The organism is Exiguobacterium acetylicum (assembly GCF_019890935.1).
Taxonomy (GTDB): domain Bacteria; phylum Bacillota; class Bacilli; order Exiguobacteriales; family Exiguobacteriaceae; genus Exiguobacterium_A; species Exiguobacterium_A abrahamii.
On sequence record NZ_CP082333.1, the window covers coordinates 2,676,304 to 2,906,989 of the forward strand.

General features: G+C 46.8%; 215 protein-coding genes and 5 riboswitches (2 of these 220 running past the window's edge). Of the genes, 54 read left to right on the forward strand and 161 right to left on the reverse strand.

The genetic code is table 11. The features are described from left to right. The 4 genes from K7G97_RS13880 to K7G97_RS13895 all read left to right on the forward strand — a co-directional run. Positions 1-695 carry the 3' portion of an aminotransferase class I/II-fold pyridoxal phosphate-dependent enzyme gene (locus K7G97_RS13880; protein ID WP_195864456.1) on the forward strand. 493 nt of this gene lie to the left of the window's left edge, so only the last 695 of its 1,188 coding nucleotides appear in the window; its start codon lies beyond the left edge, outside the window; its stop codon occupies positions 693-695. A gap of 62 nt (positions 696-757) precedes the next feature. After that, positions 758-863: riboswitch (SAM riboswitch) on the forward strand. Positions 864-946: 83 nt separating this feature from the next. Next, positions 947-1,960 carry a methionine ABC transporter ATP-binding protein gene (locus K7G97_RS13885; protein WP_058712982.1) on the forward strand — a complete coding sequence of 338 codons (1,014 nt, stop codon included), beginning with the start codon at positions 947-949 and terminating at the stop codon, positions 1,958-1,960. After that, positions 1,950-2,615: a methionine ABC transporter permease gene (locus K7G97_RS13890; RefSeq protein ID WP_223040821.1), complete on the forward strand. Its 666-nt coding sequence runs from the start codon at positions 1,950-1,952 to the stop codon at positions 2,613-2,615. Before K7G97_RS13885 ends, K7G97_RS13890 begins: the two co-directional genes overlap by 11 nt. Positions 2,616-2,642: 27 nt before the next feature. Beyond that, positions 2,643-3,458 (forward strand): MetQ/NlpA family ABC transporter substrate-binding protein, encoded by an 816-nt coding sequence (locus tag K7G97_RS13895; protein WP_223040822.1) that lies wholly within the window; start codon positions 2,643-2,645, stop codon positions 3,456-3,458. 60 nt (positions 3,459-3,518) lie between these two features. Here the strand turns inward: K7G97_RS13895 and K7G97_RS13900 are convergent, their stop codons facing one another. Beyond that, on the reverse strand, positions 3,519-4,016 hold the full coding sequence (locus K7G97_RS13900) for a GNAT family N-acetyltransferase (protein WP_223040823.1): 498 nt from the start codon (positions 4,014-4,016) through the stop codon (positions 3,519-3,521). An 87-nt stretch (positions 4,017-4,103) separates the two neighbouring features. Beyond that, positions 4,104-4,982, reverse strand: coding sequence for a CAP domain-containing protein (locus K7G97_RS13905; protein ID WP_223040824.1), 879 nt, complete (start codon positions 4,980-4,982; stop codon positions 4,104-4,106). 348 nt (positions 4,983-5,330) lie between these two features. On the opposite strand from K7G97_RS13905, the gene K7G97_RS13910 reads away from it, so the two are divergent. Continuing rightward, complete coding sequence (locus tag K7G97_RS13910) at positions 5,331-5,687, forward strand: hypothetical protein (protein ID WP_223040825.1); 357 nt, start codon at positions 5,331-5,333, stop codon at positions 5,685-5,687. Positions 5,688-6,088: 401 nt separating this feature from the next. Here K7G97_RS13910 and K7G97_RS13915 read toward each other — a convergent pair whose 3' ends face one another. Further along, positions 6,089-8,836 (reverse strand): chitobiase/beta-hexosaminidase C-terminal domain-containing protein, encoded by a 2,748-nt coding sequence (locus tag K7G97_RS13915; RefSeq protein WP_223040826.1) that lies wholly within the window; start codon positions 8,834-8,836, stop codon positions 6,089-6,091. Between the two features lie 129 nt (positions 8,837-8,965). Then, positions 8,966-9,145, reverse strand: coding sequence for a DUF2188 domain-containing protein (locus tag K7G97_RS13920; RefSeq protein ID WP_035396111.1), 180 nt, complete (start codon positions 9,143-9,145; stop codon positions 8,966-8,968). A gap of 601 nt (positions 9,146-9,746) precedes the next feature. Here K7G97_RS13920 and K7G97_RS13925 point away from each other — a divergent pair. Both K7G97_RS13925 and K7G97_RS13930 read left to right on the forward strand, forming a co-directional pair. After that, entirely contained in the window at positions 9,747-11,777 is a 2,031-nt protein-coding gene (locus tag K7G97_RS13925) for a thioredoxin domain-containing protein (RefSeq protein ID WP_262415756.1), read from the forward strand. A gap of 201 nt (positions 11,778-11,978) precedes the next feature. Then, positions 11,979-15,563, forward strand: coding sequence for an SH3 domain-containing protein (locus K7G97_RS13930; protein ID WP_223040827.1), 3,585 nt, complete (start codon positions 11,979-11,981; stop codon positions 15,561-15,563). Positions 15,564-15,788: 225 nt separating this feature from the next. On the opposite strand, the gene K7G97_RS13935 is transcribed toward K7G97_RS13930, so the two are convergent. From K7G97_RS13935 to K7G97_RS13960, 5 genes are all read right to left on the reverse strand, one after another. Continuing rightward, positions 15,789-16,877 carry a universal stress protein gene (locus tag K7G97_RS13935; protein ID WP_050678132.1) on the reverse strand — a complete coding sequence of 363 codons (1,089 nt, stop codon included), beginning with the start codon at positions 16,875-16,877 and terminating at the stop codon, positions 15,789-15,791. Then, positions 16,874-17,395, reverse strand: coding sequence for a K(+)-transporting ATPase subunit C (gene kdpC, locus K7G97_RS13940; protein WP_223040828.1), 522 nt, complete (start codon positions 17,393-17,395; stop codon positions 16,874-16,876). The genes K7G97_RS13935 and kdpC overlap by 4 nt, the downstream gene beginning before the upstream one ends. A 14-nt stretch (positions 17,396-17,409) precedes the next feature. After that, the gene (kdpB, locus tag K7G97_RS13945; RefSeq protein ID WP_396133878.1) at positions 17,410-19,476 is read right to left on the reverse strand and encodes a potassium-transporting ATPase subunit KdpB; all 2,067 of its coding nucleotides are present in this window, start codon (positions 19,474-19,476) and stop codon (positions 17,410-17,412) included. A 20-nt stretch (positions 19,477-19,496) separates the two neighbouring features. Further along, positions 19,497-21,137 carry a potassium-transporting ATPase subunit KdpA gene (gene kdpA, locus K7G97_RS13950; RefSeq protein WP_223040830.1) on the reverse strand — a complete coding sequence of 547 codons (1,641 nt, stop codon included), beginning with the start codon at positions 21,135-21,137 and terminating at the stop codon, positions 19,497-19,499. Between the two features lie 325 nt (positions 21,138-21,462). Beyond that, positions 21,463-21,616, reverse strand: a riboswitch (cyclic di-AMP (ydaO/yuaA leader). Between the two features lie 241 nt (positions 21,617-21,857). After that, positions 21,858-22,052: a hypothetical protein gene (locus K7G97_RS13960; RefSeq protein WP_023469379.1), complete on the reverse strand. Its 195-nt coding sequence runs from the start codon at positions 22,050-22,052 to the stop codon at positions 21,858-21,860. A 170-nt stretch (positions 22,053-22,222) separates the two neighbouring features. On the opposite strand from K7G97_RS13960, the gene K7G97_RS13965 reads away from it, so the two are divergent. Continuing rightward, positions 22,223-22,702, forward strand: coding sequence for a glutathione peroxidase (locus tag K7G97_RS13965; protein WP_214729259.1), 480 nt, complete (start codon positions 22,223-22,225; stop codon positions 22,700-22,702). Positions 22,703-22,749: 47 nt separating this feature from the next. Here the strand turns inward: K7G97_RS13965 and K7G97_RS13970 are convergent, their stop codons facing one another. Beyond that, positions 22,750-23,319 (reverse strand): hypothetical protein, encoded by a 570-nt coding sequence (locus tag K7G97_RS13970; protein ID WP_223040831.1) that lies wholly within the window; start codon positions 23,317-23,319, stop codon positions 22,750-22,752. Between the two features lie 63 nt (positions 23,320-23,382). Continuing rightward, positions 23,383-24,456 (reverse strand): glycerate kinase, encoded by a 1,074-nt coding sequence (locus K7G97_RS13975; RefSeq protein WP_223040832.1) that lies wholly within the window; start codon positions 24,454-24,456, stop codon positions 23,383-23,385. 131 nt (positions 24,457-24,587) lie between these two features. Between K7G97_RS13975 and K7G97_RS13980 the strand changes: the two genes are divergently transcribed. Beyond that, positions 24,588-25,277, forward strand: a complete 690-nt coding sequence (locus K7G97_RS13980; protein ID WP_223040833.1) for a hypothetical protein — start codon at positions 24,588-24,590, stop codon at positions 25,275-25,277. Beyond that, a complete protein-coding gene (locus K7G97_RS13985) occupies positions 25,274-25,894 on the forward strand; it encodes a hypothetical protein (RefSeq protein ID WP_133207755.1) in 621 nt (206 codons plus the stop codon). The genes K7G97_RS13980 and K7G97_RS13985 overlap by 4 nt, the downstream gene beginning before the upstream one ends. A gap of 65 nt (positions 25,895-25,959) precedes the next feature. Here the strand turns inward: K7G97_RS13985 and K7G97_RS13990 are convergent, their stop codons facing one another. Continuing rightward, positions 25,960-26,871: a Gfo/Idh/MocA family protein gene (locus K7G97_RS13990; protein WP_223040834.1), complete on the reverse strand. Its 912-nt coding sequence runs from the start codon at positions 26,869-26,871 to the stop codon at positions 25,960-25,962. Between the two features lie 172 nt (positions 26,872-27,043). Here K7G97_RS13990 and K7G97_RS13995 point away from each other — a divergent pair, with 172 nt between their 5' ends. Then, positions 27,044-28,297 (forward strand): SH3 domain-containing protein, encoded by a 1,254-nt coding sequence (locus K7G97_RS13995; protein ID WP_214724020.1) that lies wholly within the window; start codon positions 27,044-27,046, stop codon positions 28,295-28,297. Positions 28,298-28,443: 146 nt separating this feature from the next. Beyond that, entirely contained in the window at positions 28,444-29,049 is a 606-nt protein-coding gene (locus K7G97_RS14000; protein ID WP_214729270.1) for an AmiS/UreI family transporter, read from the forward strand. 233 nt (positions 29,050-29,282) lie between these two features. On the opposite strand, the gene K7G97_RS17515 is transcribed toward K7G97_RS14000, so the two are convergent. The 14 genes from K7G97_RS17515 to K7G97_RS14065 are packed head-to-tail and all read right to left on the reverse strand — an operon-like array spanning position 29,283 to position 43,727. After that, positions 29,283-29,669 (reverse strand): LCP family glycopolymer transferase, encoded by a 387-nt coding sequence (locus K7G97_RS17515; protein WP_262415757.1) that lies wholly within the window; start codon positions 29,667-29,669, stop codon positions 29,283-29,285. A gap of 25 nt (positions 29,670-29,694) precedes the next feature. After that, positions 29,695-30,180: an LCP family glycopolymer transferase gene (locus tag K7G97_RS17520; RefSeq protein ID WP_262415758.1), complete on the reverse strand. Its 486-nt coding sequence runs from the start codon at positions 30,178-30,180 to the stop codon at positions 29,695-29,697. 29 nt (positions 30,181-30,209) lie between these two features. Continuing rightward, positions 30,210-30,980, reverse strand: coding sequence for a hypothetical protein (locus K7G97_RS14010; protein ID WP_230088498.1), 771 nt, complete (start codon positions 30,978-30,980; stop codon positions 30,210-30,212). Then, entirely contained in the window at positions 30,977-32,128 is a 1,152-nt protein-coding gene (locus K7G97_RS14015; RefSeq protein ID WP_316499550.1) for an aminotransferase class I/II-fold pyridoxal phosphate-dependent enzyme, read from the reverse strand. The genes K7G97_RS14010 and K7G97_RS14015 overlap by 4 nt, the downstream gene beginning before the upstream one ends. Further along, positions 32,125-33,198, reverse strand: a complete 1,074-nt coding sequence (locus K7G97_RS14020; RefSeq protein ID WP_223040835.1) for a lipid II:glycine glycyltransferase FemX — start codon at positions 33,196-33,198, stop codon at positions 32,125-32,127. Before K7G97_RS14020 ends, K7G97_RS14015 begins: the two co-directional genes overlap by 4 nt. Next, entirely contained in the window at positions 33,179-33,799 is a 621-nt protein-coding gene (locus K7G97_RS14025) for a sugar transferase (RefSeq protein WP_223040836.1), read from the reverse strand. The genes K7G97_RS14020 and K7G97_RS14025 overlap by 20 nt, the downstream gene beginning before the upstream one ends. A gap of 15 nt (positions 33,800-33,814) precedes the next feature. Further along, on the reverse strand, positions 33,815-34,924 hold the full coding sequence (locus K7G97_RS14030) for a glycosyltransferase family 4 protein (protein ID WP_223040837.1): 1,110 nt from the start codon (positions 34,922-34,924) through the stop codon (positions 33,815-33,817). After that, positions 34,912-36,255 (reverse strand): nucleotide sugar dehydrogenase, encoded by a 1,344-nt coding sequence (locus K7G97_RS14035; protein ID WP_262415759.1) that lies wholly within the window; start codon positions 36,253-36,255, stop codon positions 34,912-34,914. The genes K7G97_RS14030 and K7G97_RS14035 overlap by 13 nt, the downstream gene beginning before the upstream one ends. 12 nt (positions 36,256-36,267) lie before the next feature. Then, the gene (locus K7G97_RS14040) at positions 36,268-37,617 is read right to left on the reverse strand and encodes a phenylacetate--CoA ligase family protein (protein ID WP_215147140.1); all 1,350 of its coding nucleotides are present in this window, start codon (positions 37,615-37,617) and stop codon (positions 36,268-36,270) included. After that, the gene (locus K7G97_RS14045; RefSeq protein WP_215147138.1) at positions 37,607-38,641 is read right to left on the reverse strand and encodes an NAD-dependent epimerase; all 1,035 of its coding nucleotides are present in this window, start codon (positions 38,639-38,641) and stop codon (positions 37,607-37,609) included. The genes K7G97_RS14040 and K7G97_RS14045 overlap by 11 nt, the downstream gene beginning before the upstream one ends. Next, positions 38,631-39,917 (reverse strand): phospholipid carrier-dependent glycosyltransferase, encoded by a 1,287-nt coding sequence (locus tag K7G97_RS14050; RefSeq protein WP_223040838.1) that lies wholly within the window; start codon positions 39,915-39,917, stop codon positions 38,631-38,633. Before K7G97_RS14050 ends, K7G97_RS14045 begins: the two co-directional genes overlap by 11 nt. A 12-nt stretch (positions 39,918-39,929) precedes the next feature. Continuing rightward, on the reverse strand, positions 39,930-41,189 hold the full coding sequence (locus tag K7G97_RS14055) for an oligosaccharide flippase family protein (protein WP_223040839.1): 1,260 nt from the start codon (positions 41,187-41,189) through the stop codon (positions 39,930-39,932). Between the two features lie 15 nt (positions 41,190-41,204). Further along, positions 41,205-43,070: a polysaccharide biosynthesis protein gene (locus K7G97_RS14060; RefSeq protein WP_223040840.1), complete on the reverse strand. Its 1,866-nt coding sequence runs from the start codon at positions 43,068-43,070 to the stop codon at positions 41,205-41,207. Between the two features lie 21 nt (positions 43,071-43,091). After that, complete coding sequence (locus K7G97_RS14065) at positions 43,092-43,727, reverse strand: YveK family protein (RefSeq protein ID WP_262415760.1); 636 nt, start codon at positions 43,725-43,727, stop codon at positions 43,092-43,094. Between the two features lie 338 nt (positions 43,728-44,065). On the opposite strand from K7G97_RS14065, the gene K7G97_RS14070 reads away from it, so the two are divergent. After that, entirely contained in the window at positions 44,066-45,331 is a 1,266-nt protein-coding gene (locus tag K7G97_RS14070) for an O-antigen ligase family protein (RefSeq protein WP_223040842.1), read from the forward strand. Positions 45,332-45,359: 28 nt separating this feature from the next. Next, the gene (locus K7G97_RS14075; RefSeq protein WP_087681443.1) at positions 45,360-46,118 is read left to right on the forward strand and encodes a homing endonuclease associated repeat-containing protein; all 759 of its coding nucleotides are present in this window, start codon (positions 45,360-45,362) and stop codon (positions 46,116-46,118) included. A 64-nt stretch (positions 46,119-46,182) separates the two neighbouring features. Here the strand turns inward: K7G97_RS14075 and K7G97_RS14080 are convergent, their stop codons facing one another. Both K7G97_RS14080 and K7G97_RS14085 read right to left on the reverse strand, forming a co-directional pair. Continuing rightward, on the reverse strand, positions 46,183-47,178 hold the full coding sequence (locus K7G97_RS14080; RefSeq protein WP_223040843.1) for an ATP-grasp domain-containing protein: 996 nt from the start codon (positions 47,176-47,178) through the stop codon (positions 46,183-46,185). 16 nt (positions 47,179-47,194) lie between these two features. After that, positions 47,195-47,719: a VanZ family protein gene (locus K7G97_RS14085; protein WP_223040844.1), complete on the reverse strand. Its 525-nt coding sequence runs from the start codon at positions 47,717-47,719 to the stop codon at positions 47,195-47,197. A 208-nt stretch (positions 47,720-47,927) separates the two neighbouring features. Here K7G97_RS14085 and K7G97_RS14090 point away from each other — a divergent pair, with 208 nt between their 5' ends. Next, the gene (locus K7G97_RS14090) at positions 47,928-48,347 is read left to right on the forward strand and encodes a helix-turn-helix domain-containing protein (protein WP_223040845.1); all 420 of its coding nucleotides are present in this window, start codon (positions 47,928-47,930) and stop codon (positions 48,345-48,347) included. Between the two features lie 39 nt (positions 48,348-48,386). On the opposite strand, the gene K7G97_RS14095 is transcribed toward K7G97_RS14090, so the two are convergent. From K7G97_RS14095 to K7G97_RS14105, 3 genes are all read right to left on the reverse strand, one after another. Then, on the reverse strand, positions 48,387-48,698 hold the full coding sequence (locus tag K7G97_RS14095; RefSeq protein WP_064299316.1) for a hypothetical protein: 312 nt from the start codon (positions 48,696-48,698) through the stop codon (positions 48,387-48,389). A 141-nt stretch (positions 48,699-48,839) separates the two neighbouring features. Further along, positions 48,840-49,577 (reverse strand): class I SAM-dependent methyltransferase, encoded by a 738-nt coding sequence (locus K7G97_RS14100; protein WP_262415761.1) that lies wholly within the window; start codon positions 49,575-49,577, stop codon positions 48,840-48,842. Next, positions 49,570-50,775: a hypothetical protein gene (locus K7G97_RS14105; protein WP_223040846.1), complete on the reverse strand. Its 1,206-nt coding sequence runs from the start codon at positions 50,773-50,775 to the stop codon at positions 49,570-49,572. Before K7G97_RS14105 ends, K7G97_RS14100 begins: the two co-directional genes overlap by 8 nt. A gap of 370 nt (positions 50,776-51,145) precedes the next feature. Between K7G97_RS14105 and K7G97_RS14110 the strand changes: the two genes are divergently transcribed. After that, the gene (locus tag K7G97_RS14110) at positions 51,146-52,033 is read left to right on the forward strand and encodes a helix-turn-helix domain-containing protein (RefSeq protein ID WP_223040847.1); all 888 of its coding nucleotides are present in this window, start codon (positions 51,146-51,148) and stop codon (positions 52,031-52,033) included. A 15-nt stretch (positions 52,034-52,048) separates the two neighbouring features. On the opposite strand, the gene K7G97_RS14115 is transcribed toward K7G97_RS14110, so the two are convergent. Continuing rightward, the gene (locus K7G97_RS14115; protein ID WP_223040848.1) at positions 52,049-52,387 is read right to left on the reverse strand and encodes a hypothetical protein; all 339 of its coding nucleotides are present in this window, start codon (positions 52,385-52,387) and stop codon (positions 52,049-52,051) included. Positions 52,388-52,679: 292 nt separating this feature from the next. Next, entirely contained in the window at positions 52,680-52,853 is a 174-nt protein-coding gene (locus tag K7G97_RS14120) for a hypothetical protein (protein ID WP_023469413.1), read from the reverse strand. Positions 52,854-52,932: 79 nt separating this feature from the next. Here K7G97_RS14120 and K7G97_RS14125 point away from each other — a divergent pair, with 79 nt between their 5' ends. Further along, positions 52,933-53,514 (forward strand): LOG family protein, encoded by a 582-nt coding sequence (locus K7G97_RS14125; RefSeq protein ID WP_223040849.1) that lies wholly within the window; start codon positions 52,933-52,935, stop codon positions 53,512-53,514. A gap of 148 nt (positions 53,515-53,662) precedes the next feature. Here the strand turns inward: K7G97_RS14125 and K7G97_RS14130 are convergent, their stop codons facing one another. From K7G97_RS14130 to K7G97_RS17525, 3 genes are all read right to left on the reverse strand, one after another. Continuing rightward, positions 53,663-54,616: an ABC transporter ATP-binding protein gene (locus tag K7G97_RS14130; RefSeq protein ID WP_058705433.1), complete on the reverse strand. Its 954-nt coding sequence runs from the start codon at positions 54,614-54,616 to the stop codon at positions 53,663-53,665. Positions 54,617-54,631: 15 nt separating this feature from the next. Beyond that, positions 54,632-55,429, reverse strand: coding sequence for an ABC transporter permease (locus K7G97_RS14135; RefSeq protein WP_230088492.1), 798 nt, complete (start codon positions 55,427-55,429; stop codon positions 54,632-54,634). A 337-nt stretch (positions 55,430-55,766) separates the two neighbouring features. Further along, positions 55,767-55,889, reverse strand: a complete 123-nt coding sequence (locus tag K7G97_RS17525) for a hypothetical protein (protein ID WP_262415762.1) — start codon at positions 55,887-55,889, stop codon at positions 55,767-55,769. Positions 55,890-56,260: 371 nt separating this feature from the next. Here K7G97_RS17525 and K7G97_RS14140 point away from each other — a divergent pair, with 371 nt between their 5' ends. Further along, on the forward strand, positions 56,261-58,357 hold the full coding sequence (locus K7G97_RS14140; protein WP_223040850.1) for a 5'-nucleotidase C-terminal domain-containing protein: 2,097 nt from the start codon (positions 56,261-56,263) through the stop codon (positions 58,355-58,357). A gap of 61 nt (positions 58,358-58,418) precedes the next feature. On the opposite strand, the gene K7G97_RS14145 is transcribed toward K7G97_RS14140, so the two are convergent. Continuing rightward, entirely contained in the window at positions 58,419-59,867 is a 1,449-nt protein-coding gene (locus K7G97_RS14145; protein WP_223040851.1) for an ankyrin repeat domain-containing protein, read from the reverse strand. A 384-nt stretch (positions 59,868-60,251) separates the two neighbouring features. Here K7G97_RS14145 and K7G97_RS14150 point away from each other — a divergent pair, with 384 nt between their 5' ends. Continuing rightward, positions 60,252-60,446: a hypothetical protein gene (locus K7G97_RS14150; protein WP_223040852.1), complete on the forward strand. Its 195-nt coding sequence runs from the start codon at positions 60,252-60,254 to the stop codon at positions 60,444-60,446. A 52-nt stretch (positions 60,447-60,498) separates the two neighbouring features. On the opposite strand, the gene K7G97_RS14155 is transcribed toward K7G97_RS14150, so the two are convergent. From K7G97_RS14155 to K7G97_RS14165, 3 genes are all read right to left on the reverse strand, one after another. Further along, positions 60,499-61,011, reverse strand: coding sequence for a VanZ family protein (locus K7G97_RS14155; RefSeq protein WP_223040853.1), 513 nt, complete (start codon positions 61,009-61,011; stop codon positions 60,499-60,501). Positions 61,012-61,168: 157 nt separating this feature from the next. Continuing rightward, on the reverse strand, positions 61,169-62,188 hold the full coding sequence (locus K7G97_RS14160; RefSeq protein WP_149427860.1) for a Delta(5) desaturase DesA: 1,020 nt from the start codon (positions 62,186-62,188) through the stop codon (positions 61,169-61,171). Positions 62,189-62,424: 236 nt separating this feature from the next. Further along, positions 62,425-63,951, reverse strand: coding sequence for an FAD-dependent oxidoreductase (locus K7G97_RS14165; protein WP_223040854.1), 1,527 nt, complete (start codon positions 63,949-63,951; stop codon positions 62,425-62,427). A gap of 203 nt (positions 63,952-64,154) precedes the next feature. Here K7G97_RS14165 and K7G97_RS14170 point away from each other — a divergent pair, with 203 nt between their 5' ends. Beyond that, positions 64,155-64,601, forward strand: coding sequence for a hypothetical protein (locus K7G97_RS14170; protein ID WP_223040855.1), 447 nt, complete (start codon positions 64,155-64,157; stop codon positions 64,599-64,601). Positions 64,602-64,645: 44 nt separating this feature from the next. Here K7G97_RS14170 and K7G97_RS14175 read toward each other — a convergent pair whose 3' ends face one another. From K7G97_RS14175 to K7G97_RS14255, 17 genes are all read right to left on the reverse strand, one after another. Next, positions 64,646-65,545, reverse strand: coding sequence for a hypothetical protein (locus K7G97_RS14175; protein WP_223040856.1), 900 nt, complete (start codon positions 65,543-65,545; stop codon positions 64,646-64,648). A 62-nt stretch (positions 65,546-65,607) separates the two neighbouring features. Beyond that, positions 65,608-66,003: a DUF5011 domain-containing protein gene (locus tag K7G97_RS14180; RefSeq protein ID WP_262415836.1), complete on the reverse strand. Its 396-nt coding sequence runs from the start codon at positions 66,001-66,003 to the stop codon at positions 65,608-65,610. A 21-nt stretch (positions 66,004-66,024) separates the two neighbouring features. Beyond that, the gene (locus tag K7G97_RS14185; protein ID WP_223040858.1) at positions 66,025-67,425 is read right to left on the reverse strand and encodes an Ig-like domain-containing protein; all 1,401 of its coding nucleotides are present in this window, start codon (positions 67,423-67,425) and stop codon (positions 66,025-66,027) included. A 268-nt stretch (positions 67,426-67,693) separates the two neighbouring features. Continuing rightward, complete coding sequence (gene uhpT / locus K7G97_RS14190; protein ID WP_223040859.1) at positions 67,694-69,103, reverse strand: hexose-6-phosphate:phosphate antiporter UhpT; 1,410 nt, start codon at positions 69,101-69,103, stop codon at positions 67,694-67,696. A 35-nt stretch (positions 69,104-69,138) separates the two neighbouring features. Next, on the reverse strand, positions 69,139-70,128 hold the full coding sequence (locus K7G97_RS14195) for an ABC transporter substrate-binding protein (RefSeq protein WP_223040860.1): 990 nt from the start codon (positions 70,126-70,128) through the stop codon (positions 69,139-69,141). Then, the gene (locus tag K7G97_RS14200) at positions 70,125-70,901 is read right to left on the reverse strand and encodes a DUF3919 family protein (protein WP_223040861.1); all 777 of its coding nucleotides are present in this window, start codon (positions 70,899-70,901) and stop codon (positions 70,125-70,127) included. Before K7G97_RS14200 ends, K7G97_RS14195 begins: the two co-directional genes overlap by 4 nt. A gap of 95 nt (positions 70,902-70,996) precedes the next feature. Next, positions 70,997-72,382, reverse strand: a complete 1,386-nt coding sequence (locus tag K7G97_RS14205; protein WP_223040862.1) for a sensor histidine kinase — start codon at positions 72,380-72,382, stop codon at positions 70,997-70,999. Next, entirely contained in the window at positions 72,379-73,050 is a 672-nt protein-coding gene (locus tag K7G97_RS14210) for a response regulator transcription factor (RefSeq protein WP_223040863.1), read from the reverse strand. The genes K7G97_RS14205 and K7G97_RS14210 overlap by 4 nt, the downstream gene beginning before the upstream one ends. Before the next feature lie 232 nt (positions 73,051-73,282). Then, positions 73,283-73,972: a hypothetical protein gene (locus K7G97_RS14215; RefSeq protein WP_223040864.1), complete on the reverse strand. Its 690-nt coding sequence runs from the start codon at positions 73,970-73,972 to the stop codon at positions 73,283-73,285. Between the two features lie 261 nt (positions 73,973-74,233). After that, the gene (locus tag K7G97_RS14220; protein WP_223040865.1) at positions 74,234-75,724 is read right to left on the reverse strand and encodes a class 1 isoprenoid biosynthesis enzyme; all 1,491 of its coding nucleotides are present in this window, start codon (positions 75,722-75,724) and stop codon (positions 74,234-74,236) included. 87 nt (positions 75,725-75,811) lie between these two features. Continuing rightward, complete coding sequence (locus K7G97_RS14225) at positions 75,812-77,383, reverse strand: phospholipase D-like domain-containing protein (RefSeq protein ID WP_223040866.1); 1,572 nt, start codon at positions 77,381-77,383, stop codon at positions 75,812-75,814. Then, on the reverse strand, positions 77,374-79,443 hold the full coding sequence (locus K7G97_RS14230) for an AAA domain-containing protein (RefSeq protein WP_223040867.1): 2,070 nt from the start codon (positions 79,441-79,443) through the stop codon (positions 77,374-77,376). The genes K7G97_RS14225 and K7G97_RS14230 overlap by 10 nt, the downstream gene beginning before the upstream one ends. Continuing rightward, the gene (locus K7G97_RS14235; protein WP_223040868.1) at positions 79,440-80,855 is read right to left on the reverse strand and encodes an AAA domain-containing protein; all 1,416 of its coding nucleotides are present in this window, start codon (positions 80,853-80,855) and stop codon (positions 79,440-79,442) included. Before K7G97_RS14235 ends, K7G97_RS14230 begins: the two co-directional genes overlap by 4 nt. Positions 80,856-80,877: 22 nt before the next feature. After that, the gene (locus tag K7G97_RS14240; protein ID WP_223040869.1) at positions 80,878-82,557 is read right to left on the reverse strand and encodes an Hsp70 family protein; all 1,680 of its coding nucleotides are present in this window, start codon (positions 82,555-82,557) and stop codon (positions 80,878-80,880) included. Continuing rightward, positions 82,550-83,386 carry a hypothetical protein gene (locus K7G97_RS14245; RefSeq protein ID WP_223040870.1) on the reverse strand — a complete coding sequence of 279 codons (837 nt, stop codon included), beginning with the start codon at positions 83,384-83,386 and terminating at the stop codon, positions 82,550-82,552. The genes K7G97_RS14240 and K7G97_RS14245 overlap by 8 nt, the downstream gene beginning before the upstream one ends. 88 nt (positions 83,387-83,474) lie before the next feature. After that, positions 83,475-83,978, reverse strand: coding sequence for a hypothetical protein (locus K7G97_RS14250; RefSeq protein ID WP_223040871.1), 504 nt, complete (start codon positions 83,976-83,978; stop codon positions 83,475-83,477). Between the two features lie 10 nt (positions 83,979-83,988). Then, a complete protein-coding gene (locus tag K7G97_RS14255; RefSeq protein ID WP_223040872.1) occupies positions 83,989-84,396 on the reverse strand; it encodes a CFI-box-CTERM domain-containing protein in 408 nt (135 codons plus the stop codon). A 536-nt stretch (positions 84,397-84,932) separates the two neighbouring features. Between K7G97_RS14255 and K7G97_RS14260 the strand changes: the two genes are divergently transcribed. Continuing rightward, the gene (locus K7G97_RS14260) at positions 84,933-85,793 is read left to right on the forward strand and encodes a hypothetical protein (protein WP_223040873.1); all 861 of its coding nucleotides are present in this window, start codon (positions 84,933-84,935) and stop codon (positions 85,791-85,793) included. A gap of 316 nt (positions 85,794-86,109) precedes the next feature. On the opposite strand, the gene K7G97_RS14265 is transcribed toward K7G97_RS14260, so the two are convergent. The 5 genes from K7G97_RS14265 to K7G97_RS14285 form a co-directional block, all read right to left on the reverse strand. Then, on the reverse strand, positions 86,110-87,015 hold the full coding sequence (locus K7G97_RS14265; protein ID WP_223040874.1) for a hypothetical protein: 906 nt from the start codon (positions 87,013-87,015) through the stop codon (positions 86,110-86,112). 18 nt (positions 87,016-87,033) lie between these two features. Then, a complete protein-coding gene (locus tag K7G97_RS14270; protein ID WP_223040875.1) occupies positions 87,034-87,549 on the reverse strand; it encodes a hypothetical protein in 516 nt (171 codons plus the stop codon). A gap of 188 nt (positions 87,550-87,737) precedes the next feature. Then, on the reverse strand, positions 87,738-88,298 hold the full coding sequence (locus K7G97_RS14275; RefSeq protein ID WP_064299294.1) for a hypothetical protein: 561 nt from the start codon (positions 88,296-88,298) through the stop codon (positions 87,738-87,740). Between the two features lie 224 nt (positions 88,299-88,522). Then, positions 88,523-89,134, reverse strand: coding sequence for an ATP-binding cassette domain-containing protein (locus tag K7G97_RS14280; RefSeq protein WP_223040876.1), 612 nt, complete (start codon positions 89,132-89,134; stop codon positions 88,523-88,525). Continuing rightward, the gene (locus K7G97_RS14285) at positions 89,131-91,083 is read right to left on the reverse strand and encodes a DUF1430 domain-containing protein (RefSeq protein WP_223040877.1); all 1,953 of its coding nucleotides are present in this window, start codon (positions 91,081-91,083) and stop codon (positions 89,131-89,133) included. Before K7G97_RS14285 ends, K7G97_RS14280 begins: the two co-directional genes overlap by 4 nt. Positions 91,084-91,587: 504 nt before the next feature. On the opposite strand from K7G97_RS14285, the gene K7G97_RS14290 reads away from it, so the two are divergent. Both K7G97_RS14290 and K7G97_RS14295 read left to right on the forward strand, forming a co-directional pair. Further along, the gene (locus K7G97_RS14290; RefSeq protein WP_029342674.1) at positions 91,588-92,022 is read left to right on the forward strand and encodes a sigma factor; all 435 of its coding nucleotides are present in this window, start codon (positions 91,588-91,590) and stop codon (positions 92,020-92,022) included. Beyond that, positions 92,019-92,852, forward strand: coding sequence for a tyrosine-type recombinase/integrase (locus K7G97_RS14295; protein WP_223040878.1), 834 nt, complete (start codon positions 92,019-92,021; stop codon positions 92,850-92,852). Before K7G97_RS14290 ends, K7G97_RS14295 begins: the two co-directional genes overlap by 4 nt. On the opposite strand, the gene K7G97_RS14300 is transcribed toward K7G97_RS14295, so the two are convergent. Further along, a complete protein-coding gene (locus K7G97_RS14300) occupies positions 92,833-93,651 on the reverse strand; it encodes a tyrosine-type recombinase/integrase (RefSeq protein WP_223040879.1) in 819 nt (272 codons plus the stop codon). The genes K7G97_RS14295 and K7G97_RS14300 overlap by 20 nt on opposite strands. A 236-nt stretch (positions 93,652-93,887) precedes the next feature. Between K7G97_RS14300 and K7G97_RS14305 the strand changes: the two genes are divergently transcribed. Both K7G97_RS14305 and K7G97_RS14310 read left to right on the forward strand, forming a co-directional pair. Further along, positions 93,888-94,331: a hypothetical protein gene (locus K7G97_RS14305; protein ID WP_223040880.1), complete on the forward strand. Its 444-nt coding sequence runs from the start codon at positions 93,888-93,890 to the stop codon at positions 94,329-94,331. Between the two features lie 136 nt (positions 94,332-94,467). Beyond that, positions 94,468-96,798, forward strand: coding sequence for a bifunctional diguanylate cyclase/phosphodiesterase (locus K7G97_RS14310; RefSeq protein ID WP_262415763.1), 2,331 nt, complete (start codon positions 94,468-94,470; stop codon positions 96,796-96,798). Positions 96,799-96,922: 124 nt separating this feature from the next. On the opposite strand, the gene K7G97_RS14315 is transcribed toward K7G97_RS14310, so the two are convergent. From K7G97_RS14315 to K7G97_RS14375, 13 genes are all read right to left on the reverse strand, one after another. Continuing rightward, positions 96,923-97,462 carry a hypothetical protein gene (locus K7G97_RS14315; RefSeq protein WP_223040881.1) on the reverse strand — a complete coding sequence of 180 codons (540 nt, stop codon included), beginning with the start codon at positions 97,460-97,462 and terminating at the stop codon, positions 96,923-96,925. Between the two features lie 353 nt (positions 97,463-97,815). Next, positions 97,816-98,982, reverse strand: a complete 1,167-nt coding sequence (locus K7G97_RS14320; RefSeq protein WP_223040882.1) for a nucleotide sugar dehydrogenase — start codon at positions 98,980-98,982, stop codon at positions 97,816-97,818. Next, positions 98,979-100,391 carry an oligosaccharide flippase family protein gene (locus tag K7G97_RS14325; protein WP_223040883.1) on the reverse strand — a complete coding sequence of 471 codons (1,413 nt, stop codon included), beginning with the start codon at positions 100,389-100,391 and terminating at the stop codon, positions 98,979-98,981. Before K7G97_RS14325 ends, K7G97_RS14320 begins: the two co-directional genes overlap by 4 nt. Continuing rightward, on the reverse strand, positions 100,388-101,557 hold the full coding sequence (locus K7G97_RS14330) for a hypothetical protein (protein WP_223040884.1): 1,170 nt from the start codon (positions 101,555-101,557) through the stop codon (positions 100,388-100,390). The genes K7G97_RS14325 and K7G97_RS14330 overlap by 4 nt, the downstream gene beginning before the upstream one ends. After that, positions 101,547-102,455, reverse strand: a complete 909-nt coding sequence (locus K7G97_RS14335) for a glycosyltransferase family 2 protein (protein ID WP_223040885.1) — start codon at positions 102,453-102,455, stop codon at positions 101,547-101,549. The genes K7G97_RS14330 and K7G97_RS14335 overlap by 11 nt, the downstream gene beginning before the upstream one ends. 22 nt (positions 102,456-102,477) lie before the next feature. Further along, complete coding sequence (locus K7G97_RS14340; RefSeq protein WP_223040886.1) at positions 102,478-103,413, reverse strand: glycosyltransferase family 2 protein; 936 nt, start codon at positions 103,411-103,413, stop codon at positions 102,478-102,480. A 9-nt stretch (positions 103,414-103,422) separates the two neighbouring features. Further along, positions 103,423-104,277 carry an NAD-dependent epimerase/dehydratase family protein gene (locus K7G97_RS14345; protein ID WP_223040887.1) on the reverse strand — a complete coding sequence of 285 codons (855 nt, stop codon included), beginning with the start codon at positions 104,275-104,277 and terminating at the stop codon, positions 103,423-103,425. 5 nt (positions 104,278-104,282) lie between these two features. Continuing rightward, positions 104,283-104,900, reverse strand: coding sequence for a sugar transferase (locus tag K7G97_RS14350; RefSeq protein ID WP_223040888.1), 618 nt, complete (start codon positions 104,898-104,900; stop codon positions 104,283-104,285). Positions 104,901-104,919: 19 nt separating this feature from the next. Further along, positions 104,920-106,770, reverse strand: a complete 1,851-nt coding sequence (locus K7G97_RS14355; RefSeq protein ID WP_223040889.1) for a polysaccharide biosynthesis protein — start codon at positions 106,768-106,770, stop codon at positions 104,920-104,922. Positions 106,771-106,810: 40 nt separating this feature from the next. Beyond that, positions 106,811-107,698, reverse strand: a complete 888-nt coding sequence (gene galU / locus K7G97_RS14360) for a UTP--glucose-1-phosphate uridylyltransferase GalU (RefSeq protein ID WP_223040890.1) — start codon at positions 107,696-107,698, stop codon at positions 106,811-106,813. A 191-nt stretch (positions 107,699-107,889) separates the two neighbouring features. Further along, the gene (locus K7G97_RS14365) at positions 107,890-108,654 is read right to left on the reverse strand and encodes a tyrosine-protein phosphatase (RefSeq protein WP_223040891.1); all 765 of its coding nucleotides are present in this window, start codon (positions 108,652-108,654) and stop codon (positions 107,890-107,892) included. A gap of 11 nt (positions 108,655-108,665) precedes the next feature. Continuing rightward, positions 108,666-109,361 carry a CpsD/CapB family tyrosine-protein kinase gene (locus K7G97_RS14370; RefSeq protein WP_195864389.1) on the reverse strand — a complete coding sequence of 232 codons (696 nt, stop codon included), beginning with the start codon at positions 109,359-109,361 and terminating at the stop codon, positions 108,666-108,668. Continuing rightward, the gene (locus tag K7G97_RS14375; protein WP_223040892.1) at positions 109,354-110,085 is read right to left on the reverse strand and encodes a YveK family protein; all 732 of its coding nucleotides are present in this window, start codon (positions 110,083-110,085) and stop codon (positions 109,354-109,356) included. The genes K7G97_RS14370 and K7G97_RS14375 overlap by 8 nt, the downstream gene beginning before the upstream one ends. Positions 110,086-110,283: 198 nt before the next feature. Between K7G97_RS14375 and K7G97_RS14380 the strand changes: the two genes are divergently transcribed. After that, positions 110,284-111,435: a hypothetical protein gene (locus K7G97_RS14380; RefSeq protein WP_223040893.1), complete on the forward strand. Its 1,152-nt coding sequence runs from the start codon at positions 110,284-110,286 to the stop codon at positions 111,433-111,435. A 37-nt stretch (positions 111,436-111,472) separates the two neighbouring features. Here K7G97_RS14380 and K7G97_RS14385 read toward each other — a convergent pair whose 3' ends face one another. From K7G97_RS14385 to K7G97_RS14440, 12 genes are all read right to left on the reverse strand, one after another. Further along, a complete protein-coding gene (locus K7G97_RS14385; RefSeq protein ID WP_262415764.1) occupies positions 111,473-112,372 on the reverse strand; it encodes an LCP family glycopolymer transferase in 900 nt (299 codons plus the stop codon). A 181-nt stretch (positions 112,373-112,553) separates the two neighbouring features. Further along, entirely contained in the window at positions 112,554-113,240 is a 687-nt protein-coding gene (locus K7G97_RS14390; protein ID WP_223040895.1) for a hypothetical protein, read from the reverse strand. 16 nt (positions 113,241-113,256) lie between these two features. Next, positions 113,257-113,946: a hypothetical protein gene (locus K7G97_RS14395; protein WP_223040896.1), complete on the reverse strand. Its 690-nt coding sequence runs from the start codon at positions 113,944-113,946 to the stop codon at positions 113,257-113,259. Between the two features lie 15 nt (positions 113,947-113,961). Further along, positions 113,962-114,648 (reverse strand): hypothetical protein, encoded by a 687-nt coding sequence (locus K7G97_RS14400; protein ID WP_223040897.1) that lies wholly within the window; start codon positions 114,646-114,648, stop codon positions 113,962-113,964. Between the two features lie 44 nt (positions 114,649-114,692). Then, complete coding sequence (locus tag K7G97_RS14405) at positions 114,693-115,340, reverse strand: hypothetical protein (protein ID WP_223040898.1); 648 nt, start codon at positions 115,338-115,340, stop codon at positions 114,693-114,695. A gap of 99 nt (positions 115,341-115,439) precedes the next feature. Beyond that, positions 115,440-116,141, reverse strand: coding sequence for a hypothetical protein (locus tag K7G97_RS14410; protein WP_223040899.1), 702 nt, complete (start codon positions 116,139-116,141; stop codon positions 115,440-115,442). 17 nt (positions 116,142-116,158) lie between these two features. After that, positions 116,159-117,718 carry a S8 family peptidase gene (locus tag K7G97_RS14415; protein WP_223040900.1) on the reverse strand — a complete coding sequence of 520 codons (1,560 nt, stop codon included), beginning with the start codon at positions 117,716-117,718 and terminating at the stop codon, positions 116,159-116,161. A 135-nt stretch (positions 117,719-117,853) separates the two neighbouring features. Next, positions 117,854-119,428 (reverse strand): S8 family peptidase, encoded by a 1,575-nt coding sequence (locus tag K7G97_RS14420; RefSeq protein WP_223040901.1) that lies wholly within the window; start codon positions 119,426-119,428, stop codon positions 117,854-117,856. A 124-nt stretch (positions 119,429-119,552) separates the two neighbouring features. After that, positions 119,553-122,231: a glycoside hydrolase family 70 protein gene (locus tag K7G97_RS14425; protein ID WP_223040902.1), complete on the reverse strand. Its 2,679-nt coding sequence runs from the start codon at positions 122,229-122,231 to the stop codon at positions 119,553-119,555. Positions 122,232-122,438: 207 nt separating this feature from the next. Next, positions 122,439-125,780, reverse strand: a complete 3,342-nt coding sequence (locus K7G97_RS14430) for an alpha-amylase family protein (RefSeq protein WP_223040903.1) — start codon at positions 125,778-125,780, stop codon at positions 122,439-122,441. Between the two features lie 500 nt (positions 125,781-126,280). Next, entirely contained in the window at positions 126,281-126,691 is a 411-nt protein-coding gene (locus K7G97_RS14435) for a hypothetical protein (protein ID WP_223040904.1), read from the reverse strand. 61 nt (positions 126,692-126,752) lie between these two features. After that, the gene (locus tag K7G97_RS14440; protein ID WP_223040905.1) at positions 126,753-127,994 is read right to left on the reverse strand and encodes a UDP-glucose dehydrogenase family protein; all 1,242 of its coding nucleotides are present in this window, start codon (positions 127,992-127,994) and stop codon (positions 126,753-126,755) included. A 111-nt stretch (positions 127,995-128,105) separates the two neighbouring features. Between K7G97_RS14440 and K7G97_RS14445 the strand changes: the two genes are divergently transcribed. After that, on the forward strand, positions 128,106-128,357 hold the full coding sequence (locus tag K7G97_RS14445) for a hypothetical protein (protein WP_230088487.1): 252 nt from the start codon (positions 128,106-128,108) through the stop codon (positions 128,355-128,357). 68 nt (positions 128,358-128,425) lie between these two features. Here the strand turns inward: K7G97_RS14445 and K7G97_RS14450 are convergent, their stop codons facing one another. The 6 genes from K7G97_RS14450 to K7G97_RS14475 form a co-directional block, all read right to left on the reverse strand. Further along, a complete protein-coding gene (locus K7G97_RS14450; RefSeq protein WP_029342712.1) occupies positions 128,426-128,851 on the reverse strand; it encodes a helix-turn-helix domain-containing protein in 426 nt (141 codons plus the stop codon). A 111-nt stretch (positions 128,852-128,962) separates the two neighbouring features. After that, positions 128,963-130,510: an SdrD B-like domain-containing protein gene (locus K7G97_RS14455; RefSeq protein WP_223040906.1), complete on the reverse strand. Its 1,548-nt coding sequence runs from the start codon at positions 130,508-130,510 to the stop codon at positions 128,963-128,965. A 135-nt stretch (positions 130,511-130,645) separates the two neighbouring features. Further along, the gene (locus K7G97_RS14460; RefSeq protein WP_223040907.1) at positions 130,646-130,960 is read right to left on the reverse strand and encodes a four-helix bundle copper-binding protein; all 315 of its coding nucleotides are present in this window, start codon (positions 130,958-130,960) and stop codon (positions 130,646-130,648) included. Between the two features lie 96 nt (positions 130,961-131,056). After that, positions 131,057-131,479, reverse strand: coding sequence for a hypothetical protein (locus K7G97_RS14465; RefSeq protein WP_223040908.1), 423 nt, complete (start codon positions 131,477-131,479; stop codon positions 131,057-131,059). Between the two features lie 7 nt (positions 131,480-131,486). Continuing rightward, on the reverse strand, positions 131,487-131,909 hold the full coding sequence (gene fabZ / locus K7G97_RS14470) for a 3-hydroxyacyl-ACP dehydratase FabZ (protein WP_029342716.1): 423 nt from the start codon (positions 131,907-131,909) through the stop codon (positions 131,487-131,489). Between the two features lie 28 nt (positions 131,910-131,937). Beyond that, positions 131,938-132,234 carry a DNA-directed RNA polymerase subunit beta gene (locus tag K7G97_RS14475; RefSeq protein ID WP_029342717.1) on the reverse strand — a complete coding sequence of 99 codons (297 nt, stop codon included), beginning with the start codon at positions 132,232-132,234 and terminating at the stop codon, positions 131,938-131,940. A 404-nt stretch (positions 132,235-132,638) separates the two neighbouring features. On the opposite strand from K7G97_RS14475, the gene K7G97_RS14480 reads away from it, so the two are divergent. Then, positions 132,639-134,006: a hypothetical protein gene (locus K7G97_RS14480; protein ID WP_064299258.1), complete on the forward strand. Its 1,368-nt coding sequence runs from the start codon at positions 132,639-132,641 to the stop codon at positions 134,004-134,006. 96 nt (positions 134,007-134,102) lie between these two features. Next, positions 134,103-135,038, forward strand: coding sequence for a class F sortase (locus tag K7G97_RS14485; protein WP_223040909.1), 936 nt, complete (start codon positions 134,103-134,105; stop codon positions 135,036-135,038). A 38-nt stretch (positions 135,039-135,076) separates the two neighbouring features. Here K7G97_RS14485 and K7G97_RS14490 read toward each other — a convergent pair whose 3' ends face one another. The 7 genes from K7G97_RS14490 to K7G97_RS14520 form a co-directional block, all read right to left on the reverse strand. After that, entirely contained in the window at positions 135,077-135,670 is a 594-nt protein-coding gene (locus K7G97_RS14490; RefSeq protein WP_223040910.1) for a hypothetical protein, read from the reverse strand. A gap of 14 nt (positions 135,671-135,684) precedes the next feature. Next, complete coding sequence (locus K7G97_RS14495; RefSeq protein ID WP_223040911.1) at positions 135,685-136,746, reverse strand: YheC/YheD family protein; 1,062 nt, start codon at positions 136,744-136,746, stop codon at positions 135,685-135,687. Continuing rightward, positions 136,743-137,360 carry a class D sortase gene (locus K7G97_RS14500; protein WP_223040912.1) on the reverse strand — a complete coding sequence of 206 codons (618 nt, stop codon included), beginning with the start codon at positions 137,358-137,360 and terminating at the stop codon, positions 136,743-136,745. Before K7G97_RS14500 ends, K7G97_RS14495 begins: the two co-directional genes overlap by 4 nt. Further along, entirely contained in the window at positions 137,357-138,985 is a 1,629-nt protein-coding gene (locus tag K7G97_RS14505; RefSeq protein ID WP_223040913.1) for a hypothetical protein, read from the reverse strand. Before K7G97_RS14505 ends, K7G97_RS14500 begins: the two co-directional genes overlap by 4 nt. 79 nt (positions 138,986-139,064) lie before the next feature. After that, a complete protein-coding gene (locus tag K7G97_RS14510) occupies positions 139,065-142,142 on the reverse strand; it encodes an adhesive domain-containing protein (RefSeq protein WP_262415765.1) in 3,078 nt (1,025 codons plus the stop codon). 318 nt (positions 142,143-142,460) lie between these two features. Next, a complete protein-coding gene (locus K7G97_RS14515; protein WP_223040914.1) occupies positions 142,461-142,784 on the reverse strand; it encodes a winged helix-turn-helix transcriptional regulator in 324 nt (107 codons plus the stop codon). Positions 142,785-142,852: 68 nt separating this feature from the next. Next, positions 142,853-144,010, reverse strand: a complete 1,158-nt coding sequence (locus K7G97_RS14520) for an AI-2E family transporter (protein WP_223040915.1) — start codon at positions 144,008-144,010, stop codon at positions 142,853-142,855. A gap of 249 nt (positions 144,011-144,259) precedes the next feature. Between K7G97_RS14520 and K7G97_RS14525 the strand changes: the two genes are divergently transcribed. Together K7G97_RS14525 and K7G97_RS14530 are read left to right on the forward strand one after the other, a co-directional pair. Continuing rightward, the gene (locus K7G97_RS14525; RefSeq protein ID WP_223040916.1) at positions 144,260-146,800 is read left to right on the forward strand and encodes a HAMP domain-containing sensor histidine kinase; all 2,541 of its coding nucleotides are present in this window, start codon (positions 144,260-144,262) and stop codon (positions 146,798-146,800) included. Positions 146,801-146,900: 100 nt separating this feature from the next. After that, on the forward strand, positions 146,901-147,749 hold the full coding sequence (locus tag K7G97_RS14530) for an NAD(P)-dependent oxidoreductase (RefSeq protein WP_223040917.1): 849 nt from the start codon (positions 146,901-146,903) through the stop codon (positions 147,747-147,749). A 52-nt stretch (positions 147,750-147,801) separates the two neighbouring features. On the opposite strand, the gene K7G97_RS14535 is transcribed toward K7G97_RS14530, so the two are convergent. Both K7G97_RS14535 and K7G97_RS14540 read right to left on the reverse strand, forming a co-directional pair. Then, the gene (locus K7G97_RS14535; RefSeq protein ID WP_058704123.1) at positions 147,802-148,584 is read right to left on the reverse strand and encodes a flagellar hook-basal body protein; all 783 of its coding nucleotides are present in this window, start codon (positions 148,582-148,584) and stop codon (positions 147,802-147,804) included. A gap of 12 nt (positions 148,585-148,596) precedes the next feature. After that, a complete protein-coding gene (locus K7G97_RS14540; RefSeq protein WP_223040918.1) occupies positions 148,597-149,385 on the reverse strand; it encodes a flagellar hook-basal body protein in 789 nt (262 codons plus the stop codon). Positions 149,386-149,611: 226 nt separating this feature from the next. On the opposite strand from K7G97_RS14540, the gene K7G97_RS14545 reads away from it, so the two are divergent. Then, positions 149,612-152,470 carry a sensor domain-containing protein gene (locus tag K7G97_RS14545; RefSeq protein WP_223040919.1) on the forward strand — a complete coding sequence of 953 codons (2,859 nt, stop codon included), beginning with the start codon at positions 149,612-149,614 and terminating at the stop codon, positions 152,468-152,470. Positions 152,471-152,514: 44 nt separating this feature from the next. On the opposite strand, the gene K7G97_RS14550 is transcribed toward K7G97_RS14545, so the two are convergent. Continuing rightward, the gene (locus K7G97_RS14550) at positions 152,515-153,714 is read right to left on the reverse strand and encodes a multidrug efflux MFS transporter (protein WP_195864362.1); all 1,200 of its coding nucleotides are present in this window, start codon (positions 153,712-153,714) and stop codon (positions 152,515-152,517) included. A 180-nt stretch (positions 153,715-153,894) separates the two neighbouring features. On the opposite strand from K7G97_RS14550, the gene K7G97_RS14555 reads away from it, so the two are divergent. Continuing rightward, a complete protein-coding gene (locus K7G97_RS14555) occupies positions 153,895-154,764 on the forward strand; it encodes a hypothetical protein (RefSeq protein ID WP_223040920.1) in 870 nt (289 codons plus the stop codon). Positions 154,765-155,036: 272 nt separating this feature from the next. Here the strand turns inward: K7G97_RS14555 and mreB are convergent, their stop codons facing one another. From mreB to prfA, 27 genes are all read right to left on the reverse strand, one after another. After that, a complete protein-coding gene (gene mreB, locus K7G97_RS14560; protein ID WP_029342734.1) occupies positions 155,037-156,017 on the reverse strand; it encodes a rod shape-determining protein MreB in 981 nt (326 codons plus the stop codon). A 218-nt stretch (positions 156,018-156,235) separates the two neighbouring features. Beyond that, a complete protein-coding gene (murA, locus tag K7G97_RS14565; protein ID WP_195864360.1) occupies positions 156,236-157,540 on the reverse strand; it encodes a UDP-N-acetylglucosamine 1-carboxyvinyltransferase in 1,305 nt (434 codons plus the stop codon). Positions 157,541-157,791: 251 nt separating this feature from the next. Continuing rightward, positions 157,792-158,010, reverse strand: a complete 219-nt coding sequence (locus tag K7G97_RS14570) for a DUF1146 domain-containing protein (protein WP_231925663.1) — start codon at positions 158,008-158,010, stop codon at positions 157,792-157,794. A 331-nt stretch (positions 158,011-158,341) separates the two neighbouring features. Further along, entirely contained in the window at positions 158,342-158,755 is a 414-nt protein-coding gene (locus K7G97_RS14575; RefSeq protein ID WP_029342737.1) for a F0F1 ATP synthase subunit epsilon, read from the reverse strand. A 26-nt stretch (positions 158,756-158,781) separates the two neighbouring features. Beyond that, positions 158,782-160,200 carry a F0F1 ATP synthase subunit beta gene (atpD, locus tag K7G97_RS14580; RefSeq protein WP_023469494.1) on the reverse strand — a complete coding sequence of 473 codons (1,419 nt, stop codon included), beginning with the start codon at positions 160,198-160,200 and terminating at the stop codon, positions 158,782-158,784. Between the two features lie 36 nt (positions 160,201-160,236). Beyond that, on the reverse strand, positions 160,237-161,088 hold the full coding sequence (gene atpG, locus K7G97_RS14585) for an ATP synthase F1 subunit gamma (protein ID WP_058704130.1): 852 nt from the start codon (positions 161,086-161,088) through the stop codon (positions 160,237-160,239). Positions 161,089-161,130: 42 nt separating this feature from the next. Continuing rightward, positions 161,131-162,639: a F0F1 ATP synthase subunit alpha gene (gene atpA, locus K7G97_RS14590; RefSeq protein ID WP_035395863.1), complete on the reverse strand. Its 1,509-nt coding sequence runs from the start codon at positions 162,637-162,639 to the stop codon at positions 161,131-161,133. 19 nt (positions 162,640-162,658) lie between these two features. Next, on the reverse strand, positions 162,659-163,192 hold the full coding sequence (locus K7G97_RS14595) for a F0F1 ATP synthase subunit delta (protein WP_023469497.1): 534 nt from the start codon (positions 163,190-163,192) through the stop codon (positions 162,659-162,661). After that, entirely contained in the window at positions 163,192-163,725 is a 534-nt protein-coding gene (atpF, locus tag K7G97_RS14600; RefSeq protein ID WP_223040921.1) for a F0F1 ATP synthase subunit B, read from the reverse strand. Before atpF ends, K7G97_RS14595 begins: the two co-directional genes overlap by 1 nt. A gap of 127 nt (positions 163,726-163,852) precedes the next feature. Beyond that, positions 163,853-164,065, reverse strand: a complete 213-nt coding sequence (gene atpE, locus K7G97_RS14605) for a F0F1 ATP synthase subunit C (RefSeq protein WP_023469499.1) — start codon at positions 164,063-164,065, stop codon at positions 163,853-163,855. A gap of 75 nt (positions 164,066-164,140) precedes the next feature. Next, positions 164,141-164,884 (reverse strand): F0F1 ATP synthase subunit A, encoded by a 744-nt coding sequence (gene atpB / locus K7G97_RS14610; RefSeq protein ID WP_023469500.1) that lies wholly within the window; start codon positions 164,882-164,884, stop codon positions 164,141-164,143. 8 nt (positions 164,885-164,892) lie between these two features. After that, a complete protein-coding gene (locus K7G97_RS14615) occupies positions 164,893-165,279 on the reverse strand; it encodes an ATP synthase subunit I (protein ID WP_023469501.1) in 387 nt (128 codons plus the stop codon). Further along, on the reverse strand, positions 165,276-165,494 hold the full coding sequence (locus tag K7G97_RS14620) for an AtpZ/AtpI family protein (RefSeq protein WP_023469502.1): 219 nt from the start codon (positions 165,492-165,494) through the stop codon (positions 165,276-165,278). Before K7G97_RS14620 ends, K7G97_RS14615 begins: the two co-directional genes overlap by 4 nt. Positions 165,495-166,271: 777 nt before the next feature. Further along, the gene (gene wecB / locus K7G97_RS14625; RefSeq protein WP_223040922.1) at positions 166,272-167,405 is read right to left on the reverse strand and encodes a non-hydrolyzing UDP-N-acetylglucosamine 2-epimerase; all 1,134 of its coding nucleotides are present in this window, start codon (positions 167,403-167,405) and stop codon (positions 166,272-166,274) included. A 125-nt stretch (positions 167,406-167,530) separates the two neighbouring features. Then, positions 167,531-168,160 carry a uracil phosphoribosyltransferase gene (gene upp, locus K7G97_RS14630; protein ID WP_058704132.1) on the reverse strand — a complete coding sequence of 210 codons (630 nt, stop codon included), beginning with the start codon at positions 168,158-168,160 and terminating at the stop codon, positions 167,531-167,533. Positions 168,161-168,229: 69 nt separating this feature from the next. Then, positions 168,230-169,174 (reverse strand): hypothetical protein, encoded by a 945-nt coding sequence (locus K7G97_RS14635; protein WP_223040923.1) that lies wholly within the window; start codon positions 169,172-169,174, stop codon positions 168,230-168,232. Between the two features lie 120 nt (positions 169,175-169,294). Beyond that, a complete protein-coding gene (locus K7G97_RS14640) occupies positions 169,295-169,960 on the reverse strand; it encodes an ABC transporter ATP-binding protein (protein WP_223040924.1) in 666 nt (221 codons plus the stop codon). Next, the gene (locus K7G97_RS14645; protein ID WP_223040925.1) at positions 169,957-170,985 is read right to left on the reverse strand and encodes an ABC transporter permease; all 1,029 of its coding nucleotides are present in this window, start codon (positions 170,983-170,985) and stop codon (positions 169,957-169,959) included. Before K7G97_RS14645 ends, K7G97_RS14640 begins: the two co-directional genes overlap by 4 nt. A gap of 75 nt (positions 170,986-171,060) precedes the next feature. Then, positions 171,061-172,416 (reverse strand): sensor histidine kinase, encoded by a 1,356-nt coding sequence (locus tag K7G97_RS14650; RefSeq protein ID WP_223040926.1) that lies wholly within the window; start codon positions 172,414-172,416, stop codon positions 171,061-171,063. Further along, positions 172,413-173,081, reverse strand: a complete 669-nt coding sequence (locus K7G97_RS14655) for a response regulator transcription factor (RefSeq protein WP_223040927.1) — start codon at positions 173,079-173,081, stop codon at positions 172,413-172,415. Before K7G97_RS14655 ends, K7G97_RS14650 begins: the two co-directional genes overlap by 4 nt. Before the next feature lie 74 nt (positions 173,082-173,155). Continuing rightward, positions 173,156-174,415, reverse strand: coding sequence for a serine hydroxymethyltransferase (glyA, locus tag K7G97_RS14660; RefSeq protein ID WP_029342751.1), 1,260 nt, complete (start codon positions 174,413-174,415; stop codon positions 173,156-173,158). Positions 174,416-174,526: 111 nt separating this feature from the next. Beyond that, positions 174,527-175,066: a TIGR01440 family protein gene (locus tag K7G97_RS14665; RefSeq protein WP_023469511.1), complete on the reverse strand. Its 540-nt coding sequence runs from the start codon at positions 175,064-175,066 to the stop codon at positions 174,527-174,529. After that, entirely contained in the window at positions 175,066-175,506 is a 441-nt protein-coding gene (gene rpiB, locus K7G97_RS14670; RefSeq protein WP_023469512.1) for a ribose 5-phosphate isomerase B, read from the reverse strand. The genes K7G97_RS14665 and rpiB overlap by 1 nt, the downstream gene beginning before the upstream one ends. Positions 175,507-175,511: 5 nt before the next feature. Beyond that, positions 175,512-176,027 carry a low molecular weight protein arginine phosphatase gene (locus tag K7G97_RS14675; RefSeq protein ID WP_023469513.1) on the reverse strand — a complete coding sequence of 172 codons (516 nt, stop codon included), beginning with the start codon at positions 176,025-176,027 and terminating at the stop codon, positions 175,512-175,514. Between the two features lie 17 nt (positions 176,028-176,044). Further along, positions 176,045-177,043 (reverse strand): L-threonylcarbamoyladenylate synthase, encoded by a 999-nt coding sequence (locus K7G97_RS14680; protein ID WP_223040928.1) that lies wholly within the window; start codon positions 177,041-177,043, stop codon positions 176,045-176,047. Further along, positions 177,040-177,888, reverse strand: coding sequence for a peptide chain release factor N(5)-glutamine methyltransferase (gene prmC / locus K7G97_RS14685; protein WP_223040929.1), 849 nt, complete (start codon positions 177,886-177,888; stop codon positions 177,040-177,042). The genes K7G97_RS14680 and prmC overlap by 4 nt, the downstream gene beginning before the upstream one ends. Further along, positions 177,888-178,946, reverse strand: a complete 1,059-nt coding sequence (gene prfA, locus K7G97_RS14690) for a peptide chain release factor 1 (RefSeq protein WP_047394495.1) — start codon at positions 178,944-178,946, stop codon at positions 177,888-177,890. The genes prmC and prfA overlap by 1 nt, the downstream gene beginning before the upstream one ends. 156 nt (positions 178,947-179,102) lie before the next feature. On the opposite strand from prfA, the gene K7G97_RS14695 reads away from it, so the two are divergent. From K7G97_RS14695 to treC, 7 genes are all read left to right on the forward strand, one after another. After that, positions 179,103-179,471, forward strand: coding sequence for a GntR family transcriptional regulator (locus K7G97_RS14695; protein WP_029342757.1), 369 nt, complete (start codon positions 179,103-179,105; stop codon positions 179,469-179,471). Beyond that, the gene (locus tag K7G97_RS14700) at positions 179,465-180,331 is read left to right on the forward strand and encodes an ATP-binding cassette domain-containing protein (RefSeq protein WP_029342758.1); all 867 of its coding nucleotides are present in this window, start codon (positions 179,465-179,467) and stop codon (positions 180,329-180,331) included. The genes K7G97_RS14695 and K7G97_RS14700 overlap by 7 nt, the downstream gene beginning before the upstream one ends. After that, complete coding sequence (locus K7G97_RS14705) at positions 180,324-181,298, forward strand: hypothetical protein (protein ID WP_223040930.1); 975 nt, start codon at positions 180,324-180,326, stop codon at positions 181,296-181,298. Before K7G97_RS14700 ends, K7G97_RS14705 begins: the two co-directional genes overlap by 8 nt. A 169-nt stretch (positions 181,299-181,467) precedes the next feature. Continuing rightward, positions 181,468-184,281, forward strand: coding sequence for a sensor domain-containing protein (locus tag K7G97_RS14710; protein ID WP_262415766.1), 2,814 nt, complete (start codon positions 181,468-181,470; stop codon positions 184,279-184,281). A gap of 202 nt (positions 184,282-184,483) precedes the next feature. Next, the gene (gene treR / locus K7G97_RS14715) at positions 184,484-185,191 is read left to right on the forward strand and encodes a trehalose operon repressor (protein ID WP_223040931.1); all 708 of its coding nucleotides are present in this window, start codon (positions 184,484-184,486) and stop codon (positions 185,189-185,191) included. Between the two features lie 183 nt (positions 185,192-185,374). Then, the gene (gene treP, locus K7G97_RS14720; RefSeq protein ID WP_223040932.1) at positions 185,375-186,814 is read left to right on the forward strand and encodes a PTS system trehalose-specific EIIBC component; all 1,440 of its coding nucleotides are present in this window, start codon (positions 185,375-185,377) and stop codon (positions 186,812-186,814) included. 21 nt (positions 186,815-186,835) lie between these two features. Beyond that, positions 186,836-188,476 carry an alpha,alpha-phosphotrehalase gene (gene treC / locus K7G97_RS14725; protein ID WP_223040933.1) on the forward strand — a complete coding sequence of 547 codons (1,641 nt, stop codon included), beginning with the start codon at positions 186,836-186,838 and terminating at the stop codon, positions 188,474-188,476. Positions 188,477-188,600: 124 nt separating this feature from the next. Here treC and K7G97_RS14730 read toward each other — a convergent pair whose 3' ends face one another. After that, positions 188,601-189,959 (reverse strand): alanine/glycine:cation symporter family protein, encoded by a 1,359-nt coding sequence (locus K7G97_RS14730; RefSeq protein ID WP_223040934.1) that lies wholly within the window; start codon positions 189,957-189,959, stop codon positions 188,601-188,603. A 189-nt stretch (positions 189,960-190,148) separates the two neighbouring features. On the opposite strand from K7G97_RS14730, the gene K7G97_RS14735 reads away from it, so the two are divergent. Beyond that, positions 190,149-191,852 carry a methyl-accepting chemotaxis protein gene (locus K7G97_RS14735; protein ID WP_223040935.1) on the forward strand — a complete coding sequence of 568 codons (1,704 nt, stop codon included), beginning with the start codon at positions 190,149-190,151 and terminating at the stop codon, positions 191,850-191,852. Positions 191,853-191,904: 52 nt separating this feature from the next. Here K7G97_RS14735 and K7G97_RS14740 read toward each other — a convergent pair whose 3' ends face one another. The 10 genes from K7G97_RS14740 to K7G97_RS14785 form a co-directional block, all read right to left on the reverse strand. Beyond that, entirely contained in the window at positions 191,905-192,726 is an 822-nt protein-coding gene (locus K7G97_RS14740) for a DUF6612 family protein (RefSeq protein WP_223040936.1), read from the reverse strand. A 139-nt stretch (positions 192,727-192,865) separates the two neighbouring features. Then, positions 192,866-195,502 (reverse strand): putative bifunctional diguanylate cyclase/phosphodiesterase, encoded by a 2,637-nt coding sequence (locus K7G97_RS14745; protein ID WP_223040937.1) that lies wholly within the window; start codon positions 195,500-195,502, stop codon positions 192,866-192,868. Positions 195,503-195,767: 265 nt separating this feature from the next. After that, positions 195,768-196,226, reverse strand: coding sequence for a 6,7-dimethyl-8-ribityllumazine synthase (ribH, locus tag K7G97_RS14750; RefSeq protein WP_035395821.1), 459 nt, complete (start codon positions 196,224-196,226; stop codon positions 195,768-195,770). Then, complete coding sequence (gene ribA, locus K7G97_RS14755) at positions 196,223-197,413, reverse strand: GTP cyclohydrolase II (protein ID WP_223040938.1); 1,191 nt, start codon at positions 197,411-197,413, stop codon at positions 196,223-196,225. Before ribA ends, ribH begins: the two co-directional genes overlap by 4 nt. Then, positions 197,413-198,039, reverse strand: coding sequence for a riboflavin synthase (gene ribE, locus K7G97_RS14760; RefSeq protein WP_223040939.1), 627 nt, complete (start codon positions 198,037-198,039; stop codon positions 197,413-197,415). The genes ribA and ribE overlap by 1 nt, the downstream gene beginning before the upstream one ends. Further along, on the reverse strand, positions 198,024-199,064 hold the full coding sequence (gene ribD, locus K7G97_RS14765) for a bifunctional diaminohydroxyphosphoribosylaminopyrimidine deaminase/5-amino-6-(5-phosphoribosylamino)uracil reductase RibD (RefSeq protein ID WP_223040940.1): 1,041 nt from the start codon (positions 199,062-199,064) through the stop codon (positions 198,024-198,026). The genes ribE and ribD overlap by 16 nt, the downstream gene beginning before the upstream one ends. A gap of 159 nt (positions 199,065-199,223) precedes the next feature. Continuing rightward, positions 199,224-199,368: riboswitch (FMN riboswitch) on the reverse strand. Between the two features lie 183 nt (positions 199,369-199,551). Further along, positions 199,552-200,757 (reverse strand): M20 family metallopeptidase, encoded by a 1,206-nt coding sequence (locus tag K7G97_RS14770; protein ID WP_223040941.1) that lies wholly within the window; start codon positions 200,755-200,757, stop codon positions 199,552-199,554. Between the two features lie 22 nt (positions 200,758-200,779). After that, a complete protein-coding gene (locus K7G97_RS14775) occupies positions 200,780-201,598 on the reverse strand; it encodes a MetQ/NlpA family ABC transporter substrate-binding protein (RefSeq protein ID WP_029342773.1) in 819 nt (272 codons plus the stop codon). Positions 201,599-201,617: 19 nt separating this feature from the next. Next, positions 201,618-202,268 carry a methionine ABC transporter permease gene (locus K7G97_RS14780; RefSeq protein ID WP_223040942.1) on the reverse strand — a complete coding sequence of 217 codons (651 nt, stop codon included), beginning with the start codon at positions 202,266-202,268 and terminating at the stop codon, positions 201,618-201,620. Next, entirely contained in the window at positions 202,258-203,286 is a 1,029-nt protein-coding gene (locus K7G97_RS14785) for a methionine ABC transporter ATP-binding protein (RefSeq protein ID WP_223040943.1), read from the reverse strand. The genes K7G97_RS14780 and K7G97_RS14785 overlap by 11 nt, the downstream gene beginning before the upstream one ends. Before the next feature lie 86 nt (positions 203,287-203,372). After that, a riboswitch (SAM riboswitch) is annotated at positions 203,373-203,476 on the reverse strand. A 249-nt stretch (positions 203,477-203,725) separates the two neighbouring features. Next, positions 203,726-203,827, forward strand: a riboswitch (SAM riboswitch). 67 nt (positions 203,828-203,894) lie between these two features. On the opposite strand from K7G97_RS14785, the gene K7G97_RS14790 reads away from it, so the two are divergent. Then, positions 203,895-204,653 (forward strand): alpha/beta hydrolase, encoded by a 759-nt coding sequence (locus K7G97_RS14790; protein ID WP_262415767.1) that lies wholly within the window; start codon positions 203,895-203,897, stop codon positions 204,651-204,653. A gap of 74 nt (positions 204,654-204,727) precedes the next feature. On the opposite strand, the gene K7G97_RS14795 is transcribed toward K7G97_RS14790, so the two are convergent. Next, a complete protein-coding gene (locus K7G97_RS14795) occupies positions 204,728-205,342 on the reverse strand; it encodes a thymidine kinase (protein ID WP_029342777.1) in 615 nt (204 codons plus the stop codon). A gap of 183 nt (positions 205,343-205,525) precedes the next feature. Here K7G97_RS14795 and K7G97_RS14800 point away from each other — a divergent pair, with 183 nt between their 5' ends. Further along, positions 205,526-206,176, forward strand: a complete 651-nt coding sequence (locus K7G97_RS14800; RefSeq protein WP_195864340.1) for a DedA family protein — start codon at positions 205,526-205,528, stop codon at positions 206,174-206,176. Positions 206,177-206,212: 36 nt separating this feature from the next. Here K7G97_RS14800 and K7G97_RS14805 read toward each other — a convergent pair whose 3' ends face one another. Continuing rightward, positions 206,213-206,458 (reverse strand): type B 50S ribosomal protein L31, encoded by a 246-nt coding sequence (locus K7G97_RS14805; RefSeq protein ID WP_023469546.1) that lies wholly within the window; start codon positions 206,456-206,458, stop codon positions 206,213-206,215. 91 nt (positions 206,459-206,549) lie between these two features. After that, entirely contained in the window at positions 206,550-207,923 is a 1,374-nt protein-coding gene (gene rho / locus K7G97_RS14810; protein WP_214771749.1) for a transcription termination factor Rho, read from the reverse strand. A 355-nt stretch (positions 207,924-208,278) separates the two neighbouring features. On the opposite strand from rho, the gene K7G97_RS14815 reads away from it, so the two are divergent. Together K7G97_RS14815 and K7G97_RS14820 are read left to right on the forward strand one after the other, a co-directional pair. Further along, positions 208,279-208,956, forward strand: coding sequence for a C40 family peptidase (locus K7G97_RS14815; protein WP_058704154.1), 678 nt, complete (start codon positions 208,279-208,281; stop codon positions 208,954-208,956). A 70-nt stretch (positions 208,957-209,026) separates the two neighbouring features. Next, entirely contained in the window at positions 209,027-209,794 is a 768-nt protein-coding gene (locus K7G97_RS14820) for an SDR family NAD(P)-dependent oxidoreductase (protein WP_223040944.1), read from the forward strand. A gap of 276 nt (positions 209,795-210,070) precedes the next feature. On the opposite strand, the gene glpX is transcribed toward K7G97_RS14820, so the two are convergent. The 5 genes from glpX to K7G97_RS14845 form a co-directional block, all read right to left on the reverse strand. After that, the gene (gene glpX, locus K7G97_RS14825; protein WP_064299220.1) at positions 210,071-211,036 is read right to left on the reverse strand and encodes a class II fructose-bisphosphatase; all 966 of its coding nucleotides are present in this window, start codon (positions 211,034-211,036) and stop codon (positions 210,071-210,073) included. A gap of 32 nt (positions 211,037-211,068) precedes the next feature. Further along, entirely contained in the window at positions 211,069-212,316 is a 1,248-nt protein-coding gene (gene murA, locus K7G97_RS14830; protein ID WP_047394432.1) for a UDP-N-acetylglucosamine 1-carboxyvinyltransferase, read from the reverse strand. 28 nt (positions 212,317-212,344) lie between these two features. Beyond that, on the reverse strand, positions 212,345-212,992 hold the full coding sequence (gene fsa, locus K7G97_RS14835) for a fructose-6-phosphate aldolase (protein WP_023469552.1): 648 nt from the start codon (positions 212,990-212,992) through the stop codon (positions 212,345-212,347). Positions 212,993-213,146: 154 nt separating this feature from the next. Continuing rightward, positions 213,147-214,001 carry a class II fructose-1,6-bisphosphate aldolase gene (fba, locus tag K7G97_RS14840; protein WP_058704156.1) on the reverse strand — a complete coding sequence of 285 codons (855 nt, stop codon included), beginning with the start codon at positions 213,999-214,001 and terminating at the stop codon, positions 213,147-213,149. Positions 214,002-214,133: 132 nt separating this feature from the next. Next, positions 214,134-214,508, reverse strand: coding sequence for a response regulator (locus K7G97_RS14845; RefSeq protein ID WP_223040945.1), 375 nt, complete (start codon positions 214,506-214,508; stop codon positions 214,134-214,136). A 94-nt stretch (positions 214,509-214,602) separates the two neighbouring features. On the opposite strand from K7G97_RS14845, the gene K7G97_RS14850 reads away from it, so the two are divergent. Next, positions 214,603-215,112 (forward strand): DUF2529 family protein, encoded by a 510-nt coding sequence (locus tag K7G97_RS14850; RefSeq protein ID WP_035395788.1) that lies wholly within the window; start codon positions 214,603-214,605, stop codon positions 215,110-215,112. A gap of 137 nt (positions 215,113-215,249) precedes the next feature. Here the strand turns inward: K7G97_RS14850 and K7G97_RS14855 are convergent, their stop codons facing one another. The 7 genes from K7G97_RS14855 to rpoE form a co-directional block, all read right to left on the reverse strand. Next, a complete protein-coding gene (locus K7G97_RS14855; RefSeq protein ID WP_023469556.1) occupies positions 215,250-216,572 on the reverse strand; it encodes a PTS sugar transporter subunit IIC in 1,323 nt (440 codons plus the stop codon). A 12-nt stretch (positions 216,573-216,584) separates the two neighbouring features. Then, entirely contained in the window at positions 216,585-217,991 is a 1,407-nt protein-coding gene (locus K7G97_RS14860; protein WP_223040946.1) for a GH1 family beta-glucosidase, read from the reverse strand. A 12-nt stretch (positions 217,992-218,003) separates the two neighbouring features. Then, positions 218,004-218,312 (reverse strand): PTS sugar transporter subunit IIB, encoded by a 309-nt coding sequence (locus K7G97_RS14865; protein WP_055969344.1) that lies wholly within the window; start codon positions 218,310-218,312, stop codon positions 218,004-218,006. After that, on the reverse strand, positions 218,312-218,656 hold the full coding sequence (locus K7G97_RS14870) for a PTS lactose/cellobiose transporter subunit IIA (RefSeq protein WP_223040947.1): 345 nt from the start codon (positions 218,654-218,656) through the stop codon (positions 218,312-218,314). The genes K7G97_RS14865 and K7G97_RS14870 overlap by 1 nt, the downstream gene beginning before the upstream one ends. Before the next feature lie 151 nt (positions 218,657-218,807). Beyond that, positions 218,808-219,515, reverse strand: a complete 708-nt coding sequence (locus K7G97_RS14875) for a GntR family transcriptional regulator (protein WP_023469560.1) — start codon at positions 219,513-219,515, stop codon at positions 218,808-218,810. 132 nt (positions 219,516-219,647) lie between these two features. Next, positions 219,648-221,243: a CTP synthase gene (locus K7G97_RS14880; protein ID WP_023469561.1), complete on the reverse strand. Its 1,596-nt coding sequence runs from the start codon at positions 221,241-221,243 to the stop codon at positions 219,648-219,650. A gap of 270 nt (positions 221,244-221,513) precedes the next feature. Beyond that, on the reverse strand, positions 221,514-222,050 hold the full coding sequence (rpoE, locus tag K7G97_RS14885) for a DNA-directed RNA polymerase subunit delta (RefSeq protein WP_235609843.1): 537 nt from the start codon (positions 222,048-222,050) through the stop codon (positions 221,514-221,516). 158 nt (positions 222,051-222,208) lie between these two features. Between rpoE and K7G97_RS14890 the strand changes: the two genes are divergently transcribed. From K7G97_RS14890 to K7G97_RS14905, 4 genes are all read left to right on the forward strand, one after another. Beyond that, complete coding sequence (locus K7G97_RS14890; RefSeq protein WP_223040948.1) at positions 222,209-222,652, forward strand: GNAT family N-acetyltransferase; 444 nt, start codon at positions 222,209-222,211, stop codon at positions 222,650-222,652. Positions 222,653-222,697: 45 nt separating this feature from the next. Further along, complete coding sequence (locus K7G97_RS14895; RefSeq protein ID WP_023469564.1) at positions 222,698-223,015, forward strand: ArsR/SmtB family transcription factor; 318 nt, start codon at positions 222,698-222,700, stop codon at positions 223,013-223,015. Between the two features lie 65 nt (positions 223,016-223,080). Then, positions 223,081-223,509, forward strand: coding sequence for a DMT family transporter (locus K7G97_RS14900; protein WP_023469565.1), 429 nt, complete (start codon positions 223,081-223,083; stop codon positions 223,507-223,509). A 12-nt stretch (positions 223,510-223,521) separates the two neighbouring features. After that, positions 223,522-224,001, forward strand: a complete 480-nt coding sequence (locus K7G97_RS14905; protein ID WP_023469566.1) for a DMT family transporter — start codon at positions 223,522-223,524, stop codon at positions 223,999-224,001. Positions 224,002-224,396: 395 nt separating this feature from the next. Here K7G97_RS14905 and K7G97_RS14910 read toward each other — a convergent pair whose 3' ends face one another. The 3 genes from K7G97_RS14910 to K7G97_RS14920 are packed head-to-tail and all read right to left on the reverse strand — an operon-like array spanning position 224,397 to position 226,656. After that, positions 224,397-224,867, reverse strand: coding sequence for a heme-degrading domain-containing protein (locus K7G97_RS14910; RefSeq protein WP_023469567.1), 471 nt, complete (start codon positions 224,865-224,867; stop codon positions 224,397-224,399). Continuing rightward, positions 224,855-225,904, reverse strand: a complete 1,050-nt coding sequence (locus K7G97_RS14915; RefSeq protein ID WP_223040949.1) for a Gfo/Idh/MocA family oxidoreductase — start codon at positions 225,902-225,904, stop codon at positions 224,855-224,857. The genes K7G97_RS14910 and K7G97_RS14915 overlap by 13 nt, the downstream gene beginning before the upstream one ends. Further along, positions 225,901-226,656, reverse strand: a complete 756-nt coding sequence (locus K7G97_RS14920; RefSeq protein WP_223040950.1) for a DeoR/GlpR family DNA-binding transcription regulator — start codon at positions 226,654-226,656, stop codon at positions 225,901-225,903. Before K7G97_RS14920 ends, K7G97_RS14915 begins: the two co-directional genes overlap by 4 nt. 126 nt (positions 226,657-226,782) lie before the next feature. On the opposite strand from K7G97_RS14920, the gene K7G97_RS14925 reads away from it, so the two are divergent. The 4 genes from K7G97_RS14925 (at position 226,783) to K7G97_RS14940 (ending at position 230,282) form a co-directional block, all read left to right on the forward strand. Further along, a complete protein-coding gene (locus K7G97_RS14925) occupies positions 226,783-227,616 on the forward strand; it encodes an SDR family oxidoreductase (protein ID WP_223040951.1) in 834 nt (277 codons plus the stop codon). 94 nt (positions 227,617-227,710) lie between these two features. Beyond that, a complete protein-coding gene (locus K7G97_RS14930; RefSeq protein ID WP_223040952.1) occupies positions 227,711-229,276 on the forward strand; it encodes a sensor domain-containing diguanylate cyclase in 1,566 nt (521 codons plus the stop codon). Positions 229,277-229,288: 12 nt separating this feature from the next. Then, positions 229,289-229,618, forward strand: a complete 330-nt coding sequence (locus tag K7G97_RS14935; protein ID WP_047394390.1) for a potassium channel family protein — start codon at positions 229,289-229,291, stop codon at positions 229,616-229,618. Positions 229,619-229,631: 13 nt separating this feature from the next. Next, on the forward strand, positions 229,632-230,282 hold the full coding sequence (locus K7G97_RS14940; protein WP_223040953.1) for a hypothetical protein: 651 nt from the start codon (positions 229,632-229,634) through the stop codon (positions 230,280-230,282). A 53-nt stretch (positions 230,283-230,335) separates the two neighbouring features. Here K7G97_RS14940 and mgtE read toward each other — a convergent pair whose 3' ends face one another. After that, positions 230,336-230,686 carry the final stretch of a magnesium transporter gene (mgtE, locus tag K7G97_RS14945; RefSeq protein ID WP_223040954.1) on the reverse strand. It continues 1,002 nt past the right edge of the window, so 351 of the gene's 1,353 nt are visible here — the last part of the coding sequence; its start codon lies off the right edge, out of view — the gene reads right to left on this strand; its stop codon occupies positions 230,336-230,338.

Here is a 230,686-nt window from a genome sequence, read left to right on the forward strand (position 1 = left end):
ACGTCGAGCGTGCCCGGATGTTGTTCCTCAACTACCCGAGTAATCCGACGGGGGCGACCGCGACGGCAGAAGCCTTCGAACAGACAGTCGCTTTCGCCGATGCCCATGATATCTGTGTCGTCCATGACTTAGCATACGGCGGCATCAGTTTCGATGGTCCGACACGGAGCTTCCTGCAGACGGAAGGGGCAAAAGACGTCGGGATCGAGCTATTCTCACTCTCAAAACGCTTTAACATGTCCGGCTTCCGGATCGCCTTTGCGATTGGTAATCCGTCCGTCATCTCAAGCATCGAAACATACCAAGAACATCTCTACGTCAGTGCCTTCACACCGATTCAGCATGCGGCGACCGTCGCTCTGACGAGTGATCAGACGTGCGTCCGCGAGTTAAGTAGCTTGTATGAAACACGACGCGATGCGTTGTTCGCAAAACTCGATGCGATTGGTTGGAGTGGTCCACGCCCAGGCGGTTCCTTCTTCGTCTGGCTTCCTGTTCCGGAAGGTTACACGTCCCAAAGCTTCACCGATCATCTACTTGACGAAGCACACGTCGCCGTGACCCCGGGATCATTCTTCGGCGAATACGGTGAAGGCTACGTCCGCATTAGTTTGATTGCTGACGTCGAACGTCTAGAAGAAGCCGTCGATCGAATCGGAACGCTCAACCTGTTCCGGACACCTGTTGCGGAATAATTCTGAAAAAACATTTGACAGATGGGAATCATTTCCGTTAAAGTAAATCCCAACAGCATAACTACTTATCGAGAGCGACCGAGGGATTAGGCCCAACGACGTCCGGCAACCACCTGTAAGGAACGGTGCCACATCCTACAGAATGATTTTCATTCTGAGAGATAAGTTACGAAATCTTACACTTTCGTCGCTTTTTTCTGGTTGCTCTGCTACTAGGAAAAAGCGACTTTTTTGTATGAGGAGATGAGCGGATGATTGAATTCAAACACATTACAAAACGGTTCGTCCGAGACCGGACCCCGATTTTTGCATTACGGGATGTCGATTTGACGATCCAAAAAGGAGAAATCTTCGGAATCATCGGTGAGTCCGGTGCCGGTAAAAGTACGTTGCTTCGCCTGATCAACGGGCTCGAGCATCCGACACAAGGAACCGTCAAGGTCGACGGTGTCTCGCTCGGCGGGATGTCAAAAGCAGATTTGCGTCAACTTCGCTTGCGGACAGGAATGATCTTTCAACATTTCCAATTGATTCAGTCGCGCAACGTCGCGGATAACATCGCTTTTGCACTCAAGGCCGCTGGCGTCAAACGTGCAGATTTCCCGGAGCGAATTCGCGAACTCGTCTCGCTCGTCGGACTTGAAGGATTTGAGACGAACTTCCCGAGTCAATTAAGCGGTGGGCAGAAACAGCGCGTCGGGATTGCCCGGGCACTCGCAAACAATCCGACCGTCTTGTTATGTGATGAAGCGACATCCGCTCTTGACCCCGTTACGACACTACAGATTCTTGAACTGCTGAAGGATTTGAATGAACGACTCGGCTTGACGATCGTCCTCATCACGCATGAGATTGATGTCGTCAAACAGATTTGCCATCGTGTCGCCGTCATGTCGCAAGGTGAAGTCGTTGAAGTCGCCTCAACCTATGACTTGTTCAGTCAAGCCAAGCATCCGGTGACGCAACATTACGTCGATACGGCACTACAAATCGAATTGCCGGAACGCATCTTGCAGGCAACTCCGGGTAAGATCATCCGCTTGCAGTTCACGGGCGAGAAGACCGGTGAGAGTACGTTATCAGAAGCGATCCGCCGTTACGATATCTCAGTTAGCATCTTGCACGGTAAGGTCGACTACATTCAAGACGTCGCCTTCGGTGTCCTGATTGTCAGCTTGACGGGATCATCCGATCAAATCGCTCCTGCCCTCGACTGGCTCGCGACGGAACTTCACGCACTCGAGGTGATTCAGGATGTGGCTTGATCGTATTCAAACGATGTTACCCGAGCTCTTGAAGGCACTCGGCGAGACGGCTTGGATGGTCGGAATTTCACTTACTTTCGCATTGGTCGTCGGGATTCCGCTCGGGATTCTCTTGTTCGTCACCGACCGCGGATTATTTTTTCAAAACCTTGCCGTCCGCCGTGTTCTTGACTTCGTCGTCAACATCGTCCGGTCCTTACCGTTCATCATCTTGCTCGTCGCCCTTATTCCATTGACGAAGTTCTTACTCGATAATACGATCGGTCCGACGGCAGCATCCGTCAGCCTTAGTGTCGCAGCGATTCCGTTTCTCGCGCGCCTTGTCGAAACATCACTCCGCGAGATTCCGCCTGGTCTGATCGAAGCAACAGAAGCATGTGGGGCGAAACCATTACGGATCATCGTCAGTGTCCTCTTACCGGAAGCACTCCCTGGCATCATTCAGGGCATCACATTAACGACGATCAGCTTAATCGGCTTCTCAGCGATGGCTGGGATCGTCGGCGGCGGTGGTGTTGGTGACCTCGCGATCCGTTTCGGTTACTATCGCTACGATAACCTCATCATGATCGTGACGATCGTCGTGCTCATCGTCATCGTTCAAAGTATTCAAGCACTTGGCAATCAACTGGCGCGAAAAACAGATAAACGCTAATCATACATACAAAGGGAGAGTGGAATCATGAAAAAACGATATGCCTTTTTAGCAACAGCCTTACTCGGCGCAGGAGTCCTCGCAGGATGTGGAGACAGCAGTGCTGATGAAAAAGACAAGACGATCAAGATTGGTGCGACGAGCGGTCCGTATAGCGACATGGTTAAACAAGCGATTCAGCCACAACTCGAGAAGAAAGGCTATAAAGTCGAAATCGTCGAGTTCAGCGATTACATCCAACCGAACATCGCCCTCGGTAGCGGGAACATCGACGCCAACTTGTTCCAACACTCGATCTACCTGAAGACGTTCTCTAAAGAAAAGAATCTCGATTTAAAAGGACTCATCACGGTTCCGACAGCACCGATGGGACTATACAGCAAGACAGCGAAGACACTTGACGACGTCAAGACAGGTGCTGAAGTCGCGACGCCGAATGATCCGACGAACCAAGCACGGGCACTGAACCTCTTGGCAGAACAAGGCTGGATTGAACTGAAGAAGGACGCTGATCCACTGACCGTTTCAGAAAAAGATATCGTCAAGAATCCGAAGAAACTCGTCATCAAACCACTTGAAGCGGCTCAACTGCCACGCGCCGTTGAAAGTGTTGATATCTCAGCCGTTCCAGGGAACTTCGCACTTGCTGCGAAATTCGACTTACTCGATGCGTTAGCGCTTGAGACGATGGACGAACAATACCGTAACCTCGTCGCTGTCCAAACGAAAGATGCGGACAAGCAAGTCGCAAAAGACTTAAAAGCAGCCGTCGAATCGGACGCTTTCAATACAGTCATCGAAAAATCATTCAAAGGTTTCAGCAAGCCTGAATGGGCAAACTGATGTAAAAAATGACCGGATTCCAAGGAGAGATCATCTCTTTGAATTCCGGTCGTTTTTGTGTTAGAACCGATACCACATCAGTTCTTCATCATGATAGGTATCATCGATTTTCAGCGCCCGCGGTTCAATCGCGTATGATTTAAAACCAAGTGATCGATACAACGCTTTAGCAGCTTCATTCGTCCGGACGACCGAGAGATGGACTTGTTCAATCACAGGATGCTGCTTTAATGTACGTAATGCCTCTTCTACGAGTTGTCGTCCGACTTGTTGTTTTCGGGCGCGTGGCGTGACGTACATCGCAAACAAATTTGCTCGATGTCGCATTTTGACCGGCTCGGAGCAGACGATAGTGACGACACCGACGAGTTCATTTTCATGAAACGCACCAAACATCATCGACTGTTCGCTTTCAAGACGAGTTGCGTACCGTTCGACGGGTCGATCTTTTTCTGCTTCATAATCAGAACCGAATGCCTCCGGATGGTTTCGTAAGGCTTCTAACCGCAGTGCTTTGTAACGAGTTGCATCTTCTGCCGTCAATTGACGTATTTTCAACTGCTCCACCCCCTGCCTGTAGTATAGTACAAACCGCCCTACGAAAAAGAGGACGACATCGAGCGATATCGTCCTCTATTCTTCTATTTAAGGTGTCCGGAAATTAATCGTGAAGTACGGTGCGTTGTCTCGGAATGCTACACCGACATCCGCCTGCTTAAAGTCTTTTTGAAGGATATTATCGCGGTGTCCTTTTGAGTTCATTAAGCCCCAATGCGCCGCAAAGACGTTCGGATAGCCCATCGAGAGATTCTCACCGGCTCCCATGAACTTGATACCGCCTTGTTCCATTCGATCGAACGGGTCACGCCCTTGTGGATCCGTATGCGAGAAGAAATTATTCTTCGCCATGTTTTCGCTGTGACCACGTGTGACCGGCTTCAGTGCCGTGTACGGTGCTAACGGATTCAACTTATAGTCGGCCCGTTCCCAGTTCATCAACCGAAGCATCAGTTTCTCATCTGTCGTTCGCAACGCATTCGACGCAGTACCGTAGAAGCCCTTTTTCTTCGCTTCGACGTCTTTTGGAATCGCAAGCGTTGCTTTGACTTTATTGCCGTCATGTTGATCGAAGAAGTACGTCACGTAATTGCCTTTCTTCTCGTAGACGGCGGCATGATCCAGATTCAACATGTAGTTCGTGTTGCCTTTACGGTAGGACTTCACTGCGGTCCATCCTTTTTTCTTCAAGGAAGATTCCGTATCCTTATTCAAGACCGCGCCTTGCGTCGTCACGCCGTTCTTGAAACGATACTTCCCGTAATCCTTGCCGTCCTTCGTCAAGGCGACAAATTCCTCCGTTGATGTCCGTCTGACTTCCCAGTCATATCCCGGATACTCACTGCTATATCGATCAATCAGCTTGCCGCCACTTTTCGGATAATCGGCTTCTGCTTGTTCCATTGGAATGTTTTCGTAGCCGAAAAAGGCTACTGCTGCTACTCCGATGATTAGCCATTTTTTCATGTCCTCGTTTCGCCTCCTTCTACTTCATTACCTTTATTTTAAAAGAAAATCATTCCATCGAACAGTCATCGGCTCTCATTTGTCTAAATCACATCTTTCGTCCATAAATCCGACACATTTCGTGAGAACGCTCCCATTTCAAAAAAGCTTTTGTTTAAACGATTCTTAAAAGTATTTAATATACATTCTAAATGATTTTCCCCTTTTATTAAAATGTGTGAACATTCTTTTATTTCATTCTAAACGATTTTTGATTGCTCTCCGATTCTCGACTCGGTATCATTAGAATTCGTAAGCCAAACTTTCAATGCTTTTCCAAATAACATAATGATATGAAGGAGTTGACCTATGGTTTTACTGTATTTCATTTATGAATCCATTGCTTTTTTACCGATTCAACAATACTTATTTTCCGGCTGGATGATTCTTGTCGCGTTGACCGTATCGTTTAGCTTGGCTAATGCACATGAAGATGTTCGGCTGAATCAACGGCTCGGTTTTGAGTTGCTCGTACCTGGATCAGGTATGCTGCTCTCTAAGAAATTCATCCCTGGTCTTGCTATCATCCTGTTCTTAATCATCATCCACTTCACGTATATGTTCCGTGCCATCCCTCTACCGATTGCTTTAATTGCGACGCTTTCCATCAGCACACTCTCACTTCTTTCACTTTTTATCCCAGCACGCAAAAAAGCGGACCGCTAAGTCCGCTTCAGATTGTAAACGAATGGGCTGACTCAAAAAAAGAATGACGCGTCTTTTCACACCCTTTCCTCAGGCGAGACACAAGCCAGTTTTCCCGCTCCATTCGAGCAGGAAAACGGGTCTTATTTGTCTCTGACAGCGCAAAATCGCGCTTTTTCCTGTAGGAGTGGCGTGTGACACGTCATTCTTTTTATACCGAAGGATTTGAGGAGCGTTTTGTTCACTCGACATCGCTTCCTAGGGAAAAACAAGCAAGAGCGACCCTGCAGCGAAGCGAAGCGGCGCGATGCTTGTCCCAGGAAAACGATGCGAGAAGAACAAAAAAGCGCAATCCTTCTCGTTAGAGAAAAATTGCACTTTGTCTTCAGTCTCAAGCGGACCGCTAAGTCCGCTTTTTAATTTCATTGATATTTTGTTGTTTCTTTCAACTTATACTTGTTCGATAATTCAAGCCAGATTGTTTTGTCTTTTTTGACTTTCACTTGAATGTACGGACGTCCTTGCGAAACACGGAGGGCAAGTAATTCGCCTTGTTGATCCTTATGCGTTTCACTTGCTTTTAACCAGTGACGACCTAATTTACGCTCAATGAAGATATGCTTCCCTTTTTGAACAGCACGCCAGATGCCGACTTCTGCTTTTCCTTTGACCGGTACGGCCGTCTCTGCACCTTGAATCGAGATAATCGCTGGATCGTGATCACTCGCGCTACCATCTGCTTCCATATACTCTGAGTTGATGTTGACGATATCTGAAGACGTGTAACGTTTTAAGTTGTTCGAGATTAAGATATGGTCGAGTACTTGGGCATTTCCGTTATAGACGTACGAGTAGCGCTCAGACTCAGGAAGATCATCGACCGTGTTCCAGAGATTTTTCCCTTTCAGGATATCAAGTGTTTCTGAGAACTGGAAGTCGTTCAAGTCACCGAGAACGACGACGTTCGAGTCTTTGACTTCCGTTTTCAATTCAGAGACGAAATCTTGGACGATGTTCGCAATCGCATGACGCTGGACTTCACTCTTACGTACAACCGGTTGGTTCTTACCGAAGTCAGCTCCGTCGCCACCTTTTGAGTTGAAGTGGTTGACGATGACATGGTACGAATCACCATTGAAGAGGAATTCCGCGACGAGCGGTTTCCGTGAACTCGCGAAGTTCGGATCCGTCGGCTGAATGCGACCTGGGTTTTTCGTCAGCTTGCCGTTCTCAACTGCCACGGCTTCTGTTGCACCACCTTTTTCACCTGGTGCGAGTGATACACGTGCTGGATTGTAGAGGAATCCGACACGGATATTTCCGCCCGGCTGTCCGCCGTCCTTCTTGTCTTCTGGTGCGATGTCCGTATAGGCATAGCGGACACCCGTTTTCGCTTCGATCGCCGCGATCAATGTCTCGAATGATTTCGAAGCATCGACTGTACCGCTATCCGTTGCGCCATCGTTATCCTGCATCTCTGTCAAACCGACGATGTCCGGTGTCTTCAAGAACGTTGCAATTCCTTCTGAGACGCGATCGACTTTTCCTTCGTCTGCTGTTGAAGCAAAGTTCTCGACGTTGTACGAAGCAACAGTCAAACGTGATTTACCTGTTTCGATGTTTGTTGGTTGACGATCTGCTTCACGCGCGATGAGTGGTGGAAGATCCGCTGCTTTTGAAAGGACTTTATACGCCGAATAGTTATAGCTCATGACACCTTCAATCGTACCGTCGAATGTATCACCAGCTTTTGCACGGTACGACGAGCTTCCCATCTCGACGAAGAGACGCTCCGGATTGACATTATCCTTCGTCAGGATCGGTGTTCCACGTTTCGTGTAGACCTTATCCGCTGTCTGCGTCCGAACTGGAATCGTCCGGTTCGCTTGTGGTCCTGTGACGATCGCGTTCGGTAAAGCGACACGCATACCTTCTAAGCTTTCGTATAAGTCGATTGCATCTTCTTCTGGATCAAACTGAGCAAACGAATCGTTGTCGACGACTTGTGTTGGAATCAAGACGCCTTCATCGCCAAGAACGATGCTTGCTGGTAATCCTTCGTTGAGTGCACCCTTCACGAGATTGACCGTACTGATTTCCGTGACCGCTAAGTCTGTATCGAACTTATCGCTGTAGCCGCCAAGCAACCACTCTTTGACATATCCTGTCGTCGCGACTTTTTGTCCAACGGCAGCACCGTGGTTTTTCGCATAGACGAGAATCCCTTCCGATGTCCGGCTGTCGTTATCCGGATTCGGATCCTGCATGTAGAAGTTGTTCGCATCGACGACGTACGTGACGACACCTGTCGTCCGGACAAGTTGATCTGCGTAAGGCGACGTATGCGCAACGCCTTGGATGTTGCTAATTTTCGTGATCGGTGGTGCGATATAGTACTTGAATGTCGAAACAGCTGACGTTTTACCGTCCTTGACGGCAACTGCTTGAATCGTCACTTCATCGTTGATCGTGATCGGTGACGTATACACCGGACTGTCGACAGTCGGTGTCGTGCCGTCGACTGTATAATGGATCGTTCCTTCACCTGATAATGTCACTTGATCTCCACGTTCGACTTCACCGACCGGAGAAGCTGTAGGTGCTGCAAGAACGTCGCCCGCTTCTGTCTGATGACTGCCGAGATTCGTCAGTGTATCGACCGGGAAGCTCGTCCACTGTGATGGTTCGTACGTTTTAGCACCAGACGTGACGCCCGCATTTCGCACGAGTGTCGTATCTTTTGCGAAATCCGTTGATGAACCGAGTGGTCCGATGATATCAAGAACGACATCGCCCTTTTTCAGTGCGATGGGATCATTCCCGTTGAAGTTCAATGATCCCGTCGTCAATTGTGCTTTTGCTTTGATGTCCGCATTCGCACTCGAGTTCGCGATGACGAACGTCTTCCCTGGATCCACTTTCCCCGATAGTGTGATTTTCGCTTCTGACGGTCCACCGTTCGTATATTGAACGAGGGTATAGTCCGCTAAATCAATGATTTGCCCCGACCCATTGTACAGCTCGATTGCCTTGTTGTTACTTGTTCCTTCTATGTATTCAGACAAGATGACGCCTTCGCCTTCTGCCCCGACAAGACCCGCTTGTGGAAGGATTCCTGCTGTTAACACTCCGGCCAATGCCCACTTTCCAAACGTACTGCCGTATTTCATGATGAGACCCCCTATTGAATTTTCTGACACTTCTTCATAATATCAGATTATATTCTTAATAGTGTATATTTTTCGTAAAAAAAGATACCATCCTTCGTAAATGAAAGAAATGGTATCGCTTACAACATTTTATTGTTCGTCTTTGTGACTTTCGTACCATTTTTCAGCTTGCGATGTCGCGATCGGAATGGCGCGTCCCTCTTCATATCCGTCTTTTAATAACGCGTTCGCGATCTCAATCGCTTTCTTTCGAAGTGGCGGATCAAAGTTCTTGAATGACTCCGGGTAGTCGTTCTCATTCCATGGCATGTCGTCACCCCCCTTCTTTCAGCATTACCCGAAAAAAGGCACAAAAAAAACGCCTCATCAGCGTGTCGTTGTTTTTGGTTGTCATGAGAATCGAGGATTACAGGTGATCAAAACACCTGAAACGACGAAAGCCCTACCTCTCTTTCGTTGTTACGGCTCCTTGGCCGCGCCAGCTGAATCAAGCATTTTAGCAAGAATCGTGATGCGTCTGCAACGGACGCATGATACTGGGATTTTTAGAAATAGCTCGGGAATGAGCGGAAAAGTATCGATTGGAAGGTTTATCTTGCTGGGTCAACTTCTCCTCGTAGTATGAAGAAGGACAAAATAAAAGCGATGACTTATGTCTGACTCATTTGTCAGTAGCGGTCTAAAAATCCTGACCTGTCGATTTAATTGTATGATATGGATTGAAGATTCTCACATGAGTGATCATCCCCGATTCATGACTTATATTAATTTATCACACTTTCCTTTACAAAGTCAATCTTTCTTTTTTAAAATCGTTTTTTCCTGTCTTAGAATTGGAGTTGCACCTGCCGTAAAAGCCGAGTATCGTGAAGAGGACTCATTACTATAGAAGAAACGAGGGAAATCCATCATGTCGAATCGACTAATCCATGAAACGAGTCCCTACCTATTGCAACACGCTCATCAGCCTGTCGATTGGTACCCGTGGGGCGAAGACGCCTTCACTGCCGCTCGGGAAAGCGGAAAGCCGATCTTTTTATCAATTGGTTATTCGACGTGCCATTGGTGCCATGTGCTGTCTCACGAAAGCTTCGAGGATGAAGAAACGGCACGCCTCTTGAACGAACGCTACATCGCAATCAAGGTCGACCGGGAAGAACGTCCTGACATTGACCACTTATATATGACGGCGGCTCAAGTCATGAACGGACAAGGCGGCTGGCCACTGAGTGTCTTCATGACAGCGGACCAGCAACCGTTTTATATCGGTACGTATTTTCCGAAGACGCCTCAGTTCAACCGCCCGAGTTTTCGTCAGGTGACACTTCAGCTCAGCGAGCAATTCCGCCGTTCACCAGAGAAAATCGCACAAGTCGGTCAGAACATGTCGCAGACGCTTCGCGACGTATTGCAGCCTGCGAATTCTACCCATACTTGGGATGAATCAATCATTCACGAGACCTTCGATCAGGCGATGCGACAATTTGACCGTCAACACGGTGGATTCGGCGAGGCACCGAAGTTTCCGTCGCCTGCCCTACTTCGTTTCTTGCTTGATTATTATCAATTCGCGGAAGACGAGACGGCGCTCCATATGGTCATGCGTTCATTGATCGCGATGCGTGACGGTGGGATGACCGATCAAGTCGGCTACGGTCTGTTCCGCTATACGGTCGATGCCAAGTGGGAAATTCCTCATTTCGAGAAGATGCTGTACGACAATGCTTGGTTCGCGACCTTATGCATCGAGACATATCAAGTGACCGGACAAATCCGCTTCCGACGTTACGCGGAAGAAGTCCTATCGTTCACAGAACATGAGCTGACCGCACCGGACGGAACCTTCTACGCCGCACTGGATGCAGATAGCGAAGGAGGCGAAGGACACTATTATACGTTTACGGCAGCTGAACTGACGGAATTACTCGGACCAGACGCACTGTTCCCGCGCTTCTACCATGCTTCACCATCAGGAAATTTTGAAGGACGAAACATCTTTTACCGGACGGGACGAACACTTGAGGCATTCGCACGTTCTGTTCCCTTGTCTCCTGCTGAGACAGCGGCGCAACTCGAACGCGAGCGCCTGCTTCTTCTTCGTGCGCGAAATGAACGTCCGCGTCCGTTTCGTGACGATAAGCGCTTGACATCGTGGAACGCGATGATGATCTCGACGTTCGCTAAAGCCGGTCGTGTCTTTGATGAACCGCATTATACACGCGTTGCAACGCGTGCGATGACATCGCTCGAGCGCTTCGTCCGAACGGAGAATCAACTTGCCGTTCATTACCGCGATGGACAAGCAACCGGACATGGATTCCTCGATGACTATGCTTATTTGATTGATGCACATCTTGAACTGTTCCAATCAACACGACGGGCGCTTCATCTAAAGGAAGCTTTAGCACTTGCAGATGTGCTACAAGGTCAGTTCCAGACAGTAGACGGCTATTTTTATCTGACATCTTCACGCTCCGATGAGCTACTCGTTCGTCCACTTGATCTGTATGATGGGGTCACACCTGCCGGAAACAGTGTTGCCTTACACGCCTTCTTCACGCTCAGTCGCCTCACCGGGCGTCTCGTCTATCAGGAAAGTGCCGAACGGGCTCTTGCGGCATTAGTCGAAGAAGTCGAGCAACAACCAACAGGCTTTGCCTCACTTGTCAGTACGTTCACCTATCGGCAGATGGAACCGAAGGAATTGATCATCTTGATTCCCGAAGAGTCGGAAATCCCAATCGAAATCAATCAACTGCACCAGATGCGCTTACCAGAAGTCGCCTTGTTGATTGGGACGAAGCGTGACCTTCTACCGCTTGTACCACTGATTGCAGATTATCCTGAACCAAACGTACCTACCGCTTATCTCTGTCATGATTTTTCATGTGAACGACCAACGACGAACCTGACAGAACTCCTCGCTCGTCTCAACATCTGATCATATCCCCTCTTGTTTAAACAAACAGGAGGGTTTTTCAAAAAACCAGACCCCTTTTTTCAAAATAATTCAATATCTTATTCATAAAAATCCGATATTGTCGATAGTAAGGATAGGCAATAGATTCCACAACTTAGACTTAGACATCCTAGAAGCCGATTCCGTCCATCCGGACGAATATCTACTAGGAGGAAAGATACTTTGAACACGACATCATTCTCGAAGACCTTGAAGGTGTTCACGAGCTTTCTCATCGTTTTCAGCATCGTTTTAACATCTTTACCCGTAGCTGAAGCAGCGACGACGAAAGCGACGACCTACCGTCTGTCTACCGATAGTTATCTGTATGACAAGACGGCATCTTCTCGGAAACGCTTGTTGACGATCAAGACCGGAACTGTCGTTTCATCCACGTATGCTTCTGGCGCATTCAGAAGAGTGACATACGCTGGAAAAACGGGATATGTCGCGTCGAAATACCTCACGCTGTACGAAAAGAAACAAACCGTTTCTGGGCAGCGCTACCTCGTCCTCAAAAAAACACCGATCAAAAAGACGGCAGTGGATACTGCAGAGACGATCGGTACGTTGAACGAAGAGGATGTGTACTACACGTCACAACGTGTGACGAATCCGTATGGCGAAACATGGTACCGCGTCACATATGACGGGAAGACAGGCTATGTCGCTGCTGGTGCAAAAGCAGTTGCCTATAAAAAGGTGACGAACACGACGTCAAGAACGGTCGACGCTTATATCTTGCGCCAATACGCTGGAACCGGTTATCCAAAAGTTCAGACCATTCCATCTGGAAAAGACGTTAAAATCGTCGGTCGGATCGAGGACTGGGTCAGCGTCGAGTACGATGGAAAAAAAGGCTACATGCACCAAGATGCGTTCGACTCTTCTGAAAAGCAAAGTGTGACCATGATCCCAAAAACACGGTATCAAACGAAAAGTGTGACACCCCTTTACAGTCAAGCGGAAGCGAAGAATAGCTTAGCCAGTCTTCCGAAAGGCACGATTGTCACATCAAGCGCTAAGACGGCAACGTATCATCAAGTCACATACGCTGGAAAGACGGGTTATGTCTTATCCGCTACATTGGCAGAGTACACAGAAAAGACGAAGCTTCCGTCTTCACGCTTCTTGTTGACAGCATCACTTGCCATCAAGATGACACCTGCAACCAATGGAAAAACACTTGCGACACTAAGTGCCGGAAACGTCTACTACACGAAGACACGTGTGACGAATCCACTCGGTGAAACATGGTATCAAGTATCGAAGGAAGGTAAAACCGGCTTCGTATTAGCAAATCAGGCAACACCTATCGCTTACGAGTCACAATCAAACCTTTCATTGAAAACGACAGCCGCAACAACGGTTCGCTCGTACGCAGGTCCATCGTATGCAACAGTGCAAACGATCCCGATCAATACGGTCATCAAGATTTCTGGACGGATCGGCAATTGGTACCGGGTCAATTATAACGGTAAAACGGGATATGCTGCTTCCAGCACCTTTACGACGCTTGCAACGAAGCAGAAAATTGCAGGTGCACGCTTTGAGCTTGAAAAAGCGGTTTCGATCAAATCTTCACCAGATACAAAAGCATCCACGCTGACAACACTACAGAGCGGTGACATCTACTACACGACACAACTCGTGACGTCAAACGGTCAGCAATGGCATCGTGTGAGCAAGGATGGAAAGACCGGCTACATTCCTGTCGGTCAAGGGAAGAGCGTTCGTTATCAATCGGACCGGATCGTCATGCAGACGACGACTTCGACGCCTCTCCGTTCATATGCTGGAAACACTTACGCGACCGTCAAAACGATTCCTTCTAGTACAAGCATCACGGTCACTGGAATGATCGATGATTGGTATCGTGTGACGTACAACGGGAAAACAGGTTATATCGCTTCACGTTACGCTAAGGAAAAAGTCATGACGCAATCGATTCCATCTTCTTCTTATCGCCTTGGACGTACCGTCGAAGTAAAAACGTCACACCAAGCGACAGCTGACACTCTCGTTCGTCTCTCTTCTGGAGACGTCTACACGACGAATCAAGTCGTCACGACTGGTCGTTTAGAGCAATGGCATCGCCTGACGGTTGACGGGAAAACCGGTTACATCCAAATCAATCAAGGTTCACCTGTCACATACGAAAGCGTCAATAACCATCGCTATCAAGCAACGACGGATACGACACTCCAGTCGGATGCCGGTTCAGCTTATGCGACGGTGACGAAGCTGCCAAAAGCAGCCGTCGTTCAAGTAACAGGTAGTCTCGATCAGTGGTTAAAAATCAGCTACGCTGGTAAAAACGGCTATGTCTTAAAATCAACACTGACACCGTACACGGAAACGAAAAAGATTACGGGTGCACGCTTCTTGGCGAATCAATCACTTGTCGTCAAACAAGCACCGGACGATCAAGCAGCAACTGTAACGACACTCTCGTTCGGAAATGTCTATTACACATCTTCTTTGATCACGTCGTACACGAACAGTTCGTGGCACAAAGTGACGATTGATGGCAAAACAGGTTATATCCGCACCGGACAAAATACCTCATCAATCAAATACGAAGCAAAACAAAAATTGTACGTACGGGCTACATCAAACGTTGCTTTACGCTCTTACGTCGGTAGCTCATACAATGTCATCAAGACGATTCCTCAAAATCTCGTCGTCACCGTCTCTGGTCAAATCGGTGATTGGTATAAGATTTCCTACGATGGCAAAAGTGGATATGCGTATAAGGGGGCGTTCGTGACGACTTCTTCTAAATTAAACGTCTATAACTCCGTCGCGACACCATATACGTTCGATAACTTCATCAGCGCACAGATGAAACTGAATCCACCACCGCAAACGGATATCTATAAAAACAAATTGATGTACGTCAGTACGGGTTACGTCCGTCTCGGTGGTGCACTCGATCCAGTCAATGGAACGATCGCGACTGTCACAGCGACGACACCGCTCAACATTCGTTCAGGCGCTTCGACAGCAAGTCACGTCTACGGTCAATTCCAGCCTGGTCGGATGATTCGTGTCTATCAATCCGTCAGTGGCTTCTATACGACGTACCCACGTGTCTATTCGAACGCAACGAATTACTCGACGATCCAGTGGTTAAATGCACTCGAAACAGACGTCCGTAACGCTGCTGACCCACTTAAGGTCGACCGAAATTCTTCAGACTTCTATCAGTTCCTTGATCTATCGAAAACAACAGGTGCGACACCTGCGACACTCGATAAGATGTTAGCGAACGTGACGAAAGGCGAAGGAATCTTTAACAAGTGTAGCAATGGTAGTTGTGGTCAAGCGTTCATCGATGCTGGTCAAAAGTACAGCGTCAACGAAGCTTACTTGATCTCCCACGCTTTGCTTGAGACAGGTAACGGAAAATCGACACTTGCGATGGGTGTGACATGGAATGGACGCAAAGTCTACAACATGTACGGCATTGGTGCGTATGATTACGATGCAATCAACACCGGCGCTGCTTATGCGTACAGCCAAGGTTGGTTCACTCCGGAAGCCGCGATTGTCGGTGGTGCTGAATTCATCAGCACGAAGTACATCCACAATGTCTATGGACAAAATACGCTTTACAAAATGCGTTGGAGTCCGATGCGCCCTGGTAGCCATCAGTACGCAACAGACATGGGTTGGGCCGTCAAACAGACGTCACGGATCTATTCACTCTATCAACAGATGGATAGCTATACGGCAACCTTCGATATTCCGGTCTTCGCTCGTTAAGGAGACGATGAAGCTGAGTATTTGAATCAACGAAATGATTCCAACAAAAAAGGAAAGACCGTTCTAGTGACTTCACTGGAACGGTTTTTCCTTTTTGATTGATGTAGAACGAAAAAGGTCATTCTCCACTCCTACAGGATGAGGAAAGGGAGAATGACCGACTCGTTCGTCTTGTGAAAAGACAAACTTCGAAGAGAACCCCTGCATTTACGCGGAAGGGCTCCCCTAGCGTTCCATGTCATCGGCAACGATTTGAATATCGATCCCGCGGACATGACGCATGATTTCATTGATGATCGATCCACGCCGGACTTCCTGCCAACGGGTCCGCGCAGATTGACCGAGGACGATTTGGGTGATGCGATGATGCTTAGCAGCTGCCGTGATCGCTTGGGCGATCGAGCGCTCCCCTTGGATTCGGATCAGCACCTCTGCTCCGAACAAGGAACCACTCTCGCGCACCATCGCAAGCACTTCTTTTTGTTTCGCATTCAATTGATTCTCTGCCGTCGGTAAAATCGTCAGCACATAAAGATCCGCTTTCAGACGACTCGCCATGCGAAAGCCGCGATAGATCAACTTCCGTGCGTTGTCGTTGAGCTGGATGCAGACGAGAATCCGTTCTTGTAGCGACGCCGGATCCTTTTCAATCAACAAGCGTGATTGATAGACTTGATCGTCGACTTCGTCTGCGACCTGACGCAGTGATAGCTCACGTAAGCTCGCAAGATTCTGAAGCGAAAAGAACGAATTCAAGCTCTGTTCAATCTTTTCCTTCTTATAGATCTTTCCTTGCTCGAGTCGTTCCCGTAACGTTTGTGGCGTGACATCGACGAGTAGAATCTCATCGGCTTCCCCGAGAAACGGATCCGGGATGCGTTCCCGCACTTCGACACCCGTCACTTCCTTGACTTTAAAGAGTAAGCTTTCGAAATGCTGGATATTGACGGCAGAGTAGACATTAATTCCTGCTTCAAGCAATGCAGCAACATCTTGATAGCGTTTCTTTCGTACCGATCCCGGCGCATTCGTATGCGCCAGTTCATCGATCAGTACGATATCGGGGCGACGGGCAATGATCGCGTCCACGTTCACCTCGGGGAATGTCTTGTCCTTATAGACGACTTCAAGTAGCGGGACTTGTTCGAGTTGCCCGACCATCTCCGCCGTCTCTTTTCGACCGTGTGTCTCAATCAGACCGATGACGACATCCTTGCCTTCAAGCGTCAATGTTCGTGCATCGGCAAGCATCTTATACGTCTTTCCGACACCAGGAGCTGAGCCGATGTACAGCTTCAGCTTTCCTCGTGTCATGATTTACTCCGATCAAGTGCTAAGTTCAAGCGCAGGACATTAACGTAATCATGGGTTCCTGCTTCCTTCGTGATTAACTTTCGTACTTCTTCACGCGACAGGTCGCGCGCGGTTGCGATACGCTTCGCCTGAACCAAAGCATAATCGACTGAGATGTGCGGATCGAAGCCAGAACCGGATGTCACGAGGGCATCGTCCGGAAGCGAAGCGCCGTCCACTTGGTTCTGTTTCTGTAATTCCGCCATCTTCGTGCCAAGCTCCGGGTTCGATGCTGCTAGGTTATCCCCAGCAGACGCTCCCGCTAATTGATCGACCGCTGATGGACGTCCATGAAAATACTGTTTCGACGTGAACGGCTGGGCAATCAATTCCGATCCGATGAATTTTCCGTTTTCTTGTACTAAAGAACCTTCAGCTTTATCCGGTACGAGTAGTTGACCGAACAGGGTCAATAAAGCGGGAAAGACGATCCCGCATAACGCCGTGACGAAGATCGTCACACGAATGGCTTGTTTCATGATTCGTTTTCTCCTTAGAGGATGCTTGCAAGCAAGACATCGATGATTTTAATCCCAATGAATGGAACGACGACACCGCCAAGACCGTAGATCAGCAAGTTACGACCGAGTAATTGATCCGCCGTCATCGGTTTGTAGGTAACCCCCCGCATCGCGAGTGGAATCAACATCGGAATGATGATCGCATTGAAGATCAAGGCAGACAAGATCGCACTCGTAGGTGAATCAAGACGCATGATATTGAGCACTTCCATCTGCGGGATCGCCACCATGAACATTGCCGGGATGATCGCGAAATATTTCGCGACATCGTTTGCGATTGAGAACGTCGTCAACGCTCCTCGTGTCATCAAGAGCTGTTTCCCGATTTCGACGACTTCGATGATCTTCGTCGGGTTCGAATCAAGATCGATCATGTTCGCTGCTTCTTTCGCGGCTTGCGTCCCACTGTTCATCGCGAGACCGACATCGGCTTGAGCGAGTGCCGGTGCGTCATTCGTACCGTCTCCTGTCATCGCGACGAGGTGCCCGGCTGCTTGTTCCTGCTGGATGACACGAATTTTATCTTCCGGTTTACATTCCGCGACGAAATCATCGACGCCTGCTTCACGGGCAATCGTTGCTGCCGTCAACGGGTTGTCACCCGTACACATGACCGTCTTGATCCCCATCTCACGCAACCGATCGAATCGTTCGCGCATGCCCGGTTTCACCGTATCTTTCAAATAGATGACGCCAAGGATCATTGCGTCGATTGCTACGACAAGTGGTGTGCCACCAAGACGAGAGACTGCATCTACTTTCTCCTGCAAATCATTTGGAATGGCGCCGCCTTGTTCCTTGACCCATTCTTGAATCGCTTGCCCCGCCCCTTTCCGTACACGGCGACCGTCTCTTAAATCAAGTCCGGACATCCGTGTCTCTGCGCGGAACGGTACGATCTCTGCTCCATCTAACCAGTGTTGTTCCACCGGCATCGCGCGAAGTTCAGCGAGTTCAAGAACGGAACGTCCTTCCGGTGTCTCATCAGCGAGTGAGGCGAGGATTGCCCCCTCAAACGCCTGCTCAGCAGTGCGTCCACCGACCGGCGTGATCTCCGATGCCATCCGGTTACCGAACGTGATCGTTCCTGTTTTGTCCAGGATGATTGTCTGGATATCGCCTGCTGCTTCGACCGCTTTCCCGCTCATCGCGATGACGTTGAAACGCGTAACACGGTCCATTCCGGCGATTCCGATTGCTGACAGTAAGCCACCGATCGTCGTCGGGATCAAACAGACGAGTAAGGCGATCAAGATTGGACCTGACAGATCAAATCCAAGGTAGTTCGTAAAGACCGGTAATGTCATGACGACAAGTAAGAAAATCAATGTCAAGCTCGTCAAGAGCGTTGATAACGCGAGTTCGTTTGGTGTCTTCTGACGACTTGCGCCTTCGACGAGGGCAATCATCTGATCGAGGAATGACTCACCTGGATTGCTCGTGATTCGAACTTCGATCTCGTCACTGACGACGAGTGTGCCACCGATGACCGAGGAGAAATCACCGCCCGCTTCCTTGATGACCGGTGCGGATTCACCCGTGATCGCTGATTCATCAATCGAAGCAAGTCCTTTGATGATTTCACCGTCACCCGGTACATACTCCCCTGCTCGGACGAAGACGATATCGCCCTTACGAAGAGTCGCCGACGAGACGCTTTGAATCAGTTGTCCGACACGTTTACGTGCCATGACATCTGCTTTTGACGCTTTCAATGAGTCCGCCTGGGCTTTCCCGCGTCCTTCCGCGATTGATTCCGCGAAGTTTGCGAACAAGACCGTCAAGAAGAGGATGATACTGACCGTTAAGTTAAAGCCACGCATCTCATCAATGAAGATCGTATAGCCGATTGCAAGCAAGCAGCCGATCCAGACGACGAACATGATCGGTTGTTTGACCATATTTACGGGATTTAATTTTTTAAAGGCATCAATCGTCGCTTGACGCGCGATCGAGCCACTGATTGCTGATTTGGATTGGTGTTCCGGCTCCCCGTTCGGTTGGTGTTCCTCGGGCGTCGGATGCATGATTCGTTCCATCATATGCTTTTATCTCCTGTTCACATCGTCAGCCAATCCGCGACCGGTCCAAGTACGAGCACTGGCAAGAATGTCAATGCACCGACGAGTACGACCGTACCGAGGAAGACTGTTCCGAAGAGTGGTGTGTCTGTCTTAAACGAAAATTCATCTTGCGGAACCGATTGCTTCGCTTTAAGCGAACCTACGATTGCAAGCATCAAGATCAATGGGATGTAGCGTCCGAAGAACAATGCGAATGACGTCGAGACGTTCCAGTAGACGTTTGCGTCGCCGAGTCCTTCAAAACCGGATCCGTTGTTCGCCGTCGCGGACGTGAACTCATACAAGACTTGCGACAATCCGTGATAACCTGGGTTCGAGATGCCGGCGACGCCTGGTGCAGCGTACATCGAGATTGCCGTTCCGACGAGAATCAGGAATGGCGGCACGAGTAGCGCAATCGCGATCATCTTCACTTCGAACGTCTCGATTTTCTTCCCGAGGAACGTCGGTGTCCGACCAATCAAGAGACCTGTCAGGAAGACTGCGACGAAGGCATAAAGTAAGACGTTCAGGAATCCTGCACCTGCTCCACCGTAAACGACGTTGAGCATCATATTGCCGAGTTGGATCAATCCAGCAAGTGGATGCAGTGAGTCGTGCATCGCGTTGACCGCACCAGTTTCAGCTGCCGTCGTAATCGAACTGTAGAGCGCCGTTCCGATTTGACCAAATCGTAGTTCCTGACCATGTGCCGTTGGATTCGCAAGTAAGCTCCCTGCCATCCCGACTGTCATCATGATGAAGAGAAGCGTCATGACACCAAGGAATAGTCGTCCTTGTTTCGCTGAACCGATGATTTTTCCGTAAGCGATCGGAAGTGACATCGGAATCAGCAGCATCAAGAACATCTGGATGAAGTTGACGAACTGGTTCGGGTTCTCAAATGGATGCGCTCCGTTGGCACCAAAGAAACCACCACCGTTGTTTCCGAGCTGTTTGATGACTTCAAAAGCAGCGATCGGTCCGCGGTAGATCAACTGCTTCGCTCCTTCGAGCGTCGTGACGCTGACTGCACCACCAAATGTCTGCGGTACACCGAGTAGGATCATCGCTAAACCGAAGACGAACGAAATCGGTAAGAGAATTCGGAAGATGAAGCGGAAGAAGTCGGCATAGAAGTTACCGAGTGGTTTGTTCGCAAGACCACGAATGACAGCGATACAGACCGTGAATGCCATCGTCGGAGCGACGAATAACATCGTTCCGAGGACGAACGTTTGCGAGAGATACGAGAGTGCCTCACCCGAATAGTGTTGTTGATCGGTATTCGTCATGAAGCTGATCGTCGTATGAAGCGCCGTCGACCAATCGAGATTCACAGCATCGTTCGGATTTAAAGGTAGACTGCCTTGGAAGCGAAGTAACAAATATCCACCGATGAAAAATAACAGGTTGACGAGCAAGAGGCTCTTCGAATAGCCGACCCACGATTGATCGTGTTTCTTTTCATCGACACCGAGTAACAACAACAGTCGTCGTTCGACCTTACCGATTTTATCGACCCGACGCTCTGCGACAGGTGCGAAGTATACTCCGATGTAGCGACCAAGTAAGACCGCTGCACAAAGTGCGATGACGAGTAGGATCCAAAATTGGATCATGAATTGAGTCCACATGTTTTTCTTTTCTCCCTATGCGATTAGAATTTTTCTGGATACATCAGACAATAACCGAGATACAAGAAGACGAGGCAGCCCGTCGCCAGTAAAAACCATGTCATTTGCGGTCACCTGCTCTCCACTGGACGCGTTCGATCAGATGAATCATCCCGAACGTCGTACCGAAGAAGAAGGCAAGTAGTAAAATACTCCACAGCTCTCCCATTATGAAATTACCTCCATATTATTCAATATTTTTACAATTAAACACGACAAAAAGACGATGTGAGGCGAAAAACGGCCCCAGCATCGCCTTTATACCTTGGCATACTGAAAAAGAGTCGTTCCCTCCTAAAAACGCCTGCGAGGTTAGCTGTCGGATTCGGGCATACCTAGGAATTCGCCCTACCTTTCCCGTTCGGAAAGGATTCACCCCGTGTCACGTGTCGTGACGATTGGGTCCCCCGCTTCAATCATGAATTCGGCGTACTTTGAGATCGAAGCATTAACATGTTAGTGTTCGTTGATGAGATGGATATTACTCCGATTTTTTAGAGTTGTAAATAGAAAAGTTGAAAAAAAAATAGTCTGATTTTTTAATGACTTACTTTCGAAAAATAGTGTTTTTCAACCCTATGCTATAGAAGAAAAAAAACCGCAGAAATCGATTCCTTCATCTAAAATGGAGGAACTCCATTTTAGCGAGAATCGTTCCGCAGTTTCATGAACGAACAATGATTATGATTGCTGATTCATTTTGGCATGGACCGTCAAAGGAGCTAGCATCGTCACCCATAGGGCAACCACTCCAGAAACAAGAATCACAATATCGCGTTCGAACCCAAGCGTCAGTAACGTGATACAACTACCGACCAGGACGAGACAAAGCGTCGCGATCATGACGAACCGCGATTGTTTCAACATTTTTCTCATGTGGCATCTCTCCTTTCCTTCCATATTCCTTTTCATCGTAACAAAGATTCATCGAAAAATCGTCGCTGACACCCGATTGTGATGTTTCTGTCATCTCGCAAGTAACGATAGAAGACGACGAGAAAACGGATTTGTTACACTGGAGAAGTACTTAAAAAGGGGGAATCGATATGTTACAAGATCATTCATTTCAACGCGTCGACGGAACGTCGGCATCCTTAAGTGACTACCCAGCTCAAGCATGGCTGATCGTCAATACAGCCAGCAAATGTGGCTTAACGCCACAGTTCGAAGGACTCGAGCAATTGCATCAAGACTATCGTTCGCAAGGATTAACCGTACTTGGTTTCCCATGTAATCAGTTCGCGAATCAAGATCCGGGAACGGACGAGGAGATTCAGTCGTTCTGCCAAGTCAACTACGGCGTGACATTCCCCGTCTTCTCAAAAATCGATGTCAACGGTGAGCAAGCCCATCCGTTATTTGAGGAACTGAAAGCACAAGCACCAACGACGGACGGTACAACAGACGTCGAGTGGAATTTCACGAAATTCCTCGTGACCCGTGATGGAGAAGTAACGCGGTTCTCACCAAAAACGAATCCAACTGATTTGACGGCAGCAATTGAACGATTGCTCGTTCAAGTCTAAAAAAATAAGCTTCCTTCCTTCTCTCTTGAAGGAACGGAAGCTTATTTTTATGTTGTTCCCGGCTCAAGATGACGGCTGATCATCTCTTCCGCCAATCGTTTGACGTCATCGATGTCACGCATTTCCGTGAACGGATGCCCCCAGACGACCAGCTCTTCGATTTCTTCAATCGGTTGCGTCGTATAGCGTGTACCATCGGCAACGAACTCTTGCGCAATCGTAGATTCAAAAGCTGCATATTTCAGGAGCCACGGCTTTTCACTTAAGATTTTTTGCGCATGTTTTGCTTGCTTGAACGCAACATCACCGACGAGGACGACCGGATCGAATCGTTCATGGAGCGGATGCGTATATTGAACAGAGATCAGCAATCCATGTTGGTTCGTTTTTTCTTGTTGCCTGACATACGTCCGTGTTAAAAAATGCGGCACGAGTGACTCCGCACTCTCCTTCGTCTGATGGATGCTCAGACCATGTTCCGTTTGGACGACTTCCGGGAGAACCGGTTCGTATCCACGGTTTGCTAATTGTTGATCGAGCTCTTTGAATAATAGCAGGGTATGTTCGACCAGTGCTCGGACTTGGCGAAACGATAATTGAATCGATTGATTGATCATACGATGACCTACCTTCTCTAAAAGTATGGCAATATACAGTTATTTACCCAAACTTTTCCGACTTCATCCCTGTTTCAGTGAAAGTTCCTCGAGCCACTTACGTGCTTGTTCGCTCATACGAGCCATCGTCTGTTCTCGCTCGAGCGTGATTGCTTGTCCGGCATGGATCGAGCGACAATCGAGTGCATGCGGCATGTTTTCTTCGACGATTCCAGCAAGGATCAGACAAGAAACATCAGCGGCTTTTGCCATCCGCGTGACTTCACCTGGTAACTTACCGATTTGACTTTGACGGTCGACGCGTCCTTCTCCTGTCCAAACATAATCGGCTTGTTTCATCCGCTCTGCTACGCGAAGATGTTGCAAGATCGTCTTGGCTCCCGGAACGATCGTGCCGCCCAGCGCATAGATCGCTCCCCCGAGTCCACCGGCTGCTCCAGTTCCTTTAACATTTTCTAGTCCAAGTAACCGCCCGATCCGTTCAAGTTGCTGATCGAGCTTTACGATGTCTTCTCGAAGCAGTCCTTTTTGCGGACCGAACAGATACGCTGGACCATCTGGACCATGATAAAGAGCTGTCACATCGACGAGCGCTTCCAGTTGAACAGGATACGCTGGGCATTGAATAGTATGCGTCTCAAGTAACGGATTCGTTTGAAACGAAATCAAATCACCAGACGCATCTTCAAGTCGACAACCGACTTCTGCGAGTAAACCGAGTCCGCCGTCCGTCGTACCAGTCCCGCCTAAGGACAGTCGGATCTGCGTGATTCCCTGATCGCGTAACTGAGCAATCAAACGACCGACACCACGCGTATTCATTCGAACGGGATCATCCTCGTTTCGCCGCATCGGCAGTCCACAAATACGCGCGACTTCGATGACGGCGTCTGTACCCTTGACAGCGTACTCTACTTCACACGGACGACCTGCCAAATCCATCGTCATCGCCGTCTTCACGTCATATCCGAGTGCGAGATAGACATCGAGCGTTCCCTCCCCGCCGTCCGCAACAGGCGAAGAATCGATGATCGCTGTCGGATCATACGCTCGGATCCCGGAGGCGACAGCTTCTGCCGCCTCTTTCGAAGAAATACTCCCTTTGAATGCATCCATCAAAATCAGGTGACGTCCCATCTGTACATTCCCCCTAAAAAACTCATATCAAGTTTTGATTGCGTTTCCAATTAATGTTACGATGATACTAATTTCAAATTACCATTACCTTATCTGACATTTCATTTTACATACACAGGAGGTCTTATTTCATGGAACGCTGTTCGTTATGTGGTACACCACTTCGTCAACACGATACGACTTGTTCTCATTGCCAACATCCTGTCATCAAGAAAGAACGACCAGCTGAACCACCCGCTCCGTCCTCTTCACGGACTTGGCTCATCAGCACCTGTCTTTTGCTCTTTCTCGTCGGAGGAGCCGGTTTCCTGTGGTATTCGCTAAAAGATCCCGTTTCGCCGGAAGCCGGTCAGACGCCTAGCGTCGAAGCACTCGCTCTTTCTGAATGGTCCGATGAACAAACGGCTTACAATCAAACGTATTCGAAAGATCGGCCTCCGACATCCTATGATGTCCTTCGTTTCGTCCGCCAATACACACGAACGATTCCAGAGCTTGCGACGTATTCCAAGAAATACGATTCCATCGAGACGTTTTCCGCCATCCAGTTTACGACCTTAAAGGTGTTCGAATCCGAGTTCGACCATCTCGAGCAGTTGACAAATGCCGTTGATGCCCCTGTCGCTCCAAGTGTTCTTGCCGTGACATTCCAAAAATTTACGTCAAAAGGCACTACGTATCACTTGCGTACGCAGGAAACGTATCAAATCGCGACAGCAACGGGTTCAAAGCCTGTGACCTACCGCGTCCATTATCGTTTGAAAGTGCATACGGATCATCTGCAAATCATTGATGTCAATCGAACGGAGGTGACCTCATGAAACGAGTGCTCCTCTGTCTGCCCCTTTGTCTCCTGATGGCGTGTTCGCCCGAAACATCCAAGATTCAAGAACAGCTCGAACAGCAAACTTATACCCGCGCCGTCGAACAATCGAAACAAGACATCGATGAACCGGCTGCTCGGCTGATGGTTCAGCTTGAGCGACAGCTTGCCGGTTATCAACTGCGTGATGTCTTAAAAACGGCGGAGGCGATCGAACGTCTTCAACTCGCAACGGATCACCCTGTCCGAAAGCGAGCAGAAGCCATCGCTCTCAGTGCAAGAGAGACGTTGCAACAAGTCAAACAGTTCGAAGGTACGTATGAAGTCGAACGAAGTACGCTCGAAGACGAGCCGTTCGATGGAACCGGGCGCATCCATGTCTCTTTTGACGAGCAAGATACGTTCATCGCGACGCTTCGCTTTGATCAGTTCGGTCTCCCGGACGCACTCCGAAACGACGAAGAAATCATTCGTTTTGAACCGGACCTCTCCGCTCGTGTCAGTTTATCTGGAGGACAAGTCAGCTATCGCTTCGTCCGTTCGACACTCCGCGTGACGTTCGAAGGACCGGGCGGTAAGCGAATCTATCAACTCAAACAACTGTCAGATAAATAACCAGTAAAACGCCGCTTTACTTGAGACGATCCTCGAGTGAAGCGGCGTTTTTTTATGATTTAAATTTAACGTGTTGCTTGAACTTGCTCATACACCTGTTGACATAATTCATGTGTCGCGAGGCTGTCAGAAGCTACGACCGACTCGGACGGTTCCCCTTTGACCGTCCGAAGGAACGCATCCAGCATATCGACGAATCCACGGCGCTTTAGCGTCGCTTCCCAGTTATCGAGCGGATACCGAAGCGTGCCTTGTTTCGTCAATTGATCGAGTGTCGTCACGTCCGTTGCGATTCGTTTTTCTTCCGGTCCCATCACTTCGACGCGTTCTTCCGTGATGCCGTTATTGCGGTTCATGACACCGATTGCCGTGATACCGTTTGAGACGAATTGAATCGTTACGTGATGCAGACCGCTTGCGTCTTGCTTACTCTTGACGTGTAGGTCTTCAATCTCACCGCGTCCTGTCAAGAAACGCAGCGTATCCGCGACATGAATGAAATCGTCGAACAGAAACGGCTTAGCGTCCTCGATGAACGACGTCCGATTCTTTTGCATGAGGACGAGATTCGGAGCGTTGACCTCAAGCAAGCGCTGATGCGCTGAAGCGAAGCGTCGATTGAATCCCGTGATGAACGGTAACTGTTTCTCCTCTGACAGACGTGTCAGTTCACGAATCTCTTCGATTTCCATCGAGACCGGCTTATCAACGTAGACGGCGATTCCTGATTCAAGCGCTTGCCGTGCCTGCTCCGCATGGACGACAGTCGCTGAATGAATCATGACTGCATCGATCCCCTTCTGTACGGCGTCAGTAAACGTCGCATATGTTCCTGCAAAGCGATAGGCCGCTTGCAATCGTTTTGCTTTCTCTTCATCTCGCGAGATCAGATACACCTCGATATCGGATCGTTCGGCATAAACGGGTAAGTAGGCTTTTTGTGCGATGTCCCCTAGACCAATGACTGCTAATTTCATGTGAACTCCTCCTTTTCCTCTGTTGCTTACATTCCCTATGATACGTCAATTGACACGAAAAGATGGAAATCAGCTCGTCACAGGATTCGAATTCCTTTTTTTGAAAAGAAGTGAATTTCCTTTTTTTGTTTTATGATAAAACCATATTTGAACAAGGAGGGAATGAGTTTTTATGAAGCGCTTGCTCCGTACTAGTCTTACGCTCTTATTATTGTTCGCTTTATGTCTTCCTGCCATACCTGCAAAGGCAGCCAGTTACCAAGTCGTCGTCACTTCGACGATTGGGGCGAACATCCGCTCAAAGCCGAGTACAGCCTCGTCTGCGACGATCGTCCGACGTGCCGCGTACAAGGCAAAATTCACAGCCGTCTCGTATACGAATGGCTGGTATAAGATCAAGGACGGAGGTACATATCGTTATCTATCGAACCAAGTCGCTAAAAAAGTGTCGAGTAGTTCCGTAAAGACGTACAAAATCGTCGTCTACTCGAAAGCTGGAGCGAACGTCCGGACATCACCAAGCACGGCCTCATCAAAGAACATCAAACGACTCGCATCCTACAACTCGAAGTTCAATGCAGTCTCGTACTCGAACGGTTGGTATAAGGTCAAAGGGAAAGTGAATTATTATTACGTCTCTAGCCAAGTTGCCCGAAAAGTGACGACGAGCAGCCCTAAACCATCGAGTGGCAGTTATCCGGTTGCCTCGATGCGGTATTTCAAGCTTGGATCGTCAAGTTATCAATTGACGAAAGAAAGCTTCGTCCGCCGTTATCCAGCGAGTACGACGAAACTGTTGACGGGAATCGTCGCGTACGACGAAGCGGCACGTAAAGGCACGCTTGATCAAACGTTCACCCTGACGTCTTCGATGTTATCCGTTCCTGCAGGTAGCAGTGTCGCTGGCTTCCGTGCTGGCGATAAAGTCACGATGCGTCAACTCTTGAACGGGATGCTGATCCGCTCTGGTAATGATGCAGCAAAAGCGATTGCTGTCCGGACAGCAGGTTCTGAATCGAAGTTCGTCTCGTACATGAACAGTCGCGCCCGTTCGATCGGGATGAGTGCGAGCCATTTCATGAACCCACACGGCTTCTATCATCCAAGTCATTACACGACGGCTGCTGATATGCAAAAACTCGCGAATACATATGCGAAGTACAGCGCACTCATGACGATCAGTGGACGAAAATCATACCAGACGACTGTCAAAGGACCGTATGCACGGACGTTGACGTGGTATCACACGAATACTTCACTTCCAGGTGATACACGTGTTTATGCGAGCAAGACCGGTTACACTCCGGAATCTGGCTACACACGTGTCTTCTTCATCAAAAAAGGCTCGACGCGATATGGTCTTGTCACACTGAAAGGATCGTTGTCTCAAACCGAGACGACACTCCGCTCCGTCTTGAACCAATGAGCTTTTAATCAACAACCTGATTCCCTTTCCGGGAGTCAGGTTGTTTTTCATTTTGTCTCTAAAATTATGCTTGCGCTGAAAACGAATTCATCTTAGAGTTAAGTTTAGAATCAGACGTCTGACGTCTTAATGAAGGAGAGTTTTACGTGGGAAATGTCAGTTTGTTATTTGGGGGCGTCGCGCTCTTTTTAAATAGTTTGACCTTGTTCGGAAAAGTCGATCTCCGTAGCGCGGGTGTCTTCAGTCTCATCACCGGTTTATTGCAGACGTTCATCGCAACCTATCTCGTCATCGGTGCCGCTGGTGATCCAGCGTTGACGTTCGGATACGCGAGCATCTATCTGTTTGCCTTTACGTACGTTTACGTCGGGATCACGTTCTTGTTCAATCTCGACGGGAGCGGGGTCGGTTGGTTTTCCTTGTTCGTTGCGATTGCCGCATTGTTTTATGCATTCGTCAGCTTCACGACAAATGACATCATCGGTGGTGTGACCTGGTTGTTCTGGGCATTGCTCTGGAGCCTGTTCTTCCTCGGCATGGGGATGAATCGCCCGATTGATGCAATCACTGCCCGTGTTGCTCTCGTCTTGAGCTGGTTGACGTTGATCGTACCGGCACTGATTGGGCTTCGATTCGGCTACTTCAGTTCGGCATACCAGTGGTTATGGAGCGGTGCTGCTGTTCTGACTGTTGTCTATTTCCTCTATACGATGATGAAATTCTCGATGCTTCGGACGATTCGCTCGTCGTAACGTGTTAATCGATCCATCAAAAAAAGATGTCCATTTTCGGTTATGAATCGGAGATGGACATCTTTTTTGTTCTATTTGTAGTACACGACAAACAAAAAGCAAAGTAATTTGTTCGCTCGACATCGCTTCCTAGGGAAATACAAGCAAGAGTGACCCTGCAGCGAAGCGGCACGATGCTTGTCCCAGGAAAACGATGCGAGACGAATAAAGCGTACGTTCGTTCTTCCCTCATGTCATTTCAATGCTTCCTGCAGTTGAGCTTGAACTTCTTTCAATGACTTATCCGTCGGATGCCAATAGTAGATGCCATCCGATTCGATCCCACCTTCTCCGTCGAGTGATAAGGTCTCGACGTTGCGTAAGGCATCCCGGTAATCCGTCGCGACGGTCCGGGCAACGGAAAACGGCACGTTTGTCTTAACGTTTTTCCCGAGTGCTTCCAGGACGGCATTGAAGCGACGAATCGAAAAGTCCTCCGTCATCTTATCAGCGACTGCCTGAACGACTTGCCGTTGGCGGATTTGTCGTCCGAAGTCCCCTCGTGGATCGTCATGCCGCATCCGCGCATAAGCGAGTGCTTCTTTTCCGTTCAGTGATAGTTCTCCTTTTGGAAACTGCATCTCATAGTACGAAAAATTGATATCGTTATTGACCCTGACCCCCATCGACGGCATTAACGAGATCCGTAAACCCGTCTAGATTGATTTCTGCGAAATAATCGAGTCGGATATCAAGCAAATGACTGACCGTATCGAGTGCCATCTGTGGACCACCGAAGGCATAGGCATGATTGATCTTATCGTTCGATCCGTTACCAATGATTTCGGTCTTCAAATCACGCGGGATACTGATCATTTGGCTCTTATTCGTCTTCGGATCAATCGTCACAACGATGATCGTATCACTGCGTCCCGTCTCGTTTTTTCGTTGATCCACCCCGAGTAAGAGGAAGGAAAGTCCTTTTTTCTGTTCGACGGCTTTCTCTGTCTCGACGCTCGCTTTGACGGGGACCTGTACTTGGACTTCTTGCATCGTCCGACTCGCTTTTTGATAAACGTATCCGCCTGAACCGAAGAGAAGGAGCAGGCATATCCCCGTCAGTGTCAACACGATCCATTTCCACTTCTTCATCATCCATTCTCCTTTTCTTCGATCTGCACTCAGGACGGTCGTTGTGCTTCAAGTACGAGCAAAGCATTGCGCCAGCTACCGAATAAGGCGGTGATGACACCAATACTTGGTGCATCACGCCCGATGCTGAACCGTTGGTAACTTGCGATCGTCAGATGTTCCGTCTCTTTTGCGGCTGCAGCGAGCACGTCGAGTACTTCCTCTTCTCGCCAGCGTTTCCGCGGAAATTCGATGCCGATGATTTCAAGGGCGTTTGACCAAGAGCCGTACCGGCGGGCAATCGTTGCGACGGTCGGACGATTTTGACCAGCCGCCCACTTCGTGTAGGTCTGGCTCGTCAAGACCGGCAAGGCACCTTGCGCTTCAAGTAATGACTCGATGATCCGTTGTTCCATTTCCTGGACGCGTTCCTTCAAGATATCCGCTTCTGACAATGCTTGCTGCCACGAGTTGAATTGATGGACGATATCCGTCAGGCTAGGTGCTTGCTTTTGTTGCGCCCATTCGCGGTACGTCGCGCTCGTGAAAGGATCGAGTTCCTCCCGTGCCTGACGCAAGGCGTCAATGATTTCCGACTTCGTGAACGTCAAGCGGGCATGTCCGATGCCAGCTCGTTCCAAGGCGATTTGCCACGACCCAAACAGCATCAGGATTTCCGCGACGCTTGGATGAGTGGTGTTCAATTGCCAGCGGAAATAGGTATTGGCCGTCAATTCATTTTTCCCGTTCGCAGCGAGACGGAGTGCGTGGATCGCTTCCTCCATATCGCGCATGACGATGTCCCCTTCCCATATATTCATGACTGGACGTTCCGGCGTACGGTCGTCTGCAAGGCATGACGAACGTTTCGGATGACGACGGCTTGTTCGGTGAACGTCATTTGTGATGCAGATGGGAGGCAGATTCCGTCTTCAAACAGGCGACGGCTGATATCATCTCCTTCTGCTGTGACGAATGGTACGTCGCGATAGACGGGCTGTAAGTGCATTGGCTTCCAGACCGGACGGGATTCGGCGTTCGCTTGTTGGAGCGTCTGGATCATCGCATCGCGTTGCACTTGACCGCCTGGTAAAAGAAAAGCACTGAGCCAACGGTTGGCGAACGTTCCGGTCTGCTCGACTTGCGATGTGACGCCGTCCGGCGCAAAGGCACGTTCGTAACGATCAAAGATTTTTCGCCGTGCGTCGACGCGTTGATCAATCACTTCGAGTTGTCCGCGTCCGATCCCAGCAGCGACATTGCTCATCCGGTAGTTGTAGCCGACTTCCGTATGCTCGTAATGGAGGACCGGTTGTCGTGCCTGTGTCCCGAGATAGAAGGCGCGTTCGATCAAGGCTGGATCATTTGCGACGAGCATTCCGCCGCCTGACGTCGTGATGATCTTGTTGCCGTTGAAGGAGTAGATCCCGAACGTCCCGAACGTTCCTGTCATCCGTCCGTTGACGCGTGTTCCGAGTGATTCTGCCGCGTCTTCGATCAACGGGACATCGTACTCTTCACAGAGCGCGGCGATCTCCTCGATTTGCGCTGCAACGCCGTACAGATGAACGACGATGACGGCTTTCGGAAGTTTTCCTCGCGTTGCCGCCTGGATTAACGCACGTCGGAGTGCGACGGGTGACATGTTCCACGTCTCCTCTTCCGAATCGATCAGGACGGGACGGGCACCGACGTAGCGAATCGGATTCGTCGAAGCGATGAACGTCAAGGATTGACAGAAGACGTCATCCCCCGTCGTGACACCAAGCGTCGCGAGTGCCAAGTGAATGGCTGCCGTACCACTGCTCGTCGCAAGCGCTGCGCGAGCTCCCGTGTAGGCGCGCATATCTCGTTCGAAGGCGTCGACGTTCGGTCCAAGCGGTGCGACCCAGTTCGTCTCAAGTGCTTCCGTGACGTAACGTGCTTCTTGACCACTTAAGTGCGGGATGGAGAGCGGGATGTGTTTCATGATGTTTCCTCCCTTCGAGGTGACAGCTGACGGAGCGGCGTCCGGTAGATCGGGAACCACTGTCCTGTCTCGACTTCCGGATGTTGTCGTTTCATTTGTCGTACGAGCCGGTCATAAATCGTTGAATCAAGAATCGATGTACCGAGTCCGAAAAACGTTCGATTCGCTTCACCAAAGGATCGTTTGTAGGCGAGTAAGCTATCTGCATCGGATCGTGTCGTTCCGCCACCGAGATGCAACGCTTGCAGACCAGCTTGTTTTGCCCAGCGAATCATCTCCGCGAATAATAGGTGATTCGGGCGAAGCGACAAGTAAGCAGGATCTGAAGCACCGAGATGATAATGTGCGAACTGGCGACCCGTCAGGACGATGCATCCAGCGATGATCCGTCCCTCTTGTTCGGCAAGCAACAGGACATTTTTGATCCGTCCTTCGGCGAAGTGATCGAAGTAGGTCTGATCAAAGTAATACCGCGCATCGGCTTGATGTTTATCCATCGTCATCTGGTAGAGACGGGCGAAGTCCGAGTACTCTTCCGGACGTCCGAGGCGAATCGTGACCCCTTCGCGACGTGCCTTCCGGATGTTGCGCCGTGTCATTTGCGAGAATCCATTTTCGATTGTCTCGAATGGGTCTGTCAGTTCGAGTGTCACGGTCGGTTGCAAAATATTCGTTTGACGGCACCAGTATTGACCGAGTTCCTGATTGTGAAGCAAAGGGTGGAAACGAACTGTCTCGGTGACGATTCCGGTTTCACTACAGTATTGTTCGAATCGCGCGCGGGCTTCGCGAATCTGATCGAGTGACCAGATGCCTGTGAAGTAAGGACCCCCATAGCCGTAAGGTGTCGTGATGTCCTCAAAGCGTGTGCCTGGAATCGGTCGCCGCAAGTACGGATAGATCAACGTTCCGAACTCCGTCGGATAATAAAATAATTCAGGAATCTCATCGTGCTCCTTCGCAAGTTCGAAGTAAGCATGTTCGTAATAACAATCGAGTTGATAGGTTGCGACGAGCGCGTCCCATTCGCGTGGATCCCGAATCAATCGTTCATCGCTTAGCGACATCATGGGGAACACCTCCGTCGAGACCCTTGAACTCACCCATACCGGTCTGGTGAGCCGTCGAGTTCCCTTCTGACGAGATGACCATCTTGAACGTCTTAAACAGGATATAGAGATCAAGTCGGAACGTATGATTGGCTGCATACCATTGATCTTGCTCGAGGCGTTGCTGCCACGTCGTTGCATTGCGGCCGTGAATCTGTGCCCAGCCTGTCAGACCAGGCAGGACATCATGCCGTGTCATCTGCTCCTTCGTATAGTGATTAAGATAACTGACGAGCAACGGACGCGGTCCGACGAAACTCATCTGTCCACGGAGGATATTAAAGAACTGCGGGATCTCATCAAGGCTTAAGCGACGGATCCACTCGAGCGATGCTGGGATCCGGTCCGCGTCCGGAAGAAGTTTTCCATCGGCATCCGTTTCGTTCGTCATCGTGCGAAATTTATAGATTTTGAACAGCTCGCCCTTGTAGCCGGGGCGGACTTGATTGAAGAAGATCGGTCGTCCGAGTTTCGTGTAGATGACTAAGGCGACGACGGCATAAACAGGAAGTAGAATGAGGATGGCGATAAGACTAACCGTGAAGTCGAATAGGCGTTTCATGATGACGTCCTCCTTTTACATAGCTGAAAAGAGATCAAGTTGTCGTTTGATGACGTCGGCTTCGTTGAAATGTTTCATGGCACGGTCAAATCCATTCCGTCCCATCTCGTTGGCACGGTCCGGGTGTTCGACAAGTGTGTTCATTCGTCTGACAAGTTTTGCGATGTCGCGGACTTCAACGAGATACCCCGTTTTCCCCTCGACGACCTCTTCGCGGCAGCCGCGGATATTTGTTGCGATGACCGGTTTTGCGCTCGCCATCGCTTCGATGATCGATCGTGGGACGCCTTCGCGATGCGACGGTAAGACGAAGGCATCGACTTGTTGGAACAAGCTCGGTACATCTTCGACGAATCCGAGGTAATCGACATTCGGAATCTCACGGATCCGTCGTAAGAAGAGATGTTTCGTCGTCTGATCGCGCTCGCTTGCCATCATCTCACCGGCAATGACGAGACGGGCTTCCGGATGACGATAGACGACATCCTCGAACGCATCGAGCAGTTCGAGAATCCCCTTTTCTTCGACAATCCGACCGATGAAGAGGAAGGTAAACGGTGCGCCTGCTTCACGCGGGCGTGGATAGAAGCGCGTTAAGTCGATCCCATTTCCAAGGTGCATCAGACGCGTATTCGCTTTGAAACGTTTGCGCTGGGCGAGTTGATAATCTTCCTCGCTTTGAAGGAGCAAATAATCGGTTGCGAGACGTGCTAGCCACTTTTCAACGGAATACGTCAGCTGGTACGTCACCCGCCCCATCTTCTCGTGGAAGTAAAAGCCGTGTGCCGTGTAGACGATATGCTTTGTTCCGGCCCGCTTCGCGGCGACGCGTCCGAGGGCGGCGGCGACTGGTGTGTGGACATGGACGGCATCGTAGCCGTCCTCCTTCAAGATTCGCGTGATTTCACGGATCGTCCGCCAGTTACTCGTCCAGTCAATCCGGCGCTCAATTGGAATGTCGTGCATCCGAAAGCCTTTCGCTGCCAGTTTTGCCGAGGCACCGGTGTCGGCACAAGCGATACCGACGTCGTGCCCGGCGTTTTGTAAAGCGAGTAAGAGCGGCTGCAACATCGTCTCTGCCGTCGTATCGAGAGCACAGACTTGAAGGATTTTTAGAGGCGCCATACGTGGACCCCCTCTGGTTGTTCTGACCGTGGCAACATCCCTTTGATGTCGACGACGATGCCGCGTCCGACTTTGAGCAGATGTTGTGCTAGATTCCAACCGCCTTCGACGTATTCTTCGTGTGAGACAGCGAAGATGACGACGTCGGCTGGTTTGAGTTCGCTCATCTCGAGCAAGTCGATGCCGTACTCGCGTTTCGCTTCACTCTTTTCGACGAGTCGATCCGTCACCTGGACGTCGATGCCGAACTCTTCGATTTCGCGGACGAGGTTCGCGACTTTCGAGTTCCGGATATCGCTGACGTTCTCCTTGAACGATAAGCCAAGGATTGTGACGCGAGCGCCGAGGACCGGCATGTTCTGTTTAATCAAGTTCTTGACGAGCGCTGTTGCGATGAAGCGTCCCATCGTATCGTTGATCCGGCGTCCAGCGAGAATGACTTCCGGATGATAGCCGAGTGACTCAGCTTTCATCGTCAGATAGAATGGATCGACGCCGATACAGTGACCACCGACGAGACCTGGACGGAACGGAAGGAAGTTCCATTTCGTACCGGCTGCTTCAAGGACCTCGAGCGTATCGATCTCCATCCGGTCGAAGATGATTGCCAGTTCGTTCATCAAGGCGATGTTGAGATCGCGTTGTGTGTTTTCGATGATTTTTGCGGCTTCTGCGACCTTGATCGATGAAGCACGGTGGACACCGGCTTCGACGACCGCTTCGTAGACTTCTGCGACGATGTCGAGTGTCTGTTCATCCTGGGCAGAGACAATTTTTTTGATCGTCTTGAACGTGTGCTCGTGGTCGCCCGGATTGATCCGCTCTGGTGAGTAGCCGACGAAGAAGTCGACGCCAGCGCGTAAGCCGGATGCTTCTTCAAGAACCGGGATACAATCTTCCTCCGTCGCCCCTGGGTAGACCGTCGACTCGTAGACGACGATGTCGCCTTTATTGAGCTGGCGACCAACGAGATGTGAGGCCCGTAAGAGTGGCGTTAAGTCCGGTTGATTCTGCGCATTGATTGGTGTTGGAACAGCGATGATGATGAAGTCGCTTGCTTGGAGAGCAGAAGGATCCGAGACGTAATCGACGGTTGCGTTCTTCAACGTGAACGGACTCAGTTCGAGTGTTGCATCGATACCTTCTTGCAGTTCTTGGATTCGTTGTTCCTTGATGTCAAAGCCGACGACGTCTGTCTTTTCACCGAACGCGACGGCGACGGGAAGTCCGACGTATCCGAGTCCGACGACGGCAATCGAACGGTTGGCAATGGGAAGTGAACCAGTTTGGGCTGCTGTCGTATCTACGATGTGTTTGACTGCCTTGTTCATGGTGGGTTCCTCCTATTTCATCGACTGTTTGACGATCAACGTTTTTCCGTTTGGCTCTTGTTTGACTTGTTCGACTGGCTCGAGGACGATCTTCATCTCGGAGCCGAGTAGCTTGCGCATCTCGTTTAAAAGAATCTGTTCGTGTTTCGGATGGAAACGTTTCGTATCTGGAATATAGCGAAGTGTCACGTGATTCAGCGCGTGCTGCTCGACTTGGAGTCGTAGAACCGAATTCGGTAGTTCCCGGGCAATCGTCGTGATATCCCCTTCGAACACCTTGCCCCGCTTCTCGCTGACGATATAACTCGTTCCCCGTCCATCGATCGAAGCGATGACCGGTCCGTTTAAGCCGCAGCTACAGGTCTCGTCACTGAGCGTCATCCGATCACCGATCCGGTAACGAATCAGCGGTGTCCCGCGTGTCGTAAAACACGTGACGACGACCTCGCCATCCTCTCCATACGGTTCGATGATGCCCGTCTCGTGATGGAGATGTAGTTTTCGATGACTGCACTCTGAGATGATCGGTGCGCCTTCTGAGGAACCGTATTGATCGAAAACTGGAACACCGAACGCTTCCTCAAGGATTGAGCGCATCTCCTCCGTCACCGTTTCCGATGTTGGGAAGATGGCAATCAGCGGACTCTCCAGTCGAATGTGATGCTTCAGCATATAGCGGGCGATTTCGACCATCGCCGTCGGTGTGCCATCGAGCGCTCGTGGCTGGAAGCGATTCAGCTCCTCGATATAAGCGGGAAAGTTCTCTTCCTTCATGTGAAAGATTGAAAGCAATAACTGATTGAGTGGTCGGTTCATCCGCCAGAAAATCGGTTTCTTTTGATCGACGGCTGTCAGTGTCCGACCGGTGAAGCTCGCCCGCCGCATCCCGGCATGAAAACCGTGACGTTCCTTGAAGTAGTCGAGATGCGCCATCCGTTCTTGGACGTCCTCGCGCATGAACGCGACTTGGAGCGACTTTCCGCTCGTTCCGCCCGTTCGCCCTCGGACCGGCGCATCGACGCGGGACATGAATGCATCGTTATTTTGGCGAAGCGTCTCTTTTTCAAGGATCGGGATTGTCTTCAGCTGCTCGAGTGATGTCAACGGTAACTGGATGTCATGTTCGTGAAAGAGTTGCGTGTAGTACGGTGTATGCGTCACGACGAAAGCGAGAAAGGCATTCAGGCGATCGAGTTGTTCCGCTTTATAATCCTGCGTCCGATCCTTCATCCGGAGCTCCTTCATCTTCTGTTCATAGAAGGGACCGTATCGTTCTTGCATTAACTTGCGACCATATAACGATGTCAGCCAATTTTGGATGAAAATCGGGGAGCGGTAGTAGAATTCCTCCTTAAGCGCCATCTTGGATTTCCTCCTTCAGCAAGTAGTGACTCTCATACCAGTCGATGAATGCGTTGACACCGGCTTCGACCGTCGTCTGTGGACGGTAGCCGATCGTTTCGAACAGTGAGGAGACGTCAGCAAAGCTTTCTGGAACGTCGCCTGGTTGAAGTGGCATGCCATTTTTAATTGCCGTCTTGCCGAGTCGCCGTTCGATCAAGGCAACAAATTCGTTCAGTCGAATCGGGCTGTGACTGCCGATGTTGTAGACGCGGTACGGAACGTTGCTGCGGTCCGGTAACGGATTCGAGGCATCGAACGCTTCATCGACTTCCGGTTCAGTCTGGAACAGGCGATAGATGCTTTCGATGATATCGTCGACGTAAGTGAAGTCCCGCCCCATCTCGCCGTAGTTGTAAAGATCAATCGGTTCGCCCTTCGCAATCGCCTCTGTGAACTTGAACAGTGCCATATCCGGGCGTCCCCAAGGACCGTAGACACTGAAGAAGCGAAGGCCTGTCGTCTTGATCCCGTAGAGACTGCTGTAAGTGTGAGCCATCAGTTCGTTCGCTTTTTTTGAAGCGGCGTAAAGGCTTAGCGGATGATCGACGGCATCCGTCGTCGCGAACGGCATCTTCGTATTCGATCCGTAGACGGAACTGGAGGAAGCGTAAATCAATTGTTCGACTGGGTAATGCCGACACGCCTCTAGAATCGAGAGAAAGCCGACGATGTTTGACGTCATGTAGACGTCCGGTCGATCGATGCTGTAGCGTACCCCTGCTTGTGCTGCCAGGTGGAGAACGAGATCAATCGATTCCTGTTCGAAAACCTGCGCGACGGCTGCCGTCTCTTCGAGTGAGACCCGGTAAAACGTGTAGTTCGTTCCGAGTTCAGCGAGCCGGGCTTCTTTTAACGTCGGGTCGTAATAGTCGTTTACTTCATCGAGTCCGATGACCCGGTAACCCTCCCGGATGAAACGACGTGCGGCGTGAAATCCAATGAAGCCTGCGATACCTGTAATTAAGATCGTTTTATTCGGCACGGTGTTCGACCTCCTCGAAGTAGTGGCGCGCTTGCCAGCGCATGTAGTGAACGGATGTGTAGACGATGAGTAACATCGGGAACAACTTATACCGGTGTCGGATGGCCGTTCCGACATTGCCGGTTCCTAGACCGAAGATGACCGCGTTAAGCGCAAAGAGAAGGAAAAAGAAGAAGAGAACGCTGCCCAATGGATGCTGACGGATCAGTTTAAAGGACCGGATGATCGCAAAACAGGCAATGAAGTAGAAGATGGCGTCAAGGAAGAAAATCAGAATGTTCATGACGCTCGACCATTGCCACGGGAACGGTGAGAACAGGAAGTAAATCGTCCGGATCGGTGAGTAGAGAATCATGTCACCTGGACCCGTCACCGTCAATCCGTTCAGATAAGCGGAGCCGCCACGGTCGTAACTCATTCCGCTGAACAACTGTCCGTTTTCTGAAACGTGGGTGAACTTCGCGAACAAGACGTCCTGGAAGCTGTAGACGATGAAGCCGACGATCAGTACTTGAAAGATCAGTCGTTGCACCTTCGTTGGTTCAAAGTCCATTCGTCGTGTCTCATGACTGTAAAACGAGAAGTAGACGAGTAAGACGATGATGCCGACAGCAAGACCGGAGTGGAACATCGTACTGACGAAGTAGCCGAGATACGCGAGCGTCATATACCATCCGGACTTCTCTTCCGTCCAGCGCACCATGTAGTAGAGTGTGTAGACGATGCCTAGGGCGACGATCTGGTCACGTAAGAGAATCGGTGAGAGTAACAATCCTTGTGGGAAGAAGGCGAAGATCAGTGTTGCTGCGAACACATAACGTTCCGGTAAGCGTAACCGTTGCAGCGTTTTCGCTAGAATGACGACGGCGACGACGCCGAGGATGACGTTGAAGAACTGAGCGAGAATTCGTTCCGGACCGAACATCAGGTAGAAGATTCCGAGAAACTTGGAATAGGTGCCGCGAACGACATCATTGAAGGTCGACGGATCAGTAAAGATTTGGACACCTTCGAGATGAAAGGCTTCCGTATCGTCCCCGCTGTGGGGCGGTAAACGAAACAACTCGAGATCGATGAACATCAGGACCAGTCGGACGAAGAAAGCGGTGATGAAGACGAGAAAGAGTGGCGTCGTCTCTGCCTGACGGAGCAGATAATAAAGAAACAACACCGAGTTGATGAGCAGCAAGGCGGTCACGTAGGTGTCCGGGAAGAGCGACCGGGCGAATTGACAAACGAGCGTTTCGATGACGATGAGTAGTAGGATTGGTCGCATCTTCTTCCCTCCTCAGCTGCTTTGTTCGACGACGAGCGTGACGTTCCGTGGATATAAGGACCGATACAGTGCCGGTAACAATAGGACGATTTGAGTGACAGCGCAGAGGGTGTAAGCAATCGTCGCACCGTATAAACCATACAGCGGAATCAATAGGCTACAAGCGATCAGGTTGACGACGACACTGCCGAAGATCGAGATCGTCTGGATCCGGAACTGCTGGAAGCCGGTCAAGAGTGCCTGAATGACGGTCGAGTTGTAGAAAAAGAGTGAGGCGACCATCATCAAGACGAAAATCAGATGGTATTGAACGAACGATGCGTTGTAGAAAATCGTCAAGCCCCACTTGCCGAAGAAGATCGCTCCGACAATCAACAGGATGCCGACGATGTTCGTCATCAGTAACATCGAGCGGGTCAGCTTGCGCAGTTCCGGTAAACTTTGGCGTTCGCCCGTCTCAGACGAGAAGTTCGGCAACAAGACGGCAATCAAGGAATGAATGAACAGGCTGCCCAGTACGAGTAGATAGGCGATGCTGGCGTAATATCCAAGCTCTTCCGTTCCGATTGCATGACCGACGAACAATCGTGGGATGTTTGCATTCAAGGCGATCAGGAGAGCAACGAATCCAAGCGGCATTGCTTTAAGGAACAGCTCTTTGCCTGACCGGTATCGTAAGTCGAGTGCTTGATTGTCAAAGCCGCGACCGACGCGGCGAATCGTCGGTAAGTCGTATGCGAGTAGCATGATCAAGTTTCCGGCGATCAAGGCGAGCACGAATCCGTGAATCGAATGGGTCGTAAAGAGGACGAGTGCTGCACCCGACACGTTCAAGAGACTCCGGAAGATTTTCGAGATAGCGACTTCCTTGAAGGCAGTGTGTCCTTGCAGGAAACCATAAGCGAGATCGGCGAACGATTCCATGTACTTGTTGAGATAAACGAGTAGTGTCAGGAGTAAGATGTCCGCTTCACCGAAGAAATAATAGACTCCAAGGAGGACGAACACACCTGCCGAGAGGAGTGAAAAACGAGTCTTGATGAAGAGCCAGAAGTTCGTTAGTCCAGCCCGTTCTGCCGTCAGGATCGTACTGGCGTTCAGCCAACAGAACATGACGATCGGTGCAGTGATGGCAAGGGCGTAGTTGAAATAACCGATGTTGAGCGGTGTGCTCCATTTGATCAGGAGCGTCAAAATCATCCATTGATGGAGCGAATACGCCGTATCGGCAATGAAGATGAGATTGAAGCGGGACAGCCGGGCCGTTTTCATCGTTTCCCCTCCTCTCTATTTGCGTGCGATCCGCATCGTCGGTGCGACCGGGTCGGCATCGGTTTCATTCGTGACGTCTAACAAATACTGGCGGAGTACCTCGTCCTGACCGAGCGCTTGAGCGATTTCCCGCAAGTACGGGTCGACAGATCCAAAAGGTCGGGTCTTCCCGACAAGGATCTTGTCAAAGACGAGTTCGTCATGCACTTCATCGCGAGCGAGCAGTTCCTCGTAGAGTTTCTCGCCTTTTCGAATGCCGCTGTAGACGATCGGAATCTGCTCTTCCGTGAAGCCACTCAAGTGAATCAAGTTCTTCGCCAGTGTCGTGATGTGGACTGGTTCCCCCATATCGAGGACGAACACTTCGCCACCTTTCGCGAGGACACTCGCTTGAATGACGAGCCGACTCGCTTCCGGGATCGTCATGAAGTAGCGTGTCATCCGGGGATCGGTGATCGTGATCGGTCCGCCTTTGGCGATTTGTTCCTTGAACAGTGGAATGACGGAACCACGGCTCCCGAGGACGTTTCCGAACCGGACGACGGCGAACGTCGTCTCGCTGTTACGCGCCATCTGCTGGATGACCATCTCGGCGATTCGTTTCGTCGCCCCCATCACACTCGTCGGGTTGACGGCCTTATCGGTCGAAATCATGACGAAGCGTTTGACACCAGCTGCTTCCGCCGCTCGAGCGACGTTGCGTGTGCCGTAGATGTTGTTCTTGACGGCTTCGCTCGGGTTATCCTCCATCAGTGGCACGTGCTTGTGAGCTGCCGCATGATAGACGAGATCCGGTTCGAAGCGTCGCATGACTTCAAGCATCCGGTCACTGTCCTGCACATCGGCGATGACGGATTCGAACTGGATGTCCCGGCTGAGACATTCGAGCTCCCGGCGGATCAGGTAGATGCTGTTTTCGCCGTGTCCGAGAAGGATGAGCCGTTCAGGACGGAAGCGAATCAGTTGCCGGCAAATTTCGGAACCGATCGAACCACCGGCACCGGTGACGAGGACGGTCGCGCCATGAACGCTTCGTTCGATTTCCGTAATATCGAGTTCGACCGGTTCCCGACCGAGTAAGTCAGCGATCGAGACTTCACGGATCTGTTTAATTGAGACCTTTCCGGATGCCAGTTCGACGAGCATCGGTAACGTATGCGCTTCGACTTGTGTTTGTTTGATCCGGTTCAGCAATTCAACTCGCTGTGGATACGGTAACGATGGGATTGCGAGGACGACTGCTTCAATTTTTTGTTCTTCGATGATGCATTCGAGTTGGTCGATTGCTCCGATGACGGGAACACCGTGAATCCGCATCCCGCGTAGTTCGAGCGAATCATCAAGTAATCCGACGACGTTTAAGATATGCGATTTCTTTTGCTTCAGTTCTTTTGTGATCATCTGACCGGAGGCACCGGCACCGATGATCAGCGTTCGTTTGCCGAGCGTCTTATTGTCAGGAACGAGTCTTAAGCTACGTCCACGAATCAACAATCGAACGAATAAGATACCGTTCAAGACGAGTCCGGTCTGTAAGAAGATCGCTCGTTCGACCGCGAAGTCGAATAACGCGTATTCAAGACCAAGTAAGACGAAGCTGCTGGCGAGGACGACGACGAGGAGAACGGCGAGATCACGAAGACTCGCGTAACGCCAGATGATTTGATAGAAGCGCATCCAGTGTGCAACGAACGTGAGGGCGATCCACTGAATGAGAGCGATCTCGAGTGCGTCCTGCAACTCGAAGTTGACGGTGAGATGGAGCGGATTAAAGAAGTAGAACGTAACGACAGTCGCGAGTGCGATGATTCCGGCGTCGATCAGGCGAAGGAGTCCGATTTTCAACTGCCGACGGTACGGGGTGAGCGGGGAATGCTGCATGACGGTGTCTCCTCTCCTCTCTTATGAATGACTGCGGGGAATCGCTTTCGGATAATTATCAGTGGATTCACGTGTCGCTTCCTTTTTGTTTAGCGAGCGAGAATAGACGATCAGGAGTCCGAGCATCAGACCAAGGACACCACCGATTCCTGTATTCATCAGAATGTTCGGTGATACGGGATTCGTTGGAATCCGTGCACTCGAGAACACTTCAGTCTTACTCGTGTTGATCAGTTGTGGAAGATAATCCTGGAAGACTTCCGTCATCGTATTCGCCTGGATGGCTGCCTGCTCCGCCGAACGATCCGTGACGGATAAGGCGATGACTTGCGAATCCAGATTGCTCGAGACCGTCAGACGATCCGTCAAATCGAATAATCGCTTGTCGGTGACGTCCATTTTTTGGGCGACCTGATCGACGACCTCTGGGCTTCGTAGGATATCTTGATAGGTACTGACGAGTGTCGGCGTCGATGTCGTCTCTGCGTTCGCTTGAGGAACGACGAGGATGTAGGCCGTCGCCTCGTATGTCTTCGGGATGACATACGTGCTAAGCGCATATCCGGCTCCCGCAAAGAGAATCATGAAGAGTGCGAGTAACCACCAGCCGCGTCGGAGTGTCGTCAAATGATCTCCGAAGGTTTTTCTTTGATGCATCGAGCTCACTGTTGTTCACCTCTTTCTGGCTTGACCGAATGGATGGACATTGGTTATGTCTACACCTTATTTCCAATCGACTCCCAAAACAATTAGAGCTTGGTGGAAATGATTATATTTTTTTCGGTAGCTATCTCGCTTGCGTGACACTAGTTCACAGCATGAATTCATATCACGAAAAAAACGCGATTCACGAAAAAATGATCACGTTTTCCTTAATATTTTTTCATTTATCTACATGATGTTTTGAAAGATAAGGGTAAATACCAATTTGATGATTAAAAAGTGCTCAAATCGGTAATAAGTCCTATATGAAGGGTGGATAGTCTTTAGAAATCATGTTAAAATCAGCCAATATACCCACATCGTTTGCCTTATCCATCCTAGTCGTTTGGATTATGCTCGATGCTTGGATTCGTCCCTTATCCTTCACGGACGAAGTGTTGCCGAAACAGTGGTCTCTTTGGTTGCTTCCGGTCTACATCGTTCTGTTCAGTGTCTGTTGGCTCATCTTACGACCGTTCTATCGCGCCAACCGAGCGACTGGGCATCAAATTGCACTCATTTTTCTGATTTATCTGACATTTCATATCGTTTTTTTCTTCTTTAACACGAATACAGATCATATTCTTGCTTCGCTTTACCTCATCTCGACTTGGCTGTTCGTTGGCATCGTCTCTTCGCTCTCGTGTACATCGATCGAACAATGGCAACGACTGTTGTGTCACTTTCTTTATGGACAAGCCGTCTTTCTCGCTTCCTATGCCCTCATCGTCTCCTTTGGTTCAGAGTATGTCCCGGTCGAAAACCTGCAATGGCTTCGAATCGGTCCTTTGTCGTTTCCTCAACTGTACGTCGGGGAACAAGGCTCGTTCCTTCGCCTCGCTGGTCTGATGAATAATCCGAATACGTTTGCAGCGTGGCTTGTTCCAGGCGGACTGTTTGCTTGGTTCTATCTGCTCAGACAGTTCCCGCGTCGGCAAAGCTTTCTGCACGCCGTACTCCTCCTTCTCATCATCATCGCGTTACTCAGAAGCGGTTCGCAGACAGGTATCTATTCTTTTCTCCTCCTTGCTCTGCTGACGAGTATTCGAATGGTTCCGGGAACGAGACGGTTGCAGGTGACAGCATGTTACGTCATGGGTAGCTTGATCCTCCTAGCCGTCTTTGCATTTCAAGGACTGCTTCCCCGTTTGCTCAGTCTCAACGGACGATCTACGCTTTGGCAGGCAGGATGGCGTGCTTCCGCTGATTCACTTTGGTTCGGGCACGGAATCGGAAGTGCTCCACGCGGACTGCAGGAGCAACTGAATGAACAAGTTCTTTATACGTTCCACAGCACACCGATTACCTATCTCTATGAATTCGGACTGATCGGTTGTTTGCTGTACGGTGTAGTCTTTCTGTATCTGTTCTATCGACTGTTTCGGATTCAGACGACGGATCTCGCGTTTCTCACCCTGTTGCTTGCTAGCTGGCTCGGACTACTTCAATTCACGGAAAGCATTCTCGTCAGACCGAGTGGATTTTATTTCATTTGGCTTAGCCTTCTCGCTTATACGTCGCTTCGTCGACTTCCACCTCACGACAGTACCCACACCTAGAGCACCTACATGAAAGGGGTATGACATCATGAAGAAATGGACAGAACAACAAGTCATCGATAGCCTAATCGAAGCTAGTATCGAATATCCCGCTCTCGACGCAAAGACGTATGCGCGCTGGTCGGTCGGAAAAGACATTCCATCGATCACGACGATCATCAATGTATTTGGCTCTTGGCGTGAAGCACTCCAAGCGGCTGGTCTCTCATCAATCCGTCCGTACTTTTCAGATGAAGAGATTCTTGCTTTCATCAAGGAAGCATCGACACGCTTACACCCGTTCCATAGCAACAGCTACCGGGAATGGGCAAAAGCGAAACATGGACCATCCTTGACATTGATCAACTTACGCTTCGGTTCTTGGTCACGCGCACTGGAAGAAGCACAAATCGAGATGACACGTTCCATCTCGATGACCGAAGAACGGATCATCACAGCCTTACTCGAAGCTTCTGATGTCCTCCCCCGTCTGACGACACAGACGTATGCGATTTGGGCACAGGAAAATGGTCATCCGACAGTCGCGACGATTGCCCGTAAATACGGTTCATGGGCAGATGCCCTCGCTTGCCTCGACATCGCACCGCCTCGCCGGAAATGGGTCGAAGAAGATGTCCTTGAAGCACTGCGGCAGGCACAAGAAGAATTACCTTCCCTCAGTATCATTCATTACCGGAAATGGGCAGAAGGTCGTTCGGTTCCGAGTACCTCGACGATCAACGCTCTCTTCGGTAGCTGGACCTCCGCCGTGCAATGCCTCAAGCGTGCACGCGTCTCTCTTTCTTGATTCTGCTCTTCTACCTAAAAGGAGTGACCCGGTATCACTACCGAGTCACTCCTTTTTCGTGCGTTTATGGTTTTTTGATTTGCTCAAGCAGAGATGCAGGCAACAGCGTCACCGTGTCGTGCTTCAATAAATAGATGTCTTCCGCATATGCCCCGATGCGTCGGGGATTACGTCGTCTCTGCAAATTGTTTCGGATCGCTTTCGGAAAATTGACGCCGCATTCATAAGCATGTGGATATCCCCCACCGAATCGCGGATTGATTTCCGATAGGTAGAGCGTTCCGTCAACATCGAACAGGTCGAAATCAAGCGGTCCGACGAGACCGGTTCCATGTAAGACCTGCTCGACCATTTCAAAGACATCGTCGCGTTTAACGGAGCGACTCTTATCCGTTTCCCCTGCACGCATGACGAGTTTCTCCTTGATGAAGATATCGGTCACTTCATGCGTCAACCAGTCGACATAGACATCGACACCGAGCTCTTGTCCTCTTAAGTATTCTTGAATCAATAAATCGGGATAGGTAGCGAATAATCCTTCGACGACCTCAAGTGAAGAAACTGCCTGGACATGGAGACTGGCACTCCCATTGCGTGGTTTGACGAAGACCGGAAACTGGACCTCTCCTTGCGCAAGTGCATTTCGGAAAGCCTCAAGCGTCACGTATGTCCGCGCATGCGCGATTCCTTCCGCGACACAATACGTATACATCGCGTACTTGTCGAAACAGAGACGACAAGCATCCATCGGTGAGACAAGGACTGTGACACCGATGGCTTCAAACCGTTCCGTCGCCGCTGCCAGCAATTCCAGTTCAGGATCAATCAATGACAAGAGCGCCGTCACCTGTTCGCGCTGACACAATTCCAGTAAGTGATCGATATAATCCGGTGCATCGATGCGGGGGACGAGATGGTGACGTTCTGTCATATAGAGACCCGGTGCGAGTGGACTACAGTCCGCGGTACTGACGTGACCGTCCGGCATCTCACGGACGAAATACTCGACCAGCTTTGTCCGGCGACCAACGCTCGTCATCAACAAATGGGAAGTCTTCATAGGGCAGTCTCCTTCGTTAAAAGTGATGCCTGTTCTTTTCGTGCTCGAAGGAAAGACTTCCTGCTTGGCGTCGGACTTTTTTCCTATAGATGAGTACATAACATCCAATTCCAATCAAGGCACCCGTTCCATCGAGTAAGACATCTTGGATGAGTCCAGTCCGGTCCCCTGTCAAAATCTGATGGAATTCATCAAAAACAGCGACCGTGATCGCTAACGAATAGGCGAACAAGACGGCAAGTCCTGGTGTCAGACGACGACGTGTTAAATCGATCAATCCGATCCCTAATACGAGAAATGTCGAGACATGGGCTGCTTTTCGGATGAAAAATTCAATGAAGCCACTTCGTCCAAGGGCGGCGACACTGACTTCTCCATGATAGGAAAAGGAGATGAAACGCAGATGATCGACGAATCCTAACGGAATGAATCGGGATAATCCTGGTTTGATGGATTGCGCTTGATACGGCATCGAACTTGAGATGAAGAGGATCAATAGAACGGCAAGGACGACGTAGCCGGACCACGTGATTTTTTTCATGAAGACACTCCTTTTTTAATATCACTTTAGAATAGCATGGACCTCAAAAAATTGGCGGATTCTTTCTAAAATTCAATTTCTAGTTTAACCCAAATTAATTTTTTAGTTTCCTTGAAAAACGATATTTTACATTTCGAAGGTTTCTTTTATAATGAAAGTGGTTAATTAGTACTATACACGATGACCTGAAGAATAGGAGTGGAGTGCCATGAATCGTGCACTAGGTAAAAAAATCATGCAACTGCGCAAACAACACAAGTATACTCAAAAGTTTTTAGCTGAACGATGTGGTGAATCAGCAACGGACATCTCCGCTTACGAACGTGGTCAGCGCATGCCCTCTCCTCAAGTCCTGGAACGATTGGCTCTTGCTTTAGACACGACGGTCATTGATCTCATCGATCCGAAGTATGTACAGCATCCTTCGTTGAATGAATTCATGCAACAAGCGCTTGAACCCTCGCAACCGCTTGATCTGAAGCTCATTCTCGAGGACTTACTCGTTCACCTCAGTCTATCAAAGGAAATCTATTTCGATGGTCGCCTCGTCTCAGCGGACGTCCGAGATGAGATGGCGACGTCCATTGATCAGGCACTAAAACGAGGGCTTTCCTCCATCGAGGCGTAAAAAAAAGGAATCAAAATCAGCTGATTTTGATTCCTTTTTTTATTCCGTTTGAACAATATGGTCAATGTACAATTGTCCGTCTTCATATGTCGCTTCTAGTAACTGACGAAAAAACGTATTCTCACTTGTTTTCTCGGATACGAATACGCGTGCGTAGCGCTGATGCGCCTGCGCGAGTACGCTGAATTTCAGGGTACGGACCGGTGAAGAGAAGAACAATTGTCGACCGGGATGCCCAAAGGCGTCCGTTGCTTTCGATTCTTCTAAGAAGTAAAAAGATTCATCTGGAAACAAGGTCTCAATGAACGATAAACAGCTTTGCTGAAAGGTACTTCCGCTCTGATTTTCCATGATGTGTCCGGCTCCTCTTTCTCATGATGTACTTCGAATCGTGAAAAGGAAACTACTCTATCACATTACCCAGTCTTTAGACCTATCCAAACCAGTATATTACATATGTTTTTAATTATATCGTTACATTATATTATTCGACTACTGTTTTTCGAATTCCAGTACCAGCATCGTTTTTCCTTCATAAAGAAATTGTCCTTGATAGCGTGATAACGTCGCAAATTCAAACAGTGTGTTCGGCTCATACAAATATTCAATCGCATAACTGACCTTTTCCTCTTTGCCCGATTTGAGGTAGGCGTTGAACAATAAACGTTCGCCGTCAACTTGATAGCCATAAAACAGCAACGTCTTTTGAAAACGTCGCGTCGCAATCGGATGCGCCATCGATTTTAGATGATCGACATGATATAAGGACACAAGCAGTCGTCCACTTGGTCGTAGCAATTGACGGATGTTTCGAAAGAACAACAGCAACTCCCCACGCGTATAACGTAAAATCGTCGTTCCCGGTAAGATGATCCGGTCAAAGTACTCAGGACCGACAACGTCCGTCACATCATGACTCCAGCCGTAAATCTTATGCTGATACTTCTCCGCAATCTGTTTCGTCCGCGCAGCTTCCGGTTCGATTAGATAAAGATCGTATCCTTCATCCGATAAGAGATTAAAGAGTGATGGATCAAACGTTCCATGAAACAGGATCCGCTCCCCTTTTCGTAAATAACGCCGATACAGCATCAGCTCATCGACCTCAGTTAACTGTTGCGCTTCCTGATACAATTGACCGAATCGTTCATCCGCCTGAACATGATTCAGCACTTCGACGCGCGAGTAGCTCCCTTTACGCAAGAATGGACCAAATAAGACATCACCCATGATACATCAACTCCTTGTAATGCTGAATCGCTTCTGCATAATCTGCGCCGAGTCGCTCCGGTAATACGTCGAACTGTTCTTTTTGATCCGCTTCGAGAATCCAGAGAAATGCTTCGTTCGTCTCAAATAGACGCAACGTCGTCCGGTCGAACGCAAAACAACCTTCCTCGTTTTGAATGCCGATCAACGTCAACGGTCCGATTCGCCCGGACGTCCGAGGCAATTCGAGATCAGAGTACGGTGTGATGAAACGGCTCGTTCCTTGAAACGTTCCAGCTAGTTGATACAGCAACGGAAACAGCTCTAATTCAGTTTGTGATGCCAGCGCGTCAGGTTGAGGTTGCTGTTCTCGGAAAGACTCGATATCAACGGATAGGTCTGCACTTAACTGAATCGTCTTCTGTCGATCGGCGTAAATCCCGTCCGCAAAGAAGAACAGTCGATGCGAGACGCGTAATCCACTTAACGTCGCATAATCAAGGATCCCTATCGATTGATCGTTTTGAATCCGCCCCGTTTGTTGCCAGTCCACTAATCGCTCTGCTAGCGCGTCACGCGATAAGACCGTTAGTTGCGAATTAAGCGAGGGAGAAAGACGATCGGAAAACGTCAACAGAATCGGTGTCCGGCTCATCAGTTCGATGATCGGTAAATCGTGACGCATCGGATGATCGAAATAGATGACACTATTGATCGTCATCGCCTGGAAATTGCTTGCCGGAATCTTCTCCAGTAATGAGCTGTCTTCGATGTAGACATGACGCAACGGTTGCGGATGATGTGGCACCGACGCTGGGTACACACCTGTCATCAATGAGAGGAGCGCATGATGGACAGCTGGAACGGATGCAGAAGCAGGCATGTCTTCCTGCGGTAAGAAGAGACCATTCAGGAAATCCGGTTGTCCAAACAGGACTTCTCCATTTGGACGAATCAAGTGGAACTGAACATGCAACATCTCGTGTTGCAAATACGCGACGAGTCGTAACGTCCGTTCGCCTTCCCCTTGGAGGACGAAGACGTAATGCTCATACTCCTGAAAATCCATATAATCGAGTAAATCATGGAACGTATGTGTGTCGTAATCAAACGCGTCGAGCGAAATACGGTGCGTCTCACAAAACGTTTGCAGATCAAGCGATGGTAGAGAACGTTGCAGCCAGCCGTCTTGTTCCGATAAAAGCGATAATCCGATCATGTCCTCTCTCCTTTCTCATCAAATGATTGAAAAAAGGGCTTCATTCTAATAGCCGAATGAAGTCCTTTTGTGTGGATTAAGCCGATTTAACGTTTGCCTTAGGTTTCGTAGCAGTCCGGTCCATTTCCCGATGAGCGAGGGGGGCGACGGAGACGGTAGCAGGATTGAGACACCAAGCGCATGAAGTCATGTTACGTCGCGTTTCTTTTAAGATGAGTGTCATGGGTGTACCCCTTTCTGAATCAAGTGAGATGGTCGTTGAAACATTGATACGAAATCGAGTAAATCAGTAGTATCTAGTTTAGTTCGCTTCTATAATAGAAGTTGGTACCCTATACCAGTTCAATCTCCACGAAAGGACGAGGAGCCGATGGATCAATTCATGTCACCGCAAATCGGCTTAGCATTACGCCGACTGCGGAAGAAACATAATCTGACACAAAAGGATTTAGCGAACGGAATTTGCAGTCAAGCAGAGATCAGTAAGATCGAGAGTGGCACACATTCACCGACAGTCGAACTATTGTATGCTTTATCAAAGCGATTACAAGTACCCATAACAATGTTTCTTAATGAGAAAAGTTCATTAGAATCATTACGAATCGTTGATGACAAACTTTTAACAAAATTTCAAAACAGCGAATACTCTGAAATTCAGGCTGTATCTAAAAAACAATTAAATTCCTTAGATCCTAACAGTGAACTAGCGACACTTTACTCTTATTACATGCATCTAAGTTCATTTAGAATAGGTAATATCGATTACCGTACCTGTATTATCGAACTACAACGTTTGGCAGAGAAATGTGTCCAGTACTTTTATTCACCTAAAATGATTTTCCGCATAAAATCCGCTATTGCTACGATTTATTATGAAAAAAATCATTTTAACTATGGTTTAAAGGTCTATGAAGAGTTACTCACATTTAGTTACGATACAGACGAGATATTAGTAGAAAAAATTCGTTTATTATACAATTTATCGAAAGTACTAGTAGAACTTAAACAAAATGAGAGGGCTCTAAAACATATCGATGATGGTATCTATCTCAGTATACGCTTCAAGGATATGTCATTACTCGGACAGCTTTATTATCAGAAAGCATATTTAATGGAATATGTTTCTCCTGAATCACAAGAAGTTACAGATTCATTCGTCAAGGCATATACTATATTCGATATTTTGGGAATGACTGAGTATAAAAATTTAGTAATTAAATTCCATAAAACGCATCTTTCTCATTCTAGTTTAGTTTAGTTAGATCAAACTGAGTTAAGCTTTGTCGAATACCAAGTATTCTGGCGGAAGATGTCCTGCTACATTCTTAACTGAGTACTCTGGCGGAAGATGCCCTGCTACATTCTTAACTGAATACTCTGGTGGAAGATGTCCTGCTACATCCTTAACCGAGTATTCTGGTGGAAGATGTCCTGCTACATTCTTAACTGAGTATTCTGGTGGAAGATGTCCTGCTGCTACATTCTTAACTGAGTACTCTGGTGGAAGATGTCCTGCGGTAATTTGTGAGGCATTGTTTGATACTGACACACCAAGTCCTAATACTAATAAAGCACTTGTGCTAGCTACGACTAATTTATTTTTCAAGTTCATTTAAATAACCTCCTATTATTTTTCGTATGGCTTCGTAACAACATCATATAACCTTAGACCCCCTCTGAATATTCGAATACGAATAATTATGGTATTTTACACATTATTTTCACTTTATATGACTTTTGACTCGGGTCATATGTCCTTAATACTGTGTGTTTTTTACAAATCATCCATCAATGTGTCGAAATTGTGTATGAAAATAGATTTTTTTGAATATTCCATCATGATAAAATTCTATAACAGACAAAAAGAGAGCCCGTCCAACTCCTACGAATCGAACGAGCTCTCTTTATTTTGAGGATTGTCGTAACGCGATGACGTAAAAGATACCGAGGACGACAATCACACCTAGTAGTATTGAACTAATCGTCGTTCGCGTCGACGTATCCGGCATCCATATCCCAAGTCCTAAATTGATTGCTGCGATAATTAGGACGAGCCAAACAATCGTACGTGGTCGCATATCGATCTCCTTTCTGGTCTACTCTGCCGTCTGATCACCGAATATGCTATGGTGAAGATAACGAAGGAGGTTCTGTTTCATGAATAGACTTGCTGTATTTTGTGGTTCCAAAGATGGTGCTAGCCCAGTCTTTCGCGAGGAAGCGGGTACGCTTGGTCAAGCGCTCGCCGCGCGCGGCATCGGACTCGTATACGGCGGTTCCCGTGTTGGAACGATGGGGGCTGTCGCGGACGCAACGCTTGCTGCTCAAGGTCAGGCAATCGGTGTCTTGCCTCATTTTCTACAAGAAAAGGAACTTGCCCACCCTGGACTGACTGAACTGCATCTCGTTCACTCGATGCATGAACGAAAAGCGAAGATGTCAGAACTCGCTGACGGCTTCATCATTCTTCCAGGTGGTCCCGGTACGATGGAGGAATTTTTTGAAGTCTTCACGTGGGCGCAACTCGGTCTACACGAAAAGCCGTGTGGTGTACTCAATATCGACGGATACTATGATCCCTTGATCGCCCTATTTGACACGATGGAACGTCAAGGATTCCTGATTCCGGAACATCGTGCGATGCTGATCGTCGAGTCAGATTCTGATCGTCTTCTTGAACGTTTCGCGACGTATGAAGCGCCACACGTCAAAACCTATATGGATCGCTCACAAACTTGATGCAAACGGAGTCCTCGACTCCGTTTTTTGTATGGATTCCAAGCTCTTCCGATTCTACTTCTCTCTCGTTACTCATTTTCTCTACGCTCACGTAAGAATCCTACTTTACCGCACAAAAAAACCAGATGCGCATGCATCTGGCTTAACATTAAAAGAACTTCAAGATCGCGTCGCTGAGGTTCGTCAAAGACGGTGTCTCGTCAATGACCATCAAACTGCCTGCTGCGAGGACGATGAGACCAAGACCCGACAAAATCCAACCTGGATGCTTGACCGTGTCCGCTGAATCCGCGTTCTCTTTACCCGACCGCGCATTTGCTGCTTGTTCTTTCAAGCGATCGCGACGGTATTGATGTTGTTCCTCTTTCGACCACTTCTTATATTCAGCGAGGAACTTCTTATACTCCGGCAAGACATCCTTCGTCGTTCCGTCGAGGCGGACTTGACCGTACTCGAGCCAGACGACCCGCTCACAGAAGCTCTTGATTTGCGAGAGCGAGTGACTGACGAAGATGATTGTCTTGCCTTCTTCCTTGAATTCGTTCATCTTATCGATACAGCGGTTATAGAAGGTTTGGTCCCCGACCGATAACGCTTCATCGACGATCAGGATGTCAGCGTCGACATTGACCGCGATCGCGAAGCCGAGACGCGACTTCATCCCACTCGAGTACTTCTTGATCGGCTGATCAATAAAGTCACCGATATCAGCGAAATCGATGATGCCGGGCATCCGACGTTCGATTTCCGCATCGTCCATCCCGAGCATGAGACACTTCAAGCGAATGTTCTCACGACCTGTCAGGACGTTCTTTAATCCTTGTGAGACGGCGATGATCGCAACTTCACCATTGATCGCGACGTCTCCTTCATTTGCATAGATGATGCCTGAGATCAAGTTCGATAACGTCGATTTACCCGATCCATTGATACCGACGAGTCCGACGACTTCTCCCGATCCAATCTCGAGCGAGACATCGCGTAGTGCAGTAAATGTTTTAACGCTCTTGCTTTGATTCTTGAACAAGAGCTTGAATTTTTCTTTCGTAGTCGTGACCATGTCGAAGCGTTTCGTGACATGGTCGAGTTTAATCATAGACATGGCGATTTCCTTCCCTTAGACGAGCTCAGTGAATGATTTACGGAACTTGATGTGCAAGAATGTTCCCGCTGTGAACAACAGGAGTGTCACACTCCAGAAATACAGACCGGTCGGCCACTCCTGCCAGACCCAATGCCCTCCGAGCAAGCTTGCTCTATATCCCTCGACGAGATAAAAGACCGGGTTCAAACGAAGGACGCCGTGTAAGAAGTCCGGGAACCGTTCAATGTTCCAGAGGATCGGTGTCATATAAAAGAGCATCCGCATCATCGATTGCAAGAAGAGCTGGATGTCCTTGACGAGTGTGATGAGTGTTGAAAAACAAAGTGAGAACGCATAGACGAAAATGTACGTCGCGATCATATAATACGGCAACTGGAGTAACTTCCATGTGATTGGGATACCGTTTGCGATAATGACGATGAAGACGATCAAGAGCATCGCAAAATGTTGATACATCCGCGATAGGATGACATACGATGGAATCGCACTCATCGGGAAACGCATCTTCGTCACCATTGCGAGACGACTGTTGATTGAGTTCGAGCCGCGAAGTAATGCGTCATTGATGAAGAACCAGACGACAATCCCGCAAAGGAGCCAAACGATGAATGGAATGTCGCCATCCACGTTCTTATTTCCTTTAAGACCGACCCCAAAGACGAACCAATAGATGAAGATTTGGAGACCCGGATTGAGGAGCTCCCATAAAAGGCCAAGGCGTTGCTCTGCATGCGCTGATTTGATTTCATATCGCGCCAACCGGCGAATCAAGGGGAAATTTTCCACCTGTTCCCGGATGATACTTCTCATTTCTTTCAGCATAAGTGTAAGTTCCTTCCGATTCATGATACATGTATTTTATTTTCATATTCGTTGATTCCACTCAAAAAAAGACAGATGCCGTCCGCGATTGCTCAAACGAACGCTCTCTCCGTGTGAACGGGACCTTGCCCGGTCGATTCCGACTCGCCTCCTTTGTCCACTCATTCGTGCATGGCAGAAGCAATACTTCCTATATACACTTAATCAATTCTAGCTATCGTGAAAAAGCGTGTCAATGTATTGGACGAACCGACACCAAACTGTAGTTTTTCAGGCACGACAAAAACCGGCGGGTCCACCACCGGTCATCTCCTAGTTTGTTTCCTTACGCATGATTAAAATGTGGAAACTCAATCGTCGTCGGCGGTGATGCGAGCCCCCATACGAGGAGGAGCGTGATCACACAAATAATGCCGACGAGGACACCGCCTCGAATCGTATCATTCATCCATCGTTGCCTCTTTTCATCCGAACTGTCTATATACTGATATCATACAATATTTAGCAATTCATAACCACTAAAAAATCGACATTTAATGGGAATGTTTAACGATTGGTAATATTCTTTCGTTTCATTTTTAATTAAGACAAGATATAATGAAAGCGTTATCATTTTATTGTGAAGGCGAACGTTCGGATTCTAAGGCTTGCGAGCAAACGACTTCCGTGGGTTGTCTTGTCGTCGGACCTAAGAATTTACGTTATTTACAAAAGGTTCATCCCACGAAGCTTTCCGAACCCTTTATAGTAGAAGAAGAGGTCAACGATCGCATCGCGACCTTGCATTCATACCCCACTCTTGAAGGAGGATTTTTACGTATGTACAAATCAAAACCGCTTTACGCGGCAGCTGTTGCTGTCGCCCTGACGACATCGGCAATCGTGCCCGTTGCTCAAACGACAGTTTCGGCTGCAACACATGTCAAAGTCAAAACGGTCAAACTCAAGTCACTCGTCTTCACGAAAGGTGCTCCGGTCAAACTCCCTGCTACATATAAAGGTGAGAAGATCACGTGGAAATCTTACGATCGCCATGCGTTCAACCGTTATCAAACGGTCAAAGGCACATACGGCAAGAAAAAGAATCCAATCGAAATCAAGATCTACATTCAGAACTACGCAGTGAAGTTCGTCGAGAAGGTCGCGGATCAGACGATCTATGTCGATCAAAAACCAGAATTGCCGAAAACACTAGCTGTTCTCTATGCGACAGGTCGCATCTATGACAAGCCAGTCCGCTGGTCGAAGGTGGATACGAGCGAAGCGGGTGTGAAATATGCGGTCGCAAGTTATACGCGTCTTGGTAAGACGATTACATTAAAAGCAAAAATCACGGTGCTCGACGTCAACACGGATGACTTCTCGATTGGTTTGATGCATACGAACGATACGCATGCAAACCTCGATAAAGCACCGAAGCGGGCAACTGTCATTAAAGAACTTCGCTCTGCTTACCGCGCAGAAGGTAAACCATCGCTTCTTTTAGATGCTGGTGACGTCTTCTCTGGATCACTCTATTTCAACAAGTTCCTTGGACAAGCGGATCTTGAACTGATGAACTACATGAAGTACGACATGATGACATTCGGTAACCACGAGTTCGATCTCGGCGATACAGACAACAACATCGCTTTGAAAAACTTTGTCACGAAAGCAAAATTCCCGTTCATCACGGCGAACGTCGATTTCAGTAAAAATGAACTCTTCAACGGTCTACAAAAGAAAACGATCACAGCCGGACCAGAGCGTGGCAAAATCTATCAAGGGATCATCAAGGAATACAAAGGACAAAAAATCGGCTTCTTCGGTTTGACGACAGAAGAAACGGCTGATATCGCAAGCCCAGGTACGGTGGCGTTCGCGAACTACATCACGAGTGCGAAAGCGGCCGTGAAGAAACTCGAAGATCGTGGCGTCAATAAAATCTTCGCCTTGACACATATCGGATTCGATGACAACGAAGCAATCGATAACGATCAACTGCTCGCACGTAACGTCGACGGGATCGACGTCATCGTCGGTGGTCACTCGCATACGAAACTTGAAAAACCAGTCGTCGTCGACGAAACGGTCGTACCAGGCAAATCAGAACCAACGATCATCGCGCAAGCATACCAATACGGTGATTTCCTCGGAAATCTTGATTTGACGTTCGACTACAAAGGGAAGTTGACGGAGTACAACGGATCACTGATCGACGTCTCAAAAGCAGCTGAAGACGTCCGTGCAGCTGAAATCCTCAAACCATATGCCGATCAAATCGCTGAATTGAAAAACGAAGAAGTCGGTGCGAATATCGTCAACGCTCTTCCAAACCCACGTGGTGAAGTCAGTGTCCGTAACAGCGAAACAGCTCTCGGAAACTTGATCACGGACGGGATGCTCAAAAAAGCAAAAGAATACAATAAAGATACAGTCATCGCGATGCAAAACGGTGGTGGTATCCGTGCTGCTATCGATGCCGGACCACTGACAGTCGGTGAAGTCTTAACGACGCTTCCATTCGGTAACACACTTGCGACAGCGAAAATGACAGGAGAAGAAATCAAGGCTCTCCTCGAAATCAGTGTCGGGATTGCACCAAAAGAAAATGGTGGTTTCCTCCACGTCTCTGGTATGAAATTCGAATACGATAGCACAAAAGCGGCCGGTGAACGCGTCACGAAGATGGAAGTCAATAACAACGGCACATTCGAAGTCATCGATCCAGCGAAGACATATGTCATCGCAACGAATGCCTTCACAGCTAAAGGTGGCGATGGTCTCACACCATTCGAGACAGCTTACAAAGCTGGTCGCGTCACGGACCTCGGTCTCTCGGACTGGGAAAACCTACGTGATTTCACGAAATCACTTGGTCAAGTCGACTACAAGATTGAAGGTCGCATCGTCGATACATCAAAACTTCCAAACTAATACGAACAAAAAACAACCGCAGGTCTTCTCGATTCACTCGAGAACGCCTGCGGTTGTTGTGTTATAGTGTCTGCGCTGAGTTTTGCTTCAACAGCTCAATGATTTCATCGAGTTCATACTCTTGTGCCAACATAAGTGGCGTAAAGCCATCCGCGTTTTTGATCGACGGATCCGCACCATGCTCGAGTAAGAGCTTGACGGTCTCGTTCCCTTCCCCTTCAACAGCGTGATGAAGAGGCGTGAACTTGTCGGCATCTTGTTGATTGACCTTTTCGCCTCGCTTCAAGTACAGATCAACGAGCTCATCGTTGTTACTGAAGACTGCCGTAATGAACGGTCGTTCGCCAAACTCATTGACAGCATCGACATCACTGCCCGCTGCGAGCAACTCCTTAAAGACCGATTCGAGTCCTGTGCTCGATTTCCGGTACCCGAGATAATGCAATGCCGTATCGCCATCGGCATCGACTGCCTTCATATCACTTTCCGGAATTAATCGATGAATGTCTTCGAGTTTCCCTTTTTGAATCGCTGCCATCAACTCCGTCTCGTTGAGATCCTGACCGCTCGTCTTCGCCGTGACATTCTCTTCACTCGCTTCTTTCGCTTCTTTTTTAGCCTCAATCGCCCCTCCGTCTAACAGCATACCTGCCGTCGTGCTAACGAGGAATATTGCGAGTAGAATACTACCTGCGACGACGAAGCCTTGACTATATCGAAAGAGTGGTCGTGGACGTTCGATTGGCTCACCCGTTAAGTGCAACCGTTCGAGTAAAGAAAGTTCGGTTTGTAACGCTTCATACAATAAGATAGAAAACGTCCGTCGCTGCCGTTTCTCCTCGACATAGATAACTGTATCTGTCGTTGCTAGAAGTGTTGGTCCGAGCACATCCTCAAACATGGCTTGTCGCGCGTATACGGGCGAAACAAGTGGTAGGACCATCTGATGACGGGTCCGAGCACATGCCCGCATGTAAGCCGGACGTAAAAACGGAATCCAGCTGCCAATCCATAGTAAGATTTGCTTTTCCTGATGGTTCCGTTTGATTCGTGCCAGTTCAAGTAACAATCGGAAACGACGAATCTCTGTCAATTCTAGATACGACGTCGGTAGGACAATCAAATATTTTTGGAATAGACCAATGACGTGCGGTCGTTTCACGTCATCTTGGAAATAGATTTCTGGCATCCGCCATAGTTGCAACTGTTCTGTATGTATACGGATTTGCTCGAACAACTCTGGAAACTGCTCGGCACTCAAGCGAACTCCTTCACTTCGAATCCGGGAGACCCGTTGCCATTGTCGTAGCCAGAGTATTAACAATAGGATCACAAGACCCACCATCACATAAATACCGGGCTGCCCTGTTTCAAAGACTAATCCAATGATCGCACCGACCGTCACGATGGCGATGCCTAACAACAAACTAAAGTAGGTGGTCTCCTTGCGGGTCACCGCTCTTCTGATCCGGTGCGCGGGATCAATCCGTTCGTTCGTCTCCTGCTCCATGCGTCATCTCCCTCATCTATCACGTAATTCACCGTTTTCTCTTCCTTCTTATCTTAACGGTTATTCCCTCGAAGTTCCAAGGGAATCCTTTCCTAACATACCAAAAGAATATTCAGATAACTTATATTTTCACCTATCCTTTGATAACGTAACTTTTTTTCCTGATTATTCATTATATATGGAATAAAATTTCATACATTCTATTTTAGAGCGGTTTTTATTGATTTTTCAGCATTCATACGCAATTCTCATAATAAAGCAACCTGTCGTTCGGACCACTATCTTTTTATTTATAGGTAGGACAAAAGTCACTTTTTTTGATTGCAGAAATATTTGGGATACCATATAATAACTAACAGGAAGAAGATTATGGGAGTGAAATTCTTGGGATTATTTAATTTTACGAAAAAGGACTATACTGTCCAATATCAAGTTTTACGCGGTGATGAGGTCATCGATACAGATCGATTAAACGTACGCGCAGGCGATCACACGACAGCACGAAAAAAAGCCGACAACATGTTAAGAAAAGAATTTGGACGCACTCAGTATAAAATTGAATGGGTACAACGATTCTAATCGCTAAAATAACCCATCGCCTCAGTCATGTGATTGAGACGATGGGTTATTTTCATGCACGCCGCTGTTCTTGCTCTCGCACAATCTGATCAGCTTTCAAATAAAGACGGATTGCTGTGTACAATACGATACCAATCAATGATCCACTGCCATCAATCAACACATCACCGACAAGTGGCGTTCGTCCACCCGTCAATTGTTGATGGAATTCATCCATGACACCAATCGTCATCGCTGTCGTGAAGGAAAAAAAGGCAGCTGGTAATGCCGCGTAGCCTCGTCCACGTAAGAAATGAACGATACTGATCCCAAGGATGAAGAACAATCCAGCGTGCATTCCCTTCCGAATGAAAAACTCAAGGAACGCTGCAGGTCCCAGTGACGCGACACTGATCGGAACTTCATAATGGAACGACACGAAGGAAAATGCATACACCCAATCGAGTGGGATATGTTGCGTCAAAAACGGAATCAAGGATTGTTGCTGGTACGTCATCGAACTGAAGACGAATAAGGAAAGTAAGATGGCTCCTCCTATATAAACGGAAATGGGTATCCGGCGCATCCTGCACTCTCCTTTCTATTAGTACATCCTACCATGGATGCTCATCATGAACATACGCCAAAAGGCGGACTTATCTTACTCTAGTTACCTGTTGATTCCCTCTTTTGCTTCCAACACAACAAAAAACACCCCATCCAAGTGGACGAGGTGCAGTTCCTTACAACGATGACGTCTTTGGTTCGCGTAAGAGGTGTTTGATGTCGTGGAACGTCACGAACGTTCTGTTCTTCGCATCGTATAGTTTATAGCGAAGCGATTTCAGGCTCGAGAATAAACCGATCTTCGTCGCCTTCTGAAGTGGTGGTGTCGAGACATGCGCTTTTTCGAGATGATAGTTCGGGACGCGCGGGCTGAGATGGTGAACATGATGGAAGCCAATGTTTCCTGTCACCCATTGCAAGACCTTCGGCAACTCGTAATACGAACTACCTTCGATTGCCGCCTTGACATAATCCCATTCACTCTCATCCTCGAAGTACGAGTCTTCGAACGTATGTTGAACGTAGAATAACCAGATTCCAAGGACGCCTGCTGTGAACATTGTCGTGCCTTGGATGATCAAGAAGGCTTGCCAGCCAATGAAGTAAATCAGGATACCGTACAGGACGATCAGCGACGCATTGATGACATGTGTGTTGATGCGTTCTTTTTTGCGAGCATCCTTCCGATTGAAGCGGCTCGAGACGAGAATCAACAAGAGCGGTCCAAGACCGAACATGACGAGTGGATTCCGGTACAGACGATACTTGAGGCGTGTGAAGCGTGACGCTTCGATGTATTCCTCAATCGTCATGACCCAGATGTCACCGACACCGCGCTTATCGAGATTTCCACTTGATGCATGGTGGATCGAATGCTCTCGCTTCCATTTCTCATACGGGAATAACGTCAAAATACCAGTGATCGTACCGACGATCGCATTCGCTTTCTTATTCTTGAAGAATGAACCGTGCGTACAATCATGGAAGATGATGAACATCCGGACGACGAATCCAGCGGCGAGGATCGCCAAAGGAATTGCGAGGAACACAGATAGCTTCAGGGCCTGATATGCCAGAAACCATAGGACGAGAAATGGCAGAATCGTGTTGATCATCTGCCGGACGCTGGCTTTGATGTCTGCCTTTTCAAACGGCGACACATGTTTGCGCAGCTGGGCAATCTTTTCTTTACTCATAGTGGTGCTTCCTCCTCGGGTTGTTTCAGCGTTCACGACGCTAAGTAAAATAGTGAAACTAAAATATGAAACCAGTGAGCGGTGGTCGTGACGGTGCCTCTACAACACGATTCAAAAGCGGCACTCTAATTGTTTATCGCTAAAATATTTTTAATACCAGGTAATTATAGCACATATCATAAATCGTCTACGAAATATTTTTTTAAAATTTAAAAAGCAGAGACAAGTGCCTCTGCTTACTCGATCGATTTAAGTGGATTGACAGCTGGCCCCTCTAGCACCTCTCCTGTCGGACCGAATCGTGAACCATGACACGGACAATCCCATGACCGTTCTGCTTCATTCCATTTCGTATCGCACCCCATATGGGTACAGGTCGTCGAGACGAGATGAAGGTTCCCTTCCGAATCGCGGTATCCACCGACCGTCTTCCCGTGATGGGTGACGAGTCCACCTTCGTCCAGCTGTAATTCATCGGCTCGACGACGTGCTTTCGTCAGCTTCCCTTTGACAAGCTCGATGGCGACGTCCGCGTTGTTCTTGACGAACTGTGTTGCGTCCTTCGCCTTTAGCTTCGATCGGGTCGGGTCAAATAAATGGCGAAAACGATTGGGGGTTCCCGTCAACAAATCGCTCAGCAACAATCCGGCTGCGATACCGTTCGTCATCCCCCACTTCGCAAAGCCGGTCGCAACGAACACGTTCGGGTCATCCGCTGTCATCTGTCCGATATAGGGGATCTTGTCGAGCGTAATCAAGTCTTGCGCTGACCAAAACTGATTGAACGACTCGACATGAAATTCACTACGTGCAAAGTCAGCAAGATGTTCATAGCGTTGCATCGTCTCCGTCTCGTGACCGGACAAATGATTCTCACCGCCAAACAGACCAAGGAGACGCCCGTCTTCTGTTCGCGTGTGACGCAGAGAACGACTCGGTTGATCGGCACTCATGAACATCCCGTCTGGAAACGTCTCATCGACCTGACCCGACACGATAGACGAGCGATGGACTTCGAGTTTTGAGAAGTATAAGCCCTTGAAGTCATGAAATGGAAAATGGGTCGCGACGACGACCTTCTTCGCCTCGATTCGGTGACCGTTCTCCAGGATGACAGTTGGCGTCCGATTCGATTCGAGCGATACGGCTCGTGTCTGTTCATACACTTTCCCACCCTGTTGGACAATTTGTTGCGCAAGTCCTTGAAGATATTTGACGGGATGGAACTGCGCTTGATCGCGCAAGACGACAGCTCGTTTAACATCGTACGGCAACTTACTTCGGACTTCTTCCGTCGCCTCGCCACCGTTTAACCTTAACCGTTCATAGGCACGGACTTCCCGTTCCATCGCTTGCTCTTTTGATGTTGCCGCGTAGAGATAAGCGTCTTGCGTTTCAAGTTCGCAGGCAATGTCGAGTCGTTCCACTTGATGACGTAAAAACGTGATTGCTTCTTCATTCGCTTCATAATACAGTCGCGCTGACTCCTCGCCAACGGTTTGGATCAGCGTGTCGTAAATCAAACCGTGTTGTGAGGAAACTTTAGCCGTCGTATAACCTGTCGTACCGGCAGCAACGTCACCTGCTTCGATCACAGCGACATCATATCCCCGTTCCGTCAATTGCATGGCCGTGACGAGTCCAGCAATCCCAGCCCCAATGACGACGACATCATGCTTAGTATCTTGATTGAGAGCGGGATAGGAAGTGGCAGGTGCGCTTTGTTTCCAATAAGACGAGGGAAATCCAGATAAGTAAGGCATCAAAAAACTCCTTTCGAAAAAATACGACAGATGACATGCTTAATCGTTCCCTGAACGACGCAAAAACATGCGTAAATCATATTGTTTTAAAAAGAAGCTCTAATTCAAAGGAATTAATTTACTTTAATGAAAAATAATATGGAATAATTAGGTTTATTATTGTTTATACTACAGTTAATAAGCATAAGAGAGGAGTTTACTTCATGAAACTGGGGCGCCATATAATTGAGACCTTTCGTCGTTTTACGCTTGCAGCAAGTATTGATGAATTCGACCTTGCCAGTGTGCTGACAAAAGAAATTCCAGAACTGACAGATATCTGCGTCACGATTCGTCCGACGCATCTTCACCTTCAAGCCGCTGTACCGTTGACACGTTATGGTCTAGAGCGTGACTTACCGGTCGAATTGACGCTCCAATTGCGGGCAGTCGATAAACGCACCATCACGTTCGAAGTCTTTGATGTCTGTCCTCATGATACCGAATCCTTTAATGAAACCTATCTCATTCGTCCACCTTATCTGCGTTATGCAAATCGACTTCTGACCGTCGATCTTTCCTTCTATTTTCCTTTCCGTCATGCTCGTTACCGCTCGATTCGTCACGTTAAACTGGAAGAAGGTTTTCTGCTTGCTTATTTGTCTCACTAAACAAAAAGATCCTCTTCCGAATCAATTGGGAAGAGGATTTTTGATTAACGAATTTTAAAGTAAAGCTTCGTTTGTAAGCCGTAGTTATACTCTTGAAAATCCCATATTTCGTTTCCGGCTTTTAATGCGATATGATGATAACCGTTCCAATCAATTTTACTCGGTCCACTTCTAAGCGTCCGATAAAGATACTGGGATTCGTCCTTTGGATCTTCCCGAACGATTGCAAAAGTATCTCCTTTTTTCAAACTAACGTGACGAGATGTGCTGAAATACCCCTGTTTCCCTGTGCGGTTCAGCTTCAGTAATTTCGTCACCTTACCTGCCAGATCACGATCATCCTGACCGTTCCCTATCCGATGCTTCCATCGTTTATCTTCAAAACGGTACGTGTCATAGACGATTGAGGCTGTTCCAGCGTATAGGGTGTTATTTTTAATGACGACTTGTCCAAAAGCATAACTTTTATTGGGTGCCAGTAATCGTTTGACGTGTTTTCCATCGATTGAACCAACGACTTCAGGAATAATGATTCCTCCACTGCCAAAGAAAGGACCAACGACTAAATGTTCCAGTTCATTATCCAGTAGTTTTCCTTTATCCAAAACAAAAGATAGACCTTGCTGATCATACGAAAATCGTTTATAAATCGTCTTCCATTGTTTCGCCTTCTTTTGATAAGTTTGTGCTCTGTACACGACATCCTTCAACCCGACTCCACGCTCGTAAATCGTAAATGTCTCTGGCATCTCGTTTCCTAACAAACGAACGGTCACGACTTCGCTGGCTTTATATCCACCCGCTAACTTGCTTTTCTTCAACAGTTTCACCTGACGGGTTAATTCCGCTTGATTACTTGTGCTTGCCTGAACAGGTAGTGATTCAATCAGGAGAAAAGTGAAACACAGAAATATCGCTACGACTAGATTTAATGGCTTTCCCATTATTTCATCTCCTTTTTACAAGTGGGACTGTTCCATATTTAGAACAGTCCCAGTTTCGTCAATTACGGTTTCGTTCGAACGACATGCACCTTCCGGATGACAGTTGTCTGATTGCCTGAGGCATCTTTTACCGAATAGAGAATCGGATAAATACCTTTTTTAGAAGTATTGACGGTTCCTGAAATCTGAATCTTTTTCGTCAAATCTCCGTCTACTTCATCAAATGCGGTCACGCCACGCTTCGGTCGGAACGTTTCATTCATCTTAATCGTCACATCATCTGCTCCTGAAATAGTAGGACGTGCTTGATCTTTGACGATGATCATTCGCTTGACTTGACTGTAGTTCCCCGCAAAATCACTAGCCCGATACGTCAACCAGTAACGACCTGGACGATTCACATCCACTTCTCCTTCAAGCTCTAAGCGGTCTGTAATATCACCGTTCGTCTCATCGATTACACGTACATCCCGGAACGGTTAGAATCGACGTCCTGCAGGAATCGTCTTTTCTAACGCACCTTGAATGCGTGGAGCGATGACATCATCAACCGGGATCATGATGTCATAGACTACTTCTCCTTTTTTATCTTTCACTTCAAAGAAGACAGTTGTTCCACCAACTAACACGACATCTTTCATCGTGAATTTACCCTGTGTATTTGCTTGAACCGTTCTTTGTTCTTGTCCGATTTGAGCAGTCACCGTAAAACCGGATTTTGTCTTTCCAGAAATAAGGTTCGATCGATTATTCAAACCATGTACTTGAAACGGAACAGCTGGTTTATTCGGTTCAACGATGACTTCATACCCACGACTACGATTACCTGCCACATCTTTAACGTAGACCATTAAATGCGTACCGATGCTTTGACGTGGCAAATCGATGTAATACATGTCGGCATAGCGACTCGGACCAGTATGACGCATCGCGATCCGTTCCTGACCGCGATACACTTCGATGATCGTGTCTTCTCCTTCCGTCGCGACAGGTAACATCGTTTGCGTTTCTGGTAATTTCCCGACATGTAGGACTTCAGGTGCCGTCACATCGTTTAACCAGACGACTTTCGTTTCGCTGATACGGTTTTCTACTTGTGCTTCGATTTTGATATGCTTTCCGCTATCCGGATATCCAAAATCAACTGCAAATTTTCCAAACTCGTCAGCTGTCGCTCCAAAGGTTTCTTTCCTGAATGTTTCGCTCGTGACCGTGACGTCTGCAAAAGGTTCAGTCGTTCCTGTGATTCGAAGCTGATCATCATTGATGGACGTTGGGACATCGAGATAAACGCTCTGTTGTTCCTGCACCTCAAGCGTACTACTCGTCTCTTGGTCATTATAAATGGCGTTCACAGTCAAGACAGTTCCTGTAGTTTGCTGCGGAATGTCAGATTCGAATTGACCGTTTCCATCCACTGTTGCCTCGGCAAGTAGCTGAAGACCACTGCGAAATTGGAGCTTCATCCCCGGTACTCCAACTCCTTTGACTTTTGTTTCCGATTGCGCGAGCGGATTCACATGATAAAACGAATAGTTGTGATACCTCACTTCTGAGCGATTTCCTTCTCGATCAATCGTCACATACTTGAGCTGCGTCGTCTGATTCAAGAAAATCGGATTTCCCGAGTAATATTTATGGCTATCCTCGGTCGGTTCAGATCCATCTCGGGTATAATAGACACTTTGATTCGGTTCTACAGAAAACGTCACGAATTGAGGACTACTATAGATACCTCCTTCTAGATTGATTTCTGCTTCTTGAAGATGCAGTTGTTCGATTTGCGCGTGTGCGACTTCGACTTCTAAAAACGGTACGGGTAAGATTAATGAAGTGACGAGTGTCGGTACGATGAATGCTTTCCACGAGAAATTCGACATGTGTTTGCTCCTCTTTGATTTTTTATGAACAGAATTAAAATGAATATATATTCCATTTAATTCTATATTATTCACAATAAAGAATTGTTCCGTATTTCATTACTTCTATCAATCGAATCCTCAGGATTTCAGTAGTACCTAGACGATTTTTTCAATGTATTACGAATGATTTTGAATAGTCCTCTTTTTCAAAGCAGTTCATTTCCATCACTACGAAAAAGCGATCTTCACCTTCTCCGAAGGGACGACCGCTTTTTCTAACATTCCATTAAGAACTCAACTTATCCGCTTGACGCTCTAACAGTCCGAGGCGACGAATCTTTTTCTCCTCGACGACGGCGACGATCGCGAGGGCGATCAAACCGAACAGTAACGCCGCATTGAAGATGATAAATGTATCACTCCAGCCGTGTAATGTAACCGAACCAATCGTTAGACCGTTCGTCTCCGGGTCAGCGATTTTCGCTAGACCGACTTTTGCGATTGAATCACCGAACAAGTAACCGAACGTACCGACCATCCCGTTCGTGACCGTCGTCGCTTGTTTTGGTGCGAAGCTGATGACCGAGACACCGATCAAGAGCTGTGGTCCGTAGATGAGCGCACCGAGTGCAAATAGTGACGCGTAAATCATAAGTTCACTCGTACCGTAACGATAACCGAGGACCGCGACAGCCGTCAGTAAGAGACAAATCGCTGCGACGAGCGCCCGGCGTCCCTTGAGTAAATCGGACACATAACCCCAAATCATACTGCCGCATAAGGCGCCGATCTCAAAGAAGAAGATCGTATTGACGGCACTCTCCGTACTGAAGTGCAAGTGTTCCGTGACATAGAGCGGCGCCCAGTTATCAATCCCGATTCGGACGATGTAAACGAAAACGTTCGCGATACAGAGCGTCCAGATCCAGGGGTTCGAGATGACGTACGTTTTGAAGATTTGCCATTTCGTCATACTTTCAGCAGCAATGTTTTCCGGTTCAATCGGTTCCTCGAAGATTTCTTCACTCCGGTTCCACCCGAGTTCCTCCGGATCATCCTTCCCAATGAACAGACCGACAATTCCGATGACGAGTGCGATCGCAGCTGGGAAGATGAACATCCCGACGACACTTCCGTTAAAGAAGACATTCGCTCCCCACAGTGCGAGACCACCGGCAATCGCTCCACCGATGTTGTGCGAGACGTTCCAGAAACCGAGGTAACGCCCACGTTTTTCAAACGGTGTCCAGCGAGCAATCGTCGAATACGACGATGGTCCCCCGACCGATTGGAAGAACCCACTGAGTCCCCAAAGAACCATCAAGAGACCGACCGGACTTCCACCAGCACTCATCAAGAGTCCCATCGCCGTGACGATCAAGGACGAGAGAATCAATAAGAATGAGATGACACGTTTCGTATTTTTTCCGTCCACGAAATAACCGAGCAATGTTTTCCCGATTCCGTATGTAATCGAGAAAGCGAAACCGATATAACCAAGTTCCGTCGTCGTAAAGCCCAGTTCCTCTTTCAAGAGTGGTTGCGCTGCCTTGAAGTTGTTTCGGATGAGATACATCGCCATGTATGAGAAGAAGACGACTAAGAATGCCTTTAAGAATTGTTGTAACCATTGTTTCCGTTGTACTTCGATTGGTATGCCGGCATTCGGCAATTTTTTGATGCTGAAGAAGCCCATCTTCCATTTCCCCTATCTGAATCAGAGTCTTCGCATCATTTGTCTTGGAGCTGATTGAATCGACGGAGATAGTCCCGGTAATCGGCGACGATATCCTGTCCGACATTTTGCTGGATCGGTTGTGTCTTCGCGATCGCATAGGTCGGCGTACCGAACGAGACCTTCCGCAGAATCGCCTGACCGTCAGCCGAGAGCACGAAACGCATGAAGGCGTTCGCCTGCTTTTGTTGCGTCCGTCCTTTCAGCTTTGAGATCGCGTTGATCGAGTACGTATCGAGTGGGATGCTTTTGACCGGATAATACTTTTCACGCAGCGATTGTTGATCCCCGATGAAATTAACCCCAAGCATCGCTTCCCCACTGGCGACGTACGACGTCGGTGCAAAGCCGTTCGCCGTGAATAGTCGCGTTCGCTCGATTAGCTCGCGTAAGACATCTTCCGCCTTCGTTCCGTATCCGTCAAAGACCGCTTGCAGAATCGTCGCACCGGTACCGGAGTGGTTCGGATCCGGCAAAATCAACGCGTCCTGATACTGCTTCGCCGTCAAGTCAGCGAGTGTCTTCGGATATGGTGCCGCCCCGAATCGGTTGTTCCAGACGTCCGTATTGATGACGATCGCGAGGCGTTCGACTTCGTAGCCGATCCAGTAGCGATCCGGATCCTGTAGTTCTGCTTGATCCATGTCGCTTGGGAACGGTGTCGACAATCCGCGTTGCTTAAGCGTCTGGTGGGCATCCCACGTTCCGCCGATGATGACGTCGGCGCGCGGATGATCCGCTTCCTTCGTCACACGCCGGACGAGTTCTTCTGTCGAGAGACGCACGAACTCATACGTACACCCCGCCTGCTCACAATACGATGACAGCAAGGCGCGACCGATATCCTCTTTCGCAGAGACATACGCCGTCAAATGCGGAACGGTTTCCCGAGCAGCTGTTCCCTGCTTCGTCTGTTCATTGTTGCGGACAATCCAAATGCTCATGAGACAAATGATACTCAGCAAGAAGAGCATTCCTTTTCTCATCGATCTGCCTCCTTCCCGGTCGGCAGGAGTTGTCCTTTTAAATAGAAGGTGTTTCCATTGTCATCATCCATGTACTGGACGCTGAACAATGTCTCATACACAGTAATATTCATTAAGTTGGCACGCGTATTCTGCTCATTCTTGAACCGCTGGAGCTTGAGAATGCGCGGCTGTCCCTGACTGGCATCGAGTGCTTGACCGACTTCTTCATAGTCCGTCATCGGCTCTGCCTGCGCCAGGCGACGCTTGACGTCTTCTCGCTCACGCGCAGTCAAAGAACGAGATCGTCCTGCTGCATACACGGTCACGACTTCCGCCTCAGCGAACTGACGCGCGAGCTGTTCTGGTTCGTGATAGGCGTTCAAGAAGCGTGCTTTTAATGTCGTCGTCTGAGTGCTAGGACGTTGCGCGACACATTTTCCATTTAGCGTCATACTTTCTCCGAGCGAGAACGTCCATGTCGTTCCGTTCAAGAAACGGAGCGTTCCGGTAAACGTCGCCGTATCCGCCGGACAAGTCCCGTTTGTCACCGTCTTCATTTGCTTCAATAGTGTCGTGATGCGCTGGACTTCCGTTCCGTCTTCTACCGTCTGCTCCCCCCATGCCCGGTGACGTAACGTCAACTCGGTCGGGAGCGAGTCATCGGAAGCATTCAGTCGTTTCGGTCCATCGAGGACGTGTAAGCTTCCGAAGACCGTCTGCTGAAGCAAAAGAAGACCGAGGGCAAACAAGATGCCCATTAGGAAGAGATAAGCGATGGTCGATGCTTTCATGATTCCTCTCCTTGCTTGATTCTTAGATTACGGGGCAATTGTTTCGTAAATCCGGTCGAATTGTTTCGTAAATGTATCATTTGTAAGCGATTACATTAAGTCTGATTCGCTAATCGGAAAGTTAATGTGATACGTGTGCCGCTTACATCACTTTCCAGTGCAAAATCGCCACCTTGTTCCTGCATCAGACGTCGGCATAGCGGTAGACCGAGTCCATTCCCACTCGCCGTCGTCAGACTATGCTGCTCGTCCTCCCATTCGGCAAGCACTGCTGGATCAACACCAATTCCGTCATCTGTCATGAGGAGTTGTAGGGTCGTATCCGTACTGACGGTCGAAAACGTCACCGTCATCGCGTCACTGTATTTGACGGCATTCTCGAGAAGATTCAACAAGACTTGTTTCGTCTGATCGGGTTGCCCAAGCACGTAGATCGGTGGAACATCTTGTTTAACTTGAATCCCTTGTCCTTCAAGACGCAATTGCATGATGAATAAGGCGTCGGCAAGCAAGGCGTCGAGCGCGAACATCGTCGACGTCATGTGACGTTCGTTGCGCTGTTGTTTCGCCTGTTCGAGATTATGCGAGACGAGTCGTAACAAGCGCTGGCTCTCGACTTCGATGTAGTGATAACAATGCGCCGCTTCATCTGGGGGTAGCTTGGGGATCAACTCGACATAGCCCATGATGGCCGTCATCGGTGTCCGAAGTTCATGAGTGATGTGATCGATGAACGTCTGTTGGTCGCTTCGTTGTTGTTCGAGCTGTCCGATGTTGTGCTGAATCGCGTCAGCAAGCGTCGAGAAGTCCGCTGCCAGTCGGTTCAATTCCTCATATGGATACGCCGGTAGCGCATGCGCGTAGTGTCCTTTCGTCAAGGCGTGCGAGACACTCCGTAAATCATCGATCGGTCCAATCAACGTCTTTGCCATCCGCCGTGCTGTCCAAACGGCAATTACGATCAAGATCAGAAAGACGCCCGTGAAAACATAGGTGAATTGCCGCAGCAGTTCGGCTTCCGTCCGCAGATCAACAAGAAAACGGACCGAGCCGATGACGTCTGTTTTGCCATACAGCGGACTCGAAAAGAACAGCACCGGAACATCGGTTTCTTTCAGAAAGAGATAACTCGACTTCCCTTTTAACGCTTGATCGGTGTCTCCCGCGAGAAGCGGCAATTGATCGCGTTCCGAATCAGCAAGAAGTTCCGCATTTGGTCCGAATAATTGGACGCGTGCATCGAAGCGGTCCGCGAGATAGGAAGCGATCGGGACTGCCGTATCGGCGAGCGAGTCCGTCTCTTCACTTGCGAGGTAGTTCATCGTGTAGAGCTCCGCTTCCCGACTTAGTTTTTGGACGGACTCGACGGCGTTCTCGTATAGGTTCGATTGGATGAAGGCATAGAGAATCAAGAAGAGGACGAGCAATGCCGGAACGAGGAGCAAGACGAAGTTTTCCGTGATGACCTGGCGTAGCTTCATGCGTCGACCCACTTGTAGCCAACACCGTAAATCGTCTTGATCCGTTCGCCTTGTGCTCCGAGTTTTTTCCGTAAGCGCTGGACCATGATATCGACGGCGCGGGTCTGACCGGAGAAGTCAAAGCCCCAGACTTGCTCGAGCAGTTCATCTCGCTCGAAGACCCGTTTCGGATGCGTCAGGAAGAGCGCGAGCAGCGCATACTCCCGGTACGTCAGCGGCAATGGTTGACCGTCGAGCCGAATAACTCGTTCTTCGGGATCAACAGATAAGAATGGATCAGTCGCGACAGGTACGGGTGGCGCGACCGTCTTCGTGCGTTTCAACAGGTTTTTGACACGCAAGACGAGCTCCGTTCCGTTAAACGGTTTCGTCATATAGTCATCCGCTCCGAGCTGCAGCCCGATGATTTTATCGTTCATCTGATCACGTGCGGTCAGCATCAAGATCGGTAAGTCAGGCGTCGTCAGTCGCAGTTTTGGAATCAAATCGAAACCGGTCGTATCCGGAAGCATCAAATCGAGGACGATCAAATCAAAGGTCTGCGTCTCCTGCAAGGCGAGTGCTGCTGCTCCATCGGCTGCCGTCTCGACCGTCTGACCATCAAGCTCGAGTTGCAATTTGACGAGATGCCGGATGCTCGCCTCATCATCAACGACAAGAATATGCATTGGGATTCCTTCTTTCTGGACAAGTTTTCTGTCCCCTAGCGTATCATGAAATCGTTTGCAATCACACCAGCAGGACAAATGAAAAAGCCAGCTCCCGAAGTAATCTGGGACTGGCTCGAACTTATTTCATCATAACAGGCTAGATTAAAAATCCGCCCCAAACATTTATCTTTTAACGCTCGATAACTTAGCAAAATACCAGATGTTGCTTTTTATATTTATAGAAAAAAGGTTAATCCTTTTCTTTTGTGACATCTACAGTATAATCACTCTCATAATTAATCGGAACAATTTGTCCATCTATCGTTAAACGAAATCCTCTTTGTTCGAGCTCAAGCTCCATTTTCATATCAGCAGGAGTATGTCCTTTTAAATCTTCAAGCCACACATCAGGTTTTGGATAAAAATTAGCTGGACGATTTTCGAGAATGGACAAAGCTTTCTCAAGACCATCATAGTATCCATTCATATATGAATTGTAGTCTGCTGACACGTCTTCTAATGAACTCGATATAAAATCACGGATGATTAATGATTGTGGAAATAGTACTCCGGCTTCCAGATGGGGCGTCATTTTTTCCTTAAGCATTTCGTATAACTTTTCTTCTGACTCTTTTTCTTTATGTAATAAGTAGTATTCTACAACTTCAAGTATTTCATCAACAGTTGCACCATAATCTGCATCAAAGCTTTTTGAACCGAAACTAAGCATTAATTCTGGATTTTCATCTGAAATAATACTTGCTGATATTGAGACAGGTTCTATCCAAAACGCAAAGCGAATCATTCCAAAAGAATTCTCTCTCATAATTTCAGTCAGTGGTTTCCCCTCGTTTAGTTTAAATAGAATTTTTTCCGATGCTTCTTCTATCATATCATCCGCGGTATAAATTAATATCTTTTCTTCTTCTGAACAATACATGAACCATTCCTCCTATACGTATCAACTCTTTTTATGCTTACTAAAAAACGAGTATAAGCTTACTTACAACCAGCGAAGCATACTTAAAAATAACCACTCTTTAATTATATGTTAATTTTTGATATTTTATAACTTATTTTGTTTTCTTCACGCAATTTAATTATACAGATTTCTTTTTTTCACATTGATGATCAAAGATTACTTACGACTTACTTAAAATTAAAAAAGTCTCCTCGTTCGAGAAGACTTTTATCAAAAATATTATATACTAAATTCTCTTTTGGATTTTATATATAAGAGTGCATTTTTAAATTCTGCGAAAGTTGCCATTGAGTCAATTTCAATTTTGTATTTCTTTGATATTTTTTCAAAGTCTACTCCTGTATGCGAACTAATACTATTCAAAAAATCATCTTTGAAATAAGTTTGATTGATCAGATAGAATTTTAATAGATCTAAACGAACTGCGAAGAGTTCCATTCTTCTAAAAAATACTGGTCTTTGTAACGAAGGAATCAATGTTGTAATTTCTTCGAATTTTTTTTGTAAGCCAACAATCCCATACAATGCATCTTCAACATTCTTATCCTCCATTATTCGTTTTGACCAAATTGTACTTATCCCCTCTTCTAAATCAATCTCGATATCGTGTAAATCATCCATTAGTTGAAAGATTGCACCCATCCCAAAAAAGTGCCGGAATGCCATTTTGTCGAGTTTACCTAGCGCAATATAACCATAAAACGCAAATGCATAACCACCCTTTTTTAAAGAAATTTCTATGATATCTTTCTCATCTAGTGTTTCATTTTTTTGACGCAATGAATGAACTTGCCATTTATGCAATTCTACTAATATTTCAACTAATTCAGGGTTTGACTCCACTGGGTATTCATCATAAATAATATCGATAAGACGAAACACAGCATTTAATTCTTCGTATTCACTAATGATTTCTTGCCCTTCGATTTTCTTCTGCATTTGTTGAAGCATCTCATCAGTGACATCATTTCGATCGATAAAATCATCTTCAGCCGGATGAATTGCTGAAGCTGCAAACATGATTCTTCTCATTTTTTCAGGTAATAACAATTCTCCGGTAGTCATGACACCGTGTATGTATAAATTGAAATAATTAAAGAGACATCGTTGTTCTCCATCTTCAACATATGAAATTTCATATTTATTACTAAATCGCATTAAATCTTCTAGGCACTCATAAATGATATACCAAATAGCAACTGCATAATGTTCCACTTTAGGTTTCCAAAAAGAACGGTGACTATTATCAATATACTGATTCAGCTGACGAAACATGTCTTCTAACTTTAGTTCTTTCGACTGCTGTATATCAGCAAAATGATTATCTAGTACCTTAATCATTTTTTCATTTTTATCTATTTCAGGAATAGCAAAATAGTCAAATAGACTTACTTCTTTTTCTTTAATTGACTTAAAATACTCTTCAGAGAACGAGTCTACAATGAAATTTACCTCTTCTTCAATAGTTTCATGAGTACTTGGAACGTCTTCGTTGTCGTTGTACATGGATATAGCAAATTCCGCCAAACTATCAATTGAACTTTTGCTAAACTTTAGAACTTCAGTTTCCTGCTGCTGATATACACGAATTTCTTGATGAAGATGCTTCCGTAACTTAAACTGTTCAAGTTTATGAATTTTTTTATTGAAATCGTATTGAACCCATTTCATATAAATTTTTTTAAATAAATATTTTTTTACCATTTGCATTGTCAACTCCTAACAATTCTAAATTTCATTACATAAAAACAGAAGCATCTAAAAATACGAATAGATGATTCCAGCGTAAGATATCGTCTAAAAATTAAATCGTAATCTAATTGTTTCATTAATCAGTGTTTTATTATGACAATATGTACTTCCTTCATTTCGGAAATACTTATTATCACCATCTCCACCTGAATAGGATAAGAAATTAAAACTACCATTTATATAATGAATATCATCACAAATCAATAATTTTTCATGCGTCTGTCCAAATTTCAATTTAAATAGATCATGATACGGTTCAGCAATACGAACTAATTCTTTAGCAATTTTTTGTGTATTCAAGTCTCTAAAATCTTGTTTCTCATCTAAATGATCAGTAATGCCACAAATTATTCGAACCTTTACACCACGTTTTAATAAATTTATTAGATCTCTTTTAAATTCATCGTTAATTATATAATTGTTCATCCACGGACTAATGATATAAAGTGATTTCTCTGCATTTTTCAAATAACTTAAAAATTGCTCTCGAATATTATAGTTCATAATATATTGAATCGAGACATCTTCAGTTTTTAAACTTTTAAGATTTGTTAATGACTGTTCATATTCATTTACTTTAATTTTCATTTCTTCGTTATCTAGAATATCGTCTTCATGACGCTCATTTATCGAAACTTTAGGCTCTTGAATATCAATTACTTCGACAGTTTTATCTTCGGTCGAACTTTGCATTAACTCATTTTCTATTATAGACACTGGTTTTACTAAATTAATCATCTCGTTAGCATAGTTTTTCAATGCATTCAAAATAGAATCAATAGATACTTGCTCTGCATCATCAACAATTAAACTATCAAAATAATTATCATCTGCCAAATTCATGATCGACTCCGTGACTTGTGGGTCAATATAATTTTTTCCACAAGGATCATGAGCTAACAATTTAAACTCTCCCTCAGAGTTTTTAAACACTAAAATACGATACTCATGATAGTACACTTCTCGATCTGTCAATAATTCAAAGTTTTCAATATTAACAATTTTCTGCGATTCGATATTTTCATTTTTTACTTTTTCGACTTCATCGATTTTATCAAGAGCTTGCCGAGAAAGCTCTTTAAAATGTAAGTCAGATTCATACTTTGGAAAGACTGTAGGCGTAATGACAATTTGATTAGTTGCCTTTTCAATATCTTTAAACTTTTTAAATTGATGCTTCTCAGACGATCCAAAGAAATCTAGTTTATATTGATCACTAAGACCGTCATAATACCAATCAGTAAACATATTTTTAGGTTCATATCGCGTTCTCTTTTTAATTAATTTTGTGCCCATAGTTGTAAATTGATATGTTACTTGACCATTTATATTTTTTGTAGCCAAGTAATTACTATCCAACAATGGTTTTACTGCTGCTTCAAAAACTTCTTCATCCAACGCAAGTACGAACATAATTTTTTCTCTTACCGAAATACCACGCTCTATGCACCTACATATAAAATCTTCTACCATTTTCAAATCAGATTCATATAAATAATCCATCTGTAAAGTAACTTTGAAAAATGGAATCCACACTCCATAAGAACCGCTTAAATGAAACTCATCCATGTAGGCCTCATACCTCTCATGGATTCGTTCAATTGTATTTAATTCCATACGGCTTCACCATCCTTTACAAAGTTCTTTAAAGGTAGAACTGAATTTTTATTTTTTAAATCCTTTATCATTCGATCAATCTTTCTTACTTTTGATTGATTACTATCGATGAAATTGATATTGCCAATAAAAATAGATAATTCTTGTGCTCTAGATAAAGCAACATTCATTCGAGATTCTTCTCGAATATGTCCAATTTGTCCATTGTGGTTATTTCGTACTAGACTATTGATTACGATATTTTTTTCTCTTCCTTGGAATGCATCAACTGTATTAATTTCAATATCAAGCATTGTATACTGCTTCGTATCAATAAATTCTAGCAACTTATGCATCTGCGCTTTATACGGACTGATGATCCCTACCGTTTTAGGAACTTCCAAATGATCATTTAACCAATTAAGGATAGATTCAATAGCAAAAACTTCTCCTTCATTCGAGAAAGAAGTATTTTCTTTTTTCTCAAGGAATCGATCCGTATTCGGAGTATCTACCCAATAAAATGCATTAGAAAGAATATTTTCTAATGAATGTTTTTTATCCTTTACGTTATCACCATCTAGTAACTTATTGTCATAATAATATCTAGATACTGCATCCGAAATTCCTGGACTCATCCGGAATTGTTTATTTAAAAAAGTCTTTAACATTGGATGTGCGTCTTCATACATTAATCCAAATAATGACTTTTTATATACATTATTAATTTCTTCAGAATCAACAATGTTATCTTTTTCTAACTTCACTAAAATATCTCGTTCTAATGTCGGACTAATTTGTTTATGGTCACCAACTAATACAATCTTCTTTCCTCTGATTAAAGGAATGAGTAACTCCATACTAGAGGCGCGGGCTGCTTCATCTAAAATCACATAATCAAATTCAGTATTTAAGAAGTGATTGTTATTTGTTGAGGCAATTCCTAAGCACGTTGCGCAAATAAGATTCGAAGAGTTAATATAAATGTCTTCAAAATTTTCTTGATAATATTGCAATTTTTTATTCCATTCATTTTGAATATCTTGAGACATCTCGTACAATTCTAATTCTTCTTTGTTGAATTTATACGATGAAATAAAATTAGATGTACGTTCTAACTCTTGAGAAACAGAAAGACTTTCAAAAGTTATTCCATAGTATGACAAGTACGTTTGAATATGATGATTTTGCTGATAAGTCAATAACGCTTCTTCAAATTTCTTAATTATCGCCTTCTTTTTGGCTCTTTCTACATCAAGTTCCGAAATACGCACTTCTTGTTTCTCCATGGCATTTTGAATCGAAATTATTTCTTCATGTTCTGTTAGCTGATTTAATAAATGGACATACGATATAACCGACGAAAATTCTTTTTTAAACTGATCGATATCACTCCACAATGTTATGAATTTTTCTTTAGAAATTGAAGAAGTACCGAAATGTTTTTCCCAAATAGAAGAGTTATTAGAAATTGCTTTTTCAATCATCTCTTTTATTTCTAAAGCTAAATTTCTTAAACCAAGTGCCTTTTTATTCATGCCAGACATCTTTTCATCAATTTTTGACAACTTATATTTATACTCGTGTAAATCCATTTCAAGATCATTCATAGCGGCATTTAGATTTTGGATATCTTTCATCAAATAAGTTTTCATTTGTTCTGATAAACCATTATATTGATTTTCTAAATCACTGATTGCACTATTTATTTGTTGCATTTCTTCAACGATTTGCTCCATTTCAGAAATACTTAGTACTCTTTCTTCTTTCAATGATTTAATTTCAGCAACTATCGCTTGGATTTCTTCAATCAAACCCTTATAAATACTCAAGTTGTTAATATTTTCTTCCGATAGTCGAATTTTATTCATTAAATCAGCACTCAATTTATTTTTTTGTAAACTATTTAAACTATTTGCTTGAATTTCCTTAATATGATTTAAATAACTTAAGTTTTCTCCAAGCAGTTTATTTTTTGTTTGAAATTCTATATTTAATACGCGTAATTTATCTTTTAAAGAAGTAAGCTTATGCTCAAGTTGAGAAAATGCTTCATTATTTACAGTATAGTTTTGCTTCATATTAATAATTTTTTTATTTCATTGTTCATATATTCATGAGCTTGAAATAGTGATTTAGTTTTTTCTAATTCTGTTCTCACTTTCTTAAAATGGTTAGGACGATTTGATAATGTAGTAGTAATTTCTTTTTGCAAATTCTCGACGCGCTGCTCTAACGCATACTGGATACTGTCTAATTCAAATTTTTCTTCAGAGCCAATACGAATAGCACGCACATTATCCTTATGACCAATTCTTTGTAAAACATTATCTACAGCCAGATTCGTTTGTGACGATAATAATATTTTTTGATTGTCATTTACTAAATATTGAATGATTTCACTTATAACTGTCGTTTTGCCTGTTCCAGGAGGACCTTGAATCAAGTAGATATCGTTTGTATTGAGAGCACCGAGTACGGCTTCTTTTTGTTTGTCTTTAAATTGATGGAATTGATCTGATAGTAATTCTGTCTTGACATGACTATGAACTACAGGATTTTTAATCATTCCAATTTCAGGCATGAAGGATTTTAGTTGAGCATTGGCACTCTCACCCTTGAATAACCTTTTTAACGCTTCACTTTCCCGATTGAGTTTTGACTTCGCACCGATATCATCAATCCAAAAAAAGCCAGCCTTTAAATCATCTTTTTGAATCAATCTTTCAATAATAGACGGCTTAGATTGTATAACAATAAGACGTTCACCTTTTCTATATTTTTTAATGCGCCCCAATCCAAATCCTCTCAGTGTTTTTAAGTGTATATTTCCTAATTGTTTTTGCTTGTTCCAAACTTCTTTTGAAGTAATCACAACATTTTCATCGACTGAATATTTGAGATTTACTCCAGATATATGCATCTTGATTAAATGGTTATCAAAATCAATAGTAAAATGTGAAAATTCAGAGACAGAATCCACTTTTTTCTCAAACAACGCTTCTTCTTGATATTTCTTTAAAATATCGTGATTTTCCCAGTATGCTACGTATTTTTCGAAGTCTAAACCATCTTCAATTGAAAAAGAATCTTTATTGTTTTTCCGTAAATCTTCTTCAATAAAATCTAATGAATGTTCACCGAGATTCTTATTATTTTTTTCTAAACGATAGGCTTCATTCGATAAAATAAATGACCAGTTTCCCGCTAATATTTTTCCGCGCTCTAATATGAAATGATATTGAAAGTCCTTCACTCTTTTTACTGCAACAACTTTTAAACTATTTTTTTCTGAAGCCTGAGTACATATGAGTGCAATTTTTTTAGACCAAATTTTTATTTGCTTTCCTTCTTCACGATAAAGCAATCCTCGGTTGTTAGGCGAGAATTCTCTTTGCAGTACATTTGCTATATCTGTAAATTTTTCATCATTTTCTAGAAACAACATTTTTAATTCATCAATAATTCTCGGTAATAGAATGATGTTCTTCATTTAGAGCCTCCACTTCATTCAATTAATCTAATAAATCGGCCATAATATCTTCTAACTCGACTTTGTCCTCATATTTTATTGCTTCAATAATTCGCTTTCCTTGCTTTACTTCATCGTGTTTCTTTAATGAATTCATTAATACAATTGCTTCTTCAACTTGTGCATTCTCTATGAAGTGCGATTCAACTCTAGCTTTTTCTTTTCTAGAACCTTCAACGCTGTATCCATATTTGTGTGTATGTGTCACTTCGATACCTGTACTTAATATTTTTGCTTTAATCATCAAAATCCCATCAGTATTGTATTTAAAGGTAACTCGAATTTTTTCATCTCCTGCTAACCTTTCTGGAATATTTCGAACAACAAAGGTACATACTTCTTCATTATTTGTTGCTCGATTAGATTCACCTTGATAAATTTCAAGTTCCATCGTGTTCTGGTAATTTAACGCAGTTGAATATTCTTCACTAAATTCTTCGCCGTACGGAAAGTTTTTAGTGATCAATGGATCGAATAGATCATTTTCGACTCCATCTCCGTACTTTAATCCTAGAGTAAACGGACAAACATCCCTTGTGACTTTAATTTTTTTCTTCAACAGTGATACGCCAGCTAAGTTTGCAGCCTCTATTCCTGCTCCAACAGCTACACATTCATCAGGATTTATGTTTCCCATAGTTGTCTTTATATTTAAATCTTTTTCAATCATTTTCTTTACTAAAGGAATCCGACTACTTCCCCCAACAAGTAATACTTTATTAATGTATCTCAAGGAGATGTTACTATCGGATGCCACACCTTTAACAATTTCAATTGTTTTTTTTATTTCATGAGCAATTAATGCTTCAAATTCACTTCTTTTGATTTTTTTAAAGTATCCAACCGTACCCCCGTTAGGTTTTTTGAGAGCTGGTATACTGATTGAAGCCTCATATTTTTCTGTTAAATCAATTTTTAACAACTCGACCGCTTCAAAAATTTGAAGTGCACCGAATTCTAATTTCATACTTGAACCATTAAATCGAAATCCTTTTGTTTTCATTAAATCTTGATTGATAGCATTAAACATCAAACGATCGATATCACTACCACCTAATTCACGATTACCACCAGTAGCTAAAATCTTTACACTTTGTCCACCGTAGCTACTTGTAATTTCCGCAATCGATACATCGAACGTACCGCCACCATAGTCGTAACAAAGTACAGTTTCTTTTTGGATATTATTTTCTGCAGCATACGCTAATAAGGCTGCTGTTGGCTCATTAATAATTTTACGAACATTAAATCCTGCTATTTCACCAGCCTGAATAATTTCTTTTCTTTGTGCATCTGAAAATTGTGCTGGAACTGTGATTACAACATCTTTAACCTCTTCGTTAAAGTATAGTTGTAAGTTTCGCTTGATTTTCCTTAAAATGATTGCCGCTACTTCATAGGGTTGTAACATTTGATTATCAAATTTTATTGTTTTTTTCTTGCCGATGTATTTCTTTATTTCCTTGATTCCGTCTCCTTTAGAGAAAGCACCTAGATTCTCTTTTGCTTCTTTTCCGACGATTAATTTTCCATCAAACTTACACACGACAGAAGGTAAAGTATGCTCAATATCCTTACTTTGAATGGTCCGAACTTTTCCATTTTGTACAAACGTGACTAGTGAGTTGGTCGTTCCAAAGTCTATTCCAACGATTTTATTCATGTATACTTTCCTCCCAACGATAGACAATAACTGAAGCTTTTCTCTTTAGCTCCCCTTTAACTGTAATTCCTTTTTTAATAACTTCTTTAATTAAAAATTCTTTTGAAATATCTTCTGTCTCACAAATATCGATAGTTATACATTTATCTAATTCAAGACGATCACCAGCATCAATCTCTAAATAAGAGATGTGAAGTGCGTGTAAGATTTGATTGAACTGTGCATCAACTTCTCCAACGAATAATTGATCAGCAGAATAACTGTATGATTCAATAAAATCTAAAATTAGAATGGCTTTTTCAACAACTTTTGCGTACATTTCTTCAAATTCAAGACTTTTAGCGTGTAACGTTTCAATCATTCTTGAATCGATGATTTCATTTTTCACTTCGTCATTATTCACATGATTAGGATCTTTGATCATTTCAATTTGTTCATTCAAAGGTTGGTTTTTCATCTTCTCAACTAAATGTGCTCCTAAATAAATCCATTCATCTACATTTTCAAGAGCTTGCGTTGTTCGTTGCGCTGTAAAATAGAAAGCTTCACGTGTGTCTATCGATAATTCTAATTTTTCTTTTATAGATTCAATCAATAAATCAAGATAATTATTGAGTAAACGGTATTGTATCCAGTCGTTCATTAAAATTAAGTCATTTGAATTCACAGGAGTTCTTTTGACGTCTTGCTTCTCAAAAGTCGTTGGTTTTGAATTAGAAGAATAGGCTTGATGAACGGTCTCCATTGATGGTTTTGAAAACTGATTAGTTTTTCGATCAAATTGAAAACGTTTGTCTTTAAATACTCCATCACAAATAATATCTGACATTTTTCTTAGCCTCCTTATTTTTTTCAGCAAGTTTTTTATACACGAAAAAAGCATCATTTTTCTCTCCTTGTGTTTGTTTCATTTATCGTTAAAAACTTATATAGTGTGTTAGAAAAATAGCTTTCCTTTTTAAAAAATCTAAAAATATAGATTTCTCTTTTTTACATAAAACATTAATCAAATCGTTTGAATCATTCATAAAAGATTGAAGATAATTAGATAAAAAGAGCAGTTTCTCTTCTGAAACTGCTCTTTTGGGGACGTATTCTGCTAAAAGGTTTGCATAACAGGCATCACTTTCTTTTAAGTTACATATGAATAAAAAAGTTTCTTTTGGATAACCTGTAGGAACAAACTTGTCAGCTAGCTTAGTTGAAGTAAGTTGTGTTAATACACTATGTTTCATTATCTTTTTGATAACTATTAGTACTTCTTCTTGCCAAAGCTTTGCTTTAATTGGCCATGCTGATTGATTTTTTATATATACCACTTCTAGACTATCTACCACTTCTTTTATGCACAGTAGTTGTAAATAATCTAGCTCTAGTTGTAAAAGATCACTTTTCTGAGATTTAGCTGTATTTACATTCATATCTTAGACCTTACTTCATGAAACGAATAATAGATTTTACTATTGTTCGAACAGGTGCTTTAAAAATTGGATACTTTTTGATGAAGTCAGCCAATGAAGGACCCACTTTGTAGTAAAATGCAATGAATTGACGACCAATACTATTATATCTAAGCGTATTGTCGCGCCAATTTCTTAAAACTTGAATCTCATATTGCAAAGGTGTTCCATATGCTGCTGTCGCTACAAAGCAATCTGAGTTATTAGAACTACCAGAGTTTCCAGAAGAACTTGAACCTGAGCTGTTTCCTGTTCCACCTGAAATTACTTTAGATCGGTTATTACCGGCATTTCCTGAAATTACTTTAGGACGCCCACTACCTGTATTTCCACCTATCTCTTTTGACAAAATTAACATCTCCCATAAAAAATAATTCAATGTAGTAAAATTTTAATCAATTCCGTCTTTTCAATTGATTCATAATAATTAGATGATCTTTCATGACAAAAAAACATTATAAGAACACTTTTAAATGAAAATCCATAAAATAAATAAATCACCTAAAATGTATTTTAATGTATTTTAAATCAAATATTTATCCTTTTTTAAAATTAAAGTAAATATTTGTTTTTTTAAATTCTGATTGTCTAAAAAAATACAAAAAACCGATTACTATATATAAAAAATGTGAACTGATTCCTTCAAAATGTGGGCTAACCTAAAATTTTGAGACAATATAAAAAATCTTCGGAGTAATACACTTTTAATAAGTATTAACATCGAAGGTGTTTTTGCATGAGCAAAAATGTATATTCAAGCAAAATAAAAAGATAATTCATCGCATATAAAATCAATGCCCTACTTCTTTAGAAATCTAAAAAACCATTTACTTGAATCCTTTTTCGAAAAAAATTCTTGTTAACACTTGATTATAATTTAAATGTAGTACCATTTATTTGAAGGAGGATTATCACATGAAAAGAATCGGTCTCACATTACTTGCTTTGACACTCTCGACCATTCCAGTCGATGCTTCTTCAACTGACAAGAAAATCGAACAACTAAAAAAGGAATCGATTAAGGGGCATACATATTTAATGCATCGTACACTACAGATGAATCAGTCCTCCTCCAAGGAAATTGTCTCCATCTTTAAAAAGAAAAGAGATTCATTTTTTAATGACTATATCATCCGGGTTCACGAATTAAAAAACGGAAAATGGAAAGATTCTTATAAAAAAGTCATCAAAGAACAACATGATGTAAAGTTCATTACGGCTGGTCTTATCGGAAAATATGAACATACTGTTGTTGGCTACAAATCAGGGAGTAGAAATTTCTTGAACTCCTATCTCATTGGATCACCAGACGGAGAAACACTAAAAACGATTCAAACGAAGGAAGGACTTTTGATGGGAAATGCGAAGATCGCCAAAGGAAACCTTTACTATCTCAATCGTTCCATCACCCTCAGCAAATACAGCTATAAAAAAAATAAACTGGTATCGACTGGTCAACCAACGGGTCAAGATGATCGGATTGTAGCAGAGCAACCGGAAGTTTGGTTAGGACTGGAGCAGCTATCAGGAAGAGCGAAATATATCGGTAAACATACTTATACGGTTCATGTTGGAGATCGAATCGGAATAGGACGTAATCAATTGACCGATGCGAGAAACTACGAATATAGTCTTCATTCAAAAGGTCATTACACGATGGACTGGGACTATTCAAAAGTAAGTCTACTAACGAAAAAACCAGGTACAACGTATCTCATTCTTTCACCTGGACCTGGAGAAAAAGAAGTAGACATAGAAATCATCGTTAAAAAATGATCCAAAATCATATACCTCATGTCTGCTATACAAAACGTAGATAGGCAATATTTTAACGGCTTGAGCCCTTTAGGATTCAAGCCGTTTAATTGTTCTTGTTATCCTTCTTCGTACTTCATTAGTGACGTTTCACTTTTCACTGGAAGAGTACTTACTTTTGAACACAGAAAAAGCTTCCATCAAACCAGATAAAAGTGCTTGTCTATTGTAAACATCATTTATACGAAAGAATCTCGACTGAGCCGATTTGATAAAAATTCATCCTAATGGCTACTCTAAAAGCCAGTTCCTAAAATAATCAGGAACTGGCTTTTACTTATTTCACCGTAAATTTCACTGTGACAGAATTACCGTATGCTTCTGGTTCGAAATGCCATTTCTCGACACCCATTTTGATTGCTTTGAAGCCATAGCCATCAAGTTTCAGTTTACTTTCTCCTGATGAGAGTGCCCGGTAGACATATGGATTCGTATCCTTCGTCGACTTACGGACGATTCCGAAACGTTGTCCTTTTTTGAGCGTCATCGACTTATTACTCGTAAGATGCGTAGTTCCGCCATATTCATCAAGCGTCATGTATTTCGAGACTTTTCCAACAGCATCTCGATCATCCGCCCCCGTACCGATGCGATGTTTTAATGTCTTTCCTTTATAGGAATAGACATCATGAACGATCGTCATCGAACCAAGATAGAGTTTTTTATCTTTAATTAACGCGCGACCGAATGGGTACGCTTCTTTTGCTTCAAACACCTTCTTGATTGCCTTACCATCCGTTGATCCAATTAAAATTGGTGTTAGAAAGCTACCACTTCCCTCGACTGGTCCGATGACGAGTTGTTCTTTTTTCGCATCGACCAATTTTCCTTTAGCCCACACATCATAATAAGCTGTATCTCGATCCGTATACGTATAGATCGTCGTCCATTTTTTCTTCTTCGCATCATACTTCTGCGCTTTACCGATAACATCGTTCATGTACGTCTTCGTATTGAATCGTTCATACAGCGTAAACGTTTCAGGATACTTGCCACCAAGTAGATAGACGGACCGGACATCGATTGGTTTATAACCACCAGATAGTTTACTTTTCTTTAACGCAGCGATTTGGCGATCAACGATTGATTTCTCTGTTTTACTGAGTGCTGCTACCGAGTCACTCGCTACTGGTAATGTGCTGATGATGAAACCGAGTGCTGTTGCTACAACTACTTTTTTCATTTGAATTCCTCCTTATGATTAATACATCGTCGTATCGTTATGACTAAAGCTTTTCAGTTGTTCCGAATCAACGATATACCATCGTTCATCATCTAAGTTGTACTTCAGATAATACTTGAAGGGAACGTCATCTCCAGGATCACGCTCATCGAGTGAACCGTCATCTTCTTTGTAATAGTCACCTTCGTAGTAGCAAATGGCTTCTACGGTCGCCGTCAAATCAGTTGCTATTTCACTGACATTAATAGATGAAGGTGAATATTCGACATCATCCAAGTATTCTTCCCAATAAACACCTTTCTTGTCCATGCTTGCATAATAACTTTGTTGCTTACTTAAATAAGCAGAAGATGTGAACAACGTGAAAGCAGATGTATCCTTATCGATATATGCTTGTTCCCATTCTTTTGCATGTTGATATACGGTATTAACGATATCTTCTTTAACCGATTCTCGGACTTCCATGCCTCTTCCTGTCGCTGAATCTGAGAGCGACTTCCGTTGATCAACGAGCCAATCTTGTCCCGATTTCACAAGATTTAGTTCCCAGACAATCGTGCTGCCGTCCGGACGTTCGTGTAGATACGGCTGATAAGACCGTGAGGAGTAGTCGACCTTTACTCTGACCGTCGCCTTATCTCCTTTAATCGTAATATCGTTTTATAGACTGTAAATATAAAATAAAAACCTTCACTCCTGAGGGAGCAAAGGTTAAAAATGAATCATCGATCCGTCGCAGAAACACCAATCGCGCGGACATATCCTTTTGTATCGTAGTCGAACCAAAGCAGTGCTTTTTTGCTGACGTTATAATAGTAGGTACCTTCTTGCTTGAAGTTGAGATACTTCTCTTTTTTAATCAGGAAAATCATCTTCGTCGGAACTTCGCCTTTTTTCAGCTTCTCATGCTCATCCGGTTTACCGAGTGCTTTCTTGACCTCACTTAACTTGATCTTCCGATCGTCAAGCTTCGGTAACGTCATCAAGACACCGACATGCTCCGGATACTTCGCGCTGAAACGGAAATCCGAGTACAAATTCTTTCCTTTCAACTTGCCGAACACACAGCAGTCTGTTTCGTCGACCCCATAACTGGCGTCTTTTCCTTTGATGGTGAAGCGATCATACAGTTTTGCTTTCGCATCCAGCAATGTTCCTTTTTCCGCTGCTGCGAATTGTTTCTTTAAGTACTTGGCGTTTGACATGGTTTTGGCATCAATCGAAGTTGGGACGAGCAACACCAACATCATGACAAGCACGACGAGCCCTTTCATCCATTTCATTTGACGATTCCTCCTTTGTCACGGATTACGACTACTGTAACATTTATCCATTTTTATTTCATCATTCTATTTCAAAAAACATCAATCTATTTTTGAAATTTATTTTCTATTTCTGATGATCAAAAAACCTCTCACTAACATTAGGAGAGGTTTCACTCTATCAATTATCTAAGCGAGAAACGCTAAAGTGGTGTCCACCGATCAATGACGAATCGTTCATTTCGTCACCCAATCTCCACCAGCCTTTTCCCTTGTTGTTTGATTGTTTCATCATGCGTGACAAGGATGATCGTCTTTCCTTGATCGTTCAATTCTTGTAAGAGCGCCATCACCCGCTCAGCATTCGCTTGATCGAGCGAGCCTGTCGGTTCATCCGCTAAGATAATGTCACACTGCTTCAGCATCAATCGAGCTAATGCGACCCGTTGCTGTTCCCCACCTGACAACATGAAAACTTTTTGATTGATTTTGTCATTTAACCCAACAGAAGTCAGCACTTCTTCGATCGTCTTACCCGAGCGATAGCGTTTTTGAACGATCTCGAGATTCTGTCGAACCGTTTTCTGGTCGACGAGTGCGAAGTTCTGAAACAAGAAGCCAAGCTGCGTCCGGAAGTATGCCAGTTGATTGCGCTTATTCGTGATGTCCTTTCCGTCAACGACAATTGTTCCCGTATCGATCGGCTCTAGCGCTCCAATCATATTGAGTAGCGTTGTTTTCCCGCATCCACTCGGACCGGAAAAGATGACGAAGTCACCCTGAGAAATCGTTAACGATAGGTTTTCGAATAAGGTTTTTCCTTGAAATGATTTAGTCAGTTGTCGGATTTCAATCATAGATTTCCCCCCTTTAAAATGCGTTGGACATTTGCCCGTTCAATCTTTCGAATCAGCCAAATTAGCAAGACGCCTTCTGCCACTAGTAAGAGTCCTCCGCCAGCTAATAGTAGCCCGGGTGAAGAAAACTCAAGGATATAGGCAGTAAGCGCTACAGCCAGTGTACTGACAAGCGTAATTCCCATTGTTGACACGATCAGGCGTCTATTTTTCTTCCAGATGCTGTATCCCATCACCTTCTGAACCGATAACTCGATCGCATTCACTTGATACTCGAGTCGCAGCACCGTCCAGATGACAAGTAACTCCAGACTAAGAATCAGAATGACAAAGATCAGGTTCATATTCATCAATCGTTTTGCCGCTTCCCAGATGCCAAGATACTTTTCCCACGCATTCGTCTGTAAGACGAGTTCGTTCGTCATCTGTTTCTCCGCCACATAGTCTTGAAAGGCTTCTTGGTCCAGGTCATACATGACGTCAGCCAGTAAGACATTGGACAGTTGTTTTGGTGCTTTCGGTTGCTTTGCTTCATTGACGACGATGAGTAACGGATCATCGATGAGTGTACTGCCGCTAGTAAGATTTTGATCGATCGCGACGGTCTCGAAATCTTCCTGATAGCGGACGACCGTATAGGTGTCTGCGAGATACGCCCCGAGTCCGAGTTCACGAAGTCCACTATCAATGGTCGACTTCGCTGGAATTGAAATCCCCTCTGGCGCGAAGAATGTGAGTTCATGCGCAAAGACGGAGGCACTATTCGCAAATCGCCCGGCAACTTCATTAAATGCTGTCCGGTTCATCAAGACGGTCGGTTGATCTACCGTGAAGCTATTAACCGGGGTACTCAATGTCACTTTAAAGTCATCGTAAAAGCGTGTGTACAGTTCCGTCTGGATTCGTTCCGAGATGTCGGAACTTTTTTCATCCGAAAAGCGTGGAGAGGTTACTTTATGACCGATGTAAGTGTACGAATAATTTTTCTTCGCTTCAAAGAACGGGCGTTGTTTATAGATCGTCACCGCTTCGGCGATGACCGTGATACTGCTCGAGAGCATCAAAATCGTCAAGAACGCTGTTACGAATTTCATGCCATATGTAAAGACAAGTAACTTATTCGACCGCTGACCGTTTGAGAACGCTTCTTTGATCGTCAAGCGTCGTAAGCGGAGATAGACCAGTCCGTTTACGACAATCAATCCAACCATCAAGCCACTGAACAGCATCAAGTACGGATCAATTGGTGTGAACAAACGGAGTATCAAAAAGCTGACGATGAACGAAAGCAATAAAATGCCGGAGTCTATCAGAATCGAACGCGTTATCCAACGGGCTAACGATTCGCCCATCGATAGACGAACGAGCAATTCCTTTCTGACGACAGCCAGCTCATAGAAGGTCAGTAACACGGTGATGATCGCAACAAGTGTGAATACGCCTAAGATACGGTACCGTTCTGCCGACTCGTTATAACCAGGTTGCGGATAATTCCCCGCGTATGTATCAATCAATTCCATCTTAAACGCCTTTACGGCAGAAGCTGAACCAATCCCGTAGAAGTTCGGCGTATAGGAAACGGCAGGATGTTCGGATAACGACTTGAACTGGAACGTGATATCACCGAGAAAGACACTTTGATAGATCTGTTCTTCAATCGAGCGGGAGGCAAATGCCGCTTTTACACCAGCCGTCCCGTAAATCGTCTTCGTACTCGAGAGCGTCCGATTAGGCGTCTCTTCATAGGTGAAGACATCGACCTGATGTTTCGTCGAGGCTCGCTCGATATCTGCTAGCATCTGTTGTTCCGAAACCTTCGGATTCGGATAGATCGTCGTCGACACGAATGGTTCTGCGAATCCTTCAAGTGTCAGCATCCGACTTTCTCCAATGATGAACAGACTCGTAAACACCATCACGGTTAGAATCATTAACTTCAAGCGTTTCATCCGGTTTCCTCCCATCTTTTAGTAATACGTTCAGATTACCTTGAAACATGAATAACCAAAAGATGTAATTTTATCAAGCAATCCTACAGAATGCGTCTTTTAAAAACAATAGCCATCTATTCCTTAAAATCAGCAGACTCGCTTCTCTTTTACAACTAGGAATCTAAGGACTATAAGCGAATTAGGAAGATTTCCTCTTTAATTATCTTTTTTCCATGACTTACTCCGTATCTTTCGATTGGTAGAACGATACTGATTTCTTTTTTTCCGAACACCCCAGCGGATAAGTAGAGTTATCCTGAAAGCAATCGCGCTAGAATGCGGGTTTATCTGAAGCGAATGGACGGAAGGATGGAAAATCACACGGCTTACGCTCATCGAAAGTTAAAGAAACCGTTGGCATGATTGAAGAAATGGAGCGTTGCGCCCGGCGGATAACTCTACTTATACTAAAACTACCGCGGAATACATAACAGATATGCATATCTGAAGAAACGGATACCCATGAACGACTTACTACGTAACTGGATTCCCCTCGTCAACTCCCTCCTGTCCCGCCTCTCGATCCACCCGAATGAACATGATGAATGCCGGCAAGCTGCCCTCCTCCGACTTTGGAAATCAATCGAAGAAGGAAAGGTCATGACCGTCACCTTCGCCCGGATCCGGGCAAAAGGGGCGATGCTAGACTACTTAGCGACCCGTAATCGAACGCTTGCGACCGAAGTCGCGGTCGAGACGATGCCGGAGCTTCCTCGGACACCGAACGTCTCCTTTCATTATCTCCTCAGCGAACTTAAACGGGATCTGTCGAATAAAGAGTACACGTTTCTCGAAGCCTTGATGCACGGCACGGAAGAGACGCTCGGTTACTCACCGGCGCGACTCCGTTCATTGAAGTCGGAACTCCGGCAGAAAGTCCAGTTCCTTCTCGGATGATGACCTACTATCAAGAACGCTTACTCGCGATCATCGAACAGGCGGACTATCGTCCCTTGACGAAAAAAGCCTATCGCTCCGACGTACGGCATCTCTGTCACCATGTCGAGCGGATCGACGTCCCGTCGCTCCAACGCTATGGTAAGTTCCTACGCGACACGTACGCCCCAGCAACTGCCGCTCGACGACTACATGCGCTCTCCATCCTGTTTGATCAATTGGTCGCGGAACGTTCACTACAGGCGAATCCGTTGGCTCGTGTCAAAAAACCGGTTCCCGCACCCTACCGACGACTTGCCTTCACGTATGACGACGTCCACCGTGTCCTTGAGACGATTCGTGATGAGACCGTCTATGCCTTTAGCTTTCTTCTCCTGCACACGGGACTAAGGTTTTCGGAAGCCCGTGACTTACAGCTCGCAGATATCGACTTTGCGCGCGATCAGTTACTCGTCCGAAGTGGTAAAGGCGATCAATCCCGTCAGGTTCCGCTGCATCATGCATTACGTGATGTCCTGACGCGTTACATCGAGACGATTCGCCCTGATGTCCTGCCGTTGTTTTGTGAAGATAGTGGACGACCGGTCAATCCGGCAAAGTTTCGTCGTGTCCTAAAAGAAGCAAGTGAACGATGTCTCGGACGGATCCTACGACCGCATGACATCCGGGTCACGTTCGCAACGACACTTTATCACGTGCATCAGACGGATATTCTGACCATCATGCGCTTACTCGGTCACAGCGATGTCCGGACGACTCAGCACTACGTCCTACCGTCGCACGACATTGCCCATACGTCAGTCAATCGACTCAAGCGGACAGACGATTAAGAACGTCCCGGACGTGATTCGTCTGGCTACGGATGTATCCTTCCGTCGTCGAGATGCTGGCGTGACCAAGCAGACGCTTTATATCGAGCAACTTCAACCCTGCCTGCTGATAAAGATAGGTCGCATAGGCGATCCGGAGCATATGCGGACGGACGTGACGCTTCAAGGACGTAAATCCAACCTCGCGAAGTGCCTTCCTTGCCGCATGTTCATTGATCATCCGTCCCGTGACGGACTGAAACAAGTAGCCGGTCGTGCGACCTGTAAGAAACAGACTAATCTTGTCGCAAAGGGTCACTCCGATTGGAACGGTCCGTGTCCGCCCACCTTTCCCGTGACGAACATACAGTTCATTCTTCGCTAAATCAAAATCCTGCACCGTCAACAAACGGGCCTCCATGAAGCGGAGGCCCGTTTGGCTGAGCACCTCGAAGAAGAGGCGATAGGTTGGATCTTGAATCTGTCGAATCACGGGGATCAACTGTTCACTATCATAATAGGTCTCATCTTGGAGACGTTGATGGACGATCGGACGGATCTCGACCATCGGATTCTTTTTGATCCGTCGTCGCTCAACGAGGACATTTCCGAGCCGGTGTAAGGCATGATACCGTCGCAGGATCGTCGACGGCTTATAATGTGCTTTCATCCAGTGAAAGTAGCGTCGTAAGGACGTGACTGACCAATCGATTTGATGCAAACGCATTTGCCGAAGATCACTCCGGTATGCCTTGATCGTATGGGCTGCCCGCGAGAAATCGTTCAATAAATACTGATCGAGATAGTCATAGTGGGTCATAGCTGGTTCCTCCTTCTTATAGGGACTGACGTGACAGCCGATGGAGTACATGATTGATTTTCGATGAAATATCAAGAATCGCTTTCCCTAAACAATCAATGCACGAAAAACAAAAATAAGGAAAAAAGTTACAATCATATTGAATCTATGTTCTGTAGAGCAGAAAAAGCATACCTTTCTTTACCCTGAACGACAGCGCATTGATTCCCTCCACTAATCGATAAAGGAGCTTACATATGAATACGGATAACGACTACCTTGGCAATCCATCAGATATTCTCGTCACGACGTATGTGACGGAAGAAGACTTGCGCGACATCATCGCAACCGAATTTAAAGATTTTTGGCACCCGAAACTACGCATCACGCCACATGAGCTCGTGATTAGCGGATCGACCGTCTCAACAGAACATCGATTTGCCCATCATAAATCGTTCACCCTCACGATTGCCCCGTTTCGCATCCGTCATAACATCATCTCGTTTCATATCTATGACATCAGCCCAGCCTCCCAAGAACAGACGATTTTGAATCTGCTAAAGGCAAACCCAAACTTGTCTTACAGCTATCACATGATTCATGTCCATCTTCAACCATGCGACTTCGGAAATCCGTTTTTCCATACGCTCCAGTATACGAAATTAATGGATCATAAAATCCTCGTCGGTCTCCACCTATAATCAATACGCTTTGATGTTTCCTCACCTGCGGATGTTATTTGAAAAAAATGTATATGATTGAATGAAAAAGGGTATCTAGATTACACCTTTACCATTCGATTAAACATTCCACTCTGCCGAGGTGACTCCATCCATCATGCCAAACCATACGATGCATGCTCATACTGACTTTTTACTTGTTACGTTATCTTATCTGATTGCCGCAACATCCGCTTACATCGCAATTGAACTCGCGGGACGCGTCAAAACAGCGACCGATCGCTCGAAACATCTTTGGTTGATTGCCGGTGGCTCGATTTTAGGTCTCGGCATTTGGTCGATGCATTTCGTCGCGATGCTTGGTCACGGTACCTTGAAGGATGCGACCTACTCGTTCCCGCTCGTCTTTCTATCGGTTCTCATCGCGATGACGGGATGTATCCTTGGCTTTTATCTCGTCGCCCGTCGCATGTCCCGTGAATCGTTCGTTCTTGGTGGTTTTTTGATGGGAAGTGCGATTGCTGGCATGCATTATGTCGGGATCACCGCTTTACAGGGAATGACCCTGCAGTATCATACAGGATATGTGTTGCTCTCGATCTTGATTGCGATTGCTGCTTCTTGGACCGCACTCTGGATCGGTTTCTTTTCGCGTTACGCAAAGCAACAGATGTTGGTACAAACGAAAGTCTTCTTTGCTCTCATCATGGGCATCGCGATCTCCGGAATGCATCATGTTGGGATGCTCGGCTTAGAGTTTCAGATGATTCCATCGTTCACGAGCAATCAAGTCATCGAACCAGCGATGCTGTTGACACTTGTCTCAATCGTCACGCTCTTTTTGTTCATCGTTTTCTTCGCTTCCGTCTTGTTTGACCTCCAGTTACGTAAACGTGACTTCATCCAAGCGACGATTCTTGAATCAACCGAAGATGGTGTCGTGACGACGAATCCTGACGGTCTGATCCAATATGCAAACTCGCTGTTCCATGATTTTTTCCCGGAACGTCACTCATACTTAACGGAACATGACGTAGCCTTACGTCTTGATGTGCCCGATCTTACGAAACAGATGCTACACGTCGACGAACGTATCCTTGAAGTCGTCAATCACCCGCTAAAAGGCGAGAACTTGAATCAGACACTGTGGTTCTTCCGCAACGTCACCGATCAAGTCTCGTCCCAGCAACAACTCGAACACCTTGCCTTTCATGACCGGTTGACGGATTTACCGAATCGAGACAAGATTACACTCTTTATCGAGGAACAGATCAGACAAGCGATTCCGATTTCGTGTCTCGCGCTCAGTATGGATCGTTGGCGTTCTCTCAGTGATATGCTCGGACATAAAGGCGTCGAGAGTCTGTTGCTGCAAATTGCAGAGCGTCTGCAAGCGACGATTCACGCCCGTGATGTCCTAGCACGCCTTGATTCATCCGAATTCCTCGTTCTCCTCAGTGACGAGCGGAGTCAGCTGGCGACACAAAAAGCCGAGAAGTGTTACGCTGCCCTATCGCAACCATTTGATATCGATGGAACGGTCATTACGCTGACGATGCGCGCCGGGATCAGTCATTACCCGGAAGACGCCACAACAGCAGAAGAACTGATTGAGTATGCGAAACTGGCACTACATGCTTCGTTTACTGAAGCGCAAAACACGATCAAGGAATTTAAGGTCGAGAATCGAAACGATATCTTACGGACCGTCCAGATTGAAAAATTCATGACGGAGGCACTCGAAGCAGAAGCCTTTGAGCTCGTCTATCAACCAAAGATTGCAGTAGTTACGGAACGAATGACCGGTGTTGAAGTGTTGGCACGCTGGACGCATGATGAGCTTGGCTTCGTCTCACCAGCCGAGTTCATTCCCGTCGCTGAAAATACGGGAGCAATTCATGCCTTAGGTGACTGGGTGTTACGTACTGCTTGCCTACGCTGGGTCGCGTGGCAAGACCAAGTACTGGAACCATTCTCGATTGCCGTTAACGTTTCCCCACTTCAGTTCGCGAGTCAAAAATTCTTACGTCGCGTCGAAACGATTCTCGCAGAGACAGGAATGAATCCCGCATACCTGGAGCTCGAAATCACGGAGTCCGCCGCCTTATCGTATGAGACGGCTATCTATGAAAAATTAGCACGACTACAGGAACTCGGTATTCAGGTTTCCCTCGACGACTTCGGTACTGGTTACTCGTCCTTTAAACAACTTCGTTCATTACCGATTCAGTTATTGAAGATTGACCGTTCATTTATCAGTTCGTTATTTGACGGTAAGAATCAACAAGCAATCGTCCAATCGATGATTCAACTTGGACATAATCTCGAGATGGAGGTGTTAATTGAAGGAGTAGAAACGTCGGAGCAGGCAGATTGGCTCGCGCAAGAAGGCTGTGATTATTTCCAGGGCTATTATTTTAGTCGACCGTTAAAAGAAGAAGATCTGTTTGAATATTTAAATCTATTACGATCGAGCGGAAGCGCCTAATTTTTTGTCATAGCCTCGTAGCGGAGTAATTTTGATAATCACTAAATCGCTCATCTCTCTGGGAATAAAGAAAGCACCTGAATCCATAGATTCAAGTGCTTTCTTTTTTCGGTAAAAAAATAAACTAACCAAGTATTAGAAACGATTTTATGTCTTGGTTCATTCCTACGTATAAATTATTAATTGCTTGTTGAATATCTTTTTTACTCGAAAAAGAATCTTCAATGATTTGATTGGTATTATATGAATTCGCTTCAAGATGATTTTTTAATTCAATGAGATAGAATCGCTGCTTGTCATTAAAATACTCTGGTTGATATCTTACACTATGTCCGATGTTTTTTACTAAGTTATTCATCTCACTCAATAATTTTCGTAAGTCCGATTTTTTTATATCTTCTTTTTTCAATGTTGAAGAAGCGAGAACGTTCTCAATCTGTGCGCTTATTTTTTCGTTGTATGATTGATTTTCTGACAGAGTTGAAACATTTGCAGACAGTTTTTTTAGATTGTTCATATAACGAGTTGTTGTTTTATTTTGATCTACTTCGATTTTCTTATTCACACTTAAAGCGCTATACGGATACATATAATTAATTACTAGTGCAGTAACAATAACTATGATCATAACGATTCCTATGTATTTTTTTGTATTACTTTTCAATTTCCCCACCATCCTTTTCAGAACAACTACTATGTTATGAAAAATATAACACGTATTAATTTGATTACAAAGCTAACCTTATTAATAAAATTATTCTTTTTTATTAATAATCTACAACCATAGAGATAAAAAAATATAGATACTAAATTGGAGTGATTCTTGGTCAACGTGAAACACTTGATATTTTGATGAATATCGCACAGTTTAATTAGTCTAGTTAACAAATGGTATCCGTATTACGTACTCAAAAACAATGGAGTATAAACTTTTCAAACTTCCTTGGAAATCCATACAAAAAGAGTGCACTTGGGTGAACAGTTCGTTTCATCCAAGTGCACTCTTTCGATTGTTCTTTAATCTCTACTATACAAATCCCGTGTATAAACTTTCTCTTCCACATCACTCAACTCTGGATGCATGCGGTTCGAAAGAATTATATCCGATTCTTGCTTGAACGCTTCAATGTCACGAATGACACGTGAGTTGTAGAACGTATCTTCCGTCAAGACCGGTTCGAAGACAGTCACTTCAATTCCTTTTGCCTTGATCCGTTTCATGATACCTTGGATTGATGACGCACGGAAGTTGTCCGAATCCGTTTTCATCGTCAGGCGATATACACCTACGACTTTCGGATTTTGTTTGATGATTGTATCCGCGATATAGTCTTTCCGTGTCCGATTCGCTTCAACGATTGCACCGATAATGTTGTTCGGAACATCCTCATAGTTCGCAAGTAGCTGCTTTGTATCTTTCGGTAAGCAGTATCCACCGTATCCAAACGACGGATTATTGTAATGGCTACCAATACGGCTATCAAGACCAACACCTTCAATGATCTGTTTAGAATCCAGGCTTCTGACTTCTGCATATGTATCGAGTTCATTGAAGAAAGCGACACGCATCGCAAGATAGGTATTCGAGAAGAGCTTGATCGCTTCAGCTTCCGTAGAGTCCGTCAATAAGACAGGAACATCTTTCTTTACTGCTCCTTGTAGTAACAAGTCTGCAAATTGCTGCGCACGTTCTGATCGTTCCCCAACGACGATACGCGAAGGATAGAGATTGTCATGCAATGCTTGCCCTTCACGCAAAAACTCTGGTGAGAAGACGATATTCGGCGTATCGAACTTTTCTTTCAACTCTTGTGTATAACCGACTGGTACCGTCGACTTGATGATCATCGTCGCATCTGGATTAATCGCAAGTACTGTTGCGACGACACTCTCAACCGTACGCGTATTGAAGTAGTTCCGTGTTGGATCGTAATCTGTCGGCGTTGCGATGACGACGAATTCTGCTTCTTTGTAGGCTTCGAAGTTATCTGTCGTCGCGTGTAAGTTCAATTCCTTATGTTGAAGGAATTTTTCAATTTCTGCGTCAACGATTGGTGATTTACGGTTGTTGACCATTTCGACCCGTTCTTTAATAATATCGATTGATGTGACTTCATTATGTTGTGCGAGTAATACGGCCATTGATAGACCAACGTATCCTGTTCCTGCTACTGTGATTTTCATTTATTTACCACCTTACGTTTTTTTAAAGTACACAAAATATCAATTTTATTGTCCAACAACACATATACCAGTACATAGAGTAAAGATGCAACAATTACGACGATGAGTACTTCCATGTAATTTGAATACATATACGGGATAGTTAGCTTTAAAAATACCCACAAAATTAAACTACTAGGAATTACAATTAATGAGTCTTTAAAGTAGTTCTTTATCTCTATGATTTCTTTGACAAAGTATGTTTGAAGCAACATTACTATCGATTCTGTTATGATTGCAGTGTATACAGCACCCATTGCTCCAAATTGTGGAATTAAAAATATGTTTAAAAGCACACTAAATAATGCTCCTATTAAAATAGAAATCATATAAAATTTATCCATATTTCTTGGTAATAAAATTTGAGTTCTAATGACATTTGCCCAAGCAATAATTACTCCGACTGGAACAAGAATTTCTATTAGTTCACTAACGTATGCATAGTTATTTCCTAGATACAAAGAAATAAAATATGGTGAAATCGTGTAGATACCCACACTTAGACCAAATGCAATAAAAATACTGAACTTCATAGATTTTCTAATTATTTTATCAATGTCATTCTTATTTTTATTTAAATTCATTTTTGACATTTTAGGCATCATTACTACACCTAATGATGCTATTATAGTTGTCTGTACTAAGTTAAATTGCAATGCTGTTGAATAAAATCCTAATTGAGTAACATTTGAAAAAGTAGCCAACATTATTTTATCTAGCAATTTATAAATACTTATAGATATTACTGGAACAAATAAAATGATTGATCCTTTTAAATGTTTTTTAAAGAAACCTTTATTAAATTTCAATATAGGTTTTTCAACTTCTTTAAGTAGTCTTGGCCACATTATTAAATTACTTAACAATGTACCTGATGACATTATAAAAATATACTTGTCTAAATCATTTGTATTTTTCACCAATAAATATACCAATAACAAAGTTAACAACTTTATAAACGTATTTCTAATTACTATCATTTTAAAATATTGCTTGCCTACAAAATACCAATTAACATCAAATAAAGCTGATATAAACAAAGGTACTTGAAAAATTAAATAATTTTTGTACTTTATATCAATAAAAGTAATTATAACGAACAATAATAATGATAAAAAAACAAAAGAAACTAATTGAACCAAATATATCTCCCAAAATTCATTACGTGTAGATTGTGCTATTTTTCGGCTTCCATAAATATTCATCCCTAACAGAGTAAAAAGAACAAAGTAGCTAATTATTGAAAAAGTGTAGTTGTATATACCAATACCTTTAATCCCTATTGTTTGTGTCAAATAAGGAATTAAAATTAAGGGAACAATTAAAATTAAAATTTGATAAACTAAGTTATATAAATAATTTTTTTTCATATACAGTTGGAATTCCTTTCCCTTTCTGATTCTTTCATAATGTTAACAGTTATAATCCCTAAAAAAGTAACATATAAATAAAAGAAAGGGGTATTTCTTAGCAGTTGAAATTCAAAATATTGAGAAGCCATTGTTGCCAATACAATTCCTAAAATTGAGTTCAACCAATAATTTTTATCAATTTGATTCAATTGAGTTTTATATTTAAAAAATTGTAATAGTGGTTTAAATAATAAATATAGACCTATAACAAGCCAAATTAATCCACCTTCAACTAGTAACCCTATATAAGTATTGTGCCAACTGTTGAACCAAGGCATTCCAAACGAAGCAAGAATATAACCTGTCGTTCCATATCCATGCCCTTCTAAATTTATAATACTCTTACCTAATTCGAACAACTGAAATCTTCTATCAATCTCAATTCCTCTACTACCTATTACAACAATTAAAACAGTTGTCACACCTAAACTATATAATGCGAATACAGTGATTTTTTTTATTAAGCTGGTTCTTTTTTGAATAAAAGTAGTCAGTGCAATCACAGTTATCCCAATACCCATCATTAGTATTGATCCTCGTGAAAAGGTACCAATAATTATAAGTATATATATAAAAATATATGGAAGGCTTCGCATGACTTTTTGTTCTCGTATTTGATTGTTTATCATTAGTATAAAAATAAACGCTGTTAACATTCCTAACTGATTACTGTTATCAAACATTCCCTTAAGTCGTTCATTTTCCAAGGTGAAAATACTATTTATAGAAAAAATTAAAAAAACAAACAAAAAAGTTTTAAAAGTCACATTTGTAAACTCATTTACAGATATTTTTTTACCTATTTCTATAGAAATGAATAGTACTAAAATTGATGGGATTATTAAATTAATAGATGCTCCTAAAGTTTGCGCTTTTTGTATACTCCAAAATGAAGTTATCAATGAAAAAGTTATGAGAATGGAAAATGTAAATATAAATTTATTAAAAGTGTCATCCTTTATTAATATTTTTTTTAATAGCACAAGTAATAAAGAAAAACTTATACAACTTAAAAATATAATTAAATTTATATTTTTGTTTTCTGTAAGAGAACTACTGTGAAACATTATTGCGATAATTAAAAATATGAGCGCTATTTTATATGTTTTTGCTTTAGTTTCCATGTGTTTTTTGGTATTCATAGTACTCTCCATTTATCAAGCCATAAAGATTACCTTTAATTTTATTTATATTTATCAAAAAATCAATTTTTCTTTTTTTATTCTTAGAAAAGTAACGAGTCAACATTACAGGAATAGCAATTATTCTAAGAGTTATTATTACGATTCTTTTAAGCACACCCTTAAATCCAAATAAGTCTTTTTCTATTAAGGCAGCTGTATAACCAGTTCTAAATGCTCGATTTAAAATCCATTGACCGTTCGCCCTAGATAAAGGGATTTTCTCAAACACTTCAGCATCTTTTACATATAAAAGTTCGCTTCCTTCTCTTAATAATCTTATTTTTAAATGAGTATCGCTTCCACCAGTCAAAGCATATTTTTTATCTAGAGGATAATCCATATGCTTAATCTTATTAATACTAAATAGAGCGTTTGCAGTTAAGGGAGCTTTAGGTTTGTGATAGTAAGTACTATTTTTTATCCATAATGGTGGAGTCTCTTCAAAAACAGGAGTAACACTTCCTAAAATTATTTTTTCTGGATTAGTCATATAATTTCTTATCATTATTTCAATCCAATTATCTTTTATTGTTTCATCATCATCTAAAAAAGCAATGACTTCACATTTCTCATTTATTGCTTCTTTAATTGATCGATTCCGTGCAAAAGAAATACCTCTATTTTTTTCATGAAAATATTTAATTTTGATTTGATTATTACGCTTTTTAAAATTTTCAATTATGTTCAAAGCACTTTTGTCTGGATCATTATCTACTACAATAATACCTAAATTTGTATTTACTGGAATTGTAGCATTATATATTGAATCCAAAAGATCTGTAAGATAGTTTTTCCTTTTGTAAGTACAAATACAAATTTCTAAATTGATTTTTAACATATAAGTTCACCCTTATTTTTTATTAAAATATTTTCAGTCTAATTCCATAAACAATTTTAAGAATACTGTGAGGCATTAAAGATGCAACATATAGACCAAATTTGTAAGGTACATTTTTTTTACGACAATCCCATTCTTTTATTATTTCCCGAGCTTTCAATCTATCGCCAGATAAACACATAGTATATATGTATGCAATCATTTTAAAATCGAATTTACTTTTTATATTTGATAATTCTTTTTTGCTTCTGGAAGAATTATTAATTTCTTCTTTTAAAACTTCCATATAAGCAGGAGCGTAGGCTAATTTTATTCGAGTACGAGCATTATTTTCGGCCATTCTATTATAAGTAACACAAACTTTTTCAGTAAAAGCAACACGACTATTGATTCTCGCCAATTTCGAAAAGAAATGCAAATCTTGCCCTATATTTTCACCAGGCTTAAATAGACCAGATTCTTTGAGTGCTCTTTTTCTTACAGTGGTTGCAGATGTCCAAACAAACTCGTATTTATTATTAATTTCTGACCAATAATTAGAAATGCCATATTTATTGGATTCTAAATTTCCTTTGGAATAATTAACTTTATTATTTGGTAGATCTACTTTATATGCAGTAACGAAAATATCAGATTCATTAAACATCATTGTTAATTTATTTATTTCATGCAAATAATCATGGTTCCATAAATCATCCGCATCTAAAAAACAAATAAATTCACCGCTCGATTTATTTATACCTAAATTTCTAGCAACAGACACTCCAGAATTCTTTTGCTCAAATATTTTTATTCTGTTATCACTAAAAGTATTGACTAACTCTAATCCGTCATCAGTCGATCCATCATCAACAATTATTAATTCAAAATCCTCAAATGATTGCTGTATAACACTCGAAATAGTCTCTTTAATATGATTCCTTTTATTGTACAAAGGAATTATTACTGAAAATTTCATTAATCTCACCTATTCTAATGTTCTTTTTATTTTTTTGTTTAATGACAAATTTAGGAATTCTTTATTGTTAGATTCAAAATTTTCATCAATTTCTATTATCAAGTTTCCAAAAATTTTACTTAAAATAGGCAGCTTGACAAGTTTATTTTTTAAAAAAATCGGTATATAAATAAAATTTATTTTTGTTCTTTTAATTTTACTAAAAATCAGGATAATTTCTTTGGTACTATAGTAGTGTAAACTTTGAGGAAAGCTCAATCCTTTAACATCAAACAACACATACTGAACAAGATACTCACAAAATTCTTCAATGTATATCATACTTCTTTGATTATCAATATTAAGAAAAAATCTTGTTTTATAAACCATGTTTAGTAGTTTAATTAGATTTCCTGGAGCATCTTTTCCAAATATCATAGGTGGTCTTACTATTAGAACTTTAAAATCTTCATTTACCAATTGTTTAATATTTTTTTCACCGAGTAGCTTAGATTTACCATATAAACTTTTAGGAAGTAATGGTGTATTTTCTTTTATTACACCAGTATCTAAACCATAAACTGCAATGCTACTAATATAAATAAACTGACCAACTTTTTCTTTCTTAGCTTTTTTAGCAATTTCGTATGGAAGTTCACTATTAATACGATAATATAATTGTGTATTCTGTTTTCTTTCGTTTAAATGAACGATTGATGCTAAATAGATAATTGAATGGAACACAGAAAAGTCAATGTTTCTCCATGTTTCATCTCTTACACTAATCATTTTTAAATCAATACTTTGGTTGTATCTTGTATCAACTAATGATCTGAAATTTTTCCCGACATATGAATTTTCTCCAATTACCAATACTTTTTTCAAAAATTTCACCTCTTAGTATTGATATTTTGTTTAAGAGAAGGACCCCCTTCAGATACTCCTTCACTTTTTATTACACTTATTGCCGTTGAAAAAATACACTTACAGTCTACCCAAAAATTTATATTTTTCATGTACTCACCATCTAATTTTGCTTTTGAGTAAATATCTAATTCATCTCGTCCACTTATTTGTGCCCAGCCAGTTAGACCTGGTAGTGTATTGTTTGCACCGTACTTATCTCGTTCATCAATCAAATCAAATTGATTCCACAATGCCGGTCTTGGTCCAACAAAACTCATCTCACCTTTAATAATATTAAATAGTTGAGGTAACTCATCTAAACTTGTTTTACGTAGTACTTTACCAACGCGTGTGATGTAGACATCTGGATCAGCCAGCAAATGGGTAGGCATATCTTTTGGTGTTTCAATATACATTGTCCGGAACTTTAAAATATTAAAGTGACTTTTATTTAAGCCCACCCGCTTTTGCTTGAAAAAAATAGGTCCCTTTGATTCAAGTTTGATCGCTACCATAATTAAAAAAAATACTGGAATTAATATGATACACGTTATTAATGCCAACATAAATCCTAACAACCGCTTAAACATCATATAACTCATCCACTTTAGCTCCTTATGTCTATACCAATTTTTGTTTTACAATGGCTACATCGTTTGCAATGTCGAGTAAGATATTTCGTAACTGCACCGGATTGAGCTGATTATTTTCAACCATTCGCAAAATTTCTTCAATCGGTTCTGCTTGTTTCGTTCGACCTACGAAAATCTTCGGATAAATCGCTTCTGGATCGACTTCTCCGTCTTTTAGTAACTCTTCGTACATCTTTTCTCCTGGTCGAATGCCCGAAAATACAATTGGCATCTCATCTTCTGTGAAGCCACTCAACTCAATCATATTTTTCGCAAGATCAACGATTTTAACAGGTTCCCCCATATCGAGAACAAAGACTTCGCCACCGTCAGCTAAAATACCCGCTTGGATGACCAAACGACTTGCTTCTGGAATCGTCATGAAGAATCGAGTCATCTCTGGATGAGTGACTGTTACAGGTCCACCCGCTTCGATTTGTGATTTAAAGAGTGGGATGACCGATCCCCGACTACCAAGAACGTTACCAAAACGAACTACTGCGAACTTCGTCCGACTCCGTTTCCCTAGATCCTGGATAATCATCTCGGCAATACGTTTCGTTGAACCCATGACGTTCGTCGGGTTGACTGCTTTATCCGTCGAGATCATTACGAACCGCTCAACCTCATGACGATCAGCTACCTCCGCTACATTTTTTGTACCATAAACATTATTTTTCACAGACTCGTATGGATTTGCTTCCATTAAAGGAACGTGTTTATGAGCTGCTGCGTGGAAGACGACATCCGGACGATATTGTGCAAACACTTCTTCAAGTCGCATCCGATCTTGTACATCCGCGATAACAGGAATCAAATTGATTGCTGTCTGTAAACCACGTAGTTCTCGTTCAATTAAATAGATACTATTCTCACCATGACCGAGTAGTAACAATGTCGTAGGATTGAACTGAATGATTTGGCGACAGATTTCTGATCCAATCGACCCGCCAGCTCCTGTGACGAGAACCGTCCGTCTCTCAATCTCACTACGAATTCCTGAGATATTCAGTTCGACTGCTTCTCGCCCGAGCAAGTCTTCAATTGAGACATCTCGAATCGCATTAACCGAGATTTTTCCAGTCACGAGTTCTTCAATCATTGGTAACGTCTGGACGTTTTTACAAAGTGTCTTCGCTTCTGTTATTAATTCAATTCGTCGTTGTTGCGACAACGATGGAATCGCTAAAACGATTGCTTCGATTTTATATCGTTCGATGACGGCTTTTAGATCTTCCGTCGTACCTGCGACTTCAAGTCCTTGAATCACAAAGTGCATATGCTTCGGATCGTCATCAATGAATGCTACTGGCTTCAATTCGTGAAATGGTGATGCATAGAGTTGACGAACCAATGCTCGCCCAGCACGCCCTGCTCCGATGACCAACGTTCGCTTACGCGATTTGATCATGCGCCTTGGTAGAGCATACTTCCGCCAGTGCTGACCAATCCCAAGTAGACGTAATCCGACTCGAATCGCTCCGAGTAACAATAATGAAATACAAAAACTTAATAGCGTGATACGTTCTAAAACTTGTCCGAAGAATAGAACTTGATACACTATTAAGCCGATTGAGCTCAACGCAAGGGACAATGACAACGTCATGGCCTCTTGCACACTCGCATATTTCCAATTGACACGATATAACTTCATTAAGAAAGCCAGCGTGATGAAGAGTAAAGCAAATACTGCAGCGGACTGAACTAGTGCACGACTGTCAATCAATGAAAATAATTCCTTCGGATACAAGAAAAAATATGTAAAGCTCATTGCTACAATCAATGCGAACGCATCCATACATGCTAATAAAAAGGTCCGATAGTAATAGTACTTCTTCAAGAGGACAACTCCTTTCAACTAATATTTAAAATGCTATTTTTTAAACAAGCGATTGTTCTTTATGAGCTTCAAGTAGCTCTTGCATGATTTCTGCGACGTCTTGACCTAAATCTTTACGATTCAATGCAAACTCAAGTGTTGTCCGAATGAATCCTAGTTTTTCACCGACATCATACCGTTTACCATCAAACTCGTAGGCAAAGACACGTTGCATCTCGTTGAGTCGTGTAATCGCATCCGTCAATTGAATTTCGCCACCTGAGCCGACCTGTTGTGTTTCGAGATACTTAAAGATTTCTGGTGTGAGTAGATAACGTCCTAAGATCGCTAAGTTCGATGGTGCAGTTCCCGGTGCTGGCTTCTCAACGAATGATTTTACCTTATGTAATTGTTCTGAGATGCTCGTACTTGGATCAACGATGCCGTAACGATTCGTATCTTTTTCCGGAACTGGCTGTACACCGATGATTGAACTATTCGTGATTTCATATTGCTCGATTAATTGTCGTGTACACGGTATGTCTGCTTGAACGATATCATCACCCAGCATGACGACGAATGGTTCGTTCCCGATAAATGCTTTTGCTTGAAGAATCGCATCCCCTAAACCTTTGGGTTTCGATTGACGAATGAAGTGGATATTGATATTCGTCGTTGCTTCAACAAGATATAACAATTCCGATTTATTTTTTGAAATCAGGTTTGCCTCGAGCTCTGGTACAGAATCAAAATGATCTTCGATCGCACGTTTCCCTTTACCGGTGATGATTAAGATATCTTCAATTCCTGATTCAATTGCTTCTTCAATGATGTATTGAATCGTCGGTTTATCGACGATTGGTAACATTTCCTTTGGCATCGCTTTTGTCGCCGGTAAAAAACGTGTACCAAGACCTGCTGCTGGAATGACTGCTTTTTTTACTCTCATTACGAAATACACTCCTCTATCAAGTTTCAAGATGGCAAATTATATTTTTCATTCCATTCTTTATGTAAAATACAATACCATATGACAAGCATCATTTTCCATAAAGTTTTCCATAATTTAATAATGTAAGCGTTAACATAGAAAAAAGAGAGTGCGAATTCACTCTCTTTCCCTTACCTTGACAAAAAATGTTACACCCATTGCCCCTTCCAATTCTTCTCGACAGGACTCGGTGGATTGATTGTCACGAGTTGGTTCAAGAGAACGGCTTCATTATTTTCATAAATTTCATCGATCAACCAATCTTCGAACGTTTTCTCAAGCACTCGTTCGCATTGCTTCCAGTAGAATGGGCGTTTCTCGAGATGATGTGCATCACTTGCAATGAGATGGGCTAAACCGTTTTCAAGCAAAGCGATTGCGAACCGCTGGACATCCTTTCCGTATTTCCCGATTAAACTGGCACATGTCACCTGACTAATCGCACCGTTTGAAATCAATTCAAACAGCAATGACGGATTTTGAATGATTGCCTTATTTTTTTCCGGATGGGCGACGATTGGAATATAGCCATCGGAAATCAATTCAGCGAAGACTTGACGTGCGTAAGACGGAATCCCACTTGACGGAAACTCGATTAAAATATAACGTGACTCGTTGAGTGTCAGTGCTTGTCCTGCTTCTAACGCTTGCATCAACTCACCAATCAAACGAATCTCATGACCTGGATAAACGATTAGTGGAATATCACGTTGCTTCAACAAAACATTGAACTCGTTGACCGTCAGTTTCACATCGACATCTTCCGTTTCGAATTGTGGATGATAAAGATGGGGTGTCGCGATAATCCGCGACACTCCCTCTTCAGCGGCTTGTTCAGCTAACTGTAAGGCATGTTCGACACTAGCCGGACCGTCATCGACGAGCGGCAAGATATGACAATGGATATCAACCATGTAGATCTCCTTCACTCATAGGAATAGTAGTATTGATATGCTGAATCATCCGTTAGTTCACGACGGTTCAAGACGACACCGAGGATTTTTGCCTCCGCCAGTTCAAGTTGTTCTTTTGCTTTCAAGACCCGTTGACGATCGGATGTCGTACAACCAACGACTAAGACGACGCCATCAGTTAATTTCGAAGTAATCCGACTATCGGCTACTTGTAATAATGGTGGTGCGTCAAAGATGATGACGTCGAATTCTTCACGGAGTTGTGCCACAAGATGCTCCATCGCACGCGACGATAAGAGTTCCGCTGGGTTCGGTGGAATCGGACCCGCCGTCAAAATTGATAAGTTATCAACTTTAGTTGGTAAGATGGCTTTTTCTTTTTCCGCTTGGCGTGTCAACAAACTTGAAAGTCCAAGCCCATTCGCTACACGGAAAGTATAGTGGACCGTCGGACGACGCATGTCCGTGTCAATAATCAAAACTTTCTTACCTTGTTGAGCATAAGCAACTGCTAAGTTCGAAGATGTCGTCGATTTCCCTTCACCTTGTGTTGCTGAAGTAACGAGAATCGCTTGAATCTCACGATCGACGGCCATAAATTCAATATTCGTCCGGATTGTGCGGTACTGCTCAGCGACAGGTGACTTAGGTTGCGTGACTGTAATCAGCTTTCTTGCATCTTTATTCATCTTACTCTTCTTAGCCATGTTGTTGGACCGCCTCTCGTTTTGCTGCTTTTGACGATGACTTGAATACTTTGCTATCAATGTCCGGGATACTACCAAGAACCGGAAGATCAAGAATCTGTTGGACTTGATCTTCTGTCCGGATGCGACGGTCGAGTACTTCACGTAAGAACGCAAGACCGACACCAAGTAAGAATCCGACGACTGCTGCGATTGCTGTGTTTAATAAGATGTTTGGACTGATGGGTGACGTCGGGATACTGGACGTTGATAAGACTTTAACGTTATCTACGCTCATTAATTCTTGGACATCCGCACTAAAGATTTCTGCAATCGAATTTGCTAAGTTCGATGCGAGTGCTGCGTCCGTATTTTGAACAGAAACATTAATGACCTGTGAATTTTGTTCACTTTCAACAGTGACCATATCGTTTAGTGATTTAATACTTGTTGGTGCATTCGCTACTTCTTTTTGAACCTGTTCTAAAATCGCTGGGCTCTTGATGATGACTCGGTATGTATTAACCAATGTGACAGATGACTGAACTTGTGATGCATCGATGACTTGATTTTCTTGCTTGTTTGGTGTGACGAGAATTTGAGTTCCTGCTTGATACGTTGGTTTAATTAAAAAGCTACTGACGGCAAATGAGATGAGAGCGGCGACAATCGTCAACGCCAAGATGCGCCAGAACGATTTACGTAAAATCGAAAATAATTCCTGTAAGCTAATCGTTTCATTCATGGTCTAATTATTCTCCTTTATTTGTCTAATTCAGTGACTTCCTACATCAACTAGGACTCAGTATAACAAATATTTGGGAAATGGTTGATGTTTTTTTAGGAAATGTCATACGTTTATTGAAAAACATTGCGTATAATAAAAGATGAATTGTTACTTTTTACATTCATTTCCGTATCTCGACATAGGAGGAATTTCTTTATGCATCGCTCGTTACAAGCGCTTCAATTCTATACATCCCACTCGAAAGAGGACATCGCACGACTTCATGAACGGATTCGTTCGAATCTTGCTTCGACGGAATCCTTGACGGATACGATGATCCGAATCACCGGGCACCCCCCACTAATTCCATATGATGAAGACACCGTAACAGTCGACGAATGGAATGCATTCCTCGCCGGAAAACATCATGAAGCGTTAGCTGATTTTTACGGTACATTGGTCGCACGCCCGATTCTCGATGAAGATGGACCGCTTCCGGATAAGGAAGAAGAACCATTACCGACACTTTCACGCAGTCATCGCGAACCGGAACCAAAACGGCGAAAAAAAGTGAAAGAAATTAAGCATGCTGGAGTAAAACGACCATTACCTTGGGGTTGGATCGCGCTGTTGATCCTTTGTTTCTTACTTGGAGCCAGTGGAACCTATGTTTACTCGACGTACTTCGCAGGTTCTGCAGATACGACACCAAAAGCCACTGTCGAAAAGCCGATCACAGTTGAGAAAACAAAGGAAAAGAAACCAAAAGCAGCAGAAGAGACTGCCGCTGTTGATGATGTATTGTATGTTAAAACACGCTCAAGCAATATCTATCGAGAAGAAGCGATGACGACATTACTTTATGAAGCAGACTTCGGTGACGGGTATCGTATCGTCAAGAAAACAGACGGTGTAACCGAAATTGAATTATCCGATGATTTAACAGGATTTATCAAAACGTCCGATACGACAAAACGACTTGAAGGTGAACCGCTTGCTGACGAGACACTCTTAACGTGGGCGAATGATAACCTCGATACGAGTTTTGTGACCGGCACCCTCATTGACCTTATCGGCAAAAGTAGTGAAGAACTGAATAGTCTTTATGGACCAGCCGATCGGACTTTCAATGATGAATTGCATGACTACCTATTTTACGGAAAGCACTTCTTTGTCTTGAAGGACAACAAAGTCATCGCTATTGACTGGACGGAGACGACTATTACCAATGAGCAATTAGCCTCACTCGCTCCACTTCAACTCGAAACAGAATCGACAGGGCTCGTCACGAGTAACTCCTATCGTCTTCAACGTTTTGCCAAAGAGGGGACGATCAGCCGGATTCGTCTAGCTGAACAATCGTTCTAAAAAAAGCACCGAATCCTAACGGATTCGGTGCTTTTATTCATTCCATATCGAGTGAATAGCGTAATGCCGTTTGTGTTTCTTTCAGTGAATCTTCTGTCGGGTGCCAGTAATAGATTCCGTCGCCTTCTTTTCCACCCGTTCCTTCGAGTTTCAAGTTCTTCTGGTTACGGAAGGCATCCATGTAATCAAATGCTAAAGTACGCATCGGTTTGAACGAGACATTTGTTTGTGCATTTTTGCCAACTACATCCATGATGGCATTGAAGTTACTGACTGAAACGTTGGACGACAATTTATTCGCGACTTGAGCGATGACTTCTCGCTGACGCATCTGACGACCAAAGTCACCACGTGGATCTTCATAACGCATCCGTGTGAACTTTAACGCTGATTCCCCATCTAAGTTGACTTTACCAACTGGGAAATGTGTTCCACTGACCGTAAAGTCGATATCGTTATTGACCGTTACACCACCGACTGCATCAACGAGAGACGTGAATCCTTCCATGTTAATTTCTGCATAGTAGTTGATTGGGATATCGAGGAATTTCTCGACCGTCTTGATTGCCATCTCTGGTCCACCGAATGAATAGGCATGGTTGATTTTATCATTTGTTCCCTTACCGACGATATCAACCTTCGTGTCCCGAGGAATACTGATCAACCGACTTTCGTTTCGTGTCGGGTTCAGTGTCATGACCATGATCGAGTCACTACGCCCCCGCTCTCCTGGTCGTTGGTCGACACCAAGTAATAGTACGGAAACCGGCTTTTGTTCTTCGACGACTTTATCTCCCGTATTCTTGACTGGCGACTGAATTTTTTTGACCGTCTGGTCGACTTGATAGTATGTATAGCCGATGAATCCGCCGACACCGACGACGAGGACAAGTGCAATCAATAGCATAATTTTCAGTGGCGTCCATCGTTTCTTCACCTTACGTCTTTTTTTGATTCGTTCCAACTGCGTCCATTCCCTTCTGTGTTTTGGCTCTCATTAATATCGGTTATGCATGAAAAAACTTACAGTCCGAGTATAACGAAATTTGAGCGTGATTTGTCAATAACGGGAAAAGATGAAAAAAAGAGCCTATCGTTCAGATAAGCTCCTTCGTTCATTAGAGTGACGTTTGACTACCTACTGTATAGGTTTTCTTCTCATAATCATAGTTCATGATGACAAGTTTACGCTGTGTTGTCGAAGTCGGGAACACGTATGTTTTCGAGAGTGCTTTGATTCCGAGTCCATAGTCTAGTTCTTGTTTCGTTTGAATCGATGTCCAGTCGATTGAATCCACTCCTGTCCACTCACCCAAACCAGTTCCAGATAATACTGCATCCAATTGCTTTTCGGTCATGCCCGTCTTTATTTTCTTTCCTTTGAGCAGTTTCATCTTACTTTCACGCGCACCTGAGTAACTATCTGCACGATAAAGATCTAGCGATTTCCCTGTCAAACGATAAATCGAACTGTTCTTTTTCGTCATGAACTGAAAAACAGATATATTCGTAAAGTTCTTTTCATCAGAGAACGCATATGTCGTCGTTTTTTGACCTTGAGATACGGTCGTAAATTCCGCTTTTTTCTTCAGTACCGTCGAACCGCTCTTTTTCGTCAGCTGCTTCTTATATTCTTTCCCATAGATGACTTTTGCCGCTTGCTCAATTGTCATCCCCGCTTTTAATGCTGTGTAACGGTCGGTTACTTTCGTTTCGTCTTTCGTCGCCGCAGATGCTGCGCCTCCGAATAAAGTCGTTCCTGCGATTACTGTTGCTACTGCAACTTTCGTAAATGTCGTTTTCATGTTCCTATCCCCTTTATTAGAATGTTTGATAGTCTTCAACAATGTAGGTTTTCTTTTTAGCATCGTATGTCATATCGACGTAAACACGTGATTTTGTAGATTTTTGAAAGATATACGTTTTCCCTTTATATTCGCTTGCTTCTCCAGCTTTGATTTCAGCTTGGCTGTAAACACTACGTGTATCAGCTTCCATCACTCCACCCCATTCACCAAGACCCGTCCCTGATAATATGCCGTCGAGTTGTTTTTCCGTCATACCGAATTTAATTTTAGCTCCTGAATTCACCTTACGTGTGCTCTCGCGATATTTTGAATAACTATCCCGACCGATTTCTAGTTCTTTAAAGACAAGACGATACACAGAGTCATTCTTTTTTGTCATGAAAGCAAGTCCAGTGAACGTCGGAGGCGTCTTGACTTTTCGATCGTAAAGCTCATAGTAGATTTCCTTACTTTTCCCTGACGTATTTTGAAGCACTTCCTTCATTTTCAATACTTGTGAACCTTTTTTCGTCGTCAATTGTTTTTTGTAGTCTTTGCCGTATAAGACTTTGGCGACTTGCTCCATCGTCATACCCGCTTTAAGTGCTGTGTATTGATTTGTCGCTGTTGTCTCGACTTTCGTCGCCGCCGATGCCTTTCCACTAAAGAGTGTTGATCCCGCGATGATTGTCGCCACTGTGATTTTCATGAAGGTCGTGTTCATACTTTACTCTCCTTTTTAATACTGACTATGATCTTCAACACGATACGCTTTCTTTTTCGTGTCATAGATGAAAAAGATGTATTGCCATTTGTTTGTTGCAGTCGGAAAAACGTATGATTTCGTATGAATGATCGTCGCTTTCCCTGCTTTGACTTCTTTTTTTCGAAGGACGGATGTTGTATCGACGTGACCGAGTGTTCCGAATGCCCCGAGCCCTTTCCCCGTCAGTAATCGATCGACTTGTTGCTCCGTCATCCCGTTCTTGATTTTCGCACCTTTGACCAGTTTGCGATCGCTCGTCCGAAATCCGGCTGCCGTGTCACGCTTGAACTCCATTTGTTTCATCGTCAGCCGGTACTTCGTTCCGCCCGTCTCTGTCATGAACATCAGGACCCCGATTGCTGACGGGAATTCTACTTTTCGATTCACGAGATCATAGAGAAGGACGTTCCGATCCCATTCTTCCATCTCAATCTCTGTGTTCAATCGTAAGACTTGTGAACCATTTTTCATCTTCAGTTGTTTTTTATACGCCTTGCCGTAGAGGACTTTGGCGACTTGTTCCACCGTCATCCCCGGTTTTAAAGCACGATATTGTTTCGTGGCGATCGTCTCAGCCTTCGTTGCTGCGGATATCGTTCCTGGAACAAACAGACCAAGCAACAGTACTAAACAGAGTGACCCTATCATGATGCGTTTCATACCTGTTTCCTACTCTCCTCGATGACTCCATGAATCATCCTTATTCATTTTTCGTATTTCAATGAAATCCCGATTTCTGTATCCACCTCATATCGCTTTTTCTGCGTGTTATAGGACAAGGTGACAACCTGCATCTTTTTCGAATGTGGTCGATGGAATTGATAGATTTTGTAGCGCACCGTTTTCATCGGACTTTCTTTGATAATGGACGAAACGTTCCAACTAAAATACATTGACACCTGTCCGAGTTTTTTGCCGGACACCAGTTGGTCGAGTTGTTTCTCCGTCATCCCGTGGCGTAATGACGCCGGCTTCATGAGTGTCCGGCTATTTTCATACAACCCATTTTCCGTATCGGCTTGGTAGTACAGCGCTTTTTGTGTCAGATAATATGTCTTCTGGTGCTGTTTCGTACTAAATTCAAGAAGTGTTGTCGTTGGAAGGTTTTTTGAGGGGCGATCCAGTACGTATCCGAGGGACCGATACCCTTGTTCGTTATCGGTCGTTCCCGGTTTTTTCGTAAAGACGACGCTACCATTTTGTTTCTTGATGTATTTCCGATAGTCTTTTCCGTATATTGTCTTCGCGACTTCCGTTAGCGTCATACCGAACTTGAGTGCTTTGTACTCTCGTTTGATCTGCAGTGCTTCCTTTGATGCTGCCGATGCTGTAGTTGGAGCAAAAATCGACATCACTATAATTACGAAAACTATCAGTTTTGCCAGTACTTTCATTTCTATTTTCCCCTTCTAATTGTTCCTTCGTGATGACTGTTCGATGTGATTCTCTACTTATTTTGTTTTAGGAGCTTCAATCGGAATGAGTCTATAGTTATTGAGCTTATATTGCTTCTGCTGATCATCAAACTTCAGCGTCATATCGATTTGCTTCTTTGGATTAGAGCTTTGGAAGATATAAATCTTGATCCGTCCCTTATACTTATACTCTTTCCGTTCCTGTTTCGTCTGGACGGATGTAAAGTCCCATGACCAGCGCATTCCAACCTGACCTAATCCTTTTCCTGACAACAGTGCGTCGAGCTCAGCTTCCGTCTCATTTCCTTCAATATGTGTCACATGCTTCAGTGTCCGCGTGCTCTCCCGAAGTCCCGTATTCGTATTCGCTAAAAACTGAATCGCTTTTTGCGCAAGATAATACGTTTTTCCATTTTTCTTCGTATAGAACTCAAGTGTCGTCCGACTCGGAAGAGTCTTCGACTGATCCACAAATGAATACGACCGGGACCGGTATCCTTTATCCTGCTTTGCCCAATTCGCTTTTTGCTTCAAGACCGTTGCACCATTCTTTTTCGTTAGATGCTCCTTGTATGATGAACCGTAGACGACTTTTGCGATTTGCTTCAGTGTCAGTCCAAACTTCAACTTCCGATAATCGTTTAATGTTTGCTGTTCTTCTTTTGACGCTGCTTGTCCTTCGAGTGTCCCACTGAAACAAAGGACACCAATGAGGAAGACACATAGAATACGTTTCATCGTTTAACCTACTTTCCTTATTTCACGAGCTGAACGGCACGATCGGCATTCAAGCGACCGTATCCGTATGTCGTATCACGACCTTTTTTCCCGAGGTCCTTTGCTGACTTCCGAAGAATCGATTCGACGTCCGTCACTTTGATACTTGGCTTTAAGCTATAGAGGACACTCGCGACCCCTGCGACATGCGGTGTTGCCATCGATGTGCCACTCCAGAAGATCGATTCGCCGTCCTGTAAATAACTGGCGATATCCTGCCCCGGTGCGACGAGATCGAGTCCTTCGCCATAGTTCGAGAACGACGCTCGTTTATCGAATCGGTTCGTCGCCCCGACCGAGAACGCATATTTCGAACGTGCCGGATAGGACAGTTTCGATACGCCTTCGTTACCGGTTGCTGCTGCGACGAAGATCCCTTTCTTGCGTGCTTCCGCTAAGGCATCTTCAATCGCCAGTGAGACACCTCCACCACCAAGGCTCAAGTTGATGACTTTTGCCTTTTGTTTCACAGCGAACAGAATGCCTTTAGCGATATTCGAGTTCGATGCATAGTTATTGCGCGAGATGACCTTGATCGGAATGATGCTTGCTCGATCGTTAATCCCCGTCATCCCATAGCCGTTGTTTGATGTTGCGGCGATGACACCGGCGACATGTGTCCCGTGTCCGTGATCGTCGTAAGCAAGTTGACGTTTATGAACAAAATCGTAGCCGAGATCCATCCGGACGCGTCCAGCGAAATCCGCATAGGTCGGATTGATCCCTGTATCGACGACCGCCACACGAACGGTCGAACGTGACTTGTTGGCAATCCGTTTGACCATCGCGTGATAACCGATGTCCGCTCCTTTAACGCCTCCGCGTTGTCCGGTGTTTTTTAATGCCCACTGGACCGATTGAAACGGATCGGCGCTGAGTAACTTCATCGGTTGATCGAGTTCGACGTACCGGACGCCCTTCGTTTTTTCAAGTTGCCGTTTGGCTGCTAAAGCTTGGATAAAACTGTTGTAGGAGAACTTTTCAAGACGTAGCGTACTGTCAATCGTTTCGTGATCAGTAGCCCGTGACGTCTGTGACAACGTACTCGCTTTCGTCGCCCCGTTCAGACGAACAACGAGACTCGTCGCTTGTCCGGTTGTCGTTGATTTTGTCGCGTATTCGCGAATGGGCTCAAGGCGTTCGAGTTTATAGGGAATCGTAAACGCTTTATTCTTCGTTCCCGTCACTTCGATGTATTGTCGCCCACTCCATGTCAGTGGGAAAAAGAGTGTCTTTTTACTATTCGCATACCGCGCATATGGATCTTTTTGATTGTATTCCGTCTGCGACGTATAAACGGTCGCTTTTTTGGAAGCGTCAAAGGCGAACTTCAAGTGTGTTCCACCTGACAGATACGTCTTCGTATCAAAATAGAACAAAGCTTTCCCGTTCGCATCGAACGTTCCTTTGATGTAGCCTTTTTTCGTTTTCGCTTCGATGGCCGGGACTTTTTTCGCCGTTGTCGCAGCTTCTGTCGCACTAAATGTATATGTACCAAATGCACTCACGAGGAGCGCACTGACGATGACCTTTTTCATTTGATTTCACTCCTTATCGTTGTATCCTTTTTCATTATAATGGAAAAAATTGATTTTCCTAGTTCTTTTTACCTCTATCAATCAATGAATTGACTGAAAAAAGAAGCCCTGTTCGCACAGGACTTCTTGACTGCATTAAGGGATTAGTTTGACGGCGTTATCGGCATTCAAACGACCGGCACCATAACTCGTATCATAGCCTTTTTTACCGAGATCCTTCGCTGATTTCTTGAGGATACTTTCCACACTACTTGCCTTCAAGGACGGCTTCAGACTGATCATAAGACTCGCGACACCCGCGACGTGTGGCGTCGCCATCGAAGTCCCACTTCCATATAACAGCTCCCCATCTGCAAGGTAGCTTGGGATCGAGACGCCTGGAGCGACGAGGTCCAGTCCCGTTCCGTAATTTGAGAACGACGCTTTCGTATCTTTTCGTCCGGTTGCACCGACCGACAAGACATATTTCGAACGGGCCGGATATGCGACCGTTCCGCGTCCTTCGTTCCCGGAAGCAGCGACGATCAGGATGTTCTTCTTGACCGCTGCGGCTAATGCCGAATCGATCGATTTTGAAGAAGAACTACCGCCGAGACTCATGTTGATGACTCGGGCACCTTGTTTTGTCGCATGCTGGATACCTTTGACGAGTCCCGAGACCGAACCAGCTCCTGACTCATCGAGCACCTTGATCGGAATCAACGTCGTCATCGGATTGATACCGGTCATCCCGTACGTGTTATTTCCACCTGCAGCAATGATCCCGGCGACGTGTGAACCGTGTCCGTTGTCATCCCAGGCTGTCTTATCGCCATTGATGAAATCATAGCCGAGATCCATCCGGACTTTACCTGCGAAGTCCGCATACGTCGGATTAATGCCGGAGTCGAGGACTGCGACTTTCGTTGCAGACAGCTTCTTGCCTTTGATGCGTTTTTGCATGGCGACGAAGCCGATGTCCGCTCCTTTCAGTCCCTTCTTTTGTCCCGTGTTCTGCAGCGACCATTGATGTTTTTGATAGGCGTCGACACCGAAGGCTTGGATCGGTGCGTCAAACTCCGCGAACGCAACACTATTCGATCGCTCGAACTTTTTCTTCGCTGCTTCAGCGTCAGCATAGGAATCATAGACGAGTCGTTCGATGCGGAGCTCAGACGCTAGTGGTTCGACTTTGGAGGCACCGAACGATTGCGCCCGCATTGCACCAGGGCGTGTCTGAACGAGTAACGCCGGTTTGACTGCTTTGACGGTAGCTGTCATCGATTCCTCAATCGGTTCGTAACGTGAGATGTAGGCGGGAACAGAATAACGATCGCCCGGATAGCCTTCGAGAACTAAGTACTGCCGTCCGCTCCAACTGAGTGGGAAGTAGAGTGTATCGTCCGTAACTTGATAGTAGCGGTTGTAGACACGACCTGCTTCCGCGTCAGCTTTACTGGCGAACATCGTTCCGTACGTATCGTAGTCAAGCTCGAACTCAAAGTGCGTTCCTTTTGCGACAAAATTCTTCGCATCAAAATACCATACGGCAAGTCCATCCGAGTCGAAGCGACCTGTCAAGGCACTGCCGGCTTGTTTTGAGAAGGCCGGGACTTCTTTCGCCTTCGTTAATGTCGCCGGACGAATCGTTTCCTGCTTTTCAAGCGCCTTGACTGGTAGCGTACTGCAGATCAAACCAAGTGCTAAGCTCCCTGCTATCCATGTTCGCATCATTGTTCCTCCCTCTAGGTCTTTCTTACTAATACCCGGATTAGATGGGATTATGTGGAATATAGTAAAACATTGACGTGAATCGAAAAAAACATCACTCTCGCAACGAGAGTGATGTTCGATGTTACTTGACTGTGACTGTGAATGTTTTGACGACTTTGTAGTTTCCTGCTGTCGTGTATGTGACACGGATCGTCGTTTTACCTGCTTTAATCCCTTTTACGTTACCGCGTGACGAGACTTGCGCGACTTTTTTGTTCACTGACGTATACTGAACAGATTTGATCTTATCCGTTGCTGACGTATACGCGATACGCGTCGTCTGGTTTTTCTTGAGTGTTGCTTTTGTTGCTTTCAGCGTGACGCTGTTTGCTTTTGTTTCGATTGGTAAGACTGTTTTTAAGACAAAACCATCTTTTAACGTAACCGTTGCTTCAACCGTCGTCTTACCTGTTGCTTTACCTGTCAGGCGACCTTTTGAATCAACTGTCGCTTTTTTCGTATCGAGGACACGGTAGCGTGTTGACGCAACTGCTGCTGTCGTGTTCGTAACTGTCGTTTTCAAGTCGAGTGCTTTTCCTTGATAGACTGCACCAGCTTTGATCGATGCGACTGGCGCTTTTGTTGCTTGTGGGACGAAGACGCCGACGTAACCGTTGACTTCAGCTGTTTTGATCCCTTTGACTGGAACTGTCAAGATACCGTTCTTATCTGTGACGAGTTTCGTATTCGTCACGCCACTAGCATCGACGAAGACTTGGTTCGCGTGTGTTTTACCCATGTTGACTTGAACTGTCGTATCAAGCGCTGCATTTTTCCCGATGACTGTCGCAACACCTGTGTTGCGGTCTTTTCCGAAACGGACGCTTGAGATCAAGTCTTTACCCGCTTCTTTAGACGTGTTCGATGTGTGATACGCAACGTGTTGTTTACCGTACACATATTGCTTACGGACTTTTAGGAGATTCGTGATTTCATCATAGTACGGTGTCGTTTTCGACATATACGATGCATCCGTCTGGTAGAGATCACCGTAGTAGACCGTTGGGACCGTGTTTTTGTTCGAAAGAAGGAACGCGTATTGTGCGACGACGTTTTCCGTCGAGTATTTCTTCGTTGGACTTGCGAGCTCTTTGTTGTAGATTGCAAGTGCCTTCGCTTCATCTTCTTTATTGTAGAGCTTCTCGAACGATTTCGGCTCGCCGTCTTTTCCGTACTGCGCATTCGTTTTGATACCGTACGCATCAAGCATGATTTGATTGACACGGTTTTTCTCTTGGTCATGGTTATTGACGAATGACCAGTTCGCTTGAACATTTGTTGCCCCGTCACCTTCACGGTTAACGACTGAAACTTTCGCTAAGTCACTAAGTGCACGTTTGTTCGAAGACGTAAGTGCTGTGCGAAGCGTGAAATAGAGCTCTCCGTCCATGACGAGTTGTTCGTTATTGTTTGCTTTCATGTAAGCATTCTGTTCTGTTTTATAGCTCTCAATGTAGCTGAGGTAATCTTGTTTACCGAAGTGCGCTTTTGACACTTCTGCTTCTGCATTCAAGATTTTTGTATCATAGTGTGATGCTGCATCGATTCGGAAACCGTCAAACTTGTATGTCTCAAGCATCCACTTCATCCAGTTCTTTTGTTCCTTGATGACTTCTGGGTTCGAGTTCGCAAGGTCGACACCGATCAAGAACTCATCGTTGTTTGCCATCGTTTTGTTGTATGCCTGCGTTGGGAAACCAGTCTCATCGACGAAGAGGAACTGATCTTCGATATCGATGCCTGAGTTATCGTTTTGGTATGAACGTTCTTCTGATCCATAACCGTACGCAGCTTGTGTTTTCATGTATTCTTCCGTCAACGAAGCGATTTTGCTGTTTTCCGTTGAAGTAAGCAAAGCTTCTTTTGATGGGAAGCCGTTTTGTTTCATGTACTCGAGGTATCCTTCATCCTTCGCATATTGCGAAAGCATCGGCTTCCAGTTCTCTGGTGAGACTTCATACCAGCCATCTGCTGCGAGGTATGTATCGACGACATTCAAGTTCTGTGTCTTCGCTGCATCAAGCAACCATTCTGGTAAGTAGTTGTTCGCATCGTCTTTACCGAAGTAACGGTACGGTTTACCGTCTTTGTCCGTCATGACGCGACCCATACCCTGTCCTTGTAGCGATGTCCCATTGATGAACGATTTGTTCCACTCTTTGAGGTAACCGTATTTTGCTTGTCCCATACCGCCACCTTTTGTATAAGCGAGGTAAGGCGTTGCGAGCGTCTTCGTTTTTTCTCCGCCTGTGAACGGGTTCGTGAACGGCTCACCTGAGCTTGTCGCACGACGAACGAAAACAGCTTCCCGTTTGTTGAGACCGAGCATTTGGTTCGGAACGAGGTCCATCTGGACTTTGATGTTGTCGTCATGCAACATGTCGACCATCATCTCGAGTTGTGTGGCTTTTCCGTACTTCGTCGCAACCGATCCACCTGGTCCTTGTGGGAATTCACCGAGGTCATAACGGTCAGCGATTGCATAGCCTTCCATGTAACGTGCCATATCGAATGAACGATATGCTGGTGGCAACCATACATCTGTCACACCCCAAGAGTTGAGCAACTCACCTTTTTTAGCAAGCGTCCGGTACATGTTGCTTTCGTACGGTTGATATAAGCTGAAGCTTTGGAAAATAACGCGGTTGTCGAGCTTTTCACTTGATGTGAAAGCCTTTGCGCTTTCTGGTGCATACGTCAGTCCGCTTGTCGCGACCAATGCCGCAAGCAAACCTGTTGAGACTTTTTTCGTCTTGTTCATGAGTCTAATCTCCCTTTTAAAGATGTATATTTTTGATTATTTCTACCTAAAATTCCAAATAACATCACATAATTTAACATCTTTTTAAAGTAAAGACAGATGTAAATTTAAAAAACAGGTAAATAGATTTACCAAAATGCAATCGATTGCGCTATTTTGTCACAAAAAAACTCTCCCTACCGAAGTAGGAAGAGGGTTTAGCGTTTCTTATAGTCCGAGAAGAACTGCTTTCTCGTAACCACCAGTCAATACAGAGTTGTCATACGACTGAAGCTCTTTGTTGACCGTGATGACGTTCGACAATGTTTTGAGTGTGCCTTCTGGGACTTTGATCTTAACGATGTCGAGACCGTTCGTGATATCACCATCCGAATCAGCAAGCGAGATGCTTGTGCCGACTGGAAGATTTTTTCCGTTCAATGTGTACTGTGCAGTGTTCGTTGCATCGTACATACCAGTGTATTGAACACCTTCAGAGAACTTGATACGGATGACATCTTTTTCATCTTTTGCGTTTGCCGTGACCTTAACGATTTCGAATGGCGAAGCCACTGGAACGACTGGCGTTTTCGAAACTTTGAAGTCGTGTGTTGCTGTAGCAACCGTGTTACCGACATCGTCAGAGAGTGACTTGACGACGACTTTCCACTCTTCGCCGTATCCTTCTTTGTCGACGAGGTACTGAAGGTTATCATTCGCAGCGACGCGGAAGTTCATATCTGAGCTATCCGTGTAACCAACGACTGATCCATCGATTGTAACGGTTTTACCGTTTTTATCTTTACCGATGAACTCAACTGTTGTTTTTGGCGGAAGTACTGTACCTTCTGCGTTGATGAGTGGTGTATCCGACTGATCAAGACCACGAAGTTTAACCGGCTCGCTCATCATGACTGTGAAGTCATTCGTCAAGAGATAACGGTCAATCGTCGTGATTTCCGCACTCTTCAGATCTGGAGAGTTGAGCGGTGAACCAGCATAGTTGAGATCAAGCGACAACAAGTCGTTTTTCTCGCCGTTTGCTTCTGCTTTGACAGAATCTTTTGCGAGCGAAAGTTTGAACTTATCGTTGTAGTAGTTCTCTTTCGTGTTGACTGTATCGTAGATTTCCGTCCAGTCCTTATTGAGTTCGAGGAGAACTTCGCCTGACTCTTCGTCGTAGTACGTCACATCAGCATACTGGCTGAAGTCTTCGTACACCTTCGTATTCGAGTTGTAACGCTCGAGTTTCAATTTCTTCGAAGCAAGCAATGCTTTGACTGCATCGAGGTCGAGACCTTTGAGCTGTTTGCTGAACATGATACGGAATTGTTCTGGCGACTCAACAACGACGCCTGCAGTTGGCTTGACTGTATCAGCAGCAACTGTGAAGTCGAGGTTTTGTGTCGTTCCGATGTTCGACTCATCCGAAAGGGCTGCGAAGTCCATCGCGTTCCAGATCTGGAGTGAGTGTTTACCAGGCGTGAAGTAGCCTTTCTTCGGTCCTGGGTAAGCTTCTTCTGCTTTTGCACCCATCATCATCTGCTCATCGTTCAACGTGATGATGACTGTATCACGACGATCGACACCTGTTTTGTTATCAAATCCGAGGTATTCGACTTTGAAGTACTTCTCGCCGTATTGACCATCGATTTTGAACTTCGCATCCGCGATTGCTTCAGAGAATTTCACTTCAAGTTGGTTCAGACCGACTGGTTTGACCGAAGTGACTTCCGGCTGACGTGCATCCGTCAACTTGAAGCTTGCTTTTGACTTCACTTCTGTATCCGTGCTGCTTGTGATTTTCGCAAGCACTTTAACAGTTGCGTTGTCTTGGAGTGGTGTTTCTTTATCAAGGATCAATTCGAATGCCTTTGGATTCGAAGGAATCGATTTGATACCGATGACGCGTTTCGAACCATCGAATTGCTCGATTTGGATGTTGTCGTTTGCGAGGTATTCGCTCTCGTCAACCGTCGGTAATTTCTTATCGAGACCGAACGATTTCAAGAGAAGATCACGTGAGACGGCTTTATCGAGGAAGATTGTCACACGATCAGCTTGGTTCGATTCCGCTGCAAGGACGTTGATCAATTCAACTGGTGCTGGCGTAACCATGACCGTGCTGAATTTGACTTTCGCTTGTCCATCGATTTTACCGATCAAGTCTTTGTACTCACCGTTGACTGTTTCGATGATTTGCGCGTCGATTGTTGCTTCGATGTCTGTGTTGCTGAACTCAGACGTCAAGAGAACCGTCGCTTTACCATCTTGGATCGTGACGCGTTCTTTCGCGAGTGATCCGAATGATGTCGATAATTTCAAGACGATATCGTCTGCTTTCGTATCGACTTCACCTGTTGCTTTGTTTTTCAACTGGAATGTGACTTCCGTGTTGTCTGATCCGTTTGCAAGGATCGAAGACGCTTTTGGTGTCACTTCAAGCATCCAGATGTTTTCGACGCTTTGCGTCATGAAGCTGAGTGAACCGAGGTCTTTCGCAACGCCACCGATCAAGATGCCTTTTGCGTCAACTGAGTAGTCCATGCCGTACTCAAGTCCTTCGACTTCAAGAACTGCTGACTTCTTGTCTGCGCTGAGTGTCGCTGACTTGACTGTCGCACCTGCGATTTTGAAGTTGTCTGCTGAGACAGAGTCAACTGCACGCGAGAATGAGACTTCGACTTTCTCTTTGCCGATTGCTTTTGCTGAAGCGAGAACCGTGTTTGCAATCGTGAAGTCCATCGGAGCTGATTTGACATCGCCGACTTTGACGACGTAGCTGTGTGTTCCTTCTGGAATGCCACCTTGTGATGCCATGAACTTCCCTTTCGAGAGCGTTCCTTTTGCAACGATTGGAGTTGCTGACATGTCTTTGCCTGGGTAGATCAAGAGTTCTGCCATTGCGCCCACTGCTGGGTACATGACGTCTGCTTTGACTGAAAGCATCTGATCATCGACGCTTCCCATGACGTTCGAGATGCTCGCTGCCTTGACTTCGTAGTTGATGTAACCTGTCACGACAGAGTTAGCACCTTTGTACGAGTAAGCCAATTTATATTTGCCTGCTTTTGAAGTCGATGGTGTTTTGAGGTTGAACTTGCTGATTGGACGCTTAACGATGATACCTGATTTGTACTGGATGCTGATCGTGCTTGGCAATTGAACTTTTTCGCCAACAGCGACTGGCTCGAGGACTGGTTCGAGGACATCAACTGGGTAGTTTTGAAGTTCGACCTTGAGGATCGCTTTCTTCGTCGTACCTGCTACCTTACCGTAAAGGACTTGGTATTTGTTGATGTACTTCTTTTCGAATTTGACAGAACCGCTCCATTTGACTGAGCGCATTTCGTACTTGCCGTTTGAAAGTTTGACTTTGACCTTCGTCGGAAGCGTCAATTTCTTGACTGCATATTTCGAACCACCAGCATGTTTCATCAAGATTGGCGAGATGTATTTAACCGAGACCTTCGATGCTGCATCAGCAGCAACCGGTGCTACGACAGACGCCGTGACTGCGAGCGCAGCTGCAGCAGCGTACAATTTGTTCGTTTTCTTCGAATAACCCATGTTTACTATTCCTCCTCTTTTCTAACAAATCAAAAGCGAAAATCCCAATTTTAAATCTACAATATAAGTAAAATATAGAAATATTTTACTTCAAAGCAGTTAAAAAATTCTTTAGTCGTCTTAGGAGGAGTACGTTCTGTTTCACGTGCGACTTTTCGTCTATCATCAAGACGATTCATTCGTGAGCCATTATGTATCCGATTGGGATGAACTAAAGAAACTGCCGAAATCGCTCCAAGAAGCCATTTCTGATTGTAGATTCGTGCGCTCCACCGTTTCGTTTTTGAGAATCGGTAAGAACGCTACAGGTCAAATATACAAAACTAGGAAAGACGCCACAATAGATTTTTTGTAAAAAATAGGTGAATAGTAGTAATTCGAAATATATTTATATAGGCTGTGCATGGAAATTAAATTTCGGATTCACCCCTTTAAAGAAAACGCTTACATTTTATTAAGTTTTTGTCTCATTTTCGTTTTACTAAAATAAAGTTTTGATTTTACGAGATGAAATGATCTGCTTTTTCGATTGCTCGGAGGAACGATTCCCGATGCAAGCGATGGACATCATCGGCCCACATTTCGATCTTCGTTCCGCGTCGCTTTAATTCAATCGGTAATCCGCGACCAATCCAATCGAGCTGTCGTTGCAAGACATGACGTTTTCGTCCATCTTGTCGCTCCGCCTCCGTGAACTGACGTAGGTACTGCAATACATAACCGAATCCGAACTCGATCGGAATCCGCAATTCCGCTCCTTTATCACGGATTCGGATGATCCCGGCTCCATAATGAATCGCCCGAAACAGTTCCTCATTGATACGCTGATACCATGTTCCTTGAGTCAGACAGTGTGGCTCTAGTGCGCCTTTTTTTCCACTCGGTAAGACTGCGAAATAATCAATGACCATGCGTCTACTCCTTTTTATCAAAAATAGGTGAGTCCGCGAGGGGCTCACCTATCATGACAGGTCAAACGGTTCGATTGTTCGAAAATGATTTAGCCGGTCTTCCAATACTTTCGTATTGAACATCTCCCGGTTGTTCCGTGAATGACCAACAGTTACGTCCATCAACGACACGTGGTTGACGCATCTGACGAACGAATTGCTCTGGTTTAATATGACGGAGCTCTTCCCATTCCGTCATAATAACTGCAACATCTGCATCCTTCAATGCTTCTTCTACCGTTTGTTTTTGATCGAGTAACGTCCGGGCAACTGGATCATATCCGGTTACGCTGACACCAAGTTGCTCCAGACGTGTTGCGAGGCGTAGTGCTGGCGCGTCTCGTAAATCATCCGTTCCTGGCTTAAAGGCTAGACCGAGTAGTGCCACGCGCATTCCCATCCGTGGTTGGATTTTTTGTAAGACATAATCCAGCTGGGCTTCATTCGTTTTATCTGCTGCTTCAATGACATGAAGTTGTTGCTCATGCTCACGGGCAAGCGTCGTAAGCGCTGCGATATCTTTCGGGAAACAAGACCCCCCGTACCCGGCTCCAGCTCGTAAAAACGAGGAACCGATCCGTGGATCAAGACCGATTCCTTTTGCGACGTCCGATACGTCAGCCCCAACAGCATCCGCTAATCGCGCAATCTCATTGATAAAACTGATTTTCACTGCCAGAAAACTATTCGCTGCATATTTCGTTAACTCAGCCGTCGTCGGGTCGACTTCAACAAGAGGTGCTGTCGTCGCAAATAATGTTGCAAGTTCTTTTGACAACTCATCATCATTCGTTCCAATGACGACCCGATGAGGATTCCGCATATCAGCGAGAGCCGTACCCTCCCGTAAAAACTCAGGAACCATCGCAAAGCGTAGTCCCGGATACTGTTCAGCAAGTTGCATCGTCGTACCAGGTGGAACTGTTGATTTAATAATGACTGCTGCAGTTGGTGCGATTCGTTCAATATGGGCTACGACGGCTTCTACTGCCGATAAGTCACAGCTCCCGTCCGCCTTTTCCGGTGTTCCGACAGCGACAAGATATGCCTTTGCGACTGGGTACTCCGTCGTGAACGTCATTCGTTGTTGATTCGCGACTAGCGCTTCTTCGATGCCCTCTTCTTTAATCGGCGGGATACCTCGTGTCAGTTGCGCCATTCGTTCTGCATTCAAGTCAACGCACGTTACGTCGTGTCCGTTTTCCGCCAGTCCAATTGCGGTCACAAGACCGACATATCCTGTTCCAATCACTGTCAGTTGCATTTCATCACGTCCTTCGATAGTTTCTCTGTCTCCACTATACGGGAGAGCAGAAGATTTGTGCATCGAAAAAGCTTTCCGAATACGCTATACTGAATTACGGGAATGGGAGGAATGCTCGTGGCTATCATTATCTTTTGCCTCGTCTGTCTCATTGCGTATCGGATCCGCAAGCTTCCCGAAGCACTACGGACGATTTTACTCATCCTCGGTTTGATTAGTGGATGGTTCGCGCTCTTTGAGATGATCAGCTTCATCGAAGCTAACCCGTACCTGGCTGCAATCCCGATTGGACTCGGACTTGCTTACTGGTACTGGTACCGTAAAAAGAAACAAGCAAACGACAAAACCCCTTCCGACTCGTGAAGTGGGTTTTTCTTATGATCGAACGAAAAAAGCGATGTCTCCTTAATTGGGGACATCGCTTTTCGTGTTCAGGACTGGACTTTCCGTTCGATTGCTGCGATTTTCTCTTCGATCTCAAGCAACTTCAGTTCATGCTCGAGTTCAAGACGACGTTTTTTGCGTTTGAGACGATCGAGTTCTTCTGCGAGTGATTCGTTTGATGCTTCCGGCTTCGGTGGGGCTTGCTCCATCGATTGACGGAGTGGATCAAACAAGTTCGATTTCGCGAACTGAGCCGCTTCCGGTCCAAACATGTCTTGGATGAGTGGGAGAATCTTGTTCATCGCGGTTCCTGGAATCTGCGACTTTTCATCGACGAGACGTTTGAGCGCCAATTCATCGACGAGATAGCCTTTTCCGTCCTGTTCGGCATGCAATTCGCCTGTCCGAATCCAGCGACGGACCGTTTCTTCTGAGACACGTAACAATTCACTGATCTGCTTTGTCGTTAACATCGTCATCCCTCTTTCCCTCTAGTAGTATCTTTACTATACACACATGTGTGCGTGTGTGTCAAAAGATACACACACCAAAAAAGAGACCCTCTGATCGAAGGTCTCTAATCATTATGCTCCCCGACGAACGAGTAACCAAAGACCGACGATGGCAAGTCCTGCTCCCGTTGCTGCATATGGGAACGGCTTGTCTTCACCTGCTTGTGGTAATGTGCCCGTTGCTGTTGCTGTCGTCGACTGTTTTGTCGCAGCATCAACTGCTTTGACTGGTGTTTCTGTTGATGTTGGAGTTGGCGTCGGTTTCGCGACCGGTGTTGCTTTTGCGATTTCTGCAAACACGATTGTACCGATGCTACCTTCTTCGATCGTCACACCGGCTTCTGGTGATTTCCGCACGACGTATTTCAACAACTCATCAATCATCTCTTGCTCTTCTGGCGATAAGGCGTCTTCGTCACTCGCCAGTAATTTCATCGCTTTCGTTTGCTTAGCGAATGACTCATATTCTTCAAACATCTCTTCTTCCATGTCTTCTAGCAAGGCATCCATGTCAAGATGGTGCATCGCTTTGACCGTATAGCCTTTTGCGACTTCTGTCTTGATCGTGTACGTCCCTGGCTCGAGTTGGATTTCCATCGAATCATCTTTCGCGACTTTTTCCTGATAGATATCTTTTCCTGTGATCGCATCCGTCACCGTATACGTCGCAGGAACCGTTGATTCGTCAAAATCTGGCTTTTGGTTTCCGTTCGCATCAAAGAAGTTAACGACGGCTAACCAATGCTCGAACGCACCGTCGAGCTCTTCGTCGCCGTAAATCCCGGCGTCGATCACTTCCGTCTGACCTGCGACGAGACGGACTTTCTTCATCCCAAAGTCTTCATCGACATCGGAGTCGATCGTCCGGTCATCACCAACGTTTTGCTCGGAATAGAAGTAGTACCCCATGTCATATCCGTCGACTTCGACTTCATATGTTCCTGGTTTTAAATCTTTGAAGCTATATAGACCATTCTTCGTGTAGGCTTCGTCGATGACATCTTCATTCCGGTCCATCAAATAAACGACGACATCATCGAGACGTGTTTCTTTCTCTTGGCGAATGCCATCTTCGTTCTCATCGAACCAGATCGTTCCTTCGATCGTTGCCGTCGTTGGTGCCTCGACTGGTGTCGGTGTCGCATCATCACCCGTCTCTGGCTCGTCTGTCGTCGGCTCTTCCTTGACCGGTTCTTCCGTCACAGGCTCTTCCGGTGTCGGTTCGTCTGTCGTCGGTTCATCCGTTGCCGGATCTTCTTTAACCGGTGTCTCTGGAGTTGGTTCTTCTGTCGTCGGCTCTTCTGGTGTGACAACTTTACCGAACTGGACGAGAATCGTCCGTTGTCCATCTGCTGAGACGACCTTGACGACAGGTGCCGTCTCTGCCGTGAACGTCACAACCGGTGTTTCTTCGATATTGACGTCTTCACCTGTCACGCCATCTTCAAAGACGAGTGCCGTCTCCGACGTGATATCAACGATTCCTGTGCCTTCAAACGTCAACGTATACGGACCCGTGCCCGTTCCTGTGACGTCCCACTCGACCGTTTCCGCGTAGACCGGTAACTTCAGGCCGAACGCGACGACGAGTGCCATCAAAAGTAAGCTAAGTTTTTTCATGAGTGTATGTATGCTCCTATCGTGATTTAATATTACCTCCCTAAATAGTAAACAAATCCGCCAAAAATAACCAGAATAATTCTTGAATTCCTGCTATTTTTTTATAATAAAAAAGCCTTGTCGAAAGACAAGGTCTTAGACGAGCTGACTGCACGCTTCCGCGCATGCCGTACACGCTTTCGCGCACTCTTGGCAATGATCGTGATCGTGTTTAATACACTCATCGGCGCATGCTTCACAAATTTCCTGGCATGCTTTTGCAAGGACTGCGACATTCGAGCTGTTTCGAGCGATTGCTTGTAGCAAGAGGCTACAAATATCAGCACAATCCCGGTCAAGTCGAATACAATCCGCCATATGCCCGACATGTTCTTCCTTCAGACAGGCATCAAAACAATGATTACAAGCAAGAATACAATCTGTCAGTTGTTGCTGTACAGTGTGATCCATATTGATTCCTCCTTTATATATATTTTCTGTTCCCTCACGAGCCGAAATCAAACAAAAATAAGACAGCACATGGAGCTAGAAGCTCGCTATGCTGTCTTATTTGACGATCTCAAGCGGAATTTCGATCCCACGCCCTGCTCCTGCATCAATGATGAGGACCGGAAGACGCTTGTCATCGAAGACTTCTTTTTCGATCGTCGTATTGGACGTATAAGTCCGGATTTCCCCCATCTTCTTCGCTTCGAAGGAGACGAACGGAAACGGAATCGATTGGTTGGCGACTTCGAGCCGGATATCAACCTGTTGGTCATCGAGTCGAATGTCATTCGCTGTCCGGATGACGAGACGCATCCGATCATTTTCCGTCAGGGTGACCTGCGCGGAAATGTTCTCGGTCTGTCCTGCACGCTTAACAGGATCCACGATGACCGTCGGGGAAGCGGTCTTCGCTTGTTCTGCGCGCTGACAACCAGGAACGACGAGTAAGGAAATCGCGAGGGGGAGAAGCCAGCGTTTCATGTTCGCTTCACTTCATAGCAAACGTCAGTTCAGCGACACAGGCGACTTCCCCATCGACTGTGGCTGTGGCACGACCTTTACCGATTGGTCCGCGGACCTTCGTCAATTCGACTTCGAGGCGGAGCTGATCCCCGGGCACGACTTGACGTTTGAAACGGCATCCTTCAATTCCTGCGAAGAAAGCGAGCTTCCCTTGGTTCTCTTCCATCTTCAATACGGCGAAGGCACCAACTTGGGCAAGTGCTTCGACGATCAAGACGCCGGGCATGACATTGTATTCTGGGAAATGGCCATTGAAGAATTCTTCATTCGCCGTGACGTTCTTGATTCCAACGGCACGTTTTCCCTCTTCGACCTCCAAAATGCGGTCAACGAGTAAAAACGGATACCGATGCGGAATGACTTCCTTGATTTGTTCGATCGTATACATATTCGACAGCTCCCATCACTGATTAAAATTAAGATTTCATCCAAAAATCGGTGATGCGGGTCCATGTGTCGAGCTTTAACACATCCATTGCCTCGCCACCACCAAACGTCGCATAACCCACCATTGCGCCGACGATCAGTGCTACGACGATGAGAACGAGAACGATCAGTACACGTACGATGATCGGAACTCGGCGTGTCGAATATGCACGAAGACGTCGCTCTGATTTGTGCTCCGGATTGCCGGTTTCCTGGTTTGAAGCCTGTTGCTTCTTCTTCAGGCGTTCACGCGTTGGCTGATCCGTGCCTGTTTGGTTTTGTACCATCTTGATCACCTTTCATTGATTCAGTCTGAGAACAGTATAGCATATTAGTACCTGGTATTAAATAGTTCCAAATTCGCTACAAAACGTGTTCCGCAACTAGTGTAACACGACCAGACAGGCAATTCCTCTAAAAAATTTTAGTTTGTGTATATAAGGAAGGCGAAAAACAGTTTCCCACGTTCTGCGGTTTTTTTACACTTTTTTAAATCCAAATGAAACTGTCCGGCGTAAGCTTTCCAGAACGACGCAACAACGGTCCTTGGATGGCACGAAACATCACTCCAATAACTCTTTAAAAAATTTAAAACTTTATGCAATCCAAATTACCCGACGTTGCGTAAGCTATTCAGAACAGGCAAGAAACACCTACCAAATAAACCAAAAACTGAGAGGAATGATTTAAGATGAAACACACGAAAAAATTCGCAGCATCAGCAATGGCAGCAGCACTCGTACTACCAGGAACGGCAGCATTCGCTTCCGGTGGCGGAGAAGACATGAAACAAGATGCACCGAAAAACGTCACGGTCAAAACGAAAGCCGCTGACCTTCGTGCAACACTCGATCAATTACTCTCTGAGCACTTCGTCCTCGCAGTCATGGACATGAAGAAACAATATGACGGCTCAAAAGACGCACAGTACTACGAAGCAGCACTCAAACAAAACGCACTCGACATGACTCCAGCAATCGCTTCAGTCTACGGTGACGAAGGCGCGAAACAGTTCGAGAAAATCTTCGTTGATCACAACAAATATACGACAGACCTCGTCAAAGCTGTAAAAGCAGACGACCAAGACGGTATCAACGCTTCGAAGAAAGAAACAGAAGAGTTCGTTCAAGATCTCTCAAGCTTCCTCGATACAGCTACGGAAGGTAAACTCCCGAAAGCAGCAGCTGAAGAAGTCCTCCGTGCTCACGAAGCAGACGTCTACAAAACATTCCAGCAATATGCAGCTGGTGACTACGAAGGATCGTACAACACGTTCCGCGAAGGTTACAGCCGCATGTACGATATCTCAAAAGCACTCTCTGTTGCAATCACAACACAGATGCCTGAGAAATTCGACAATACAAAAGCTGACTCAAAAGCAGCAGATCTTCGTTCAACACTCAACAGCCTTGCCGCTGAACACGTTGCTCTTGCAAACCTCAGCATGACAGCTGGCGTCGACCAAGCGAAAGACTACGATGCAGCAAACTGGGCTGAAGACATGCACACAGCTGACTTCAAAGCAGCCATCAAATCGATCTACGGTCAAGCCGGTGCAGATCAGTTCGAGCAAGTTTGGACGAAAAACCACATCGAAGCACAAGCGAACCTCGTCACAGCAGCAGTCAATGACGATAAGAAATTGATGGGTGACGCACAAGACATGCTCAAAATGTTCTCAAACGACTTTGGTGCATTCCTTGGTGCAGCGACAGAAGAAAACCTTCCAACAAAAGCAGCACAAGAAGCCGTATCAGGTCACGAGACTTACGTCCAAGATACGTTCATGCAGTATGTTGAAGGCGACTACAAAGGTTCTGTCGACACATTCCGTGAGTCTTACGCTTACATGTACGGCGTAGGAGCTAACCTCGGTGATGCAATCGTTAAACAATCACCAGAGAAGTTCATGGATGGTACTCCAGGATCAATGCCTAACACAGGTAACGGTGGAATGAGCGACAACAACTCAGCTGCAACAACTGGTGCGATCGCAGTATTCGGTCTTGCACTCGGAGCAGTCGGTCTTGTCCTCGCACGTAAACGTCAAAACGCCTAAGAAATTGGGTATAATCAATAACAGGATAGCGACATGCTATCCTGTTATTTTTGTACATAGAGGGAATCCCTTCTCTCGGAAAGGAGATACGCGTTTATGAAACGTTGGTTATTACCGGCGAGCATCATCTTAATGGTCGCATCGGTCGGAACGTTATTGTTCCTCTTGTTCGGTCAAACAAAACCGGATACATCAAACATCACGCAAGGTGACCCCAAAACAGAATCCGCGGCCTCTTCCGAGACGAAGGAAGAAGATCCGCTCAAGCCGTCTGAAATCTTCAAGAAGGAGTTCAAGGACCTCTCGGCAACGGAGGTCGAGCTTCCGAAACAACTCTTCATCCCGAAGCACGATATCAAGACGAAAGTCGAACAGGTCGGGCTCGATAAGGATGGTGCAATGGCGACACCTAAAAATGAACAACAAGCTGGCTGGTACAAGTTTGGTCCGCGTCCGGGTGACGTCGGCAATGCCGTCATCGACGGTCACACCGATACGAAGACCGGGCCAGCAATCTTCTATAAGTTGCATGAGCTGAAGAAAGGTGACCCGGTCGAAATCACCGATGCGTCCGGACGGAAGCTCGTCTTCCGCGTCAAAGAGCTCGTCCAGTACGATCACTTAAAAGCACCACTCAAGAAAATCTTTGGTCCAGCCGATACTCGGAACCTGAACTTGATCACCTGTATCGGAACGTATGATCAGAACCAAGGCACGTACGACGATCGTCTCGTCGTCTTCACGGAGCTTGACGAAAAAGCATCGGATCCAGTCAAGACACCACCAAAACCGGCGACGAACATTCGCGTCAGTGGTGGATTCATCAACTGGTATGCGTCAACCGATGAAGACGTCGTCAAGTACAACGTCTATCAAGAGAAGGATGGAAAACGCAAAAAACTCGGTACGACAGAATCGATCGAGCGTAAAGCGTTCCCACTCCCTGAAGATGCAACAGGTCGTTTCGTCGTCACAGCGGTCAGTAAAGCCGGCATCGAATCAGAAGACGCGTTCAGCGCCGTCCAGAAATGACAAAACGGGATGTCTCCAAGCCGGAGACATCCCGTTCTTTATTTATTTGCTGCCGGTAGCGCAATCCGAAGTTGTTTCTTACCGGACATCGTCTCATAGAACAAACTAAGTCGCCCTTCCGTCACGCGGAGCTGCTCCGACGGAATGAAGACGATCCCGATTCGGCTCTCATTCGGTTTATATTTACCGTTCAAGGCATTAAATTGATCCGCAATCGTCACAATCTCATCCTCTGTCTCATACTCCCCGATCTTTGGTAGGATCTCGATCGTATCCGCCGACTGATTCGTCACTTTGACCGTGATCGCAAGCAACCGCCCCGACTCTCCCATCACTTGGAGGAGCTTTTGTTTTTCGACCTTCATCTGAACGAGCGGCGTTTGTCGCGTTTTTTCCGTCGTATCGACGTCCAGCGTCTTCAGCTTCAATCCTGCCATCTCATAGACGACACCCAGTCGATCTTCGCGATCGAACTGCTTCAGCTGTGCTTCATCGAGTCGGATCGATGTCCGTGGTTTTGTCTCTTTTACCGGCTCCTCTGCCTGAAACCAACCGAAGAGCGGGACCATGAATTTTGTTACGATGATGAGGACGAGCAAGCCCGACATCACATAAAACAATACTGTCTTCACACGTCGCCTCTTTTCTAAGCCTCGATCCGTTCCTTCATCCATCCCCGATCGAGCCCATGTACACCGGGACGCCCATGTGTCGCAAGGTACTGGCAATACTGGACTGCGAGATACTCTGCCTGAAACTCGACGTAGCGCGTACCAGGCAAGCTGTTGACCTCATAGAGATAGATTTTCCCATCCGCCCCGATCCCGACATCGATCCCGAGCGCATCGAGCGGGTAGGCATAAAACGATTCGAAATAAACGGGGAACCGTCGCGCAAAGTCGACGATCCGTCGCGAAATCGCTTCATGTTGATCCGGATAGTTCTGCTTCATGAAGATGTCCATCCGCGTCGTCGAGAATGCCCCGTGACTGAGATGGCTGACCGATTCTTGGTGATTGTTGCTGACGAACGGAAAATATTTGACGAGTTTCCATCGACCGTTCGCTCCCTTCGCGACATGGATCCGCATGCAATACGAATGGCCATGAATCGTTTGCGAGGCAATGAACGGCTGGACGATCATCGGATTCCGTTTCGTCTCTTCTTCGATGCGGCTAATCAATTCCCCTGTCGAACAGACGGTCGACTCGAGTAGATGGCTGAACCGGTACTGGTCTCCCTCCGGTTCGATCGTATAAATCCGTTGCCCTTGTTTTCCGTTCGCCGGCTTGAAGACGATTTTTCCGTACTTTTCAATCAGTGGAAAAATCGCCTTTCCTTTCTTTACCCAGTGCATCGGAATCAAGACATCCTGAAACGATCCTTCTTGCGCGAGTTGACGTAAGACGACGTTTTTATTGCCAATCCGGTGCGTCGTAAAGGGAATCTCGGCTGCGAGACGATTAAACAATTCCTTGTCTGCATCACTGAGCGGCAAATGATTGTAGATGACGTCCGGAAATTCATACATACCTGGGTGCCAGGCATCTTCGTCAAAGAAGAGTCCGCGGATCGTCCGATTTTCGAAGTCGACATCGCGCGGTCGGAAAAAGAAAATGTCAACGCCCATCGAGGCACCGATGACGCAGGCAATCTTATCGCGAAACTGAGGTTTCTTATTCAGGCGCAAAATTCCGATTCGTGTCATGACGCATCCTCCTCGACGGGTTCAAAGTAGATCAAATACCGTTCCGTACTATCTGTGACGTTATAAAACGGATAACAGGTCGAGACGACGAGCGACTCCTGCTTCGTTGACTCAAGAACCCGCGTGTCTTTGTAATCGACAATCTCGCTCGATTGCATGACGTAGCGATAGGATCCGTTCGCGAGATAGAGGACGACCTCATCGCCCTTCTTCAACTTACTGATTTTCGAGAATGTCGTATCGTTATGCCCAGCGAGGAAAATCCGGTCGCCTTGCCCTGGAAAGGCTGTCTCCGGATGATGCCCGACGCCTTTTGCGAGTGTCGCGTCATCTACGCCTTCAAGCACCGGCAACTCCATTTCAAGTGACGGCACTTTTAAATAACCGACCGTCTCACCGGTTTGGAAGAGGACGTCCTCCGTCTTCTCCTTCGCTTGTTTGCTCGTTGCTGCTGATTTTGATGTCGTCGAAGACGTTCCTTCCGCCTGCACGACATCTTTTGCTTTTGCGAGTTCCGTCGTCAAGGTTTGCTGGACCGTCAGTTTTTGATACCCGACATATCCAAGTAAGGCAAGTCCGATGACAAGTAACAGCGTTGATACGCGTCGCATCATAACGGCACCTCCTTCAGCATTCGTGTCCATGCCCGGCAATACCCAGATAAATTATGCTCGACGTCATCGATCCGAACCCGCATCGAGTGGTGCCGGATATAAAAACTTCCGAGAATCCGACCGGGTTTCTTCATATACATTGCGACTTCTGGATAGAAGAAGCCGTTTCGCTGATAAATCATCCGTCGTTCAATCGTCTGGTCGAGCCAGTCGAGCGGAAAATCAGCTAACACGTCGGCTCGTCCGAGCGCTTCGATCCGGTCAATCATCTCGCGTGCCGCAAGCATCAGTTCAAGGAACGTCGGGTACGTCGTCTCCCGGTGATGAATGAAGTCGAGTTTCGGGGAGACGTTCTTTAGACCGAACTGGAAATACCGCGCTTCCGGCAACCATTTCGTTAGTTCGTTCGCACTGTAGCTCAACCAGTGATCGTGGAACTTCCAGTACGATTTAGCGATGAAATGCTCGAATGACCGGGCGACGCTGTCGAGCCAACGTGGATTGGAATCAAGTGCATACAACCGCATCAAGGCGTACGTCGCTTCTCCTTCGTAGTAGATGATCCGGAAGGCATCCTTCAACGCAAACGACGGGTACTCGAGTACATGCAGGTATTGACCTGATGGTTGTTGCAGTGAAAGAATGCCGGCTGCGAGTCGTTGACTGAGTCGTAGATCCTCCGTCATCTGAAACGTCTGCATGTATTCCGTCAATGCTAAGATCGCTGCAGCATTCGCGCCGAGCTTGATTTCGTTCGATTCACGATCAAGCACGAAGGAACGCTCCCCTTCATGTACGATCAATTCCTCGATCAAATAGCGTTTTGCTCGATCGATTGCTTGGCGTAATCGTTCGCTTGGTGTCAGTCGATAGGCTTCAATCATTGAATAGAGTGTGCTTGCATGACGTAAGCTGTTGTAGAACTTGATCGGTTTATCAAAGCATGGGAAGTAACCATATTGGAAGCGACCATTCGTCCGGACTTGGCGAGCAAGATACTCACTCGACTGGGCGACGATCGTCTTGATTTCAGAAGGAAGTGGGCTTGTCGTCTCACGGATTTTTTCGACATCACGTATGACTTCAAGTACATATGGTGTTTCGTCTGCGAAGACACCGAGTGTATCAAAGAGGAGGCATGGACTTGTCGGATGAAAGTCCATCCGCTCCGTCCGCCCTTGTTGGTGCGCATAATTGCTCAAGTTCGTTAGATTGATGTGTAGTTCTTGATGCGTCGGATCTTGTGTCAAAACGGCATTACCATTCAATTCTTCTTCTAGATAGGCACAATGCATCTTCCGATCGAATGCGATTCCGTGTCGGAAGTAATTTTTCCGAGTGTCTTTCACACGCTCGTTTAAGGCCTCAAATGAAAGTGCCTCAAAGTTTCGAGCGATATCGAGTTTTAACCACTCCATCTCCGGTTGTTTACGGAGCCAATTACGTGCTTGATCTTTTACGGATTGTAGTCCTTTGCCTTGAAATCGAACGACACGAGCCCGCTCTGATGCTTGTCCGAGTGAGACGAATAACATTATCTGACGATTCCAGTAATAGATATCATCGGTCTTCATGTGTTGTTCCAGTACATCGATGGCAGTGGTGAATCGGTTGAGCAGATCCATATTCAGCTTCACTCCTATTCTAAAAGGATGAATCGCAGTGAGGCACAGATGGCCCCACTACGATTAACTACAGCATGACTTACTCTTGTGGACGGCGGCGGAACAGTTTCGTGAACAATCCGGCAGCTGTCGCAAGCATTCCCATGAGGGTGATCAAGAACAGATTTTCCGAAGTGTTCGGTAACGTGCCACCAACGATTCGTTTAACGGGTTGAGTGATCGGTTTTGAGACGAGTGGTGATTTATTAATCGGTGCACCGACTGTGTTCGCTGGCAATGTCGGCTTGACGCTTGGTCCGTTTACAGTGCCAGTCGAAGGAGCTGGCTTGACGTTCGGACCTGAGACAGGGCTCATGCCAGGAGTTGGTGTGACACCTGGACCATTTCCTGGTGGAGTCGTTGGAGGCGTGACGACCGGGATTGGGATGATGACATTGTCATTGTCGTTATCATCGTTCGGATTCGAGACGTTGTCTGGATCCTCTTTCCCATCATTGTCGTTATCCTTGTCTCCACCATTGTTATTATCATTGTCACCATCATTATCTTGATCCGCATCGGCGTCGGCATCCGCATCCGCGTCGGCATCCGCATCGGCATCCGCATCAGCGTCAGCGTCAGCGTCAGCATCTGCATCTGCATCCGCGTCAGCATCCGCGTCAGCATCCGCATCGGCGTCAGCATCCGCATCCGCGTCAGCATCCGAATCGGCGTCAGCGTCAGCATCGGCATCTGCATCGGCATCCGCATCGGCATCAGCGTCAGCATCCGCGTCAGCATCCGCGTCAGCATCCGAATCGGCGTCGGCATCCGCATCTGCGTCAGCATCGGCATCTGCGTCGGCGTCGGCATCCGCATCCGCATCCGCGTCGGCATCGGCATCAGCGTCGGCGTCAGCATCCGCATCTGCGTCAGCGTCAGCATCCGCATCGGCATCCGCATCCGCATCCGCATCAGCATCCGCATCGGCGTCAGCATCAGCGTCGGCATCGGCGTCAGCATCCGCATCCGCATCAGCATCCGCATCCGCGTCAGCATCCGCATCGGCATCCGCATCCGCATCCGCGTCGGCATCAGCATCCGCGTCGGCGTCAGCGTCGGCATCCGCATCGGCATCGGCATCCGCATCAGCGTCAGCATCCGCATCGGCGTCCGCATCCGCATCAGCATCCGCATCCGCGTCAGCATCCGCATCGGCGTCAGCATCCGCATCGGCATCGGCATCCGCATCGGCGTCGGCATCAGCATCGGCATCCGCATCCGCGTCTGCATCAGCATCTGCGTCAGCATCAGCATCCGCATCGGCGTCAGCATCCGCATCGGCGTCGGCATCCGCATCAGCGTCGGCATCCGCATCAGCGTCGGCATCCGCATCAGCGTCGGCGTCAGCATCCGCATCAGCATCCGCATCGGCGTCAGCATCCGCATCCGCATCGGCGTCCGCATCCGCATCCGCATCCGCGTCGGCATCCGCATCAGCATCAGCATCCGCATCCGCGTCGGCATCGGCGTCGGCATCAGCATCGGCATCCGCGTCAGCATCCGCATCCGCATCCGCATCGGCGTCGGCATCCGCATCCGCATCAGCGTCGGCATCCGCATCCGCATCGGCATCCGCATCCGCGTCAGCATCAGCATCGGCATCCGCATCGGCATCAGCATCGGCATCAGCATCCGCATCGGCATCAGCGTCCGCATCAGCGTCAGCATCCGCATCAGCGTCAGCATCAGCGTCGGCATCCGCATCGGCATCGGCATCCGCATCCGCATCTGCGTCGGCGTCAGCATCGGCATCGGCATCAGCATCCGCATCTGCATCAGCATCCGCATCCGCATCGGCGTCCGCATCCGCATCGGCATCAGCATCGGCGTCCGCATCAGCGTCGGCATCTGCGTCGGCGTCAGCATCGGCATCAGCATCGGCATCAGCATCCGCATCGGCATCAGCATCGGCGTCCGCATCAGCGTCCGCATCAGCGTCCGCGTCGGCATCTGCGTCGGCGTCGGCATCGGCATCGGCATCCGCGTCGGCATCCGCATCTCCATCTGCCTCTTCATCAAAGACGATCGTATCTTGACCATCTAGATCAGCCAGCAGTTGTGCATCGATTGCAGACGTATTGACGACAGATCCTGTAACAACAACTTCGTCTTGAGCAACCCCAGCCGGTTTATCAACGATGATATTGGCACTAACAGAAGTTGGTCCAAGTACTTGTACACCTACGAGTTCATTCGATAAGTTCACCGTATCGTTCGTTACAGCAGTCAGAACATTATTTACACCTGGTAAAAGAGCTTTAACCGGGTTTAAAACAGGATTAATTAAATTTCCTGCTATTCCGGATAATTTTAAATTAGTGATGGCCTTGACCAAATCGGTCAAGGCGTCTTGAACGACTTGTTTCGTTAACGTATCAAGATGTTGCCCTAAACCATCACTAAAATCAATCACGATTGAACCATCCGGATTAATCGTGACTGGAGCAGAGCCTTCATAATCTAGAAGTTCTGACAGTGCGGTATCTAAATTTTGTAGATTATCCAGGGCATCGGTTAATTCTGTGAGCCCTTCTACTCTCAATAAACTACCTACGACTGGAGTACGTTGTAATCGATCGATACCCGCTAATAGGTCAGTCACAGTATCTGCTACTGTTCCCGTCAGAGGATCGAGTTGACCTTTCAGCGTCGGTAAATCTTCAAGTGTAATGGGTAATAGTTCAACACTGACTGACGCATTACCATTCGCCTGCATTTTTCCCGCTAAATCTGGAATGTTGAAGACGGCCACCCGGTCCGGGTTCAATACCTCCGCATCGGCTAATCCGACTCCGGTTAAATTAAGGGCTAAATCATAGTTATCCGGTTGTTCCGTCAGATTTGCATTGACCGCGACATCCGTCAATAGTTGAACTTCAGCTAAACTGACTCGATTCGGTCCTTGGACAAGCGAGTTTCGAACCGAGTTCGCGAATTGACTTTGTTGCGTCTGAAACTTCTTTTCAGAATTCTCAGCTGCTTCGGTTTTCGTATAGGTGAATGAGATCGGAGAGAGGGCGAGAGAGGACGCTGCCAGCAGTTTTACTAGTCTTCGTGTGTGGTTTCTATGGTGTCGATTCATCTTCTTTCGAAAATCAGGTGCTTTTTTCTTCATTTCAACACTCCTTTTCTACGGAAAAAATAATCGTACACCTATTATTATGCATGTATTCCCCATAAAAATATACAATTTTTTACAAAAGTAATGGTTAAATAGTTATTATTAACCAGTATTTTAAATATTAATTTACCATTAAAATATAAATAATATATATTATAAATAATCAACCAATAAAATATATTGTAATTTTATTTCATACTAGTTCTATCCATTTTGTGTAAAAATGACTTAATTCAATTTTATATGACCATAATTTTTAAAAAAGTAAAAAGACCTACGAGCGTCTGCTCGTAGGTCTAGAAACCTACTTTTTTAGAATCGAATGTGCTGTTTACTCCAGCGAATCGATTCCTTAAACTGACGGACGAGGTCTTCAGCCGGTGCCGTCAAATAATAGGCCAGTCCGTGCACTTTCTCGGACATTTGCTGGATGACGAGTCCATCTTCGATCAATTCTTGCAGCTGTTCGAGGATTTGACCGTGCGACTGATCGATCCGTTGCTCGAGTTCCCCGATTGTCAACGCACCATCACGCAAGAGATAAATGATACTCGACTTCAAACTGTTCTCGAAGTTGTGCTGGAATTTCTGTAATGCGAGTAAATCGGCTTGTTCTTCGGTATGACGTGAATCCATCTGATTCCTGCCCCCTTTTTTCTTAGCTACCTCTTCAGTATGACGCACTTTTACGCGAATTTCAAAACTCAATCGCGCTCTGTGATGATCGTATCGAACGTCTTCTCTTCCTCCGTGATGACCATCTTCTTTTGCGACCGAAGATGATAGAGACGACGAATGTTCAAGATGACGACCTTCATGACAGCATAGAACGGAACACCTAGCAAGACGCCGAAGAAACCAGCGATGTTACCAGCGACGAGTAAGACGATGATGATCGTTAGCGGATGAACGTCAAGCGTCTTCCCTTGCACGAGTGGTGACATGATGTGCGAATCAATCTGTTGCGCGACTGTCATGACGATGATTGCATAAATCGCAAGAATTGGATCCTGAATGAACCCGACGATCAATGCCGGAATAACACCGAGGACAGGTCCGAGGAACGGAATGATATTCGTCAGTGTCGCAAACAAGGCGAGCAACAACGCATAATCAATCCCGATGATCAGATATCCGATATAGGCGATGATCCCGACCCCGATGCTGACGATGACTTGCCCGCGGATGTAGCTCATGATCGTCAAGTGAACGTCCCCAAGGATTTTCTTCGTTTCCTTATGATACTCGTACGGCATCAGCTTGACGAGATTGCCTTTCAGCTTATCGCCGTCAAGCAACATGTAGATCAACATGATCGGAATGATGACGATCGTCACGACCGTCGTCGTCAGGACACTGACGAACCCACCGACACCCGTACCGATGTTCTTAAGGAACGTCGTTGCATATTCCGAGATGTTGCCCGAGAACTTATTAAACAAGTTATCTGGTCCTGACAAGAAGCGTGAAAAGGCTGCGCTGTTCTCGAGTTGATCCCGGACATCAATCAATTGGCGCTGGAATTGTGTGGCGAGTGTCGGAATCGAATTTACGAACTGTGTGATCTGTTCTGACAGCATCGGACCAAAGATGAATCCGAGTGTCGTCAAAATCCCGATCAGTCCGACGAGGACGATTAAGACAGCCGGACGCCGTTTCATCTTCTTCTCAAGTAACTCGACGATCGGTAGCAGGACATAATAGAGAATCCCGGCGATCGCAAGGGGTGGTACGACCATCTGAAGCAGAATCGCGACCGGTCGGAACAGGAACGTGACATGATCGCCAATCCAAACGATGATCAGTAACGTCATGACCCACCAGGCGAATCGATACCATTTGTTTTCAAACATTTTTTGCATCTAACCACTTCCCTACTTAAAAAATGAAGTTCAATATCCTCTATAGTTTTCCTTAAAACGATACTTCTTAATCCTTATTCTTAGAAAATATATAGTTCGTTATCGTTTAACACACATATGATATATTTGTTTTAGTCAATTTTGCAGATTCAGATTTGCCGAGACCTTCGAATCTGCGTAAGATAAGTGTATTCGGCATTTAAGCAATCTTTTTCATACATGTAAAAATAGAATACGGAGGAAAACCCAGTGAAATGGATCAATCATACCATCGGTCGCCAATTGATGTTCGCCTTCTATATGGTGTTCGTCGCTCTCAGCATCACGTCTGCGATCGTTTATTTCTATACGGAACAGAAGATCGATCAGGCGAATGCGACATTCGATGACTTACGTGAGCGTCGAACGAATGCAAATGCCCTCGCGAATGAGTGGACGGTCGCGCAAAGTAACGTCAAATCCTATTTATTGACCGGCTCACGGGAAACGCTTGATGCCGTCAAGACGAATCAACAGGAAATCAATCGCTTGACGACATGGTTCGAGAAGTACGCCGTATACGAGCAAGGAAAAGAGTACGCAACCGCGACACGTCAAATGTATGACGATTATTTCGGAACGTCGCTTCCGCTCCTCAACGAATACGTCGAAGGAAAAAAAGACGGAAAGATCAACGAAGATTTTGTAAATCCTGACACGCTCGCTGCTCTTTCCAATGGGAAAGACCTGTTCACCGAAAACGGTACGTTACGCGGATCGGTCAGTTTATCAGACGCTGATGTTGACATGACACGGATCGATACGTTACTTGCCGATTATCTGACGCTGATTCAAGGGAAGGAAGTCGATGCGAAGAACGATCTTCTAGGTGAAATGCGTGTTGCCCAGTTTATCTGGCTCTCGAATCTCGTCGTCTTGATTCTCGTCCTCTTCTCGCTCGTACGTCCGTTCATCAGCCGCGTCACGAAGCAGGTCAACACACTGTCTCGCGACAGCGCCTTACTTGCGACGGGAGAAGACATTCAAGCAATCCCCTTGCCTAAACGAAAGGACGAGCTGCATACGCTGACGACATCGTTCAATCAGATGGCGGCATCGATTGCCGATAACAAGGTCCATATGCTGGCGAAGAACGAAGAACTTCAAGCACAACAAGAAGAGCTCGTCGCTCAGCAAGAAGAACTCCAAGCGCAGCAGGAGGAACTCGAAGAAGCACTTGATATCACACTTCGGAGTGAACAACACCTGAAGTACCGCAATGAATTGACGGAGACGCTCGCTTCTCGTGAGACGTTGACGGCTTATCCGGAAATCATCGAAAAGCTCGTCTCCATCACGCATTCTGAAATCGGTGCCCTGTTGTTCCTTGATCAACAAGAAGTCCGCTCGACGATTGATTACGGGATGACGGAAGAGATGGTCGGTCGTCTTGTCTCTGACGATCAGTCACTCTTGCATCGCGCACGTCTCTTGAAGCGTCCCGTCCATTCATCAAAACAGGTCGCACACGAGAGCCCGCTACCGTATCCGTACTATATGTATGAGGTCGCAGTTCCGGTCATGGATCCGTCAAAAGAGCACATGATTGCCTGCATCTATCTCGTTCGTTACCGTGATGCCTTCACGACGGAACAGATGAATGACATCCTGTCATTCTCGCATCAATTGTCACTCTCTCTCCTCCGGATGGGAATCTATGAAGAAATGATCCGTGAGAAAAACAAGACGACGCAACTATTGAACTCGATTCGCGAAGCTGTCGTCTACATCGAACATGAGACAGATGAGTTACTCGTCAACGAACCGTTGATGACGTTGTTCCCGGAAGTTCCGACATCGTTCGAAGACGAAGAACGTTCTGCGTTCGAGCAAGCGATGCAGTCATTAGCTGACATCATTGATGAACCCGCAGCATTCGAACGGTACATCGAACAGATCGTTGAACTCGATTTACCGAAAGATAGCTTGATCGTCTCGATCCGCAAGCACAGTACCTATATCCAGATTTACGCCGAGAAGATCGAAGTCGACGGCACATGGGTCGGTACGATGCTTGTCCTCCGTGATGTGACGAAAGAAACGGAAGCCGAGCGGATGAAGGAAGAGTTCGTCTCGACCGTCTCGCATGAATTGCGGACACCACTCTCTTCGATCTATGGCTTCACGGAGCTGATGCTCAACAAACGGTTCGAGGAAGAACGGCAACGGAAGTATCTGCAGACGATTCACTCCGAGACCGGTCGCCTGACGACGCTTGTCAATGACTTCCTCGACGTCCAGCGCATGGAGTCGAGTGAACATCGTTATGAGATGACGACGTTCGATGTCGTCGAACTCGCCCAAGACTTGATTGAGTTCTATGATGTCTCGCACGAGACGCACCAGATTGATTTCGAAGCCCGTGGACCGATCATGATCGACGGTGATGCGGAAAAGATGAAGCAGTTGCTGAACAATCTACTCAGTAATGCCGTCAAGTACTCCCCAAGCGGTGGTACGGTCTTGATACGGATTACAAACGAACTTGGTTTCGCTCAAATCCGGATCCAAGATGAGGGTATCGGAATTCCGCAAGATGCTCTTCCGAAATTGTTCGATAAGTTCTATCGTGTCGATAACTCCGAGACGCGAAAAATCGGTGGAACTGGTCTTGGTCTCTCGATCTGTAAGGAGATCGTCAAACACCACAACGGAACGATCGATGTCGAGTCCGTCGTCGGTGTCGGATCAACCTTTACGATTCGGTTCCCGATTGCTGTCATCTCGACGATTCTCACATATGAAGATTAATCACTCGACCGTTCACATCATGTGGACGGTCTTTTTTGTCGTTAGATTCGGTTAGGCTCGGGGTATAGTCAAAAGCGCATTATTTTAAGGAGGAATCGACATGCAACTTGGATGGATTGGGTTAGGACATATGGGGGTACCGATGGCAACACGTCTACTTGACGGCGGTCATGGCTTGACCGTCTACAACCGGACGTATGAAAAAACAGCTCCGCTGACTGAACGAGGAGCAACAGCTGTCAAAGAAGCACAGGACGTCGTGCGTCAAAGCGATATCATCTTCGTCATGCTCGCGGACGGACCAGCTGTCGCATCCGTCATCGAAGACATCACACCCGCTCTTAGCGGTAAAATGATCGTTAATTTAAGTACGATCTCACCGGAAGAAACGAAGGACATGGCACACCTCGTCGAAGACAGTGGCGGAACGTATCTCGAATCACCGGTCTCGGGATCCGTTCCGGTCGCTAAAAACGGTCAGCTCGTCTTACTTGCCGGTGGTGACGCAAAAGTCATCGCGACCTGTCAGCCCTATCTCGACCTACTCGGCAAGGAAACGATTCATTTCGGACCACATGGCTCAGGCAGTGCAGCGAAGCTCGCCATTAATTTATTGCTCGCTGTCGTCGGGCAAGGGGTCGCGGAGACATTGTTACTTGGAGAAGGTGCGGGGCTCGAGAAAGAGAAGCTGATTCAGATGATTAGTGCTTCCGGGATGAACACCCCACTATTTACCGGAAAACGCGACATGTACCGGAAGAATGACTTCCCGTCGGCCTTCCCGCTCCGTCTGATGGCAAAGGATTTAGGTCTGATCACGGCTGAAGCAAAACGCCAACAGATCAAGCTGCCACTTGCACAAGCGACGGACGCTAGCTACGCTGAAGCAAAACCGACTTATGGTGATGCGGACATGGCAGCAATTTATCTCGCGTTACAAGAAAAATAATGAAAAGGGTGATGCCGCTCAATATGAGAAGCATCACCCTTTGGCTATGAGATTATTTAAGAGACGTGACGATTCCCATCATCTGATCACTCGTCATCAAGGCTTTCGAGTTAAACTGATACGCCCGCTGCAGCTGCGTCAAGTTCGTCATCTCAAGCGCCATATCGACGTTTGATGTCTCAAGCCGACCGACCGTCAACGGATTGCCCGCTGCATTCTGGTATTGTCCAGTTGCTGTGAACAAACCACCACCGACTTCCGTCAACTCACCGTAGTTCGGGATGTCTGCGACACCCACCCGAGCGAGGACACGTCGATCCCCGTTTATGATTCCCGTGATGTTGCCATCCTTGTTCAGTTCAATCTCTGTCGCGTTTGCCGGCAAGACGATCGGATCATTCGCCTGGTTGATGACAGAACGTCCGGCATCATCCGTCAGCAGGACTTGTCCGTTTGCTTGCGGTGATAACTGGAAGTTTCCGTCGCGCGTGAACTTCGTTACGCCATCCGTATCGATGACACCGAAGAAATGATGTGGATTCCCAAGTGCTGCGTCGAGTTTCCGATCCGTCGTCCGGAACGTTCCGACGCCAAAGCGCGTCGCTTCGTTTGCGACGTAACCTCCGACACCGAGTCGAAGTCCTTCTGGTGTCGTCAACGGACCTGGCGTAAAACCTGTCGCTTGGTTGTTAATGTTACGGACGAGCAATTCATTGAACTGGGCATCCCGGCGTTTGTAGCCGTTCGTATCGACGTTAGCCAGGTTTTGACCAGTCGTGTCGAGCTGTTTTTGCAACTGTCCCATCGTACTTGCGGATGTATAGATTGATTGCATCGTATCCTCCTATTAGCGAACGCGTCCGATTTCGGAAACAGCCTTCTCCGCTGTCCGGTCGTACGCTTGAATGACTTTTTGATTGGCTTCGAACTGGCGTAGACCGGCGTTCATCTCCGCCATCGTCTGTTCGATCTCGACGTTCCCGAGTTCGAGTACACCTTGATCGACCCGGACGTTTCCAGCGTTTAACGGATTAGCTGATCGGAACAAGCCGTTGCCTGTCCGCTCGAGCGTCTCCGGTTGATCGGTTACGACGAGACCAAGGTTACCGATCGCCTGACCGTTTCCGTCCGTGACGGCACCGTTCGCGTCAACGAGGAAATCTTCATTGACGACGTCGAGTGGTTGACCGTTCGTATCGAGGACGAGATCATTCTCCGTCGTCCGGAGTAATCCATCCTGTCCGACTGCGAACTGTCCGTTCGTCGTATAAAGCGTTTCTTCCTCTCCCGTCAACGGATCCTGGTGACGAATCGTAAAGAGGGGTGCCCCTTCAAGCGAACTAATCTGCAAGTCCGTTGCATTGCCCGTCTCCGTGATTGAACCTTGCGTGAAGTTCGGTGTCGCTGCCTGCATGAAGACACCGGTCGCAAGCTTTCCGACCGTCGCGACTCCCCGCACACCTGTCCGTTCATTGTTTGCTGTTTGCTGGATCAGCATCTCCGGAAATGTCCGGAGTGACGCTTGATCGGCACGGAAGCCCGGCGTCCGCGCATTGGCCAAGTTGTTACTGAGCATTTCCTGTTGGCGTTGTAATGCCTGCATCGCATTCGACGCCGTGTACATTCCTCGTAGCATACGTTCATCTCCTCATTGACTTCATGTTCAATTCTTTCCTCTCAGTATATCGGTCGACTTGATTTGAATTATGAGCTTTTTTGAACAAAAAGGTAATATCCGTCAGAGATGAATCAAAAGACCTATTAGAATCACGTTCTCCTTTTTTTCAATAGATTACATATTCAAAATTGACAAAAATTGTTATGCTATAGCTAACAAAAACATGATTCTCGAGGTGAAACCTATGAGCTTCTTTAAAAAACGTGCCACTGAACGAACTGTGCCTGGGTCTTTAGATTTATACACACTGTCCGACGTCACTTATTTTTTGGAGAACCATCCGGATGCCGTCTATACGATGGATACAAAGGGTCACTTCATTTCCTTCAACAATAAATTCCCACTAATGCTCGGTTACGATCGGGATAGTCTTAAGCGACTCCATTTCGAAACGTTTTTAAAGCCCAATGATGTAGAGGAAGTCAACCAGTTCAAGAAACGCGTCTATTCGGGCGAAACCGTCCACTTCACGACGACGGTTCGTCATAAAGATGGGCATTGGTTGACGTTGAACGTCACGAACATCCCGATTTACGATCAACGTGTCATCATCGGTCTTTATGGGATTGCCCGTGATGTATCACAACAACAAGAACTCCGAATCGATTACCAGCGCTTATTGATGAAAGATCGATTAACGAACGCAATCGAAGGGGTCAGTTTCGTTGAATACTTCCCAACGTCAAAAGAAATCGTCGCATCTCCCTCTCTCGCTACACTATTACACCTTTCTAAGAAACACTTAGCGAAGATGGACACCTATGACTTTCTGGAAGAACTCCATCCAGAGGATCGAACGATTTTTCGCGAACAAAGTCTTGCGCTGCATATGGGACAAATTCCAACCTTCTCGATGCAGTTACGGATGGGGCGCAGAGGTCAATTCCAAAAGATCGTCCACTGTGAAGGTGTCGTGCAGACGGATACGATTCCAAGCTCACTCCTCTTCATTCTCAAGGATGCGACACCGCTCATCCAGCTCGAGCAAGAACGGGATCTTGCGATTGCCTCTCTTAAAAAGTTCTTCACGTCGCTGCATACGACCGCTTATGAACATCGTTACAGCGACAATACCGTGACGTTTCATGCTGCCGGATTCCTTGAACCGTATACCGATTATCTTCGACGAATCGAACAGGATCATCAACTGTGGACAAAACTCGTCTCATCCGAAGACCTCGTCCTCATGCGGGAGGCATATCCGAAAATTCGTCAAGGAGAAGTCGTTCGACTCGTCTATCGCCTAAACTATCCCGATCGCCAGTTTTGGGTCGAAGAAACGTGTATCCCGATCATCGATACACATGGTGAAGTTCTCGGTCATTATGGTGTCTCAACTGATATCACGCGTCTAAAAGAACAACAGCATGAGATTTGGCACCTCTCAATGCATGACCCGATTACTGATTTACCCAATCATGCCTTTACGTTAGAACAGGTTCGTGAGTTGTTGACACATCGTTCCCCTTTCACTTTATTAACGGTCACGTTTAATCAACACAGTCGTCTCGCTGAGCGATTCGGTCACGAAATCGGGGAAGAATGGATCCGTCAGACGAGTGCAGCCGTGAAAAAGCTTATCAAAAAAGACGTATTCATCGGTCATCTATTTGGTGATAAATTCCTTATCATCCTAAAAGGTAAGATTGATGAAACACGGGCAATTGGACTTGCTAATCAATTACTCGAGCTGACCCACCATCGCTTCGATGTCTTGTCATATGAACTATTTTCGAAGGTCTTCATCGGCATCACCTATTCTGCTCATCATGATCATACGGCAGAAGAGTTGATTAAACAGACGTATACGGCACTCCGCCGTGCGAAGTCGATCTCAAAAAGTAATTTCCAGTTCTATTCATCGAAACTCGACATCACGACGTACCGTCGCTATCAACTCGAACGCGATTTGCGCCATGTCATCAAGAAAAATCAACTCTTCCTTGAGTATCAACCAAAAGTCGATAGTTGGAGTGGACGTATCGTTGGTGCGGAAGCGTTGATCCGTTGGGACCATCCGGAATGGGGTCGACTAGCTCCAAAGGATTTCTTATCTCTGTCAGAAGAAAGTGATCTCTACATTCACATCGGCGACTGGGTACTTGATCAAGCCTGTCGATTGATTCGTGATCTACTCGATGAGCAACCAGAGAATGTCGTTCCGCTATCAATCAACTTATCACCGAAACGATTGTTCTACGGTGATTTCGCGAGCGTCGTTGAAAAACATTTAAAAAAACATGGTGTTCCTGGTCACCTCTTAGAAATTGAACTACTTGAGTCCGACGTGCTGCTTGAAGGCGGACAAGTCCTCGAGACACTCGACCGTCTCGTCGATCTCGGTGTCAAACTATCACTCGATGATTTCGGAACAGCTTATTCATCGATTTCTTACGTCCAGCGTTATCCGGTACATTGCCTGAAGATTGATCGATCGTTCGCGATCCATGCCGAACACGATCCAAAGAGCCTCTCTGTCATTAAAAGTGTCATCTATATGGCGAAGGAGTTCGGTTTGACCGTCGTTGCGGAAGGCATCGAGAACATGCAACAACTAAACCTGTATCGAGATCTAGAATGTGACATGATCCAAGGCTACCTCTTCAGTAAACCCGTCGATATCGAAACATTTAAGCAACTGCTTGAGAACGGCACGCTCTATCCAAAAGATACGGGCACCGCTCCACCGAAGGAGCCGATTCTTAGTCTGCATGCGAAGGTGACGATTTCGAAGCTGAATGGACAGTCAATCCAAGTCGGATCGTCTCCGATCTTGATCAATCGTTGTACGAATCGGACGATTTCTTTCTATTCCTCGATTCGTCTACCGGTGAAGCATAAACTGGAGCTCTCCCTGCAATTGCATCACCTGACACATCCCGACATCTTCATTGAACCGACGTCGATTTCGGAACTCGATAACGGTCTCTTCTACTATGTCGCTGACTTCCAAGTCCGCGCCTTGTCTCTCATCGTCCAAGAACAGTTGAATCATTCCCATCATTCGCGCGTCGACGACTTCTTCGAACAATCGACTGTATGAAAAAAGCTTCCATCCCCTTAATCAAACGGGAATGGAAGCTTTCCTTAGTTATTCGGATTCTTTTTCAAGACAGCGGTCTGCGTCCGCTCGAGTACGGCATTCGTGATGACGATCAAGCCGGTGAAGAGGAATAAGGCTTCAAAACCGAAGTGACCAGCAATCTGTCCACCCGCGAGTGGTCCGAGGAAGTTCCCCATGAACTGCGCGGACTGGTTGTACCCGAAGATACGTCCTGACGCATTAGCTGGCGTGTTCTTCCGAAGCAGTGCCTGTACCGACGGCATCAGTGCTGCTGTCGCAAAACCGATTCCCATCCGTAAGACGATCAATTGACTTGTATCCGTGACGAATGCTTGCGGAATCAAGAAAGCGGCAAAGACAAGTAATGCAAAGAATAAGACACGCTCTGCCCCGATCTTATCGGAGAGACGACCGAGTCGTTGCGCTGCGATCAAAGCTGCGATACCAGGTGCCGAAGCGACGATCCCGGATAATAACGCCAGACGTTCTGTCCCCGGACTGAGTTCCCGGACGTAGAGCGACAGGATCGGACTGATTGATTGTGCCGCGAACTGAATCAGGAACGTCGTCAAAAAGAGACTCAAGATGAGTTCCGGATGACGGAGCGACTGGATGATTTCCTTCGCGGACGCCATTTTTTTGACTTCCATTGGGACGAATTCTTCTTTAACTAAGAAGTAGGTCACGAGGAAGGTAATGAAGAGCGGTACGCTCGTAAAGAGAAAAACGGGTCGAAGCCCAACAACGTCGGCGAGGAATCCTCCAATGAGAGGTCCTAGCAATCCACCGGCAATCCCACCGGTCGACAAGGTGCCGAGCGCCCAGCCACTTTTCTCTTTTGGGGTTTGGGAAGCAACGAGTGTGATACCGGCTGAGATGAATCCGGATACGGCTCCCATGACAAGACGTAGAAAGACGAGTTGATAGACGTCTTGAACAAAACTAATTAAGAACATGACAATCGACATACCAAGACTTGCGCGAAGCAACATCAACTTCCGCCCTTTTCGATCGGCGAGACGCCCCCAGATCGGTGAGACGATCGCAGCGACGAGGAAGGTTGCACCAAAGGCAATACCGGACCAGGTCGTAATATCTTGTCGGCTGTCGACACCGAGTTCTTCAATGAATAAAGGCAAAAACGGTAATACGAGGCTGAGGGCGGCAGCGGTCAAAAAACTACCGAACCAGACGACGACTAAATTTCTTTTCCACAATGGCATTGTGGCATCACTTCCTTTTATTTGACAATTCGTTTCAATGCAACAACTTTTAATATACACTTCACATTGTGAAATGTCTAGGGTTTGAACTGTCAAAGTGTAGAACAGGACCTTTGATGCATATAAGCAACTGCTTGACGGTCGATAGTAAGGTAATCCACACGAAGGAGTGAAATTGAAATGAAACGCTTTTTGATTGGCGTAGTCTGCCTGTCGTTGCTTCAATTCGGACTACCACTCAAAAGTTCAGCTGCCGTTTCCGTCACTCGTCACACGGTCCTCTGGTCCATCCCAGAGGCCAAATCCATTTCAACGAAGATCAATCAGCTGGCAAACAGACAGATGAAACGTGTCTATCTGCATGTCGCTGTCGAGGGTGATCGTACTCTCTACCGAACATTCGTTGAAAAAGCGCATTCTGTCGGCATCGAAGTGTACTTTTTGTTCGGACAGCCGCGCTGGATCACAAACGAAGGAACGACAGCTCGACCAAACGTCGAGGATCCGTTAGCCTGGATTTCGACCTATCAGCAAGAAACGATCAGTCATCCGGACGGCATCAGCGTTGATCTCGAACCGTATGCCTTACCGGAATGGGAGACGGACCAACCACGTGTCATCGCCTCCTATGAACGGATTTTACTTGCCTTTCGCGAGAAAGCGTCTGTTGAAGGATTACCGCTGCAACTGTTCCTTCCGTTCTGGTTCCACACCGTACAGGATGAAAGCGGTCGCCCTCTCAGTGAATGGGCAATGGAGCTCGCTGATGAAGTCACGTTGATGAGTTACCGAACTGTCTATGGTGGTGGGAATGGACTTGGTGCGATTACAATGACGGACGCGCTCTATGCCGCAAGCAACAATCACACGTTATCGTATGCGATCGAGTTCACTGAACTCTCAGAGACGCCGGATATCACGTTTTACGGTAAGACACGAACGCAGTTGAATCAGCTCGTCAATCAAACGATGGCTAGTTCACTGCCGCCAAGTGCGATCGTCTATCATGACTTTGAAGCGTACCAAGCGTTCATGCGTAGTACGCAGTGAGAACATAAAGATTCGAAGCGACGGTATAGAAAAAGACTTGCTATCATTGATCCGACTCCTACAGGAAAAAGCGCAAATTTTTGCGCTGTCAGAGACAGACAAGACCCGGGTTCACTGTTATATGAACAGTGAAGACTGGCTTGTGTCTCGCCTGAGGAAAGCGGGTCAAATGGAGCAAGTCTTTCTTTTCTTCAACATCTTCATCTTCCAAAAATGAAAAGTGGTCCTTCCCATTACTGAGAAGAACCACGTTTTAATCGATCTCGATGTTCTTACTTTCCGAGGTTATCGAGCATGATTCCTGTACCGCGTGCGACACATAACATCGGATCTTCTGCGATCAGAACCGGTAGACCAAGTTCTTTTGCAAGCAGTTGATCGATTCCGTCCAGCAACGCGCCCCCACCTGTTAAGATGATGCCACGATCGATGATGTCTGCCGCAAGCTCCGGTGGTGTCTTCTCGAGCACACGCTTCGTTGCCTCGACGATCTCCATCGCTGCTTCCGCCAGCGCATCGTGCATCTCTTCCGATGTCACCGTGATGTTGTGTGGTAAACCCGTCACGAGATTGCGTCCGCGAATATCCATCTGCTCGCTCCGTCCATCTTCTGATACAGTGGCAACCGTCGTCTTGACCGCTTGTGCCGTCCGTTCCCCGATGATCAGCTTATGTGTATCCTTGATTGAACGAATGATGTCGTGGTCGAAACGATCTCCTGCGACCTTAATCGTCTCCCCGCATACGATATCACCCATTGAAAGTACGGCAACATCCGTCGTTCCGCCACCGATATCAATGACCATGTGCCCTGCTGGCATCCAAATGTCCATACCGGCACCAACTGCTGCGACCTTCGGCTCGACTTCGAGGAAGACCGTCTTTGCGCCTGATTTTTCACCGGCTTGACGAATTGCCTTCGCTTCAACCGTCGTGATGCTTGCTGGTGTACAGATCAACATCCGGACTCCACCGAACATCTTACGGACTTCAATCTTATCGATGAAATGGCGAAGCATTGCTTCCGTCATTTCAAAATCAGCAATAACACCGTCTTGAAGTGGTCGAATGGCCACAATGTTCCCCGGTGTCCGCCCTACCATCAAGTGTGCTTCCGTACCTACCGCATGAATCTTACCTGTTGCCTTGTCGATCGCGACGACCGATGGCTCATCGAGGACGATGCCTCTCCCTTTGACATGAATGACGACATTCGCCGTCCCTAAGTCGATTCCGATATCTCTTGAAAACATCTCGTGTGCTCTCCTTTACCCACTGGCTATTCTTCCAAAATATAGAACGTCGTTTGGACGTCTAACCCATTTATGTATACATACCTTTCAATTCTAGCATATGCCCCTTCATGAAACGACTTTCTTTTTCCGCTTTTCGGATTTCATTGTCGTCATTTTCAAAAGACGACAAAAAGAGCACCATCCCACAAAATAGGATGATGCTCTTATCTTAGTGCTTACAGTTTTGTTGCAGCTGTTTCTTCAACGACTGCCGCTTCTTCTGTCACACGTTCTACGTCTGCACCAAGTGCTTGTAACTTCAAGTGGAAATCGACGTATCCACGGTCGATGTGGTGAAGCGCACCAACGCGTGTTTCGCCTTCAGCGATCAATCCTGCTGTGACGAGTGCTGCACCTGAACGAAGATCCGTTGAAAGAACTTCTGCACCTTGCAACTGTACGCCACCGTTGATGATCGATGAACGACCTTCAATCTTGATGTCAGCGTTCATGCGACGGAATTCTTCAACGTGCATGAAGCGGTTTTCGAAGACCGTTTCCGTGATGACTGATGTGCCGCCTGCTTTGAGGACGAGTGCCATCATTTGTGCTTGAACATCTGTCGGGAAGCCTGGGTGTGGCATCGTCTTGACGTCGACTGCTTCGAGTTTCGCTGGACCGACGACACGGAGACCTTCTTCTGTATCCGTGATCTTAACGCCCATCTCTTCCATCTTCGAGATGAGTGGACGAAGGTGTTCGCGCTCTGCGCCGATGACTTCGACGTCACCTTCTGTGATCGCAGCAGCGATCATGAACGTACCTGCTTCGATCCGGTCAGGAATGACATAGTGTGTTGCACCGTGTAATTTCTCGACGCCTTCGATGCGGATTGTTTCTGTACCTGCACCGCGGACTTTTGCGCCCATTGCGTTCAAGAAGTTCGCAAGGTCAACGATTTCTGGTTCTTTTGCGACGTTCTCGATGACTGTCGTTCCTTCTGCGAGTGTCGCCGCCATCATGATGTTCTCTGTCGCACCGACTGATGGGAAGTCGAGGTAGATTTTTGCACCTTGGAGGCGACCGTCGACATGTGCTTCAACGAATCCGTTTCCGATGATCGTTTTTGCGCCCATCGCTTCGAATCCTTTCAAGTGAAGATCGATCGGACGTGATCCGATTGCACATCCACCTGGCATTGCGACACGTGCGCGCCCGAGGCGTGCAAGTAATGGACCCATGACGAGAATCGAAGCTCGCATCTTACGCACGTACTCGAGTGGTGCCTCGTCTTTGAGATTCGGTTCTGCATTGACCGTCACCGTGTTCGCTTCTGCGTCGAATTCGACTTCCGCGTTCAAGTTGCGTAAGACGTTATTGATTGTATAGACGTCTGCTAGACGTGGTACGTTTTGAAGAACTGATTGTCCCTCTGATGCAAGCAATGTCGCGACGAGTGTTTTTAAGACCGCGTTCTTTGCACCTTCTACTTTGACTGTTCCAGCTAATTTACGTCCGCCACGGACAACGATTTTTTCCATTCTCCCTACTCCTCTGCTTCGTTTCTGTTCTAGTATGTTCAATTCGTGATTGGTGAGGATCATAGTTGGAATTCAACGAATGTTAGAAAAGAAACTTCCCTATAGTTGATCTCTTACTACAAAGCCAATACGACGTTTCGATTGTAATGTTAGATGATTGCTAAATGACTGTGTTCCTTCATTGAAAGAGCAGTGTCCTGTTCCATGGTAAAACAAATTACCATTTCAGGGTTTACAATGCAGTTACAAGTTCACCCGATTAAAAACTGAAGACGTTGTGCAAAACCGGCATAATCTAGTAAAAAGCGCGCTACGATGGATCCGAGTGCAATCGCAAGAATCGTTCGTAAGGCTACCGCATGCGGTCCTTTAGGATGTTGCAGGATTTTCTCCCATTTGACTGGTAACAAGGACCACCAAGCGAGCAAAATCGCTACGATATAGACCAGCATACTAACTAACGCACTCACACCAATAGATGTCACTTTCGTTGCACCTCTTCTTCATAGTTTCTTCAACTCTACTATGATTTCATAAAATGAATGATTGCGCAAACAAAAAAGAACACGCTGAATTAATTTTAGCGTATAAAATATATTTATTGAAGATAAATTTGGTCTTCTACTGAAAAAAGGTTGAAGAATTCGTGAAGACGAGGCATATAGTGTACTTTTACATTTTTGCAGTATTTTAAACCTGTATCCTTCATCGTGTTGCGAAAACGGTTGCCATACGGAAAATCATTGATGGTTTATATAAAAAAAACCCCGGTTCCGCAAACGGAACCGGGGTTTCATCAAATCAATCGCGACCGTAGTCTTTCAAGCTGAGACGGTTAACTGCTCGTTTCAGTGAAAGTTCAGCACGCTTGAATTCGAGTTCTGATAATTTCGTGTCCTGGAGACGACGTTCTGCACGAACCTTCGCAGCTGCAGCCCGGTCATAGTCGACCTTGTCTGCTTGCTCCGCAGTTTCCGCAAGAACCGTTACAGTATCCTGGCGCACTTCCATAAAGCCACCGCTGATAGCGATCAACGTGCGTCCGCCATCTTCGTGGCGCAACTTCAAGATGCTGATGTCGAGTGGTGTCACGAGTGGGACGTGGTGCGGGAGAACCCCGATCTCACCAGAAATCGTCTTCGCAACGACCATACGGACATCGCCATCATACACTTCGCCATCCGGGGTGACGATATTGACATGAAGTGTGTTCATCTCAAGTCCCCCTTATGCTTTGTCACTTAGACAAGCGCCTTCGCTTTTTCAATCGCATCTTCGATCGGACCGACGAGACGGAATGCTTCTTCCGTTAAGTCATCGTGTTTACCTTCGAGGATTTCTTTGAAGCCGCGGATCGTGTCCTTAACTGGGACGTACGATCCTTTTTGTCCTGTGAACTGCTCAGCTACGTGGAAGTTCTGCGACAAGAAGAACTGGATACGACGCGCACGGTGTACAGTCAATTTGTCGTCTTCTGACAACTCGTCCATACCGAGGATCGCGATGATATCTTGAAGTTCTTTATAACGCTGAAGTGTTTCCTGAACTTGACGTGCAACACCGTAGTGCTCTTCGCCGACGATTTCCGGTGAAAGGGCGCGTGATGTCGAAGCAAGTGGATCCACGGCAGGATAGATCCCCATCTCAGAGAGACGGCGCTCAAGGTTCGTCGTTGCATCTAAGTGAGCAAACGTCGTCGCAGGAGCCGGGTCAGTATAGTCATCGGCTGGTACATAAACCGCTTGGATCGATGTAACCGAACCTTTATTTGTTGATGTGATTCGCTCTTGGAGCATACCCATCTCTGTTGCGAGTGTTGGCTGGTAACCAACGGCAGATGGCATACGACCGAGAAGGGCCGATACCTCAGAACCCGCTTGTGTGTAACGGAAGATGTTATCAACGAAGAGAAGAACGTCTTGTCCTTGCTCATCACGGAAGTATTCTGCCATTGTCAAACCAGTCAAGGCAACACGAAGACGTGCACCCGGTGGTTCGTTCATCTGACCGAAGACCATCGCTGTTTGTTTGATAACGCCTGAATCCGTCATCTCGTGGAACAAGTCATTTCCTTCACGCGTCCGCTCACCAACACCTGCGAATACCGAGATACCGCTGTGCTCTTGGGCGATGTTGTTGATCAATTCTTGAATGAGGACGGTCTTACCTACACCGGCACCACCGAAGAGACCGATCTTACCACCCTTGATGTAAGGAGCGAGCAAGTCGACGACTTTAATTCCAGTCTCGAGGATTTCAACTTTCGTTGAAAGGTTATCGAAAGTCGGTGCTTTTTTGTGGATCGGAAGACGTTCCACGTCAGCAGCGATTTCTTTTTCATCAATTGGGTTACCGAGTACGTTGAAGACGCGACCAAGTGTCGCTTCTCCGACGGGTACCGAGATTGGAGCATTCGTATCGAGTACTTCCATTCCACGGCGTACTCCATCCGTAGAGTCCATCGCAATGGTACGGACGACGTCGTCACCAAGGTGCAGGGCGACCTCAAGCGTCAAGTCGATAGCCACTTCTTCTACAGTTTGCGGCGTATATTGAATACGAAGCGCGTTGTAGATGTTCGGTAAGTGTCCTTCGAACTTAACGTCGATGACAGGTCCCATGACCGCGACGACGCGGCCTTTTAAACCGAGTTCGTTCATCGTGTTTCCTCCTACCTATCGTTACGCCAGTCGGGATTACTGCTGCGCAGCAGCCCCACTGACGATCTCTGTGATTTCTTGCGTGATTGCAGCTTGTCGAGCTCGGTTGTAGACGAGAGTCAATCGACCGATCAAGTCATCTGCGTTATCTGTCGCACTTTGCATTGCTGTCATACGTGACGCATGTTCTGCTACTTTCGCGTCAAGAAGCGCACCGAAGATCAAGCTCTCCGCATAACGCGGGAGGAGTTCCGCAAGGATTTGTTCCTCGCTTGGCTCGTACTCATAAGTCGTCGAAGATGAAGCTTCGATTTCTCCGAGTGGGAGAAGAGTTTCGACTTTCACTTCCTGGCTGATGACAGACAAGAAGTGGTTGTAGCACAGCTTGAGCTCGTCGATTTCGCCGATCGTGAACGCACTCACTGTGCGCTTCACGATCTCAGCGACGTCGACATACGAAGGAGAATCGTTCAAGCCTGTGATCGCATCCGTGACCGTGATTCCGCGTGAACGGAAGAACTGGACACCGACTTTACCGACCACGAAGAGAACGTAACTGTCCGTAGTATGCTTTTCTTTGATTTCCCGGTAGACTTCACGCAGCACGTTGGCGTTATATGCACCAGCTAAGCCGCGATCCGATGTGATGACGATATAGCCCGTCTTTTTGACGGGACGTTTCTCGAGCATCGGATGGCTCGCACCTGTCGTGCCATTCGCAATGGTTCCGAGTACCTCTTGCATTTTCAGCATGTAAGGTTGGAACTTCGCGCTATGTGCTTGAGCGCGGTTCAGTTTCGACGCCGAAACCATGTTCATCGCTTTCGTGATCTGTTTCGTACTTTTCGTCGAGTTGATCCGCGTTTGTATCTCGCGCAACGATGCCATTTCGATTCACCACCTTGTTAGTTTCAAGAGCGTTCCGCCGGATTAGACCGTCGCTTGGAACGTTTTCTTAAATTCTGAGATTGCTGCTACGAGCTCTTCGTCTGCTGGAAGGTTACCTGTCTTACGGATCTCATCGCAAAGTTGTTTGCGGTTTTGATCGAGCCAGAGGTTGAGTTCCTTTTCAAAACGACGAATATCCGTTACAGCAACATCATCAAGGTGACCACGAGTCAAGGCATAGATGATGATGACTTGCTTATCGACAGTAAGTGGTTGGTTCAAGTCTTGTTTCAAGACTTCAACTGTCCGCTCACCACGGTTAAGCTTCGATTGAGTCGCTTTATCAAGGTCAGATCCGAACTGTGCGAATGCTTCAAGCTCACGGTAAGATGCGAGGTCAAGACGGAGCGTACCCGCTACCTTCTTCATCGCTTTTACTTGAGCCGAACCACCTACACGCGATACCGAGAGACCCGGGTTGATCGCGGGACGGACACCTGAGAAGAAGAGATCCGATTGAAGGAAGATTTGACCATCCGTGATCGAGATAACGTTCGTCGGGATGTAAGCTGAGATATCCGACGCTTGTGTTTCGATGAACGGAAGGGCAGTCAAACTACCTGCGCCAAGCTCGTCGTTCAACTTCGCCGCACGCTCAAGAAGGCGTGAGTGGAGGTAGAAGACATCCCCTGGGTAAGCTTCGCGGCCTGGTGGGCGTTTCAAGAGAAGTGAAAGCTCACGGTAAGCAGCTGCTTGTTTTGAAAGATCATCATAGATGACAAGAACGTGTTTGCCTTGGTCCATGAAGTGTTCACCCATCGCGACACCTGCGAATGGTGCGAGGTAAAGAAGTGGAGCTGGCTGTGAAGCCGCTGCCGAAACGACGATCGTGTAATCGAGGGCACCGTTTTTACGGAGCGTCTCGACGACGCCACGGACTGTTGATTCTTTTTGTCCGATTGCGACGTAGATACAGATCATGTTTTCTTCTTTTTGGTTGATGATCGTATCGATTGCGATCGACGTTTTACCCGTCTGACGGTCACCGATGATCAACTCACGCTGTCCACGACCGATTGGAACGAGGGCATCAATTGCTTTGATTCCTGTCTGAAGTGGCTCGTGTACCGATTTACGCGCCATGACGCCAGACGCCTTACGCTCGATCGGGTTGTAGTGTTCTGTTTCGATTGGACCAAGACCATCGATTGGCATACCGAGTGGGTTGACGACACGTCCGAGGAGTGCGTCTCCAGTTGGTACTTCCATGATGCGGCCCGTACGGCGAACAGAGTCGCCTTCTTTGATTTCAAGGTAGTCACCGAGGATGATGATACCGACGTTGCCTTCTTCTAAGTTTTGCGCCAAGCCCATTGTGCCGTTAGCGAATTCTACGAGCTCTCCCGACATGACGTTGTCGAGTCCGTGTGCACGAGCGATACCATCACCGATTTGGATGACCGTACCTGTCTCGTTCACTTCCATCGTAGAACCGTACTGCGCGATACGCGCTTTAAGCAGGGCGCTGATTTCTTCAGCTCTAATGCTCATGCGTTTCACCCCTATTTTCTTACGCTTTTAACAGCTCACGCTCAAGGCGCGTTAGTTTAGTTTCGATCGTACCGTCATATGTCGTGTAACCGATTTGAACGCGAAGTCCTCCGATGACACTCGTGTCGACGACGTTCTCGACTTCAAGCGTTTTACCTGATTTTTGGCCAAACGTCTCTTTCACTTTCGTGAGTTCCTCGTCTGACAATTTGTATGCACTCGTGACGATTGCCGTCGCGACATTGCGGTGTTCATTCAACAATGCAATGAAGTGTTCCGGTAATGTAACGATCTCTGCCGCCCGGTCGTTTTCGACCATGACGAGCAATGTGTTCAAGACGATCGAGTTGAAGCCAGTGAAGCTTGTTTGAAGAACTTGCTTGAGCTCTTCAGCAGAAATCGATGGGTTATCTAAAACCGAAGCGAGCTCTGGTGTTGCGTGGAGCACTTCGCCGAGCGTCCGCACATCAGCTTCTGCTTGCTCGAGCACATGGTGCTCAAGCGCAAGATCGAAGAGCGCTTTTGCGTAGCGTCCCGCTACGTGATCACGCATTAGTTCGTGCCCTTAGTATCAGCAAGGAATTGATCGACGAGTGCTTTTTGAGCGGCTTCGTCTGTCGCAAGCTGTGTTTTCATGACGTGGCGTGCTGCAGCGATTGCTTGAAGAGCGACATCGTTCTTCAAAGCAGCTTGTGCTTCAGCGCGTTCACGTTCGATCGCACGGCGAGCTTCTTCCTTACTCATTTCGGATTCAAGACGTGCCTGCTCCATCGCACGTGCTTGCTCTGCTTCTGCCTGACGGCGTGATGCTTCTAAAAGGTCGCGTGCTTCCGTACGCGCCTTGTTTAATTCTTCGCGTTGTTGTTCTACGTAGACTTCAGCGTCTTTACGGCTCTTTTCAGCCGAGTTGATCTCGCTAGCCACATGCTCTTCCCGCGCTTTCATCATGTTGACGAGCGGGCCCCATGCGAATTTCTTCAAGAGGATGAGGAGCAAGAGGAAAACGACGATCGTGACGATCATGTTGGCTAATAAAAGTTGGTTGCTTTCGCCACCAGCCCCTGCCGCAAGATACGTTAGATTCATTCGATTACACTCCCCTCGTGGTTGGTTCAACTTCAATATCTACATAAGGGAGCCTAAGCTCCCGTGACGGTTCACTCAAACGTTGAACGAATAGCGCCCTATGTAGTCCGTTCTCGTTAATCGTGGATTAAGAGTTGAGAAGAAGGAAACCGACCGCTACACCGATGATTGGAAGTGCCTCAACAAGACCGATACCGATGAACATTGTTTGACGAAGTTCGTTTTTGAGTTCTGGCTGACGTGCTTGACCTAATACTGTACCGTTTACGATAAGACCGTTACCGATACCTGCGCCGAGTGCGCCGAGTCCGATGATGATCGCTGTTGCAATAAGATTCATGATAAATTGCCTCCCTAGAGTATGTTCATTGATTTGTCGTGCTGTTATCGGAAAAGCGGATGCTTTACCTTCGAATTAATGGTCGTGCGCTGCCTTATGTCCGATGTAAACCATCGTCAGGATAAGGAAGATGTACGCTTGGATACCACCGATGAAGAGTGAGAATCCTTGCCAGATCAACATCGGGATACCCGATATGATCGCGCCAACTGGTCCGAGGAATTGGAAATCGTTCGTACCAGAGACGATACCGATCGAAAGAATGATTCCGATCATGATTTCACCAGCGAAGATGTTTCCGTAAAGACGAAGACCGAGCGTCAACGTGTTTGCAAACTCCTCGATGATGGTAATGATAAACATCGGCGTCATGAATGTTTTCGCATAAGCGCCGAAGCCTCGCATCTTCACACCGTAGTAATGACTTAAGACTACTACGAGAGATGAAAGTGCCAGTGTCACGTAAGGATCTGCAGTTGGTGAGTTGAACCAAATGTAGTGTCCCGTCACGACGTTGAATGGGAGACCCATGATGTTGGACACAAGGATGAACAGGAATAATGTCATTCCGAACGTAAGGAAGCGACCCCCTGTTTTCCAGTCCATCGTGCTGCTGATGATTCCGCGAACGAATTCAAGGAACATCTCCATCACGTTTTGAGCACCGGTTGGCTTCATCACAAGACGTCGCGTACCGGCCACGGCAATCAAGAAGACGAGAGCAGCAGCAATCAATACTGTGATCAAGTTCGTCCAGCTACCGTACAGAACGAAGTCACCCCAGAGTGGGATTTCGTAAAGTGGCATTTCGTGGTTCATTTGACTATTCACCTCTTTTCCCGCTTGAGTTCGTGAGTCAAGAACTCACAAAATTGTATGACGTGGCCGGCGAGAAGGCCTATTACCACCGCAGTTAATGACAATTCAGTTTGATATTTCAAACCGATCATCACACAAAGTACCGCGACCGCCATGCGTGAAACGGTCCCTCGAGACACTGGCTTGCGCCCCGTCTCGATTACACGATACATCCGATCGACGCTGAGTCGTTGAAGCGTCAAGATCAGAAAGCTGCCAGTTCCACCAAGTGCTAGTCCATAGATGACTGGGTCACTCGGGCGTCCGATGAGCAGCAGGACAGCCAGGATTCCATAAAAGAGTCCAAACCATCGTAAGTACGCACGATACAACGCATCTTGAAGGATGATGTTCATGTCTTCTCCCCTAACAAGTGCCTGATCATGGCGATCATGCAAAGAATGCCGATGAAAATCCCGATGAACACAGCGAACGTTGCACCCATTTTTTCCCACCATTGTTGTTGTTCCCCATAGTTCCCAACCAAAAAGCCAATGACGATCGGTGCAGCCAGTGCCGTCGAAATTTGCGAGGCCATGACCATACTCTTCGCGAGCCCACTTTGGCGCACTAGAGACGACCCCCTTTTTTCCCAATTGTGAGTTCTTTTTCTTTCCCACAATTTGCGGATTTTCATACTAGTCAAGAATACAATGAAGCAGCTTTCATAGTCAAATGAATTCACAATAAAAACAGAGCCGAAAAACCTATACATATCAACGATTGATAAGGTTTTCACAGATGTCATCCGTGCAAGTCATTTCACGAAGATGTGAAGAAAATATGTAGTACTATCAACGGTTAAAGAGATTGTTCATATGGTGAACAAAACCGTTGAATAGTAACGTTATATCGTGCCCGTTAAAGCGAAACAAGACCTCTAAAATTGATTTGTGTCGATTTTGTGAAAAAACATTTTTTGTTCACAATTGAAAACGCTTCCGAATCGGGACATAAAAACAGCTCTGACATCTGTTTGTAACAATACATTTCAGCGATTTCCATTTTTTCAATCGTGCGGTACGTCACAGCTTGAATCGTCATCGTTTCCTTTCCAGTTTCAAGGTCATCTGGTTTTACATTTTCTAAACAAATGGGCTGATTTTAGCGGAAATGGTAAGATTTAAAGATATTATTCCTATAAACTAAAACTTTTTGTCCAAATAGATGTACTAAAACAAAAAGAATCGCTTATTTCACGCGACTCCTACAGGAAAAAGCACAAGTCTTTGTGCTGTCAGAGACAAGTGAGACCCGACTCCTCGTCTAAGGACGATGGAGGCGCGGCTTACGTCTCGCCTGAGGAAAGCAAGTGAATATAAGCGATTCGGAGGGTGATCGTCGTTTCTTATTGCGTGAGTAACGGTGCCGGAGCTTCCCCTTGACCGAAGTGATGCAAGATCGCTTGGACGATGCGTTCTGAGGCATGACCATCTCCGTACGGGTTCGAAGCATGCGCCATCTCTTGATAAAGTGTTTCGTTCGTCAACAATTCCGTTGCCATCTGATAGATCGTCTCTTCTTCCGTACCGGCAAGCTTCAACGTTCCAGCAGCAATCCCTTCCGGACGCTCTGTCGTATCGCGTAAGACGAGTACAGGTACACCAAGTGACGGCGCTTCTTCCTGTACGCCACCCGAGTCAGTCAGGATCAAATGCGCACGACTTGCGAAGTTGTGGAAGTCGAACACGTCGAGCGGAGCAATCAACGAAATCCGGTCATGCCCCTCAAAGACCGTTTTCGCTGCTTCTTGAACGACCGGATTGAGGTGGACCGGGTAAACGACATGTGTATCCGGGAACGCATCGACGAGACGACGGATCGCTCGGAACATCTGATGCATCTTTTCGCCTTGGTTCTCACGACGGTGCGCTGTCATCAAGATCAACTTCCGTTCCCCGACCGTCTCAAGCATCGGATGGACGTAATCGGTTTGGACGGTCGTCTGCAGGGCATCGATCGCCGTATTCCCTGTGATGTAGACACCAGCGTGACGATTTTCGGATGCAAGATTCGCTGCAGCTTGCGCTGTCGGAGCGAAATGTAAGTCCGCAAGCGTCGACGTCAACTGACGATTGACCTCTTCCGGGAACGGCGAGTATTTATTATATGTCCGCAGTCCCGCCTCGACGTGACCGACCGCGATCTGATTGTAATAGGCAGCGAGGCTTCCGACGAACGTCGTCGTCGTGTCGCCATGGACGAGGACGAGGTCCGGCTTGATTTCCTTCATGATAGCGTCAAGTCCTTCGAGACCACGCGTCGTAATATCAACGAGTGTCTGACGTTGCTTCATGATATTCAAATCATGATCCGGTTCAATCTCAAACAGTTCGAGCACTTGATCGAGCATCTCGCGGTGCTGGGCAGTGATCGTAACATGAACATCAAAAGCAGGGTGTTGCTTCAGGGCGTTGACGAGCGGTGCCATCTTGATGGCTTCCGGTCGTGTCCCGAAAATCGGCATGACTGTAATCGGCATGGTGACTTCCTCCTTTTTTCCTTTTTTCATTAAAGCATATTTCAGCAGTCTTGCGCAGTTTACGAAATAGCAACGAAAAGACCGCAGATCATCGTCTGCGGTCTTTTTGTGTATCTTGCTGTTTTTTACTTCGTTCCGAAGAGACGGTCTCCTGCATCACCGAGTCCTGGGACGATATATCCGTGGTCGTCCAACTTCTCGTCGAGTGCAGCGAGATAGATGTCGACGTCCGGGTGTTCTTCTTGAACGCGTTTGACGCCTTCAGGTGCTGCACAGAGACATGCGAGCTTGATGCTCTTTGCCCCTTGTTTCTTTAAGGAGGAGATGGCGTCTGCCGCCGAACCACCTGTCGCAAGCATCGGGTCAACGACGACGAAATCACGTTCTGCGACGTCTGTCGGGAGCTTGAGGTAGTATTCCGTTGGCTCGAGTGTCTCCGGATCACGGTATAAACCGATGTGACCGACTTTAACGTTCGGCATCATGCGGAGCATGCCGTCGACCATACCGAGACCAGCGCGGAGAATCGGGACGATCCCGAGTTTCTTGCCTTCGATCATCTTCTGCGTCGTCTTCGTGACCGGTGTCTCGATCGCGACATCTGTGAGTGGAAGGTCACGTGTGAGTTCATATGCCATCAATGAAGCCACCTCGTCGACAAGTTCCCGGAATTGTTTCGTTCCTGTTTCGACTTTACGCATGATCGTCATCTTGTGCTGAATCAATGGGTGATCAAATACATGTACTTTACTCATTGCTTGCATCTCCTCTCCATTCTCTTTTCGCATTGTACTCTAAAAGATAGGATCTTGAAAACTGTTTTCTTAGAAGTCTTGATCGTTCAAGCTCCGTTTTCCAGCCAAGACATCTTTCGCAGCAACTACCTCTGGACTATTTTTCATTTTCGCAAGTTTTTTCAGCGTCTCTTTATAATTCCCTTGACCAAGGGCACGTTCACGAAAAGCCTGCATCCAAAGTACCGTCGGAATATGAGGTGATTTTGGATACGTAGCAATATAGGCAGTGTAATGTCTCGGAAGTGATTTGTAGACACGATGCTTCGCTTTCAGCTGATAAAAAGCAGCTGTCGCAGCCGTTTCCGGATTACTGATGGCTTCTTTTGATAACACCTTGTCGACGTCTCCATAACGCTTCGCGTCAAGTGCATTCTTTGCTTCTTTCAGCTCCATCTCGAGGAGTGCTGCTTGTTTAGCTGTCGCGACCTGCTTCTGTTGTTTTTTTAATTCATTCGTCAATTGCTCATTCTTCTGCTTTAACGTCGTTACCTCTTTAGAAAGTACTTCGATTTTCTGTTCATTCTTCTGTTGATCAGACGCCACTACTTTCGTATCACTCGAAAAATCGATTTGAGATAAACCGACTGCTAATGCAGCAGCAACAACAGCACTAGCAATCCATTTCTTATTTAGTCGCGTGACCATTTTCCAGTTCTTCATATAGTTATGATGTTTCGCCATCTCCGGCAACGCCTTGAATCGCTTCTTCGCAAGCCTCTTCCCACCTGCTCTAGCCGCGATTGCCATACGATAACGATACATCTCAATTGGAACCGGATTATTCTTCCAATGCGTGAATCGTTCATCTGCCTGCTCATAAAATCCCGCTTGTTGCATGATGATGATCGCCTGAAAATCTTCCGCAAGTTTTTTATAATTCCATTTGGACAAACTTTGTTCCTCCAGCCAACTTGATAGTTGCTCGAGGTCAACGCTCTCTATTTCTTTTTGAGCAAATTCTTCAAGTTTCATTCACATCGTTCCACCTTCACCCTATAATTTAATATAGTATAACAAAAAAAGTAAAAGTGAATACATAAAATTCAAATAGAAACTTATATTGTAAAATGCTCAATAAAAGGAATTTAGTTGTTATTTCATCTGTACGAAATCTTTTTTGGATTCCTGCACGACTCCATCTTCAATCCGCCAAATCCGATCGCAGACGTCAAGCATCCGTTCGTCATGGGTAATGACGATGACCGTCTTGTTCGACTCATGCGCTTGTTGTTGCAACAGTTCCATCACCCGGCGACCGTTCGGATAATCGAGACTTGCCGTCGGTTCATCCGCAAGGACAAGGCGTGGTTCATTCACGAAGGCCCGCGCAATCGCCACACGTTGACGTTCCCCACCTGATAAGGCATGCGGTAAATGATCTTTCCGGTGCTCAAGTCCGAACACAGCGAGCGCCGCTGTCGCGTCAACTGTTCGTCCAGCTTCCTTGGCGACCAGTTCGAGTTGCTCTCCCGCCGTCAAAAATGGTACGAGATGCGACTCCTGGAAAATGAATCCGACTTCCTCGAGACGTAAGCGACGACGTTCTTCGTCCGTTGCTTCACTGACGCACGTATCATCAAAGTAGACCGCACCGTTCGTTGGTGTCTGTAATAATCCAAGCAACTGGAGCAATGTACTTTTCCCACTACCACTCGGTCCGACGAGGGCAATCAACTCACCCGCTTCTGCTTGTAAGTTGATATCGTGCAGGACGGTCATCTCACCATAACGTTGTTTAATCTGATCTAATCGAATCATCCGTTCATTCCTCCCATCGCATCTGCTGCCTCGAGTTTCTTGACCATCCGTAACGGAACGAGCGCACCAAGGATCGCTGTTACGAGTAAAATGCCGCCGTACATCAGACTGGTCGACCATTCAAAACGGAAGGGAAGATCCGCCGGTAAGAAACGACTCGTCAGATAGGTGATCGCGACGCTGACACCAAAGGCGAGGCTCGTCAGAATTATGACTTGCACGAGTAGACTCGTTCCCATCGTCCGGGTCCGAATGCCGATCGCTTTTAAGACACCTAGCTGTTTCATCTTTTGCATCGTCAAAATATAGAAGAAGGCTGTCAGAATCAATGCCCCGATGACGACGAGCGCGACCCGCATCATCTGGAAGGAGTTTTGCTCCGCTGCATAGCCTGGTACATTCTCAACGACCGCTTGTTTTGAAAAGACGGCTTGATCCGTTTGCAACGACTGACCGATGTACGCTGAAACATATGACGTGCCCATCTTTGATTGCCACGCTTGCCATGATTCATCCGTCATCCAAAGGACTGGTGCGTGACTATAACGTCCGTCCGTCACTGTACCGGCAATCCGGAACGTCTCTTTCGTCCGAAAATCGGTGATCGTATCGCCGACACGGGTTCCGCGTTGCTCCGCGTACGCAGCATCGACGAGAACTTCACCTTTTTGCAACGATTGCAGCTGTTTTGGACCATAATTCGTCGTCTCTGGTAACGCAAAGACCGTCACGTCATCCTTCGTTCCATTCTTCTTTTCAAGCACCATGTTCTGGACACCGAGCGCTTCCGCTCCCTTTGGTGTCTCATCTGCCTGTAAGAACGAACGGGTCAGCTGCCCTTCCGCGTCTTTACTCAGTGCAAACTGCTCGACCGGCAGATTCCGGACGGCAGCCCCATTATCGTAGGCCAGCCCGTCCGCAAGACCGGTGATCATCAAAATCAATAAGACGATCAACATCGTCACGATCGTCATCCAACTGAATCGTCCTTTCATCCGGACGAGTTCTTTCCATCCTAGTTTCATTGCGTGATCCCTCCTGTATGTTCGCTACAGGATTGATGATACGACTGCTATATGAACGGAACATGAACGCATGCATCAAATGCGTAAAAAAGTCAATGTCACAGTCAGACCGGATGAATCAGACGACAAGTTCGCGTCCCCACCAAGTTGGCGCATCGTCTCTTTAACGATCGCAAGCCCGAGTCCCGTCCCGCGCGACGTTCGGGATGCATCGCCTTGATAAAAGCGTTCAAAGGCATGTTCCATCTGTTGTTCAGTCATCCCTGGTCCTTCGTCCTTGATTCGGACGATGACCTGGTTCACTTGTTCTTCCGCTTGAATATGAATCGTCGCTCCTTCTTTCGAGACCGAGACGGCGTTTCGAATGACATTTTGGAAGACATGTTCCAGCGCACTGGCATCTGCCTGAATCTGTAACGCTGGCGATACATCGAGTGCGACGGCGATGCCTTGCTCATCGAGCTGAAAGGCAAGTGTTGCGAGTGTCGTCTCTAGACTCGCGCGTAGATCGAGCGCTTGCCGCTTGAAGCGCCGTCCTTCATCGAGCTTCGCTAAGATCAATAATTGACGCGTCAGCTCCGACATTCGCGCTGCCTCTTGTTGAATGATCGCCCGTCTCCTGACGTCTTCTCCCGTCACGTCGAGTTGTCCCGCGTACCCCGAGATCGTCGTCAGCGGTGACTGGAATTCATGCGAGACGTTTGCGACGAACCGACGTCGTTCCGTATCAGACGCTTCGATTGCCGTTGCCATCTCGTCAAATCGCCGGGACAGCTCTCCAATCTCATCGCGTGCCTTCGTTCCGACGCGGATTCCGTAGTCACCGTCCGCCATCTGTTCCGTCGCTTTTGTCAGGCGCCGGATCGGACGAACGAGATACCGGATCGAGAAGACGAGCAAGAGGAAGCTGATCACGACAAGCAGTGCGAGAAACAGACCAACGAACAGATGCAACTCACGGATTTGCCGACTCAAGTCCGGACGGACGAAGATCGCATCTGTGCCTTGCGCCGTCTTAACCGACGTCCCGTACGTATTGATGACTTCATTATCAAACAGACCGAGTAAGAAGAGATGGAACGGGTATTCACGCATCCCGTAGTACGGTTGTCCGTTCTTCACTTGCTCGACGACTTGATTCGAGATGGCTTCATCACGAAACGTGTTTCCATACCGCTCGATTCCGTCGTCCGAGCGCACATACAGTTGAAAGCCGGTCGCTTGTAACATCCGGTAAAACGACTCTGTCTTTCCGTCACCATGCGTCTCGTAATAATCAATCGCTGTCTCGACCGCTTCCTCGACTTTTTGGCTATAGCTGTCCTGCCAGAACGAATAGTAGGCGATGTTACTGATTAAAAGCGCTAACAGTGCGGACACGAGTAAGACGACACAGACGAGTCCGACGATTTTCGTATAGAGGGTCCTCATGCGTCGACCTCCAACCGGTACCCGAGTCCGCGAACGGTCTCGATCTTCACCTGATTCGTCTCCTTTAAGCGTCCACGAAGTCGTTTGATATGAACATCAATCGTCCGATCGTCTCCCATGAAATCAAGTCCCCAGACGTGTTCGATCAATTCCTCGCGGCTGAAGACCCGTCCCGGAAAACTTGCCAGCTGATGTAATAATTCAAATTCGCGCCGCGGGAGTGTCCACTCGGTCGACTGGATCGTCACGAGCTGACTGCGTTTATCGATCGTGACATCCCCGAGATGCAGAACGGGTTGCGCCGCTTTTTGATAGCGCCGCGCCACGGCGTGAAGGCGGAACACTAATTCTTCCGGATCGAACGGCTTTGTGATGTAATCATCAGCACCTGCTGCAAAACCGTCCCGCTTATCCGTTAGTTCACCGAGCGCCGTCAGCATCAAGATTGGGATGTCCCCGTTTTGCCGTAACCGCTCACACAGGACGAGTCCGGTCTGCCCGGGGAGCAGGACGTCGAGCACGGCTGCTTCAAACGTCATCGTCTCTATCCAGTCGAGCGCTTCGTTTCCGGCTGCTGTCGCTCGGACGGAGTGTCCGTCGGCTTGTAACGTCGAACAGACAAGTGCTTGGATATGTGGGTCATCTTCAACGACTAAAATATACATCGTACGCCTCCTTTGTTAGACAAACAAAAATCCCCTTCCCCTTCTCATAATGAAAAGGACGAAGGGGATGACAGTCATCCGCGCTCTGGGTAGAGTGGGAAACGACCTGTCAACGCAACGACACGCTCACGTGCTTGTGCGAGAACGTCTGCTTCTTCTGGGTGGTTCAAGACGAGTTCGATCAACTCGGCGATTTCTTTCATCTCAGCTTCCTTGAAGCCACGTGATGTCATGGCTGCCGTTCCGATCCGGATACCACTCGTAACGAATGGGCTTGCTGGGTCGAACGGAATCGTGTTCTTGTTGACCGTGATGCCGGCTTCGTCAAGCGCGTGCTCAGCGAGTTTCCCTGTGATCCCGAGCGGTTGCAAGTCGACGAGGAGCAAGTGATTATCCGTTCCGCCTGAGACGATCCGGAGTCCACGCTTCGTCAATTCCTCACCGAGGACTTTCGCGTTCGTGACGACTTGACCGATATAGTCCTTGAACTCTGGTGCAAGCGCTTCACCGAACGCGACAGCTTTCGCGGCGATGACGTGCATGAGTGGACCACCTTGGATGCCTGGGAAGATCGCTTTATCGATTGCTTTCGCATGCTCTTCTTTACAGAGAATCATCCCACCACGTGGACCACGCAACGTCTTATGCGTCGTCGTCGTGACGAAGTGTGCATGCTCGACCGGGTTCGGGTGCTGACCTGCTGCGACGAGTCCGGCGATGTGTGCCATGTCGACCATCAAGTAAGCGCCGACGCTGTCTGCGATTTCACGGAAACGTTTGAAGTCGATGACGCGCGGATACGCCGATGCGCCCGCGACGATTAATTTTGGTTTGTGCTCTTCTGCTAATTTCGCGACGACGTCGTAATCAATCATCTCTGTCTCTTGATCGACACCGTATTCCACGAAGTTGTACTGGACACCGGAGAAATTGACGGGGCTACCGTGCGTCAGATGGCCACCGTGCGAGAGGTTCATCCCGAGGACCGTATCGCCTTGCTCGAGAATCGTGAAGTAGACTGCCATGTTCGCTTGTGCGCCCGAGTGTGGTTGCACGTTCGCGTGCTCCGCTCCGAAGATTTCCTTCGCGCGGTCGCGTGCTAAATTCTCAGCGAGATCGACATACTCACAGCCACCATAATAACGACGACCTGGGTAACCTTCTGCGTACTTGTTCGTCAAGACGCTGCCTTGTGCTTCCATGACAGCTTGCGAGACGAAGTTCTCGGATGCGATCAATTCGATGTTATCCCGTTGACGACCTAGTTCCTGGCGCATTGCCGAAAAGAGTGCCTCATCTTGTTGTTTCAGATACGTAAGCGGTGTTTGTTCCATCTGAATTCCCCCATTTCATTTCGATAGACCTATCTTAACACGAATGTTTCGTTCCCGGCATCCCTAAAAACAACATCAAAAAAGCAAGGGGTGCGCAACCCCTTGCATCAATCATTCGTATTTAGCACGTGCTCCACCAATTAATTTCGGTCGTGTCACGGCTGCCGTCACGTGTGCCTCACCGATTTCCTTGTGCGGCAAGCGCACGGGAATCGCAACAGCTTTCAAGTGCATCCCGATGAACGTATCACCGATATCAATCCCGGCGTCTGCCTGAATCGCTTCGACGACGACCGGTGCCGAGAAGCGCTGATAGGCAGCACTCGCCATCGATCCACCGGCTTCTGGAACGGGAACGACCGTCACTGGATCAAGTCCGAGTCGTTCTGCCGTTTGCCGCTCAAGCGTCAGCGCCCGGTTGATATGCTCACAGCCTTGGAAGGCAAGATCGACTTGGTGCGACCGACGAAAGGCATCGAACACGTCGAACAACGCGTCCGCGACTTCCGGTGAACCGGCCTTGCCGATTTGTTTGCCGATGACTTCACTCGTCGAACAGCCGATCACGAGCAATTTTCCTTTTAAGGAAAATCGTTCATCCAGAGCGTTCAGTGCTTCTTCTAAATCGTGCTGGATGCGTGTCAAGTCCATTACTTCACCTCATAATCTGAGATTTTACAAACGCGGTTCTCATGACGTCCGCCTTCGAATTCCGTTTCAAGCCAAAGCTGTGCAATCTCACGAGCCAGTCCTGGACCGATGACGCGTTCGCCCATCGTCAAGATGTTCGAATCGTTGTGCTGACGCGTCGCTTTCGCGCTGAACGTATCATGGACGAGTGCTGCTCGGATGCCCTTGACTTTGTTCGCTGCGATTCCGATCCCGATCCCTGTTCCACAAATCAAGATGCCACGATCAAACTCTCCGCTTGCGACTGCCTCAGCGACTGGAATCGCGACATCCGGATAATCGATCGAGTCGGCTGAATGCGTACCGAAGTCCGTATAGTCGATGCCGAGCTCTTGTAAGAGGTCGTTGATTTCTGCCTTTAACTTAAAACCGCCATGATCCGCGCCGATTGCTACTTTCATCTTTACTATTCCCCCGTTTGTTTAGGTTGTTTTTTCGGAAGTTTCCGTGTATCCGGAGCTTTTCTTCCGTTTCCGTTCTGCGTCAATTTTAACACAAGACGGTTGACGAGGGGTTCGAGTTCATTACGTACTTGCCGGTAAACGTTCATTGATCCGCCGTACGGATCGTTGATGTCCCGTTCAAGCCCTGTAACATATTCATATAAGGTGAACGTCCGTTCCTTCAGTTCCGGATAGCGTTCACCGACTTCCTGCTTGTGCTGACGCGTCATTGTCAAGATGATGTCAGACCAACGTCCGAGTACATCATCAAAGACTTGCGTGTAGTGTTCGAGTTCGATCCCGCGCTCACGTAACACTTGTAAGGCGTTCTCGGACGCATCAAATCCTTGCATCGAACGTAGTCCTGCTGAACGGACGTCGAATTCCTGATCAGCGACTTTCGAGCGTAGCAACGCCATCGCCATCGGGCTACGGCATGTATTTCCTGTACAGATGAATAAAACGCGACGTGTGCTCATCTCCGTATCCTCCTTCTTCAAGGGCGAATGACCCGACCACCTGCTGCTTTATGGAGGCGGTTGCGGACCGCAAGCCCCACCCCTTCTTCTGATAGGTCTCGTACAAAAATCTGATCCACCGTCGTCTGATCAAATCGCCGTAAACAATCGTAAAGACGTTGTGCCGCCGTCTCCATCGAATCACCAAGGGAGCAGCAAACATCTGCGTCGACATCCTCCCCGTCGAACAGGAGGACGCCCGTCTTGTGTCCGGTTTGTCGTGCATCATCGATGAGTTGCTGTAAGAATGAAAGATCTCCCTCAACTACGGAAAGTGTTGCTTCCGGTGCGTAGTGGGTATATTTCATCCCGGGTGCCTTCGGTGTAACATCTTTCATCGATAAGGCAGGATCGAGTGTGACAGGACCGATGACCGACTCGATTTGTTCGCGTGTCACGCCGCCCGGTCGTAAAATCGCCGGTGGCGTCATCGTACAATCGATGACAGTCGATTCGACCCCAATGCCCGTTTCCCCTCCATCGACGATCGCAGCGATGCGCCCCGAGAGGTCATGTGCGACGTGCGCAGATGACGTCGGTGAAGGTTTTCCGGAACGGTTGGCACTCGGTGCCGCGAGACCCAACCCTGTCGCCTCGATCAATCGAAGCGCGAGCGGATGGTCTGGCATCCGTAATCCGATCGTATCTAGTCCTGCTGTGACGAGTGTGGATGCGGTGCCGTTCGATTCGAGGATGATCGTCAAGGCTCCTGGCCAGAACACCTCCATCAAACGTGCCGCGACATCTGGAATGTGCGTGACGAACTGATGTGCCTGTTCTACGGATGCGACATGGACAATCAGCGGATTGTCAGAAGGTCGACCCTTCGCGGCGAAGATTCGCCGAACAGCCGCTCCGTTCGTTGCGTCCCCTGCGAGACCATAGACGGTCTCGGTCGGCATCGCCACGACCTCTCCTTCCTGCAATAACCGAACTGCTTCATCCATCGTCTGTAAGTCAATCATTTCCGTCTTCACGCTGTACAATCCTTTCGTTCCGCATACACGATACGGTCTTTACCGTTTATATCTTTTAAAATACCCGTTTCCGCATTTGGATAACGTTCTTTTAACATCATTTGCACTTCTGGTCCTTGATTGTGTCCAATTTCAAACGCAATCAATCGGAAATCGTCGCGTAGGACCCGTCCACTCTCCTCGACGAGACGTCGGTAAAAGACGAGACCGTCTTTTCCGCCAAACAGGGCGAGATGCGGTTCATGATCGAACACGACTTCACTGAGTAATTCTTCTTCCTCGATATAAGGAGGATTCGAAACGAGCACCCGGACGGAATCGTCCGCAAGTGGTGCCAGTAGATCTCCTTCAAGGAACGTCACGTCTCCACCAAGCGTTGCTTGATTTTGCTTCGCGACCGCAATCGCGGCCGGTGAAATATCGACGGTCGTGACCGGTTGCTCGAGTTCAAGGGCGAGCGTGATTCCAATCGCTCCACTACCGGTACCGATGTCGACGATTTGTCCCGCGGTGAACGACTCACGTTTGAGACGCTCCGTCACGAAGACGATCAACTCCTCCGTTTCCGGTCGTGGGATCAAGACATCCGGTGTGACACGGAAATCCCGTCCGTAAAACGGCTGATAGCCGATTAAATGCTGAACGGGCACGCCGTGAACATGAGCAAGCAAGTATTCACTGAATCGTAAATCTTGCTCCGGTGTCAATTCATCGGACAAGCGGACAAGGAGTCCGGTCCGATCGACATCCAAGACGTGCATGAGTAACCATTCGGCACTTGAACCCTCGCGTCCTGCTTGTTCCATCATCGTTTTTGCATCATTTAGACGTTTTGCGATCCGCATCAGTTCGCCGCCTCCGATGCCCGCGCCTGATGTTCCATGACGAGCGTATCGATGACTTCATCCATCTCGCCTTGCAAGATTCGATCAAGCTTCTGGATCGTCAATCCGATCCGGTGATCCGTCACCCGGTTTTGAGCGAAATTATACGTTCGAATCCGCTCTGAACGGTCACCCGTACCGACAGCCGACTTCCGTTTTTCATCATACTCCGCTTGCTGTTCGCGTTGAATCTTATCGTAAACACGCGCACGCAAGACCTTCATCGCTTTTTCCTTGTTCTTGATTTGCGACTTCTCATCCTGACAGCTGGCGACGATTCCCGTCGGCACGTGCGTGACACGGACAGCGGACTGCGTCGTATTGACGGACTGTCCACCCGGTCCACTCGAAGTGAACGTATCAACTCGGACATCCTTATCGTGGATCTCGACTTCGACGTCTTCTGCTTCCGGTAACACGGCGACCGTTGCCGTCGATGTATGAATCCGACCGCCGGATTCCGTTGACGGAACGCGTTGGACGCGGTGTGCCCCGTTCTCGTATTTCAACTTCGAATAAGCACCCGTTCCTTTGACGATAAAGATGATCTCTTTATAGCCACCGAGTTCCGTGTAGCTCGCATCGATGATCTCAATCTTCCAGCTCTGTTTCTCAGCAAACTTCGAGTACATCTTGAAAAGGTCACCCGCAAATAAGGCTGCCTCGTCTCCCCCTGCTGCACCACGAATCTCGACGATGACGTTCTTATCGTCATTCGGATCCTTCGGTAATAATAAAGCCTTCAGCTTGGCTTCAAGCTCTTTGATCTCCGGTTCAAGCATCGCGACTTCTTCCTTTGCAAGGTCACGCATCTCAGGATCTGTCAACATTTGACGTGCCTCTTGATAAGCTTCCATCTTCTCGCGATAAACACGGTACGTCTCGACGGTCGGCGCAAGTTGTGACTGCTCTTTTGAGACCTCACGCAATTGATTCGTATCATTGATGATGGCTGGATCAGCCAACATATCATTCAGTTTTTCATAACGGTCCTCTAACGCACTCAATCGATCCAACATCTCGGTCATCCTTCCTGGCGATTCTTCTGTCGTCAGTATAGCAAATATTGCGATCGATGGCGTCATCCTCTTCTTGAAAAGAAACGTTGACAGACAGGTTTTAAATTCCTATAATTGGTGTATTAATTGAATTAGTACACTTAAGGAGGTGAAGAAATGTTCACCGTTGATCCGAAAAGTCCGTTACCGATCTATGAACAGTTGGTCGCTCAAATCATCCGCTCGATTGCCCGTGGTCTACTCCGCTCCGGCGAACAGATGCCATCCGTCCGTGAACTTGCCGGTACACTCCTTGTCAATCCGAACACTGTCTCCCGCGCCTATCAGGAACTCGAGAGCCGCAACTTCATCGTCACGATGCGCGGTAAAGGCTCCTTCATCTCAGACATCCCACTTCATGAAGTCAAACAAGCCGCTATCCAAGATCCACTCATCCGCCTTTGTGCCATTGCCGACGAATTATCCATCTCAAACGAAGAACTCTATCAACATATCTTACACATAAGGGAGGATTCCTCATGTTGACCGTTTCTCATCTGACGAAACAAATTGACCGTACCATGATTTATGAAAATGCATCCTTCACCCTGCCGGCAGGAACGATTACTGCCTTAATTGGTCGTAACGGTGCCGGAAAAACGACATTACTGAAAACACTCGTCGGAGCGCTCGAGCCGACCCGCGGGAAAGTCGAATGGAATGGTGAGTCGATCCATCACGTTCCAAAGACGCGGGAGCACCTTTTCCTCGTTCCAGATTCTGTCTCTGTCTACCGCCAGATGACGCTCGGTGAACTGATCAACTTCTACCACGTCTTTTATCCAAACTTCGAGAAGACGTATATCGAAAACTACTGCCGCTCGTCGAATCTCGATCGCGGACGTCGCGTCACTTCTTTATCGAAGGGACAAGCGCAATTGTTCCTTCTCCAACTCGCGTTCGCAACGAATGCCCCGGTTCTGTTGCTCGATGAACCAACCGATGGACTTGATCGGATCAATAAACGTGATTATCTGAAACAACTCGTCTCATTACTCGCAGAGCGTCAAACAGCCGTTCTGATTGCTTCCCATCAACTCGAAGAACTCGATTCCCTTGCCGACCGTGTCATGACGATTGAAAAACATCTCGTCCGCGAACCGAAGGCACTCGATGATGCCAAAGCTAGCATGCAGAAATGGCAAGTCGTCTATGAAGACGTTCCAGAATTGTCACACGCTGACCTCCATGTCTTATCCCAAACAGGTCGGGTCGTGACGTTACTCGTCTTATCGGATGCAGGCGCGCAGTACCTTGAAACGACGCGTCCTCTCTTAAAGGATGCTTTACCGGTGCAGATGGAAGATTACTTCTTAGGGACATTTGGAGGGAAACGACATGGTTAAGCAATTGATCCGCTATCACATCAAGCAAGGCATTTGGCCACTTGCGTGTTTCATCCTCCTTGCGATCTTCAGTTATGGTTTTGGTAGCTATACCATCATCAACGACTTTGAAACATACGAAGCATCTTATCAAACCGAAACGATTCAAGCTGTCCTCGTCAGTCCGTTCTTCGCTGGATTCGCTGCCATTCTGATCGCCGTCTTTGCAATCCTGATGCTCGGTTCCGAACGCGGAAGTGGTCGCAGTCTGATCTTACATGCGTTGCCGTTTTCGAAGGTCTGGCTGTTTTGGATTAAATGGGCGATTGGCACTGTGACGTTGATCGTCTTCCCGATCATCGGCTTTTTCGCCAGCTGGTCATTACTGCAAGCATTCGGTATCAATCCGTTTGATTACGTCACATGGTCGTCACTCCTTCAAGATTTTGGTCTATTCCTTCTATTTGATGTGACGATTTTGACGATCTTCTTATTCGCCGGAACGATTGCCGGTGACATCATCGGACAACTGTTACTCGGAACATTCTTCTTGTTCTTGAATTACTTCACATACTTCAGCATCTATGCGATCGGTCAGTTGGGCTTCGGCGTAGGCTACGAAGAGTTAGACAAACCTATAAGCTTCCTGATGACGATCACGACGCCGTTTGCGCTCTTCTTCGAGTACAATACCGAGTTCAATATCACTTATGCTGTGTTGTTCAGTTTAGCCTTGACGGTCGTCTTACTAATTTTCGGTAGTCGCCTCTATGTCAAAGGTGCGAACGAACGTCTCGGTCGTTTCACGATTTTCCCGAAATTACATCCAGCACTCATCATTACCTTCTCGATCTATACGACGATTCTGCTTGCCGGCATCATCGGTCTGATCTCATCTGAGAATCAGTTCCTGTACTGGCTCGCAATCGCGATTCTCGCGTGGCCAACGTTTAGCTCGTATCGTCGGATGATTGGGTGGAGTCGCTAATTCTAAATGATTAAACCGGAGTTTATTCGACTCCGGTTTATTTTTTGTTAATTTACTGTATTAAATTCTATTAATTTCAAAATCATGCAAATCATGATTTCAAAACCAAATAATTGTTATATAATAAAAATGTATAATATATTTTAAATTTTACCGAGGGGGGATTTCCTTGCCGCTAAAAAAAGGATTAGCAACACTTTTTTCTTCAAAAAAATCCTCTTCTGATGTACTGTCCACGACATCGATTGATGCAAACTTCATTGAACATCATCCGGACGCTGTTTATACTTTAGATCTTACAGGTGTGACAACAAGTTTGAATGAAAAAACAACGTTATTACTTGGTTATACAAAACAAGATTTACTGCGACACAAAAATCATTTCATTCATCCTGACGATCATAGTATCGCGAATGAGCACTTCCAAGAAGTCCTCCAAGGAAAGAGTGTCAATTATATCGTACGTGTTCGCCATGCGTCGGGTCATTATCTCGAGATGTTGATTGCTAACATTCCGATTTTTGACCAAGGTCTCATCGTCGGAGCATACGGTATTGCTCGAGACATCACCCAAACACGTCACTTGAAGTCTAAGGTCGAGTCCATTACTTTCGATCATCAACTCGTCGAGAGCCTGCCTGGTATCGCGACTGCCACTTTCAACCAAGCGGGCTATTTATTACGCTTCTCTCAGTCTTTTGGTGAATTACTCGGTATTTCCGATCGCCAACTGGATCGTTTTGATAAAAAGAGTATATTACGATTAATCCATCCGGATAACATAGATGCTTTTCAAGCTTATTTAGATATTCTCCGCTTCCAACAAACCACTGATCCTCTTGAAATCGAAACACGTGTCCTACACTCACAAGACGGCTATCAGGATGTGTTTTGCCGTTGTGCTTATCGTAATCCCGAAGACGGAGACAATGCTGAAATTACATGTGCCATCTATAACCTTTCCGATCATAAACAATTAAATCGGCAGCTGCATGACGAACGTCATAAACTTTCGACGTTTCAACAAGTTGCTACCAGTGCTATTTATCGTTTTAATCTAACTGATAAAAAAATCGATTTTTCCACGCAAGGCTTCGAAAATCTATTTAACGGATTATTATCCGAATACAAATCACGCCCTATCGAATGGCTACAAGAGATTGTCGTTCCGGAAGACCAAACAAAACTCGAATCAGCACATGCCCGCATCTTATCGGGTCACGATGTTGAAATCGCTTATCGGATTAGGATCGAACATACATTATTTTGGATTCTTGAGCATCGTACACCCCTACGTGACGAAATGGACCACGTCATCGCCTATCAAAGTGTCGTTCAAGATATCACACAACTAAAACATCAAGAAGAGCGAATCTTCCAACTCGCGATGCATGATCCAGTGACTGGTCTACCAAACCGTGCGCTTGTCCTTGAACAACTTCAACACTGGATCGATACATATGAGTGCTTCAGCGTCTTTACAGTCAGCTACAATTTACTGCGTTCCATCAATCATGATTTCGGTTATAAGATTGGAGATCGTTGGTTGACACAAACTGCCACGCGCCTATTACATCATTTATCCAAAGAAACTTATGTCGGTCACTTGTATGGAGATGAATATATCGTCTTACTTCCTCATCTCGTCAGTGAATCAGACATTGAACATGTCTGCGAAACCTTCCTTCGAAGTTCCAAGGAAAAAATCACAGTGGATTCCTACGAGTGGTATCCTTCAATGACGATTGGGGTTAGTCGTTATCCCGAAGATGCTTCTCAACCAGATGAATTGATTAAGGCAGCCAATATCGCGCTTGGTCGTGCGAAGACGAATTCCTACAGTGTCTATTCTTCCACATATAATATCGAGACGTATCGCAGGCATCAACTTCAAAACAGTCTCAGAACTGCGATCCGTCGAGACGAGCTATTTTTAGAATATCAACCTAAAGTGAATGCGTGGTCTGGCATCATCGTCGGGGCGGAAGCACTCGTTCGTTGGCAACATCCAGAGTGGGGACGAATTCCTCCAAATGATTTCATTCCTTTATCTGAAGAGAGTGATATGCATATCCTGATCGCAGACTGGGTTCTTGAAGAAACCTGCCGTAGTATAAACCAATGGGTACTAGCAGGTCTTCCAGCTGTTCCGGTTTCCATTAACGTCTCTCCGAAACGGTTGATGTATGGAAACTTCGCTGAGACCGTCAAGGAAACATTACGCCGTTTCGATATCTCACCTGGAATGCTTGAAATCGAGATTCTCGAAACAGACGTACTCTTTGATAACGCCAAAATCCATCAATCTTTAGAAATGCTGAGTGCCATGGGCATTCGAATTGCACTTGATGATTTCGGAAAAGGCTATTCTTCTATTTCTTATTTACAACAGTATCCGATTGATACGATCAAAATCGATCGACAGTTCGCTACATCCTTGGCACATGATAAAAAAACACAGTCGGTCGTCCGAAGTGTACTGTTCATGGCCAACGAATTCGGCATGGACGTGATTGCCGAAGGTGTAGAAACAATGGAGCAGTTGCATTATTTGCGTCAGCTAGATTGTACGACGATTCAAGGATATTTATTTAGTCGTCCTCTTCCTAAAGCCGATTTCGAGTCTGCTCTTAAGGAACGTCAAGTCAGTGCTGTTGAAGCAATGAGCGTCACTGCACATCAATTAACCGTAACGGCTTCCATTACGATTCATCGATTAAAAGGAAAACAAATTCATGTCGGCTATACGGATATCCTGATTTCTAAAGGAACCTTACATTCCGTCTCATTCTATTCCTCACTTCACCTGCCGATTCATGAAGAAATCGAACTTGCCTTAAAAATTAATGATCACATCATTATCATTCAGCCTAATCAGTCATTCGAACTGGAAAATGGTTTGACTGAATACGAATGTCGCTTTATGAATATGAAAGAGTCACACTACGTATTCGAAGCTATGCAAAGACTGAATCATATCTAAAAACTGATTTGAAAATTCTATACATCCTATAAAACAGTGGACACTTTAGTTCATTGTTTTATTTTGTTCAGTTCTTTATACGAATAGGTAAATTCTATTATTACTACATTTTTTTGCTCAGTCCTATGTGATTGGCGATTGGATGCCTGTAATCGTTCCGTGCTACACTAAAGGCATTATTTGAGTGTAAAGGACGGATCATATGCCGAAGTATTTAAACATCTCTCACGAGCTCGCACAGCGGATTCAGGAAGGAACGCTCCCAGCTGAAACGAAATTACCTTCTGAGACGGAATTGATGCACGAATTCGAGGCGAGCCGCGGAACGGTCCGAAAAGCGATCGATGCCCTTCAAGAAAAAGGCTTCGTCCGTAAACACCAGGGGAAAGGTGTCTTCGTCCTGTCGCAAGAAGCGATCGAATTCCAATTCAACGGGATCGTCAGCTTCTCGGAAGCACATCGCCGGATGGGGCGTCATACCGTCGAGACGGATGTAGTGTCCTGCGAAGTCCTTTCCGCTTCCGCTGAGCTGGCTTCATTATTGCATGTGGCACAAGGAACGGACGTAACACGCATCGAGCGCATTCGCCAGATCGATGGTGAACGGGTCATCCGTGACATCAATCATTTCGTGACCGCACTCGTGCCCGGACTCACTACTGACATCGCTCGAGGTTCGATCTATCAATACATCGAAGAGACACTCGGTCGACAGATCAGCTACGCGAAACGAAAAATCGAAGCTCGCCCTGCGACAATGGAAGACCAAGAACGACTCGACCTTCATGATATGACGCATGTCATCGTCGTCACGAACGATACGTATTTCTATGAAGGACAACATTTTGAACGGACGGAATCGCGTCACCGGCTCGATAAGTTTCAGTTCACTGATATTGCCCGTCGTTGAATATAGGCTGCAAGATGAGGGAATCCGTAGATGACGGATTCTCTCTTTTTTATTCTTTTTCAACTTATCTATATAAGTTCTTGACCAACTTATATAGATAAGTTAAGATAAGTGTGCGCAGATAAGAAAACGTTTTCATTTCAAAAGTGGTCGAGTATGTCACTTCCAAAAAGGAGCATCGAGATGAAACCAAACTATCGTCAGATTGCAGAGCAAATCATTGAGAACATCGGAGGTAAGGAGAACATCGAGCAGGCAGCTCACTGTGTCACTCGTCTTCGTTTAACGCTTAAGAATCAAGAGCTTGTCGATCAAGACGCCTTACTTGAAGTTCCGCTCGTCAAAGGCGCGTTCTTGAACGCGGGTGTCTATCAAATCGTCATTGGTGCCGGTGATGTCGACCGGGTCTATGCAGAATTCATTCAACTGACCGGCTTACAGGCAACAACGATCGCAGATGTAAAATCGTCTGGTGCTGCTAAGATGAATCCGTTCCAAAAGTTGATCAAAGTCTTTTCTGACGTCTTCATGCCTATCATTCCGGCAATCATCGTTGCTGGTCTCTTAATGGGAATCAACAATCTATTCGGAATCGAGTTCGGTGGCAAGACGATGATCGATCGTTATCCGAACTTACAAGGACTTTGGGATCTCATCAATATGATGGCAAACACCGCCTTCGTCTTCCTCCCGGCACTCGTCGGTTGGTCAGCGACGAAACGCTTCGGTGGAAGTGAGATTCTCGGGATCGTTATGGGTCTGATGCTTGTTCACCCAGATCTCTTAAACGCTTGGAACTACGGGCAAAGTGCTCTAAAAGGTGAAATCCCGACGTTCAACATTCTCGGTCTCTTTGAAATTGAAAAAGTCGGCTACCAGGGACAAATCCTCCCTGTACTCGCTGCCGCTTACGTCCTCAGTACGATTGAACGTTGGCTCAAAAAACGAGTACCGAATGCGATTCAATTGCTCGTCGTACCGATTACGACGATCACATTGACGGGATTCCTCGCCCTTGCCGTCATCGGACCGGTCACGCGTCAAGTCGGTGACTGGATTACGATCGGTGTCGTCAATACGTTCGAAGCTGTTCCGTTACTTGGTGCCTTACTTTTTGGCGCACTCTATGCGCCGCTCGTCATTACCGGCATGCACCACATGTTCATCGCTGTTGATCTACAGTTGATCGGACAAAGCGGAACGACGTTCATCTGGCCGATGATCGCGATTTCGAACATTGCTCAAGGTTCAGCAACACTCGCGATGCTTTTCCTCGCGAAAAACGTTAACGATAAAAACATGGCATCAACGTCCGCTTTATCCGCCTACTTCGGCATCACGGAACCAGCCATGTTCGGAGTCAATCTCCGGTTCAAATATCCGTTTTACGCAGCACTCGTCGGTTCAGCGATCGCGTCAGCTTTCATCGCTGTCAGTGGCGTTCTTGCTCCTGCGATCGGTGTCGGCGGATTACCTGCTTTCATTTCGATCGTACCAGGTTCGATTCTGTCGTTCATCGTCGGCATGGTGATCGCGATCATCGTCCCCGTCGCCTGTACGTTCCTGTTCCACTATGTCTCAACGAAACGCGCAAAAAAAGCTGCCCTGAAAAAAGCAGCGTAATTCTAGAAAGGTGTGTATCCCATGATCACGACAACCGATTGGCGCAAATCCGCCGTTTATCAAATCTATCCGAAGAGTTTCTATAGTCCGGAGGGCAAAGCGACCGGTACGTTACGTGGCGTGACTGCCAAACTCGATTATCTGGCGGATCTTGGTGTCGATTATCTCTGGTTGACACCGGTCTATGCCTCACCACAAAACGACAATGGTTATGATGTCAGTGATTATTACGCGATTGATCCATCCTACGGAACAATGGACGATTTCGAGACGTTACTTGCAGAAGCAAAACAACGCGGTCTGTCTGTCATGATGGACATCGTCGTCAATCACTGTTCAACGTCGCATGCCTGGTTCGAAGAAGGACGTCATCCCGATAGCCCCTATCACGACTACTTCATTTGGCGCGAGACACCGAACGACTGGATATCAAAATTCGGTGGTCCCGCTTGGTCATTTGATGAGGTAGCTGGTAAGTATTACTTGCACCTGTTCGACAAGACGCAAGCGGATCTGAACTGGGAAAATCCACGTTTACGGGAAGATGTTTATAACATGATGCGCTTTTGGCGGGATAAAGGAGTCAGCGGCTTCCGACTCGATGTCATCAATTTGATCTCAAAGACGCCAGGTCTTCCGAACGATCCAGCAGGAGACGGACGTGCGTATTATACGGACGGACCGAACGTCCATGACTACTTGCAAGAGATGAACGCAGAAGTCTTTGCTGGACACGATCTCATGACGGTCGGCGAGATGTCGTCGACGTCACTTGAACACTGTCTTCGTTATTCATCGCTTGATGAACAAGAACTGAAGATGACGTTCAACTTTCATCATTTGAAGGTCGATTATCCGAACGGCGAAAAATGGACGGCAGCACCATTTGATTTCAAGCAACTGAAACAGATTTTCTCCGACTGGCAATCCGGCATGAACGGACAAGCCTGGAACGCAATCTTTTGGTGCAACCATGACCAGCCACGCGTCGTCAGCCGGTTCGGTGACGACGTCACGTATCGCGTCGAAAGTGCGAAGATGCTCGCGACGACGCTTCATGGTCTACAAGGTACACCGTACATCTATCAAGGAGAAGAGATCGGCATGCCGAATCCGGACTTCACGGATCTGTCCGACTACCGCGATGTCGAGACGTTGAACGCCTATCAGGAAGCTCGGGACAACGGTGTAACGGAAGAAGCGATTCTCGCTGCGATTCGTCAAAAATCGCGTGATAATGCGCGGACGCCGATGCCGTGGTCGGATGCTGTCAACGGTGGCTTCAGTACGAGTGAACCATGGATACCGGTCTCGCCGACGTATGAGCAAATCAATGTCGAGTCGGCTGTCGCAGACCCAAACTCGGTCTATCATCATTACAAACGATTGATTCAACTCCGCAAACAGTATAACGTGCTGACAGACGGTTCATACCGTCTGTTGACACCAGACGATTCGTCACTCTGGGCGTACGAACGCGTAACGAACGAGGAAGAGTTGCTTGTCGTTTCGAACTTCTACGGAACAGAGACGACGTTCACGTTACCTCGTGACGGATCGGATTATACGGTGCTACTTCACAACTACCAGGAGATGCAGACAGAGGGGCACACTTTGACGTTACGTCCGTATGAATCCCTGATGCTTTATCGTCAAAAGTGATGCACATTCTTAATTTCTTTCGATCAAATAAAAAGGGAGATCACCATCCGAGTACATGACCCGGAACGTGATCTCCCTTTTCTCATACTTCATCATACACGAACTCGTTTTTTAAGCATGTATCCTACGAAACTTTCCGATTCGCTTCTTCTCGTTTTAACTGTTCGCGGAACAGTCGTGTCTCGGCAATGACGACGCCGGACAATCCAATCAAACCGATTAAGTTCGGAATCGCCATCAATCCGTTGAAGACGTCGGAAATCGCCCAGACCATGTTCAAGTTCGTCGTCATCGCACCCGCTCCGGCGACTAAGACGAACAGGATGCGGTAGGGTAAGATCGATTTTTGACCAAATAGATAATAGATCGATTTTTCACCGTAGTACGACCAGCCAAGAACGGTCGAGTACGCAAACATGACGAGTCCGATCGTGACGATGTATTTTCCGGCAGGACCAAGGAAGACTTCGAAGCTCGCCGTCGTCAATTCAACACCCTCTAACTTCGTATCGAGTTGTCCTCCCATGACGAGCGTCAGTCCCGTGATTGAACAGACGACCAATGTATCGAGGAAGACTTGCGTCATCGAGACGAGCGCTTGACGTCCCGGGAAGTCCGTCTTTGCAGCAGCGGCTGCGATTGGTGCTGAACCGAGTCCTGCTTCGTTTGAGAAGACACCACGCGCGACACCATAACGAATCGCTGCCCCAATCGCGCCACCTGTGATGGCTTCGCTTGAGAATGTGCTGCTGAAGATCGTCGAAATCGCACCTGGAATCAAGTCATAGTTCATGACGAGAATCAGTAAACCACTTCCGACATAGAAGAAAATCATGAACGGAACGAACAGACTGACGACTTTCCCGATTGACTTGACCCCACCAAGAATGACGACACCTGTCAATACCATCAATACGATCCCCGTCACGTAAAGTGGCACATCGAACGTCGATTTCATCGCGAGGGCGACCGAGTTCGTCTGGACCCCGTTTCCGATCCCGAACGCGGCGATCGAAGCGAATGCAGCAAACAAGACACCGAGCCATTTTTGCTTCAGTCCACGCTCCAGGTAATACATCGGTCCTCCTGCCATCTGTCCTTTTTCATCGACGACACGATATTTGACGGCAAGGATTGCTTCCGCGTACTTCGTCGCCATCCCGAACAGACCGGACAACCACATCCAGACGATCGCGCCTGGTCCCCCGAGGACAACGGCGGTTGCGACACCAACGATATTCCCTGTACCGACGGTCGCTGCTAGTGCCGTCATCAACGCTTGAAAGTGACTGATGTCACCTTCTGACTTGTCGTCCTGATGCTTTGAAAACGCAAGCTTCAGTGCATACGGCAGTTTGGTAATTTGAATGAATCCTAAGCGAATCGTCAAGTAAATCCCCGTACCGACCAACAGAATGAGTAACGGTGGTCCCCATACGATATCGGACACCGCACTAATCCAGTCACTAAATGAATTTCCCATTCGTCTTACCTCCCTTTATGAAATATGTAGTTCTTTACCATTTTTTCAGAATTTACTGATAATTGTCAAACTATTTTTTCATAAAACTATTTTACGTTTTAATTTTTTTGATAATAAGTAAATTTTTTACTTGTGACGGTATAATCAAGAAAATAAATAGTTCATCTTGCAAAAAAAGGAGCGAATCACATGAAGATTAAAACGAAGCTTATCTTATTGACCTCCATACTTTTGCTTAGCTTAGTCGGTGTCGGGTTATACGGCGGATTCTCACTCGACCACGTCGACAAACAGAGTCAGACCATCACATCCTCCTGGATTCCTGGTCTGAACTTATCTCATGAAACGAATACTGCTCTATCGGATTTACGACGTGTCGAATTATTACACATTCAAGAAAATGATCCAGAGATTAAAGCCGGTTATGACAAGCGTGTCAAAGATGGTTTAGCGACCATTAATGCGAATCTTGCTGAATATGAGAAGACGATTTACTTAAAATCAGACCGTCAATTATTCGATGACCTCGCAAAGAAATGGCAGACGTTCGAAGAGACGACCGATCGCCTGCTCACTCTTAGTACACCAGAAACCCAAAAAGAAGCTGTCACTTATTATGAAGGGGACAGCCGGGATTCGTATTTCGCCGTCTCTGATCAGCTGACGAAAATCGTAAAATTTAATAATCAACAAGCGAAAATAAATGGTGATGCCATCACAAGTTCTGCCAATACAGCACACCTCCTTCTCTTCACGATCATCGGTGTCGTCGGATTACTCGGCGTCATCTTCACCGTCTTGATTTTACGCTCGATCTTCGGTCCACTTCGCCAACTGCAGGCGAAAACGCATGAACTGGCAACACAAGGTGGCGACTTGACGGCACAACTCGACGTCGTACGTGATGACGAGATTGGACAAATCGCCCAGTCGATGAATCAATTCATCGCCCATTTACGGACGATCATCGTCCAGGTCGATGATACAGCAACCCATGTCGTGTCGACTTCACGTCACGTCTCCGGTCGAATCAGCGAACTCGATCAGGATATGGCGTCGACTTCCCATACGATCGAAAATTTATCAGCCGGTATGCAGGAGACCGCCGCTTCTGCCGAAGAGATGAACTCGTCTGCCGTCGATATGGAAGCGACGATTCATGATATCGTTTCTGGTGCGGAAGCGAACGGAAAACGGGCACAAGAAGTCGGCGGACGTGCCGAATCGCTTCAAGTCGTCGCCACAGAAGCGAAACAGACCGCGAATCAGATTCTCGCTGAAACGAAAAGTAAACTCGAGGACGCGATGGCTCGCGCGAAAGCTGTCAAAGAAATTTCCGTCTTATCGGACGCCATCCTCTCGATCGCGGCGCAAACGAATCTATTGTCCCTTAACGCTTCAATTGAAGCAGCACGCGCTGGTGAAGTCGGTCGCGGCTTTGCCGTCGTCGCCGATGAGATTCGTAAACTTGCTGAAAGTAGCCGGGATACCGTCGAACAAATTCAAGACGTCTCGATTTCCGTCATCGAGTCCGTTGAACATTTGAATTCCGCTTCCGGTGAGATGCTCTCCTTCATCGATACGAAGGTCGTCAAGGACTATGATTTATTCGAAGACGCCTCCGTTCAGTATCGAAATGACGCACAATTATTCGGTGATGCAGCGGAACATTTTGCCGCTCAAGCCGGTCAACTCCAGGAACTGACAGCGAACATGCTCGGTGTCATCCACGATGTTGCCGTCACCGTCAATGATGGGGCGCAAGGCACACAATCGATGTCAGAACAAATCAATCATTCCGTCCAAGCGTTCCGGGATGTCCATGACCAGACTTCCGTCAGTCAACAGCAGGCGGAATCACTAAAAGAGGTCTTACGTCAGTTCCAAGTCTAAACGACAAGCCCCTCGTCTTCAGATTAGAAGAGAGGGGCTTTCTTTTTATTATTTATTGTCCTGCACCTGTGAGCGGTTGTGCGTCTTTTGCTTCCGCCGGTAATGTGATTTCGTTAATCTCATTGAATTTCGAGAACGTCGACTTATTCTTCATATTGAACTCAGTCTCTTTTTCGATCGCAAACACCATGTCCATGTCGAGAGACTTCGGATAGAACGTCTTCGCGTCGTACGTCATCTTGTAGTTCATCTTCTTATAATCGATGCTATCCATCGCGTCTTTCATCTGTGCCATCTGTCCTGTCTGTTCGAGGGAATCCTTCATGAAGGCTTTCAGATCGTCACCACTCAGCTTAACGTCGATTTGATAGACATCGCCCTCTTTTTTCGCTGTCCAATTATCTTTGTATTTCTTTAAGAGTTGCAAGTTTTGTTCCGTTGATGCCGATGATTCCATCGCTTCGACCATCTCACCTAATTCCGAAACATCTTGAACGATCCATTGTCCGTTTTGTGAAAGATACATTTTATCGTCAACGATGTAACTTTCAATCGTCACGTCTTTCCCGTCTTCAGGATTTTTCATCGTCATCGTCTGCTTCATCGCGAGCGGCTTTTGAATGATATCAGCTGAAACCTTCTGATCCATCGCCATCTCACCTGCTTTAGAGCTGACCGTTCCTTCCATATGGAACGATTTGATATCCTCTTGAGCAGCTGTCGCTTTCTTTAACAGCTCTGTGTTCGAGAGTTCCCCTGACTTCGTCGAACCCGATCCGCTACCACTACCTGAATCCGTCTGTCCATCTTGGCATCCGGCAAGTCCAATTGATGCTGCGACAATCCCGGCTGCTACCCACCTTGTTTTCTTCATATTCATTTCCTCCTTTATACGCGTTACCCTGATTTACGAAAAACATTGGAAAATGTTTCAAACTTTCTTTAGTAGACCATTACCGTTCTACCTCAAAACGAACCCTCAAATTTCAAATCTACTATCCTTTTTTTGAAATTCATTTTTCTAATTGATATAGTTCTTGGATATTTATCGCCTGCATCGACTTGCCAAAATAATAACCTTGCATGCGTTGACAAGCTAACTGATTCAATAGATTGACTTGTTCTAACGTTTCTACCCCTTCTGCTACGACGTCAAGTCGCAACGACTTTGCTAAGTGGATGATCGATGAAATCAATGCATGATCCGTCTCACTATCCTGCATTCGTTCGACGAATTCTTGGGGAATCTTCAACGTATCGATCGGAAAGTCAGCTAGTCTTGACAATGAGGAGTATCCTGTACCGAAATCATCAATCGATATCGTAAAGCCCATTTGTTTAAGTCGCATCATCGTCTCGATTGTCTCCTCCACCTCTTCGATGGCGGAGACTTCTGTAATTTCTAAATCAATCCGTGCTGGATTCACCCCTGTTTCCTCAATCAATCGCAACAAGGACAAGATGAATGTCGGATGGTGAAACTGTTGCATCGAGACGTTTAATCCGAGCTTGAGGTCGATTCCTGCTTCCTGCCATCGCTTAGCTTGTCGAAATCCTTCATTCAGTACGAAATCTCCTAAGCGAATGATCATTCCGGCTTCTTCTGCCAATGGAATGAAATCTTTCGGTGCAATTCTGCCAAACTCCGGATGGTTCCAACGAATCAAGCCTTCCACCCCGACCATTCGATAAGACTTTGTATCGACTAAAGGTTGATATTCCAAAACGAGCTGTTGGCGTTCGATTGCCATTGGTAGTTCCGATTCCAGACGAAAACGTCGCGATGCACTCTCTGCAATATCCTCAAAGTAGACGATTCGCTTTCCGCCGCGTGATTTCGCCTGATACATCGCTAAATCCGCTTGGCGTAACAACGTTAACATCGGTTGCGACGTACCCGTATGAAAAGTGACCGTACCGATACTTGGACTCGAAATGAGTTCGTATGAATCGATTTGATGCGGCGTACGCAATGATTCAAGGATCGATTGCACGCGTTTTCTCCCTGAATTGGTATTTTTGATGTCGCGAAGGACGATCGTGAATTCATCCCCGCCCTGTCTTGCGACGATATCGGATGATTCCGTCGCTTCTCGCAGACGATGGACGACGTTCTTCAAGAGCTGATCTCCGACTTGATGACCAAACGTATCATTGACCATCTTAAAATCATCTAAATCGATGAAACATAACATGCATTCTTCTTGTTCTTCTTGTTGCATGATGTATTGGAGACGTTCTTCGAAATGCAGTCGGTTCAATGCTCCCGTCAAAGGATCAAAGTAAGCCAATCGATGAATTTTCTGCTCATTCTCCCGGATATCCGTAACATCTTGACCAATACCAAAAACACCCACGACTTTTTCCTTGATACGGATTGGAATGCTCGTGATGCTCAATAATCGACTTTTTCCATCTTCAGTTTCAAATGACGTCTCGAAATGAAATGCATGCGCTTCTCGACGATCCAACTGCTTTAAAAATGATTGATATGTGTTTTGAATCCATTCCTTCCCGTCATCATTCGTCATTCGTTCAAAGGAAGGATTAGTACTTTCTAATCTTCCAGATAGATCGAGCGAGTATACGGCATCTGGATGGTACATGAATAGCGATTTATAGCGTTCTTCACTTTCTTCTAACGCATCCGTTTTTTGATGAACGGCTTGCAAGAGTTGCTGGTTATTCAAAATCATTAAGATTTGTCGAATCAGAATCAAGAAAATCGTAATTCCACACCCAATCATCAATCCGTTGACGGATGAATCACGTTGCGCATACAGGAGCATGGTGCCGAACAGAAACAAGACTAAAGCATACGGTAAAAACAACTTTCCGACTGATTGTGTTCGAGAGACGTTATTCGAAAGTCCAACCGTTCCCTCGTCTTGTTTATATCCTGCATTCGCTACAATCAACAGCCCAGCAATAAACAATGGATCAATCCATTGATTTGCTTCCTGACGATTTACGATCGTCTCATATAGAAACCATGTATCCGCAATGATTTGAATGATTAGACCTGTAATGAGTAAGCGAAACAGGCGTTGACGTCGTCGCCACACTTCTGTCGGGATGATGAAAAAAAGACTGATGGCACAAAATAATAGAATGATATCACTGAGCGGATAACTAAAGGAGACGACGACTTCAGCAACGGTCGCCTGTTGATTCAAGAGAATCGGACGCATTAAGAAAAACCAACTATATGTCATAGCTACCGTCATGACGATCAAGATATCAAAAATAAAACCGATGAGTCGCTTCGGTAATACTTGTTGACGAATGAAGTATAAGAACGCTACTAAGAAAAAGAATATCTGTAATAAATAAAAATAATCTGGTGTTCCAGGAAACGATACGACCTGCTTCAATACGACTTCCGTATAGGTCCATATCAATTCTGCAATGAGATAACTGCCTGTTCCACAAGCAAGCCAGAAGAAGAACCATCGCTGTCCATCTACTTCGTGCTTTACCGCTAAGCGTCCCAGCATGATCGTGGCAACGAGACAACCGAGAATCGAGAACGTGTTGTTTCCCCACGTGCTCCATTGTGGGCTGGATTCAAAAAGAATCAGCCAAATATAAAAACAAAGAATGAAACAACTGATTTCCCAAAAACCAACCGTCCATGTCTGCTTTCTCATGTTGTCCCTCCGTTCTATTCGGTACGTACTAATTGTTATATACCGATGTTTAACAAGAGAAAAACCTTTTTTGTAACAAACAGGAAAATGATACGTGCTTCTTGCTCGATCTAGAGTCCGACACTGATCTCAAAAGGCGTTTAGTTTAAATCATTTCAGCAAAAAAAGAAGTCGACCTTCAGTTTTTTAAACTGGTGATCGACCTCTTTCTATCTTCAACTAATCCAGATCCCCTCAAGCTTAAGGATATCTTCTTTCACTTCCATTAGATCGTGCGTAAAAGATTCGCCATCTCAATCGCAGAAACCGCAGCTTCGTAGCCTTTGTTCCCAGCTTTCGTACCAGCACGTTCGACCGCTTGCTCGATTGAATCCGTCGTCAGGACACCAAAGATGATCGGTACGCCTGTGTCGCGTGATGCACTCGCGACACCTTTCGCGACTTCGTTACAGACATAGTCATAGTGCGACGTCGCCCCGCGGATGACGGCACCAAGCGTGATGACGGCGTCATACTTGCCGCTTTTCGCTAACTTTTCCGCGACGAGTGGAATTTCAAATGCTCCCGGAACCCACGCTGTATCGACAGCATCCGCTGCGACACCATGGCGACGGAACGCGTCGTTTGCTCCTCCGACGAGTTTTGATGTGATCAATTCGTTAAAACGTGCTGCGACGATTGCGACGCGTAGTCCTTCTCCTGTTAAGAAACCTTCATAGATCATGATGTGTGTCCTCCTTGGATGTCGAGCCAGTGCCCGAGTTTTGATTGTTTTGTTTTCAGGTAACGCTGATTTTCCGGCTCAGCCGGTACTTGATGGGGTACACGTTCGATGATTTCGATCCCCTCTTGCTCAAGCACCCGTTGTTTATCCGGATTATTCGTCATTAAGCGGATCTTCGTCACGCCGAGATCGCGCAGCATGTTCGCTGCGACCGTATAGTCACGCATGTCCGTCGGATAACCGAGTGCATGATTCGCTTCGACTGTATCGAGTCCTTGTTCCTGCAACTCGTACGCTTTTAACTTCGCCATCAGACCAATCCCGCGTCCTTCCTGACGTAAATACAAGACGGCTCCACCTTCTCGTTCGATCCGCTCGAGTGCCGCATCGAGTTGCGGACCACAATCGCACCGCTTCGAACCGAAGACATCCCCTGTCAGGCATTCCGAGTGTAGACGGACGAGCATCCCGTCGTGCGCTTCGCCGGATAAGACAGCGACATGTTCTTTCTTATCTTGTGTCGAATAGCCGATCATTCGAAAGGCTCCGAACGTCGTCGGAAGTAATACTTCCGCCTCCCGCGTCAATGGACGCTCGAGATAGGCGACGAGTGCTTCGATCGTAATCAGTTTTAAATCATGTTCTTCCTTATAGAGAAGTAGATCGTCGACTCGTGCCATCGTGCCATCTTCCTTAATGATTTCACAGATGACGGCAATCTCATCGCTACCGGCAAGACGGGCAAGATCGACACCCGCTTCCGTATGTCCGCGTCGTTCCCGGACACCTCCCTCTTTTGCGATCAACGGGAAGATATGACCTGGTCGTTTGAAACGTTCCGGTCCATCCGTCAGCATCCGCTGAATCGTTAGCGACCGTTCCTCAGCACTGATGCCGGTCTTTGCTTCTTCATGATCGATGCTGAGCGTGAATGCCGTCCCATGCGGATCTGTATTATTCGCTGTCATCGGAGCAAGTTCGAGTCGCTGTGCGATCCGCGGACTGACTGGTACACAGACGAGTCCTTTTCCATACGTGATCATGAAGTTGATGTTTTCTGGTGTCGCGTGTTCTGCGAGCATGACGAGATCGCCTTCATTCTCTCGATCCTCGTCATCACAGACGATGATCGGTCGTCCGTTTTTCAAATCTTCTATTGCGTCTTCAATCAAGTCGAATCCGTTCATTACATGTCGCCTCCTAAGAATGCTGCCCAGTCCGTCTGCTTCTCATGCTGCGTGAAATGATAGAGATGTTTCGCCATCATGTCACACTCGATATTGACGACTGCACCGCTTGCCAATCGATCAAACGTCGTCACTTGACGGGAATGCGGAATCAATGAAATCGAGATCGTTTCCGGTGTGACGCGTTGCAACGTCAGGCTCGTACCGTTGATCGCGATCGAGCCTTTCGGAATACAATACTTTTGCCATGATCCGACATCAAACGTATAGACCATCGCTTCTCCATCCGGTCGTCGACTGATCAGTCGGGCTGTTCCGTCGATATGTCCACTGACGAAATGGCCGCCGAAGCGACCGTCGGCCGGCATCGCCCGTTCGAGTTGCAATGGGCTTCCGACGCGGTATGTGCCGAGGGCTGTCGACCGGATCGTGTCATGGACGGCATCTGCCGTGAAACCGGTCGGACTCATCGACGTGACCGTCAAACAAATCCCATCGACGGCGATGCTATCTCCGATCTTCGTTCCTTCGAGTACCCGGTGCGCCTCAATTTCAAGCGCTAACCCGTTCGGTCGCGGGATCTTTCGTTTTAAGGTTCCGACTTCTTCAATCACTCCGGTGAACATGTCGTCTCCTCCTTTCGGATGTACGTCAGATGGAGATCCGGTCCGACCGTTTCGATTTGATCGATTTGAAAACGATTTTCGATATCGTGTTGACTATTCCACGCATCGCCTTCAAAAATCGATGGGGCTTGGTAGACTTCGATTCGATCAACGAGATCTGCCTCAAGGAAAGCGGCTTGAATCGTCGGTCCACCTTCGATCAAAACACTGCGGATGTCTTGTTCGTATAAGCGTTTCAAAATCGCTTCCGGCGTCTCATACTCACCAACGAGCACCGTCACCTGATCGTGACTAATCCGAGGAACACTCGTCAGCCAGTAGGTTGGATTTTTACCATCACGGAAAACTTGGGCCGTCTCCGGGACACGCCCCCGGCGATCAACAATTACTCGAATCGGCTCGATGCCTGACGACGCGCGTAACGTCAGTGCTGGATCATCGACGAGGACCGTCTCACTGCCGACGAGGATTGCATCGTGGCGTCCACGTAGGGCACGACCGTTCGCGCGTGCTTCTTCTGACGTGATCCAGCGCTGTTCACCTGTCGCCGCGATCCCGTTCATCGTCTGCGCAATCTTGACGGTCACGGTCGGGCGTTTTCGTTCGATCGTCTTCCAGAATGCCATGTAGAGGGCTTCTGCCTCATGCCGTAACAAGCCGACCTCGACTTCGACTCCCGCGTCCTGTAGCCGTTTGATTCCGGAACCAGCGACGATCGCATGTTTGTCTTCCGTTGCGACGAAGACTCGTTTGATTCCTGCTTGTAGAATCGCTTCCGTGCATGGTGGCGTCTTGCCGTGATGGTTGCATGGCTCGAGCGTCACGTAGAGATCGGCACCACGAGCGGCTTCTCCTGCCATCCGTAAGGCTTCGACTTCCGCATGCGGACCACCGGCAAACCGGTGCGCACCAAATCCGATGATGCGTCCTTGTTTGACGATGACACAGCCGACACTTGGATTCGGACTTGTTTGTCCGTGTAACATATGTGCTAATTGCATGGCATAACTCATCATCTGTGACATCGCGTTCACTCCTTTCAAATGAAAAAAGACGCCCCTTGAAAAAGGGGCGTCTGTATAGAAGGGTTCACGAAATACACGGTTCGCTCCCTGCATTTTTTCATGCAGAAAGAGACCATCTCCTGAAAACATTTTTTCAGAAAATAGCTTGAATCGTGTCGTTTCGTTCTTCTCCCATCCGGACTTTACCGTCGGCCCTGGAATCTCACCAAGTCAGCCATGATGCGTACATCATGGGTCGCGGGCTCGTCGATCGATTGATCGCATCACCGCCGGTTGGGATTTTCACCCTACCCCGAAGAACTGGATTATTGAGTTATACAATTTTAGCCTAGCATATCTTTTTCAAGAAAACAAAGCGCAAATGCTTCTGTCTTGTCTCTTTTTTGATTTCGCTCCAGTTCTGTCACCCATCACCAATTTGTGATCGACCGCATCTCAAAAACGACCGGAGCACTTGATAGCAGTGCGTCCAGTCGTCGTTTTCTGCTTACAGATACCCGTTCTTCCGGTCATGGAATTCTTGGGCAATCGCTCCGCGCGTTCGCTCATCCGCGAGGACGCGAAGCGCTGTCCGAGCGAGGATTTTTGCTCCTGTGATCAATGCTTCATCTCCAGCTGCTGAACGGGCCGCTTCTTTGAATGCTTCCGTATGGGCGACGAGATCATCTGGTCCAACCTTGATATACGGATGGATCGTCGGGATGACTTGACTGATGTTACCGGCGTCCGTCGAGCCGAGACCCGGTCGTTCGTCTAAATGGACCTTTTCACCAAGCGCCTCTGCTTCTTCTTGGAACAGACGGTCGAACGTCCGGTTGAAGACGAGATTATCGACTTCATTTTGGAAGGCGATGACGTCAAGTGTCGCCCCGGTCGCGAGTGCCGCGCCTTGGGCGACGGCTTTGACTTTTTCCGTGACGGCATTCAATCGTTCCCGTGTCGTCGCCCGGATGAAGAAACGTGCTTTTGCGTATTCCGGGATGATGTTCGGCGCATCGCCTCCATGCGTGATGATTCCGTGAATCCGGACATCGTCCGGTAACTGCTGACGTAAAGCATTGATTCCGTTAAAGAGTTGGATGACCGCGTCGAGGGCATTGATGCCTTCTTCCGGTGACGCCGCTGCGTGTGCCGGACGACCCGTAAAGGCAAAGTCGAGTGGATCGACCGCAAGGGAAGAACCCGTAATCCGTGTTTGACCCGACGGATGAACCATTAAGGCCGCATCGATTCCTTCGAGTAACTGATGTTTGACGAAACTGCCTTTCGCACTACCGTTCGGTCCCCCTTCCTCGGCCGGTGTTCCAAGGACAACGACACTCCCGCCGACATCATCGAGCACTTTACTGAGTGCGATCGCTGCCGCGACACTCGTCGTGCCGATGATGTTATGACCGCACGCGTGACCAATGCCTGGTAACGCATCGTATTCAGCAAGAAAGGCAATCGTCGCGCCTGGTCGGTCGCTCGATTTCTTCGCGAAGAACGCGGTATCGTGCCCCGCGACGCCGAGTTCTACCGTAAAACCTTCCGCCGTTAGACGCTCCGCATGGAGCCGCGAAGCAAAGAATTCCTCGTTCCCGATTTCCGGCGTTGCATGAATCCGGTGACTTGTCTCAAGATACGATTCCCGTTTTTGTTCGATGTCCTGTTCAATCGTCTCTACCCATGTCGTGCGTACTGGTGTCGTCATACTGTCCACTCTCCTTTTGAAATTATTCGCCGATATCGCTCAGTGGAACGAACGTCGGGATCGTACTGCCCTTGTATTCTTTTTTGATGAAGGCCGCGACATCTTTTTGTTGATACAGCGACGCGATCTTTTTCAGTTCTTTTTTGTTCTTGTCTTCCGTCCGTGTCGCGATGATATTGATGTATGGTTTTGCGGTCTCGTTCTCATGGACGATCGAGTCCTTGATCGGGTTAAAGCCGGCGTCAACGGCAATGCCATTGTTGATGATCGATGCGGCGACGTCCGGTAAGACGCGTGGCGTTTGCCCGGCGACGATCGGGACGATTTTCAGCTTCTTCGGATTCTCGACGATCTTATCGACCGAGCCGTTACCGTCGAAGTCGTCCGGTAGCTTGATTAGACCCGCTTCTTGCAGTAACAAGAGGGCGCGTCCCATGTTCGTCGCTTCGTTCGGAACGGCGATTTTTCCGCCAGTCGGAATGTCTTTGACGTCCTTGTATTTATCCGAGTAGATCCCCATCGGTGCGATGACGGTCGTCGCGATCGGCGATAGCTTCAAGTTATGTTCTTTCTTGAAAGCGTTGAAGTAGGAAATCGTCTGGAAGGCATTGGCGTCGATCTCGCCCTCAGCCAGTGCCATGTTCGGCTGGACATAATCGGAGAACTTGACGAGCTCGATTTTGATGCCCTCCTTCTCTGCTTTTTTCGCGACATAATCCCAAACTTGTGTGTCCGAACCGCTGACACCGAGCTTGATCGTCTTTTCGTCTTCTCCTGATGCTGCGCACCCGGCAAATAAAATCGTCGTGAGTGTTGCTCCAATTGCTACTGCTTTTTTCATGGCTGAATCGCTCCCTTGATTAATGTCTTCTAATTTTTCGTGCGACGATATTGCCAGTCGTCTGTAAGCCTTGGACTAAGATGACGAGAATTCCAACCGTGATGATCATGACTTTCGTATCGAATCGTTGATAACCATAGGTGATCGCTAAGTCACCAAGACCACCGCCTCCAATCGCACCTGCCATCGCCGACGCCCCGATCAAGCCGACCGTCGCGATCGTTAAGTTCAGGATGAGTGAACCGAGTGCTTCCGGTAGGAGGAAGCGGAAAATTGTTTGAAACGGTGTCGCGCCCATCGCTTCTGCTGCTTCAAGAACGCCTTTATCGACTTCGAGTAAAGAACTCTCGATCAGCCGCGCCATGTACGGTGCAGCGTAAAAGACGAGCGGGACGATGGCGGCTTCTGTTCCGATCGATGTCTGGACGATCAACCGTGTCAACGGGATGATCGCAACGAGTAAGATGATGAACGGAATCGAGCGAAAAATATTGACGATACTGTTGAAGAACGTGAACAGCGGGACATTTTCAAGCAATGCGCCTTTTCGCGTGACGACAAGCAGGATCCCGAGTGGTAAGCCGATCAAGGTTGAGAATAAGAGTGAGATGGAGACCATCGTCATCGTCTGTAAGAATGCTGTCCAAATATCACTGTAGTTAACTAGCATCAGCGAGCACCTCCTCAACCGTCACCTGTGCCTGATCGATGTAGTGTAACGCTCGCTTCACTTCAGCCGGCTCACCAATCAACTCGACGAGTAAGGTGCCGAACGGCGTATCCTGCAATTCTGTGATGCTCCCGTGCAAGATATTGACATCGACGTCAAAGCGTTTTGCGACTTGCGATAAGAGCGGTTGACCGGTATGGTGTCCGAGGAAATGAATCTTATAGATCGGATTCGCATTCCGGGACTCGATCAACTGGCGAATCGATGCTGGAATCTCGTCGTGCATGACGGAGCGGACGAAGTTTTTCGCTGTCTCAGTCTGCGGGTTTGAAAAGACGTCGAAGACCATTCCTGACTCGATCAACTTTCCAGCTTCGATGACGGCGACCCGGTCGCAAATTTCACGAATGACGCCCATCTCGTGGGTGATTAAGAGAATCGTGATCCCGTACTCGGCATTGATCCGTTTTAATAACTGGAGAATATGATGTGTCGTCTGGGGGTCGAGGGCTGACGTCGCTTCGTCACATAAGAGGACGGAAGGTTGCGTCGCGAGTGCCCGGGCGATACCAACGCGCTGTTTCTGCCCACCCGACAATTGATCCGGATAATGATCCGCCTTGTCCGCGAGATCGACGAATTCGAGTAACTCCGTTACCCGGCGGCGAATCTCGTCTTTCTTGACGCCTGCGAGAACGAGTGGTTTCGCGACATTCGTAAAGACCGTGTTCGCATTCAATAGATTGAAGTGCTGAAAGATCATCCCGATCCGTTGTTTTGCTTGGCGTAATTTTTTCGGAGACAGTTGCGTTAAATCTTCCCCATCGACCGTCACCGTTCCTGACGTCGGTCGTTCTAACAGATTGACACAGCGGAGCAGTGAACTTTTTCCGGCACCGCTAAAGCCGATGACACCAAAGATTTCGCCTTTTTCGATCGTCAGGTCGACACCGTCGAGCGCTGCGATCGCCTGATCTTTCGTGACGTACGTTTTTTTGACTTGATGAAATGCGATCATTCCGTTTTCCCCCTTCATTCAACAAAAAAGGTCCCTTCTTGAGAAACAAGAAGAGACCTGGATCCGCACAGTGGCAGAATCCACTCCACTCATCTCTCAGACATCTGTCTGATGGAATTGGCACAGTGCTCATAATGAGTCTGTTGCCGAGGTTTCGTAGGGCCAGTCCCTCCACCTCTCTGGATAAGTATTGCGGTATGAAATTCGTATGTGCGTTGTTGCGTTGTTGCTTATGTCGTAAAACTAATTTTTACATTACGGGTCGGAACTTTAAAAGTCAACCAACTTTGCAAAAATAATCCATTTGGCGCATATCGATGGATGAACAAGTTATGAATTAGCTTAATGAACGGATCATGATTCGTCAAGAACGATTTGACAAGTCATTTTCGAACGTGCTACCATCGTTTCAATGATTATTCCGACAATTCCAATATGATATTTATCAAGAGTGAACGAGAGACCTGGCTCTATGACTTCACGGCAACCTGCAATCTGTAAGGTGCTCCGACCAGCAAAGCGCGGCTTTGGATGATACGGTGAAAAACTCGTGGGCGTCCAAGCAGTGACGTCGACGAGTTTTTTTCATGAATGGAGGAAAAATAGTAATGATGAACTATCCTGTACTGACTGGTGCTGAAGCGTTTTATTTTCAAGGTGGACCGATCGGCATTCTAATCTGTCATGGTTTTAATGCGACACCGCAAAGTGTCCGAGACGTCGGTGAGGCATTCGCTGCTGAAGGTTTTACCGTCTATGCCCCGCGCTTACGTGGACATGGAACGAACGTCCGCGAGTTTGAACAATCGACTGCTCGATGTTGGAAGCAAAGCCTGCAAGACGGCTATGAACGTTTACAAGAAACATGCGATCAAGTCTTCGTCATCGGTCAATCGATGGGGGCGACGCTTGCACTGTCACTCGCCGCTGACGGCATTCCGTTCGCCGGCATCATTACGATTAATGCTGCCCTTTCCGTTCCATCCTATGAAGCACTCTCGTTCGACGACGGTCCACAGTATTTACCGGAAGGGGCACCGGACATCAAGCGGTCTGCTTTCGAAATCATCTATGACCTCGTTCCGAGCCGTTGTGCGTTCGAACTCGTTCGTCTGATGGACGAGACGAAAGGACGTCTTGGATCGATCCTTCTACCGACCTTGATTCTTTACTCGGCGACGGATCACGTCGTTCCGCCATCGAGCTCAGATTATCTGCATCAACATATCGGGACGAATGATAAACGCAGCTACTGTTTACTCAACTCGTATCACGTCGCGACACTCGATTATGATCAGGATTTGATCGTTCGTGAGACGATCCGCTTCATCGAACGCTCAAGCCGGTTCTCACAGGAAACGGGATAATAAAAAAAACAGCTATTCACTTAAAAGCGAATAGCTGCTACATCAAAGGACGACCGCGATCGGTTCGTCTTTTTTTAATTTTCTTGGTGCTGCACCGACTGGAGCGGCTTCGGTTTTCCAGGCACCTCATGGCAATGGCGGCATCGTGGCTCATACGATTCTGAAGCGCCTACTAGGATGATCGGATCATCGTAGTTCGCTGGTTTTCCATCAATCAACCGTTGTGTCCGGGAAGCCGGATCCCCACACGAAAGACAGATGGCTTGCAGCTTCGTCACGAATTCTGCGCGCGCCAGTAATTCCGGCATCTTGCCGAATGGCTCTGCCCGGAAATCTTGATCAAGACCTGCACAAATGACGCGTTTTCCGTCTTGTGCGAGTGCTTCGATGACTTGTACGATCTCATCATCAAAGAATTGAACTTCATCGATTCCGACGATTTGTGTTTCTTCTGCTACTGCTGCGTAGAGATCGCGACTCGTCGCCATCGGAATCGCCACGACGGAGTTGCCGATATGAGAGACGACATGCTCTTCATGGTACCGGTCGTCGATTGCCGGCTTGAATACTTGAACGGGCAGTTTGCCGTACTGCGCCCGTCTGACACGACGAATCAACTCTTCCGATTTCCCGGAAAACATACTGCCACAAATTACTTCGATCCAGCCGTACTGATTTATTACATGCATCATCGTCCGACACCGTCCTCTAAAAATAGTCACTTTAACGAGTATAGCCCGAAACGGTATCGAGAAAAAGGGTTGACTTCCGGAAATCAAAATTCATTTTTTCTTTACCTAGAATTTTTGTCCTTTCATTCCAACCGTCCCCTATTTCCTGTACACTGAAGAAGAAGACTCTCACGAAAGAAGGTGTCCCCGATTCATCATCTCTTACATGACATCCTGCACCAATATGGTGCCCTTGGTCTCTCCGTCCTTCTCGCAGGTGGTATCGTGGGATTGCCGGTTCCTGATGAGACCCTGCTCGTCCTGTCCGGTTTTTGGATGCATCAAGGCAATCTACCACTCGTCGGTACGATTCTCGCCGCTTACGCCGGCAGTTGTATCGGGATGACGATCAGCTATTTACTCGGATTAAAACTCGGTATGCCACTATTACACCGCGTCGGACCGAAAATGCGTATCTCAGAAAAACATATTCTTTCCGCTGAAGCCGGATTTCGTCGTTACGGAAAATCGGTCCTAATCATCGGTTACTACATACCTGGTCTCCGCCAACTCTCTGCCTTTTTTGCAGGTGTCTCGAAAATGCCGTTTCGCGTGTTTGCGAGTTATGCGTATACAGGTGCGTTGATTTGGATCAGCGTGTTCTTAGGCGCTGGCTACTTTGTCGGTCGTCATCTCTCGTTCCACAAAGTCGTGGACTATATCTTGGCACATCCGGAAGTCATGCCGTATTTAATCGGGATTGCCGGTGGAATCGCCTTCTCCTTCGTCTTGAAGACGTATCTCGCGTATCGTTCACAATTCAGTCTATACAAAAACAGCCTGCTTCCATAATGGAGGCAGGCTGTTTTTTTAAGAACCGACAAGTGATTACTTGCGGCCGTATTTTTTGTTGAAGCGATCGACACGACCATCTGCCGCGTTGAACTTTTGACGACCTGTGTAGAATGGGTGCGAGTCTGAAGACACATCCACACGGATGAGTGGGTACTCGTTACCATCTTCCCAAGTGATCGTTTCGTTCGAAGAACGAGTAGAACCGCTTAAGAATTTGTACTCAGTCGTTGAATCCATAAATACTACTTTGTTGTAGTTAGGGTGAATTCCTTGTTTCATGGTTGATTTCTCTCCTTCCGCCCTGGTTCATTTGCTGAGCCAGAGTAAGTTACCTTCCTATACTAAACGATTTTTTTACGCGTCGCAATAGTTATTTTTCCGTCGTCGTTTCCTTCTTGACGGTACGCGGTTTAGCCGGTGCGCGTCGGACCGTCTTCTTCTTTTCTTTCTCGAGTTCAACGAAAAATTCTTCATTATTTTTCGTATCGCGAATCTTCCGTAGGAACGTATCGACGAACTCGTTCGACTCATTCATCGTCCGGCGAATCGTCCAAAGCGCATCGAGTTGCTCTTTTGGAAGCAAGAGTTCTTCCTTCCGTGTACCGGACTTCCGAATGTCGATCGCTGGGAAGATCCGACGCTCTGACAGCTTACGATCAAGATGCAACTCCATGTTACCCGTCCCTTTGAACTCCTCATAGATGACGTCATCCATGCGTGATCCTGTCTCAACGAGTGCTGTCGCAAGAATCGTTAAACTACCACCGTGTTCGATGTTTCGCGCTGCCCCAAAGAATCGTTTTGGCTTATGGAACGCAGCCGGGTCGATCCCCCCTGAGAGCGTCCGACCGCTTTGCGGTACCGTTAAGTTATAGGCACGTGTCAGACGCGTGATCGAATCCATCAAGATGACGACATCCTTCTTGTGTTCGACGAGTCGCATCGCCCGCTCGAGGACAAGCTCAGAAATCCGGACGTGGTTGTCTGGTGTTTCGTCAAACGTCGAGCTGACGACGTCTGCTCCCGGAACTGAACGCTCAATATCCGTCACTTCCTCCGGTCGCTCATCAATCAAGAGAATGATCAGTTCGACATCCGGATGATTCTCCTGAATCGAGTTTGCGATTTCTTTGAGAAGTGATGTCTTCCCTGCTTTTGGTGGTGCGACGATCAAACCACGTTGACCAAACCCAACCGGTGCAATCATATCCATGACACGAACGGATAGATGGCGTGGTTCTGTCTCAAGTCGCATCAATCGGTCCGGATAGATCGGTGTCAGTGCCGGGAAGAATAAACGGTTACGGGCAGTATCCGGTGCTTCACCGTTGACGGCTTCCACACTAAGTAATCCCTGGAACCGTTCGTTTTCCTTCGGTGGACGGACTTTACCTGTGACGACATCACCATTACGTAGATTAAAGCGTCGGATTTGAGATGCTGCGATATAAATATCTTCAGAGGATTGGGAATAATTGATAGGACGAAGGAAGCCAAAGCCACCATCGTTTTGCATTTGTGGATTGCCAGGGATGACTTCGAGTACCCCTTCGAGGAAATAAAGACCAGTCGATTCAGCCTGTGCTTTTAGAATCTTGAACATCAACTCGCGTTTACGGGCTTCCCGGTATTGTGGGACATTTTTCGTTTTTGCGATTTCATAGAGTTCTTTTAATGTCAGTTGGCTCAATTGAGCCAGTGTATAGGAACGTTCTGGTTTATCTTTTTTATCAGTTGTTGGCATGTTCTTCACCTATTCTTTATAAATTCAACTGCATTCAGCATACTTCCATACATACATCTAGAGGTATCTTATTATATTCGTGAACTAAAGGTATCATATTTTTTTGAATTCGTCGTTAACAATCCTCTGCGTTTCTTACTTTGTAATATTCAAGGATATTATTTCAGTTATGTTACAAAAGCATCTGTTTTGTCTTCTAACTGAAAAAACGTTTTCAAGTGTGCTCGTGCTAAGATATTCCTGCAGACAAAATTCTTACACAGTTGTAAGGTAGACTGCTTAATCACACACTTAATGATTTCATCATATAACTTACGGACGCAACACACTACATTTAAACGGAGGAATTCTTAACATGAAACGTTTTCTAGCATCGATCGCGACGGCAGCCTTAGTGGTTTCAGGTTTTACATCAGTGGGTACAGGTAAAGTTGAAGCAGCGACAGTCACGAAAGTCAAGATCACGGACAACGGTCTTCGTGTTCGGACAGCACCTTCTACGAAAGCAAGCATCGTCGGGAAAGTCAACGCTGGTCAAGTCTTTACATACAAAGGCAAATCAGGCAGCTGGACAAAAATCTCATACGGCGGTAAAACACGCTATGTCTACTCACAGTACACAAAGACATACAAATCATCTTCTAGCGCTAAAAAATCAACAAGCTCTTCTTCTAAACGGACGAAAATCCTGAACGAAGCAGCAAAACATAAAGGTACACCTTATGTATGGGGCGGAACAACGACTCGTGGATTCGACTGCTCTGGTTTCACAAGCTACGTGTACAAGAAAGCGGCTGGTAAAACATTGCCACGTACGTCTTCTTCACAATATTCTTCTTCTAAGAAAGTCAGCGTTTCAAAAGTACAACCAGGAGATCTTGTCTTCTTCTCACACGGTAGCGGCATTCAGCACGTTGGGATCGCAACAAGCAAGTCAAGCATGGTCAACTCAGAAACAGGTGGCGTTAAATACTCAAGCTTCAAATCAGGGTACTGGGGTTCACGCCTTGTCGGCGCAGGATCTTACCTATAATTCATCATCTCAAAGCGGTTGAGCATTGGCTCGATCGCTTTTTTTATCTCATTCATAAGGAGGAAACAAGATGCATGTCTTAATCACAGGTGCTTCAAGAGGTCTTGGTCGTGAATTCGCTTATCTGCATGCACGACAAGGGGATCACGTCCTGCTCGTCGGACGCGATGCGACAGCGCTCTTCGAGACGAAGTTCCATGTCGAGCGACTCGGGGGAACGGCAACCGTCTTTCCGTATGACTTAACGCAGCGGACGCATCGTCTGGCACTGTTTCGGGCAACGGAACAGATTCCGGTCGACTGCGTCATCAACAATGCTGGAATCGGTGTCTTCGGTTCCTTCCTTGAGACCTCGTTTGAAGACGAGTCCCGGATGATTGCTTTAAACATCGAAGCGTTGACACACGTGACGAAGATCTATGCCTCACGGATGAAAGAACAGGGAATCAAAGGACGTATCGTCCATCTCGCGTCAACGGCTGCATTTGAAGGCGGACCATGGCTGAGTGTCTATTACGCGACAAAAGCCTATGTCCTTCATTTCTCGGAAGGCTTGACAGAAGAGCTCGCAGTAGACGGGATTCAAGTGAGCGTCGTCTGTCCGGGCGCGACCCATACCGGCTTCGAATCGGCAGCAAATCTTGATCAATCACGCTTGTTCTTGCGACCAGGCGTCATGGATGCTCCGACGGTTGCGCGCATCGCCTACCGTGGCTATATGAAAGGGAAAACGTTCATCGTGCCTGGCTTCGGCAATGCCTGGTATATCTTTTCAACCCGTTTTCTACCGCGTCGGTACGTCACCCGACAAGCAGGAGAAGTCCAGCGTCCGCGGTGATAGTTATAATGTTCATTATTTCAATATTTATGACGTTCATCCTCAACTCCTACAGGAAAAGGAAACGGGTTCAACGTTTCCGTCAGGGTAAGGTAAGACCCAGCATTTCGCATAAGTTGCGAGATGTCGCGGCTTACCTCCCGCCTGAGGAAAGTGAGGATATGAACGTTATCAGTTTTAAACATCATCAAAAAAGAGTTGGCATTCCGGAAATCATCCGCAACGCCAACTCTTTTTATGTGGATTCAGACGTCCTGTTTGAGGAGTCGTCCTGTTTTACTTAATGACAAGCTTAGGTTTCTTCTTGAACGAGTGGATACCCTCGACAAAACGAACCGTTCCTGATTTCGCACGCATGACGACAGAGTGCGTCTGACCGCCTTGCGCCGTGAACTGGACACCTTTCATCAATTCGCTGTCCGTGACGCCTGTCGCAGCAAAGATACAGTCGTCTCCTGCGACGAGATCATCCATCATGAGGATCTTCGACGGATCCTCAATGCCCATCTTCTTGCAACGCTCAATCTCAGCCTCGTCTGCCGGTAACAAACGTCCTTGGAGCTCACCACCGAGACATTTCAAGGCAACGGCAGCAAGAACGCCTTCCGGTGCTCCACCTGAACCGAGCAAGATATCAATCCCTGTATGCGGGAACGCCGTGTTGATCGCACCAGCAACGTCACCGTCACCGATCAAGCGAATCCGTGCCCCTGTTGCCCGAATCCGTTGAATGATCTCTTCGTGACGTTCCCGATCCAGGATCGAGACGACGACGTCTTCGATTTCCTTGTTTTTCGCCTTCGCGACGGCCGCGATGTTTTCTTCGATCGTCGCATCCAGACTGATGTGTCCTGCCGCTTCCGGACCAACTGCGATCTTATCCATGTACATGTCCGGTGCATGGAGTAAATCTCCTGCATCCGCGACCGCGAGGACAGCAAGCGCGCCCCATGTTCCTTTTGCGACGATGTTCGTTCCTTCAAGCGGATCGACAGCGACGTCGAGTCGTGGTCCATACCCATTTCCTAGCTTTTCTCCAATGTAAAGCATCGGTGCTTCATCCATCTCGCCTTCCCCGATGACGACGGTTCCTTTCATCGGAATCGTATCGAAGACGTCACGCATAGCGCTTGTTGCCGCATCATCCGCTTCGTTCTTCAATCCTTTTCCCATCCAACGCGCAGAGGCAAGCGCTGCTGCCTCCGTGACGCGTACAAGTTCCATTGATAGACTTCTCTCCATGTGTATGTCCCCTCTCCCTTGTTACAAATCGGTCAAATCGTTTCACGCCATACGAGGGCGCCCAGTTCCTTCAACTTCTGATCAAATCGTTCGTAACTCTGGTCAAGCACTTCTGCGTGGTGCAACGTCGTCTCCCCTGAAGCGAGAAGTCCCGCCAAGACAAGTGCTGCGCCACCGCGTGGGTCCGGTGCCTCGATTTCCGTACCAAGTAAGGTTTCTCCACCACGAATGATGATTGAGGCGTCTTCATGCGTGATTCGAGCATTCAAGCGTCGTAACTCCTGCACGTGCCGGAAACGTTGCGGGTACAACTTATCGACGACGATACTCGCTCCCTTCGCTTGCAACAACGCTGCCGAGATGACAGGCTGTAAGTCGCTCGGGAATCCACCGTAGTGGAAAACACGAATATCGACCGGCTTCGCCTCCTGAAACGTCGCCGTGACGGAATCATCCGTTGCTTCAATCAACGCACCGTACCGTTCGAGTTTTTGGATGACGCTCTCGAGATGAAGCGGAATGACGTTATCGACGGTGACGCGTCCAAGTGCCGCCCCCATCGTCAAGAACGTTCCTGCCTCCATGCGGTCCGGAATCAAGGTATGCCGGCAACCACTTAGTTGCGATACGCCCTTGATTCGAATCTCGTCCGTTCCTGCCCCTTTGACGCTTGCCCCCATGTTCGTCAACATCGTACTGACGTCGATGACTTCCGGGTCATAGGCAGCGTTTTCGATGACAGTCGTTCCTTCAGCGAAGACAGCGACGAGTAACGCACTGATCGTCGCTCCGAAAGACGGAAGATCGAGGTAAATCCGGTTGCCGACGAGACGATCGACGCGCATGTAATGGACGCCTTGCTCGTTACGTACAGAAACACCGAGACGCTCTAGTGCTTTGATGTGTAAATCGATCGGTCGTGGTCCGATGGCATAACCTCCAGGCAGACCGACGACTCCTTGTTTGAATCTGGCTGCCAGAACGCTCATGAGGTAGATCGATCCGCGTAACTTGCGCGTCTCCGCACCAGTCAACGGCATCGATTCGACCCGGCTTGGATCAATCGTCACCATATCGCCTTGACGTGTCACGACCGCGCCGAGCGTCTCCAAAATCTCGATCATCGTCGCGACGTCGCCAATCTCCGGCACGCCTTCCAGAACGACCGTCTGATCCGTCAGGAGGGCTGCAGCAAGACACGGGATGGCGCTTTGCTTCGAACCACTGATTGATACGGTTCCTTCCAGGCGTTGTTGCCCTACGATATGCAAAATGTCCACGTTCCATCAACCTTTCTCTTCGCTACGATTATTGCTGCGTTTTTTCCCAGTCGGCGAGGAACTTTTCAATTCCTTGCGTCGTGAGTGGGTGGTGTGTGAGTGACTCGATGACCGAGAATGGAATCGTCGCGATGTCTGCGCCCGCAAGAGCAGCGTTCGTCACGTGAACCGGATTTCGGACCGACGCCGCGATGATTTGTGTCGGAATATCATGTACGACGAAAATTTGAGCAATCGTCTCGACGAGCCCCATTCCATCTTGTCCGATATCATCTAGACGACCGAGGAATGGTGATACGTATGTCGCACCAGCACGGGCTGCGAGTAATGCTTGGTTCGGGTTGAAGATCAATGTGACGTTCGTCGTGATCTTCTCTTTTGAAAGTGCTGCGACTGCCTCGAGTCCGGCCGGAGTCATTGGAACCTTAACCGTAATGTTCGGTGCGATCTGGGCAAGTTCCTTCCCTTCGCGAATCATTCCTTCTGCATCAAGCGCGATGACTTCAGCGCTGACAGAGACGTCCCCGACGATTTCACAAATTTCACGAAGTCGTGTATGGAAATCGACGCCTTCCTTAGCGACGAGCGACGGATTCGTCGTGACACCATCTAAAATCCCCATTTTATGTGCTTTCTTGATGTCCTCTACGTTTGCTGTGTCAATGAAAAATCTCATCTTTCTCGTTCCCCTTTCATCCCTTGAAATCGCTTACGACTCTATTATAGGTTTTTTTCACGAGAAGTCCTACTGTTTTCCATTGAATACACGTTCACATGATATGAAAAAAGCACGGTAGACCGAAGTCTACCGCACTTTAAAGAGGAGTCGATTAAGCTTTGTTGCTTGAACCGAACTCACGCATCTTACCGATGACAGTTTGTTTGATTGCTTCACGACCTGGTGCGATGAATACGCGTGGGTCATATGCTTCTGGTTTCTCAGCCAACACTTCACGAACGACTTTCGCGAATGAGATTTGGTTCTCTGTGTTAACGTTGATTTTTGAAGTTCCGAGTGAGATCGCTTTTTCGATATCGTGTGTCGGAATTCCAGTTCCACCGTGAAGAACGAGTGGGAGGTTTGTAGCATCACGGATTTCTTCCATCTCTTTGAATCCGAGGTTTGGTTCACCTTTGTATGGTCCGTGAACAGAACCGAGTGCAGGCGCAAGCGTGTCGATTCCAGTTTCTTTGACGATGCGTACACACTCGTCAAGTTTCGCGTACATGACATCACCGATGACGTCGTCTTCTTGTCCGCCAACTGTACCAACTTCTGCTTCTACTGAAACGCCTTTAGCGTGAGCGTATTCAACGACTGCTTTAGTTGTTTCGATGTTTGTGTCGATCGGGCTGTGCGAATCATCGATCATGACAGATGTAAATCCAGCGTCGATCGCTTCTTTACATTTTTCAACGCTCGAACCGTGGTCGAGGTGGATTGCGACTGGAACTGTGATTTTCATGTCGTGTACGAGACCTTCAACCATTTTCACGACAGTGTAGAATCCGCCCATGTGGCGTGCTGCACCTTCAGATACTCCAAGGATGACTGGTGACTGCTCTTCTTGAGCCGCACCGAGAATCGCTTGTGTCCACTCGAGGTTGTTGATGTTGAATTGACCTACTGCATACTTACCTTCGAGAGCTTTGTTTAACATGTCTGTCATAGATACTAATGGCATAATGACATCCTCCTCTGTTTTGATCGCTGCTTACACGAACTCGTGCAATTTCAGACTGATTATAACATACTGATTCATCGGAACGTACAGCATTTCGCTCGGTTTTTTGGTTTGTGACGGCGACGTGAAAGATTAACCGCTTACATCGTGAGAAATTTGCACAGTCACTTCTTTTTTTAATTCAAAGATGTCAAATGGCTTCCCGAAGAAGGCGACGACCCCTAATCGTTTCGCTTCTTCCATCGCTTCTTTTTCACCGAGTGCCGTCATTAAAATCGTCCGGACACGTCGTCCGATCCGGTCCTGATGACGCAATACCTCGATCCCGGTCCGCCCCGGCATGTTGACATCCATCAACAATAGATCGTATGCCGTTTCCCGTAAGTAGACGATCGCTTCCTCTCCATCGACGGCGACGTCCGTTTCATACCCTTCTGCCCGGAACAATTGTGCAAGCAAATTCCGGATTCCCGGCTCATCCTCGACGATCAACAATCTGCCTTTCATCTCTGCCACTCCCCCTCTAGTTATTTCCATTCTACACTAAAGCAAAACTTGCTTTATACTGTCCTTGAGAGAAACATAGAAAGGATGAAGAAAAATGATGAAAATCTTAGCTACACAATTCAACGGAAAATTGCAAACGCTCGCAAAACAGGAAGACGAACTATTCGATGTCGTCCGTCTGCTCGCACAAGCGCTCGTCGGAGAAGGCACGGTCTACGTCGACGCCTACGGCGAATGTGAAGGACTCTATCCGATGCTCTCAGAAGGACCGGACCAGATGAAACGCGTTACGAAGATCAAGGATCGAAAGACCTTACACGCTGTCGATCGTGTCTTGATCTTCACGCCGGATACGGAACGCTCGGATCTCCTCGCTTCTCTTGCCCGTTACGACGCATGGCATACGCCTTATGCGATCGTCACACTCAGTGACGTGACGGAAACGCTCGAGCGTTCGATTGCTCCGCTCGCATTGAAGTTCAACAAGGGACTGCTTCCGGCAGAGGACGGTTCACGTCACGGACTGCCGAGTCTTGCCCTTTGCGCGTTTCTCCTGACACATATCTTGACGCAACTACAAGAGATGACGGAAGAGTGGGATTGACGTTTTTCTTCTATAATATAAAGCTCACTGGATACGTGTCCGCGTCTCACTAAGCTTACGATTTTCATTGAATCAAAGCGAAACCGTTCATGACCGGTATACAAAAAGGAAGCGCCATTCGCGCTTCCTTTTTTTGATCATGCCGAAGCATGTTCTTCTTGTGCTTTTAGTTCTTCGCCGTAAGACAGCTGATCCTGCATGCGGACGAACGGTAGATAGATCGCGACCGACATCGCAATCGTCGCCAACTGGAGCAAGGCACCCTGCCAGCCGCTGATCAAGAAGCCAGAGATGACGGGTGGTGTCGTCCATGGTACTTGAAGCGCATTAAATGGCTCGACCCAACCCCAGAGGATCGAGAAGTAGACCATGAAGGATGCAATCGCTGGTACGATGACGAACGGAACGAACATGATCGGGTTGAAGACGATCGGCATCCCGAAGATGACCGGTTCGTTGATGTTGAACAAACTTGGCGCAAGTGATAGCTTCCCGAGCTGCTTCAAGTGAGCCGAGCGGGCAACGATCAACGTCGCGATGATGAAGCCGACCGTAATCCCTGTTCCACCGAGCTTCGTAAAGACATCGAGGAACTGAATCGTAACGATCTTCGCGTTGTCACCGACGACAAGTTCTTTCCCGGAGTCGATGATCGCTTGGTTTTGTAAAGCGTTCGCTGTCAGCAATGGTCCCATGATTCCCATGATGATTGCTGCGCCATGAATCCCGCACCACCACATGACAGACATCAAGATCATGATCAGGACTGCTCCTGCGAGCGTATCCGTCAAGTTCTGAATCGGTGCTTGCAAGACGTCGTAGACAACTTCCGTGAACGTCCGGTCAGCGAACGCTTGGAAGACAGCAAACGTGACGACAGACAACGTGATGATCGCAAGTCCCGGAATGAGGGCCGAGAACGAGTTCGAAACACCCGGTGGTACACCGTCTGGCATTTTGATCCGAATACCGCGCTTGATGAACTGCGAGTAGATGAAACCGACGACGAGTCCGACGACGATCGAGGCAAGGACCCCTTGTCCGCCCGTCCATACTTTCGGTACGACACCCGTGACGACTTCCCCTGACTTCGACAGAACGGATGATTGTGTGATGATCAAGAAGGCGATGATTCCGAGAATCCCGGCTGGAACCCCTTCGATCTTCTCGTTTTTTACATAGGAGTAGGCAATACCGAAAACACCGATCAATGCGAGGATATCAAACGTTGCACCGACGACCTGTGTCAGCGGTAATGTCCAGTCGGCACCGAATAGGCCCGTCATGAACTTCTCCCAGCCTGGGATTGGTAACGCGAGAATCAGTAGGAATAACGAGCCGATGATCGTCATCGGCATCGTTAAGATGAAGCCGTCCTTGATCGCAAGGACAGGCTTGGCGTTCGCGAATCGTGCGAAGGCAGGAGTGACTTTTTCAAATACGGTTTCTAATCGGTTCATTCCGACTCCTCCTTATAGTTCAGCAGCACGTGTCGCGATGATTTCCTGGTACCAATGGAACGACTGTTTCTTCTTCCGTGCCAGACCATTCGCATGATCGACATAGATGAATCCGTACTGCTTTTTATATCCGTTCAACCAGCTGAGTAGATCGATGACGGACCATGCATAATAACCAGAGACATTGATGCCCTCTTCGACAGCACGCTTGACGGCGCGAAGATGACTTTCGATGTACTCGATTCGTGGTGTATCCATGATCTCTTCGCCGACGATCGGATCCTCGTCACCGAGACCGTTTTCCGTGATGTAGATTTTGATATCGCCGTATCGTGCTTGGAGCATCCGCATTCCTTCCAGGAAGGCATCCGGTGCGATTTCCCAGCCCCACTTCGTGTAGACTTTATCGTCCATCAAGACTGTCTTGTAGACGCCGTCGAATGACGGGTTCCCAGGACGTCCGGTTGAGTTTTCGCGACCACCTGCCATGACGAGCGCCGAATCATTCTTCATGACACGTTGTGGACAATAGTAGTTCAGTCCGATGAAGTCGTTCAGCGGTGCTGTCCGCTTCAAGAGAGCAAGCTCTTCTTCTGTCCATTCCGGTAACAAGCCCTGCTTTTCTAAATCCTTCACGACATATGCTGGGTACTCACCCTTTAAAATCGGATCATAGAACCAGTGTGTCGCGTATTCGTTCGCATGTACTTCGGCCTGTTTGTTCTCCGGCGCTTCATCGATGCTGAACGCTGGGTTGAAGACGTGGGTGATCCCGATTTCTCCTTCATATCCCGCTTCCTTGAACGCTTCGACTGCGCGAGCGTGAGCGACGAAGACGTTGTGCGTCGTTTGGAAGTACGCTTTTGCATCGCCTGTGATGCCGGGTGGGTGTGCGCCCGTCAAGTAGCCGAGCGAACAGAAGATGACCGTCTCGTTGAAAGTGATCCAGTTGCGGACACGATCGCCGAACGCTTCGAAACAAGTCTTCGCAAAACGCACAAAGGCATCTGCTGTTTCAGGACTACGCCAGCCGCCTTGTTCTTCAAGGACTTGTGGTAAATCCCAGTGATAGAGTGTCACGAACGGGACGATCCCGTGCTTGAGGCACTCATCGATCACGTTGTTATAGAACTCAAGTCCTTTTTCGTTCACTTCGCCTGTGCCGTTCGGGAAGATGCGTGGCCATGAGATCGAGAAGCGATACGATTCAAGACCCATCTCGGCCATCAGACCGATATCTTCTTTGTAACGGTGGTAATGATCGATTGCGACATCCCCGTTCGTCGCTTCAAACGTCTTTCCAGGAATCTTCGAGAAGACATCCCAGTTCGAGACGCCTTTTCCGTCTACGTTCCAAGCACCCTCTACTTGATAAGAAGCAGAAGCAGCGCCGAATAGAAAATCTTTTGGCATTTTCATCGTCTTCACCTCTTATTTGTTTGCGAGTTTGATTGCTTGGTCGAGTACTTTCGTTCCGTTCATCATGCCGTAATCGATCGTGTTGATGACATCGATCGGTACACCTTTTGGTTCACAGATTTGTTTCCCTTTCGAAAGAAGGTATTTCACCTGTGGTCCGAGGAGAGCGACGTCAAGCTCGTTGACGTATGTTTCCATCTCTGATTCCGGGTATGCTGCAATGTCTGCTTCTAAGCCGCGCTCCGAGGCAACCGCTTTCATTTTTTCTACTAACATACTCGTCGACATACCTGCCGCACAAAAGAGTCCGATTTTCATCATTATTGATCCATTCCCTTCAATTGGTTGATTTCGTTTTGCATGTTCATCATATATCCGAGCATTTCCTTGACGAGGATCGTGTTCATGAGGTGATCCTGCGCGTGTACCATCAGGACGCCTACGGTTGCTGTCTTGCCTTGTGCTTCGAGTGTGACGAACTTCGTTTGAATGCTGTGGGCATCCTTGAGTGTCGCGTCACCTTCTGCAACAGCCGCTTGTGCCTCTTCGACTTTACCTTCTTGCATCAGTAACATCGCTTGGTGGTAGCTTGCTTTGGCGTCGCCCGACAAGGCGATCAATCCAAAAATATCTTCCGGGGTAATTTCAATCGTTTCAGAAGTCATGCTGTCTCTCCTTTGTTGTATGGATAACTTAAATTCATAGGTACAAATTCCACAGTTCGATAATAGCATGCGCTTTCATAACGTGTAAACCCTTTCTTTTTAAAAAATTTAAATAAAAAAACACACGAAATTCGCTTCGTGTGTTTCCTTCTTATTTAATATTCGAGACCTTCAGCATCTTCACGTGGCGAAAATGATGCGTCGCCCGCGAGACGTCGAAGATTTTCCCATTCGTCAAATAGACCGTGTTGTCGACGAGTAAGGATGGATCGTTCTCTTTTAATCCAAGCAACTCGGCGTCACTGCTATTCAAATAATCCGCATAGATGACGCGATCCGCAAATCCGATCGATAGATTTTGATCGTTGCGTAAATACGTATAGATCGATTTTTGAACGATGTTCTCATCGAGATACATGACGAGATTTTTTCGGAAATAGGACGCTTCGATCGAGAACGGGTGATCATCGACGAGACGCAGTCGTTTGACGTAATAGACCGGTGTACCGACCGGACATTTCATGCGTTCCGCGACCTCTTCGTCTGCCTTCGTCTGTTCGAAAGCGAGAACGCGCGTCTCGACCTTCCGTCCACTGAAGTCGCTCGTCAATCCTTGTAGCTTTTCGAGATTGACGTAATCACTCTTATAATGATCGCGGACGAAGACACCGCTCCCTTGTACTTGGTAAACGTATCCTTTATTGACGAGAATCTCGATCGCCTTCCGGATCGTATTTCGGCTGACATCGAATTTTTGGGCGTATTCGTCTTCCGTCAACAGTTTGTTCGTATGTTGATAGACGTGCTCATTGATCTCGATCTCGATTTGTTCAGCGACATGTTTATACTTCGGTATCAATGATATTCCCCCCTCTATCTAAAATTTGTAGGAATGAATCCGCTACCATTATAGCAGATATGTATTTTGACGATAGGAATAAATGAAAATAAACCCGTCTCCTTGAAGAAGACAGGTTTATTTGGATACGACTTACTCTCCGAGTGATGCTTGGATGAAGTCATGGAAGAGCGCTTGTGGGCGTTCCGGACGTGAGATCAATTCTGGGTGGAATTGACACGCGACGAACCATTTGTGTTCTGGAATTTCAATGATCTCAACGAGACGACCGTCTGGGCTCGTACCTGAGAAGACCATGCCGTTTGCTTCGAACTGCTCACGGAACTCGTTACCGAACTCATAACGGTGACGGTGACGTTCATAGACGAGCTCGCTTGAGTACGCGGCACGTGCTTTCGTTCCGTCTTCGAGTTTACATGGGTAAAGTCCGAGACGGAGTGTACCACCGAGGTCCTCGATGTCTTTTTGTTCTGGCAACAAGTCGATGATCGGGTATGGTGTCGCTGGGTCGATTTCCGCTGAGTGTGCGCCTTCGAGGTTGAGGACGTTACGAGCGAATTCGACTGTCGCGAGTTGCATCCCGAGACAGATACCGAAGAATGGTACGTTGTTCTCACGGGCGAAACGTGTTGCTTCGATTTTCCCTTCGATTCCGCGTTCTCCGAATCCACCCGGAACGAGGATACCGTCTGCTGAACCAAGTAATTCGTTGACGTTTTCGCGCGTCACGTCTTCTGCGTTGATCCAATCGATTTCGATGTCACTGTTGAAGGCAAATCCAGCGTGTTTTAATGCTTCTGCGACCGAAATGTACGCATCACGCAATTCGACGTACTTCCCGACGAGTGCGATCTTCGTCGTCTTCTCGAGGTGCGTCACTGTATGAACGAGTTGTTTCCAAGCCGTCATGTCAGCAGCTGGTGTATCGAACTTGAAGTAGTCACAGACGAGTTGGTCCATGCCTTGGCGTTGCAAGTTGAGTGGTACTTCGTAGAGTGTCGATGCATCTTGCGCTTCGATGACTGCTTCCGGACGTGTGTCACAGAAGAGAGCGATTTTATCTTTCATTTCTTGTGGGACTGGGTGCTCCGCACGTAAGACAATGATGTCTGGCTGAATACCGTAGCTACGGAGTTCTTTGACACTGTGTTGTGTCGGTTTCGTCTTGAGCTCACCTGCAGCTGCAAGATACGGAACGAGCGTACAGTGAACGTACATGACGTTTTCTTTCCCGATATCGTTTTTCACCTGACGAATGGCTTCGATGAACGGAAGCGATTCGATATCCCCTACTGTTCCACCAATCTCTGTGATGACGACGTCAGCGCCCGTTTCTTTTCCAGCGCGGAAAACGCGATCCTTGATTTCGTTCGTGATGTGCGGAATGACTTGGACCGTTCCACCGTTGTAGTCGCCACGGCGTTCCTTTTTGAGGATCGTCGAGTAGATACGTCCAGACGTGACGTTTGCGTTCTGGCTCAAGTTGATGTCGATGAAACGCTCGTAGTGACCAAGGTCAAGGTCCGTCTCCGCGCCATCATCCGTGACGAATACTTCCCCGTGTTGATACGGGCTCATCGTACCCGGGTCGATGTTGATGTACGGGTCGAATTTTTGGATCGTGACGTTGAGGCCACGGTTTTTCAAGAGACGAGCGAGCGATGCAGCGGTGATCCCTTTACCGAGTGACGATACGACGCCACCTGTTACGAAAATATACTTTGTCATGTTAAATATTGCTCCCTTCTCTAATTCACATCTCAACAATACAGAGGTGGTAAAAACAAAAAAGCAAAAGTGCCCCCATTGGAATAGGAGACACTTTTGCTGAAATAAGCACGTTGCTTAAAGAAGCCCATGACTAACTTACGTCATTCGGAAAACTTCGTCAAGCCTAATTTTTCAAAGAAAAATTTCCGTGCTCGTTCGTCAGCCGTCAACGAAAAAACTGCCATTTCTATAGGGAAATAGCAGCTGTACAGTTGTGGTTGATCGTGCTTAGACTTCCTCTTCTTCTTCGAAGTCTTCTAAGTCTTCTTCGTCGAGATCGTCATCGAGATCATCGATGGCTGCGACTTTTTTGAACGTATCATCGTCTTCGCTGTCGTCAGCTGAATCATAGTCTGCTGTCTTCGCGAATGTATCGAGATCGTCTTCGATCGTTTCGAACTCATCTTCTTCTGCATCATAGTTGAACTCTTCTTCAAACTCATCAAGTTCTCCACGTTGACGCGCTTCGATGACGAGATCCTCATCCGACTTATCGAACGGATACCAAGCGCGGAGTGACCAACGGTTCGCTCCGACGTTGACGAAGTTTCCGTCGATGTTCATGTCTGTATAGAGTTGAGCAAGTTTCTCGAACTTGTCTTCTTCATCTGTAAACGTATGGTACTTTTCGATTTCTGACGTGATGTCATCGAACGTGATTGGCTGTTCGCCAGCTTCTTGCAACATTTCGTTGACGAATTCGATCAGCGAAAGATCAGTAATCTCTTCTTTACTTAAACGGCTGAGGCTCATTGTGACGGCCACTTCCTTTCATTTGCGTTCAATCCATTACTTCTCATTATACGCAAAATGGCTTTTAAAAATCCAGTCTCTATTTAAAAAAAGCTCGAATTGATTCTCAATTCGTGTTTTTCCTACTCCCGAAAAAGGAATATCCAAGGGAGAAGAAGGAGGAATGACAGATGGAGATGACAATCGAACGGATCAACGATTTTGATGACTTCAACTGGTTACCAATCTTATCAAAGAGTACACAGGAAGGCTATCCCTTCATCGAACGGATGCTACGTGAACGACGAAACGAAACGTATCGAGAAGACGGAGAAGCAATGTTCGTCGTTTTGTCGCTCTCCGGTCACGTCATTGCGTGCGGGGGTTATATGAAACAAACCGACGCGACCGACGTCGGTCGGATTCGTCATGTCTACGTCTTACCGGAAATGCGACATCACGGTGTCGGTACACAACTGCTTGAGAAAATCATCCCAGAAGCGCTGTTGACGTATTCCGAGCTCTGGCTCTATACAGACGATGCCAGTACATTTTATGAACGATTCGGTTTTGAGCCGTATACGGCAACCAAAGTGACACATCGACTTTTAAAGCATGCATTCGTCCAACCTTAAGTGTCTTGGATTGACATATCGAGAATCATCGATTAGTTTAAGCGTATGACAAATCAAGTGGATCTATTCAAGGCATTATCGAACGAGGTACGTCTTGATATCTTACGCTGGCTCAAGGATCCCGAGACTCATTTCAATAAGCCGACGGCCCATCTCGCGACGAATCTGTCGGACAAGGGAGGCATCTGCGTCGGAGATATCCAAGAGAAGGCGAACTTATCTCAATCGACCGTCTCCCAATATCTTGCGATGTTGCAAAAAGTCGGATTGCTCGAATCCGAACGTCACGGCAAATGGACGTATTACCGGCGAAATGAAGAAAAAATCCAGGAGCTCGCAGCGTACCTCAAAGGAGAACTTTGATCCGTTCTCCTTGCCTTACATATCGACATTTCTCGATATTTAGATTCATGAAAGGATGAATTCTGTTGAAAATCGTGTATTACGTACTCGCGTTACTTGCGGGTATCGCTTTAAGTGTCGAAGGGGCCATCTATGGTGAGCTCGGGAACTTCGTCGGAAAACTCGAAAGTAGCTTTTATAATTTCTTCGCCGGTACGATCATCATCGGGCTGATCGTCCTCTTCTTCGGAAAAGGTTCACTCGGCTATACATTCCGCGCACCGAAATGGACCTTGCTCGGTGGTCTACTCGGTAGTATCTACTTGACGATCCTAATCATCAGTATCCCGCTCGTTGGTGTCGGTCTCGCCATGATCAGTGTCATCATCGGACAAATGATCGCCAGCATGGTCATCGAACATTACGGCTGGCTCGGTAGCCCGAAACGTCCGATCAATCGTGACAAGCTGACGGCTTCTGCTTTGATGCTCGTCGCTCTATTTCTTATCTTTTAAGGAGGTTCGCTCGTGAATATTCTATTACTCGGTTTTACATTACTCGGCGGCGTGATGCTGAGCGCCCAGTCCTCGATCAACGGTGCCTTCAGTCAAAAGGCAGGGGCTCTGGAAAGTACGTTCCTGACGTTCTTCACCGGAATGCTGATTCTCGCACTCGCCATCCTATTCTTTGGTCAAGGAAACGTCTTGCTTTTGCTTGAAGCACCACGTTGGCAACTGAGCGCCGTCCTATTCGGCGTCAGTTATCTCTTCCTGACGATTCTTGCTGTCCCGCAAATCGGTGTCACGGCAGCTAGTATCGCGACCGTCATCGGTCAACTCGCAGCAGGTATGGTCATTGATCACATCGGTGCGTTCGGTGGCGTCGTCGTTCCGCTCGACGGAAAACGTCTGCTTGGTCTAGTTGCGATGCTGGCTGCGCTTTACTTCGTCTATCGCGGGAACACACGCAAAGACGTGTCCGCTTCATCTGATTCGATGGCATCGTGACGATTGTCCTCACGATTCGTTCACGCGCTTTCCTCAGGCGAGACACAAGCCAGTCTCGGCTGTCAGTGACAGCCGACCCGGGTCTTGTTTGTCTCTGACAGCGCAATATCTTGCGCTTTTTCCTGTAGGAGTCGCGTGAACAACGTGAGTCCGACTGTTTCTCATGATCTATCAAATAGAACATAAAAAAAACCGAAATGCTGAAGTGGATCTACTTCAGCATTTCGGTTTTTTCGTGTCGAACAATCCGTTGATGCACGTGCAAGACGAAGACTCCTGCGGGAAAAGCGGAATGGGTGAGACCCCGTAGGCGCGAATGCGGCGAGGAGGCTCGCCTTCCGCCCGCGGAAAGCGAAGTCTTGCACGAGAATCAACACTTGTGTTTTATAAATACCTTATTGCCCCAGCTGTTGTCTCTTCAATAAGCGCAACGCTTCCGTCGCAAGACGATGATCCGCTTCCTGCGATAAACCGGAAACGGTGATCGTACCAACGACACCGACTCCTTCGATTCGGATCGGGAACGATCCGCCGGCATCGGCATAATCAGCTGGCGAGACCGCATACATCGAGTGGTACGAGCGATGTTTACTTTCATTATACCGACGCATGTAGAGCGAGCTATAGCCATGCCGCAAGACGACGTTCGATTTCCGGCGGATCCACTCTTCCTGATCCGGTGCCGTACCGTCGAGCGCTGCGTAATATAAACGCTGCCCGTTTCGTTTGATTTCAACGGCAATCGATAAGTTCTCCTTCATCGCCCGTCCGATCAATTCATGCCCCATCCCAATCGCTTCCGTATTCGTCAAGGACGTCAAGACGAGTTCGTCCTCTTCCGCTAGCAACACCTTCAATTCTTCCATGCATCCCATTCCTTTCGTAAAAGGCGTCGTCCTTCATCACTGCTGGTACGCACTGCTTCAATCAAGCGCATCGTTTTTTCTGCGTCACGTAAATCGACAGGTACTCGTCCTCTGCGAAGTCCTTCTGCCAATTGTTCATAAAACGTCGCATAACTGCCTGGAAGTGTCGCGAGACGCTCGACTGGCTGATCGGCGATCTGAAGGTAACCGTAGGAATCTACTTCATCTTCACCGAGCTGTTCGTTCACCGGATGACCTTTCGCAAGCCGTCCTTCTTGCGGGTCCATTCCGTATTTAATGTAACTGCCGCGCGTCGCATGAAACTCGAAACGTGGCGTTGGTCCTTGGATGAAAGACGTCGAACGGAGAATGACACGACGCGTACCGTAATGCAGCGTGACATGGAAACCGTCATCAACGACAGCACCGTCACGTTGCAGATAGACGTCGCCCGTCAGTGCATCCGGTTCTCCGAACAAGGCAAGTGCTTGATCGAGTAAGTGTGAGCCGAGATCAAACAGGATGCCGGCACCGCTTCCCGCTTGTTCCCGCCAGCGTTCCCGAACGACCGGGCGATAGCGATCAAAGCGTGATTCAATGACTTGCCAGTCGCCGATCTCGTTCATTTCCATCAATTGTTCAAGTGTCAGGAAGTCACCGTCAAAGCGACGATTTTGATAGACGGCGACTTGAACGCCGTGTTGTTTCGCTAACGTTTGCAGCGTCAGTGCTTCTTCGATCGTTACGACAGCCGGCTTTTCGAGTAAGACGTGCTTTTTTGCTTCAATCGCTTGTTTTGCCATTTCGAAATGGAGTGCCGTTGGTGTCGTGATGATGACGAGTTCCGTGTTCTCATCCTGTAAGGCTTCAGCAAGTGTCGCGACGACCGTCGCCTTACTGAAATGTTGTGCTACCTGTTCCGGTCGACTGGAGACGACTTGCGTCACTTCAAATGCCGGTAATGTCTGTAAGAACGGAACGTGGAACGTCACCGCTGAAAAGCCGAATCCGACGAGCGTCGTTTGAATCGGGTTCATGTTGTTTCCTCCTCTGTCACGTCGAGATCGACATGATAATGATCTAGTCGTTCTTGCCACGTTGCATCTGGTACTTGATCCGTAACGAGCACATCGATTTGCTCCCAGTCACAGACCTTATGCAAAAAACGCTTATTGAATTTCGTATGGTCTGCGAGGACGATGACACGGGTCGCGCTTCGAATCATCGCTTTCTTTACGACCGCTTCTTCGAGTTGTTCCGCAAAAAGTCCTTCTTCCGTCAATCCACATGCTCCAAGAAAAACACAATCAACTTGATAATTCAGGATGTCGTCTGCCGTCTTGATCCCACTCAAGCTACGCGCATGCCGGTCGAAACGTCCTCCCGTGACATACAGCTCAATATCCGTGCGAGCTCCGACATAGTCTGCGATATCGAGGGAGTTCGTGATGACTTGTAGTGGATATGGCGGAAGTGCTCGTGCCATCTCAGATACCGTCGTTGCAGCATCGAGCAATAAGCGATCGTTCGCTTGGACGTGACACGCTGCACGCTGCCCGATCCGCCGTTTTTCCGGTTTCTCTGTCCGCTGTTCATACGCAAGCGTTCCACCAGCACGGACTAATCCATTCTTAACGCGAATGATCTCCCCTTCTTGTTCGAGGACGATGACGTCACGACGTGCAGTATCTCGTGAAATCTGATACTCCTGCATCAATTGATCGAGCGAAATTTCAGGACTCGTCTTGATCCATTCTCGCATCTGTTGCAACCGTTCGATTTGCCCCATCGATTCCTGCCTCCTTTTTCTTTATATTAAGTTTTTTCATTACAATATGCAATTTTAATGCAAATAGTTCAACAGTAATTCGGGTAAATAATAGAAGACAACTACTTTCAGAACGGAGGAATTGATATGCAAACGATGTTGATCACGGGTGCTTCTTCCGGTATCGGTCTTGCGACGGCGCAGCGATTCGCAGACGCCGGATGGTTCGTCTACGCTGGTGTCCGGAGTCCAGACGAAATGACCGTGTCGTTACCGACGCTTACCTTCTTGCCGCTCGATGTCACGGATGAGACAAGCGTGAAAGCAGCCGTTCGTCAAATTGAACAAGAAGTCGATCATCTCGACGTCGTGTTCTGTAATGCCGGTCATGGTTTGCTGCGCGCACTCGGTCAAGCGACGAGTTATGAAATCAAGCAACTCTTCGAAACGAACGTCTTCGGTGTCATCCGAACGATCGAAGCTTGTCTCCCCTTACTCAAACAAGCACTGGACGGTAGTCACTTACTCGCGACTTCAAGCGTCAGTGGTCTCGTCGGTCAACCGATGAATGAACTGTATTGTGCCAGTAAGTTCGCGATCGAAGGGCTGCTCGAAAGTCTTGCGACCTACTATAAACCGTACTTCAACATCGACGTCACCCTGATTGAACCAGCCGCCGTCGAGACGAACTTTACCGCAACGGTTCTCGATCAACTCGAACGTACGGGTGGCTTACACGAAGACGACTTCAAACCGATCATCACGGCTTATTTGCAGACGTATCGGACGCGACATGCCGATCGCCAATCGGCAGAAGCTCTGGCTGAGGTGATCTTCGAAGTCGTCCACCGTGACGAACGTCCGTTACGAATCCGGACGACGGAAGCCGATGAACATTTCGTCGCCCATAAGACGCATCATGATCCGTCAGGTCTCGAAGGGATTGCCAAAATACGACGGCTGACATTAAATCTCGACTGATTTCCCTTTTTTTGAAATTTCAATCCGCCTAAGCAATCTTTGCCAACTATACTGAGACTATCTACCTAAAAATTATCTAGAAGGGCGGAACGCCATGCCATCCTTGTTTCTTTTTACGATCGTCTATCTGATTCCGACCTTCATCATGTTCTACATGTCGATTGATATATTTTTACGCAATCCATCACGTCCGCAACACCGACTGCTTAGCTTATTCACGTTCGCTTACGGGATGTTGTTCCTTGGTGAATTTTTCCGGAATGCCTCCCCGATCGAGTTTAGTCCGGCATTCGTGACCTACTGGTTCGGAAACGCTGGTCTGATCGTCTTCAGTACATCGCTCCACTTCATCTTTCGCGTCTCGAATTTGTGGAAACGAATGCCACGCTTACTGTACCCATGGATCTTCTATCTGCCGATGGGCGTCGTGCTGACGACATACGTCTTCCAGACGAACGTCATCAACAGTCAGCAATTCACACAGGTCGGACAGTTCATCTACCCTGAATTCAACACACAATATCTAGTGACGATGACGGTCGGGAACATCTTCCATCTTCTTGTCATCGGTCTGCTCGTGTACGCACGGACACACTTGAAAGATGCACGTCGTGGCATTATCAACGTCTTACTCAGTGTCGCGATTCTCGTTCTCGCGTGGGATATCGTCTTCGGCTACTGGTCGTTCTACGGCATCATGCCACCGTATGCCTATATGTATGGCGGTTTGTTCTGGGCAGGAGCACTGGCGATCGCAATGCGCCGATTCGATTATCTCGCGTCCTATCAGAAGCGTTTCGCGACGCTCTACAATTTGAATCCTTCGGCAATCCTGCTACTCGACCGGGATGGACGAATCGAGAGCGCCAATCCAGCCGCTCATCGCCTGTTTGAGACCGATGACTTAACGGCATGTACGTTTTCGACCTACTTGCCGGATAAAAAACAAGCCGATTGGTCGCTGCATTATATGACGCACTTTTTATCACAGCGGAAGTTCAACGAATTCGAGACGAAGATTTTGACAGCGCAACAGCAAGAACGCTACGTCGTCATGGATGCCGACTTCGTCTTCATCGAACAAGAGCTGCACGGGATGCTGTTGATTCGTGATATCCAGTCCTTCAAGGAAGCGGAGCAGACAATTCGTTTCTTCGCCTACCACGATCCGTTGACGAAGATTGCGAATCGCCGGAGCTTTTACGAACGTGCGGCGCAAGAGTTACTCGAGCTTGATCATATCGCGATCATCGTCGTCGATCTCGACGGTTTCAAAGCCATCAACGATACGTACGGTCATCAGATTGGCGATGCCTTTTTGATTCATATCGCTCGTCTACTTGAACATCATGCGGAACAGAATGGGTTCGCCGCCCGTGTCGGTGGCGACGAATTCTTCTTACTCTATCGTCATCCGACTGTCGCTACGCTCCATGCCTATGCTGCGAATTTGTTGACGTACTTGCAAGACAACCCTTACCGGTTCGCTGAAGAAACCATTGAAATCCGAACGAGTATCGGACTTAGTTACTCACCCAATCATGGCGTCGATCTCGACACGCTGATTCAGCATGCTGACCAAGCGATGTATCGCGTCAAACATGCCGGAAAGAATGATTATTTCATTCATGATACGATGGACTCGACGCAACGATCCTAAAGGAGAGATTCCATGATTTCTGTACTGACGATTTTTTCACGTTTATTCAAGGGATTGCGCCGCGCCTTTCACTTATCTTACTTTCGTGGTCTATTGATTCTCTGCCTGTTGACGCTCGTCTCCGGGACGATCTTCTATAGCACGGAAGAAAACCTGTCGATGGTGGATGCACTCTACTTTTGTATCACGACACTAAGTACGGTCGGGCATCCAACATTCGTTCCGACGACGACGCTCGGTAAGGTCTTTACGATGGCATATATCACGATTGGCTGCGGGTTGTTCTTAACACTGATTGCCACACTATCGTATGTCCTGATTAAACAACCGGAGGATGAATAAGGGGGAATGATCCATGCGCCAAGCTGCCATCCAAAATAACTTCGATTGGTGTCGCCTCGTCTGTGAGTCAGCCGGTTGCCGGGTGACGGAAACTGATTCGACCTGGCACGCTCAAGGAAGCGTACCGAGCTATTATCCGGAACTGATGGTCCGACTTCCCCATCAGCGAATTGGTGTCACGGATGTCTATAGCATCAAGGACTGCACGGCAAGCTATGATTTCTCGAATGCCGGTCTCAGTCATTTATTCACAGCGGAATGGATGACCCGCCCTGCCATACTCGATCGCCGTGCCCTTCCCGTCGATTGGTCCGTCGTGACGGATCTCGATCAGTTCGCTCGCTTCCAGTCGATCCAGGCAACACCGGAGTTGCCCACAACATTATGGCAACATCCCGCTGTCCGCTTTTTCTATTCAGAGGCGCAACAAGCAAGTTGCATCGCCTACTCGAATCAAGTGACGACCGGACTGACGTACGTCAACTCCGATTACCTCGACGAACGCTTATGGGATGATATCGCACGTTTGAGTTCAGCACATTTTCCCGGTCAATCGCTCGTCGGTTACGAGTATGGTGATCACCTGATCACGGCGCTTGAAGCCGGCTTTGACGATGTTGGTCCACTCGCGATCTGGATTCGCACGACGAATGATCACACATGAAAAAACCGAACCGATTCCCTTCCTCTTGACGAAGGTGAATCGGTTCGGTTTTTTTACATTAAGCGGCTAATGAATGCCGTGGCGATCCCGAAGTAGACGAGGAGCGACAAGATATCGTTCAACGTCGTGATCAATGGTCCGGATGCGATTGCCGGGTCAATCTTTAGACGATGCAAGATCAGCGGAATGATCGTTCCAGCAAGTGTCCCAAAGATCAACGTAATGACGAGCGAGCTGCCGACGACAAGACCTAAGACGGCACTTCCTTGCCAGACGTAGGCGATGACGGCAATCAAGATGCCACAAATGACACCAATGATTAAACCAACCCAGAGTTCCCGCAAGATTAATCGAGTCGCGACCCGCTTATCGACTTCACGCGTAATCAATACGCGGACGACGAC

Excerpts from the sequence above, each read along its gene's own strand:
- K7G97_RS13885 (WP_058712982.1), top strand. The coding sequence starts at position 947 with ATGATTGAATTCAAACACATTACAAAACGGTTCGTCCGAGACCGGACC.
- K7G97_RS13890 (WP_223040821.1), top strand. The coding sequence starts at position 1,950 with ATGTGGCTTGATCGTATTCAAACGATGTTACCCGAGCTCTTGAAGGCA.
- K7G97_RS13895 (WP_223040822.1), top strand. The coding sequence starts at position 2,643 with ATGAAAAAACGATATGCCTTTTTAGCAACAGCCTTACTCGGCGCAGGA.
- K7G97_RS13905 (WP_223040824.1), bottom strand. The coding sequence starts at position 4,982 with ATGAAAAAATGGCTAATCATCGGAGTAGCAGCAGTAGCCTTTTTCGGC.
- K7G97_RS13910 (WP_223040825.1), top strand. The coding sequence starts at position 5,331 with ATGGTTTTACTGTATTTCATTTATGAATCCATTGCTTTTTTACCGATT.
- K7G97_RS13915 (WP_223040826.1), bottom strand. The coding sequence starts at position 8,836 with ATGAAATACGGCAGTACGTTTGGAAAGTGGGCATTGGCCGGAGTGTTA.
- K7G97_RS13920 (WP_035396111.1), bottom strand. The coding sequence starts at position 9,145 with ATGCCATGGAATGAGAACGACTACCCGGAGTCATTCAAGAACTTTGAT.
- K7G97_RS13925 (WP_262415756.1), top strand. The coding sequence starts at position 9,747 with ATGTCGAATCGACTAATCCATGAAACGAGTCCCTACCTATTGCAACAC.
- K7G97_RS13935 (WP_050678132.1), bottom strand. The coding sequence starts at position 16,877 with ATGACACGAGGAAAGCTGAAGCTGTACATCGGCTCAGCTCCTGGTGTC.
- kdpC (WP_223040828.1), bottom strand. The coding sequence starts at position 17,395 with ATGAAACAAGCCATTCGTGTGACGATCTTCGTCACGGCGTTATGCGGG.
- kdpB (WP_396133878.1), bottom strand. The coding sequence starts at position 19,476 with ATGGAACGAATCATGCATCCGACGCCCGAGGAACACCAACCGAACGGG.
- kdpA (WP_223040830.1), bottom strand. The coding sequence starts at position 21,137 with ATGTGGACTCAATTCATGATCCAATTTTGGATCCTACTCGTCATCGCA.
- K7G97_RS13960 (WP_023469379.1), bottom strand. The coding sequence starts at position 22,052 with ATGAGAAAAATGTTGAAACAATCGCGGTTCGTCATGATCGCGACGCTT.
- K7G97_RS13965 (WP_214729259.1), top strand. The coding sequence starts at position 22,223 with ATGTTACAAGATCATTCATTTCAACGCGTCGACGGAACGTCGGCATCC.
- K7G97_RS13970 (WP_223040831.1), bottom strand. The coding sequence starts at position 23,319 with ATGATCAATCAATCGATTCAATTATCGTTTCGCCAAGTCCGAGCACTG.
- K7G97_RS13975 (WP_223040832.1), bottom strand. The coding sequence starts at position 24,456 with ATGGGACGTCACCTGATTTTGATGGATGCATTCAAAGGGAGTATTTCT.
- K7G97_RS13980 (WP_223040833.1), top strand. The coding sequence starts at position 24,588 with ATGGAACGCTGTTCGTTATGTGGTACACCACTTCGTCAACACGATACG.
- K7G97_RS13985 (WP_133207755.1), top strand. The coding sequence starts at position 25,274 with ATGAAACGAGTGCTCCTCTGTCTGCCCCTTTGTCTCCTGATGGCGTGT.
- K7G97_RS13990 (WP_223040834.1), bottom strand. The coding sequence starts at position 26,871 with ATGAAATTAGCAGTCATTGGTCTAGGGGACATCGCACAAAAAGCCTAC.
- K7G97_RS13995 (WP_214724020.1), top strand. The coding sequence starts at position 27,044 with ATGAAGCGCTTGCTCCGTACTAGTCTTACGCTCTTATTATTGTTCGCT.
- K7G97_RS17515 (WP_262415757.1), bottom strand. The coding sequence starts at position 29,669 with ATGCAGTTTCCAAAAGGAGAACTATCACTGAACGGAAAAGAAGCACTC.
- K7G97_RS17520 (WP_262415758.1), bottom strand. The coding sequence starts at position 30,180 with ATGAAGAAGTGGAAATGGATCGTGTTGACACTGACGGGGATATGCCTG.
- K7G97_RS14010 (WP_230088498.1), bottom strand. The coding sequence starts at position 30,980 with ATGAATATATGGGAAGGGGACATCGTCATGCGCGATATGGAGGAAGCG.
- K7G97_RS14015 (WP_316499550.1), bottom strand. The coding sequence starts at position 32,128 with ATGAAACACATCCCGCTCTCCATCCCGCACTTAAGTGGTCAAGAAGCA.
- K7G97_RS14020 (WP_223040835.1), bottom strand. The coding sequence starts at position 33,198 with ATGATGTCGCTAAGCGATGAACGATTGATTCGGGATCCACGCGAATGG.
- K7G97_RS14025 (WP_223040836.1), bottom strand. The coding sequence starts at position 33,799 with ATGAAACGCCTATTCGACTTCACGGTTAGTCTTATCGCCATCCTCATT.
- K7G97_RS14030 (WP_223040837.1), bottom strand. The coding sequence starts at position 34,924 with ATGGCGCCTCTAAAAATCCTTCAAGTCTGTGCTCTCGATACGACGGCA.
- K7G97_RS14035 (WP_262415759.1), bottom strand. The coding sequence starts at position 36,255 with ATGAACAAGGCAGTCAAACACATCGTAGATACGACAGCAGCCCAAACT.
- K7G97_RS14040 (WP_215147140.1), bottom strand. The coding sequence starts at position 37,617 with ATGGCGCTTAAGGAGGAATTCTACTACCGCTCCCCGATTTTCATCCAA.
- K7G97_RS14050 (WP_223040838.1), bottom strand. The coding sequence starts at position 39,917 with ATGCGACCAATCCTACTACTCATCGTCATCGAAACGCTCGTTTGTCAA.
- K7G97_RS14055 (WP_223040839.1), bottom strand. The coding sequence starts at position 41,189 with ATGAAAACGGCCCGGCTGTCCCGCTTCAATCTCATCTTCATTGCCGAT.
- K7G97_RS14060 (WP_223040840.1), bottom strand. The coding sequence starts at position 43,070 with ATGCAGCATTCCCCGCTCACCCCGTACCGTCGGCAGTTGAAAATCGGA.
- K7G97_RS14065 (WP_262415760.1), bottom strand. The coding sequence starts at position 43,727 with ATGCATCAAAGAAAAACCTTCGGAGATCATTTGACGACACTCCGACGC.
- K7G97_RS14070 (WP_223040842.1), top strand. The coding sequence starts at position 44,066 with ATGTTAAAATCAGCCAATATACCCACATCGTTTGCCTTATCCATCCTA.
- K7G97_RS14075 (WP_087681443.1), top strand. The coding sequence starts at position 45,360 with ATGAAGAAATGGACAGAACAACAAGTCATCGATAGCCTAATCGAAGCT.
- K7G97_RS14080 (WP_223040843.1), bottom strand. The coding sequence starts at position 47,178 with ATGAAGACTTCCCATTTGTTGATGACGAGCGTTGGTCGCCGGACAAAG.
- K7G97_RS14085 (WP_223040844.1), bottom strand. The coding sequence starts at position 47,719 with ATGAAAAAAATCACGTGGTCCGGCTACGTCGTCCTTGCCGTTCTATTG.
- K7G97_RS14090 (WP_223040845.1), top strand. The coding sequence starts at position 47,928 with ATGAATCGTGCACTAGGTAAAAAAATCATGCAACTGCGCAAACAACAC.
- K7G97_RS14095 (WP_064299316.1), bottom strand. The coding sequence starts at position 48,698 with ATGGAAAATCAGAGCGGAAGTACCTTTCAGCAAAGCTGTTTATCGTTC.
- K7G97_RS14100 (WP_262415761.1), bottom strand. The coding sequence starts at position 49,577 with ATGGGTGATGTCTTATTTGGTCCATTCTTGCGTAAAGGGAGCTACTCG.
- K7G97_RS14105 (WP_223040846.1), bottom strand. The coding sequence starts at position 50,775 with ATGATCGGATTATCGCTTTTATCGGAACAAGACGGCTGGCTGCAACGT.
- K7G97_RS14110 (WP_223040847.1), top strand. The coding sequence starts at position 51,146 with ATGGATCAATTCATGTCACCGCAAATCGGCTTAGCATTACGCCGACTG.
- K7G97_RS14115 (WP_223040848.1), bottom strand. The coding sequence starts at position 52,387 with ATGAACTTGAAAAATAAATTAGTCGTAGCTAGCACAAGTGCTTTATTA.
- K7G97_RS14120 (WP_023469413.1), bottom strand. The coding sequence starts at position 52,853 with ATGCGACCACGTACGATTGTTTGGCTCGTCCTAATTATCGCAGCAATC.
- K7G97_RS14125 (WP_223040849.1), top strand. The coding sequence starts at position 52,933 with ATGAATAGACTTGCTGTATTTTGTGGTTCCAAAGATGGTGCTAGCCCA.
- K7G97_RS14130 (WP_058705433.1), bottom strand. The coding sequence starts at position 54,616 with ATGTCTATGATTAAACTCGACCATGTCACGAAACGCTTCGACATGGTC.
- K7G97_RS14135 (WP_230088492.1), bottom strand. The coding sequence starts at position 55,429 with ATGAGAAGTATCATCCGGGAACAGGTGGAAAATTTCCCCTTGATTCGC.
- K7G97_RS17525 (WP_262415762.1), bottom strand. The coding sequence starts at position 55,889 with ATGAATGATACGATTCGAGGCGGTGTCCTCGTCGGCATTATTTGTGTG.
- K7G97_RS14140 (WP_223040850.1), top strand. The coding sequence starts at position 56,261 with ATGTACAAATCAAAACCGCTTTACGCGGCAGCTGTTGCTGTCGCCCTG.
- K7G97_RS14145 (WP_223040851.1), bottom strand. The coding sequence starts at position 59,867 with ATGGAGCAGGAGACGAACGAACGGATTGATCCCGCGCACCGGATCAGA.
- K7G97_RS14155 (WP_223040853.1), bottom strand. The coding sequence starts at position 61,011 with ATGCGCCGGATACCCATTTCCGTTTATATAGGAGGAGCCATCTTACTT.
- K7G97_RS14160 (WP_149427860.1), bottom strand. The coding sequence starts at position 62,188 with ATGAGTAAAGAAAAGATTGCCCAGCTGCGCAAACATGTGTCGCCGTTT.
- K7G97_RS14165 (WP_223040854.1), bottom strand. The coding sequence starts at position 63,951 with ATGCCTTACTTATCTGGATTTCCCTCGTCTTATTGGAAACAAAGCGCA.
- K7G97_RS14170 (WP_223040855.1), top strand. The coding sequence starts at position 64,155 with ATGAAACTGGGGCGCCATATAATTGAGACCTTTCGTCGTTTTACGCTT.
- K7G97_RS14175 (WP_223040856.1), bottom strand. The coding sequence starts at position 65,545 with ATGGGAAAGCCATTAAATCTAGTCGTAGCGATATTTCTGTGTTTCACT.
- K7G97_RS14185 (WP_223040858.1), bottom strand. The coding sequence starts at position 67,425 with ATGTCGAATTTCTCGTGGAAAGCATTCATCGTACCGACACTCGTCACT.
- uhpT (WP_223040859.1), bottom strand. The coding sequence starts at position 69,103 with ATGGGCTTCTTCAGCATCAAAAAATTGCCGAATGCCGGCATACCAATC.
- K7G97_RS14195 (WP_223040860.1), bottom strand. The coding sequence starts at position 70,128 with ATGAGAAAAGGAATGCTCTTCTTGCTGAGTATCATTTGTCTCATGAGC.
- K7G97_RS14200 (WP_223040861.1), bottom strand. The coding sequence starts at position 70,901 with ATGAAAGCATCGACCATCGCTTATCTCTTCCTAATGGGCATCTTGTTT.
- K7G97_RS14205 (WP_223040862.1), bottom strand. The coding sequence starts at position 72,382 with ATGAAGCTACGCCAGGTCATCACGGAAAACTTCGTCTTGCTCCTCGTT.
- K7G97_RS14210 (WP_223040863.1), bottom strand. The coding sequence starts at position 73,050 with ATGCATATTCTTGTCGTTGATGATGAGGCGAGCATCCGGCATCTCGTC.
- K7G97_RS14215 (WP_223040864.1), bottom strand. The coding sequence starts at position 73,972 with ATGTATTGTTCAGAAGAAGAAAAGATATTAATTTATACCGCGGATGAT.
- K7G97_RS14220 (WP_223040865.1), bottom strand. The coding sequence starts at position 75,724 with ATGCAAATGGTAAAAAAATATTTATTTAAAAAAATTTATATGAAATGG.
- K7G97_RS14225 (WP_223040866.1), bottom strand. The coding sequence starts at position 77,383 with ATGGAATTAAATACAATTGAACGAATCCATGAGAGGTATGAGGCCTAC.
- K7G97_RS14230 (WP_223040867.1), bottom strand. The coding sequence starts at position 79,443 with ATGAAGCAAAACTATACTGTAAATAATGAAGCATTTTCTCAACTTGAG.
- K7G97_RS14235 (WP_223040868.1), bottom strand. The coding sequence starts at position 80,855 with ATGAAGAACATCATTCTATTACCGAGAATTATTGATGAATTAAAAATG.
- K7G97_RS14240 (WP_223040869.1), bottom strand. The coding sequence starts at position 82,557 with ATGAATAAAATCGTTGGAATAGACTTTGGAACGACCAACTCACTAGTC.
- K7G97_RS14245 (WP_223040870.1), bottom strand. The coding sequence starts at position 83,386 with ATGTCAGATATTATTTGTGATGGAGTATTTAAAGACAAACGTTTTCAA.
- K7G97_RS14250 (WP_223040871.1), bottom strand. The coding sequence starts at position 83,978 with ATGAATGTAAATACAGCTAAATCTCAGAAAAGTGATCTTTTACAACTA.
- K7G97_RS14260 (WP_223040873.1), top strand. The coding sequence starts at position 84,933 with ATGAAAAGAATCGGTCTCACATTACTTGCTTTGACACTCTCGACCATT.
- K7G97_RS14265 (WP_223040874.1), bottom strand. The coding sequence starts at position 87,015 with ATGAAAAAAGTAGTTGTAGCAACAGCACTCGGTTTCATCATCAGCACA.
- K7G97_RS14275 (WP_064299294.1), bottom strand. The coding sequence starts at position 88,298 with ATGAAATGGATGAAAGGGCTCGTCGTGCTTGTCATGATGTTGGTGTTG.
- K7G97_RS14280 (WP_223040876.1), bottom strand. The coding sequence starts at position 89,134 with ATGATTGAAATCCGACAACTGACTAAATCATTTCAAGGAAAAACCTTA.
- K7G97_RS14285 (WP_223040877.1), bottom strand. The coding sequence starts at position 91,083 with ATGAAACGCTTGAAGTTAATGATTCTAACCGTGATGGTGTTTACGAGT.
- K7G97_RS14290 (WP_029342674.1), top strand. The coding sequence starts at position 91,588 with ATGAACGACTTACTACGTAACTGGATTCCCCTCGTCAACTCCCTCCTG.
- K7G97_RS14295 (WP_223040878.1), top strand. The coding sequence starts at position 92,019 with ATGATGACCTACTATCAAGAACGCTTACTCGCGATCATCGAACAGGCG.
- K7G97_RS14300 (WP_223040879.1), bottom strand. The coding sequence starts at position 93,651 with ATGACCCACTATGACTATCTCGATCAGTATTTATTGAACGATTTCTCG.
- K7G97_RS14305 (WP_223040880.1), top strand. The coding sequence starts at position 93,888 with ATGAATACGGATAACGACTACCTTGGCAATCCATCAGATATTCTCGTC.
- K7G97_RS14310 (WP_262415763.1), top strand. The coding sequence starts at position 94,468 with ATGCCAAACCATACGATGCATGCTCATACTGACTTTTTACTTGTTACG.
- K7G97_RS14320 (WP_223040882.1), bottom strand. The coding sequence starts at position 98,982 with ATGAAAATCACAGTAGCAGGAACAGGATACGTTGGTCTATCAATGGCC.
- K7G97_RS14325 (WP_223040883.1), bottom strand. The coding sequence starts at position 100,391 with ATGAAAAAAAATTATTTATATAACTTAGTTTATCAAATTTTAATTTTA.
- K7G97_RS14330 (WP_223040884.1), bottom strand. The coding sequence starts at position 101,557 with ATGGAAACTAAAGCAAAAACATATAAAATAGCGCTCATATTTTTAATT.
- K7G97_RS14335 (WP_223040885.1), bottom strand. The coding sequence starts at position 102,455 with ATGTTAAAAATCAATTTAGAAATTTGTATTTGTACTTACAAAAGGAAA.
- K7G97_RS14340 (WP_223040886.1), bottom strand. The coding sequence starts at position 103,413 with ATGAAATTTTCAGTAATAATTCCTTTGTACAATAAAAGGAATCATATT.
- K7G97_RS14350 (WP_223040888.1), bottom strand. The coding sequence starts at position 104,900 with ATGAGTTATATGATGTTTAAGCGGTTGTTAGGATTTATGTTGGCATTA.
- galU (WP_223040890.1), bottom strand. The coding sequence starts at position 107,698 with ATGAGAGTAAAAAAAGCAGTCATTCCAGCAGCAGGTCTTGGTACACGT.
- K7G97_RS14365 (WP_223040891.1), bottom strand. The coding sequence starts at position 108,654 with ATGGTTGATATCCATTGTCATATCTTGCCGCTCGTCGATGACGGTCCG.
- K7G97_RS14370 (WP_195864389.1), bottom strand. The coding sequence starts at position 109,361 with ATGGCTAAGAAGAGTAAGATGAATAAAGATGCAAGAAAGCTGATTACA.
- K7G97_RS14375 (WP_223040892.1), bottom strand. The coding sequence starts at position 110,085 with ATGAATGAAACGATTAGCTTACAGGAATTATTTTCGATTTTACGTAAA.
- K7G97_RS14380 (WP_223040893.1), top strand. The coding sequence starts at position 110,284 with ATGCATCGCTCGTTACAAGCGCTTCAATTCTATACATCCCACTCGAAA.
- K7G97_RS14390 (WP_223040895.1), bottom strand. The coding sequence starts at position 113,240 with ATGAAAACGACATTTACGAAAGTTGCAGTAGCAACAGTAATCGCAGGA.
- K7G97_RS14395 (WP_223040896.1), bottom strand. The coding sequence starts at position 113,946 with ATGAACACGACCTTCATGAAAATCACAGTGGCGACAATCATCGCGGGA.
- K7G97_RS14400 (WP_223040897.1), bottom strand. The coding sequence starts at position 114,648 with ATGAAACGCATCATGATAGGGTCACTCTGTTTAGTACTGTTGCTTGGT.
- K7G97_RS14405 (WP_223040898.1), bottom strand. The coding sequence starts at position 115,340 with ATGTCGATTTTTGCTCCAACTACAGCATCGGCAGCATCAAAGGAAGCA.
- K7G97_RS14410 (WP_223040899.1), bottom strand. The coding sequence starts at position 116,141 with ATGAAACGTATTCTATGTGTCTTCCTCATTGGTGTCCTTTGTTTCAGT.
- K7G97_RS14415 (WP_223040900.1), bottom strand. The coding sequence starts at position 117,718 with ATGAAAAAGGTCATCGTCAGTGCGCTCCTCGTGAGTGCATTTGGTACA.
- K7G97_RS14420 (WP_223040901.1), bottom strand. The coding sequence starts at position 119,428 with ATGCGAACATGGATAGCAGGGAGCTTAGCACTTGGTTTGATCTGCAGT.
- K7G97_RS14425 (WP_223040902.1), bottom strand. The coding sequence starts at position 122,231 with ATGAACAAGACGAAAAAAGTCTCAACAGGTTTGCTTGCGGCATTGGTC.
- K7G97_RS14430 (WP_223040903.1), bottom strand. The coding sequence starts at position 125,780 with ATGGGTTATTCGAAGAAAACGAACAAATTGTACGCTGCTGCAGCTGCG.
- K7G97_RS14435 (WP_223040904.1), bottom strand. The coding sequence starts at position 126,691 with ATGGTCATTGATTATTTCGCAGTCTTACCGAGTGGAAAAAAAGGCGCA.
- K7G97_RS14440 (WP_223040905.1), bottom strand. The coding sequence starts at position 127,994 with ATGCAACTGACAGTGATTGGAACAGGATATGTCGGTCTTGTGACCGCA.
- K7G97_RS14445 (WP_230088487.1), top strand. The coding sequence starts at position 128,106 with ATGCTCGTGGCTATCATTATCTTTTGCCTCGTCTGTCTCATTGCGTAT.
- K7G97_RS14450 (WP_029342712.1), bottom strand. The coding sequence starts at position 128,851 with ATGTTAACGACAAAGCAGATCAGTGAATTGTTACGTGTCTCAGAAGAA.
- K7G97_RS14455 (WP_223040906.1), bottom strand. The coding sequence starts at position 130,510 with ATGAAAAAACTTAGCTTACTTTTGATGGCACTCGTCGTCGCGTTCGGC.
- K7G97_RS14460 (WP_223040907.1), bottom strand. The coding sequence starts at position 130,960 with ATGGATCACACTGTACAGCAACAACTGACAGATTGTATTCTTGCTTGT.
- K7G97_RS14465 (WP_223040908.1), bottom strand. The coding sequence starts at position 131,479 with ATGAAACGCTGGCTTCTCCCCCTCGCGATTTCCTTACTCGTCGTTCCT.
- fabZ (WP_029342716.1), bottom strand. The coding sequence starts at position 131,909 with ATGTATACGATCGAACAAATCAAGGAAGTCATTCCGCATCGGTATCCG.
- K7G97_RS14475 (WP_029342717.1), bottom strand. The coding sequence starts at position 132,234 with ATGGTACAAAACCAAACAGGCACGGATCAGCCAACGCGTGAACGCCTG.
- K7G97_RS14480 (WP_064299258.1), top strand. The coding sequence starts at position 132,639 with ATGAAACACACGAAAAAATTCGCAGCATCAGCAATGGCAGCAGCACTC.
- K7G97_RS14485 (WP_223040909.1), top strand. The coding sequence starts at position 134,103 with ATGAAACGTTGGTTATTACCGGCGAGCATCATCTTAATGGTCGCATCG.
- K7G97_RS14495 (WP_223040911.1), bottom strand. The coding sequence starts at position 136,746 with ATGACACGAATCGGAATTTTGCGCCTGAATAAGAAACCTCAGTTTCGC.
- K7G97_RS14500 (WP_223040912.1), bottom strand. The coding sequence starts at position 137,360 with ATGATGCGACGCGTATCAACGCTGTTACTTGTCATCGGACTTGCCTTA.
- K7G97_RS14505 (WP_223040913.1), bottom strand. The coding sequence starts at position 138,985 with ATGGATCTGCTCAACCGATTCACCACTGCCATCGATGTACTGGAACAA.
- K7G97_RS14510 (WP_262415765.1), bottom strand. The coding sequence starts at position 142,142 with ATGAAGAAAAAAGCACCTGATTTTCGAAAGAAGATGAATCGACACCAT.
- K7G97_RS14515 (WP_223040914.1), bottom strand. The coding sequence starts at position 142,784 with ATGGATTCACGTCATACCGAAGAACAAGCCGATTTACTCGCATTACAG.
- K7G97_RS14520 (WP_223040915.1), bottom strand. The coding sequence starts at position 144,010 with ATGCAAAAAATGTTTGAAAACAAATGGTATCGATTCGCCTGGTGGGTC.
- K7G97_RS14530 (WP_223040917.1), top strand. The coding sequence starts at position 146,901 with ATGCAACTTGGATGGATTGGGTTAGGACATATGGGGGTACCGATGGCA.
- K7G97_RS14535 (WP_058704123.1), bottom strand. The coding sequence starts at position 148,584 with ATGCAATCAATCTATACATCCGCAAGTACGATGGGACAGTTGCAAAAA.
- K7G97_RS14540 (WP_223040918.1), bottom strand. The coding sequence starts at position 149,385 with ATGCTACGAGGAATGTACACGGCGTCGAATGCGATGCAGGCATTACAA.
- K7G97_RS14545 (WP_223040919.1), top strand. The coding sequence starts at position 149,612 with ATGAGCTTCTTTAAAAAACGTGCCACTGAACGAACTGTGCCTGGGTCT.
- K7G97_RS14550 (WP_195864362.1), bottom strand. The coding sequence starts at position 153,714 with ATGCCATTGTGGAAAAGAAATTTAGTCGTCGTCTGGTTCGGTAGTTTT.
- K7G97_RS14555 (WP_223040920.1), top strand. The coding sequence starts at position 153,895 with ATGAAACGCTTTTTGATTGGCGTAGTCTGCCTGTCGTTGCTTCAATTC.
- mreB (WP_029342734.1), bottom strand. The coding sequence starts at position 156,017 with ATGTTTTCAAGAGATATCGGAATCGACTTAGGGACGGCGAATGTCGTC.
- murA (WP_195864360.1), bottom strand. The coding sequence starts at position 157,540 with ATGGAAAAAATCGTTGTCCGTGGCGGACGTAAATTAGCTGGAACAGTC.
- K7G97_RS14575 (WP_029342737.1), bottom strand. The coding sequence starts at position 158,755 with ATGAACACACTTCATGTCAATATCGTCACCCCGGATGGCGAAGTGTAT.
- atpD (WP_023469494.1), bottom strand. The coding sequence starts at position 160,200 with ATGAACGAACTCGGTTTAAAAGGCCGCGTCGTCGCGGTCATGGGACCT.
- atpG (WP_058704130.1), bottom strand. The coding sequence starts at position 161,088 with ATGGCATCGTTGCGCGAGATACAAACGCGGATCAACTCGACGAAAAGT.
- atpA (WP_035395863.1), bottom strand. The coding sequence starts at position 162,639 with ATGAGCATTAGAGCTGAAGAAATCAGCGCCCTGCTTAAAGCGCGTATC.
- K7G97_RS14595 (WP_023469497.1), bottom strand. The coding sequence starts at position 163,192 with ATGCGTGATCACGTAGCGGGACGCTACGCAAAAGCGCTCTTCGATCTT.
- atpF (WP_223040921.1), bottom strand. The coding sequence starts at position 163,725 with ATGAATCTAACGTATCTTGCGGCAGGGGCTGGTGGCGAAAGCAACCAA.
- atpE (WP_023469499.1), bottom strand. The coding sequence starts at position 164,065 with ATGAATCTTATTGCAACAGCGATCATCATCGGACTCGGCGCACTCGGC.
- atpB (WP_023469500.1), bottom strand. The coding sequence starts at position 164,884 with ATGAACCACGAAATGCCACTTTACGAAATCCCACTCTGGGGTGACTTC.
- K7G97_RS14615 (WP_023469501.1), bottom strand. The coding sequence starts at position 165,279 with ATGAACATCATCCTTCAAGATGCGTTGTATCGTGCGTACTTACGATGG.
- wecB (WP_223040922.1), bottom strand. The coding sequence starts at position 167,405 with ATGCCGATTACAGTCATGCCGATTTTCGGGACACGACCGGAAGCCATC.
- upp (WP_058704132.1), bottom strand. The coding sequence starts at position 168,160 with ATGAGTAAAGTACATGTATTTGATCACCCATTGATTCAGCACAAGATG.
- K7G97_RS14635 (WP_223040923.1), bottom strand. The coding sequence starts at position 169,174 with ATGAAACTTGAAGAATTTGCTCAAAAAGAAATAGAGAGCGTTGACCTC.
- K7G97_RS14640 (WP_223040924.1), bottom strand. The coding sequence starts at position 169,960 with ATGATTCGATTAGATCAGATTAAACAACGTTATGGTGAGATGACCGTC.
- K7G97_RS14645 (WP_223040925.1), bottom strand. The coding sequence starts at position 170,985 with ATGAAACTAGGATGGAAAGAACTCGTCCGGATGAAAGGACGATTCAGT.
- K7G97_RS14650 (WP_223040926.1), bottom strand. The coding sequence starts at position 172,416 with ATGAGGACCCTCTATACGAAAATCGTCGGACTCGTCTGTGTCGTCTTA.
- K7G97_RS14655 (WP_223040927.1), bottom strand. The coding sequence starts at position 173,081 with ATGTATATTTTAGTCGTTGAAGATGACCCACATATCCAAGCACTTGTC.
- glyA (WP_029342751.1), bottom strand. The coding sequence starts at position 174,415 with ATGGAACAAACACCGCTTACGTATCTGAAACAACAAGATGAGGCACTC.
- K7G97_RS14665 (WP_023469511.1), bottom strand. The coding sequence starts at position 175,066 with ATGGACTTGACACGCATCCAGCACGATTTAGAAGAAGCACTGAACGCT.
- rpiB (WP_023469512.1), bottom strand. The coding sequence starts at position 175,506 with ATGAAAGTAGCAATCGGCGCGGATCATGGCGGTTTTAAGTTAAAGGCA.
- K7G97_RS14675 (WP_023469513.1), bottom strand. The coding sequence starts at position 176,027 with ATGAGCACACGTCGCGTTTTATTCATCTGTACAGGAAATACATGCCGT.
- prmC (WP_223040929.1), bottom strand. The coding sequence starts at position 177,888 with ATGCGGATCGCAAAACGTCTAAATGATGCAAAAACGATGATGGAACAA.
- prfA (WP_047394495.1), bottom strand. The coding sequence starts at position 178,946 with ATGTTGGATCGATTGAGTGCGTTAGAGGACCGTTATGAAAAACTGAAT.
- K7G97_RS14695 (WP_029342757.1), top strand. The coding sequence starts at position 179,103 with ATGTTCACCGTTGATCCGAAAAGTCCGTTACCGATCTATGAACAGTTG.
- K7G97_RS14700 (WP_029342758.1), top strand. The coding sequence starts at position 179,465 with ATGTTGACCGTTTCTCATCTGACGAAACAAATTGACCGTACCATGATT.
- K7G97_RS14705 (WP_223040930.1), top strand. The coding sequence starts at position 180,324 with ATGGTTAAGCAATTGATCCGCTATCACATCAAGCAAGGCATTTGGCCA.
- treR (WP_223040931.1), top strand. The coding sequence starts at position 184,484 with ATGCCGAAGTATTTAAACATCTCTCACGAGCTCGCACAGCGGATTCAG.
- treP (WP_223040932.1), top strand. The coding sequence starts at position 185,375 with ATGAAACCAAACTATCGTCAGATTGCAGAGCAAATCATTGAGAACATC.
- treC (WP_223040933.1), top strand. The coding sequence starts at position 186,836 with ATGATCACGACAACCGATTGGCGCAAATCCGCCGTTTATCAAATCTAT.
- K7G97_RS14730 (WP_223040934.1), bottom strand. The coding sequence starts at position 189,959 with ATGGGAAATTCATTTAGTGACTGGATTAGTGCGGTGTCCGATATCGTA.
- K7G97_RS14735 (WP_223040935.1), top strand. The coding sequence starts at position 190,149 with ATGAAGATTAAAACGAAGCTTATCTTATTGACCTCCATACTTTTGCTT.
- K7G97_RS14740 (WP_223040936.1), bottom strand. The coding sequence starts at position 192,726 with ATGAAGAAAACAAGGTGGGTAGCAGCCGGGATTGTCGCAGCATCAATT.
- K7G97_RS14745 (WP_223040937.1), bottom strand. The coding sequence starts at position 195,502 with ATGAGAAAGCAGACATGGACGGTTGGTTTTTGGGAAATCAGTTGTTTC.
- ribH (WP_035395821.1), bottom strand. The coding sequence starts at position 196,226 with ATGATCTATGAAGGTTTCTTAACAGGAGAAGGACTACGCGTCGCAATC.
- ribA (WP_223040938.1), bottom strand. The coding sequence starts at position 197,413 with ATGAACGGATTCGACTTGATTGAAGACGCAATAGAAGATTTGAAAAAC.
- ribE (WP_223040939.1), bottom strand. The coding sequence starts at position 198,039 with ATGTTCACCGGAGTGATTGAAGAAGTCGGAACCTTAAAACGAAAGATC.
- ribD (WP_223040940.1), bottom strand. The coding sequence starts at position 199,064 with ATGTCACAGATGATGAGTTATGCCATGCAATTAGCACATATGTTACAC.
- K7G97_RS14770 (WP_223040941.1), bottom strand. The coding sequence starts at position 200,757 with ATGACGACACCAGTACGCACGACATGGGTAGAGACGATTGAACAGGAC.
- K7G97_RS14775 (WP_029342773.1), bottom strand. The coding sequence starts at position 201,598 with ATGAAAAAAGCAGTAGCAATTGGAGCAACACTCACGACGATTTTATTT.
- K7G97_RS14780 (WP_223040942.1), bottom strand. The coding sequence starts at position 202,268 with ATGCTAGTTAACTACAGTGATATTTGGACAGCATTCTTACAGACGATG.
- K7G97_RS14785 (WP_223040943.1), bottom strand. The coding sequence starts at position 203,286 with ATGATCGCATTTCATCAAGTCAAAAAAACGTACGTCACGAAAGATCAG.
- K7G97_RS14790 (WP_262415767.1), top strand. The coding sequence starts at position 203,895 with ATGATGAACTATCCTGTACTGACTGGTGCTGAAGCGTTTTATTTTCAA.
- K7G97_RS14795 (WP_029342777.1), bottom strand. The coding sequence starts at position 205,342 with ATGCATGTAATAAATCAGTACGGCTGGATCGAAGTAATTTGTGGCAGT.
- K7G97_RS14805 (WP_023469546.1), bottom strand. The coding sequence starts at position 206,458 with ATGAAACAAGGAATTCACCCTAACTACAACAAAGTAGTATTTATGGAT.
- rho (WP_214771749.1), bottom strand. The coding sequence starts at position 207,923 with ATGCCAACAACTGATAAAAAAGATAAACCAGAACGTTCCTATACACTG.
- K7G97_RS14815 (WP_058704154.1), top strand. The coding sequence starts at position 208,279 with ATGAAACGTTTTCTAGCATCGATCGCGACGGCAGCCTTAGTGGTTTCA.
- K7G97_RS14820 (WP_223040944.1), top strand. The coding sequence starts at position 209,027 with ATGCATGTCTTAATCACAGGTGCTTCAAGAGGTCTTGGTCGTGAATTC.
- glpX (WP_064299220.1), bottom strand. The coding sequence starts at position 211,036 with ATGGAGAGAAGTCTATCAATGGAACTTGTACGCGTCACGGAGGCAGCA.
- fsa (WP_023469552.1), bottom strand. The coding sequence starts at position 212,992 with ATGAGATTTTTCATTGACACAGCAAACGTAGAGGACATCAAGAAAGCA.
- fba (WP_058704156.1), bottom strand. The coding sequence starts at position 214,001 with ATGCCATTAGTATCTATGACAGACATGTTAAACAAAGCTCTCGAAGGT.
- K7G97_RS14845 (WP_223040945.1), bottom strand. The coding sequence starts at position 214,508 with ATGAAAGGCAGATTGTTGATCGTCGAGGATGAGCCGGGAATCCGGAAT.
- K7G97_RS14850 (WP_035395788.1), top strand. The coding sequence starts at position 214,603 with ATGATGAAAATCTTAGCTACACAATTCAACGGAAAATTGCAAACGCTC.
- K7G97_RS14855 (WP_023469556.1), bottom strand. The coding sequence starts at position 216,572 with ATGAACCGATTAGAAACCGTATTTGAAAAAGTCACTCCTGCCTTCGCA.
- K7G97_RS14860 (WP_223040946.1), bottom strand. The coding sequence starts at position 217,991 with ATGAAAATGCCAAAAGATTTTCTATTCGGCGCTGCTTCTGCTTCTTAT.
- K7G97_RS14865 (WP_055969344.1), bottom strand. The coding sequence starts at position 218,312 with ATGATGAAAATCGGACTCTTTTGTGCGGCAGGTATGTCGACGAGTATG.
- K7G97_RS14870 (WP_223040947.1), bottom strand. The coding sequence starts at position 218,656 with ATGACTTCTGAAACGATTGAAATTACCCCGGAAGATATTTTTGGATTG.
- K7G97_RS14880 (WP_023469561.1), bottom strand. The coding sequence starts at position 221,243 with ATGACAAAGTATATTTTCGTAACAGGTGGCGTCGTATCGTCACTCGGT.
- K7G97_RS14890 (WP_223040948.1), top strand. The coding sequence starts at position 222,209 with ATGGAGATGACAATCGAACGGATCAACGATTTTGATGACTTCAACTGG.
- K7G97_RS14895 (WP_023469564.1), top strand. The coding sequence starts at position 222,698 with ATGACAAATCAAGTGGATCTATTCAAGGCATTATCGAACGAGGTACGT.
- K7G97_RS14910 (WP_023469567.1), bottom strand. The coding sequence starts at position 224,867 with ATGGAAGAATTGAAGGTGTTGCTAGCGGAAGAGGACGAACTCGTCTTG.
- K7G97_RS14915 (WP_223040949.1), bottom strand. The coding sequence starts at position 225,904 with ATGAACCCGATTCAAACGACGCTCGTCGGATTCGGCTTTTCAGCGGTG.
- K7G97_RS14920 (WP_223040950.1), bottom strand. The coding sequence starts at position 226,656 with ATGGGGCAAATCGAACGGTTGCAACAGATGCGAGAATGGATCAAGACG.
- K7G97_RS14925 (WP_223040951.1), top strand. The coding sequence starts at position 226,783 with ATGCAAACGATGTTGATCACGGGTGCTTCTTCCGGTATCGGTCTTGCG.
- K7G97_RS14930 (WP_223040952.1), top strand. The coding sequence starts at position 227,711 with ATGCCATCCTTGTTTCTTTTTACGATCGTCTATCTGATTCCGACCTTC.
- K7G97_RS14935 (WP_047394390.1), top strand. The coding sequence starts at position 229,289 with ATGATTTCTGTACTGACGATTTTTTCACGTTTATTCAAGGGATTGCGC.
- K7G97_RS14940 (WP_223040953.1), top strand. The coding sequence starts at position 229,632 with ATGCGCCAAGCTGCCATCCAAAATAACTTCGATTGGTGTCGCCTCGTC.